The organism is Leifsonia sp. KNZ13-11D (assembly GCF_056754895.1).
Genome location: NZ_JBPGWU010000001.1, coordinates 167798 through 393215 on the forward strand (window position 1 = coordinate 167798; position 225418 = coordinate 393215).

At 70.0% G+C, this 225418-nt stretch carries 223 protein-coding genes, 3 tRNA genes, 2 pseudogenes and 1 riboswitch (2 of these 229 cut by a window edge); of the genes and pseudogenes, 137 read left to right on the forward strand and 91 right to left on the reverse strand.

Annotation, left to right across the window (positions count from 1 at the left end):
• From ACR9Y5_RS00850 to ACR9Y5_RS00870, 5 genes are all read right to left on the reverse strand, one after another.
• Positions 1–58, reverse strand: partial view of a hypothetical protein gene (locus tag ACR9Y5_RS00850; RefSeq protein ID WP_481296163.1) — the beginning only. 809 nt of this gene lie to the left of the window's left edge; 58 of the gene's 867 nt are visible here — the first part of the coding sequence; its start codon is at positions 56–58; its stop codon lies off the left edge, out of view.
• Positions 59–86: 28 nt separating this feature from the next.
• Positions 87–743 (reverse strand): hypothetical protein, encoded by a 657-nt coding sequence (locus ACR9Y5_RS00855; RefSeq protein WP_481296164.1) that lies wholly within the window; start codon positions 741–743, stop codon positions 87–89.
• 33 nt (positions 744–776) lie between these two features.
• Positions 777–2330, reverse strand: a complete 1554-nt coding sequence (locus ACR9Y5_RS00860) for an FAD-dependent oxidoreductase (RefSeq protein ID WP_481296165.1) — start codon at positions 2328–2330, stop codon at positions 777–779.
• A gap of 80 nt (positions 2331–2410) precedes the next feature.
• Positions 2411–2692 carry a hypothetical protein gene (locus tag ACR9Y5_RS00865; protein ID WP_310132356.1) on the reverse strand — a complete coding sequence of 94 codons (282 nt, stop codon included), beginning with the start codon at positions 2690–2692 and terminating at the stop codon, positions 2411–2413.
• A 102-nt stretch (positions 2693–2794) separates the two neighbouring features.
• Entirely contained in the window at positions 2795–3133 is a 339-nt protein-coding gene (locus tag ACR9Y5_RS00870) for a hypothetical protein (protein WP_481296166.1), read from the reverse strand.
• Between the two features lie 88 nt (positions 3134–3221).
• Here ACR9Y5_RS00870 and ACR9Y5_RS00875 point away from each other — a divergent pair, with 88 nt between their 5' ends.
• From ACR9Y5_RS00875 to ACR9Y5_RS00890, 4 genes are all read left to right on the forward strand, one after another.
• Positions 3222–3833, forward strand: a complete 612-nt coding sequence (locus ACR9Y5_RS00875) for a flavodoxin family protein (protein ID WP_481296167.1) — start codon at positions 3222–3224, stop codon at positions 3831–3833.
• Positions 3834–3879: 46 nt separating this feature from the next.
• Complete coding sequence (locus ACR9Y5_RS00880) at positions 3880–4668, forward strand: putative protein N(5)-glutamine methyltransferase (protein ID WP_481296168.1); 789 nt, start codon at positions 3880–3882, stop codon at positions 4666–4668.
• A 77-nt stretch (positions 4669–4745) separates the two neighbouring features.
• Entirely contained in the window at positions 4746–5558 is an 813-nt protein-coding gene (locus ACR9Y5_RS00885; protein ID WP_481296169.1) for a TspO/MBR family protein, read from the forward strand.
• Between the two features lie 30 nt (positions 5559–5588).
• Positions 5589–6512 carry an AEC family transporter gene (locus tag ACR9Y5_RS00890; protein ID WP_481296170.1) on the forward strand — a complete coding sequence of 308 codons (924 nt, stop codon included), beginning with the start codon at positions 5589–5591 and terminating at the stop codon, positions 6510–6512.
• 171 nt (positions 6513–6683) lie between these two features.
• Here the strand turns inward: ACR9Y5_RS00890 and ACR9Y5_RS00895 are convergent, their stop codons facing one another.
• The 3 genes from ACR9Y5_RS00895 to ACR9Y5_RS00905 are packed head-to-tail and all read right to left on the reverse strand — an operon-like array spanning position 6684 to position 11079.
• Complete coding sequence (locus tag ACR9Y5_RS00895) at positions 6684–7223, reverse strand: tetratricopeptide repeat protein (protein WP_481296171.1); 540 nt, start codon at positions 7221–7223, stop codon at positions 6684–6686.
• Positions 7224–7227: 4 nt separating this feature from the next.
• Positions 7228–7782 carry a TOPRIM nucleotidyl transferase/hydrolase domain-containing protein gene (locus tag ACR9Y5_RS00900; RefSeq protein ID WP_481296172.1) on the reverse strand — a complete coding sequence of 185 codons (555 nt, stop codon included), beginning with the start codon at positions 7780–7782 and terminating at the stop codon, positions 7228–7230.
• Between the two features lie 39 nt (positions 7783–7821).
• On the reverse strand, positions 7822–11079 hold the full coding sequence (locus ACR9Y5_RS00905; protein ID WP_481296173.1) for a DUF7507 domain-containing protein: 3258 nt from the start codon (positions 11077–11079) through the stop codon (positions 7822–7824).
• Between the two features lie 315 nt (positions 11080–11394).
• Between ACR9Y5_RS00905 and ACR9Y5_RS00910 the strand changes: the two genes are divergently transcribed.
• Both ACR9Y5_RS00910 and ACR9Y5_RS00915 read left to right on the forward strand, forming a co-directional pair.
• A complete protein-coding gene (locus ACR9Y5_RS00910) occupies positions 11395–18126 on the forward strand; it encodes a DUF7507 domain-containing protein (RefSeq protein ID WP_481296174.1) in 6732 nt (2243 codons plus the stop codon).
• Positions 18123–18506, forward strand: coding sequence for a hypothetical protein (locus ACR9Y5_RS00915; RefSeq protein ID WP_481296175.1), 384 nt, complete (start codon positions 18123–18125; stop codon positions 18504–18506). Before ACR9Y5_RS00910 ends, ACR9Y5_RS00915 begins: the two co-directional genes overlap by 4 nt.
• Positions 18507–18521: 15 nt before the next feature.
• Here the strand turns inward: ACR9Y5_RS00915 and ACR9Y5_RS00920 are convergent, their stop codons facing one another.
• Entirely contained in the window at positions 18522–19070 is a 549-nt protein-coding gene (locus tag ACR9Y5_RS00920) for a hypothetical protein (RefSeq protein ID WP_481296176.1), read from the reverse strand.
• Positions 19071–19079: 9 nt separating this feature from the next.
• On the reverse strand, positions 19080–19352 hold the full coding sequence (locus ACR9Y5_RS00925; RefSeq protein WP_481296177.1) for a TetR family transcriptional regulator: 273 nt from the start codon (positions 19350–19352) through the stop codon (positions 19080–19082).
• An 85-nt stretch (positions 19353–19437) separates the two neighbouring features.
• Between ACR9Y5_RS00925 and ACR9Y5_RS00930 the strand changes: the two genes are divergently transcribed.
• From ACR9Y5_RS00930 to ACR9Y5_RS00945, 4 genes are all read left to right on the forward strand, one after another.
• Entirely contained in the window at positions 19438–20367 is a 930-nt protein-coding gene (locus tag ACR9Y5_RS00930) for an aldo/keto reductase (RefSeq protein ID WP_481299503.1), read from the forward strand.
• Positions 20368–20374: 7 nt separating this feature from the next.
• Positions 20375–21337, forward strand: coding sequence for an SDR family oxidoreductase (locus tag ACR9Y5_RS00935; protein WP_481296178.1), 963 nt, complete (start codon positions 20375–20377; stop codon positions 21335–21337).
• A gap of 23 nt (positions 21338–21360) precedes the next feature.
• Positions 21361–23061, forward strand: a complete 1701-nt coding sequence (locus tag ACR9Y5_RS00940) for a class I adenylate-forming enzyme family protein (protein WP_481296179.1) — start codon at positions 21361–21363, stop codon at positions 23059–23061.
• A 95-nt stretch (positions 23062–23156) separates the two neighbouring features.
• Positions 23157–24359 (forward strand): GDSL-type esterase/lipase family protein, encoded by a 1203-nt coding sequence (locus ACR9Y5_RS00945; RefSeq protein ID WP_481296180.1) that lies wholly within the window; start codon positions 23157–23159, stop codon positions 24357–24359.
• A gap of 10 nt (positions 24360–24369) precedes the next feature.
• Here the strand turns inward: ACR9Y5_RS00945 and ACR9Y5_RS00950 are convergent, their stop codons facing one another.
• Positions 24370–25293, reverse strand: coding sequence for a 5'-3' exonuclease (locus ACR9Y5_RS00950; RefSeq protein WP_481296181.1), 924 nt, complete (start codon positions 25291–25293; stop codon positions 24370–24372).
• 78 nt (positions 25294–25371) lie between these two features.
• Between ACR9Y5_RS00950 and ACR9Y5_RS00955 the strand changes: the two genes are divergently transcribed.
• The 4 genes from ACR9Y5_RS00955 to ACR9Y5_RS00970 all read left to right on the forward strand — a co-directional run bounded on the left by ACR9Y5_RS00955 (position 25372) and on the right by ACR9Y5_RS00970 (position 28553).
• Positions 25372–25821: an SRPBCC family protein gene (locus tag ACR9Y5_RS00955; RefSeq protein WP_481296182.1), complete on the forward strand. Its 450-nt coding sequence runs from the start codon at positions 25372–25374 to the stop codon at positions 25819–25821.
• Positions 25822–25846: 25 nt separating this feature from the next.
• Positions 25847–26254: an NUDIX hydrolase gene (locus tag ACR9Y5_RS00960; RefSeq protein ID WP_481296183.1), complete on the forward strand. Its 408-nt coding sequence runs from the start codon at positions 25847–25849 to the stop codon at positions 26252–26254.
• Between the two features lie 104 nt (positions 26255–26358).
• Positions 26359–27573 carry an alpha/beta hydrolase family protein gene (locus tag ACR9Y5_RS00965; RefSeq protein WP_481296184.1) on the forward strand — a complete coding sequence of 405 codons (1215 nt, stop codon included), beginning with the start codon at positions 26359–26361 and terminating at the stop codon, positions 27571–27573.
• A 122-nt stretch (positions 27574–27695) separates the two neighbouring features.
• Complete coding sequence (locus ACR9Y5_RS00970) at positions 27696–28553, forward strand: SDR family oxidoreductase (RefSeq protein ID WP_481296185.1); 858 nt, start codon at positions 27696–27698, stop codon at positions 28551–28553.
• Between the two features lie 82 nt (positions 28554–28635).
• Here ACR9Y5_RS00970 and ACR9Y5_RS00975 read toward each other — a convergent pair whose 3' ends face one another.
• From ACR9Y5_RS00975 to ACR9Y5_RS00985, 3 genes are all read right to left on the reverse strand, one after another.
• Positions 28636–30327 carry a phospholipase C gene (locus tag ACR9Y5_RS00975; protein ID WP_481296186.1) on the reverse strand — a complete coding sequence of 564 codons (1692 nt, stop codon included), beginning with the start codon at positions 30325–30327 and terminating at the stop codon, positions 28636–28638.
• A gap of 61 nt (positions 30328–30388) precedes the next feature.
• Entirely contained in the window at positions 30389–31654 is a 1266-nt protein-coding gene (efeB, locus tag ACR9Y5_RS00980) for an iron uptake transporter deferrochelatase/peroxidase subunit (protein ID WP_481296187.1), read from the reverse strand.
• A complete protein-coding gene (locus ACR9Y5_RS00985) occupies positions 31651–32844 on the reverse strand; it encodes an EfeM/EfeO family lipoprotein (RefSeq protein WP_481296188.1) in 1194 nt (397 codons plus the stop codon). Before ACR9Y5_RS00985 ends, efeB begins: the two co-directional genes overlap by 4 nt.
• A 255-nt stretch (positions 32845–33099) precedes the next feature.
• Here ACR9Y5_RS00985 and ACR9Y5_RS00990 point away from each other — a divergent pair, with 255 nt between their 5' ends.
• The gene (locus ACR9Y5_RS00990) at positions 33100–33318 is read left to right on the forward strand and encodes a hypothetical protein (protein WP_481296189.1); all 219 of its coding nucleotides are present in this window, start codon (positions 33100–33102) and stop codon (positions 33316–33318) included.
• Between the two features lie 27 nt (positions 33319–33345).
• Here the strand turns inward: ACR9Y5_RS00990 and ACR9Y5_RS00995 are convergent, their stop codons facing one another.
• Together ACR9Y5_RS00995 and ACR9Y5_RS01000 are read right to left on the reverse strand one after the other, a co-directional pair.
• Entirely contained in the window at positions 33346–33993 is a 648-nt protein-coding gene (locus tag ACR9Y5_RS00995; protein ID WP_481296190.1) for a response regulator, read from the reverse strand.
• Between the two features lie 19 nt (positions 33994–34012).
• Positions 34013–34396, reverse strand: a complete 384-nt coding sequence (locus tag ACR9Y5_RS01000) for a response regulator (protein ID WP_481296191.1) — start codon at positions 34394–34396, stop codon at positions 34013–34015.
• A 70-nt stretch (positions 34397–34466) separates the two neighbouring features.
• Between ACR9Y5_RS01000 and ACR9Y5_RS01005 the strand changes: the two genes are divergently transcribed.
• The 14 genes from ACR9Y5_RS01005 (at position 34467) to ACR9Y5_RS01070 (ending at position 45721) form a co-directional block, all read left to right on the forward strand.
• Complete coding sequence (locus ACR9Y5_RS01005) at positions 34467–37088, forward strand: PAS domain-containing hybrid sensor histidine kinase/response regulator (RefSeq protein WP_481296192.1); 2622 nt, start codon at positions 34467–34469, stop codon at positions 37086–37088.
• A gap of 4 nt (positions 37089–37092) precedes the next feature.
• On the forward strand, positions 37093–37446 hold the full coding sequence (locus tag ACR9Y5_RS01010) for a hypothetical protein (RefSeq protein WP_481296193.1): 354 nt from the start codon (positions 37093–37095) through the stop codon (positions 37444–37446).
• Between the two features lie 170 nt (positions 37447–37616).
• Positions 37617–37919, forward strand: coding sequence for a hypothetical protein (locus ACR9Y5_RS01015; RefSeq protein WP_481296194.1), 303 nt, complete (start codon positions 37617–37619; stop codon positions 37917–37919).
• A 106-nt stretch (positions 37920–38025) separates the two neighbouring features.
• Positions 38026–38490 (forward strand): hypothetical protein, encoded by a 465-nt coding sequence (locus ACR9Y5_RS01020; RefSeq protein WP_481296195.1) that lies wholly within the window; start codon positions 38026–38028, stop codon positions 38488–38490.
• A complete protein-coding gene (locus tag ACR9Y5_RS01025) occupies positions 38487–39719 on the forward strand; it encodes an NRAMP family divalent metal transporter (RefSeq protein ID WP_481296196.1) in 1233 nt (410 codons plus the stop codon). The genes ACR9Y5_RS01020 and ACR9Y5_RS01025 overlap by 4 nt, the downstream gene beginning before the upstream one ends.
• Positions 39716–40156 (forward strand): hypothetical protein, encoded by a 441-nt coding sequence (locus tag ACR9Y5_RS01030; RefSeq protein ID WP_481296197.1) that lies wholly within the window; start codon positions 39716–39718, stop codon positions 40154–40156. The genes ACR9Y5_RS01025 and ACR9Y5_RS01030 overlap by 4 nt, the downstream gene beginning before the upstream one ends.
• Positions 40143–40487: a PRC-barrel domain-containing protein gene (locus ACR9Y5_RS01035; protein ID WP_481296198.1), complete on the forward strand. Its 345-nt coding sequence runs from the start codon at positions 40143–40145 to the stop codon at positions 40485–40487. Before ACR9Y5_RS01030 ends, ACR9Y5_RS01035 begins: the two co-directional genes overlap by 14 nt.
• 87 nt (positions 40488–40574) lie before the next feature.
• Positions 40575–41069, forward strand: a complete 495-nt coding sequence (locus tag ACR9Y5_RS01040; protein ID WP_481296199.1) for a DUF4383 domain-containing protein — start codon at positions 40575–40577, stop codon at positions 41067–41069.
• A 10-nt stretch (positions 41070–41079) separates the two neighbouring features.
• Positions 41080–42324 (forward strand): cytochrome P450, encoded by a 1245-nt coding sequence (locus tag ACR9Y5_RS01045; RefSeq protein WP_481296200.1) that lies wholly within the window; start codon positions 41080–41082, stop codon positions 42322–42324.
• Positions 42321–43337 carry a glycosyltransferase family 2 protein gene (locus ACR9Y5_RS01050; protein WP_481296201.1) on the forward strand — a complete coding sequence of 339 codons (1017 nt, stop codon included), beginning with the start codon at positions 42321–42323 and terminating at the stop codon, positions 43335–43337. Before ACR9Y5_RS01045 ends, ACR9Y5_RS01050 begins: the two co-directional genes overlap by 4 nt.
• Positions 43334–44371: an iron-containing redox enzyme family protein gene (locus ACR9Y5_RS01055; RefSeq protein ID WP_481296202.1), complete on the forward strand. Its 1038-nt coding sequence runs from the start codon at positions 43334–43336 to the stop codon at positions 44369–44371. The genes ACR9Y5_RS01050 and ACR9Y5_RS01055 overlap by 4 nt, the downstream gene beginning before the upstream one ends.
• Positions 44368–44574, forward strand: coding sequence for a CDGSH iron-sulfur domain-containing protein (locus ACR9Y5_RS01060; RefSeq protein WP_481296203.1), 207 nt, complete (start codon positions 44368–44370; stop codon positions 44572–44574). The genes ACR9Y5_RS01055 and ACR9Y5_RS01060 overlap by 4 nt, the downstream gene beginning before the upstream one ends.
• A gap of 161 nt (positions 44575–44735) precedes the next feature.
• On the forward strand, positions 44736–45212 hold the full coding sequence (locus ACR9Y5_RS01065; RefSeq protein WP_481296204.1) for a CinA family protein: 477 nt from the start codon (positions 44736–44738) through the stop codon (positions 45210–45212).
• Positions 45209–45721 carry a DUF6328 family protein gene (locus tag ACR9Y5_RS01070; protein ID WP_481296205.1) on the forward strand — a complete coding sequence of 171 codons (513 nt, stop codon included), beginning with the start codon at positions 45209–45211 and terminating at the stop codon, positions 45719–45721. Before ACR9Y5_RS01065 ends, ACR9Y5_RS01070 begins: the two co-directional genes overlap by 4 nt.
• A 93-nt stretch (positions 45722–45814) precedes the next feature.
• Here ACR9Y5_RS01070 and ACR9Y5_RS01075 read toward each other — a convergent pair whose 3' ends face one another.
• Positions 45815–46711 carry a glucose 1-dehydrogenase gene (locus ACR9Y5_RS01075; protein ID WP_481296206.1) on the reverse strand — a complete coding sequence of 299 codons (897 nt, stop codon included), beginning with the start codon at positions 46709–46711 and terminating at the stop codon, positions 45815–45817.
• Positions 46712–47073: 362 nt separating this feature from the next.
• Here ACR9Y5_RS01075 and ACR9Y5_RS01080 point away from each other — a divergent pair, with 362 nt between their 5' ends.
• Positions 47074–47394, forward strand: coding sequence for a substrate-binding domain-containing protein (locus ACR9Y5_RS01080; RefSeq protein WP_481296207.1), 321 nt, complete (start codon positions 47074–47076; stop codon positions 47392–47394).
• 195 nt (positions 47395–47589) lie between these two features.
• Entirely contained in the window at positions 47590–47880 is a 291-nt protein-coding gene (locus tag ACR9Y5_RS01085) for a hypothetical protein (protein ID WP_481296208.1), read from the forward strand.
• A 66-nt stretch (positions 47881–47946) separates the two neighbouring features.
• Here ACR9Y5_RS01085 and ACR9Y5_RS01090 read toward each other — a convergent pair whose 3' ends face one another.
• The 5 genes from ACR9Y5_RS01090 to ACR9Y5_RS01110 form a co-directional block, all read right to left on the reverse strand.
• Positions 47947–48888: a helix-turn-helix transcriptional regulator gene (locus ACR9Y5_RS01090; protein WP_481296209.1), complete on the reverse strand. Its 942-nt coding sequence runs from the start codon at positions 48886–48888 to the stop codon at positions 47947–47949.
• 63 nt (positions 48889–48951) lie between these two features.
• On the reverse strand, positions 48952–49125 hold the full coding sequence (locus tag ACR9Y5_RS01095) for a hypothetical protein (protein ID WP_310132241.1): 174 nt from the start codon (positions 49123–49125) through the stop codon (positions 48952–48954).
• Between the two features lies 1 nt (position 49126).
• Complete coding sequence (locus tag ACR9Y5_RS01100; RefSeq protein ID WP_481296210.1) at positions 49127–49528, reverse strand: ChaB family protein; 402 nt, start codon at positions 49526–49528, stop codon at positions 49127–49129.
• 170 nt (positions 49529–49698) lie between these two features.
• The gene (locus tag ACR9Y5_RS01105; RefSeq protein ID WP_481296211.1) at positions 49699–49992 is read right to left on the reverse strand and encodes a muconolactone Delta-isomerase family protein; all 294 of its coding nucleotides are present in this window, start codon (positions 49990–49992) and stop codon (positions 49699–49701) included.
• 1 nt (position 49993) lies between these two features.
• Positions 49994–51232, reverse strand: coding sequence for a YbfB/YjiJ family MFS transporter (locus ACR9Y5_RS01110; RefSeq protein ID WP_481296212.1), 1239 nt, complete (start codon positions 51230–51232; stop codon positions 49994–49996).
• 66 nt (positions 51233–51298) lie between these two features.
• On the opposite strand from ACR9Y5_RS01110, the gene ACR9Y5_RS01115 reads away from it, so the two are divergent.
• Both ACR9Y5_RS01115 and ACR9Y5_RS01120 read left to right on the forward strand, forming a co-directional pair.
• Positions 51299–51799 carry an RrF2 family transcriptional regulator gene (locus tag ACR9Y5_RS01115; protein WP_481296213.1) on the forward strand — a complete coding sequence of 167 codons (501 nt, stop codon included), beginning with the start codon at positions 51299–51301 and terminating at the stop codon, positions 51797–51799.
• 4 nt (positions 51800–51803) lie between these two features.
• Positions 51804–52574, forward strand: a complete 771-nt coding sequence (locus ACR9Y5_RS01120) for an MBL fold metallo-hydrolase (protein WP_481296214.1) — start codon at positions 51804–51806, stop codon at positions 52572–52574.
• A gap of 65 nt (positions 52575–52639) precedes the next feature.
• Here ACR9Y5_RS01120 and ACR9Y5_RS01125 read toward each other — a convergent pair whose 3' ends face one another.
• Both ACR9Y5_RS01125 and ACR9Y5_RS01130 read right to left on the reverse strand, forming a co-directional pair.
• The gene (locus ACR9Y5_RS01125; RefSeq protein ID WP_481296215.1) at positions 52640–53035 is read right to left on the reverse strand and encodes a DUF4406 domain-containing protein; all 396 of its coding nucleotides are present in this window, start codon (positions 53033–53035) and stop codon (positions 52640–52642) included.
• Positions 53036–53557 carry a CGNR zinc finger domain-containing protein gene (locus tag ACR9Y5_RS01130; protein WP_481296216.1) on the reverse strand — a complete coding sequence of 174 codons (522 nt, stop codon included), beginning with the start codon at positions 53555–53557 and terminating at the stop codon, positions 53036–53038.
• Between the two features lie 141 nt (positions 53558–53698).
• Here ACR9Y5_RS01130 and ACR9Y5_RS01135 point away from each other — a divergent pair, with 141 nt between their 5' ends.
• From ACR9Y5_RS01135 to gadC, 7 genes are all read left to right on the forward strand, one after another.
• The gene (locus ACR9Y5_RS01135; RefSeq protein WP_481296217.1) at positions 53699–54349 is read left to right on the forward strand and encodes a peroxiredoxin-like family protein; all 651 of its coding nucleotides are present in this window, start codon (positions 53699–53701) and stop codon (positions 54347–54349) included.
• The gene (locus ACR9Y5_RS01140) at positions 54346–55125 is read left to right on the forward strand and encodes an SDR family NAD(P)-dependent oxidoreductase (protein ID WP_481296218.1); all 780 of its coding nucleotides are present in this window, start codon (positions 54346–54348) and stop codon (positions 55123–55125) included. Before ACR9Y5_RS01135 ends, ACR9Y5_RS01140 begins: the two co-directional genes overlap by 4 nt.
• Before the next feature lie 96 nt (positions 55126–55221).
• The gene (locus ACR9Y5_RS01145) at positions 55222–56007 is read left to right on the forward strand and encodes an alpha/beta fold hydrolase (RefSeq protein ID WP_481296219.1); all 786 of its coding nucleotides are present in this window, start codon (positions 55222–55224) and stop codon (positions 56005–56007) included.
• Positions 56004–56711, forward strand: coding sequence for an esterase/lipase family protein (locus tag ACR9Y5_RS01150; RefSeq protein WP_481296220.1), 708 nt, complete (start codon positions 56004–56006; stop codon positions 56709–56711). The genes ACR9Y5_RS01145 and ACR9Y5_RS01150 overlap by 4 nt, the downstream gene beginning before the upstream one ends.
• A 68-nt stretch (positions 56712–56779) precedes the next feature.
• Positions 56780–57163, forward strand: coding sequence for an META domain-containing protein (locus ACR9Y5_RS01155; protein WP_481296221.1), 384 nt, complete (start codon positions 56780–56782; stop codon positions 57161–57163).
• A gap of 142 nt (positions 57164–57305) precedes the next feature.
• The gene (gene gad, locus ACR9Y5_RS01160) at positions 57306–58739 is read left to right on the forward strand and encodes a glutamate decarboxylase (protein WP_481296222.1); all 1434 of its coding nucleotides are present in this window, start codon (positions 57306–57308) and stop codon (positions 58737–58739) included.
• Positions 58740–58793: 54 nt separating this feature from the next.
• On the forward strand, positions 58794–60455 hold the full coding sequence (gene gadC, locus ACR9Y5_RS01165) for a glutamate/gamma-aminobutyrate antiporter GadC (RefSeq protein ID WP_481296223.1): 1662 nt from the start codon (positions 58794–58796) through the stop codon (positions 60453–60455).
• A gap of 288 nt (positions 60456–60743) precedes the next feature.
• On the opposite strand, the gene ACR9Y5_RS01170 is transcribed toward gadC, so the two are convergent.
• Complete coding sequence (locus ACR9Y5_RS01170; protein ID WP_481296224.1) at positions 60744–61658, reverse strand: SDR family oxidoreductase; 915 nt, start codon at positions 61656–61658, stop codon at positions 60744–60746.
• A gap of 106 nt (positions 61659–61764) precedes the next feature.
• Between ACR9Y5_RS01170 and ACR9Y5_RS01175 the strand changes: the two genes are divergently transcribed.
• Together ACR9Y5_RS01175 and ACR9Y5_RS01180 are read left to right on the forward strand one after the other, a co-directional pair.
• Entirely contained in the window at positions 61765–62328 is a 564-nt protein-coding gene (locus tag ACR9Y5_RS01175; protein ID WP_481296225.1) for a TetR/AcrR family transcriptional regulator, read from the forward strand.
• A gap of 282 nt (positions 62329–62610) precedes the next feature.
• On the forward strand, positions 62611–63558 hold the full coding sequence (locus ACR9Y5_RS01180) for a PrsW family intramembrane metalloprotease (RefSeq protein ID WP_481296226.1): 948 nt from the start codon (positions 62611–62613) through the stop codon (positions 63556–63558).
• On the opposite strand, the gene rimK is transcribed toward ACR9Y5_RS01180, so the two are convergent.
• Complete coding sequence (rimK, locus tag ACR9Y5_RS01185; RefSeq protein ID WP_481296227.1) at positions 63545–64744, reverse strand: 30S ribosomal protein S6--L-glutamate ligase; 1200 nt, start codon at positions 64742–64744, stop codon at positions 63545–63547. The genes ACR9Y5_RS01180 and rimK overlap by 14 nt on opposite strands.
• A gap of 26 nt (positions 64745–64770) precedes the next feature.
• On the opposite strand from rimK, the gene ACR9Y5_RS01190 reads away from it, so the two are divergent.
• Entirely contained in the window at positions 64771–65247 is a 477-nt protein-coding gene (locus ACR9Y5_RS01190; RefSeq protein ID WP_310132217.1) for an ATP-dependent zinc protease family protein, read from the forward strand.
• A 13-nt stretch (positions 65248–65260) separates the two neighbouring features.
• Here ACR9Y5_RS01190 and ACR9Y5_RS01195 read toward each other — a convergent pair whose 3' ends face one another.
• Entirely contained in the window at positions 65261–66148 is an 888-nt protein-coding gene (locus ACR9Y5_RS01195; RefSeq protein WP_481296228.1) for a hypothetical protein, read from the reverse strand.
• 31 nt (positions 66149–66179) lie between these two features.
• Here ACR9Y5_RS01195 and ACR9Y5_RS01200 point away from each other — a divergent pair, with 31 nt between their 5' ends.
• A complete protein-coding gene (locus ACR9Y5_RS01200; RefSeq protein ID WP_481296229.1) occupies positions 66180–67067 on the forward strand; it encodes a DNA-methyltransferase in 888 nt (295 codons plus the stop codon).
• A 29-nt stretch (positions 67068–67096) separates the two neighbouring features.
• Here ACR9Y5_RS01200 and ACR9Y5_RS01205 read toward each other — a convergent pair whose 3' ends face one another.
• On the reverse strand, positions 67097–67540 hold the full coding sequence (locus tag ACR9Y5_RS01205; RefSeq protein WP_481296230.1) for an SRPBCC family protein: 444 nt from the start codon (positions 67538–67540) through the stop codon (positions 67097–67099).
• A gap of 106 nt (positions 67541–67646) precedes the next feature.
• On the opposite strand from ACR9Y5_RS01205, the gene ACR9Y5_RS01210 reads away from it, so the two are divergent.
• Positions 67647–68471 (forward strand): phosphatase PAP2 family protein, encoded by an 825-nt coding sequence (locus ACR9Y5_RS01210; RefSeq protein WP_481296231.1) that lies wholly within the window; start codon positions 67647–67649, stop codon positions 68469–68471.
• Positions 68472–68510: 39 nt separating this feature from the next.
• Here the strand turns inward: ACR9Y5_RS01210 and ACR9Y5_RS01215 are convergent, their stop codons facing one another.
• From ACR9Y5_RS01215 to ACR9Y5_RS01250, 8 genes are all read right to left on the reverse strand, one after another.
• On the reverse strand, positions 68511–69374 hold the full coding sequence (locus ACR9Y5_RS01215) for an alpha/beta fold hydrolase (protein ID WP_481296232.1): 864 nt from the start codon (positions 69372–69374) through the stop codon (positions 68511–68513).
• 8 nt (positions 69375–69382) lie between these two features.
• Positions 69383–69775 (reverse strand): SRPBCC family protein, encoded by a 393-nt coding sequence (locus ACR9Y5_RS01220; RefSeq protein WP_481296233.1) that lies wholly within the window; start codon positions 69773–69775, stop codon positions 69383–69385.
• Between the two features lie 159 nt (positions 69776–69934).
• Positions 69935–70957: a LacI family DNA-binding transcriptional regulator gene (locus ACR9Y5_RS01225; protein ID WP_481296234.1), complete on the reverse strand. Its 1023-nt coding sequence runs from the start codon at positions 70955–70957 to the stop codon at positions 69935–69937.
• A gap of 35 nt (positions 70958–70992) precedes the next feature.
• Positions 70993–72453, reverse strand: a complete 1461-nt coding sequence (locus ACR9Y5_RS01230; protein ID WP_481296235.1) for a GH1 family beta-glucosidase — start codon at positions 72451–72453, stop codon at positions 70993–70995.
• Between the two features lie 2 nt (positions 72454–72455).
• Positions 72456–73322, reverse strand: a complete 867-nt coding sequence (locus ACR9Y5_RS01235) for a carbohydrate ABC transporter permease (protein WP_481296236.1) — start codon at positions 73320–73322, stop codon at positions 72456–72458.
• Positions 73319–74392: a carbohydrate ABC transporter permease gene (locus ACR9Y5_RS01240; RefSeq protein WP_481296237.1), complete on the reverse strand. Its 1074-nt coding sequence runs from the start codon at positions 74390–74392 to the stop codon at positions 73319–73321. Before ACR9Y5_RS01240 ends, ACR9Y5_RS01235 begins: the two co-directional genes overlap by 4 nt.
• Positions 74393–74456: 64 nt before the next feature.
• On the reverse strand, positions 74457–75782 hold the full coding sequence (locus ACR9Y5_RS01245; RefSeq protein ID WP_481296238.1) for an ABC transporter substrate-binding protein: 1326 nt from the start codon (positions 75780–75782) through the stop codon (positions 74457–74459).
• A gap of 221 nt (positions 75783–76003) precedes the next feature.
• Positions 76004–78058 (reverse strand): MDR family MFS transporter, encoded by a 2055-nt coding sequence (locus ACR9Y5_RS01250; RefSeq protein ID WP_481296239.1) that lies wholly within the window; start codon positions 78056–78058, stop codon positions 76004–76006.
• A gap of 316 nt (positions 78059–78374) precedes the next feature.
• On the opposite strand from ACR9Y5_RS01250, the gene ACR9Y5_RS01255 reads away from it, so the two are divergent.
• Both ACR9Y5_RS01255 and ACR9Y5_RS01260 read left to right on the forward strand, forming a co-directional pair.
• On the forward strand, positions 78375–79271 hold the full coding sequence (locus tag ACR9Y5_RS01255; RefSeq protein ID WP_481296240.1) for an amidase domain-containing protein: 897 nt from the start codon (positions 78375–78377) through the stop codon (positions 79269–79271).
• 49 nt (positions 79272–79320) lie between these two features.
• Complete coding sequence (locus ACR9Y5_RS01260; RefSeq protein ID WP_481296241.1) at positions 79321–80211, forward strand: M15 family metallopeptidase; 891 nt, start codon at positions 79321–79323, stop codon at positions 80209–80211.
• 330 nt (positions 80212–80541) lie between these two features.
• On the opposite strand, the gene pgm is transcribed toward ACR9Y5_RS01260, so the two are convergent.
• Complete coding sequence (gene pgm, locus ACR9Y5_RS01265; protein WP_481296242.1) at positions 80542–82161, reverse strand: phosphoglucomutase (alpha-D-glucose-1,6-bisphosphate-dependent); 1620 nt, start codon at positions 82159–82161, stop codon at positions 80542–80544.
• Positions 82162–82217: 56 nt separating this feature from the next.
• Here pgm and pheA point away from each other — a divergent pair, with 56 nt between their 5' ends.
• The 10 genes from pheA (at position 82218) to ACR9Y5_RS01315 (ending at position 92850) form a co-directional block, all read left to right on the forward strand.
• On the forward strand, positions 82218–83333 hold the full coding sequence (gene pheA / locus ACR9Y5_RS01270; RefSeq protein ID WP_481296243.1) for a prephenate dehydratase: 1116 nt from the start codon (positions 82218–82220) through the stop codon (positions 83331–83333).
• A gap of 30 nt (positions 83334–83363) precedes the next feature.
• On the forward strand, positions 83364–83993 hold the full coding sequence (locus tag ACR9Y5_RS01275; RefSeq protein WP_481296244.1) for a hypothetical protein: 630 nt from the start codon (positions 83364–83366) through the stop codon (positions 83991–83993).
• 59 nt (positions 83994–84052) lie between these two features.
• Positions 84053–85318 carry a serine--tRNA ligase gene (gene serS, locus ACR9Y5_RS01280; protein ID WP_481296245.1) on the forward strand — a complete coding sequence of 422 codons (1266 nt, stop codon included), beginning with the start codon at positions 84053–84055 and terminating at the stop codon, positions 85316–85318.
• Positions 85315–86118, forward strand: coding sequence for an HAD family hydrolase (locus ACR9Y5_RS01285; protein WP_481296246.1), 804 nt, complete (start codon positions 85315–85317; stop codon positions 86116–86118). Before serS ends, ACR9Y5_RS01285 begins: the two co-directional genes overlap by 4 nt.
• Before the next feature lie 112 nt (positions 86119–86230).
• The gene (locus ACR9Y5_RS01290; protein ID WP_481296247.1) at positions 86231–87544 is read left to right on the forward strand and encodes an LCP family protein; all 1314 of its coding nucleotides are present in this window, start codon (positions 86231–86233) and stop codon (positions 87542–87544) included.
• Between the two features lie 37 nt (positions 87545–87581).
• Positions 87582–87666: transfer RNA gene (locus ACR9Y5_RS01295), tRNA-Ser, on the forward strand.
• Between the two features lie 127 nt (positions 87667–87793).
• Positions 87794–89248 carry an RHS repeat-associated core domain-containing protein gene (locus ACR9Y5_RS01300; protein WP_481296248.1) on the forward strand — a complete coding sequence of 485 codons (1455 nt, stop codon included), beginning with the start codon at positions 87794–87796 and terminating at the stop codon, positions 89246–89248.
• Between the two features lie 906 nt (positions 89249–90154).
• A complete protein-coding gene (locus ACR9Y5_RS01305) occupies positions 90155–91051 on the forward strand; it encodes an RHS repeat-associated core domain-containing protein (protein WP_481296249.1) in 897 nt (298 codons plus the stop codon).
• Positions 91052–91676: 625 nt separating this feature from the next.
• Positions 91677–91755 (forward strand) — tRNA-Ser (locus ACR9Y5_RS01310).
• 498 nt (positions 91756–92253) lie between these two features.
• Entirely contained in the window at positions 92254–92850 is a 597-nt protein-coding gene (locus ACR9Y5_RS01315; protein ID WP_481296250.1) for a GNAT family N-acetyltransferase, read from the forward strand.
• Between the two features lie 830 nt (positions 92851–93680).
• On the opposite strand, the gene ACR9Y5_RS01320 is transcribed toward ACR9Y5_RS01315, so the two are convergent.
• The 4 genes from ACR9Y5_RS01320 to ACR9Y5_RS01335 are packed head-to-tail and all read right to left on the reverse strand — an operon-like array spanning position 93681 to position 96281.
• Entirely contained in the window at positions 93681–94172 is a 492-nt protein-coding gene (locus tag ACR9Y5_RS01320; RefSeq protein WP_481296251.1) for a GNAT family N-acetyltransferase, read from the reverse strand.
• Between the two features lie 46 nt (positions 94173–94218).
• On the reverse strand, positions 94219–94569 hold the full coding sequence (locus ACR9Y5_RS01325; protein WP_481296252.1) for a nuclear transport factor 2 family protein: 351 nt from the start codon (positions 94567–94569) through the stop codon (positions 94219–94221).
• A gap of 35 nt (positions 94570–94604) precedes the next feature.
• Positions 94605–95645, reverse strand: a complete 1041-nt coding sequence (gene trpS / locus ACR9Y5_RS01330; RefSeq protein ID WP_481296253.1) for a tryptophan--tRNA ligase — start codon at positions 95643–95645, stop codon at positions 94605–94607.
• A gap of 3 nt (positions 95646–95648) precedes the next feature.
• A complete protein-coding gene (locus tag ACR9Y5_RS01335; RefSeq protein ID WP_481296254.1) occupies positions 95649–96281 on the reverse strand; it encodes a TetR/AcrR family transcriptional regulator in 633 nt (210 codons plus the stop codon).
• 109 nt (positions 96282–96390) lie between these two features.
• On the opposite strand from ACR9Y5_RS01335, the gene ACR9Y5_RS01340 reads away from it, so the two are divergent.
• The 11 genes from ACR9Y5_RS01340 (at position 96391) to ACR9Y5_RS01390 (ending at position 105493) form a co-directional block, all read left to right on the forward strand.
• On the forward strand, positions 96391–96801 hold the full coding sequence (locus tag ACR9Y5_RS01340; RefSeq protein WP_481296255.1) for a hypothetical protein: 411 nt from the start codon (positions 96391–96393) through the stop codon (positions 96799–96801).
• Positions 96798–97568: an SDR family oxidoreductase gene (locus tag ACR9Y5_RS01345; RefSeq protein ID WP_481296256.1), complete on the forward strand. Its 771-nt coding sequence runs from the start codon at positions 96798–96800 to the stop codon at positions 97566–97568. The genes ACR9Y5_RS01340 and ACR9Y5_RS01345 overlap by 4 nt, the downstream gene beginning before the upstream one ends.
• Positions 97565–97948 (forward strand): hypothetical protein, encoded by a 384-nt coding sequence (locus tag ACR9Y5_RS01350; protein ID WP_481296257.1) that lies wholly within the window; start codon positions 97565–97567, stop codon positions 97946–97948. The genes ACR9Y5_RS01345 and ACR9Y5_RS01350 overlap by 4 nt, the downstream gene beginning before the upstream one ends.
• Before the next feature lie 163 nt (positions 97949–98111).
• Positions 98112–98897, forward strand: coding sequence for a metallophosphoesterase (locus ACR9Y5_RS01355; protein WP_481296258.1), 786 nt, complete (start codon positions 98112–98114; stop codon positions 98895–98897).
• Complete coding sequence (locus tag ACR9Y5_RS01360) at positions 98890–99597, forward strand: class I SAM-dependent methyltransferase (protein ID WP_481296259.1); 708 nt, start codon at positions 98890–98892, stop codon at positions 99595–99597. The genes ACR9Y5_RS01355 and ACR9Y5_RS01360 overlap by 8 nt, the downstream gene beginning before the upstream one ends.
• Positions 99594–100394: an alpha/beta fold hydrolase gene (locus ACR9Y5_RS01365; RefSeq protein ID WP_481296260.1), complete on the forward strand. Its 801-nt coding sequence runs from the start codon at positions 99594–99596 to the stop codon at positions 100392–100394. Before ACR9Y5_RS01360 ends, ACR9Y5_RS01365 begins: the two co-directional genes overlap by 4 nt.
• 60 nt (positions 100395–100454) lie before the next feature.
• Entirely contained in the window at positions 100455–101222 is a 768-nt protein-coding gene (locus ACR9Y5_RS01370) for a metallophosphoesterase family protein (RefSeq protein ID WP_481296261.1), read from the forward strand.
• 77 nt (positions 101223–101299) lie between these two features.
• Positions 101300–102265 (forward strand): NAD-dependent epimerase/dehydratase family protein, encoded by a 966-nt coding sequence (locus ACR9Y5_RS01375; protein ID WP_481296262.1) that lies wholly within the window; start codon positions 101300–101302, stop codon positions 102263–102265.
• Positions 102266–102467: 202 nt separating this feature from the next.
• Positions 102468–103439, forward strand: coding sequence for a ribokinase (locus ACR9Y5_RS01380; RefSeq protein WP_481296263.1), 972 nt, complete (start codon positions 102468–102470; stop codon positions 103437–103439).
• Positions 103440–103443: 4 nt separating this feature from the next.
• Positions 103444–104463 (forward strand): LacI family DNA-binding transcriptional regulator, encoded by a 1020-nt coding sequence (locus ACR9Y5_RS01385; protein ID WP_481296264.1) that lies wholly within the window; start codon positions 103444–103446, stop codon positions 104461–104463.
• Positions 104464–104548: 85 nt separating this feature from the next.
• A complete protein-coding gene (locus ACR9Y5_RS01390; protein WP_481296265.1) occupies positions 104549–105493 on the forward strand; it encodes a nucleoside hydrolase in 945 nt (314 codons plus the stop codon).
• 58 nt (positions 105494–105551) lie between these two features.
• On the opposite strand, the gene ACR9Y5_RS01395 is transcribed toward ACR9Y5_RS01390, so the two are convergent.
• The 6 genes from ACR9Y5_RS01395 to ACR9Y5_RS01420 are packed head-to-tail and all read right to left on the reverse strand — an operon-like array spanning position 105552 to position 111189.
• Complete coding sequence (locus ACR9Y5_RS01395; protein WP_481296266.1) at positions 105552–106760, reverse strand: FAD-dependent oxidoreductase; 1209 nt, start codon at positions 106758–106760, stop codon at positions 105552–105554.
• Positions 106760–107458 carry a hypothetical protein gene (locus ACR9Y5_RS01400; protein ID WP_481296267.1) on the reverse strand — a complete coding sequence of 233 codons (699 nt, stop codon included), beginning with the start codon at positions 107456–107458 and terminating at the stop codon, positions 106760–106762. The genes ACR9Y5_RS01395 and ACR9Y5_RS01400 overlap by 1 nt, the downstream gene beginning before the upstream one ends.
• Entirely contained in the window at positions 107455–108624 is a 1170-nt protein-coding gene (locus ACR9Y5_RS01405; RefSeq protein ID WP_481296268.1) for an amidohydrolase family protein, read from the reverse strand. The genes ACR9Y5_RS01400 and ACR9Y5_RS01405 overlap by 4 nt, the downstream gene beginning before the upstream one ends.
• Positions 108621–109241: an amino acid synthesis family protein gene (locus tag ACR9Y5_RS01410; RefSeq protein ID WP_481296269.1), complete on the reverse strand. Its 621-nt coding sequence runs from the start codon at positions 109239–109241 to the stop codon at positions 108621–108623. The genes ACR9Y5_RS01405 and ACR9Y5_RS01410 overlap by 4 nt, the downstream gene beginning before the upstream one ends.
• Complete coding sequence (locus ACR9Y5_RS01415; RefSeq protein ID WP_481296270.1) at positions 109238–110191, reverse strand: alpha/beta fold hydrolase; 954 nt, start codon at positions 110189–110191, stop codon at positions 109238–109240. Before ACR9Y5_RS01415 ends, ACR9Y5_RS01410 begins: the two co-directional genes overlap by 4 nt.
• Before the next feature lie 8 nt (positions 110192–110199).
• The gene (locus tag ACR9Y5_RS01420) at positions 110200–111189 is read right to left on the reverse strand and encodes an ABC transporter substrate-binding protein (RefSeq protein WP_481296271.1); all 990 of its coding nucleotides are present in this window, start codon (positions 111187–111189) and stop codon (positions 110200–110202) included.
• 193 nt (positions 111190–111382) lie between these two features.
• Here ACR9Y5_RS01420 and ACR9Y5_RS01425 point away from each other — a divergent pair, with 193 nt between their 5' ends.
• From ACR9Y5_RS01425 to ACR9Y5_RS01440, 4 genes are read left to right on the forward strand one after another with little or no spacing between them, the layout of a single operon-like run.
• Positions 111383–112198: an ABC transporter ATP-binding protein gene (locus ACR9Y5_RS01425; protein WP_481296272.1), complete on the forward strand. Its 816-nt coding sequence runs from the start codon at positions 111383–111385 to the stop codon at positions 112196–112198.
• The gene (locus tag ACR9Y5_RS01430) at positions 112198–113007 is read left to right on the forward strand and encodes an ABC transporter permease (RefSeq protein ID WP_481296273.1); all 810 of its coding nucleotides are present in this window, start codon (positions 112198–112200) and stop codon (positions 113005–113007) included. Before ACR9Y5_RS01425 ends, ACR9Y5_RS01430 begins: the two co-directional genes overlap by 1 nt.
• Positions 112997–113191 (forward strand): hypothetical protein, encoded by a 195-nt coding sequence (locus ACR9Y5_RS01435; RefSeq protein ID WP_481296274.1) that lies wholly within the window; start codon positions 112997–112999, stop codon positions 113189–113191. Before ACR9Y5_RS01430 ends, ACR9Y5_RS01435 begins: the two co-directional genes overlap by 11 nt.
• Entirely contained in the window at positions 113188–113814 is a 627-nt protein-coding gene (locus ACR9Y5_RS01440; protein WP_481296275.1) for an ABC transporter permease, read from the forward strand. The genes ACR9Y5_RS01435 and ACR9Y5_RS01440 overlap by 4 nt, the downstream gene beginning before the upstream one ends.
• Positions 113815–113820: 6 nt before the next feature.
• Here ACR9Y5_RS01440 and ACR9Y5_RS01445 read toward each other — a convergent pair whose 3' ends face one another.
• The 6 genes from ACR9Y5_RS01445 to ACR9Y5_RS01470 form a co-directional block, all read right to left on the reverse strand.
• The gene (locus ACR9Y5_RS01445) at positions 113821–114450 is read right to left on the reverse strand and encodes a MarR family winged helix-turn-helix transcriptional regulator (RefSeq protein ID WP_481296276.1); all 630 of its coding nucleotides are present in this window, start codon (positions 114448–114450) and stop codon (positions 113821–113823) included.
• A gap of 26 nt (positions 114451–114476) precedes the next feature.
• Positions 114477–115064 (reverse strand): RBBP9/YdeN family alpha/beta hydrolase, encoded by a 588-nt coding sequence (locus tag ACR9Y5_RS01450; RefSeq protein WP_481296277.1) that lies wholly within the window; start codon positions 115062–115064, stop codon positions 114477–114479.
• Positions 115065–115138: 74 nt separating this feature from the next.
• Positions 115139–115477 carry a hypothetical protein gene (locus ACR9Y5_RS01455; RefSeq protein WP_481296278.1) on the reverse strand — a complete coding sequence of 113 codons (339 nt, stop codon included), beginning with the start codon at positions 115475–115477 and terminating at the stop codon, positions 115139–115141.
• The gene (locus ACR9Y5_RS01460) at positions 115474–116316 is read right to left on the reverse strand and encodes a hypothetical protein (protein ID WP_481296279.1); all 843 of its coding nucleotides are present in this window, start codon (positions 116314–116316) and stop codon (positions 115474–115476) included. Before ACR9Y5_RS01460 ends, ACR9Y5_RS01455 begins: the two co-directional genes overlap by 4 nt.
• A riboswitch (ZMP/ZTP riboswitch) is annotated at positions 116286–116362 on the reverse strand. (Overlaps the previous gene by 31 nt.)
• Positions 116363–116373: 11 nt before the next feature.
• Positions 116374–117669, reverse strand: coding sequence for a hypothetical protein (locus ACR9Y5_RS01465; protein ID WP_481296280.1), 1296 nt, complete (start codon positions 117667–117669; stop codon positions 116374–116376).
• A gap of 1 nt (position 117670) precedes the next feature.
• A complete protein-coding gene (locus ACR9Y5_RS01470; protein WP_481296281.1) occupies positions 117671–120136 on the reverse strand; it encodes a zinc dependent phospholipase C family protein in 2466 nt (821 codons plus the stop codon).
• Between the two features lie 173 nt (positions 120137–120309).
• Here ACR9Y5_RS01470 and ACR9Y5_RS01475 point away from each other — a divergent pair, with 173 nt between their 5' ends.
• From ACR9Y5_RS01475 to ACR9Y5_RS01510, 8 genes are all read left to right on the forward strand, one after another.
• On the forward strand, positions 120310–121338 hold the full coding sequence (locus ACR9Y5_RS01475; protein WP_481296282.1) for a LacI family DNA-binding transcriptional regulator: 1029 nt from the start codon (positions 120310–120312) through the stop codon (positions 121336–121338).
• Positions 121339–121663: 325 nt separating this feature from the next.
• Positions 121664–123034 (forward strand): ABC transporter substrate-binding protein, encoded by a 1371-nt coding sequence (locus tag ACR9Y5_RS01480; protein WP_481296283.1) that lies wholly within the window; start codon positions 121664–121666, stop codon positions 123032–123034.
• Between the two features lie 112 nt (positions 123035–123146).
• Positions 123147–124004: a carbohydrate ABC transporter permease gene (locus tag ACR9Y5_RS01485; RefSeq protein WP_481296284.1), complete on the forward strand. Its 858-nt coding sequence runs from the start codon at positions 123147–123149 to the stop codon at positions 124002–124004.
• Positions 124004–124795 carry a carbohydrate ABC transporter permease gene (locus tag ACR9Y5_RS01490; protein ID WP_481296285.1) on the forward strand — a complete coding sequence of 264 codons (792 nt, stop codon included), beginning with the start codon at positions 124004–124006 and terminating at the stop codon, positions 124793–124795. Before ACR9Y5_RS01485 ends, ACR9Y5_RS01490 begins: the two co-directional genes overlap by 1 nt.
• Positions 124796–124855: 60 nt before the next feature.
• Positions 124856–125221, forward strand: a complete 366-nt coding sequence (locus ACR9Y5_RS01495) for a tautomerase family protein (RefSeq protein WP_481296286.1) — start codon at positions 124856–124858, stop codon at positions 125219–125221.
• A 53-nt stretch (positions 125222–125274) separates the two neighbouring features.
• Positions 125275–126327 carry an NAD-dependent epimerase/dehydratase family protein gene (locus tag ACR9Y5_RS01500; RefSeq protein ID WP_481296287.1) on the forward strand — a complete coding sequence of 351 codons (1053 nt, stop codon included), beginning with the start codon at positions 125275–125277 and terminating at the stop codon, positions 126325–126327.
• A 26-nt stretch (positions 126328–126353) separates the two neighbouring features.
• On the forward strand, positions 126354–127394 hold the full coding sequence (locus ACR9Y5_RS01505) for an NAD(P)-dependent alcohol dehydrogenase (RefSeq protein ID WP_481296288.1): 1041 nt from the start codon (positions 126354–126356) through the stop codon (positions 127392–127394).
• A gap of 108 nt (positions 127395–127502) precedes the next feature.
• Entirely contained in the window at positions 127503–128378 is an 876-nt protein-coding gene (locus ACR9Y5_RS01510) for a serine hydrolase domain-containing protein (RefSeq protein WP_481296289.1), read from the forward strand.
• Positions 128379–128396: 18 nt separating this feature from the next.
• Here ACR9Y5_RS01510 and ACR9Y5_RS01515 read toward each other — a convergent pair whose 3' ends face one another.
• The 3 genes from ACR9Y5_RS01515 to ACR9Y5_RS01525 are packed head-to-tail and all read right to left on the reverse strand — an operon-like array spanning position 128397 to position 130597.
• Positions 128397–129344: an NAD(P)-dependent oxidoreductase gene (locus ACR9Y5_RS01515; RefSeq protein ID WP_481296290.1), complete on the reverse strand. Its 948-nt coding sequence runs from the start codon at positions 129342–129344 to the stop codon at positions 128397–128399.
• Positions 129345–129383: 39 nt separating this feature from the next.
• Positions 129384–130181 carry an SDR family oxidoreductase gene (locus tag ACR9Y5_RS01520; protein WP_481296291.1) on the reverse strand — a complete coding sequence of 266 codons (798 nt, stop codon included), beginning with the start codon at positions 130179–130181 and terminating at the stop codon, positions 129384–129386.
• Positions 130178–130597: a nuclear transport factor 2 family protein gene (locus ACR9Y5_RS01525; protein ID WP_481296292.1), complete on the reverse strand. Its 420-nt coding sequence runs from the start codon at positions 130595–130597 to the stop codon at positions 130178–130180. Before ACR9Y5_RS01525 ends, ACR9Y5_RS01520 begins: the two co-directional genes overlap by 4 nt.
• Positions 130598–130652: 55 nt before the next feature.
• Here ACR9Y5_RS01525 and ACR9Y5_RS01530 point away from each other — a divergent pair, with 55 nt between their 5' ends.
• The 8 genes from ACR9Y5_RS01530 to ACR9Y5_RS01565 all read left to right on the forward strand — a co-directional run bounded on the left by ACR9Y5_RS01530 (position 130653) and on the right by ACR9Y5_RS01565 (position 136440).
• Positions 130653–131315, forward strand: a complete 663-nt coding sequence (locus tag ACR9Y5_RS01530; RefSeq protein WP_481296293.1) for a TetR/AcrR family transcriptional regulator — start codon at positions 130653–130655, stop codon at positions 131313–131315.
• 4 nt (positions 131316–131319) lie between these two features.
• On the forward strand, positions 131320–132492 hold the full coding sequence (locus ACR9Y5_RS01535) for a PP2C family protein-serine/threonine phosphatase (protein WP_481296294.1): 1173 nt from the start codon (positions 131320–131322) through the stop codon (positions 132490–132492).
• Positions 132492–134444 carry a glycosyltransferase family 2 protein gene (locus ACR9Y5_RS01540; protein ID WP_481296295.1) on the forward strand — a complete coding sequence of 651 codons (1953 nt, stop codon included), beginning with the start codon at positions 132492–132494 and terminating at the stop codon, positions 134442–134444. Before ACR9Y5_RS01535 ends, ACR9Y5_RS01540 begins: the two co-directional genes overlap by 1 nt.
• Positions 134441–134773: an STAS domain-containing protein gene (locus ACR9Y5_RS01545; RefSeq protein ID WP_481296296.1), complete on the forward strand. Its 333-nt coding sequence runs from the start codon at positions 134441–134443 to the stop codon at positions 134771–134773. The genes ACR9Y5_RS01540 and ACR9Y5_RS01545 overlap by 4 nt, the downstream gene beginning before the upstream one ends.
• Positions 134766–135176 (forward strand): ATP-binding protein, encoded by a 411-nt coding sequence (locus ACR9Y5_RS01550; RefSeq protein WP_481296297.1) that lies wholly within the window; start codon positions 134766–134768, stop codon positions 135174–135176. The genes ACR9Y5_RS01545 and ACR9Y5_RS01550 overlap by 8 nt, the downstream gene beginning before the upstream one ends.
• A gap of 138 nt (positions 135177–135314) precedes the next feature.
• Positions 135315–135638: a hypothetical protein gene (locus tag ACR9Y5_RS01555; RefSeq protein WP_481296298.1), complete on the forward strand. Its 324-nt coding sequence runs from the start codon at positions 135315–135317 to the stop codon at positions 135636–135638.
• Positions 135639–135642: 4 nt separating this feature from the next.
• Complete coding sequence (locus ACR9Y5_RS01560; protein WP_481296299.1) at positions 135643–136281, forward strand: DUF2510 domain-containing protein; 639 nt, start codon at positions 135643–135645, stop codon at positions 136279–136281.
• A 70-nt stretch (positions 136282–136351) separates the two neighbouring features.
• Positions 136352–136440: transfer RNA gene (locus ACR9Y5_RS01565), tRNA-Ser, on the forward strand.
• 41 nt (positions 136441–136481) lie between these two features.
• Here the strand turns inward: ACR9Y5_RS01565 and ACR9Y5_RS01570 are convergent.
• Positions 136482–136607: a hypothetical protein gene (locus ACR9Y5_RS01570; RefSeq protein ID WP_481296300.1), complete on the reverse strand. Its 126-nt coding sequence runs from the start codon at positions 136605–136607 to the stop codon at positions 136482–136484.
• Entirely contained in the window at positions 136604–137599 is a 996-nt protein-coding gene (locus ACR9Y5_RS01575) for a tyrosine-type recombinase/integrase (protein WP_481296301.1), read from the reverse strand. The genes ACR9Y5_RS01570 and ACR9Y5_RS01575 overlap by 4 nt, the downstream gene beginning before the upstream one ends.
• 960 nt (positions 137600–138559) lie before the next feature.
• Between ACR9Y5_RS01575 and ACR9Y5_RS01580 the strand changes: the two genes are divergently transcribed.
• From ACR9Y5_RS01580 to ACR9Y5_RS01605, 6 genes are all read left to right on the forward strand, one after another.
• Positions 138560–138826, forward strand: coding sequence for a hypothetical protein (locus ACR9Y5_RS01580; protein ID WP_481296302.1), 267 nt, complete (start codon positions 138560–138562; stop codon positions 138824–138826).
• 41 nt (positions 138827–138867) lie between these two features.
• On the forward strand, positions 138868–139155 hold the full coding sequence (locus ACR9Y5_RS01585; protein WP_481296303.1) for a hypothetical protein: 288 nt from the start codon (positions 138868–138870) through the stop codon (positions 139153–139155).
• Between the two features lie 406 nt (positions 139156–139561).
• Positions 139562–140224: a hypothetical protein gene (locus ACR9Y5_RS01590; protein WP_481296304.1), complete on the forward strand. Its 663-nt coding sequence runs from the start codon at positions 139562–139564 to the stop codon at positions 140222–140224.
• A gap of 565 nt (positions 140225–140789) precedes the next feature.
• Positions 140790–141437, forward strand: coding sequence for a peptidoglycan-binding protein (locus tag ACR9Y5_RS01595; protein ID WP_481296305.1), 648 nt, complete (start codon positions 140790–140792; stop codon positions 141435–141437).
• 7 nt (positions 141438–141444) lie between these two features.
• Positions 141445–143775, forward strand: a complete 2331-nt coding sequence (locus tag ACR9Y5_RS01600; RefSeq protein ID WP_481296306.1) for a hypothetical protein — start codon at positions 141445–141447, stop codon at positions 143773–143775.
• A 329-nt stretch (positions 143776–144104) separates the two neighbouring features.
• Positions 144105–145802, forward strand: a complete 1698-nt coding sequence (locus ACR9Y5_RS01605; protein ID WP_481296307.1) for a fibronectin type III domain-containing protein — start codon at positions 144105–144107, stop codon at positions 145800–145802.
• A 153-nt stretch (positions 145803–145955) separates the two neighbouring features.
• Here ACR9Y5_RS01605 and ACR9Y5_RS01610 read toward each other — a convergent pair whose 3' ends face one another.
• Positions 145956–146858 carry a ketopantoate reductase family protein gene (locus ACR9Y5_RS01610; RefSeq protein ID WP_481296308.1) on the reverse strand — a complete coding sequence of 301 codons (903 nt, stop codon included), beginning with the start codon at positions 146856–146858 and terminating at the stop codon, positions 145956–145958.
• Positions 146855–148297 carry an MFS transporter gene (locus ACR9Y5_RS01615; protein WP_481296309.1) on the reverse strand — a complete coding sequence of 481 codons (1443 nt, stop codon included), beginning with the start codon at positions 148295–148297 and terminating at the stop codon, positions 146855–146857. Before ACR9Y5_RS01615 ends, ACR9Y5_RS01610 begins: the two co-directional genes overlap by 4 nt.
• Positions 148298–148393: 96 nt before the next feature.
• Between ACR9Y5_RS01615 and ACR9Y5_RS01620 the strand changes: the two genes are divergently transcribed.
• Entirely contained in the window at positions 148394–148897 is a 504-nt protein-coding gene (locus ACR9Y5_RS01620) for a winged helix-turn-helix transcriptional regulator (RefSeq protein ID WP_481296310.1), read from the forward strand.
• 65 nt (positions 148898–148962) lie between these two features.
• Here ACR9Y5_RS01620 and ACR9Y5_RS01625 read toward each other — a convergent pair whose 3' ends face one another.
• Complete coding sequence (locus ACR9Y5_RS01625) at positions 148963–149796, reverse strand: alpha/beta hydrolase (protein WP_481296311.1); 834 nt, start codon at positions 149794–149796, stop codon at positions 148963–148965.
• 422 nt (positions 149797–150218) lie between these two features.
• Here ACR9Y5_RS01625 and ACR9Y5_RS01630 point away from each other — a divergent pair.
• Positions 150219–150458 (forward strand): annotated as a pseudogene (locus ACR9Y5_RS01630) (aldehyde dehydrogenase family protein); the annotation flags it as partial.
• 427 nt (positions 150459–150885) lie between these two features.
• Positions 150886–151572 carry a GntR family transcriptional regulator gene (locus ACR9Y5_RS01635; RefSeq protein WP_481296312.1) on the forward strand — a complete coding sequence of 229 codons (687 nt, stop codon included), beginning with the start codon at positions 150886–150888 and terminating at the stop codon, positions 151570–151572.
• Here the strand turns inward: ACR9Y5_RS01635 and ACR9Y5_RS01640 are convergent.
• The 3 genes from ACR9Y5_RS01640 to ACR9Y5_RS01650 are packed head-to-tail and all read right to left on the reverse strand — an operon-like array spanning position 151569 to position 154548.
• Entirely contained in the window at positions 151569–152537 is a 969-nt protein-coding gene (locus ACR9Y5_RS01640) for an aldose epimerase family protein (RefSeq protein ID WP_481296313.1), read from the reverse strand. The genes ACR9Y5_RS01635 and ACR9Y5_RS01640 overlap by 4 nt on opposite strands.
• Positions 152534–153733, reverse strand: a complete 1200-nt coding sequence (locus tag ACR9Y5_RS01645) for a hypothetical protein (RefSeq protein ID WP_481296314.1) — start codon at positions 153731–153733, stop codon at positions 152534–152536. The genes ACR9Y5_RS01640 and ACR9Y5_RS01645 overlap by 4 nt, the downstream gene beginning before the upstream one ends.
• Positions 153730–154548 (reverse strand): NAD-dependent epimerase/dehydratase family protein, encoded by an 819-nt coding sequence (locus ACR9Y5_RS01650; protein ID WP_481296315.1) that lies wholly within the window; start codon positions 154546–154548, stop codon positions 153730–153732. Before ACR9Y5_RS01650 ends, ACR9Y5_RS01645 begins: the two co-directional genes overlap by 4 nt.
• 143 nt (positions 154549–154691) lie before the next feature.
• On the opposite strand from ACR9Y5_RS01650, the gene ACR9Y5_RS01655 reads away from it, so the two are divergent.
• The 14 genes and pseudogenes from ACR9Y5_RS01655 (at position 154692) to iolG (ending at position 170435) form a co-directional block, all read left to right on the forward strand.
• A complete protein-coding gene (locus ACR9Y5_RS01655; RefSeq protein ID WP_481296316.1) occupies positions 154692–155510 on the forward strand; it encodes a hydroxypyruvate isomerase family protein in 819 nt (272 codons plus the stop codon).
• Positions 155511–155557: 47 nt separating this feature from the next.
• Entirely contained in the window at positions 155558–156436 is an 879-nt protein-coding gene (locus tag ACR9Y5_RS01660; protein ID WP_481296317.1) for an NAD(P)-dependent oxidoreductase, read from the forward strand.
• A gap of 85 nt (positions 156437–156521) precedes the next feature.
• Positions 156522–157850 carry an alpha-galactosidase gene (locus ACR9Y5_RS01665; RefSeq protein ID WP_481296318.1) on the forward strand — a complete coding sequence of 443 codons (1329 nt, stop codon included), beginning with the start codon at positions 156522–156524 and terminating at the stop codon, positions 157848–157850.
• A gap of 29 nt (positions 157851–157879) precedes the next feature.
• A complete protein-coding gene (locus ACR9Y5_RS01670; protein ID WP_481296319.1) occupies positions 157880–159157 on the forward strand; it encodes an extracellular solute-binding protein in 1278 nt (425 codons plus the stop codon).
• Between the two features lie 105 nt (positions 159158–159262).
• On the forward strand, positions 159263–160156 hold the full coding sequence (locus ACR9Y5_RS01675) for a carbohydrate ABC transporter permease (protein WP_481296320.1): 894 nt from the start codon (positions 159263–159265) through the stop codon (positions 160154–160156).
• A gap of 71 nt (positions 160157–160227) precedes the next feature.
• Positions 160228–161046, forward strand: coding sequence for a carbohydrate ABC transporter permease (locus ACR9Y5_RS01680; protein ID WP_481296321.1), 819 nt, complete (start codon positions 160228–160230; stop codon positions 161044–161046).
• Between the two features lie 6 nt (positions 161047–161052).
• Positions 161053–162134: pseudogene (locus ACR9Y5_RS01685) on the forward strand (glycerate kinase).
• Positions 162135–162272: 138 nt separating this feature from the next.
• Complete coding sequence (iolC, locus tag ACR9Y5_RS01690) at positions 162273–163238, forward strand: 5-dehydro-2-deoxygluconokinase (RefSeq protein ID WP_481296322.1); 966 nt, start codon at positions 162273–162275, stop codon at positions 163236–163238.
• Positions 163225–164109 (forward strand): class I fructose-bisphosphate aldolase, encoded by an 885-nt coding sequence (locus tag ACR9Y5_RS01695; protein WP_481296323.1) that lies wholly within the window; start codon positions 163225–163227, stop codon positions 164107–164109. The genes iolC and ACR9Y5_RS01695 overlap by 14 nt, the downstream gene beginning before the upstream one ends.
• 28 nt (positions 164110–164137) lie before the next feature.
• On the forward strand, positions 164138–165643 hold the full coding sequence (locus tag ACR9Y5_RS01700) for a CoA-acylating methylmalonate-semialdehyde dehydrogenase (RefSeq protein WP_481296324.1): 1506 nt from the start codon (positions 164138–164140) through the stop codon (positions 165641–165643).
• An 82-nt stretch (positions 165644–165725) separates the two neighbouring features.
• Entirely contained in the window at positions 165726–166580 is an 855-nt protein-coding gene (gene iolB / locus ACR9Y5_RS01705) for a 5-deoxy-glucuronate isomerase (RefSeq protein ID WP_481296325.1), read from the forward strand.
• Complete coding sequence (gene iolD / locus ACR9Y5_RS01710; protein WP_481296326.1) at positions 166577–168502, forward strand: 3D-(3,5/4)-trihydroxycyclohexane-1,2-dione acylhydrolase (decyclizing); 1926 nt, start codon at positions 166577–166579, stop codon at positions 168500–168502. Before iolB ends, iolD begins: the two co-directional genes overlap by 4 nt.
• Positions 168499–169410 (forward strand): sugar phosphate isomerase/epimerase family protein, encoded by a 912-nt coding sequence (locus tag ACR9Y5_RS01715; RefSeq protein WP_481296327.1) that lies wholly within the window; start codon positions 168499–168501, stop codon positions 169408–169410. Before iolD ends, ACR9Y5_RS01715 begins: the two co-directional genes overlap by 4 nt.
• A 14-nt stretch (positions 169411–169424) precedes the next feature.
• Positions 169425–170435 carry an inositol 2-dehydrogenase gene (gene iolG / locus ACR9Y5_RS01720; protein ID WP_481296328.1) on the forward strand — a complete coding sequence of 337 codons (1011 nt, stop codon included), beginning with the start codon at positions 169425–169427 and terminating at the stop codon, positions 170433–170435.
• 10 nt (positions 170436–170445) lie between these two features.
• On the opposite strand, the gene ACR9Y5_RS01725 is transcribed toward iolG, so the two are convergent.
• The 4 genes from ACR9Y5_RS01725 to ACR9Y5_RS01740 are packed head-to-tail and all read right to left on the reverse strand — an operon-like array spanning position 170446 to position 174144.
• A complete protein-coding gene (locus ACR9Y5_RS01725) occupies positions 170446–171213 on the reverse strand; it encodes a GntR family transcriptional regulator (protein ID WP_481296329.1) in 768 nt (255 codons plus the stop codon).
• Entirely contained in the window at positions 171159–171983 is an 825-nt protein-coding gene (locus ACR9Y5_RS01730) for a glucosamine-6-phosphate deaminase (RefSeq protein ID WP_481296330.1), read from the reverse strand. Before ACR9Y5_RS01730 ends, ACR9Y5_RS01725 begins: the two co-directional genes overlap by 55 nt.
• Positions 171983–173374, reverse strand: coding sequence for a 6-phospho-beta-glucosidase (locus ACR9Y5_RS01735; protein ID WP_481296331.1), 1392 nt, complete (start codon positions 173372–173374; stop codon positions 171983–171985). The genes ACR9Y5_RS01730 and ACR9Y5_RS01735 overlap by 1 nt, the downstream gene beginning before the upstream one ends.
• Positions 173371–174144 (reverse strand): DeoR/GlpR family DNA-binding transcription regulator, encoded by a 774-nt coding sequence (locus tag ACR9Y5_RS01740; protein WP_481296332.1) that lies wholly within the window; start codon positions 174142–174144, stop codon positions 173371–173373. The genes ACR9Y5_RS01735 and ACR9Y5_RS01740 overlap by 4 nt, the downstream gene beginning before the upstream one ends.
• Before the next feature lie 131 nt (positions 174145–174275).
• On the opposite strand from ACR9Y5_RS01740, the gene ACR9Y5_RS01745 reads away from it, so the two are divergent.
• The 5 genes from ACR9Y5_RS01745 (at position 174276) to ACR9Y5_RS01765 (ending at position 179328) form a co-directional block, all read left to right on the forward strand.
• Positions 174276–175250: a carbohydrate kinase family protein gene (locus ACR9Y5_RS01745; protein WP_481296333.1), complete on the forward strand. Its 975-nt coding sequence runs from the start codon at positions 174276–174278 to the stop codon at positions 175248–175250.
• Between the two features lie 3 nt (positions 175251–175253).
• A complete protein-coding gene (locus tag ACR9Y5_RS01750; protein WP_481296334.1) occupies positions 175254–176612 on the forward strand; it encodes an extracellular solute-binding protein in 1359 nt (452 codons plus the stop codon).
• The gene (locus ACR9Y5_RS01755) at positions 176612–177532 is read left to right on the forward strand and encodes a carbohydrate ABC transporter permease (protein WP_481296335.1); all 921 of its coding nucleotides are present in this window, start codon (positions 176612–176614) and stop codon (positions 177530–177532) included. Before ACR9Y5_RS01750 ends, ACR9Y5_RS01755 begins: the two co-directional genes overlap by 1 nt.
• The gene (locus ACR9Y5_RS01760; protein ID WP_481296336.1) at positions 177529–178353 is read left to right on the forward strand and encodes a carbohydrate ABC transporter permease; all 825 of its coding nucleotides are present in this window, start codon (positions 177529–177531) and stop codon (positions 178351–178353) included. The genes ACR9Y5_RS01755 and ACR9Y5_RS01760 overlap by 4 nt, the downstream gene beginning before the upstream one ends.
• Positions 178354–178524: 171 nt before the next feature.
• Positions 178525–179328, forward strand: coding sequence for a hypothetical protein (locus ACR9Y5_RS01765; RefSeq protein WP_481296337.1), 804 nt, complete (start codon positions 178525–178527; stop codon positions 179326–179328).
• Positions 179329–179397: 69 nt separating this feature from the next.
• Here the strand turns inward: ACR9Y5_RS01765 and ACR9Y5_RS01770 are convergent, their stop codons facing one another.
• Positions 179398–182757: a LamG-like jellyroll fold domain-containing protein gene (locus ACR9Y5_RS01770; protein WP_481296338.1), complete on the reverse strand. Its 3360-nt coding sequence runs from the start codon at positions 182755–182757 to the stop codon at positions 179398–179400.
• Positions 182758–183208: 451 nt separating this feature from the next.
• On the opposite strand from ACR9Y5_RS01770, the gene ACR9Y5_RS01775 reads away from it, so the two are divergent.
• Complete coding sequence (locus ACR9Y5_RS01775) at positions 183209–184525, forward strand: MFS transporter (RefSeq protein ID WP_481296339.1); 1317 nt, start codon at positions 183209–183211, stop codon at positions 184523–184525.
• Between the two features lie 12 nt (positions 184526–184537).
• Here ACR9Y5_RS01775 and ACR9Y5_RS01780 read toward each other — a convergent pair whose 3' ends face one another.
• From ACR9Y5_RS01780 to ACR9Y5_RS01795, 4 genes are all read right to left on the reverse strand, one after another.
• On the reverse strand, positions 184538–185218 hold the full coding sequence (locus ACR9Y5_RS01780) for a DUF1345 domain-containing protein (protein ID WP_481296340.1): 681 nt from the start codon (positions 185216–185218) through the stop codon (positions 184538–184540).
• 1 nt (position 185219) lies between these two features.
• Entirely contained in the window at positions 185220–185777 is a 558-nt protein-coding gene (locus ACR9Y5_RS01785) for a type 1 glutamine amidotransferase domain-containing protein (RefSeq protein ID WP_481296341.1), read from the reverse strand.
• Between the two features lie 5 nt (positions 185778–185782).
• Positions 185783–186940 (reverse strand): glutathione-independent formaldehyde dehydrogenase, encoded by a 1158-nt coding sequence (locus ACR9Y5_RS01790; protein WP_481296342.1) that lies wholly within the window; start codon positions 186938–186940, stop codon positions 185783–185785.
• 434 nt (positions 186941–187374) lie between these two features.
• Positions 187375–188358 (reverse strand): AraC family transcriptional regulator, encoded by a 984-nt coding sequence (locus ACR9Y5_RS01795; RefSeq protein ID WP_481296343.1) that lies wholly within the window; start codon positions 188356–188358, stop codon positions 187375–187377.
• Between the two features lie 526 nt (positions 188359–188884).
• Here ACR9Y5_RS01795 and ACR9Y5_RS01800 point away from each other — a divergent pair.
• From ACR9Y5_RS01800 to ACR9Y5_RS01845, 10 genes are all read left to right on the forward strand, one after another.
• Positions 188885–189205, forward strand: a complete 321-nt coding sequence (locus ACR9Y5_RS01800) for a hypothetical protein (protein ID WP_481296344.1) — start codon at positions 188885–188887, stop codon at positions 189203–189205.
• A 134-nt stretch (positions 189206–189339) separates the two neighbouring features.
• A complete protein-coding gene (locus ACR9Y5_RS01805; RefSeq protein WP_481296345.1) occupies positions 189340–190425 on the forward strand; it encodes a nitrilase-related carbon-nitrogen hydrolase in 1086 nt (361 codons plus the stop codon).
• A gap of 109 nt (positions 190426–190534) precedes the next feature.
• Positions 190535–191611 carry a sugar ABC transporter substrate-binding protein gene (locus ACR9Y5_RS01810; protein WP_481296346.1) on the forward strand — a complete coding sequence of 359 codons (1077 nt, stop codon included), beginning with the start codon at positions 190535–190537 and terminating at the stop codon, positions 191609–191611.
• A gap of 100 nt (positions 191612–191711) precedes the next feature.
• Positions 191712–193220, forward strand: coding sequence for a sugar ABC transporter ATP-binding protein (locus ACR9Y5_RS01815; protein ID WP_481296347.1), 1509 nt, complete (start codon positions 191712–191714; stop codon positions 193218–193220).
• 50 nt (positions 193221–193270) lie between these two features.
• Positions 193271–194338, forward strand: coding sequence for an ABC transporter permease (locus tag ACR9Y5_RS01820; protein ID WP_481296348.1), 1068 nt, complete (start codon positions 193271–193273; stop codon positions 194336–194338).
• 55 nt (positions 194339–194393) lie between these two features.
• Positions 194394–195383, forward strand: a complete 990-nt coding sequence (locus tag ACR9Y5_RS01825) for a LacI family DNA-binding transcriptional regulator (protein WP_481296349.1) — start codon at positions 194394–194396, stop codon at positions 195381–195383.
• Between the two features lie 31 nt (positions 195384–195414).
• Entirely contained in the window at positions 195415–196356 is a 942-nt protein-coding gene (locus ACR9Y5_RS01830) for an aldo/keto reductase (RefSeq protein WP_481296350.1), read from the forward strand.
• A gap of 43 nt (positions 196357–196399) precedes the next feature.
• A complete protein-coding gene (locus tag ACR9Y5_RS01835) occupies positions 196400–198049 on the forward strand; it encodes a GMC family oxidoreductase (RefSeq protein WP_481296351.1) in 1650 nt (549 codons plus the stop codon).
• Between the two features lie 35 nt (positions 198050–198084).
• A complete protein-coding gene (locus tag ACR9Y5_RS01840) occupies positions 198085–198801 on the forward strand; it encodes a gluconate 2-dehydrogenase subunit 3 family protein (RefSeq protein WP_481296352.1) in 717 nt (238 codons plus the stop codon).
• Positions 198802–198909: 108 nt separating this feature from the next.
• On the forward strand, positions 198910–199893 hold the full coding sequence (locus tag ACR9Y5_RS01845) for a LacI family DNA-binding transcriptional regulator (RefSeq protein WP_481299504.1): 984 nt from the start codon (positions 198910–198912) through the stop codon (positions 199891–199893).
• A 30-nt stretch (positions 199894–199923) separates the two neighbouring features.
• Here the strand turns inward: ACR9Y5_RS01845 and ACR9Y5_RS01850 are convergent, their stop codons facing one another.
• A complete protein-coding gene (locus ACR9Y5_RS01850) occupies positions 199924–200403 on the reverse strand; it encodes a hypothetical protein (protein ID WP_481296353.1) in 480 nt (159 codons plus the stop codon).
• Between ACR9Y5_RS01850 and ACR9Y5_RS01855 the strand changes: the two genes are divergently transcribed.
• Positions 200393–200821, forward strand: a complete 429-nt coding sequence (locus ACR9Y5_RS01855; protein ID WP_481296354.1) for a GNAT family N-acetyltransferase — start codon at positions 200393–200395, stop codon at positions 200819–200821. The genes ACR9Y5_RS01850 and ACR9Y5_RS01855 overlap by 11 nt on opposite strands.
• A gap of 42 nt (positions 200822–200863) precedes the next feature.
• A complete protein-coding gene (locus tag ACR9Y5_RS01860) occupies positions 200864–202639 on the forward strand; it encodes a DEAD/DEAH box helicase (RefSeq protein WP_481296355.1) in 1776 nt (591 codons plus the stop codon).
• Positions 202640–202744: 105 nt separating this feature from the next.
• Here ACR9Y5_RS01860 and ACR9Y5_RS01865 read toward each other — a convergent pair whose 3' ends face one another.
• Together ACR9Y5_RS01865 and ACR9Y5_RS01870 are read right to left on the reverse strand one after the other, a co-directional pair.
• On the reverse strand, positions 202745–202957 hold the full coding sequence (locus tag ACR9Y5_RS01865) for a hypothetical protein (protein WP_481296356.1): 213 nt from the start codon (positions 202955–202957) through the stop codon (positions 202745–202747).
• The gene (locus ACR9Y5_RS01870) at positions 202954–203622 is read right to left on the reverse strand and encodes a sigma-70 family RNA polymerase sigma factor (RefSeq protein ID WP_481296357.1); all 669 of its coding nucleotides are present in this window, start codon (positions 203620–203622) and stop codon (positions 202954–202956) included. Before ACR9Y5_RS01870 ends, ACR9Y5_RS01865 begins: the two co-directional genes overlap by 4 nt.
• 164 nt (positions 203623–203786) lie before the next feature.
• Between ACR9Y5_RS01870 and ACR9Y5_RS01875 the strand changes: the two genes are divergently transcribed.
• Positions 203787–204932 carry a lactonase family protein gene (locus tag ACR9Y5_RS01875; protein ID WP_481296358.1) on the forward strand — a complete coding sequence of 382 codons (1146 nt, stop codon included), beginning with the start codon at positions 203787–203789 and terminating at the stop codon, positions 204930–204932.
• 25 nt (positions 204933–204957) lie between these two features.
• Here ACR9Y5_RS01875 and ACR9Y5_RS01880 read toward each other — a convergent pair whose 3' ends face one another.
• The 3 genes from ACR9Y5_RS01880 to ACR9Y5_RS01890 form a co-directional block, all read right to left on the reverse strand.
• Positions 204958–205584 (reverse strand): putative glycolipid-binding domain-containing protein, encoded by a 627-nt coding sequence (locus ACR9Y5_RS01880; RefSeq protein WP_481296359.1) that lies wholly within the window; start codon positions 205582–205584, stop codon positions 204958–204960.
• Positions 205581–205970, reverse strand: a complete 390-nt coding sequence (locus tag ACR9Y5_RS01885) for a VOC family protein (RefSeq protein WP_481296360.1) — start codon at positions 205968–205970, stop codon at positions 205581–205583. The genes ACR9Y5_RS01880 and ACR9Y5_RS01885 overlap by 4 nt, the downstream gene beginning before the upstream one ends.
• Positions 205971–206036: 66 nt before the next feature.
• Positions 206037–206573: an MOSC domain-containing protein gene (locus tag ACR9Y5_RS01890; RefSeq protein WP_481296361.1), complete on the reverse strand. Its 537-nt coding sequence runs from the start codon at positions 206571–206573 to the stop codon at positions 206037–206039.
• Positions 206574–206671: 98 nt separating this feature from the next.
• Here ACR9Y5_RS01890 and ACR9Y5_RS01895 point away from each other — a divergent pair, with 98 nt between their 5' ends.
• Positions 206672–207760, forward strand: coding sequence for a DUF4434 domain-containing protein (locus ACR9Y5_RS01895; RefSeq protein WP_481296362.1), 1089 nt, complete (start codon positions 206672–206674; stop codon positions 207758–207760).
• A 612-nt stretch (positions 207761–208372) separates the two neighbouring features.
• Here ACR9Y5_RS01895 and ligD read toward each other — a convergent pair.
• From ligD to ACR9Y5_RS01910, 3 genes are all read right to left on the reverse strand, one after another.
• Positions 208373–209596 carry a non-homologous end-joining DNA ligase gene (gene ligD, locus ACR9Y5_RS01900; protein WP_481296363.1) on the reverse strand — a complete coding sequence of 408 codons (1224 nt, stop codon included), beginning with the start codon at positions 209594–209596 and terminating at the stop codon, positions 208373–208375.
• Positions 209597–209667: 71 nt separating this feature from the next.
• Entirely contained in the window at positions 209668–210030 is a 363-nt protein-coding gene (locus tag ACR9Y5_RS01905; RefSeq protein ID WP_481296364.1) for a UBP-type zinc finger domain-containing protein, read from the reverse strand.
• Entirely contained in the window at positions 210027–211337 is a 1311-nt protein-coding gene (locus ACR9Y5_RS01910; RefSeq protein WP_481296365.1) for an APC family permease, read from the reverse strand. Before ACR9Y5_RS01910 ends, ACR9Y5_RS01905 begins: the two co-directional genes overlap by 4 nt.
• Positions 211338–211526: 189 nt before the next feature.
• Between ACR9Y5_RS01910 and ACR9Y5_RS01915 the strand changes: the two genes are divergently transcribed.
• Together ACR9Y5_RS01915 and ACR9Y5_RS01920 are read left to right on the forward strand one after the other, a co-directional pair.
• On the forward strand, positions 211527–211679 hold the full coding sequence (locus tag ACR9Y5_RS01915) for a hypothetical protein (RefSeq protein ID WP_481296366.1): 153 nt from the start codon (positions 211527–211529) through the stop codon (positions 211677–211679).
• An 82-nt stretch (positions 211680–211761) separates the two neighbouring features.
• The gene (locus ACR9Y5_RS01920) at positions 211762–211899 is read left to right on the forward strand and encodes a hypothetical protein (RefSeq protein WP_481296367.1); all 138 of its coding nucleotides are present in this window, start codon (positions 211762–211764) and stop codon (positions 211897–211899) included.
• Positions 211900–212188: 289 nt separating this feature from the next.
• On the opposite strand, the gene ACR9Y5_RS01925 is transcribed toward ACR9Y5_RS01920, so the two are convergent.
• Both ACR9Y5_RS01925 and ACR9Y5_RS01930 read right to left on the reverse strand, forming a co-directional pair.
• A complete protein-coding gene (locus ACR9Y5_RS01925; RefSeq protein ID WP_481296368.1) occupies positions 212189–212893 on the reverse strand; it encodes an SDR family oxidoreductase in 705 nt (234 codons plus the stop codon).
• Positions 212894–212939: 46 nt separating this feature from the next.
• Positions 212940–214163 carry an MFS transporter gene (locus tag ACR9Y5_RS01930; protein ID WP_481296369.1) on the reverse strand — a complete coding sequence of 408 codons (1224 nt, stop codon included), beginning with the start codon at positions 214161–214163 and terminating at the stop codon, positions 212940–212942.
• Between the two features lie 78 nt (positions 214164–214241).
• Between ACR9Y5_RS01930 and ACR9Y5_RS01935 the strand changes: the two genes are divergently transcribed.
• Together ACR9Y5_RS01935 and ACR9Y5_RS01940 are read left to right on the forward strand one after the other, a co-directional pair.
• Entirely contained in the window at positions 214242–215117 is an 876-nt protein-coding gene (locus ACR9Y5_RS01935; RefSeq protein WP_481296370.1) for a LysR family transcriptional regulator, read from the forward strand.
• Positions 215118–215190: 73 nt separating this feature from the next.
• Complete coding sequence (locus ACR9Y5_RS01940; protein ID WP_481296371.1) at positions 215191–216525, forward strand: low temperature requirement protein A; 1335 nt, start codon at positions 215191–215193, stop codon at positions 216523–216525.
• On the opposite strand, the gene ACR9Y5_RS01945 is transcribed toward ACR9Y5_RS01940, so the two are convergent.
• The gene (locus tag ACR9Y5_RS01945; RefSeq protein ID WP_481296372.1) at positions 216497–217498 is read right to left on the reverse strand and encodes a TerC family protein; all 1002 of its coding nucleotides are present in this window, start codon (positions 217496–217498) and stop codon (positions 216497–216499) included. The genes ACR9Y5_RS01940 and ACR9Y5_RS01945 overlap by 29 nt on opposite strands.
• Before the next feature lie 193 nt (positions 217499–217691).
• On the reverse strand, positions 217692–218417 hold the full coding sequence (locus tag ACR9Y5_RS01950) for an SDR family NAD(P)-dependent oxidoreductase (RefSeq protein WP_481296373.1): 726 nt from the start codon (positions 218415–218417) through the stop codon (positions 217692–217694).
• A 91-nt stretch (positions 218418–218508) separates the two neighbouring features.
• Between ACR9Y5_RS01950 and ACR9Y5_RS01955 the strand changes: the two genes are divergently transcribed.
• Complete coding sequence (locus ACR9Y5_RS01955; protein WP_481296374.1) at positions 218509–219426, forward strand: LysM peptidoglycan-binding domain-containing protein; 918 nt, start codon at positions 218509–218511, stop codon at positions 219424–219426.
• Here ACR9Y5_RS01955 and qcrB read toward each other — a convergent pair.
• Positions 219401–221074, reverse strand: coding sequence for a cytochrome bc1 complex cytochrome b subunit (qcrB, locus tag ACR9Y5_RS01960; RefSeq protein WP_481296375.1), 1674 nt, complete (start codon positions 221072–221074; stop codon positions 219401–219403). The two genes, ACR9Y5_RS01955 and qcrB, sit on opposite strands and share 26 nt — an antisense overlap.
• A 228-nt stretch (positions 221075–221302) precedes the next feature.
• Here qcrB and ACR9Y5_RS01965 point away from each other — a divergent pair, with 228 nt between their 5' ends.
• Positions 221303–221863: a VanZ family protein gene (locus tag ACR9Y5_RS01965; protein WP_481296376.1), complete on the forward strand. Its 561-nt coding sequence runs from the start codon at positions 221303–221305 to the stop codon at positions 221861–221863.
• 53 nt (positions 221864–221916) lie between these two features.
• Here ACR9Y5_RS01965 and ACR9Y5_RS01970 read toward each other — a convergent pair whose 3' ends face one another.
• The 4 genes from ACR9Y5_RS01970 to ACR9Y5_RS01985 all read right to left on the reverse strand — a co-directional run.
• Positions 221917–222324, reverse strand: a complete 408-nt coding sequence (locus ACR9Y5_RS01970; protein WP_481296377.1) for a hypothetical protein — start codon at positions 222322–222324, stop codon at positions 221917–221919.
• A gap of 66 nt (positions 222325–222390) precedes the next feature.
• A complete protein-coding gene (locus ACR9Y5_RS01975) occupies positions 222391–223662 on the reverse strand; it encodes a DUF1214 domain-containing protein (protein WP_481296378.1) in 1272 nt (423 codons plus the stop codon).
• 32 nt (positions 223663–223694) lie between these two features.
• A complete protein-coding gene (locus tag ACR9Y5_RS01980) occupies positions 223695–224369 on the reverse strand; it encodes a GAP family protein (RefSeq protein WP_481296379.1) in 675 nt (224 codons plus the stop codon).
• A 24-nt stretch (positions 224370–224393) separates the two neighbouring features.
• On the reverse strand, positions 224394–225418 hold the 3' portion of the coding sequence (locus tag ACR9Y5_RS01985) for a SulP family inorganic anion transporter (protein ID WP_481296380.1). It continues 622 nt past the right edge of the window; 1025 of the gene's 1647 nt are visible here — the last part of the coding sequence; its start codon lies off the right edge, out of view; the stop codon is at positions 224394–224396.

A 225418-nucleotide genomic window follows, 5' to 3' on the forward strand; every position in this document is an offset into this window, starting at 1 on the left:
CGATGAAGTCGCCGGGGGCGGCGGCGTAGAGCTCGCCGGCGACCTCCCGAACGTCCATGCCGCGAGTGTACGCGCGCGGCGACGGCTCAGGCGCGGGGAGCTTTGGCGGCCTTCACCGCCGCGAACCACGCGTTCGACGAGGGCAGCCAGATGAGTACGACACCGACGACCGCGAGGGCGAACTGGAGGAACCCGGCGCCGTAGCCGTTGATGATGTTGAGCAGCGACAGCACGGTGAGGACGGTCAGCACGATCCGTGCCCAGTTCGCGCCGCGGCGCATGAAGAACGCGAACAGCACCAGGGTCACGGCCCAGAAGATCAGGGTGACGATCGCCCAGGTGGTGGCGCCGGCGATGACGGCGTCCGTGACGCTCTCGGGGTTGGCCGAGCCGTTCTTGCCGGATTGGCGCACGGCTTCCAGGAACTCGGCGCGCTGCGAGCCGATCGCCACGATGGTGATGATGCCGCTGATGACGCTCAGCACGGCGCCGGCGACGAAGAGCCAGAAGGCGATGTTGACGTTGCGCGGCGGGACGGTGGGTGCGGAGAGGGGAGCGTCGGCGGCCGCGGCGGACGCGGCTGTCTCGGGGTAGGCGGGAGGCGGCGGGGGCGCGGCCGGGAAGCCCGGCCCCACCGGTGCGGGCGCGGGGTCGGGTGCGGGGGCGGACGGCGGAGTCGCCGGCTCGCCGGGCCCGGTGGATCCGGCGGGGCGCGGCGTGCTCTCGTCGTCAGGGATCGTCATGGCGCGACCCTACTCCCGGGCCGCAGGGGCTGACTAGGCCTGGCGAGCGGCCCCACCCGCGGCGCCGTCTGCCGCGGGGGCGTCCACCGGAACGGCCGGAGCCGTCCCCAGCGGTTGCGTGGCCGGGCCCTCGAGCACTGTGCCGTCGGGCGCGAAGCGCGACCCGTGCAGCGGGCAGTCCCACGAGAGCTCGGCGTCGTTCCAGCGCACCACACCGCCGAGGTGCGTGCACACCGCCGTCAGCGCACAGGTCGTCCCCTCGACCGTGGAGACGGCGACCGGTGTCCGGCCCCGGCGGCCGACCACGCCCGTCCCCTCGGCGACCGGTTCGTCGCCGACCTCCGGTGCGGTTTGCGCGGCCGCCCATTCCGTCACGGCCGCCTTGCCCACGCCCGCGTTCATCACCACGCCGGACGCGATATCCACCGGCCGGGTGACCCGGTGGTGCATCACCCGCGCCCATTCGAGCGTCTCGCCGGTCAGGTCGGCGGTGAGGCTGAGCGCCGAGGCGATCGCATTCGTCATGCCCCACTTGTCGTACCCGGTCGCCAGGTACACCCGGCCCCGGCCGCGGGGGAGCCAGCCCACGAACGGCACGCGGTTGGCCGAGCGGTAGTCCTGCGCTGCCCACCAGTGCGTCCGCTCGGCGCCCGGGAACGTGCGCTCCGCCCACGCGGAGAGGTTGGCCAGCTTCTCCGCCGGCGAGTCGGCACGCCCGGCCGGATGCCCGTTGCCGCCGACCAGCAGCAGTTCGGACCCGTCGGCGGCGGCCGCCGTGCGCAGCGAACGGGTCGGCGCGTCGGCCGAGAGGTACATCCCCTGCGGGATGTCGCCCGGCACCCGGTACGCGGTGACGTACGACCGCGTGGGCTCGACCTTCGCGAAGTACAGGCCGCGGTCCAGGCTGGGCGTCCCCGTCGCGAGGATCACCTGGTCCGAGCGGGACGTGCCCGACGTGCTGGTGACGACGGCCGGCTTGGAGGCCGACACGTCGGTGACCCGCTCGCCCTCGACGATGCGCCCGCCGAGGCGACGGAACTCGGCGGCCAGTGCCGCGAGCACGCGAAGCGGATGCACCTGGGCCTGCCCGCCCAGCTTCAGCACGCCCTCCACCGCGAAAGGCAGCTCGGTGCTCCGCTCCTCGACCGCGTCGAGGCCGGCGACGCGTGCGGCGGCGAGCTCCGCATCCAGCTTGTCCAGTCCGTCGAGTGTGGTCGCGTAGGTGACGGCGTCGCGCAGTTCGAACGGCACCCGCTGCTCCTCGAGGAAGTCGAGCAGCCACCCCTGGCCGGCCGTGTTGCCGTCGACGTACGCGCACAGCACCGCGTCGGAGGCGTGGCGGCGGATGGCGGACAGCGTCGTGCCCTGCAGCAGGCTCACCTTGCCGGTCGTGTTGCCGGTGGTGACCGCGCCGACCGTGCGTGCCTCGAGCACGAGCACCCGCATGCCGGAGCGCGCAAGCATCAGCGCCGTGGCGAGACCGGTCAGTCCGGCGCCCGCGACGATGGTGTCGTAGTGCCCGTCCCACTCGAACGCGTCGGTGGGGATGGGCGGGGAGGTCTGGAGCCAGAGGGACGTCGTCGGCATGGGATGAGCATCCCCCTCGCGGTGCGGTGGGCGGAAGCGGTTGACTTACGCTCGGAGGGTCGGGCGACCTCGGTGCGGCCTCAGGCCAGGGAGTCGAAGTCGAACCAGAACGCGTCGTCGTCGTCCTCACCGGCGGCCGAGCCGGTGGAGACGGGGTCGCGCGGGATGGTCGCGGTCTCGATGCGCACCTTCGTCTGGCTGGTGACGAAGATCTCGCTCGGGGGACGACTGGACTGCGTGATCGAGACGAAGTCGCCGTCGTTCCTGCTCGCTTCGACGACCCTGCTCTTCAGCTCCTCGACCGGCGCGCGGTCGACGAAGGTGAACCTCAGGTCGTCGATGTAGACGTGGAACACCTGCATTACCCTCTCCCGGTCGTCGGTTACTCGCCCGATAGTACGCGGCGAATCGGGTTGCGCCAGTGCAGTGCTGTATTAGCGGACAGCCGTCGCGGTGCCGGGGTGTCAGAGCAGGTCGTAGTCCAGGTCGGGCATGTCGTCCGTTCCGTGCTCGACGTACGAGGCCTTCTGCGGACCGAGCGCTGCGATCTTGTCCTCGAACTCGGCGACGAACGGTTCATCGACCAGCTCGGGACCGGAGTACGGCTCGTCCTCGGCGAGGATCTGGGACGCCGGACCGAGCAGCATGAGGGCCTCACCGGTCGCCCCGCCCTCGACGACCACCGGGGCGCGGACCTCTGCGGCGTCGTTCCTGTGGGCCAGTGCGGCAGCGAAGCGCACGAGGACATCGGCGATGTCGTCCCCGGTGAGGAGCGAACCGCTTGCATAGTAAATGCGCTTCATCACCCATCCATACGGTCACCTGGGCATAAGGTCAAGGTCGCAGGAGCACCGGTTGCGGATTTCGCCCGGTGCGCGTTCACTCCGCGGCATGACCGATGAGAACCGCTCCCTGACCGCGCTCGCCCTCGTCTGCACGCTGAAACCGTCGCCGAGCGAGTCCAGCAGCCAGCTCCTCGCCCGTCAGTTGCTGGACGAGCTGGCCACCCACGACGTCACGGGCACGGCCGTCCGCCTCGTCGACTACGACATCAAGCCCGGAGTCGAGCTCGACGAGGGCGACGGCGACGACTGGCCGAAGATCCGCGAGCAGGTGATCGCCTCGGACATCCTGGTGATCGTCACCCCGACCTGGATGGGCCACCTCTCGTCCGTCGCGCAGCGCGCGCTGGAGCGGCTGGACGCGGAACTGTCCGAGACCGACGAGGACGGCCGTCCCCTGGTGGAGGGCAAGGTCGCCATCGTGGGCGTCGTCGGCAACGAGGACGGTGCGCACGCCATCATCGCGGACCTGTTCCAGGGCCTGAACGACGTGGGCTTCAGCATCCCGTCGCAGGGCGCCACCTATTGGAACGGCGAGGCGATGGGCTCCGTCGACTACAAGGATCTGGACGAGACGCCGGAGTCCGTCGCGGGCACGAACGCGACCGTCGCGAACAACGCGGCTCACCTGGCGCGGCTGCTGGCGGCACGGCCGTACTGATCCCGCGCGACAGCGACCGCCGCTTCCGCGCCGCTAGCATGACGGCGTGCCCGAACCGGATGCTGAGATCGTCGCGCGCCTGCGCGCGGCCGGCTGTGTCTTCGCGGAGGACGAGGCGCGGCTGCTGACGGAAGCTGCTCGTTCTCCGGACGAGCTCGAGCGGCTCGTCGCCTGCCGGGTGGCGGGCGAGCCGCTCGAGCCCCTGCTCGGCTGGGTCGCGTTCGGCGGCCTCCGGCTGCACATCGGACCTGGGGTGTTCGTGCCGCGCCGCCGCACCGAGCTGCTGGCGCGGAGGGCCGCCGGGTTCGCCCGCGACGCGGTGGAGCGCACCGGCCGCGCTGTCGTGCTCGACCTCTGCTGCGGAGCGGGCGCGATCGGCGCCGTCGTGGCGTCCTCGGTGCCCGGCGCAGAGGTCTTCGCGTCCGACGTCGACGCGGCCGCCGTGGCGTGCGCGCGCCGGAACCTCCCGGCTGACCACGTCTTCCAGGGCGACCTGTTCGCCGCGCTCCCCACGGCCCTCCGCGGCCGGATGGACGTGCTGGCCGTCAACGCCCCCTACGTGCCGACCGCGGCGATCGCGCTGATGCCGCCCGAGGCGCGCGATCACGAGCCGGGCGTCGCCCTGGACGGCGGGCCGGACGGCCTCGACCTGCATCGCCGGATCGCCCGGGAGGCGGCGCTCTGGCTGGCCCCCGCAGGCATCCTGCTGATCGAGGCGGGGGAGGAGCAGGCGCAGACGTCGGCGGCACTGTTCGCGGGCTCGGGGCTGCGGACGAGCATCGAGGCTGACGACGAGGTGGGGGCGACGGTGGTCGTGGCGACGGCCGCGCGCTGAGGAGCCCCCGAGCCGCCGCCGACGCTGCGGGCCGCGCGCACTCGACCCCGACGCGTCCGAGGGCTACCGTGCGGGGCATGAGCACGCTCGCCGCCGCGCGGCCCATGCCGGCCGATCGCGTCCGCCAGTCCCTCGTCATCGCCGGCGCGGTGGTCGCCCTGATCGGAGCGGTCGTCGGCTCGGGGTTCGTGGGCGGGACCCCCATCCCGAAGGTGGCCGGCGGAGCATTGAGCGCGGACGCCACGCTGCTCGCGCCGGCCGGGCCGGCGTTCGCCATCTGGTCGGTGATCTACGCGGGTCTCGTCGTGTACGCGATCTGGCAGGCGCTGCCGTCGCAGGCCGCGCGCGACCGGCAGCGCCGCGCCGGATTCTGGGTGCTCGGCTCACTGCTCCTCAACGCCGCCTGGATCCTGTCCGTGCAGGCCGGGCAGCTCGCGCTCTCGGTGGTGGCCATCGTCGCACTGCTGGTCGTGCTCATCGTCGCGTTCGTCATCCTCCGCCGCCACCCCGCCGAGTCGACGGCCGACGCGGTGCTCCTCGACGGGGTGGTCGGCCTGTACCTGGGCTGGGTGATGATCGCGACCGTGGCGAACATCGCGTCGTGGCTGCAGCACTCCGGCTTCGACGGTTTCGGCGGCAACCCGCACGGCTGGGCGATCGCGATGCTGGCCGTCTTCGCGGTGATCGGCTGCGCCCTCGCCGTGTGGGATCGCGGACGCTTCGCCCCGGCGGTCGCCTCCGCCTGGGGCCTTGCATGGATCGGCGTCTCGCGCCTGACCGGCACGCTGGTCTCCGCTCCGGTCGCCATCACGGCGTTCGCGGCGGCCGCCCTCCTGCTCCTGGTCGCACTCGCCGTGCGAGTGGCCCGGCCGGAACCGCGCCGGCGCTGAGCCTCCCGCGCGGTCCCGTACGCTGGTCCGATGGGCGGTGTGCTGACCGGGTTCGGGATCATCGCGTTCGTGATCCTGATCGGCTACATCGCCGGCCGGTTGCGGATCGGTGGTCCCACGGCTCCGTTCGTCCTCAACCGCGTCGCGTTCTTCGTGACGAACCCGGCGCTGCTGTTCGTGACGCTGGCCCGCGCCGACCTGCACGTGGTGTTCTCGACCCAGCTGCTCGTCGCGGCCGCCGCCGCGCTGGTGTCGGGCGGACTGTTCGTCGCCCTCTCGCGCGCCTTCTTCCGCGCTCCGGCTCCGGAGACGACGATCGGGGCGCTGGGCGCGGGGTACGTCAACGCCAACAACATCGGCCTGCCGGTCGCGGTGTACGTGCTCGGCAGCGCGTCGTTCGTCGCGCCCGTCCTCCTGCTCCAGCTGATCGTGTTCGCGCCGATCGCCCTGACCGTCCTCGACACCACCAGCCGCGGTGCGGTCTCGGTGCGGTCCATCCTCACCCAGCCCGTCCGCAACCCGATGATCATCGCCTCGCTGCTCGGCATCCTCGTCGACGTCAGCGGCCTGAAGCTGCCGGATGCGGTGCTCAAGCCCTTCGAACTGCTCGGCGGCGCCGCGGTGCCGCTCGTCCTCCTGGCGTTCGGGATGTCGCTGGTGGGCGCCCGGCCGCTCCAGGCCGGAGCGGGACGTGCATCCATCGTCACGGCCGTCGTGCTCAAGTCGGCGGTGATGCCGCTGGTCGCCTTCGCCGTCGCGCGCTTCGGCTTCGGCCTGGAGGGGCAGTCCCTCTTCGCGGCCGTCGCGCTCGCCGCCCTGCCGACGGCGCAGAACGTCTACAACTTCGCCGCGCGCTACGAGCGCGGCATGGCGGTCGCCCGCGACGTGGTGCTGCTGACGACGATCTTCGCGGTCCCGTCGCTGCTGGTCATCGCCGCGCTGCTCGCTCCCTGAGGGATGCGCCGCTCGCGTCACGGGATGCGCTCGAGCCGCGTCCTACTCGGGGAGCACGGCGGGGGGTCGTTCTCACGATCGTGACCATGCGGCGAAGGCGATCACCACCGCGATCGCGCCGACGAAGAGCGAACCGCCGAAGCCGACGGCGAGCACCCGGCGTCCGCGCATTCAGCGGCCCGCAGGGTCCGGCCCGGCGGAGCGCGCCCCGTCCAGCGATCGGAGGTACTCGGCGTTGCCGCGGATGGCGGCCTGGTAGCGGAGCAGGTCGGGGGTGCGGATGCGGTCGGCGGCGACCTCCATCAGCTCGGCGACCGCCGCGTCGCTCCGGCCGGCGGCGTGAAGCGAGAGCGCGTGCCACACCCGCACCGACTCCGAGTCGGGGAACAGGGCGACGGCGCGGTCGAGGGCCGCGAGCGACTCGTCGAACCGTCCGAGGTTGCGCAGCGTGCTGCCGTATTGCAGCAGGCAGCGGCGCAGCGTGTCGCCGTCGAGCCCGGCTTCGAGGGCGCGCTCGTAGTATCCCGCCGCCGTCTGCTCCTCGCCCGAGGTGTCGTAGGCGCCGCCGACCTCGTAGAGCACGTTCGGGTCGTCCGGATGCTCGGCGAGCACCGCAAGAAGCGCCTGCACCGTCGGGGCCATGTCGTCGCGGTCCCGGGCGGCGAACAGGTCGGCGAGACGTTCGAGCAGGGCAGGGTCGGTCTGCGGCATCCCCTCAGCCTAGGGCGGCGTCCGCGACGGCGGCGTGAACGACATCGCGGAGCGGCGCGGGCAGTTCCGGCGGCGCCAGGGCGGCGGTGAGGACCGCCCCGTAGTGCTCCTTGCGACCGGACGTCGTCCCCAAGAACCGGTGCAGCTGCGCATCCATCGTCCGGGCGCGCTGGGCGGGTTGCTGCTGGAACGTGCGGAAGAGACCCAGGTCGCCCTGTTCGTGCAAGGCCTTCTCCGCCCGCTCGTGGCCGAGGGCGCCGAGCAGCTCCCCCTCCAGGTCGGGACGGCAGACGAACACCGCCTCCGAGGGGAGCCCGGCGCGCTGGAAGAAGCGCACCTCGCCCGCGTCGCACAGGGCGCGCAGACGCATCCCGGCGCCACCCGGCCCGAGGTCCGCGACGAAGCGGCGGACCGACATGGCCCCGCCCATGGGAACGACCGAGACACCGAGAGCCTCCAGGTCCACATCGAGCACACGCGCGGCGGCCACGACGGCGGCCCGGTCGCTCGTGCCCTCCACGAGGATCGCCGCGCCGTCCGGGAGCGCATCCGAGGTCATGCGCACCAGTCTGGTACGGGAAGCGCCGGCGAGAAACCGTCACGTGATGCGACGGCGGCGGCGCAGCGCCGACAGGGCCCCTCCCGCACCGATGAGCACGACGGCCGCCACGATCGTCAGCGTCAGCGCCGGCCCGGTGCCGGATCCCGTGTCGGCGAGACCGCCGCCGTCAACGGCTGCGCCCTGCGACGGAGGTCCGGGCGCCCCCGGAGAGGCCGGCGGCGCCGTCAGAGTCGACCACTCGGCGGTCGGCGCGAAGGGGGCGGCGACGCCCTCGGGCGGTGTGCCAGAAACGGTCGCGACGACGACCGCTGCTCCCGCGACCTGATCCGCCGCCGTGACGGTCGAGGCCGCATCGCACGTCATCGACGCCCCGGGAGCGAGCTGCGTCGCCGGGCACGACGGGTCGAGCGAGCCCGCATCCACCGCCACGTCCGTGAGCGTGACATTGCCGGTGTTGGCGATCGCGAAGCTGTAGTCGATGACCTCCCCCGCTTCGGCCAGACCGTCGCCGTTCGCATCCTGGAGGACACCGTGCAGGCCCAGCGAGAGCGCAGCCTGCGGGAAGGCGGTGGGGATGCTTGCGGTGTCCGACGCCGGGAGGAGAGGTCGGGCCCCCACGGGCGCCGTCGCTGTGACGCTCGCGGTGTTGGTCACGTGGCCGCTCAGGATGTCCGCCTCGGTGACCTCATAGGGATGGTCCGCGACGCAGTCGACGGCCGAGTCGGGTGCGATCGGCCCCTGCGGACAGGTCACCGGTCCGCCCTTCGGGTCGGAGATCGCCGGGTCGGTGAGGGTGAGGGTGCCGCGGTTGACGACGGTGAACGCGTACCCGATCTGCTCACCGAGATCTGCGAGGCCGTCCCCGTTGCTGTCGGAGAGCGTCGCGCCCTTGACCAGACCGACCCCGGTGGAGGCGGCAGGCGTCGCCGTGACAAGGGTGTCCGAGGCCGGGGAGAGCGGGACGCCCGGTGGAGGCGTCGCTGTCGCCGTCGCCGTGTTGGTCGCACCGCCCGCGAGAACGTCGGCGTCGGTGACCGTGTACGGGGCGTTCGCGGTGCAGGACGCTTGTGCCCCGGGGGCGAGGTCGGCGGTGGCGCACGTGACGGCGCCGGCCGCCGGATCGTCGACCGACAGGCCGCTCAGGGTGACGTTGCCGGTGTTCACGACGGTGAACGAGTAGTGCAGCACGTCGCCCACGTCCGCCAGGCCGTTGCCGTTGGTGTCGTCCAGCGTGGCCGACTTGGCGAGGTGGAGTCCGGCTCCGGCGACGGGCGTCGGCGTATCCACCGTGTCGGTCACCGGCTCGATCGGCGGGACTCCCGGCGGTGGGGTGGCGGTGGCAGTGGCCGTGTTCCGCACACCGCCCGCGAGGATGTCGGCCTGGGAGACGGTGTGCACGTCATCGGCGGCGCACACCATGGTGGCCCCGGGCGGCAGCGTGGTCCCGGGGCACGTCACGGAACCGGCGAGCGGGTCGTCGATCGCCACTCCGCTCAGCGACACCGTTCCCGTGTTCCGGAGCCCGAACGTGTACGAGATGGTCTCTCCGACATCGGCCAAGCCATTCGCGTCCGTGTCGTCGAGGTGGGCCGCCTTGGTCAGCGCGAGTCCGGCCGCCGCGGCGGCCGTCGGAGTGGTCACGGCATCCGTGGCGGGCGCCAGAGGGACTCCCGGCGGTGGGTCGCCTGTCGCGGTGGCGGTGTTGTGAACGCCTCCCGCAAGGATGTCGGCCTCCGTGACCGTGTAGGGAGCGTCTGCCACGCAGGTCTCCGTGGCGCCCGCCGGCACAGCCGCAGGCGGGCACGTCACCGCTCCGGCGCGCGGGTCCGAGACGCTCACTCCCTGGAGGGTGGTGTTGCCGATGTTGGTGACCTCGAAGGAGTAGTCGATGTGCTCGCCGAGCTCGGCGAGTCCATCGCCGTCGAGGTCGACGAGGTCGGCCCGTTTGACGAGAGAGAGCCCGGCGTGCGCGAGCGTCAGCGCGACCGTGGCGGTTGCGGACGCGCTGAGCGTTGCGCCGTCGGCATCCCGGGCGGTAGCCGAGGCGGTGTTGGTCAGGGATGTGCTCTGAGCGTCGGAACCCGACACCACGTGGGAGCCGGTGCAGGTCATCGACCCCGTCGGCGAGCCGGCCGGGCCGAGCTGGGTCGCCGGACACGACACATCGGCGATCATCGGATCGGTGACAGCCACGCCGGTGATCGCGTCCGCGCCCGTGTTCGTGACGACGAATTGGTATGGGATGGCGTCGCCGAGAGCGTAGGAGGGCGGCTGGGGGGTGGAGCGGTCCACCTGCTTGACCAGGCTGAGAGCCCCGAGGGGGGCGATGCTGCGGATGACCACATCCCGGACGAGATGAGCGTCGGTCGCCGACCCCGTCGACGCCGAGAAGCCGAGCTTGTACGTCGCCGGCGCCGGATCGGTCATCGCATACGTGAGCACCGTCTGGTAGGCGGTCCGCGTCCCGGTGAAGTCGATCTGCACCGTGACGGTCGGGAAGCGCCCGGGGCCGACGATCACGCGGACGTTCCGGAAAGCGGACACGGAACCCGTGTGCAGCGTTCCCGGCAGGGTCGACGGGCCGCGAGGCGCCGGGGCGGTGGCCGCGAGAAGGCAGTACCCGGTGAGCCCGTCGCCCGGCCCGCGGATCGCCACGGTGTTCGGGACGGTCGCCGTGTACGGGGATCGGGCGGCGCATCCGCTCCCGAGCGACTGCGAGTCCTGCACGAAGCCGCCGTAGGCGTCCAGTCCGACGCCGATGTAGCCTCCCACGACCCCGGGGACGGCGACGCTCTGCGCGTATCCCAGACTGGACCCCGGCGCACCGATCGCCGTCAGGTTGTACGCGCCGTCGGTGAGGAAGAAGGCGATGCCGTCCGCACCGCTGCCGCCGTACTGCGCCTGGTCGAAGTCCGCTTCCACTCCTGTGGAGGACGGTATCGCCCGGTTGTACACCATGCCGCCGGTGGCCGCCGAGCGGACGTCGGTGAGCTGCAGCCACCCGGGAGCCTGACCGACAGGCGGCGAGCCGTTGGACCGGCCCGCGCACGTTCCGAGGTTCGAGGATCCGGCAGGGGGTGTGGAGCCGGCGGGTGCGGCCGTGAGGCAGGCTTGGCCGAGTCCGATCGCCCGCGGGTCGGAGACGCTCGCACCGGTGAACGATTCGTCGAGGAGGATGGACCCGACGGCCGAAGCCGGGGCCGGCGCGGCGAGGGCCGCGAGCAGTACGGCCAGAAGCCCGGCGCAGGCCGCGCCGATGCCCACGCGACCTCGCGCACCACGCAGTGACGACACGGGGCGGCCTCCCTCCGGTTCGGGCGGAGCGCAAGCGGATGCGGCGATTCTGGTTCAGTTCGTCGGCGGGCGGAAAGACAGCGGCGCCGATGTCTGCGCCGCCCGCGACACGGAACACCGCACTGAGATGCATGCAATGAATCCCGATCGCCGTCACGGCTCGATGGACTGCCGCGTCTACCTCGATAAGGCCACATCGAGCTGCCTATCAGGCGCCCGTGCTCCGGCCCTAGGTTGCTCAACGGAAGCGGCCGACTCAGAAGTTCGCCAGAGCGCGTGGCCGGGCCGCCGACCGTGCATGAGGAGGTCACCCGGATGTTCCGAACGCCGCGAGCGGGAGCGCCCCTTTCCTTCGCACCCCGCGGCGGCGCCCGGGTGCGCGCCCTCGTGGCGCTGGTCGTCCTGGCGTTGACGGTGGGAACCATCGAGGTGGTCGCCCTGCCGGCCACGGCCGCGACCGGAAGCACCGTCACCGGTGTCGTCTGGGCCGACAGCAACAAGAACTCCGTCCACGAAGCCTCCGAGGTCGCGCAGCCCGGCGTCCCCGTCTCTCTGCTGACGCAACCGGGTGGTGCTGTCGCGGCGACCACGACCACGAATGCGCAGGGCGTGTACGCCTTCCCCAACGCGGCCGACGGCACGTACATCGTCCAGGTGACCGCGCCGGGCGCGTTCACGTTCCCCGCCGCCACCGGCGGCGCCGACGACTTCGCCTCTGCTGGCACGCCGGCACCCGGACAGCCCGAGCTGGGCGTCTCAGCGCCCGTGGTGATCGCTGGCGCCACGCAGATCACCGGGCTCGACGCGGGAATGCAGCCGCTCGCCACGATCCAGGTGGCGCAGCTCGCCCAGACCGGCGCATGCCAGAACCTGGTCACGACCGGTACGGCGCCGTTCGACGCGACCGACGGGGGAGGCCTCGATTCGACGGCCGCCAACTGCCTGGTCCGAACCGGCGACGCGGCGACGCAGGTCTTCGCCGTCTCGCTGACCGGTCTGCCGACCGGCGCCTCGGTCAGCAACGTCGTGGCCGACATCACGATCTCGAGTGCCGACGGCGCCAAGTTCGCGTTCTCCGGGCCCGGCAGCGGCGGTCTGCCGACCGGCTGTCTGGTGGCCGGCGTCACGCCCGCCTCCAGCATCGTGACCAACGCGGACGGCTCCGTGACGCTGCACTGCAACATGGGCACCTTCACCTCCGCCGTCGGACTGATCAGCGTGCCGGTGACCCCGAACAGCAGTTCTCCGGACGACTCCCACTTCCATGTGACGGCGACGGCGAGCGCCGCGCAGGGCGGCGCCGTCAGCGGCAACACGGTCACGGACCCCGACATCCAGGTCACCGGGTCGCCCGCCTGGGACGTCTCGAAGAGCTCCTTCGTCTCCGATTCGTCGCCGTCGACCCGCACGGTCAACGGCGTCCAGCAGACCGGGTACTTCCTGCAGTGGATCGTCGCCTACTCCCCGCTGAAGGCGCGCGGCAATGCGACGCTCGCCTCCCCGCTCACGTTCACGGACAAGATCAACGCCCCGGCCGGCACCATCGTCTACGCGTGCGGGCCCACTGCGAACCAGGACGGCTCCGGCCTCGGCACGACGCCCGGATCGATCACGTGCCCCACGCAGGGAACGCCGTACGACCCGGCGAACGGCGTCACCTACACGATCAGCGGGATGCAGGGCGATCGGACGAACGGGTACAAGATCAGCTTCTTCCTCCCGCTGACCGCCGCCTACCAGGCGCTCGCGCCCGGGTGGCAGCCCGGAGACCCGATCCCCACCGGCGCGATCCCCATCACCAACGACGTGATCGACACCGATGGATACCGGAGCCTCTCCGGAGACCTGAACAACGGAACCGGCTTCGAGCCCGGCTGGGACGGCGCAACCGCCTCCGGGAACAACGTCGCCTCCACAGCGGCACTCCAGGTGAAGCCGCCCGCGCCCGGCATCCCCGGCAGCGGCAAGACCTTCGCGAGCACGGCAGGCGGCGGCACCGTCGTCGGCAGCCGCATCGCGCTGAACACCGACGCCGTCACGACGATCACCGACCCGATCCTGGTCGACGTCTTCGACGTGTCCGTCATGGGGCTGAACTCCCTGCCGACGGCGCCTGCGGGATACGTCATCGAGTACGCGCAAGGGCCGAACACGACCGACCTGCAGACGGGGCCGGCGGTCAACGGCCTGTACCCGTACGACAGCACCAGCCTCAAGTCCGTGGCGGCGGTCGCCTACGACTACGCCGGTCCCTGGCAGACAGACCCCACGCAGTTCGGTCCGGACTGGCAGGACACCGTCAACATCGTCCGGATGCGGCCGATCGACCCGACAACGATCCTCCGGCCCTCGACGTTGCTGCAGCTCAACCTCTCGCTCCGGGTCCGGTTCGCCTACAACGGGGGACCGCGCGCTGGCCAGGCCATCCTTCCGGGCACGCAGCTGCCCAACGAGGGCGGATGGACGGATCCGACCAAGGCGGCGCCGCACTGGTCCACGACGGAAGCCGTCGCCCGCTACATCGCGCTGCAGACCGCGATCGGCAAGTCGGTACCGCAGAGCCAGTACCTGGCCGGCGATTCCGTACCGTGGACTTTGCATCCGGTCATCACGGTGGGCGCCCCAGGTGCGGTGCTGCACCAGGTCGTCGTCACCGACACGCTCCCTGCGGGTCTCCTGCTCGACCAGCAGTGCACGCAGAACTCGCTGCCGCCGGGGATCACGATGGCGTACAACCCGGTCACGAATGTCGTGACGTTCACGCTGGGCGACGTGACGATCCCGTTGACCGGCGCGCCGTACAACCTCCCCAGCTGGAATGTGTGCACGGCGGTCAGCAACCTCACCGTGCCCGGGACGGCGCTCACCAACCAGACCGCGATGACGACGCCGGACGCCGCCACCTCCTCCGCGTCCGCCTCGATCACCATCAATGGGAGCGGCAAGCTCGCGCTCCAGAAGTCTGTCGACCACCCGCTCGTCGCGCCTGGTCAGACGTTCACCTGGGCATTGGACTGGTCGAACACCACCACGGCCGTGACCTTCCAGGCCCCCGACCTGGTCGACGTCTTCCCGTGGAACGGCGACGCCGCCCCGGGCTCGCTGTCGAAACGCGACCAGTTCGCCTCCGACTTCTCCGGAACGACGGGGATCTCGGCGGCTCTCCCTCAGCCGACGTACACCACGGGCGCCACCGGTGACGTGCCGGGAACCTGGTACTACTCCGTGGAGCCGTCGAACACCGTCCCACAAGACCCGCGGGCGACGGTGAACACCACCCCGGCGCCGGGAACGGCGGGAAGCATCTGGCTCACGTCCGCCCAGGTGGCCGCAGGTCCGGGATTCGCCTCCGTCACCGCGGTGCGGTTCGTCTCCAGCGGCACGCTCCTGCCCGGCCAGACGGTGCACGCCCGCGTGCCCTCGACCGCCACCCCGGCGGTCGTGAACGGACTGCCCGAGCTGAACGGCCTCTACATCAACCGGGCGGAGATCTTCTCGGCGTCCTTCCCCGACCAGCCGCTGCCCTCCAACGAGCCGTATGTGCTCATGCCCGGCTGGTCCATCGGCGACCTGGTGTGGAACGACCGCGGCAACGACGGCCGCTTCGGGCCGGGCGACACCCCGGTGGCGGGCGTCCCGATCGACGTGCTGGACGGAGCGGGGAACGTCCTCGCCACCACGACCACGGGCGCCGACGGACGATGGATCGTCCAGAGCCTCCCGGCAGGCACGTACACGGTGCGCATCCCGCCCAGCGCCTTCCAGGCCGGCGGTCCGCTCGCCGGACTGAACACCCTCACCATCGGTTCCGGTTCTGATGCCTCCGTCGGCGAGTCCTTGGGCAACAAGAACAGCCCGCAGGGCGACCCGACCGTCGTCGGGCTCACCAGTTCGCCGGTCACCTTCGACTACGTCCGCGACGGAAGCGGCGGCATCATCGGAGGCAACCAGCCGGCGACCGCGTCGAGCGACCCGGGCAAGCTCCTCGATCCCTTCCTCCCGCCGGGCTTCATGAACACCAACATGGATCTCGCGCTCACCGCACCCGGATCGGTCCAGGTTGTCAAGGCGACGACGACCGCGAACGCGACCGCAGTCGGCCAGAAGATCCCCTACACCTTCGTCGTGACCAACACAGGCGCGACGCCACTGTCCGGCATCGCGCTCACGGACGTGCCCCACGTGCCGTCGGGGAGTCTGGACGCGCCGCCGGCCTGCCCGGGCACGACCCTGGATCCTGGCGCGAGCATGACCTGCACCGCGACGTACACCGTCACGCAGCCGGACCTCGACAACGGGACGATCGCCGACACCGCGACGGTGGCTGCGACGTCGCCCGGAGGCGCCCCGCCCATCACTTCGCAGCCGTCGACGGTCACGGTGCCGGTGTCCCAGTCGTCGGCGCTCACCGTGGTCAAAGCCTCGACCACGACGAGCGTGAACACCCTCGGCGCCCTCGTGCCGTACACCTTCACAGCGACGAACACCGGCAACACGACCCTCGTGAACCTGGTCGTCACGGACGCGCTGGCCGCCCCGTCCACCGCGGCGAACCTCTCCACCATCACCTGCCCGACGACCACGCTCGCACCCGGCGCCAGCGTCGTCTGCAGTGCGACCTACACGGTGGGTCAGGCGGACATCGATCACGGGAGCCTCGCAGACACAGCCACCGCCCAGGCCGTGGCGCCGAGCGGGGACCCGGTGACGGCGGCGCCGTCCAGCGTCACCATCCCGGTCGGTCGGACCAGTTCGCTGACGCTCACGAAAAGCTCGACGACGGCTGTTGTCGTCGCCCCGGGAGACGTTGTCCCCTACAGCTTCACGGTGACCAACACCGGAAACACGACCCTGACCGCCCTCACGATCAGCGACACGGTCGCGGCACCGTCCGACCCGGGGGCCCTGAGCGCGATCTCGTGCCCGGGCGGAACCGTCGCGCCGGGCGCCAGTGTCACCTGCACGGCGGCATACACAGCGACCCGGGCGGACATCGATCACGGAACGCTCGACGACACGGCGACGGCCACCGCCACCGGGCCCGACGGCGACACCATCACATCGTCGCCGTCGTCGGTCTCGATCCCGGTCGACCAAGCGCCCGCTCTGACCCTGAAGAAGAGCTCGACCACGACCACCATCGACGCGGTCGGCGCCACGATCCCGTACACATTCACCGTCACCAACTCCGGCGACGTGACGGTCACCGGAGTGACGGTGACCGACACGGTCGCGGCGCCCTCCGACCCGGCGGCGCTCACCGCGATCGACTGCCCGGGAACGGTGCTCGAGGCCGGAGACAGCATGGTGTGCACGGCTCGGTACACCGTCACCCAGGCCGACCTCGACAACGACACGGTCGACGACATCGCGACGGCCACGGGCACCGGACCCGCGGGCGCCCCCATCGCGTCCCCTCCGTCCGCCGTCAGCATCCCCGTCGACGAAACGCCGGCGCTCTCCGTCGTCAAGTCGACGGCGACGAACTCGGTCGCCGCCGTCGGCGACAGCATCCCGTACGTGTTCACCGTCACGAACACGGGCAACGTCACCGTGAGCGGTATCGGCGTGACGGACACCCTGGAGGCGCCCTCCGACCCGAGCGCGCTGAGCTCCGTCGCCTGTCCGGTCACCACGCTCGCGCCCGCGGCCAGTGTGCAGTGCACGGCCACCTACACCGTCGGTCAGGCGGACCTCGATCACGGACGCCTGAACGACACGGCGACGGCCTCCGGAGCCGGGCCGAGCGGAACACCGGTCTCGTCCCCGCCCTCCGTCCGGGTGACGGTTCCCGTCGTCCAGTCCCCGGCGATCACGCTCGTGAAGAGCGTCGACCCGGCGGACCCGGGCGCAGGGGCGGCGGGGCAGCTGCTGACGTACAGCTACACGGTGACGAACACCGGCAACGTCACGGTGACCGATCTCGCCATCGCGGAGTCGCAGTTCACCGGAACCGGGGCGCCCCCGTCGCCGTCGTGCCCGTCGGGGCCGCTGGCCCCGGGTGCGCAGATCGTGTGCACCGCGACGTACTCCGTGACGCCCGCTGACGTCGACGCAGGCGGGCTGACCAACGCCGCCTACGCGACAGCGGAGGAACCTTTCGGCGACCCCGTCCAGAGCGCTCCGTCGACCGTTTCGCTGACCTTCCCGGCCGCTCCGCGGCTCACCCTCGTCAAAACGGTCACGCCCGGTTCGGTCGATTCCGCGGGCGACGTGCTGACGTACCGCTACTCGATCAGCAACACGGGCAACGTCACCCTGAACGATGTCGGGATCGCCGAGTCGCTGTTCAGCGGCCGCGGGGGAGCGCCGGTCCCCTCCTGCCCGGCGGCCCTCCTCGCCGCCGGTGACAGCATGGTGTGCACCGCGACCTACTCCGTCACCCAGGCGGATATCGACGCCGGAGCGGCGGTCGTGAACACGGCGACCGCGCAGGGTACGGCCCCGACCGCCGCCGCGCCGACCGTCTCCGCTCCCTCCACGGCGACGACGGTGGTGACGCAGACGCCGGGCATCGCGCTGGTCAAGAGCGTCAGCCCTGCCACCGGCTCGCAGGCAGGCGACACGGTGGAGTACCGGTTCCGCGTGACGAACACCGGGAACACGACCTTGAGCGCGCTGGGCATCGCCGAGACACGCGTCGGGTTCTCCGGGACAGGGCCGCTCCCGGTGCCCACCTGTCCCGTCCTGGTCCTCGCGCCCGGTGAGAGCACGACCTGCACCGCGCAGTACACCATCACATCCGCCGACGTAGTCGCGGGAAGCGTGAAGAACACGGCGACGGCCACCATGCGCTCCGGCAGCGACCCTGACGCTCCGGATGCTGTGACCGAGACGACGCTGCCCTCGAGTGCCCAGGTCGACCTGAGCGCTCCCGGGGCGCCGGCGCCCGCCGGCGCCCCGGCAGCAGGCGCGGCGACCTCGACGGACGCGCTCGCGGACACCGGAGGCACGGTCGCCGGGTGGCTGCTGCTCCTCGGACTGGGTCTGCTCGCCGTCGGCTCGCTTGCGGCAGCGCGGAGGCTCCGGCGCCGGACGGACGGGTGACCGCCGGTGCCCGCACCTTCATCAGCCCCTGTCGCGCGCCGCGCCCGGCGCGTACGGTGCACGCCATGAAGATCATCATCTTTGCCGCAGGAGTCGCCGTCGGGTTCGTCATCGGGTCGCGCGCCGGGCGCGGCGCATACGAGGATATGCGCCGCAAATGGCGCGGGTTCGCGCAGTCCGACACCGTGCAGCACGTGAAAGGCGATGTGAAGGACTTCGCCGGGCGTGCCGCGTCCGACGTAGGGGGGAAGGTCAGCGAGACCGTCAGCAAGGTCACCGACAAGGCGTCGAGCAAGATCGACCAGGTCACCGGCAAGAACGGATCCGGCAACGGCCCCGCGTCCGAATCGGGCCCCGCGTCGCCGTCGCCCGCGGTCTGACTCCCGCCGGCCGGGTCACGCACCCTCGGGCGGGTGGGCCAGCAGGTCCACCCGCTCGCTCACGTAGTCCGCGAAATCACGAGCCCCGGCATCGCCCGCTGCCGGGCTCCAGCGCACGAGCGCGCGCCCATCCCGCACGAACAGCGGCCCCTCGCCCGCAGCCAGGGCCGCCGGATCGAGATCGATCACCGGTGCCCCGAAGTTGACGGTCTCGCCATCGCGGAACCGCCCGCGCTGTGCGGCCGCCCGTAGCGCTCGCCGCTCCTCGGCGGACTGCGACTGGTACTGTGGCCGCCCCGGCGGCGTCGCCCGCACCAGCAACCCGGTGGCGCGCAGGACGCCGTCCGCGTCCACGAGGAACACGCCCAGCCGCCAGACGCTCCCGATGCGGCGCAGCACCGGCTCACGACGGATGAACAGCGCGTTCCGCGCCGGAACGTACTCGGCGAGGGCCTCGCGCCGGGCCTCCACGGTGAGCAGCGTCGTCACGGCATCGTGCAGCACCGCGCGGATGCCCGCGACGACGGGGTCGTCCGTGCGGCGCTCGTCGGTCCCGTCCTCCACGGGACGAGCCTACGAGGCCGTGCGGATGGAGAACGAGTTGTCGTCGGTGGCGAGGAGCAGCTCCACGCCCTTCTCGTGGCGCAGCACGACGAGGGCGGACGAATCCGTCGCCGCCACACGCTCCACCTGGTTGAGGAAGATGCGCGCCATCTCGTCGGTCACCCGGAAGTCGCGGCCCAGCGCGTGGACGATGTACCCCGACACCGCCGGGGGACGGCGGCGGAGACCCGTCTCCTGCGCGAAATCATCAACAGCGACACGGAAGTCGGGCGTCATGGTCATCGGAGTGCCCCCTTTTCTGGCATCACCGACAGTAGGCGCGTAATTCCGCGCCGTCAGGGGGTTGACGAGGGGTTAGATGGAAGGCATGAAGACCTTCACCTTTCCCCGGACCGATATCACCGCGTCCAACATCGTCCTCGGCCTGATGCGCATCTCGTCGCTGGACGACGAGCAGATCCGCACTCTGGTCCGCACCGCCCGCGACGAGGGCATCACGATGTTCGACCATGCGGACGTCTACGGTGGCGAGCGCCACGGCTGCGAGCGCCGGTTCGGCGACGCGGGCGCCATCCCGGCCGCTGAGCGCGACCAGGTGGTCATCCAGTCCAAGGTGGGCATCCGCAACGGCTTCTTCGACTTCTCGCGCGAGCACATCCTGCGCTCGGTCGACGGGTCGCTCGAGGCCTTGAAGACCGACTACCTCGACATCCTTCTCCTCCACCGTCCCGACACCCTGGTCGAGCCCGACGAGGTCGCCCTCGCCTTCGACGAGTTGCAGAGCGCTGGCAAGGTGCGCGCGTTCGGCGTCTCCAACCAGACGCCCGCACAGATCGAGCTTCTGCAGCGCTCCCTGTCGCAGCCGCTGATCGCGAACCAGGTGCAGCTCAGCATCACGCACTCGCCGCTCATCGCCCAGGGCATCGCGGCGAACATGGCCGGCCTCGACCAGTCGATCGACCGCGACAACGGCATCCTCGACTACGCACGCCTGCACGACATCGTGCTGCAGGCGTGGTCGCCCTTCCAGAAGGGCTTCTTCGACGGCGTCTTCCTGGGCGACCGTGAGAACTACGCCGAGCTGAACGACGTGATCGACGAGCTGGCCGGGAAGTACGACGTCACACCCACGGCGATCGCGGTCGCCTGGATCACCCGGCACCCCGCCGGGATGCAGGTCGTGCTCGGCACGACCAACGAGCAGCGCGTTCGCGACTCGGCGGCGGGGTCGGAGATCCCACTCACCCGCGAGGAGTGGTACCGGCTGTTCACCACGGCGGGGCACATCCTGCCGTAGGCGGAGGGTGGGCGGCCCCCGCGTACCGGAGGGAGCCTCCGACGGTCCTAGACTGTCGTCCGACACGACGGAGGTCACGACGAACAGCTCCCCGGATCGCGAAGGGCCGCCCGCGCACCAGCGCCAGCCGGTGCGGCGCGCGCTGGTGACCGGCGGCTCTCGCGGCATCGGCCGCCGGATCGCCGAGACGTTGGCCGCCGAGGGAATGGACGTGGTGCTCACGTTCCGCCGGGAGGCGGAGGCCGCCGCCGAGGTCGTCGACGCGATCGCCGCGGCCGGAGGTGCGGCGCGCGCCCACCGCCTGGAGCTCGAGAGCGAGGAGGACATCGACCGTCTGTTCGCGGACGAGTTCCCTCCGGGCGCCCGCCTCGATGTGCTCGTCGCCAGTGCGGCAGCATCGGCGTTCCGCCCGGCGGCCGAGCTGACGTCCCGGCACCTCGAGCGATCGTGGGCGACCAACGTCCGCTCGTTCGTCCTCCTGGCCCAGAGGGCCGCCGACCGGATGCGCACCCGTGCCGACGGGAGCGCGACGGGTGGCCGCATCGTCGCCGTCACCAGCTACGGCAGCCACCGCGCCTTCCCGCTGTACGGTGCGATCGGCTCCGACAAGGCGGCCGTCGAGTCGTGGGTGCGTCACCTCGCCGCCGAGTTCGGCCGCCACGGGATCACGGTGAACGCCGTGAACGGCGGCCTGATCGACACCGATTCCCTGCACTTCTTCTACGGGAACGACGGCGTCCCGGACCTGGATGCGATGACGTCACGCATCCCGCTCGGCCGCGTCGGCACCGCGGACGACATCGCGGACGCCGTCCGCTTCCTCGCCTCCCCGTCCGCCGGCTACATCACCGGCCACACCCTCGTCGTCGACGGTGGCCTCACCGTCGTCGCGCCTCCGTTCTGGTCGGAGCTCGACCGGAACACCGCCCCCACCGATCCGAGACGGAGTCGACGCCCACCGGACGCCTGAACCCGCAGTACCCGAGGAGAACCATGACCCTCACCGACCCGGCATCTCATGCCGGCATCCAGCCGAACACCGAGTACGACCCGAGCATCCTCCGGGCCGTCTTCGAGCAGCACTTCACCTACGCCTCAGCGGTGGAGCGGAACACGCACCGGTACGCGTCGCGCGTCGCCATCACCGATCCGCCCTCCGGCCGCAGCTGGACCTACGGCGACCTCGGACGGGTCACCGGCAGCCTCGTCGCCGGACTGGCCGCTCGCGGGGTGGGGGTGGGCGACATCGTCGCGTACCAGCTGATGAACACCCCCGAGTTCGCGTTCCTGTACGTCGCCGCCCAAGGGCTGCGCGCGGTGAGCTCCCCCATGAACTTCCGCCTCGCCCCGGGGGAGACGGCGCACATCCTCGACGACTCCCGGCCGGCGGTCTTCGTCTACGACGCCGCCGCGAGCGACAGCGTGCGCACCGCGCTGGAGCTGGCCAGGCACCGGCCGGCGGTGCTCGCGGCCGTCGGCGACGGACCGCTGATCGAGGGCGCCGTCCGTTTCGAGGAGCTGCTGGTCGACGGGGCGCCGTCGTTCCGGGCCCCGGACGGCGCCAGCGTGTGGGACGAGACCTCCCGTCTGTACACCAGCGGGACCACCGGGATGCCGAAGGCCGTACCGCTGACCAGCCTGAACGAGGTGCTCACCGCGCACGACGTGATCATGCACTTCCCGCTCTCGCCCACCGACCGAACCATGAACATGTCGCCGTGGTTCCACCGCGGCGGCAATTACTGCGCGGGACCCAACACGGCCTTCTACGTAGGCGCCGAGGTCGTCACGCTGCCCCGCTTCGATCCGGAGGTCGTGCTCGACGGCATCCAGGAGCACGGACTCACCTACGTGATCGGCGCACCCACCAACCTGGAGCGGCTGGCCGATGCGCAGGAGGCGGACCCGCGCGACCTGTCGTCCTTGCACGGCATCGTCACCATGGGCGCTCCGCTCGACCGCTCGGCCGCCCTGCGCTACCAGCGCGTGCTCACGCCGCGGATCGCCAACGGGTACGGCACGACCGAAGCCTTCTGGAACACCTACCTGCGGCCGGAGGACCTCCCTGACGCCGCCGGCGCGGCGGGCCGGGCGTGCCTCGACGACGACGTCGCGGTGGTCAAGGTCTACGGCGACGACCGCGTCGCGGCGCCCGACGACCTCGCGGCGAAGAACGGCCACGAGATCGGCGAGGTGATCATGCGGAGCGTGAAGAGCGGGTACGCCTACATGCACAATCCCGAGGAGCAGGCTCGCAAGTTCCGCGACGGCTGGATGTACCCGGGCGACCTGGCCAGCTGGGACGAGAACGAGATCGTGACGATCGTGGGCCGCAAGGACGACATGATCATCTCCGGCGGCGAGAACGTGCATCCTGTGCAGGTGGAGGAGGTGCTCGCCGCGCATCCGGATGTGGCCGACAGCATCGTGGTCGGGCTGCCGGACGCCGAGTGGGGCGAGATCGTCGTGGCGTACGTGCAGCCGCGCCCCGGGAGGCTCGCCGATCCGCAGGCCGCCGCGCGCGAGCTGGATGCGCACTGCCGGGCGGCCGTCGCGCTCGCGGACTACAAGCGCCCGCGGCGCTACACGTTCGTCGCGGAGCTGCCGTACACCGCGACCGGCAAGAAGCAGCACTTCGTGCTGCGCGAGCAGTCCAGCCGCGACGCGGAGGAGGGGCGCTTCGTGACCCCGTGACGGCGGCGTCCGCGCCGGTGGCGGAGGAGTCTGTCAGCGAACGGTCCTCGCCGGGCCGGTTTGGGCGTCCGCCGGCGCCGGGCTACGGTCGGAGGGTGGACGACGACAGGGTGTCGCTCCCTCGCCGGGCGAGGATATTCGCCTGGCGCGCCCGCGTCGTCGCCGTGCGCAACCGGCTCGTCCGGCCGGTCGGGGAGCGGCAGGCGTTCGCCTCCGGTCGCCGTGCGCTGCGGGTTCTGGTCGTCGGCTCGGGACCGGTCGTGGGCTGGGGTGTCGGCAGCCACGACCTGGCGCTGCCGGGCGGCGTGGCCCGCGCTCTCGCGGCGGCCACCGACCGTGGCGCCGTCGTCGACGTGGTCCCGCACCCGTCCGCCGGGGTGCGCCGCCTCACGCGGCTGTTCGACGCAGCCGGTCCCGAGCGCTACGACGCGGTGGTGCTGAGCGCCACCATCCCCGACGCCATCCGGCTGGCGGACCCGGAACGCTGGGAGGCGCGCCTGCGCGCGCTGCTCGCGCGTGCGCATGCGGGCGAACCCCGCATCGTGATCTGGCTCGGCGCCCAGCCGATCCGCTCCATCCGTTCGTACGACTCGGCCGCGGGCGCCATCGCGCAGGAGCACGCCGAGCGGCTCAACGCGGTCGCCCGCCGGGTCTGCCGCGAGACCGGCACGCAGTTCGTCGCGCTGGGCGCGCCGCCGCGCGGCGACTCGGGACGCCATCGCACGCCCGCGGACTACCTGTTCTGGGCCCGGCAGATCGTCGACGTCCTGGCGCCGGCGCTGCACGAGCACACCGGCCGGCGCGCGGTCCCGGCCCCCGACGCCTCCGATCGGGTGGGCGCCATCGAGCGCCTCAAGCTGAGCGGGCGCGGCGGGGACGCCCGCCTGGACGACATCGTCGGCACCGCCAAGCGGACGCTCGGCACCGACATCGCCATGTTCACCGTCCTCGACGATCAGAAGGAGTGGCCGCTGGCGTCCACCGGCTCGGTCCTGCAGGAGATCCCCATCGAGCAGTCGGCGTGCATCCACACCATCCAGACCGCGGACGGGATGGTCGTGCCGAACGCCGTCGAGGACGACCGTTTCGCCGGCAGTGCACTCGTGACCGGCGCAGCCGGGTTGCGCTACTACGCGGGCTATCCGGTGGAGGCGCCGGACGGCACCCGCATCGGCGCGCTGTGCGTCTTCGGCCGCAGCCCCCGCGAGCGCGCGGAAGGCGAGGCCGACCTTGACGTGCTGCGTGAGCTGGCGCTGCTCGCGCAGCGCGAGCTGTGGCGGTGGTCGCCGGACACCTGAGCGGGGCCGGTCAGCGGTCGAGCGCCGTGAGCAGGCGGTCGAGCGACCCGCCCAGGCCCCACTTCTCCGACAGGGCCGCGAGTTCCGCGCGCTGCTCGGTGCTCGGCGGCGCGAGGCGCGCATCCACCTCGGGGAGCGGGAGGTCGCGCACGACCTCGACGACCCGCGGCGCCACGGTCAGGTAGTCGCGGGCTGCGGCGAACCGCGCGCGTGCGGCAGGCTTCATGCCGCTCGCGGCATCCTCTGCGGCTGCGACGATCCCTGCGAGGTCGCCGTAGTCCGCCAGGAGCGCCGCGGCGGTCTTCTCTCCGATCCCGGCCACGCCGGGCAGGCCGTCTGAGGTGTCGCCGCGCATCGCCGCGAAGTCCGCGTACTGGTCGCCGCGCACGCCGTACTTCCGCTCCACGACCTCACCGGTGACGAGTTCGAGGTTGCTCATGCCGCGAGCGGTATAGATGATCCGCACGTCGCGCTCGTCGTCCACAAGCTGGAAGAGGTCGCGGTCGCCGGTCACGACATCCACCGGGCCGGGCGCCCGGGTGGCGAGCGTGCCGATGACGTCGTCGGCCTCGTGCTCGGCGGCGCCCACGATCACGATTCCGAGGGCGTCGAGCACCTCGCGGATGAGGGGCACCTGGGCGACGAGCGCTTCCGGCGTCTCCTCCACATCCACGCCCCCGGGAACGAGCTCGGCGACCCGGTGGGCTTTGTAGCTCGGGATGAGGTCGACCCGCCAGCGCGGACGCCAGTCGTCGTCCCAGCAGGCGACCAGCGACTCCGGCCCGTAGTCGGTGACGAGCTTCGCGATGATGTCGAGGAAGCCCCGCACCGCGTTCACCGGCGAGCCGTCGGGAGCCTTGACGGTGTCGGGTACGCCGTAGAACGCGCGGAAGTAGAGGGAGGCGCTGTCGAGCAGCATGGTTCGGCCGGTCACGCCCCCGATCCTGCCATGAGCGCCCGCCCGCGGGAATGCGCCGTGGCCCTCGGCTGCACAGGCCGCTAGTCTCAGCGCATGACCGAGAACGTCGTCGTGGAGCGGATGGAGCGCATCGCCGCGACCCCGGAGCAGCTGCTCCCGCACATCTCACGCCTGCCCGAGTGGACGCAGTGGTCGCCGTGGGAGGACCTCGACCCCGACCTGAAGCGCGACTACTCCGGCGAACCGGGAGCCGTGGGCTCGACGTACGCCTGGTCCGGCAACCGCAAGGCCGGTTCCGGCAGCATGCGGATCACCGCGGTGGACCCGGACGGCGTCGGCATCCACCTCGACTTCACACGGCCGTTCACGTCGTCGAACGAGTTGCGCTTCGTGCTGCAACCGGAGGGCGACGGGACCCGCGTGATCTGGCGCATGGAGACGCCGCGCAAGCTGTACACGCGGTTCGTCAACCTCGACAAGCTGGTCGGCGGCGACTTCGAGAAGGGGCTGCGCAAGCTGAAGCAGGTCGCCGAGACGCCGTAGCGGCCGCATCCCGTAGCGTGGTCGGGTGACCTCCTCCGCGCCGCTCATCGTCTCCGCCGTCGCCGTCGTGCGCGACCGTCGGGTGCTCATGGTCACCGCGCGCGGTCGAGACGTCTACTACATGCCGGGCGGCAAAGTGGATGCGGGCGAGTCGGCCGTCGAGGCCGCAGCGCGGGAGGCGCTCGAGGAGGTCGCGCTCCGGCTCGACCCGTCCGCGCTCGACGAGCTCTTCGAGGTGCGCACGCAGGCGCACGGCGAGCCGGAGGGCCGCCAGGTGCACATGCGCGTGTTCCGCGCATCCACCGATCAGGAGCCGGTCCCCTCGGGCGAGGTCGGGGTGGTGCACTGGACGACGAGCGCGGACGCCGCCCGCTGCCCTCCGGCCGGCGTCGAGGTGCTGCGGCGGCTGGTCGCCCTCGGCCTGATCGACTGACGCTCGCGGACGCCGGCCGGCCTCTCGGCCGGCCGCTGGGCCACCCGCTGGGCCACCCGGTCGAGGGATGGCGCCGGGCGCGACGGACGCGGCAGGCTGTCGTCATGGCGCGCACGCACGAGTTCACGTTCTCCGGCGATCCCGACGTCGACTTCGAGATCCGCACCACGATCGGACAGGCGTTCAGCGGTGCGGCGGACATCGGCGAAGTCCTCGCGGCCGTGCACGGCATCCGCGCGAAGGACCACGACGGGTGGTTCGCGGCCTGGCGCGGACTCGGCGACCGCATCGCAGCCGAGGCGGAGGCGGCCGCCGCTGACGGGCACACGGTCAGCGCAGCGAGCGCGTTCCTGCGGGCGGCCTCGTACTACGCCTCCGCCGTCAATGCCGTCGCCTCGCTCCCCTCCGACGAGGACCTGCTGCCCACTTTCCGCTCGCACCGGGCGGCGTGGGACCGCTGGGTCGACCTCGTCGACCTCGACATCGACCGTGTCGAGATCCCGTACGAAGACACCACGATGCCTGGTTACTGGTTCCGGTCGGCGGCCGTGGACGCCGGTCCCCGTCCCGTGCTGGTGATCGTGAACGGCAGCGACGGCGCCCTCACCTCGCTGTGGTCCTCCGCGGTGTCGGGCGCTCTCCGACGCGGCTACGACGCACTCGTCTTCGACGGTCCCGGTCAGCAGTCACTGCTGTTCGAGCGGGGCATCCCCTTCCGCCCTGACTGGGAGGCGGTCCTGACGCCGGTGCTCGAATTCGTGCTCGCCCGGCCGGGGGTGGATGCGCAGCGTGTCGCCCTCTACGGCATCAGCCAGGGCGGCTACTGGGTGCCGCGGGCGCTCGCCTTCGAGCACCGCTTCGCCGCCGCCGTGGCCGATCCCGGCGTCGTGGACGTGTCGACCTCGTGGACCGAGCACCTGCCGGCGAACATGCGCGCGCTGCTGAAGGAGGGGCAGGACGAGAAGTTCGACCGCGACATGCAGTTCGGCATGAAGTTCTCGCCCGACCTCTCGCACACCTGGCGCTTCCGCGCCCGCCCCTACGGCACCACCGGTTTCGCCGAGACGATGCGCGCGGTGCTCCAGTACACGGTGGAGGACGTCGCATCCCGCATCACCACTCCGCTCCTGATCACCGACCCGGAGCACGAGCAGTTCTGGCCCGGCCAGTCGGAGCGGCTGGCCGCGCTGACGCCGGAGGTCTCCACGCTCGTGCGGTTCACCGCCGAGGAGGGCGCTGACTTCCATGTGCAGCCGCTGGCCCGCGCACTCACCGAGCAGCGGATGTTCGACTGGCTGGACGAGCGGCTGGGGCGCTGACCGGCTCTTGCCGCTGTCGGCCGTGGGGGGTTGGATGCTGCCATGCGGATCAGGCCACACATCATCGTGTTCGACACCCCTGACGTGCGGCCACCCCTTCCACCTGTGCGGGGGCTGACGCGGTGAGCGACCGGATGCCGGCGCTGGCCGTCACGGGCGTCACCGGAGCCGTCGGCCGGATGACAGCGGAGGCGCTGGCCGACGCCGGGGCGCCCTTCCGGATGCTCGCTCGCACGCCGGAGCGGGCGCCGCGGTTCCCGGGCAGCGTCGTGGTGGCCGCCGCCTCGTACGGCGACCGTGACGCCGCGCGCTCCGCCCTCGAGGGGGTCGAGACTCTGTTCATGGTGTCGGCGGCCGAGAACCGCGAACGCCTGGCCGAGCATCTGGCCTTCCTCGACGCCGCGGAGGATGCCGGGGTGCGGCACATCGTGTACACGTCGTTCTTCGGGGCGGCGCCGGACGCGACCTTCACCCTGGCGCGGGACCACGACGCCACCGAGCAGCGCATCCTCGACTCGGGGATGCGGCACACGTTCCTGCGGGACAACCTGTACCTCGACTTCGCCCTGGAGCTCGTCGGCGACGACGGTGTCATCCGTGGCCCGGCGGGAGAGGGGCGCGCCGCGATGGTCGCCCGGGCAGACGTCGCCCGGGTCGCGGCCGCAGTGCTGCTCGATCCCGACGCGCACGCCGACGTCACCTACGACCTGACCGGTCCCGAGGAGCTGACCCTCGCCGAGGTCGCCGAGAAGCTGTCGGCGCACACCGGCCGCGGCATCTCGTTCCACGACGAGACGATCCCGGAGGCGTACGAGTCGCGGGCGAAGTGGGGCGCGCCCGACTGGCAGAACGACGCCTGGGTCTCGACCTACACGGCGATCGCGGCCGGCGAGCTCGCGGGCGTGACCGACCACGTCGAGCGGGTGACCGGCCGCCGCCCCCTGTCGCTCGACGAGCTGCTCCGCGACACGCTGCGCTGAGCGACGACGTCGGTTTCCTCGCACCTCCGACGAAAGGGGCGGCCCGCATCGCGGACCGCCCCTCCCCTCATGCGTTCCGCCGTTACGGCTGCGCCGTCCAGCCGCCGCGCGGCGGGGTCGGCCAGTGCGGCCGGGTCGGCACGATCGAGCTGACCGCACCGCTTGACGGGTCGAGCAGCACCTCCCGCTGCTGCGGGTGACCCCAGTCGAACAGGCCGCCGAGCGAGCCGGCGCGGGTGTCGAACGATGCGTCGCCGATACGGCCGGTCAGCCAGTTGCTCTCGATGAAGCGGAGCACGCTGGTCTGCTCGGTCGGGGTGTGGTCGACGCGGTTCTGCGCCGCCCAGGGCGAGATCACCAGCAGCGGCAGGCGCTGGCTGGGGCCGCAGCGGTCGGCGTAGCCGCCCGCCGCCGGCTTCTTCACGGTGGTGCACACCGTCGAGTCGACCGCAGGGTCGTTGGAGCCGTTGGCGATCTTCGGCGCGACGTGGTCGTACCAGCCGTCGGAGTCGTCGTAGGTCACGACGACCGCGGTGCTCGACCAGCTGTCCGACTTCTGGAGGGCGTTGATCTCGTTGACGAGGAACTTCTGCTCGTCGATCGGGTCGGAGTAGCCGGCGTGACCGTCCTGCGCCTCCGGGGCCTTCAGGAAGGAGACGGCGGGCAGGTTGTCCGCCTTGAGGGCCGCGTCGAACGAGGTCAGGTCGTACTGGTGGTTCGCCTGGTCCGTGTGGCCGATCGCCTTCACCGAGGTGGGGGCCAGGTGGTGCGGGTTCGACGTCGACTTGTAGTACTGGAACGGGGAGTGGTGCGGCGAGTAGTCCTTCGGCGTCGCCCCCGCGATATTGGCGGTGGTCGCGTCGCACTTGGCGTACGAGCCGGCCTGCCCGTTCCACGCGGTGGTCGGTGTGAAGCCGCCCTGGAACCAGCCCCAGGTGACGCCGCGCTGATTGAGCAGGTCGCCGATGTTGCGGCCGGACATACCGACGACGGCGGACGACGCGGTGTGGTCGTTGTCGGAGCAGTCGTCGTAGGCCGGGTCGGGGTCGCCGATCACGGTGCCGACGCCCTGCGCGTTGGCCGACTGGAGGGCCGTGGAGGTGGTGAGGACCGCTCCGGTCTTCGGGTCGTAGGCGGTTCCGCCGTGCGTCTGGCCCGAGATCAGGTTGAGGGCTCCGGGGGTGGACGGGCCGAACACCGTGTCCCAGTAGTTGTCGCTCATCGCGTAGTTCTGGGCGTAGTTCCACAGGCCGGTGACGGTGTTGCCGTCGTAGTAGTCCATGACGAGGCCGGGCGCGCCGTAGGCGCCGGTGCAGGTGTCGGACTCGGTCTTCTGGACGAACTGGTCCATCCTGCCGCCGTCGACCGCCGCCTGCTCCGCCGCGTAGCTGTGGTTCTGGTCGCAGGTCACCGCCTGGGCGGGAGTGAGCCGCTGCGGCGCATACAGGTTGGGGTTGTCCGTCAGGGTGCCCGAGGTCGTGAGCGTGTTCGCCTTCGGGGTGTTCTTCGCCGCCTGGAAGGTGGTGCCGTCGGTGTTCGCCGCGTTCGGGTAGGTGCCGAAGTAGTGGTCGAACGAGATGTTCTCGTCGAAGATCACGACGAGGTGCTTGATCGGGGTGGTGGTCTGGTCGGAGTGGTCGCCGTGCTGGCCACCGGGGTTGGCGGATGCCGGAGCGCCCGCCAGGATGCCCGCGCCCGCCAGGGCGGCTGCGCCGGCGAGGGCGACGCCCGCGAGGGCGACGGGGGAGCGGCGCAGACGTGAAGGTCTGAACACGATTCCTTCTTCCTTCTCTTTCACTGTCCCCGGCACGGTCGTGGCGGGGGCCTCCGGGTGGTCAGGCGAGCATGCTGCGCCCGAGCCAGTCGGAGGAGTCGCGGGCTCCGGGGAGCGCGAAGTAGTACCCGCCGCCGAACGGCTGGATGTAGTCGGTCAGCGGCTCACCGGCCAGCCGCTTCTGCACGGTGACGAACTGCCGGTCCAGGTCCCGGTTGAAGGCGACGAAGATGAGGCCCATGTCGAGGTTGCCGTTCACGTCGAGGCCGCCGTCGTAGTTGTATGCGCGGCGCAGCATCCGCTGGCCGTCCGTGTCGTGGGTGCGGGGGTTCGCGAGGCGGATGTGCGCATCCAGCTGGATCACATCACCGGTCGGATCGTTCTCGAAGTGCGGGTCGTCGAACTCGGCGGACGCGGTCAGCGGCGCACCGGTGTCCCGGCGCCGGCCGATCATGTTCTCCTGCTCGTGCAGGTTGACGCGGTCCCAGAACTCGACGAGCATCCGGATCACACGCACGACGTGGTAGCTCCCACCCGCGATCCAGCCGGGCTCGGCGCCGCCGGCCTTCGCCCAGACCAGGCGGGCCATCTCGGCCGCATCGCCGGTGTCGGGGTTGCTGGTGCCGTCTTTGAACCCCATCAGGTTGCGCGGGGTTCCGCTCGGGCGGGGCGGAGAGACGAAGCCGTCCTGCCGCCAGCGCACCTGCATCCCGCCCCGGGTGGCGCGGGCGATCTCCCGGACCGCGTGGGTGACCGCGTCGCGGTCGGCGGCGCAGACCTGCAGCAGCAGGTCGCCGTCGCAGACCTCCCGCCGCAGGGCGTCGTCCGGGAATTCGTCCATCGTCCGGAGGCGCGCGGGCTTCGCCGTGGCCAGGCCGTAGCGGTCGTCGAAGAGGGATGCGCCCACCGAGACCGTGACCGTCAGCGCGTCCGGCACGACGGTCGGCCCGAGCACACCGGAGTCGCGTGGCGGTGCGGTCAGCCCCGGGTCCGGGGGCGTTCCGCCGGTCGTCAGGAACCGGGCGCGCTCGGTGATCGTCGTGAGCAGGTCGGCGAGCTCCGCCCGGGAGTCTGCGGTCACGTCGAGGGCGACGAACGCCGAGGCCTTCTGCGCGGGGGTCAGGATGCCCTGCTGGTGCGCACCGTGGAACGGCAGTGCGGCGGGATGCGCGGCGGCGGGATGCGCGGCGACGGGATGCGCGGCGACGGGATGCGCGGCTGTCCGGGTGGCGGCCGCCGCGGCGTCCGCGCCGGCCAGCCCGGCCCCCGTCGCGACCGCCGCGCTCGCCGCGCCGGCGAGGAAGCCGCGCCGTCCGATTCCGTTCATGAGTCCCTCCTCGGGTCGCAGATGGCCGCCACCGGCGCCAGGAGCTCCGCGGTGCGGTCGAGTGCCGCATCCAGACGCTCCCGCGCCGCACGGTCGAGCGAGCCGAGGGTGGTCCAGCCGCCGGCGGGCGACCGGTAGGTCTCCACGAGCGCTTGCGCCTGCGCCAGCGCCTGCTCGGTCTCAGTCAGCCGGTCGTATCGCGGGGCCAGCACGTCGTGGAGCGGCGCGAGGGCCGCGGAGGCGCCGGTGAGCTCGGCGTCGACCGTGGCGAGAGCGGTGCCCGAGCCGGCGTCGGTGTCGCCGGTGAGTGCATCCTGGATCGCGTCCTCCACGATCTCGTGCGCCCGCAGGGCCACCTCGCCCGGGTCGAGCTGCGCGTCGGCGAAGGTGGCTTGCAGCCGATCGACCAGCGCCGAGAGCTGGGCGGCCGAGGCCGCGACGGTCGCGGCGGGCGCGCCCGACCAGAGCTGCGACTCGACCAGGTGGAAGCCCGTCAGCCCGTGGCGGGGAAGTCCGTCGAGCTCGTCGCCGAGGTCACCGAAGGCGCCGTAGGCGGCGCCGAGCGTCTCATACGTCGTGTGTGCGGTGATCCAGTCGCGGCGTGCGGCCGCTGAGTCGCCCTCCTCGGCGTCGGCGGAGACCGCGGCGACCTGCTGCCGGAGCACCGGTATCCGCGCCGAGACCCACGCGGCGTAGGCCTTCGCGACCGGTATGAGGTCGTTCCGCGTGACCGGCACGATGCCGGGGGTGAGGCGCGATCCGGCCGGCGGCGAGCCCACCGCGACGGTGGGGCCGCGTGCCGGGTCGGCGTCGGCGGGCAGGCAGACGAAGCGGTAGCGCCCGGAGCCGAGCGTGACCCGGGCGGTGGCGTGCGCTCCTGCGCCGAGGCTCTCCAGGTCGAGGTAGACGCGCTGGCTGTCGACCGACTGCAGGTACACCTCGATGCCGCCGACCGTGGTGTTGGCGACGGTGAACGTCTGGTCGCCGCCGGGGACGTGCGCATCCGTGCCCGTACCGCCGGGCGCACCCCAGCCGCGACCGCAGTCGTCGAGGCCGGCGCTGACGTCGAACGCGGCCGGCGCCGACGGCGACGCGGCCACGGGCCGCAACACGATGGCGAGCACCGAGGCCACCACCACGAGCGCGGCGAGCGCCGCGAAGAACGCGGTCAGCCGGGCGCGGGTCGACATCGGCGGAATGCCTCCAGGGGGTGGTGGATCGCGGGCGAGAGCCCGGCGTGAGCGATCCTAGAAGCGGCCGGGAGGCGGCGGATCGGGCTTCACCGGGTGTTCATGCGACCGTCACCGGTTCGCCCTCGGACGGGGGACAGCGTCGCTCGCGCGGGGTGGATGCGGTCGCCCCGGCCTCATTCGCGCCGCGAACAGGGGGCACGGGGAAACGGGGTCATCGGGCGCATGATGGTCTGAACGGAAGGGGGACCGCGGATGCGCGAAACGCGCTGCCCGCAGTGCCGGGGCGTGGCGCGACTGGTTCGCAACCCGTACTACGGCGCCGGCCTTGCCGTGCACAGCGACCTGCTGGTCTGCCAGGCGTGCGGGTTCTCCGGGTTCGCGGACAACGCCGACGACACGGAGGCGTCGGCAGGTACCGTCGCACGCGACGGGGCGTGGCAGCGGATCCTCCGGTTCCTGTCCGGCGGCTGACCGCGCCTGCCGGACCGCGGTCCGGGTTCAGCGGATGCGCACCCGCCCCTGCTGCCACATCCGCGCGGCCGTCACACGCGGGTTCGCCTGCTCGTCCGCATCCACGCCGAGTGCTGCGTACAGGCGCGCCAGCATGGTCTCGACCGCGCGCACGCTCGTTCCGCGCTCGGCGGCGATCCGCCGCGTGGAGGCGCCGGAGGCGACCAGCCGCAACACCTCCGCCTGCGCGCGCGTGACGGTGCGGACGTCGCCGGCCGGCTCGGCGGTGCGGTGCTCGCCGCCGACGATGGCCGCGTCCACGGCCGCGACGAGCACATCCACATCCTTGACCTGCGACTTCACCAGGTACACGACCGACGGCGGGAGGGCGTCGTCGCCCACGGCGAGCTCGGGCGACAGGTGGCTGGTGAGCACGACCAGCCCCACCCAGGGCAGTTCGCGGTGGACGCGCCACAGCAGCTCGGCGCCGGTGTCGCCGCCCCCGAAGTCGAGGTCGCTGACGATGGCGTTCGGCTCGACCGCAACGATGGTCTCCCACGCCTGCTCGGCGGTGGTCGCCTGAGCGGCCTCGATGCCGGTCGAGCGGAGGGCGGACGCCACCATCGACGCGGTGAAGACATCGTCGTCGGCCACCACGGCGCGCAGGGTCCGTGTGCGTGCGGAGGTGTCGGTCATCGTTCTGGCTCCTGCCTCTTCACGTCACCGTCCCAGAGGTGGACGCCACGAGCCCCTCGACCGCCTCCAGGAGCGCGGCGAGGGTGAACGGCTTGGTCAGGTAGCCGATCCCGCTCGCGGCCAGCTCGGCGGGCCGGGCGAGGGAGCCGCTCATCACCAGTATCGGGCGGGCGCTGCCGTCCGCCCGGCGACCGAGAAGGTCGAGGCATTCGCTGAGCGAACATCCGGGGATGATGGCATCGAGCAGCACGGCGTCCGGATCCGTGCCGCCGAGGGCGGTCCGCGGGTCGGCCGAGCTCGTCACGCCGTACCCGTGCGCGCCGAGCGCAGCCTCGACCGTGAGGCGGATCAGGGGGTCGTCGTCGACGACGAGGATGCTCCGCTCGGCCCGGCCGGTGTCCATGCGGTCAGTGTAGGCCGCCCGCCCGGCCTACAATCCCCTCCATGCACCCGACACGGCGGCCGCCCGCGCGATGACCACCCCCTCCGAAGCGCTGCGCCTCCACGGCCTCGACGCGCTCTTCCACGGTCACCCCGACGGCGTCTGCGTCGTCGACACGGCGGGGACGTTCGTCGACTGCAACGGCGCGCTGGCCGAGCTGACCGGGTACCCGGCGGCCGAGCTGGCCGGGATGCCGTTCTCGCGCCTCCTGCATCCCGACTCCGTCGAGCCGGCGCTGACTCACTTCCGCCACGCGGTCGCCGGCGAGAACCGCCGCTACGTCACCCGCATCGTCACCCCCGACCGGACCGTGCGTCTCCTCGATGTCACGCTCATCCCGCTGCGCGGCGACGACGGCGAGGTCGCGGCCGTGCTGGCGATCGCCCGCGACATCGGCGATGTGGAGAGGGCCGCTGCTGCGGCGGCGGGCAACGAGACGCTGGTGCGGATGGCGGCGCGCATCGCCGGGTTCGCCGGCTGGTTCATCGACGTCGAGTCCGGGCGCATCGAGTGGAGCGACGAGCTGTTCCGGCTGCTCGGGATGCAGCAGGGCCGCGTCCCGGTCGACGCGGAGGCGCTGGAGCTGTTCGAGCCGGGGGACCACCGCGCGGTGCGGACCGCGTTCGAGCGCACGATCATCCACGGCGATCCCCTCGACCTCCACGCCACCGTCCGGCACGCGTCGGGACGTCGGATGCACGTCCACCTGGTCGGGGAGGCCGAACGGGACGAGGCCGGCCGCATCGTCCGGGTGCACGGAGCCTTCCACGATGTGACGACCTTCGTCCGCCACCGCGAGGAGCAGCGTGCGATGGCCCGGCTGCTGCGGGACTCGCTCGACCAGGTGCACGACGCCATCGTGTTCGTCGACCGGGGGTGGCGGTTCACCTTCGCCAACTCGTGGGCGCTCCAGCTCGCCGGGATCGACGAGGCGCACCTCCGCGACGGCACGCTGTGGGAGATGCTCCCGACGACACAGGGGAGTCCGTTCGAGTCCATCTACCGGGACGCGATGGATCGCGGCGTCGCGGGCAGCGCCCGTGCGTTCGCTCCGGACTGGGGCTGCTGGTTCGAGGTGGACGCGCATCCCACCGAGGAGGGGATCGCGATCATCGTCCGCGACGTGACCGAGGATCAGAGGGCGCGCGAGAAGCTGGACGAGTACACCCGGCAGGTGGAGGCGCAGGCGGCTCTTCTGGATGCGGCGCGGGACGCGATCATCGTGCGCGACCTCGAAGGCGTGGTCCGCTACTGGAACGGCGGCGCGGAGACGATCTACGGCATCCCCGCGGCGCAGGCGGTGGGGAGGTCGATCCGCGACCTGCTCTACGACGACCCGGCCGAGTTCGACGCGGCGGACGCCGCCCTTCTGCGCGACGGCTACTGGGTGGGCGAGCTGCGGCAGAACCGCGCCGACGGCTCGGTCCTCGTCGCGGACTGCCGCTGGCAGCTGTCACGCGGCGCCGACGGGCAGGTGACGGTGTTCGCGGTCAACTCCGACATCACGCAGCACCGGCGCGAGCAGGAGCAGCGCATCCGCACCCAGCGGCTGGAGAGCCTGGGGACGCTGGCGGGCGGCATCGCGCACGACCTCAACAACGTGCTGACGCCCATCCTGATGTCGGTGCAGCTGCTGCGTCAGGACGAGGAGGATCCGCGCCGGCGCGACATGCTCGACGCGCTGGACGCAGCCGCCCAGCGCGGCGCCGCCATGATCCGGCAGGTGCTGTCGTTCGCCCGCGGCTCGCAGGGCAGGCGGGCGCCGGTGGATGTGGTGGCGCTGCTCCGGGAACTCGCCCGCTTCTGCCGCGAGACGCTGCCCGCGTCGCTCGAGCTGCGGGTCGAGTCGCCGGACCGGCTCCCGAGCGTCTCGGGCGACGACACCGAGCTGTTCCAGGTGCTCGTCAACCTGGTGACCAACGCGCGCGATGCGATGCCCGACGGCGGGACGCTCGTCGTGCGGGCGACCGAGTGCGACCGTGGGGTGCGGATCGAGGTGAGCGACTCCGGGCACGGGATGGACGACGCGACCGCCGCGCGCATCCTGGAGCCGTTCTTCACCACCAAGGAGACCGGAACGGGTCTCGGCCTGCCCACGTCGGCGGCGATCGTGAAGGCGCACGGCGGCGAGCTGGAGGTGCGCACGGCGACGGGCCGGGGCACGACGATCGGCTTCACCCTCCCGGCCGACGGGCCGGCCGTCGGGACCGCCGGGGCCTGGCCGCGCCGCGAGCCCGCACCGGACCCGGCGGCCGGCCGCGGGCGACGCGTGCTCGTCGTCGACGACGAGGCCGCGATCGGCGAGCTGGTGCGGCAGACACTCGACCAGAGGGGTTTCGTCACCGAGGTGGCGCAGGGCACGGAGGCGCTGGAACTGCTCGCGGGGGGACGTCGCTTCGACGCGGTGCTCACCGACGTCATGATGCCCGGGGTGCAGGGCGACGCGATCGCCCGGCGCCTCGCGGCCGACCACCCGCACACGGCCGTCGTCCTGATGAGCGGGATGCTGCCGGGGCCCGGCGCGCGGGCCGCGGTGGAGCGCGACGGAGCGCACTTCCTGCCCAAGCCGTTCACGCCGGCCGCCCTGCTCGCGACGCTGGACGCCGCTCTCGCGGGACGAGCCTCCGCGGCGGCGACCGCCGGCGAGTGGTGAGCTCATGGCGCCGACCGACCCGGATTCCCGCACCGACTCGCCGCTCGATCGCCTGGGGCGTGTGATGGCGCAGGCGGTGGGTGCGCTGGGCGCGGACGCGGCGGAGGATGCGGGCGCGCGGGAGGGTGTCGCCTCGCGGCTCGCGGAGGCGGCCGAGGACGCGCAGCTCGCGCTCGGCATGCGGGCGCGCGACCCGCGCATCCACCGGATCGTGGGAGCGGCGGCCTCGTCGGCGATGGCCCTGACACTCGGCGGCGCCGCGGTCCGGACGGGCGACGTGGTGGCCCGGCTGCAGGAGGGGTTGCGCGAACTGGCGGCGGGATCCTGGCCACCCGAAGACCAGGATCCCGCCGATTAGTGCCGCGCCGGCGCCACCGTGGACCGGGGGGAACGGGGTGGCGCCAGGCACGCGGCGACTCGATCTTCCCGGCCTCCTCGTCGCGCGGCAAGAGCCGCCGGACGGCCGTGTGCGTTTGGCGAACAGAGAAAGTTGCTGACGGGAGCACTCTCCTGTGAGAGGCTTCAGACATGAAGGACTCTCATGAGACTGAAGCCGAGCCGGCGTCCGTCCACGGGCCCGGCCGGGCTCCGGCTGGGATGCCCCTCACGATCCGCCTGGGCGAGCGGGAGTATGCCGCCCTGGTCCGGATCGCGCGCGCGCGTGACACCACCGCGGCGTCCCTGGTCGAGCTGCTCGTGCAGCACGCCCTCGGCAAGGCGGAGGTCCCGCCGCCCGCCGAGTCGCACCCGGCGCGCCGCCACACCACCTACGAAGAGGCCACGGCGGGGTTCCGCCGCGACGACGAGCCCACCCCGACTCCTCACGCCTGACCCGGGGCCGCCGCGGGAGCGCACCGCAGCGCGCGGCCGCCGCCTGCCCTGACGGTTGCACCACCGCCACTGTCACCTCGCTCCCAGCGCGCGTACAGTCCCGGGCGTGACCCATGGACTCCCGACGGCCCGCGGCGCCGTCATCCTGCTCGCCGGCGTCGTCGCCGGAGCGACCCTGACCGGGTGCTCCGCGGACGACGCGGCACGCGGAAGCCTGTCCCAGTCCGCCGGCACCGCCGCCGCGAGCGCCCGCTCCGCCGGTCTCGTGCTCGGTCTGGAGCAGAACGACCGCATGCTCGCGACGGTGCTCGACACCGGCCTCACCGCCTCGGCGGAAACGCTCGCCCAGGAGGCGCAGACGGTCAGCACCCTGACCGCGCTCGGCGGGATCGGCCGCAGCCGCGACGAGGTCCTGTCCGACATCCGAGCCGCTCAGGATGCGGTGGCCGCCGCCCAGCGCGCGGTCGCCGCCGGCCGCGACAGCGGTGCCGCCCTCGACCGTCCCCGTCGGCAGCTCGACCGCGCAGCGGAGCAGCTGGACGCCGCCTCCAAGCGACTGGAGCGCGGATGAAGGCGCTCTTCGCCGTCGCCCTCGGCGTCCTGACCGCCATCGGCGGCTTCGTCGACATCGGAGACCTGGTGACCAGCAGCGTGGTGGGGTCACGGTTCGGCCTCACGCTGGTCTGGGTGCTCGTCGTCGGCACGATCGGCATCTGCCTGTTCGCCCAGATGTCGGGCCGCGTGGCCGCGGTCAGCGGTCGTGCCACCTTCGAGATCATCCGGGAGCGGCTCGGCGCACGCATGGCGATGGCCAACCTCTCGGCGTCGTTCCTGATCAACCTGCTCACGCTCGCCGCTGAGGTCGGCGGCATCGCCCTGTCGCTGCAGCTCGCCTCCAGCATCTCGCCGGTGCTGTGGTTCGCGGTGGCGGCGTTCGCGGTGTGGCTGGTGGTCTGGCGGGTGAAGTTCTCGGTCCTGGAGAACGTGACGGGGCTCCTGGGGCTGGCGCTCGTCGTGTTCGCGGTGGCGCTGTTCGCCCTGCATCCGGACTGGTCGTCGCTCGGGTCCCAGATCCTGCTGCAGCCGTCGCCGCATACCGACGAGTCGCCCGCCACCTATTGGTACTACGCGATCGCGCTGTTCGGCGCCGCGATGACGCCGTACGAGGTGTTCTTCTTCTCCTCCGGCGCCATCGAGGAGAAGTGGAAGCCGAAAGACCTCGCGCAGTCGCGGGTGAACGTCCTGGTGGGCTTCCCGCTCGGTGCGCTGCTGTCGCTGTCGATCGCTGCCTGCGCCGCGGTGGTGCTGCTGCCGAAGGGGATCGCGGTGCAGTCGCTGTTCGAGACCGCACTCCCCGTCGCGCAGGCGCTGGGGAAGATCGGGCTCATCGTCGCCATCCTCGGCTTCGTCGCCGCGACGTTCGGGGCGGCGCTCGAGGTGACGCTGTCGAGCGGGTACACGCTGGCGCAGTTCTTCGGCTGGCCGTGGGGCAAGTTCCGGCGCCCGGCGTCGGCGTCCCGGTTCCACGTCGTGATGATCCTGTCGCTGGTGGTGGCGCTCGCCATCCTCTTCACCGGAGTGGACCCGGTGCAGGTCACCGAGTTCTCGGTGGTCTTCTCGGCGATCGCCCTGCCGCTGACCTACCTGCCGATCCTGATCGTGGCGAACGACCCCAAGTACATGGGGAAGCGGGTCAACGGCCGGGTGACCAACTTCTTCGGCCTGGTGTATCTCGGGATCATCCTGGTGGCGTCGATCGCCGCCATCCCGTTGATGATCGTGACAGGAGCGGGCGCATGACCACGCGGAAGCAGAAGCGCGCGGGGCGGCGCGCGGCGAGGGAGCGCCGGCTGGCAACGCCTCCGAAGGTCGCCGGCCGCATCCTGGACGCCGATCTCGACCTGCTCGACCGGCAGATCCTCGACCCGCGCGCGGTGCCGGTCAGCACGGTCGACGACCTGGAGCTGACGACGCCCGACGACCTCGCCCACCTCCAGTCCGCCGCGCCCCCGGTCGTGGAGGCGCTGCTGACCGGTCCGATCCTGATGACCCGGGTCTTCGGCGGGCGCCTGCCGGACTCCCGCTTCATCCGCATCCCCTGGAGGGTGGTCGCCGATCCGGGGATCGTCGTGAGCCTCGGTGTCGCCGCGGACACGCTCGACGCGAGCTGGACCGAGCGGTGGATGCGCGACCACGTGATCGCCCGCATCCCGGGAGGCCGCCATGATCCTGAGTGACCTGCTCGGCAGCCCGGTGCTGTCCGCCGAGGGCGACTGGCTCGGCGAGGTGGTGGATGCGCGCCTGGTGCTCGACGGACCCCCGGACGGCCTGCTCGCCGCCGCGCGCCTGCACGGCCTGATCGTGAGCCCGCACGCCCACAGCTCGTTCGCCGGCTACGAGCGGACCGGGGTGGATGCGCCCGCGCTCATCGCGCGCTACCTGCGCTGGCGCGCCCGCGGCTCGTTCCTCGTGCTCTGGGACGACCTGACCTCGTTCACCGACGATGTCATCCGGTTGCGTGCCGGAGCGACGCTCTACTCGCCCCGCCTGGAGGACTCGGAGGTGTGAGGGGCGGCGTGGCCGTGAGGTCCGCTTGTCAAGGGCTCGCCCTCCCGCGCCGTCGAGGGTTGCGTGCGTTGTGGAAAGGAGTCCACCATGACAACCGCCCACCCCTCCGACCGGAGCTTCGCCGACCGCGACGACCGTCGCTACGCGGGCACCGCGGTCCAGAAGGCCGCGCTCATCTCCGGCATCGTCTTCCTCGTCGTCGGCCTCGCCGGGTTCATCCCGGGCCTGACCACGAACTACGGCGACATGTCGTTCGCCGGCCATGACTCGATGGCGATGCTGCTCGGCATCTTCCAGGTGTCCGTGCTCCACAACATCGTCCACCTGCTCTACGGGGTCGCCGGTCTCGCCTTCGCGACCTCTCGGTTCGGCTCCAGGAACTACCTGGTCGTCGGCGGGATCGTCTACGCCGTGATCTGGGTGTACGGGCTGTTCTTCAGCGGGGACCATCCGGCCAACTTCGTGCCGCTGAACTCGGCGGACAACTGGCTGCATCTCATCCTGGCCGTCGGGATGATCGCCCTGGGCGTCTTCCTGAGCCCGCGCGGCGCCGGTGCCGACCGGCCCGCCACGCGGGTCTGAGGCCGGGCCGATGGGGGACAGCACGCTCCGCTTCATCCGCGACGGGTACCTGTTCGGGACGCGTGGCTTCCGCGCGGCCGGGAGCGACCGTTTCCGCACCCGGCTGCTCGGCCGGCCCGTCCTCGTCATGCGCGGTGCGGAGGCCGCCCGTTTCTTCTACGAGGGAGGCCGCTTCCGCCGCGCAGGCGCGATGCCGCGGTCCGTGCTGACGCTGCTGCAGGATGTGGGCAGCGTCCAGTCGCTCGAGGGCGACGCGCATCGGCGGCGCAAAGAGCTCTTCCTCGGACTGCTGCGCGGCGAGTCGGGCGAAGCGCTGGCTCAGCGTTGCGGAGTGGAGCTGCGACGTGCGGCGGACGCATCCGGTGGCGACGATGTCGTGCTCCTCGACCTCTTCCACGACGTGCTCACCCGAGCGGTGACGGCGTGGGCCGGACTTCCGGCCGACGTCGCCGGGGACCTGCGGAGGACGGGGGTGCTCGCCAGGATGGTGGACGCCGCGGGCACGGTCGGGCCGGAGAACTGGATGGTCCGCACGCAGCGCTCCCGGGCCGAGCGGCTGCTGGCCGGCGCCGTCGTGCGGGAGCGGACGGAAGCGGCGGCGCCGGCGGGGTCGGCGCTCGCCGTGGTGTCCGCGTACACCGAACCCGATGGCCTCGGGGCTTCGGCGCCGCTCCCTCCCCGGGTCGCGGCGGTCGAGCTTCTCAACCTGCTGCGCCCCACCGTCGCCGTCGGGAGGTATCTCACCTTCGCCGCGCTCGCGCTGCATCGCCACCCCGGCTGGCGTGACGACCTCGCCGCCGGTGACGACGCCGCGGTGCGCTGGTTCGCGCAGGAGGTGCGCCGGTTCTACCCGTTCTTCCCGGCGATCGGCGGCCGCGCGACACGCGACCTCACCTGGGAGGGCGAGCAGGTGCGCCGTGACGACTGGGTGCTGCTCGACCTCTACGCGACGACGCACGACCCCGCGATCTGGGACCAGCCGGAGCGGTTCCTGCCCCAGCGGTTCGACGGGATGGTGGTCGAGCCGAACACGCTCATCCCGCAGGGCGGTGGAAGCTACGCCGAGGACCACCGCTGCCCGGGCGAGCCGGTCACGGTGGACCTGATCGAGCTCGGGCTCCGCCTGCTCGCCCGCGAACTGACGTACGACGTCCCCGACCAGGATCTGCGGATCAGCCTGCGTACCTTCCCGGCGCGGCCCCGGAGCGGCTTCGTCGTGCGCGGCCTGCGTGCGGCCGAGCGGGCGGCCGCATGACGCTGGACGCGGAGTACGTCCTCCCCTTGCGCTGGGAGCACGATGGCGGTCTCGGCGAACTCGTCGCCTACCTGGAGAGCCTCCGCGATCTGATCGACGTGACGGTCGTGGACGGTTCGGCCCCCGACCGCTTCGCCGCGCACGCGCGGGCTCTGCCGGCGGGCGTGCGGCACCTCCCGGCCGAGCCGCGCCCCGGCCGGAACGGAAAGGTCGCCGGGGTGATGACCGGCCTCCGCACGGCACGGCACGACCGCGTCGTGCTGGCCGACGACGATGTGCGCTACGACGCGGGCGCGCTGCGAGCGGTGGTGGGGATGCTGGATGCGGCCGACCTCGTCCGGCCGCAGAACGTGTTCGTCCCGGCGCCGTGGCACGCCCGCTGGGACACGGGGCGCAGCCTCCTCAACCGGGCGCTCGGGCACGACTACCCCGGCACCCTCGCTGTGCGGCGGCGCCTCGTCATCGCGGCGGGCGGGTACGACGGCGACGTGCTGTTCGAGAACCTGGAGCTGATCCGCACGGTCGAGGCGATGGGCGGCCGCGTGCTGGCCGCCGACGGGATCGGCGTCGCGCGTCGGCCTCCCAGTGTCCGCCACTTCGTCGGCCAGCGCGTGCGCCAGGCCTACGACGACTTCGCGCAGCCCGCGCGGCTCGCGGCAGAACTCGCCGTGCTGCCGCTCGCCCTGCTCGCCCTCCGCCGTCCGCGTCGCCTGCTGATGGGGGCGGCCGCGGTCGTGGCGCTCGCCGAGGCGGGGCGTCGGCGAGCCGGGGGCCGGACCCTGTTCCCGCCGACCGCCGCCCTGTGGGCTCCGCTCTGGCTCGCCGAGCGCGCCGTGTGCGTGTGGCTGGCGGTCGGCGCACGCGTGCGCGGCGGTGTCCGCTACTCGGACGGCCGCCTCCTCCGCGCCGCCACACCGCCGCGCGAACTGCATCGCAGGCTCGCGGACGCACCGAAGCGGCGCCCTGGCAACCACTTGACCGACCGCCGCTCCGCCGGTTCGGTCGAAGCATGACACCACGCATCACCCCGCGGGGGCCGGTGAGCGAGGCGCTGCTGGAGGCGCTGCAGTCCGACCCGTCCGCACCATCCGACCATCTCGGCCGATTCGCCGCCCTCACCGCCGAGGCGCTCGACGCCGGCCCCGACCTCCTCACCGACGAGGACCTCCAGATGACCCTGTTCGTGCTGTACGGACTCCACTACGGCGACACGGTCGACGCCGACGACGAGTGGGAGTGGAACCCCGAGCTCCTGCGCACCCGTCGCAGCATCGAGCGGGTCTTCGAGCGGCAGCTGCGCGAGCGCGTCCCCGTCGGCGAACCGCCCGAGCCGACCGCCGACGCCGTCGCGGCGTACCTGTTCGAGCTGACCTCGGAGGACGGCGGTCCGAGCCTGTCCCGGTTCCTCGCCAAGAAGGCGACCGAGGAGCAGGCCGTGGAGTTCGTCATCCACCGCTCCATCTACACCCGCAAGGAGGCGGACCCGCACTCGTGGGCGATCCCGCGGCTGTCCGGCCGGCCCAAGGCCGCCCTGGTGGAGGTGCAGGCCGACGAGTACGGCGCCGGACGGCCGGAGCGCATCCACGCCGAGATCTTCGGTCAGACGATGCGCGGTCTCGGGCTGGACGACTCCTACGGCGCGTATATCGACCGCGTCCCGGCGATCACACTGGCCTCGTTCACGATGATGTCGATGTTCGGCCTGAACCGGAGCCTGCGCGGCGCGATCACCGGGCACCTGGCGGCGTTCGAGATGACGTCGTCCATCCCGAACCGCTTCTACGGCAACGGGTTCCGCCGCCTCGGCCACGGCGAGGACGTCACCTGGTACTACGACGAGCACGTCGAGGCGGATGCGGTGCACGAGCAGATCGCCGGTCGCGACCTCGCGGGCGGTCTCGCGGAGCAGCAGCCCGACCTGCTGCCGGACATCGTCTTCGGTGCGGCGGCCTGCCTCTACGTCGACGGTCTCGCCGGCCGGCACATGCTCGAGTGCTTCGAGGCGGGCCGCAGCTCGCTGCGCGAGCCCGTGGGGGTGCCCGCATGACCGCGCACGAGGACCAGCCGGTGATCGTCGCCTGCCCCGACGGTCCCCTGCTCGTTCGTGGGCACATCGACCTGACGACCCCCGACGGCACGCCGATCGAACAGCACCGCCGTACGGTGGCGCTGTGCCGCTGCGGGGTCTCCACGATCAAGCCGTTCTGCGACGGCAGCCACAAAGCGGTGCACTTCCGCACGGACACCTGACCGCGACCATCGCACAAGGAAGAGGAGCAACAATGTCCGACCCCCAGAACACCGACGGCGACCGCCACGACGAGAACACCGCGGCCGAGCAGCAGATCGTCGACAAGCCGTCTCAGGCGGAAGGCGACGAAGGCGACAGCGACAACGGATAGGGTTCCTGCATGACGACGGAGCATACGACGCTCGGCGAGCGCATCGCCGACCTGGCCTCGTCCGACGGCGTGACCGTCGCGGTCGCCGAATCGCTCACCAGCGGCGCGATCGCGTCCGCGCTCGGTGCCTCCCCGCAGGCCGGCGACTGGTTCGCCGGCGGGGTGGTCGCCTACTCCGAGCACGTCAAATTCGACGTGCTCGGAGTCACGCCCGGTCCGGTGATCACCGCGGAGTGCGCCCACCAGATGGCGTCGGGCGTCGGCCGGCTGCTCAGCGCCGACCTGGTGGCGGCGGTCACCGGCGCCGGCGGCCCGGGCCCCGAGGAGGGCCGCGAGCCGGGCACGGTCTTCCTCGCGCACGGGCGCCCCGACGCTCCCCGCGTCGAGGAGCTGCACTTCGACGGCCGGCCGGAGGAGGTCGTGACGGCGACCGTGGGGGCCGCGCTCGATGCGGTGCGGCGCGACCTGGAGGAGCTGCGCGGATGAGCGAGGGCACGGACGCCGACCCGACCGACGGCCGCGACGAGACACCGACCCAGCGGGCGGACCGCAACTGGAACGAGCTGCTGCAGGAGTTCCGCGTCTTCCAGACCGGGACGCAGATCCTCGCCGCCTTCCTGCTGACTCTCCCCTTCCAGCAGCGCTTCACGAAGCTGCCGCCGGTGGATGTGGTGGTCTACCTGGTCCTCGTCTTCCTCGCGGTCATCGTCACGCTGTTCGCCCTCGCGCCGGTCGCACTGCACCGGCTGCTCTTCCGCCAGCGCGCCAAGGCGGAACTCGTGGGTTTCGGCAGCAAGATCCTCATCGTCTGCCTTGCGGCCGCCTCCCTGCTGTTCACCGGCATCGTGCTGTTCATCGTCGACTTCCTGCTGGCGCCCCCGGCGGGCATCATCGCGGCCAGCTGCGTCTTCGTGGTCGTGCTCGTCATCTGGGTGGTGCTGCCGCTGGTGATCCGGGCGCAGCGGAAGGGGCGCCGGCAGGCCGGTACCTCCTGAGCACCGGCACACCGCACAGACGAAACCGGCCCCGCCCCTCCGTGCGCGTTCGGGTCGCCACGGCGGGTCGGGGCCGGCGGTTCGGGGAACGCCCTACGGCGTCGGCATCCCGCCGGTGACGGCGAGGGTCTCGCCGATGACGTAGCTCGACTCGGGCGACGCGAGGAACACGTACGCGGGCGCCAACTCGGCGGGCTGGCCGGGGCGCCCGAGCGGGGTCTGCTGCCCGAACTCGGGGATCGCCTCGGCGGGCTGACCCTTGCTCACCTGCAGCGGGGTCCAGATCGGTCCCGGCGCGACCGCGTTCACGCGGATCCCCTTCGGGGCCAGCTGCTGGGCCAGCGCCTTCGTGAAGGCGTTGATCGCCGCCTTGGTCGTCGCGTAGTCCACGAGCTGCTCGCTCGGCTGGTACGCCTGGATGGACGTGGTGTTGATGATCGTCGCCCCCGCCGGCAGGTGCGGCAGCGCCGCACGCGTCAGCCAGAACATCGCGTAGACGTTCGTCTTCATGGTGTGGTCGAACTGGTCGTCGGGGATATCGGTGAGGCTCTCCATGGAGATCTGCTTGCCGGCGTTGTTGACCAGGATGTCGATCCCGCCGAGCTCGTCGAGGGCGCGCTTCACGACCTCGTCGCTGAACGCCCGCTCTTTCAGGTCGCCGGGGATGGTGACGGCTGTGCGTCCGGCGTCGCGGACGAGGCCCGCGATGCGCTGCGCGTCCTCCTCCTCCTCGGGAAGGTGGACGATCGCGACGTCGGCGCCTTCGCGCGCGAACGCGATGGCCGTGGCCGCGCCGATCCCGGAGTCTCCGCCGGTGACGACGGCCTTGCGCCCGGTGAGGCGTCCGTTGCCGACGTAGCTGTCCTCGCCCAGGTCCGCGGACGGCTGGAGGTCGCTCTCGAGGCCCGGCTCGGGCACCTGCTTCTCGTCCGGCTGGATGGCGGGGTAGCGGTCGACGGGGTTGTCGAAGGTGAACTGGTTCTCAGGCATGCCGCCACGCAACCACGCGCACGCGCGCTCGTTCAGGGGGATGCGCGCGCCCGCATCCCGGAGTACGCCTCCCGCCCCTCCCCCCTCCCTCCCCGGCCGACGCCCCTTCTCGTCGAAGTGCACGTTGTTGCGCACCTCCACGGCGTGTCGGCCACAACAACGTGCACCTCGGCGAGAAGGCCAGGGGGGAGGGGGAGGGGGGAGGGGGCGCCCCGGACGGCATCGCCCTCGCGCCCGCGGCCCGCCGCAGCGCGCCGACCTCCCGCACCTCGACATCGTCGCCAAGCGTGAGATCCCGCTGGTGCTGCTCAACCGCCTCGTGGACACGGTGGAGGCCGACGCCGTCGTCATCAACAACCGGGATGCTGTCGCTCGCCGACCCGCCGACCGCGATCTTCGCCACCGAGACGGATGCGCTCACCGGCTCCCTGCGCGCGCTGCGCCAGCGAGGCCTCCGCTGCCCGGAGGACGTCTCGCTGATCGGCTTCGACGACAGTTCGTGGGCGAGCGTCATGACACCGCCGATGTCGGTCGTCGCGCAGCCCATGCACCAGCTCGGCGAGCTGACCGCCGAGTGCCTGCTCGCCCGCGTCGCGGGCAGCGACGCGCCCGCCGCCACCCACGTCCTGGAGGCGGACTTCATCGAGCGCGACTCCGTCGCCGGGCCGCGCCAGCGTCCGTAGCCCGCACCCGCCTCCGCCCCCCCCTCCACCCTCCGTCCCTTCGCACGATTTGTGCCAAATCGCGGTTATCGCCGCCCCATAACGACGATCTGGCACAAATCGTGGCCACCCCCCGCCACGCCCCCAGCGCGGGCGCGCGATTCGTCACGAATCGTCGCTCCCGGCGGACCAGCCGGGCATCCGCTGCTCTACGCCGTGCTGTTCCTGGCGGGACCGGGTTTCGCCCCGTCCCTCGCCGCGCTGTACGCGATGGTGTCCGCGGCGCTGCCCGAGGCATCCACCCCGGAGGCGTTCGGCTGGCTGAACACCGCGGGGCTGGTGCGCGGCGCGACCGGGATGGCCGTGCCCGGTGTGCTGGGGGATGCGCTGGGCGCGCCGGGACCGTTCGTCGCGGCGACCGCCGCCTCCGTCGTCGCGGCGCTGCTGCCGCTCGCGCCGGGCCTGCGCCCGCGCCGGGTGCGCGGACGCGACTGCTGCGCCCGGTAACGTCTGCGCCCGCTCGCGCAGCCGCAGACGTGACGGGATGCCGCACTCACGCCCGGCGCGCGCAGGTCAGTGCGCGAGCGTCGCGGCGGGCGCCTCTCCGTACTGCTCGCGGTAGCGGCGCGCGAAGCGGTCGGCGTCCGGGAACCCCCACCGAGCGGCCAGGTCCGTCAGGTCCGTCGTGACGGGGTCGGAGACGAGGAGGTCGGTGCGCGCCGCCGAGAGCCGGACCGTCTGCAGGTGGGCGCGTGCGCTGGTGCCGCCGTGCGACCGGAACGACGAGTTCAGCTGGGCGATCGTCGCGCCCACCGCCCCGGCGATGTCGGTGACCGTGATCGGGAGGGAGGCGTGGTCCTCGATGAAGCGGACCGCCGCGCGATACGTCTCGCGCTGGCCGGCGGGGCTCAACGGCCGCTCGCGCGGGTCGCCGTTCAGTGGGAAGCATTGCAGAGCCGCCATCGAGAGGGTGTGGAACAGGCTGGCCCGGACCAGCGGGTGACGGAACGTGCCGGACTGCACGTACTCCGCAGCCACCGTCGCGGCTGTCATCATGTAGGCCGCCTGGCGAGGGCTGTTCGTCTCCGGGCCGTCGAACACCACGGTCAGGTCCTCGTCGCCGTACGTGGTGCGTGCCACATCCTGCAGCAGCGCAGGCGGCAGGAAGATGTCGACGATGTCCGCATCCTCGGCGAAGCACGTGAAGTCGTGCCCGGGCCGGATGAGGAACGGCGAGCCCGGCGCGACGCCCCGCTTGCCGTCGATGTCCCAGAGGTAGCTGCCGCGCGTCACGTTGACGATGACGATGTCGTCGAAGTCGCCGGATGCCTCCCACTCGCCGCCGATGCTGAACTGGCCGATCGAGAACGACGGGTCGACGGCCTGATCCACCGAGAACGAGAAGCCCCCGTCGGGCTCCGAGGCGAACGCGAACCGGCCGCCCGCGGCGGCGAGCAGTGCATCGGCCTCCGCCGGCTCCGACGTCCGGCTGTGCAGCCGGGTGAAGTCAGCCATCGTTCCACGCTACCCCGGGCGTCGTGTGATCGCGAGCGTCCCGCAGCCCCTGCCGGGCAACCCTCAGTCGGCGTGGCCCAGTACGTGCACCGGGATGCCGAACGACAGTGCGATGCACAGGATGCCCGCGAAGAACACGAGCCCCTGGAACGCAGGGAGGGTGTCCGCCAGCCCCAGCAGGAAGATCCCTACGAGGAACAGCAGGAAGCACAGGATGAACGCGATCACATCGCCCATGTCAGCTCTTCTTCCGTTTCGCCGCCGTCTCGCGACGGTTCGCCTTCTTGATCTCGTCGACCAGTTCGTCCTTGGTCATGCGGGTGCGGCCCGAGATGTCCAGACGCTTGGCCACGTCGAGCAGGTGCGACTTCGACGCGTTGGCGTCGACGCCCTCCTGCGTCTTCGCACGCGTGCCGCGTCCGCCCGCCGCCTTGCGGTCGGACGGTCCGTTCTTCGACTTGCGCTCCCAGTGGTCGCCGACCTTCTCGTACTCGTGCTTGAGCGCGGAGAACGCGGTGCGGTGGGCGCGCTCGCCCTCGCCGTACTCCTGCACGGCCGAGTCGTGCGCCTTCGACCAGAGCGCCTGCGCGTGCTTCTCCGACCGTTCGAGCGTCGAGGGGAGCTCCTGTGAAGCGGGCATGATCCTGTGGTACTCCTTCCGCTGCGAGTGGGGCTAGTACTTCTCCTCCACAGCTACGCCTCTTGCGCGTGTTTTCAACGGGGGACGGAGTCGCTGAGATCCGGCTCGACGACGTACCCGTCCCCGCGATCCAGGATCCGACGGACGCGATCGTCCGCACCACCACCGCGTCAGCGGGTCGCGGGGGGATCGAAGGCGTGAGCGGTCAGCGGCAGAACGGTGACTGTCATCCACTCTCTCAGCGGCAGGGTCTCGAGCAGAGCCCAGAGGGCGTTCTCGTCGTCGGCTTCCCAATGCCCTATCGTGACGGGTCGCCGGTCACGGGTGGTGCGCCACAACCGGTGCACGTGACCGGCGTCGCTGAGCCGGCGGATCCGGGCGCCTTCGCGGGCCGTGAGTTCCGACTTCCGCTCATCGGGCATCTCCTCGGGCAGGTGAGTGTGCTTCTCGACGAGGAATTCCACGTCAGATTCCTCTTCCAACGTTCGTCGTGGCCTCGTGCATCGGCCGACGGCTGCCGTGGTGGGGTTGGTCGTGGTGCGGGAACCGGATTCGTAGGATCGCCGATCCGGCCGCGGCGAGGAGGACGAGTGCGGCTCCGACGAGGAGGGCGATCCGGTAGCCGCCGCCGAGGGTCGGCGCGACGATCAGCGGTCCGGCGACTTGTCCGATCCCGTATCCGGCGGTGAGGATCGCGATGGCGGAGGGCACTTTCAGGTGCCGCCCGGTCGCCAGCGACAGGGTGGTGATGCCGACGAAGGTGGCCCCGAACAGGATTGCGGAGATCACGCCCGCGAACGCCGACGGTGAGAGGGCGGGCAGGGCGATGCCGATGGCTTGGAGGATGAGCGCAGCGGTGACCAGGGTCGGCCGCGACATGCGTGTGCTCAACCAGGTCCACAGAGCACAGGAGGGGACTGCGGCCGCCCCGACGATCGTCCAGACGCTGCTGGAGAGCCAGACGGGGCCTGTCGCGGTGACGGCGGCGACGAGGAAGGTTCCCGCGACGATGTAGCCGGCGCCCTCGAGGAAGTACGACACCGCCAGGGCGGCGAACCATCTCCCGTGCGGTGTCCGCTCGGCGCGAGCGGCGTCCGCGTTTCGTGTGGAGTTCTGCCGCTGCTCACGGGGTTCACCGATGAACCAGCCGGCCGCGAGCAGCAGCGCCGTCAGAGCGGCAGCCGAATACCAGGAGGCCTGCCAGTCGCTGATCGCACCGACGACGGCGATCAGGATCCCGGAGACCGCGATCCCCGCGCCGACACCCCCGTAGGCCCAGCCGACCATGTGGGGCCGGCTGCTGGCCAATTCGGCCAGGATCGTGTTGCCGGCGACCATGAAGATCACAGCACTGGCCACCCCGGCCACCCCGCGGATGCCGGTCCACGCGACCATGTTGTCCGTGAGCGGCATCAGCAGCAGGGTGAGCACGAGCACGACCCCGCCGACTCGGGCGGCGACCCGACTGCGGCTGATGACAGGGAACACGATTCCGAGGATCGCGCCGAGCAGATAGCCGAGGTAGTTGCTGGTCGCCATCACGCTGGCCTGTGCCGGCAGCAGATGCGCTTGCGCTTCCATCAGGGGCAGCACCGGGGTGAACACGAACCGGCCGACTCCCATCGCCGCCGCCAGCGCGGCACCGGACTGGGCCGCCACCAACCATCCCGTGCGCACCGGGGACCGTTCGATCGTGACTGACACCGCACCTCCAAACCTGGATGAACGAGGTCCACAATAACATGGACCTCGTGGGTCTATGATTGGGGAATGGAGTTGCCGCAGACGATCGAGTGGGGCCTGCACTGCTGCTGGCTCCTGGCCCAGAGCGATGGCACCCGCCCGCTCCCGCGGCGTCTGCTGGCGGAGTTCTTCGACCTTCCCGAGCCGTATCTGGCGAAGATGCTCAAGCAGCTCGTGACCGCTGAGATCCTCCGCTCCGTGCCGGGTATCACCGGCGGCTACCTGCTCGCCCGGCCAGCGGGGAAGATCAGCGTGCTCGACGTCGTGCGGGCCCTGCGCCGGGAGAGCAGCATGTTCCACTGCGCCGAAATCCGCCAGAACGGTCCTGTCGGCCTCACCCCGCAGCAGTGCACGACACCGTGCGGGATCGCGAAGGTCATGCACCAGGCCGAACTCGCCTGGCGAGCCGAGCTGGGTGCCACCACCATCGCCGACCTCATCGACGCCGCCGCGCCCGCCTCACAGGACCGGGCACGCAGATGGCTCGGCGACCGGGCCCGGCCCGAACTCCTGACCTCGGAAGGATGACCGCATGGACGCACCCGCTGACGTCCGGCCGGTGACGGTGACCCTGATCGGTGGGCCGACCGTCTTGATCGAGCTGGGCGGGCTGCGTTTCCTGACCGACCCCACGTTCTCCGGGCCCGGGCCGCAGGGCCGGCTGACCAAACTCACCGGCCCGGCTCTGACCGCGGGCCAGGTGGGCCGGATCGATGTGGTGCTGCTCTCGCACGACCAGCACCCGGACAACCTCGACACCGCCGGTCGTGCCTTCCTTCCCGAAGCCGGGCTCGTACTCTCCACCCCGGATGCTGCGGAACGGCTCGGAGGCAACGTGGTCGGTCTGAGGCCGTGGCATCACACCGAGGTGGATCGCGACGAGCGCGGCCCGATCACGGTGATCCCGGTTCCGGCGGCGCACGGCCCTGAGGGCACGGAGGACTCTTCCGGGCAGGTGATCGGGTTCGTCCTGACCGGCCCGGACATCCCGACCACCTACGTCAGCGGCGACAACGCCTCCCTCCGCGTGATCGAGGAGCTCGCGCACCATCTGGGGCCGGTCGAAGTCGCAATTCTCAACGCCGGTGCCGCGAAAGCCTCCCGGATCGACGGGTACGTGTCGCTGACCAGCCGGCAGCTTCGCGACGCCGCCCGGATCTTGAACGCGCGCGCCATCATCCCCGCTCACATGGAAGGGTGGGCGCACTTCACCGAAGGCCCGGACGCGATCAGCGCTGCCTTCGCCGACCTGGAGCCGACACCGCTGATCCTCCTGGCTCCGGGCGGGAGCGTCACGCTCTGACACCGTTGCGAGAGGACATCGACCGTGAGCCCTGTCCGGCTCGAGAACGGTCCGTCGGTCGCCGATCAGCCGATCTGCGGCGCGGCCACGAGCCGGTGGCCGACGGGCCCTTCTGCGTCGAATGCGTCCAGAGGTGCGACGGGGAGGCCGAGCGCGTGAGCAACAGCGACCTCGGCGGACGCACCGCGGGATCGATGCCATCCTGGGAGGACGCAGACAGCGTCTGCGGTGCGGGCGATGAAGTCCAGGTCGTCCGCGAACGCTGTCCGCAGGTCGAAGTTCCGTTCGCTGAGGGTTTCGTGCCCGCTCCACCCGGCACCGTCGAAGCCGAGGGCGCGGTCGTTATCCGCCGGGTTGAAGCACTCGTGCCCCAGCGCGCGTAAGACGGTGGCGGCGTGGTCGAAGGCGGGGAAGTTGAACTCCGGTATGCCGCGCATTCGTCCGGCGATATAGATCCGCATTCACCGGCCGCCCGAACTGGCCGACCGGCGGGCGGCGAGTCGCCGAGCCCGCATCCGCGCCCCGCATCGCGGTGAACACCAGATCCGGCGGCGATGGTCCTGGAGGAACATGCGGTCGCAGTCCTCGGCAGCGCATGTGCGCACGAGGGCGGCGTCGGTGGACGCGAGGAAACGGATGGCCTCGACCGCGATCGCTGCGATCGGAGAGGGGGCGCCCGCCGAGACCACCTGCAGGGTGCGGTTACCGGCCAGCGAGACGGTGACCGGGGTGGCGGCCGCTTCATTGACCCGGTCCAGGGCATCGGCCGGCAACGGGGATTTCGTCCCGATCGCCGAGAGGAGTTCCCGCACGGCAGCACGCAGAGCCGTGAACTCCGCCCACCACGTCGAGGGAGCCTGTCGCACAGGCCGGGAACGGAGCGCGTGGACGTGCAGCCAGGCTTCCAGCGAGGCGTCGTCGGAGACCTGATCGAACTCGCCCGAGGATCCGGTGACCAGCGTGTTGACCACACTCAGGGCCACGGAGCGTTCTTCTCCGTAGGCGGGTCGGTGTTCCGCGTTCACTGCATGCCTCCCGTATTCGATCCACCGTAGCGGGGACAGCACCTGAACGGTCCCTCATCGAAATTGCTAACGGTAACAATAGTAGTTTACCGTGAGCGCATGACTGATATCGAGCAGATGACACCGATCGCGGATGCGGTCGCCCAGCTTCCCGTGGCCGATCCGGACAACGCGTTCGGCCGTGAACGGTCCGAACTGCGCACCAGGGCGGTCACTGCGGGCGCGAAGCCGGGCAGCGTCTTCCCGGACCCGCCTTTGCTGAGCGCGCACGGCACTCCCACCACGCTGAGCGCGATCCGCAATGGGGAATCTGCAGTCGTGGTGCTCTATCGGGGAACGTGGTGCCCGTTCTGCAACATCGCCCTACGCGTGTACCGGGACGAGCTCGGGGCGGCGCTGAGCGAGCGGCTCATTCAGTTGGTGGCGGTGAGCCCCCAGCACCCGGACGGGTCCTTGACGATGCAGGAGAAGCACGACCTCGACTTCCCCGTCCTCTCCGACCCGGGCAACCAGATCGCTCGCGGCCTCGGCGTTCTGACCCGCCCCTCCGGCGATGCCCGCGAACTGCAGCTGGAGCACGGACTGGACCTGACGGCGGTCAACGCGGACGGCACGATCGACCTGCCGATGCCGACCGTCGCGATCGTCGACGCGGCGGGTCTGCTGCGGTGGATCGACGTGCACGCCGACTACTCGACGCGTACCGAACCGGCTCAGGTCCTCCACGCCATCGAGGAGCTGGGCCTGTGACCGCCGGGGGGACGGGCGTGCTGACGGGTCGGACGGCCGTCGTCACCGGCGCCGGTCGCGGCATCGGCCGGGCCACCGCGATCACGCTCGCCCGCGCCGGGGTGGGCGATGTCGTCCTCATCGCTCGCACCGGCGACCAGTTGGAGGCCACCGCCCGCCTGGTCGAGGACGCCGGCGCGCACGCACATGTGATTCCCGCGGATCTGATCCAGGTGACGCAGCTCGAGGACCTCATCCCCGAACTGCACCGGACGGTCGGCCACGTCGACATCCTGATCAACAATGCCGGCATGGTCGCCCCACTGGGACCCACCGCGACCCGGTCCGCTGCGGCCATGCTCGACGCTTTCCGGCTGAACACACTCGCCCCGACCCTTCTGGCCGGTGGCTTGCTGTCCGGCATGGTCGAGCACGGCTGGGGCCGGATCGTGAACGTGTCCAGCGGTATCGTCGCCCACCCTGCCCAGATGATCGCCGGCAGCACCTATGCCGCAACCAAAGCCGCGTTGGAGGCCCAGACGATCAGCATGGCCGCCGAATACGCCGGCACCGGCGTCACGATCAACGTCTACCGTCCAGGCGGGGTGGACACCGCGATGCAGGAATGGATCCGCACCCGGGACCCGGACCAGATCGGCCAGGCCTTGCACGACCGGTTCGTCGGCAACCACGCCTCCGGGACCCTCCTCGCTCCCGAGGTGTCAGCTGGGGCACTCGTCGCACACCTGAACCGTGAGGAGACCGGGCAGATCTGGGATGTCACCGACCCGACCTGACCGGCGCCCAGAACTCGAGTGCCGTGGAGGAGGCACAGCCACACCGCCGGTCGGGTTTTCGGGCTCCGGGTGGCCGCGGGTGAGTACCGTGGGAGGGTGAGCGCCCACCGAGACCCCCTGCCGACCCCCGCAGCCGTGGTCACGGTGGACACCGGGGCCGCCGGCGGCACCGGGCCCGTCTTCGTCCTGGTGCACGGCATCGGGGTGAGCTCGCGGTACTTCGAGCGGCTGGTGCCGGCGCTCGCCGAGGAGGGGCGCGTGATCGCGGTCGACCTGCCGGGCTTCGGCAAGGCGCGCTCGTTGCGCCCGAAGGCCGGGTTCTCGATCGAGGAGTTCGCGGACGCGGTCGCGCTGGCGCTCGACGGTCTCAGCGTGTCCGAAGCGGTCATCGTCGGGCATTCGATGGGCACGCAGGTCGCCGTCTGCCTGGCCGATCGGCGGCCCGGCCTCGTCCGCGCCCTGGCGCTGCTCGGCCCCGTGATGGCCCCGGAGGACCGCAACCCGCTCCGCGCCGGTGCGCTCCTCGGCCTCGACACGCTGCGCGAGGACGCCCGGGGCAACCGCATCGTCATCGGCGACTACCTGCGCTGCGGCGTCCGCTGGTACCTGGCGACGCTCCCGGCCATGCTCGGCTACGAGACCGAGCGGGAGGTCGAGCGGGTGCGCGTCCCCACCATCGTGGTGAGCGGCGCCCGCGATCCGATCGCCCGCGACGACTGGGTGGATGCGCTCGCCGGGCGTTCCGGGGGCCGTGCCGCCCGTGTGCCGGGCGTCGCCCACCTCGTGATGCACGGTGCGCCGTGGCGCACCGCCGAGCTCATCGCGAGCCTGGTCGCGACGCCGGGAAGCGATACCGCGCCGGAACGAGACGCGACCCGATGAAGCGCACCCTGCTGCGGCGCGCCGGCGTGGTGGTGCTCGACTACGTCTACGCCGGTCGCTACCAGCTGCGTGCCCTGCTCGACCGCAGCACGCCCGACGCGCTCGTCGCCGGCGCGGGCTCGAAGGCCCCGGTCGTCCTGCTCCCCGGAATCTTCGAGACCTGGCGGTTCCTGCGCCCGCTGACCCGGCACATCCACGCCGCCGGGCACCCGGTGCACGTCGTCACCGCCCTGGAGGACAACCGCATGTCCGTGCCGGAGGCGGCGGCTCTCGTGAACCGTCACCTCGAGGAGCGCGACCTGACGGACGTCGTCGTGGTCGCCCACAGCAAGGGCGGCCTCGTCGCCAAGTACCTGATGGGCATGCCGGACTCCGGGCCGCGCATCCGCAGCGCCGTCACCGTCGCCACGCCGTACGCGGGCTCGTCGCTGGCGCGGTTCATCCCGCTGCCCAGCGTGCGGGCCCTGATGCCGGACACACCCGGGATCGTCCGGCTGGCGCTCAGCCGGGCGGTCAACGCGCAGATCGTGTCCGTCTGGGGCTGGTTCGACCCGCACGTGCCCGCAGGAAGCCGGCTCGACGGCGCACGCAACATCGAACTGGACGTGGGCGGCCACTTCCGCATCCTCGCCCGCCCGGAGCTCCTGGCCATCGTGGACGAGGTGCTCGGCGACCTCCCGCCCGCCGCCCTCCCGCCCGACTGACGTCTGTCGCTCCTCCGGCGCCCGGCGCTACCCTTCGCGCAACGACAGGGGATCAGCCGGGAGGCACCATGCTCCAGCACCACCGAACCACCGCGGCCCGCACCGCGGCCGTCCTCGCCGCCACCGTCCTGCTGCTCGCCGGGTGCGCGGGCACCCCGAGCGGCGCCGCCGTGGTCGGCCGCTGGGGGTCGACGTCGTCCGGGCAGCCGAACCTCGACATCCAGAACGACGGCACGTTCGCCGGGAGCGACGGCTGCAACCAGCTGAGCGGCCAGGGACAGGTCGACGGCGACGAGATCACCTTCGGCGCGATCGCCTCCACGATGAAGCACTGCGAGGGAGTCGACACCTGGCTGAGCAAGGCCGCGACCGGCAACGTCACGGGCGACACGATGACCGTCCTCGACACCGGCGGCAGCACCATCGGCACGTTGAAGCGTTCCGGGTCCTGAATCCGGGCACTGTCTTTCGCGGTCTCGACGGGCGTGATTAGCGTGTCCCGTGCCACGCCGGGCCAGGGCACGGCCGACGCGGTGGCGGACCGGGGGAACCTCGCGCCAGCCGGGAACGTGCCGCCGAGGAGTGAACGAACCCATGACCATCGCAGAGCCCGGAGAGAAGTCCGCCGCGTCGTCGTCGCCCAGCACCGCCTTCACGGGCATCAACGACCGCACCCAGCTGAACCCGATCTTCGCCCGTCCCGGTGAGGACACCGACCTGCCCGTCGACCGCATCCCGGACAGCGAGTCGCTGCCCGAGACGGCGTACCAGATCGTGCACGACGAGTCGATGCTCGACGGTAACGCGCGCCTCAACCTGGCGACGTTCGTGGGCACCTGGATGGACGACCACGCCGCCCGGCTGTACGCCGAGTCCGCCGACAAGAACATGATCGACAAGGACGAGTACCCCCAGACGGCCGCCATCGAGACCCGCTGCTGGAAGATCATCGCCGGCCTGTGGAACGCACCCGACCCCGAGAAGGCGATCGGCACCTCCACCATCGGCTCGTCCGAGGCGTGCATGCTCGGCGGCCTCGCCCTGAAGCGGCGCTGGCAGCAGGCCCGGCGCGCCGCCGGCAAGCCGACGGACCGGCCGAACCTCATCATGTCGAGCGCCGTCCAGGTGTGCTGGGAGAAGTTCTGCAACTACTGGGACGTCGAAGCCCGCTACGTGCCGATCAGCGACGAGCACAAGGTGCTCGACGGCCACGACCTCGAGAAGTACGTCGACGAGAACACCATCGGTGTGGTCGCGATCATGGGGGTCACCTACACCGGGATGTACGAACCGGTCGCGGAGATCTCGAAGGCTCTCGACCGCATCCAGGCCGACACGGGACTCGACATCAAGATCCACGTCGACGGCGCCTCCGGCGGGATGATCGCGCCGTTCCTGCAGAAGGACCTCGAGTGGGACTTCCGCGTCGACCGGGTCGTCTCGATCAGCACCTCCGCCCACAAGTACGGCCTGGTGTACCCCGGGCTCGGCTGGGTGGTCTGGCGCACGGTCGACGACCTGCCTTCCGACCTCGTGTTCGACGTGACCTACCTCGGCGGCCACATGCCGACCTTCGCGCTCAACTTCTCGCGCCCGGGCGCGCAGGTGCTGCTGCAGTACTACCTGTTCCTCCGCCTCGGGTGGGACGGCTACTACCGGGTGCAGAAGGCGTCGCAGGATGTCGCCCTCTACCTCTCCGGCGAGATCGCCAAGATGCCCGCCTTCGAGCTGTGGAACGACGGCTCCGACATCCCCGTCTTCGCCTGGCAGCTGAAGAAGGGCCACACCGACAAGTGGAACCTCTACCACCTGTCCGAGCGGCTCCGCCTCAAGGGCTGGCTCATCCCGGCCTACCCGATGCCGGACGACATCGCCGACCTGACGGTGCAGCGCATCGTCGTGCGCAACGGCCTCAGCCGCAACCTGGCCGAGTCGCTGGTGGTCGACATCCGGGAGGCCGCCGACTACCTGGACCGCCTCGAGGCGCCCATGCCCGTCGAGGGCCAGGTGCAGTCCTTCACCCACTGAGTCCCATCAACCGACCACTTTCCACCACCTTCATCGACGAGCGGGGAGCGAATCATGACGGCAACGAGCGAGCCCGGCGAGGCCGCGGCTCGGCAGACACGGGCTGACGGAACGTCGGCGCCTTCCCCCGACCACGTGAAGCCGCATCCTTTCGACGCGGTTCCGCACAAGCCGGCCATCGGTGCCCCGGGCACCACCGCGACGAAGTTCATGAGCCTGACGCAGCTGGCGATGCTGACGGTGGTCGCCGTCGCCTCGCTGAGGAGCCTCCCCGCCATGGCGGGTTTCGGCCTCGGCTCGGTGACGCTGTTCATCATCCCGGCGATCTTCTTCCTGATCCCGGTCGCACTGGTGGCGGCGGAGCTGGCGACCGGCTGGAAGGGCGGCGTCTTCACCTGGGTCCGGATGGCCTTCGGCGAGAGGTGGGGCTTCCAGGCGATCTGGCTGCAATGGGTGCAGAACGTGGTCTGGTATCCGACTCAGATCGCCTTCATCGCGGCGTCGCTGGCCTTCGTGTTCCTCGACCCGAACCTGGCGAACTCCGGCTTCTACACGGCGGTCGTCATCCTGGTCATCTACTGGTTCTCGACGTACATCACGCTGCGCGGCGGGAACCTGTTCGCGAAGGTCGGCTCGTGGTCGGGCCTGGCGGGGACGATCTTCCCGGGCGTGCTGCTCATCCTGTTCGGCGTCATCTGGCTCGGGACGGGCCATACGAGCGAGACGCCGCTGACCGCCTCGGCCATCATCCCGCCCTTCACGGGCATCGCCTCCATCGTGCTCATCGTCTCCAACGTGCTCGCCTACGCGGGCATGGAGGTGAACGCCGTGCACGCGAACGACCTGAAGAACCCCGGCAGCGGATACCCGAAGACGGTGCTCATCTCGTCCATCCTCATCCTGGGCATCTTCATCTTCCCGACCATCGCGATCTCGGTCGCGGTGCCGTCGTCGGAGCTGGGGCTGACCACAGGCATCAACCTCGCGTTCAAGACGTACTTCGACGCCTGGGGGATGGACTGGGCGGTGCCGCTGATCTCGCTGCTGATCGCCCTCGGCGCGTTCGCCTCGGTCGTGACCTGGATCGCCGGGCCCTCCCGCGGCCTCCTCGCCGCGGCCCGCTCCGGCTACCTGCCGGTGTTCCTGCAGCGACGGAACAAGGCAGGTGTGCAGGTCGGCATCCTGAACGTGCAGGGCATCGTGGTGACGCTGCTCGCGGCGCTGTTCATCTTCGTGCCGAACATCAACACCGCGTTCATCCTGCTGGTGGACATGGCTGCGGCGCTGTACCTGATCATGTACATGTTCATGTTCGCGGCCGCCATGCGCCTGCGGCGGACGCACCCGCAGGTGGTGCGCACGTACCGCACTCCGGCGATGGGCCTGATCGCAACGGTCGGCTTCCTCGCCTGCTTCGCGGCGTTCGCGCTCGGCTTCGTGCCGCCCGCGGGCTTCGCGGCGGGGGCTCCGGGGTGGGCGTACCCGCTGCTGGTGGCGGTCGTCGTCGTCATCCTGGGCGTGCCGCCGCTGATCTTCTACGCGATCCGGCACCCCTCCTGGGATCAGCGGACCCCGGCGGAGAAGGAGACCTTCGACGACGTGCTGGTGAACCCCGGCCAGACCGCCGCGCCGCCCGGGGCGTCAGCCGCGCCGCCGGCGACGCCGCCCGCGCCGCCCGCGCCCCCGCGGCCCGGGCCCGCTGCCGGCCCGGTCTGACCGGAGCCTGCGCCCGGGCGCCGCGCCCGCGACGCTGCCCGTCGGCGCCGAGCGGTGACCGTACGTCACCACTCGGCGCCGATTCGCGCATCCACTCTCGGTTCGCTGCTCGGGCGCGCCGCCGGGGCGCTGGTGCCGCGACACGTGATTCGTGCCGAATGTCGCTCGCGCTTGCGACTCCGTGAGGCAGGAGGTGTTGCGCGATGTGTGCCAGATGTCGGTTATCGGGCGGTCAGAACCGCGATGTGTGCCAGATGTCGCACGCACAGGCCCGGCACGGCCCCGCGCTCAGCGCGTCGGCGCCGCCGCTCGCTCGAAGTAGGAGGGCGTGGCGAGGTCCTCGAGGAGCGTCGGGCCGGCGGGTTCCCAGCCCAGGCGCTGCCGCGTGAGCGCGCTCGACGCCGGGATGTCGAGCCCGAAGAAGGCGCCGATCCAGCCGAAGTGCGCCTCCACGTCGGCCGGGTCGATGGAGGCGACGGGAACGCCGGCGCCCCGTCCGATCGCCTCGGCGATGGCTCGCGAGGGGACGCCCTCCTCCGCCACCGCGTGCACGATCCGCGCCGCTTCGGGGTCGGCCAGAGCGAGTGCGACCAGGCGGCCCGCGTCCCGCCGGTGGACCGCCGGCCAACGGCTGGACCCGTCGCCCACGTAGCCGGCGACGCCCGTCGCCCGCGCGACGCGAACGAGCTCCGCCGTGAAGCCGTGGTCGCCGTCGCCGTGGACCGTCGGTGCGAAGCGCAGCGCCACCGGGCGGATGCCGCGGTCCACGGATTCCAGCGCCAGGGGCTCGACGCCGCCGCGCGGCGCGTCGGGTCCGCTGAACGGGGAGCGGTCCTCCTCCGTCACCACGCGGCCGGGGGCGAGCAGCGCCACCCCCGACGCGAACAGCAGCGGCTTGCCCGTCCCATCCAGCGTGTCGAGGAACGTCTCCATGACGGCACGCTCCGTGCGCCCGGAGGCGGCGTAGTCGCTGAAGTCGTGCTTGAACGCCAGGTGGACCACGGCGTCCGAGGATGCTGCCGTCGACGCGAGGACGTCGAGCGTGTCGAGGTCCCCCCGGACGGCGTCGGCTCCGGCAGCCCGGACGGCCTCGGCCGACCGGTCGGAGCGGGCGAGGCCGACGACCTCGTGCCCGGCTGCGATGAGTTCTGGCACGACGGCGGACCCGATCCAGCCGGATGCTCCTGTGACGAATACGCGCATGATGCGCTCCCTTCGGTGCTTCGACTCAGTGATGTCAGTTAGTGACGTCACTTACTGACATCACGATAGCACTCATGTCAGGCGCTGTCATCACTACACTGGTGGCATGGGACGCTGGGAGCCGGGAGCTCGTGAACGCCTCGCGGGCGCCGCGATCGAGCTCTACGGCGACCCCGGGTACGAGCAGACGACGGTGGCCGACATCGCCGCCCGCGCAGGTGTGACCGAGCGGACCTTCTTCCGCTACTTCGCCGACAAGCGCGAGGTGCTGTTCGCGGGCTCGGACCTCTTCCAAGAGGGCGTGCTCACCGCGATCGCCGCCGCCCCGTCCGGGGCCTCCCCGCTGGATGCCGCCGCTGCCGGCTTCGAGGCGGCCGGCGGGATCCTGCAGAGCCAGCCGGACCCGCAGTTCCCACGTCGCCGCGCCGCCGTGATCGCGGCGAATCCCAGCCTCCGGGAGCGCGAACTGCTGAAGCTCGCAACGGTCGGCGCCGCCGCCGCCCGCGCCCTCCGGGACCGCGGCGTCGACCCGGTGGAGGCCTCGCTCGCCGCCCAGGTCGCACAGGCCGCCTTCCACCTGGCCTTCGAGCGCTGGGTGGCGTCCGACGAGCCGCTCGATCTGCCCGAGCTGGTGCGCGACGGCATCGCCCGCTTCCGCGCGCTGCGCTGACGCGCATCCACCCCGCCCGGGCCCGGCCCACCCGCTCCTCTCGTCGGAGAAGTGGCCCAGAATCTCCGACGCAACGCCTTGCGAATGGAGATTGCGGCCGATTTCCGCCGGATCTCCGACGAGCCTTGCGCAATCTCCGACGCACGGACCACGCCGCCCGCGGCGACCCGCTTGCCGAGCTCCTCGGGGAGATCAGGTCCGGCAAGCGACCCGCTTGCCAACCCCTCCCCGGGTGGGATCATGGCCGGCAGACGCACCGCACAGACAGCCTGAAGGGATCGCATGGCGACGGAGACCTGGACCGACACCACCCCGGCCGCCGCGCCTCACCCGCACCACCATCACGGCTGGTGGTGGAAGACCCTGCTGACCGGGTTCGCGTTGTGGGTGCTGACCATCGTGGTCACCGCGACCACCGGCAACACCAACCTGGTGCCGACGCTGATCCTCATCGGCAGCTTCCTGGTGCCGTTCTGCGTCGTGCTGTTCGCGATCGAGCGGGTGACCGGCAGCGTCAGTGCCCTCCAGCTCGTGCTGGCGTTCTTCGTCGGCGGCATCTTCGGCGTGCTGGGCGCATCCTTGCTGGAGGTGAACCTGCACCAGTCGTGGGGGATGTACCTGCTCGTCGGACTGATCGAGGAGTTCGTGAAGGCGGTGCTCCTGATCGTCATCGGGTGGCGCGTGGTGCCGAAGACCGCGACGCAGGGCGCCCTGCTGGGCGCGACCGTCGGCGCCGGATTCGCGGCGTTCGAGTCCGCGGGCTATGCGTTCAATGCGGCGATCACCGCGCAGGGCATCGACCTCGTCTCGCTGCTGCAGACGGAGGTGCTGCGCGCCATCCTCGCGCCGGTCGGGCACGTGCTGTGGACGGCGGTGCTGGGCGCCGTGCTGTTCGGAGCCGCACGCGGTCGTGACCGGTTCCGGTTCTCCATCTGGATCGTGGTGACGTACCTCGGCGTGGCGGTCCTGCACGGGCTCTGGGATTCGGCGAGCGACCTGGCCGCCGTGATCGCGCTGATCGTCAACGGCCGCGCACTGGCGGAGCTGACCACCGCGGGCGGGCTCACCGCGCAGACGGCGTCCGCCGTGACGGCGCTGGCGAGCATCCTGTACATCGTGGTGCTGATCGTGGTGGCCGCGGGCGGCATCCTCACGCTGTGGCTGGTCCTCCGGCACTATCACCGCGCCGAGCGGCACCGCGCCGAGCGGCAGGCGCTCACTCCTCGGTGAGCGCCTCCTGCGCCTCCTTCGGCAGCTTCCGCACCTTCGCGCGGCGCTTGCGGCGGTCCGGGATCATCGACCGCATCTCCTCCAGACGGCCGAAGCACAGCAGCCGGTCGCCCGACTCCAGCACCACGCCGCTGCGCGGGTTCGGGATGACGGACGTGCCGCGGTGCAGCGTGAGCACCGAGATGTCGCGGTCGCCGAGGCCGGAGTCGCGGAGCGACTTGCCGACGAGGTCCGCGTTGGAGTGCACGAGCAGCTCGGCGACGCCGTAGCCCGTCGAGACGCTGAGCCGCTGGCGCACGTCGATCTCGGGGAACGCGACCTGGTTGTCGATGAAGTCGATGATCGCGCCCGCCACGTCGAGCCCGGTCGCCCGCTCGATCCCCTCGAGACCCGGTGAGGAGTTGACCTCCATGACCAGCGGGCCGTCCTTGCCTTCGAGCATGTCGACGCCGGCGACCCGCAGCCCCATGATCTGGGCGGAGCGGACGGCGGCCTCCTCGAACTCGGGCGTCAGCGCCACCTTCTCGACCGTGCCGCCGCGGTGCACGTTGGACCGGAACTCGTCGCCGCTCGCCACGCGACGCATCGCGGCGACGACCCGGTCGCCGACGACCAGAGCGCGGATGTCGCGCCCGCGGCTCTCGGCGATGAAGCTCTGGATGAGGACGTTCTGCTTGGTCGAGTGCAGCGTCTCGATGATCGACTCGGCGATCTTCGCCTCCGGCGCCAGGATGACGCCGATGCCCTGGGTGCCCTCCAGCAGCTTGATGACGACGGGCGCCCCGCCGACCCGCTCGATCGCCATGCGCACGTCGGCGCGGCTGTTCACGAACGCGGTGCGCGGCATCCCGATGTTGTGACGGGAGAGGATCTGCGTGGCGCGCAGCTTGTCCCGCGAGTTCGTGATGCCGTTCGCCGTGTTGGGCGTGTACACGTCCATCTGCTCGAACTGCCGCACCACGGCCGTGCCGTAGTAGGTGATCGAGTTGCCGATGCGGGGCAGGATGGCGTCGTAGTCGGAGAGCAGCCGCCCGCGGTACTGCAGGTCGGGCTCCTCGCCGGACAGGTCGATCGCGAACCGCAGGGTGTTGAGCACCTTCACGGTGTGGCCCCGGTTCTCGGCCGCCGAACGCAGCCGCTGCGTCGAGTACGCGTGCGGGGCGCGCGAGAGGATGGCGAGTTTCACGGGAGGGCTCCTGCAAAGATGGGGGAATGGCCGACCTCCATCCAACCACCGACACGGTCGGCTGGCGTGAGTGGGTGAGCCTGCCGGGCATCGGGGTGTCGTGGATCAAGGTGAAGGTCGACACGGGGGCGCGCAGCTCGTCCCTCCACGCTTTCGACATCGAGGAGCTGCCGGGCGACCGGGTGCGGTTCCGGGTGCAGCCCTGGCAGGACTCCGACCGGGATGCGGTCACCGCGGAGTGCGCGGTGCACGACCGGCGCGTGGTGCGCAGCTCGTCCGGTCATACCGAGGAGCGCATCGTCGTGCTGCTCGACCTGGTGATCGCCGGACGCTCGGTGCGCGCCGAGACGACGCTCACGAACCGCGACCAGATGGGCTTCCGGATGCTCGTCGGCCGAGAGGCGCTGCGGCAGGGCTTCGTGGTGGACCCGGCGCGCTCCTTCCTCGGCGGACGCGCGCCCCGCGAGGTGCGCCGCCGCAACCGGGGGCGCGAGCTGGGCTGACCGCCTCCGGGAGTCAGACCGCAGCGTCGAGCCCCAGCTCGCGCCGCCAGTGCGCCAGGAACTCCGCACCGGCGTCGTCGTGCACCGCGTCGCCGATCGTGATCACCTCGTAGGGACGGTCGAGCACGCCGTCGGCGGGCCGCACATCCACGTGGGCGACCTCGTAGCCGGCGTCGTGCACGAAGTCGGCCATCTTGTAGTCGCTGCGGGAGTCGCCGATCGAGCGCCAGCGCCGCGGGAGCGGGCCGCGGGCGGCGAAGTAGTCGAACGCCCGCTGTGCGCCGCGGTCCTTGTCGAGCAGCACCGACTCGATGTCGGTGGAGATGATGGTCGGGTCGATGCGGAACGGCACGGCGCCGTCCGTGTCGGGCGACACGCGCTCGCCGTAGCGCAGGCCGACGCCGAGCCCGGTCAGCACGTCGAACGCCGCGTCCTCGAAGCGCTCCTGCGCCTCGCGGTAGGTGTCCGCGTCCACGTCGGTGCGCTGCTCCACGGAGATCATGGCGCGCTTCGTCTCGTCGAAGAACATCGTGTCGGCGAACCGGTCGCGCACCAGGCGCCGCACGGCATCCACCGCCTCCTCCGGGAACGCGACGCTCCGGTCCACCGTGACGTCGCCCATCCCCTCGCCGGTGATCGGGGCCCAGGCGCCGCCCTTCTCGAAGACGCCGAACATGCGCGCGCCGTGCTGGTCGAGCGCCCCGCCCAGTCCCGCATCGCAGAGCGGCGTGACCACCTGATTGCGGATGAAGTCGCCCGACCGCCCGGTGATGAACGCGATCGGCACCCCCGCCGCCGCCATCGCGACGAGGTCGGTGACGATGCTGCGGATGGCGATGGTACGGGTGACGGGGCTCGCGAGCGGACCGTCGACGTCGAAGAGCAGACCGAGATTGTGCACAGTCCATTCTCTCCGCTGCGAGAATGGACGCATGTCGCAGCCCGTCCCGTCAGCACGACCGCTGTGGCATCCGGATGCGCCGAGCACCGTCGCGCACGCCGACAACCTCGAGGTGCTGGCCGGCCTCCCCGACGCGTCGTTCGGGCTCATCTACCTCGACCCGCCCTTCAACACGGGGCGCCCGCAGGCGCGGCAGACCCTCACGTCGGTGCGGTCGGAGGGCGGCGCGGGCAGCGTCATCGGCTTCAAGGGCCGCAGCTACGAGCGGATCAAGGGCGACCTGCTCAGCTACGACGACCGGTTCGAGGACTACTGGGGGTTCCTCGAGCCGCGGCTGATCGAGGCCTGGCGGGTGCTGGCCGACGACGGCACGCTGTACCTGCACCTCGACTACCGTGAGGCGCACTACGCGAAGGTGCTGCTGGACGCGCTGTTCGGCCGCGCGTCGTTCCTCAACGAGATCATCTGGGCCTACGACTACGGCGCGAAGCCGAAGAACCGGTGGCCCGCCAAGCACGACACGATCCTGGTGTACGTGAAGGACCCTGCGGCGTACCACTTCGACTCTCAGGCGGTGGATCGCGAGCCGTACATGGCTCCGGGTCTGGTAACGCCCGAGAAGGCGCAGCTCGGCAAGCTCCCGACGGACGTCTGGTGGCACACCATCGTCTCGCCGACCGGCCGCGAGAAGACCGGGTATCCCACCCAGAAGCCGGAGGGCGTCCTGCGCCGGATCGTGCAGGCGTCGAGCCGGGAAGGGGACTGGGTGCTCGACTTCTTCGCAGGCAGCGGGACGACGGGCGCGGTCGCCTCCGCACTGGGACGCCGCTTCCTGCTCGTGGACAGCAACCCGGCCGCGATCGAGGTCATGCGCGAGCGTCTCGCCGGATGCGAGCCCGCGGTGCGCTTCGTCGACTGACGCGCCGTCCACAGGCGCGGCAGGATGTGTCAGCCGCGTTCGACGTGGGCTTTCAGCGCCCGCATGGTCCGCGCGCTCTCGGCCGAGGCCATCCGGATCAGCACCGGCTGCATCATCCGGAAGACGCCGCGCGTGCTCAGCTCGCCGACCCGGGTGACCCGTGTCGCGGGCGTACCGGCCACCGCGTCCACGTCGTAGCGGATATCGGCGTCGAGGGAACCCGAGCGGGTCGCCTGGTGGAAGTGCAGGGCGTGGTCGGGGATGTCGTCGAGCAGCTCTCCGGGCATGCGGCCGACCGTGGTGCTGTCCTCGTACGAGCGGGCCGGATCGGCGGCAGACCGGTCCGCGGTGCGCGTGCGCCGGTAGACGAGCGACGGGCGCAGCCAGCGCGGATACGCCTCGAGGGTGCGGAGGGCGAGATACACGTCGTGCGCCGGAGCGGCGATGTCGATGGTGTTCGTGATGCGTCTCATGCGTCAGGTCTACATCTCCTCACAGCCCACGGAGCAGCGGAGTTATGCCCCTGTTTCGGCGTTCGTCCGGAAATCTCAGAGTCCCGTGTGGAAGGGTGGATGCACTATGCGATCGAGCCTGCGCGCCCTCCCCTTCCTCTGGGGTGCACTCGTCTCTGCTGCCCTGTTCGCGGCCGTCTACCTGATCTTCGTGCGCAGTTACATCGGGCAGGTGATCGACGAGCGCGCGTTCGCCGGTGCGGACGCGTGGAAGGGCGGCGTGATCGAGTTCGCGCACACGTTCCTCGACGCGCTCCCGGTCGCCTCGGTCGTCATCGGCGCCGTCGTCGCGGTGGCGATCGTTCTCGTGCGCCGCAACTGGCTGGTGTTCGCTGTCGCGGTCGGGGCGGCCGTCGGTGCCAACGTCAGCACGCAGGTGCTGAAGTACACCGTCCTGTCGCGGCCCGAGAAGGGCGTGGATGCGGGGCTCGCCAACTCCCTCCCCTCCGGTCACACCGCGGTCGCCGCCTCGGCGGCGCTCGTCGTCTTCCTCCTGGCGTCCCCGCGGTTCCGTCCCCTCGCGGCGGTCGTCGGGTCTCTTTTCACGATCGCGGCGGGCGCATCCACCCTCGTCGAGCAGTGGCACCGCCCGAGCGACGTGGTCGCGGGGATGCTGGTCGTCGCGTTCTGGGGCTGCATCGCCGGAATCGTGCTCGCCTGGCTGCGCCTCCCCGGCGCCGAGCCGCCGGTGCGCAGCAAGCTCTGGCCGCTGATGTGGGTGGGCGCCGTCTGCCTGGTCGGGTCGATCGTGGCGCTGCTGGTCACCTACTTCTCGACCCAGTCCGGCACGGAGCACCTGTTCATCGCCTATGCGGGCGGGGTCGCGGCGATCGTGGCGACCGGATTCGTGCTCGCCGCGCTCGGCAACCGGCTGTACCGCCGGCTGGCGTGAACCGCCGAACGGCGTGGGTCCCCGACGGGATCGACGCCGTCACTCCTCCGCGAAGAACGCTCCGAGTGCATCCACCAGCGGGCGCGGCGCCTCCTCGGCCATATGGTGCCCGGATTCGATACCGCTCCCGCGCACGTCGGTCGCCCAGCTGCGCCAGACCCCCAGCGGGTCGCCGAAGAGCTGCTCGAGGTCGTCGTGCAGCGACCAGAGCACCAGCAGCGGGACGGTCACGCGCCGGCCGGCGGCCCGGTCCGCCTCTTCGTCGGCCCGGTCGACCGTGAGCCCGGCGCGGTAGTCCTCCAGCATGGCGCGCACGACCTCTGGGCGGTGGATGGCCTCCCGTCGCTCGTCGAAGTTCTCCCGGCCCATGGCGTCCGGGTCGCCGCGGTACCAGGCGTCCGGGTCTGCCGTGATCACCCGCTCGGGCGTCTCCGGCTGGGCGAAGAAGAACCAGTGGTACCACGCGGTGGCGAACTCCGGCGTGATCCGGTCGAGGTGCTCGACGATCGGGATGCAGTCGAGCAACGCCGCGCGGCGCACCGCCCCGGGATGGTCCATCGCCAGCCGGAACGCGACGTAGCTGCCCCTGTCGTGCCCGACCACGTCGAACCGATCGTGGCCGAGGCTCTGCATGAGCGCGAGGATGTCGCCGGCCATCGCCCGCTTCGACGCCTGCGCGTGGTCGGGCCGGGGCGGCGGCGCGGTCGAGCGTCCGTATCCGCGAAGGTCGGGCACGATCACGCGGAAGCCGCGCTCCACGAGCAGCGGAGCCACCCGATGCCAGGTCGCACCGGTGCGCGGGTGACCGTGCAGCAGCACCAGCGGGCGCCCCTCACCGCCCTGCCGGACGTGGAGGCGCATGTCGCCGACGTCGATGTCCGCGATCTCGAAGCCGTCGAACACGGCGGAGCTCAGGCCTTGGTGCGCAGGTTCTCGGCGATCTTCGCGAGGGATCCGTCGAGCGCCTGCTGCATCCCGTCGAAGTCCTGCGTGGTGTGGATCGTCAGCTCGACGCCGTCGTCGGTGAGCTTGAGGGACCCGTGGTAGTCGTGCGGACCGGGTGCCGACCATGTGATCTCCCGCGCGGCGCGGTCGACGTCGAACGCGGCCTCCGAGGTGACGGTCTCCTCCGTCCCGTCCTGGTCGGCGTCCACGTGTGCGGTCGTCTCCACCTTGCCGTCGGGCAGCTCGTGGGCCTCCGTCACGCGCGGGAAGTAGGCGGGCAGGTTCTCCGGATCGGCGATGTAGTCGAAGTATTCGTCGGCGTCGCCCTCGAGCGGGCGCGTTGCGGTGTAGGTGGGCATGTCGCGACGGTACGCCCGGCTCCTCGGTGCGCAAGCTTCTCGGCGGTCCCGATGCTCGAGTGGTGACCCCCGCCTCCCTCCATCGAGTCCTCACTGAGTACACGCGACACGCCGCAACAGCGTGCACAAAGTGAGGACTCGATGGCGGGGCGGGAGCGCTCAGGAGCTCTGGCGCACCACGAGCTCGGTGGGGAGCAGGGTGACGCGGTCGACCGGCTCGCTGGCGAGGAGGCGCACCATCACGCGGGCCATCGCCTCGCCGAGGCCGATCGACGGCTGATGCACGGTGGTCAGCGGCGGCGTCGACATGAGGCCGAAGTTGTCGTCGTCGTACCCGACCACAGCGATGTCGCCCGGGATGCTCAAGCCCGCCTCGTGGATCGCCGAGAACGCCCCGGCCGCCATCTGGTCGTTCGCCGCGAACAGTCCGTCGATGCGGCGGCCGTCGGCGAGCAGCCGGCGCATCGCCTCCGAGCCGGACGCCGGGGAGAAGTCGCCGTAGGCGACCAGCGACGTGTCGAGTCCCGCCTGCGCCATCGCCTGCTTCCACCCGGTGTACCGGTCGAGGCCGGCGGGCATGTCCTGCGGGCCGGTGATCAGCGCGATGTCGCGGCGTCCCCGGTCGATCAAGTGCTGGGTGGCGACCCGGGCGCCGGCCACGTTGTCCACATCCACGTAGTACGACGAGTGCTCGCTCTCGCTGACCGGTCGTCCGCCGAAGACCAGGGGGAGGGATGCGCCGAGCTGCGCGTACGAGTGGTCGCCCGAGTGGTGCGAGACGACGAGCGCGCCGTCCACGTTGCCGCCCATCAGGTAGCGCCGGGTCTTGTCGGGGTTCGTCTCCGACGAGATGACCATGTTGAGCGTGTACTCGGTGTCGGCGAGGGTCAGTGCGACGCCCTGCACGATGGATGCGAAGAACGGGTCGGCGAAGACCTTCGCCGTCGACTCCGGGAGCACCAGCGCGATCACCTGGGTGCGCCGCGAGGCCAGCGAGCGGGCCGCGCGGTTGGGCACGTAGTTGAGGTCGGCGATCGCGCGTTCGACCGCGGCCACCACCTCGGCGGTGACCTTGGGCGAGCCGTTGACCACGCGCGAGACCGTGGCGCGGGAGACGCCGGCACGCGCGGCGACGGCCTCCAGGGTGGGAACCACCCGGCCGGGCATCTGCTCCGTGCTCATCCGGTCTCCTCGTCGCTTTGGTCCATGCTAGACGGCTAGACGCGCGACCCGGCGGCCTCCTCCACCTCCGCCACGGCGTCATCGGCCCGGGCTCCCGCGATGATCCGCGCGAACGCGAGGCCCGAGTCCTTCACCGTCCGCTCCTGCGTCTCGTAGTCGACCCGGATGATGCCGAACCGCTTCGCGTACCCCCACGCCCACTCGAAGTTGTCGAGCAGCGACCACACGAAGTAGCCGCGCACGTCCGCGCCGTCGTCGATGGCCCGGCCGACCGCGTCGATGTGGGCGAGGATGTACGCCTCGCGTTCGCGGTCGTGTACGCGGCCGTCGTCCGAGACGACATCGTCGTAGGCGGCGCCGTTCTCGGTGATGTACAGCGGGGGCAGCGCCGGGTAGTCCCGGGTGAGCCGCACGAGCAGGGCATGGAGGCCCTTCGGGTTGACCTCCCAGCCCATCGCCGTGGCGGGCAGGCGACGCGACGGGAACCTGACGAACTCGCTGCCCACGAACGGCGACGAGGTGGCCCGGCCGGTCGGCACGACGGGTGCGGGCTCGTCCGGGCCCAGTGGATGTCCGCTCACGTTGTCGTCGTGGTAGTGGTTCACGCCGAGGAAGTCGAGCGGCGCCGCGATCACGTCCAGGTCGCCGGCGTGCACCAGCTCGTCGAAGCGGTGCTCCCGCACATCCTCCAGTACGTCCGACGGGTAGGCGCCGAGCAGCAGCGGCTCGAGGTACATGCGGTTCCAGAGCCCGTCGATCCGGCGCGCGGCGTCGAGGTCGAGCTCATCGGCCGGGTCGTTCGGCACCGCGGTGGTCAGGTTCAGCGTGATGCCGAGCCGGAGATCGTCCGCGCGGCCGTTCCCGGACGCGAGCGAGCGGATCGCCGCCGCGGCGAGCCCGTGGGCGAGGTGCTGGTGGTGCAGGGCCGCCAGCGCCGCACGCGGCTCTTGCCGCCCCGGCGCGTGCTCGCCGCCCGCGTACCCGATCAGCGACGAGCACAGCGGCTCGTTGAAGGTGGTCCAGTGGTCCACCCGGTCGCCGAGCGCCTCGTACACGGCGACCGCGTAGTCGCGGAAACGGTACGCGGTGTCGCGGTGCGCCCATCCACCCCTCTCCTCGAGCGCCTGCGGCAGATCCCAGTGGTAGAGCGTCAGCCACGGCAGGATGCCGGCGGTGAGCAGTTCGTCGACCAGCCGGTCGTAGAACGCCAGACCCGCCGGGTTCACGACCCGGTCGCCCGGCTTCACCCGTGCCCACGACGTGGAGAAGCGGTACGACTGGAGGCCGAGGGACGCCATGAGCGCCACATCCTGCGGCATCCGGTGATAGTGGTCGATCGCCGTCTCCGGAGTGTCTCCGCCAGCGATCGCGCCGGGGACGCGGGCGAACGCATCCCAGATCGAGTCCTCCTTGCCGTCCTCGTGGGCGGCGCCTTCGATCTGCGCGGCGGCCGTGGCCGATCCCCAGAGGAAGCCGTCGGGCCAGGTGCGGTTCATTCTCAACCTTTCACTGCGCCGGCCATGATGCCGGAGACCAGCTGCCGGCCGGCGAGCACGAAGAGGATCAGCAGGGGGATGGTGGCGAGCACGGCTCCGGCGAGCACGATCGAGTAGTCGACGTACTTCGCCGACTGCAGCTGGCTGAGCGCCACCTGCAGTGTCGGGTTCTGGGGCGCGACGAGCAGCGGCCAGAGGTAGTCCGTCCACGCGGTCATGAACGTGAACAGGCCGAGGATCGCCATGGCCGGTCGCGCGGCGGGGACGCCGACGTGCCAGAAGGTGCGGATCATGCTCGCGCCGTCGACGCGCGCCGCTTCGATCAGCTCCTCGGGGATGACGTCCACGAGGTACTGCCGCATGAAGAAGACGCCGAACGCGGTGACCAGGGTCGGGACGATGACCGCGCCGAGCGTCCCCGTCCACCCGAACTGCTTCATCACCATGAACAGGGGGATGATGCCGAGCTGGGTCGGGACGGCGAGCGTCGCGACGACGAAGACCATCAGCCCCTCGCGTCCGCGGAACCGCAGCTTCGCGAAGGCATAGCCGGCGAGCGTCGAGAACGCGACGACGGATGCGGTGATCACGCTGGCGACGATGATCGAGTTGGCGAGCGCCTGCCAGAACGGCACGGTGTCGAGCACCTGGCCGATGTTGGTCCAGAACTGTCCGCCCGGCAGCAGCGGCGGCCAGGTCGAGGTGAGCACCGTGCTGTTGCTGGATCCGGCGACGAACGACCACCAGAGGGGGTACGCGCCGCCGAGGAAGATGGCGAGCAGGATGCCGTAGGTCAGGAAGCCGGGGCGCCGGTCGATGCCGAGGGCGCGGCGTTTCGGCGGGCGGGTGTCGCGTGCCGTGGCGGTCACAGGTTCTTCTCCTCGCTCGCTGCGGCCAGGATGCGCGAGGCCTGCAGTCGTCTGGCTGTCCGTCTGTGATGCAGCCGGGTCTCGGTGGAGGCGATCCGCCGCGAGATCAGGAAGTTGATCACCCCGAAGATCACGATCAAAAGGAAGAGCAGCCACGCGATCGCGGACGCCTTCCCGAAGTTCTGGCGGTTGAACGCCATGTCCCAGAGGTAGAGCACAGTCGTCTGGTACTGCCGCTGCGGGCCGCCCGGGACCGCGCTCGACGGGTTGAACAGCTTGGGCTCGGTGAAGATCTGGAGGCCGCCGATCGTCGCCGTGATGATGACGAAGATCATGGTCGGCCGGATGCTGGGCAGCGTGATCGAGAAGAAGCGGCGGAACGAGCCGGCTCCGTCGAGCGCGGCGGACTCGTGGATGTCACGCGGAACCGCCTGCATCGCGGCGAGCAGGATGAGGGCGTTGTAGCCCGTCCAGCGCCAGTTGACCATGGTGGCGATGGCGACGTGCGACGGGAAGGTCTCGGTCTTCCACATCACAGGGTCGAGCCCGAGCGCCTGGATGATGTTGTTGATCAGCCCGTACTTCTCGTCGAACGCGCTGGAGAAGATCAGCGTCACCGCGACGGGGGTGACGACGTAGGGCAGCAGCACGCTCATCCGCCAGAAGGTCTTGGCCCGCAGGTTCTGGTCGAGGATCGCGGCGATGAACACGGCGGCGACCAGCTGCGGGATGGCGGAGAGCAGGAAGATGCTGATCGTGTTGAAGAGCGAGTTCCAGAAGAACGGATCGGTCAGCTCGGCCGCGTAGTTCTTGAAGCCGACCCACTCGCCCGGGCCGGTGAGCAGGTTCCAGTTGTTCAGCGAGACGACGAACGTGTAGATGAGCGGGAAGAGGCCGACGAGCCCGAAGAGGATGAAGAACGGCGCCACGTAGAAGTACGGCGACGCCTTCACGTCGAAGCGGCTGAGCCGCTGCTTGGCGGTCAGGTCGCCGCGTCCGGCGCGCCGGGGCGGCGACGCGGACGCGGTGGTCGCGGCGTCGTCGCGCGCGGTGGTTGCGGTGGTGGTCATGGCGGTTCTCCCCGTGGTGCGGGCCCCCGCCGCCAGTAGCGGCGGGGGCCCGGGTGCGGATTCGTTACTTGTTGACGACCAGCTGGTCGAGCAGCTTCATGGCGTTGTCCCACGCCTGGTCGCCGTTCGCCTTGCCGGAGTCGAGCTGCTGCACGGACGGGCCGAACACCTGCGACTGGATGACCGAGTCGTCCGGTCCCTTGTACTGGGCGACGACTCCCTTCGCGCGCTCGCCGAGGATCTGGCCGACGGGGGCGTTGTTGAAGAACTTCGTCAGGTCGCTCTCACCGGTCACACCGGGGTCGGTCTGCGCCGCCGTCACCGACGGGAACGTGCCCGCGGCCTGGAAGGTCTGGACCTGCGACTTGGCGGTGGTCAGCCAGGCGGCGAGGGCCGCGGCCTCCTTCGGGTGCTTCGACTGGGTCGGAACCGTCAGGAACGATCCGCCCCAGTTGGCCGCGCCGCCCGGGAAGACGTTGGCGAAGTCCCAGCCGGTGGCGGCGTCGCCGCCGCCCGCCTTGACCTGCCCCTGCACGACGCCGAGCATCCAGCCCGGGCAGACGAACGTGGCGAAGGATCCGTCGGTGAACGCCTTGCCCTTGCCCCAGTCCCACTGGGTCTGGTTGGAGGAGAGACCGGCGGCCGCGCCGTCGGCGAGCTTGGACCACAGGGCCTTGAGGTCGCTGTTGTCCGTGATGTTGAGCTTGCCGTCCTTGGTGTAGTAGCCCTCCTCCTGCTGGTTCACCATGGCGTTCCAGATGAAGCCGGACTGGTCGTACCAGGGCTTGCCCGTGGCGGCGTGGTACTGCTCGCCGACCGTGAAGAAGTCGTCCCAGGTGGCGTTGTCGCCGCCGAACAGCTTGGCGACGGACTCGCGGTCGCTCGGCAGGCCGGCCGCGGCGAAGAGCTTGCCGTTGTAGCAGAGGCCCTCCGGTCCGATGTCGGTGCCGTAGCCGATGATGCGGCCGTTCTTGTCGGTGGCCTGGTTCAGCTTCCAGCCGACCCAGCGATCCTTGATGTCGTTCGCGCCGTAGGACTTCAGGTCGGTGAACTGGTCGGAGACCTGCATGACCTTGCTGAGCCAGCCCTCCTCGACCGCCTGGACGTCGGGGAGGCCGCTTCCGGCCGCCTGCTTCGTCTGCCAGTCGGTGAGCGCGTTGTCGCCCGTGTCGATGTTGGTGGCCTTGATGGTGATGTTCGGGTGCTCTTTCTCGTACTGCGCGTAGAGCTTGTCGAAGCCCATCGTGCCGAACGTCGTGACGGTCAGCGTGATCGGGTCCGAGCTGGATCCGCTGCCGCTGCCGCTCGACGAGCATCCGGCTGCGATGAGGGCGAAGGATGCTGCGCCGGCGACGGCCGCAGTGATCCTGGTGCGTCGTGAAAGCTTCACGGGTCACTCCTTTGTGCGTGGTGTCTGTGTGCGTCTGTGCGCTGAGAGCGCTCTCATCGCAGAGGCGTGAGAGCGCTCTCACGCGTTTGAGGAGAATGTAGAGCGTATCGGCACTCGGTGTCAAGGCTTTTGTGGTCGCGCTCTCATCGCCGTGATTCCGCGGAAACGCGGAACGGCCGCCACTCCCGGGGGAGTGACGGCCGTCGTGAGCGCTCTGCGCGTCAGTCGGTCGCAGGCTGCGGGCGCTGGGCCCGCGTGGATGCGGTGTCCGCACCCGGCTCGACGAGCGCTCCGAACTCGCTCGCGGCGCGGTTCGCGAGCAGCCCCACGTCGTACTCCTCGTCGTCGTCCTCCGACAGCGAAGCGTACGCGCCGACGGGCTCGCGCTCGGCCGTGGCCTTCGCATCCGCCTCGGCCTTGTCGTCCGCCGCCTCCTGTAGCGCCGACTTGGCACGCAACGGCGGGGTCTTGAAGAACAGCGACAGGATGAACGCGATCAGCACCACGATCATGGCCACCCAGTAGACCGTCACCGCCGACGCGTTGAAAGCCACCAGGAACGGCTTCGACAGGCGCTTGTCCGCGTCGTTCAGGAACGAGGTGTCGTTGACGTCCGCGCTGCTGGAGCCGCTGTCCGTCGTCTTGAGCTTGTCGGCGACCGTCGGCACGACGGCGTCGACGACCTGCTTGCGCTGATCGGCGTTCGAGAAGTCGATCGGCTCAGCCGGCACCTTCTGCTCGGCGACGGCCTGCGGGACGCCCTGGGCGACCGCCTGCTGGACGCCGGCCTCGTGCGCCTGGGCCTGCGCCTGCTTCTCGATCGGGTCGACGATCTTGTTGTAGATCTGGTCCATGATCTGCTTGTTCTCGGGCGCGCTGGCGACCGAGGGGGTCAGCGCGGCATCCAGAGCGCTGGTGAGCGTCGGTGTGTCGGTCAGGGCGGTCTTGATGTTCGCCGGGAACACGGTGAACAGCAGCGACAGCAGAACGGCCGTGCCGAGCGTTCCACCGATCTGGCGGAAGAAGGTGGACGCGCTGGTCGCGACACCCATGTCCTTCAGGCCGACCGAGTTCTGGCTGGCGATGGTCAGCGTCTGCATCAGCTGGCCGAGTCCGAGGCCGATCAGCAGCATGGCGCCGGCGATGAACCAGTACGAGTCGTCGTACTTGATGAACGTCAGGTAGAAGAACCCGCCCGCGAGCATCGCGGTTCCGATGATCGGGAACTGCCGGTAGCGGCCGGTGCGGGCGATGATCTGTCCCGAGACGATCGACGAGACCATGAGACCGAGGATCATCGGCAGCAGCTGCAGGCCGGACTCGGTCGGGGTCGAGCCGAGCACCAGCTGCAGGTACAGCGGGAGGGTCAGCATGGCGCCGAACATCCCGAAACCGACGAAGACGCCGATGATGGTCGCCATCGAGAACGTGCTCGAACGGAACAGCTTGATCGGGATGAGCGCGTCGTCCTTCATCGCGATCTCGATCAGGATGAACGCGATGACGCCGAGGCCGCCGATCACGTAGCAGGCGATGGAGGCCGGGCTGTCCCAGCCCCAGGTGCGGCCCTGCTCGGCGACGAGCAGCAGCGGGACGAGAGCGACGATGACGCCGGCGGCGCCCCACCAGTCGATGCGGGCGGACCCGCGTTCGCGCTTCGGCAGGTGCAGGAACCGCAGCACCATCGCCAGGGCGATCAGGCCGATCGGCACGTTGATCAGGAACACCCAGCGCCAGCCCGTGATCCACAGGATCTGGTCCGCTCCGGCGAACAGGCCGCCGATCAGCGGGCCGATGAGGCTCGAGATGCCGAAAACGGCCAGGAAGTAGCCCTGGTACTTGGCGCGCTCGCGCGGGGCCAGCATGTCGCCCATGATCGCGAGCGGCATCGACATCAGACCACCGGCGCCGAGGCCCTGGATGGCGCGGAACGCGGCGAGCTCGACCATCGACGTCGAGAACGACGCGAGGATCGAACCGGCGATGAAGATGAGGATGGCGATGACGAACAGCGGGCGGCGACCGAAGATGTCGGAGAGCTTGCCGTAGATCGGCGTCGAGATCGTCGAGACGATCAGGTACCCGGTGGTGACCCAGGCCTGCTCGCTCAGACCGTGCAGGTCGTCGCCGATGGTGCGGATGGCCGTACCGACGATGGTCTGGTCGAGGGCGGAAAGGAACATGCCGGCCATGAGGCCGAAGATCACGAGAAGGATCTCGCGATGCGACATGATCGGTTTGGGGGCGGCTGTCGCCGCGCTGGTCTGACTGGACATCTGTCTCCGTGTCGAGAGGCGGGTGGGGACGCCCGGCACGCGGAGCGTCACACCGGTGTGGGGCAAAGAGAATTTTTGCGGAGACTGCAAAGTTACACCCGCTGCCACCCTGCCCACAACGCGCGAGGCACGGTTGCGGCCATCCCGTTCGCCAGCGGCGAACGCCCCCGTGACAGCCGCGGACCTGTGGGCCATCGTGAACTCGGACAGCGTGGAAAACGAACGACACCGCCCCCTCTTCAGGTGACGCAAAACTTGCGAGCGTACCGTTGAAGCGCACCGCTCCGACATCCTCCGAATCCGCTCGTAAGGTCGTATGAGTTCTCTCAGCCCCCGCCGCATCCTCGCCCTCACCGCCGTGGTCGCGACTGCAGCGCTCGCGTTCACCGCGTGCGCCGGAGAGCCGTCCCCGGTGACGAAAGCCGTCGCCCAGGCCGCCGCACCCTCGCCGTCGCCGACCTCGTCCGTCGTGTCATCCATCCAGCCGGCCGCTGGCAGTGTCTCCGGAGGCACGGTCACCCTGACCGGCACCAACCTCGAGAAGGTGGCCGCGGTGCAGATCGGCGGTCAGCCGGCCACCGTGACGCAGGCCACCGACGACAAGGTCGTCGTGAGCGTTCCCGCGGCCGCGAACTTCCAGGCGGGCAGCGTCCCGGTGACGGTCACCGACAAGAGCGGCAAGCCGGTGACGACCTCGGCGCCGACGTACGACTACCAGGTGCAGACCCCGGTGGACAAGCAGCTCGCCTACGCGCTCACCTACTGGAAGAACTACAACACCGCCCAGTACGGCGACCTGAACCCGGTCGGCGGAGACTGCGCCAACTTCGTCAGCCAGACGCTGATCGCCCGCGGCTGGCAGATGAACAGCGAGTGGTACAACCGGAACGCCGCCGCGCAGTGGAGCCCGGCGTGGGGCTACGTGCCGGCGATGGACAACTACTTCCGCGAGAACGCGGCGCAGCTCGGGCTCACCGAGTACTCGTTCGATCAGCGCGACAAGATCAAGGTCGGCGACATCGTGATGTTCGACTGGAACAACAACGACTCGCTCGATCACGTGCAGGTCGTCTCCGCCGTGCAGAACGTCAACGGCCAGATCAAGATCAAGATGGTGGGCCACAACGAGGACAGCGACTACCGCGACCTCGACGAGGCGATCACGGTCGACCACCCGGGCGGAACCGGGCACTTCTGGAGCCTCTCCAAGTAAGCGTGACCGCTGCCGCGTGGGCGGCATCCTGGTGGGCTAGGCTCGTCGCGTGGATCTGGGGGGCGCCCGCGCATGGCGGGCTCGCTCGACGCGCGCAGTCGTCGTCGGAGGGGCGCTTCTCGCCGCCCTGGTGCTGACGGGATGCGTGAGCGGCCCGGTCGCCGCAGCGCCGGCGAGCCACCGGCCCACGCCGCATCGTCCCGCCACCCCCCGTCCGGCGCGGCCCACGCCGACCGTCACCCCGACGCCCACGGCCACGCCCGCGGTCACTCCGGCGCCGGCGGTCACCGCGGCGCCCACGGTCACCCCGGCGCCGCCCGTCGTCGCCTTCGACAGGGCCGCCCAGTCGGTCGACGATCCCGCCAGCCCGTGGGTCGTCGTGAACAAGCCGCGCGCGCTCGCCCCGATCGCCTTCGTTCCCCTCGACCTGACGTACCCGCAGGTCGCCAACATCAACCACCAGCCGATGCGGCAGCAGACCGCTGCCGCCCTCGTCGCGATGTTCCAGGCAGGGAAGGCCGAGGCCGGCCTGGACTTCTCGGTGCAGAGCGCGTACCGGTCGTTCGAGTCGCAGACCCGCGTCTACGACGACGACGTCGCGCACAACGGGCAGGCCTACGCCGACACCGACACGGCGCGGCCGGGCCACAGCGAGCACCAGACGGGACTCGCCGTCGACATCAGCGCGCTCCCGGCGAAGTGCTCGCTCGACGCCTGCTTCGGGGAGACGCCGCAGGGCCGCTGGCTGGCGGCCAACGCGTGGCGCTTCGGCTTCATCCTGCGCTACCCGGCCGACAAGGTGGCCGTCACCGGCTTCACCTACGAGCCGTGGCATTTCCGCTACGTCGGGACGCCACTCGCGGCCCAGCTGCACACGACGGGCGTGACCACGCTGGAGGAGTTCTTCGGCCTGCCCGGAGGCACCGCCTACTCCGGCTGACCGCGACGTGCCGTCTGCCGATCGTCGGAGATCTGTCGCCGTATGTCGGAGATTCGGGGCGAATGAGGCCGGAAGTCCTGCTGCAGCGCTCTGTGTCGGAGATTTGGGACTGTTTCTCCGACGATGGACGCGCCGCCCGGGCGTTCAGCGCCGAGCACACCGATCGTCGGAGATCTGTCGCCGTATCTCGGGGATTCGGGGCGAACGCGGCCGGAAGTCCTGCTGCAGCGCTCTGTGTCGGAGATTTGGGACCGTTTCTCCGACGATGGACCTGCGCCCGGCCGGCCGAACCGGCCGAACCGGCCGAACCGGCCGAACCGGCCCCGCCGCTCAGCCCCCCAGCGCGTCCCCGACGATCCGCTTGGCCTCCTCCTGCACCTCGCGCAGGTCGTCCTCGCCGACGAACGACTCGGCGTAGATCTTGTAGACGTTCTCCGTGCCCGACGGCCGGGCGGCGAACCACGCCGTCCCGGTCTGCACCTTCACGCCGCCGAGCGGTGCGTCGTTGCCCGGCGCGCGGCTCAGCTTCGCCGTGATCGGCTCGCCGGCCAGCTCGGTCGCCGAGATCGCGTCGCCGTCGAGCTTCGACAGCGCCGCCTTCTGCTCGGGCGAGGCGGGCGCATCCACCCGCTGGTAGACCGGGTCGCCGAAGCGCTCGGTCAGCTCGCGGTACAGCTCCGACGGGGACTTGCCGGTCACTGCCCGGATCTCGCTGGCGAGCAGGGCGAGCAGGATGCCGTCCTTGTCGGTCGTCCACGCCGTCCCGTCGAAGCGGAGGAACGACGCGCCTGCGCTCTCCTCGCCGCCGAAGCCGACGGTGCCGTCGATCAGCCCCGGGACGAACCACTTGAAGCCGACCGGGACCTCCCAGAGGCGTCGGCCCAGCGACTCGGCCACCCGGTCGATGATCGACGACGAGACCAGCGTCTTGCCGACCGCCGCATCCTTCCGCCACTCCGTGCGCGTGCGGAACAGGTACTCGATCGCGACGGCGAGGTAGTGGTTCGGGTTCATCAGACCGCCGTCGGGCGTCACGATGCCGTGACGGTCCGCGTCCGCGTCGTTTCCGGTGAGGATGTCGAAGTCCGCCCGGCGCGCCACCACCGACGCCATCGCGGACGGGCTGGACGGATCCATGCGGATCTTGCCGTCCCAGTCGAGCGTCATGAAGCTCCAGGTGGGGTCGACGTCCGGGTTCACGACGGTCAGGTCGAGGCCGTAGCGCTCGGCGATCGCCTCCCAGTAGTGGACGCTCGCGCCGCCCAGCGGGTCCGCCCCGATGCGGATGCCGCTGTCCTTGATCGCCTTCACGTCGATGATGTTCTCGAGGTCGTCGACGTAGTGCCCGCGGAAGTCGTACGTCTCGACACCGGACGGCTCCGCCATCCGCACCTCGGTCATCCCGTTCGCGATGATCTCGTTGGCCCGCTTCGCGATCCAGCTGGTCGCGTCGGTGTCGGCCGGTCCGCCGTGCGGCGGGTTGTACTTGAAGCCGCCGTCGGACGGCGGGTTGTGGCTCGGGGTGACGACGATGCCGTCCGCCTCGTCGCCGTGGCCCGCGCGGTTGTAGCGGATGATCGCATGCGAGACCGCAGGCGTGGGTACCCAGTCGTCGAACTCGTCGACGAGCACGCGCACCTCGTTGCCGACGAGCACGGCGAGGGCGGTGGTCGTCGCGAACTCGCTGAGCAGGTGCGTGTCGGCGCCGATGAAGAGCGGACCGGTGATGCCCTGGCTGTTGCGGTACTCGACGATCGCCTGCGTGGTGGCGGCGATGTGGTCCTCGTTGAACGCCGTGTTCAGCGACGACCCGCGGTGGCCGGAGGTGCCGAACACCACGCGCTGCTCCGGGATGCTCACATCCGGCTTCAGCTCGTAGTACGCGCGGCGCAGGGCGTCGACGTCGATCAGGTCGGAAGGCTGGGCGGGGGTGCCGGCTCGTTCGTCCATGTCCCTACTCTTCCACGGCGGAGGGGCTGGGCCAACGGCTCGGTAAGCTGAGCGGCATGTCCACCGCCCCCGACGGCAGCATCGCAGGCAGCACCGACGCCGGCGCCGACGGCAGCCCCGGTACCAGCCCCGACGGCGCCCCGGCCGAGCTGCCCGCCTCCCTCGACGACGTGTACAGCTTCCTCGGCCCGTCGGGCACCTTCACGGAGGCCGCGCTCAAGCAGGTCCCGGAGGCGCGCGGCAAGAACTGGCGGGCGGTGAACAACCTCGGCGAGGCGCTCGCCGACGTGGTGGAGGGCCGCAGCGTGGCCGCCATGATCGCGATCGAGAACTCGATCGAGGGCGGGGTGTCGGTCGCCCAGGATGCGCTGGCCACCATCCCGGGTCTGCGCATCATCGGCGAGTATCTCGTCCCGGTGAACTTCGTGCTCGTGGCGCGGCCCGGCACGACGCTCGCCGACGTGCGGACGGTGAATGCGCATCCCGTCGCCTACGCCCAGTGCCATCAGTGGCTGGACCGCCACCTGCCCGACCACGGTCACCTGCCCGCCTCGAGCAACGTGGCGGCCGCCGCATCGCTCTTCGAGGGCAGTGCTGCGGATGCGGCCGTCGCACCGCCCGGGATCGTCGACCACCACGACGTGGTCGTGCTCGCCGAGAACATCGGCGACAACGCCAACGCGGTGACCCGGTTCGTCCTGGTCAGCACCACCCGCAGCGTCCCCGAGCCCACCGGCGCCGACAAGACCAGCCTGATCGCGGAGCTGCCCGACGACCGGCCGGGAAGCCTCCTCGACCTCCTCGAGCAGTTCTCGACGCGCGGCGTCAACCTCAGTCTCATCGAGTCGCGGCCCGTCGGGGATGCGCTCGGCCGCTACCGATTCGTCATCGACGCCGACGGTCACATCCGGGACGAGCGGGTGGCCGACGCCCTCCTGGGCCTGCGCCGGTTCAGCCCGTCGGTGATGTTCCTGGGGTCGTACCCGCGGGCAGACGGCGCGCCGGTCGAGTTCGACCAGCGCTACCGCGACGAGGTGTTCACGGAGGCGCGCGAGTGGCTGGCGTCCCTGACTGACGAGACGGCCGACGGGACGGCCGACGAGACGGCAGACGGGACCGCCGACGAGACCGGCGAGCGGCCCACGGGCCAGAACCCCGGCGCCCCGGCGTAGGCTGCGGAAGCAGGACGTCGGGAGGTCATCATGGTCGCCGAGGAGCGTGACGGCAGCGGTCGCGACAGCGGATTCGATCCGCGCTACGACCCGTCTTTCCAGCGCGGATACCAGCCGCAGCCGGGCGAGCGGCCGCGGGTGCGCGTGCGCGCCGAAGCGCCGGACACCGCATCCCGCCGGCCGTCGCCGGTGCTCGGGTCCGAGCGTGCGCCGGCCGAGCCGGCGTGGCCGGAACGCGAGGCCGAGCCGGCGTACCTGCCGGACAGCACTCCCGGCGTGCTCGCTCCGGCACCCCTTTCCGTCGCAGCGCAGGCGGGGGCCATGGAGCCTGCGATCGTGGTCGCGTCCCCGGGTGCACTCGCGGGCCTCGAACTGAACCCGCGCCGCAACCCGTACATGCTGGCGCTGTGGATCGTCGGCGCCGGCCTGGTCGTGCTCGGGATCGTGCTCTACGCGATCTCGGTGACGTCCTCGTACAACGGACCGACCCCGACCAGCGACGTCGGTTCGCTCGTCTTCGCGCAGATCGGGTGGATGCTCGCCGGGCCGCTCATCACGGTAGGACTGCTGACGCTGGTGGCGCTCCTGTTCCTGACGGCGCTCGGCGCGCGGCGCACCCGCGAGCGCGAGCGCGAACCGCTGGGGGACGACGAACTGTAGGCGGTCCGGGCCGCCCCGCAGCACACTCCCCGCGCGGCATCGGTCGATAAGCTGGTCGGGTGATCGATCCCGTGCTCCTCCGCGAGAACCCCGATGTCGTCCGCCGCTCGCAGGAGGCGCGCGGCGACTCCGTGCAGCTGGTCGACGAGGCCATCCAGGCGGACATCGAGCGGCGCGCCGCCATCACGGCGTTCGAGGAGCTGCGGGCCGAGCAGAACGCGTTCGGCAAGACGGTCGCGAAGGCGCCGAAGGAGGAGAAGAAGGAGCTGGTCGCGCAGGCCCAGCAGCTGGCGGGCCGCGTCAAGGAGGCGCAGCAGGCGGCCAACGACGCCGACGCCCGCTTCGACCGGCTGATCCGGAGCATCGGCAACCCGATCGTCGACGGCGTCCCGGCCGGCGGCGAGGACGACTTCGTGGTGCTGAAGACGGTGGGCGAGATCCCGGCGTTCGACTTCGAGGCGCGGGACCACCTCGAGCTCGGCGAGCTGCTCGGTGCGATCGACATGGCCCGCGGCGCGAAGGTCGCGGGCGCACGCTTCTCGTACCTCCGCGGCATCGGCGCCCGCCTCGAGCTCGCGCTGATGAACATGGCGCTCGACAAGGCGCTGCGCAACGACTTCATCCCGATGATCACGCCGACGCTGGTGAAGCCGGAGATCATGCAGGGCACCGGCTTCCTCGGCGCGCACGCCGACGAGGTCTACCACCTCGAGAACGACGACCTCTACCTGACCGGCACGAGCGAGGTCGCCCTGGCCGGGTATCACGCCGACGAGATCATCGAGGTGGATGCGCCGCTCCGATACGCCGGATGGTCGACCTGCTACCGGCGCGAGGCCGGCTCCGCCGGCAAGGACACGCGCGGCATCATCCGCGTGCACCAGTTCGACAAGCTCGAGATGTTCGTTTACACGCGGCCCGAGGAGGCCGAGGCCGAGCACGAGCGGCTGCTGGGCTGGCAGGAGGAGATGATGCAGGCGCTGGGCCTCAGCTACCGCGTCATCGACACGGCCGCGGGCGACCTGGGGTCGAGCGCCGCCCGCAAGTACGACGTCGAGGCGTGGATCCCCACGCAGGGCCGCTACCGCGAGCTCACCTCGACCTCGAACTGCACCACCTTCCAGGCCCGCCGGCTCGACATCCGCTACCGCACCGAGAGCGGCAAGACGGCCCCGGTGGCGACGCTGAACGGCACGCTCGCGACGACGCGCTGGCTGGTCGCGATCCTGGAGACGCACCAGCAGGAGGACGGATCGGTGCGCGTGCCCGAGGCGCTGCGCCCCTACCTCGGCGGTCTGGAACTGCTGGAGCCGATCGCGCGGTGAGCGACGCATCCCGGCTGCTGGTCGCGCTCGACGTCGACGGCACCCTGATCCACGAGGACGAGACCGTCGGCGAGGCCGTGCGGGATGCGGTCGCCCGGGTGCGCGAGGCCGGCAACGAGGTCATGCTCGCCACCGGGCGCAGCTGGGAGACGGCGCGCCCGATCCACGAGGAGTTCGGCCTGACCAGCCAGTTCGTGGTCTGCGCGAACGGTGCGCTGACGATGAAGCGCGACGGCGGCTCGCCGGGCGGATACCGCCGCGAGTTCATCGAGATGTTCGACCCCACCGACGTGCTCGAGACGATCCGCCCGCACCTGCCGGGCGGCAGCTTCATGGTGGAGGACCCGAGCGGCTTCCGGCGGTACACCGAGGGCATGACCGACTGGGAGCTCGTCAACGCCGAGCAGGTGCCCTTCGAGGAGCTGCTCCAGCATCCCGCCACCCGCGTGGTCGTCGTCTCGCCCGAGCACGACACCGAGGAGTTCCTGGCGATCGTCGACCGGATGGGACTCCAGCGCGTCAGCTACTCGATCGGCTGGACGGCCTGGCTCGACATCTCCCCGGACGGCGTCAGCAAGGCGACCGCGATGGAGCGGGTACGACACGCTCTCGACATCCCGCGGTCGAACGTCGTCGCCGTGGGCGACGGGCGGAACGACCTCGAGCTGCTGCAGTGGGCGGGCGCGGAAGGTCTGAGCGTCGCGATGGGACAGGCGCCGGACGAGGTGAAGGCGGCGGCCACGCGCACAACGGGGCCGGTCGTCGAGGACGGCCTCGCCGAGGTCCTCGCCGCGCTCTGAACACCCCCCTTTGAGAGCATTGCCAGCCTCCCGTGGCATGCTCTACGGTGGCGTGCGCCCGTTTTCGGTGCGCGCCTGTGAACGTGAACACGTCCCATCCGGAAGGAAGTGAATGAGCGAGATGCCCACCCGCGCGCAAGCGCGTGCGCAGGAGAAGACGGCAGGACCAGCGGTCCGCCACGGTCGACTGAAGCAGCACCATCCGCTCAGGGCACTCCTCAAGATCGTCGTCGCAGTCATCGCCGTCGTCGGTGTCACCGGCGTCTCGCTCGCGGCGTACGCGGCGGTGGATGTGGTCTCCAGCGTCAAGAAGTCGGTCAAGCTGGTCGACGCCAAGGGCAACGAGGTGACGCCCGGTGTCGGCGCCATGAACGGCGCGTTCAACGTGCTGCTGGCCGGAAGCGACTCGGGCGGCGGCAACAGCGCCTACGGCGACCGGGAAGAGAACCTCAACGACGTCACGATGCTGCTGCACGTGTCCGCCGACCACAAGAACGCGACCGTCGTCAGCTTCCCCCGCGACATGTACGTGTCCATCCCGTCGTGCCCGGACCCGAAGGGCGGAAGCTTCGACGCGATGAGCCGCCAGAAGATCAACAACTCGCTGAGCTACGGCGGCCTCGCGTGCACCGTCCTGACGGTCGAGAAGCTGACGGGCCTCGACATCCCGTACGCCGGTGTCATCCAGTTCGACGGCGTGATCGAGATGTCGAACGCGGTCGGCGGGGTGCCCGTCTGCGTCGCTGGCGACATCGAGGACCCGTACACGGGCCTGAACGTGAAGGCCGGCCAGAACACGCTGCAGGGCTCGCAGGCGCTCGCGTTCCTCCGCACACGTCACGGCGTCGGGGACGGCTCGGACCTCGGCCGCATCAGCAACCAGCAGGTGTTCCTCTCCTCGCTGGTCCGCACGATCAAGAGCGCCGACGTGCTGAGCAACCCGGTCAAGCTGTACGGCATCGCGAAGGCTGCCACCAGCAACATCACGCTCTCCGACAGCCTCAACAACCCGACCACGATCGTGTCGATGGCCATGGCTCTGAAGAACATCGACATCAGCAAGGTCGTGTTCGTGCAGTACCCCAACCACTACGACGGCGACGGGGTCTCCCCGACGAAGGATGCCGCCGACCAGCTGATGGGCGCCCTGCAGAACGACCAGCCGGTCTCCCTCACCGGTGACACGGGCGTCGGCTCCGAGGCGGACCCGAACGCGCCCGCGACGCAGGCGCCGGCCGCGCCCCCGGCTCCGGCGACGCAGGCTCCCGCGACGCAGGCTCCCGCGACGCAGGCGCCCGCGACGCAGGCCCCCGCGCCGGGAACCGGTGCATCCACCCCGCCTGCGGACGGCTCGGTGCAGCTGCCCTCGGACGTCCACGGCCAGACGGCCGCCCAGTACACCTGCTCGAAGCCTTTCCAGGACTGACGTTAGAATCGGGCGACGCCGGTTCGCCCCGGCGCCGGGAGGGCTGTCCGAGCGGCCGATGGAGCCAGTCTTGAAAACTGGTGGGCAGAAATGTCTCGTGGGTTCGAATCCCACGCCCTCCGCTTATTTTTCGTCAGACCTGCGATTCTATTTCCTGCCGCCACCAATGTCGCTGAGAGCCGTGCCCCACCCGTGCACCTTTTTTGCCCGAGTGCGGCTCAATCGGCCTTCCCACGCGTATAGAAGGTCATGGGCAGACAAGTGACCGTCCCATACAACGCGCTGTACTACAACTACGCTGCTAGCGGCGGGTGCGGAGCAAACACATCAGCAGGCGCAGACAGCGACAGGACCAGCTTCACGGACGTCACCACGGCACCTGGAGCGAGCGCGCCAAACCCCGCTGTCAACATGACCTCCTGCTACGACAACGCCGACCGACTTACCTCGAACACGGTCTCCGGCGCTCCCGCTAATCCGGACATCGTGATGGGTGCCAACCTCAGCACCGCCAGCTCGCCCGCGAACCTCGCTTACGACGCGCACGGCAACATCACCCAGCTCGGCACCGAAACCCTCGGGTACGACGAGACCAACCGACACATGTCTACCACCCTGGCTGACGGCACCAAGGTCAACTACCAGCGCGACGCGGAAGACCGCATCATAGAGATGGATCAAACCCCGGCCGGAGGAACCAAGACCACCGTCTACTACGCCTCCACGGGGATTGGGCAAGTCACCCTGGACGCCAGCAAAGCCACTCAGGAGCAGAACATTAGCGTCCCAGGCGGCGCATCGGTCTCGATTCGTGCGAGCGGCCAGGTGTGGTCCTACCCCGGGATAAGCGGTCACGTCCTCGTGACGACAGACGACGCGGGGACGCGTACCGGGAAACTGGCCCTGTACGACCCCTTCGGTGACTCGATCGACCCCAATACCGGGTGCATCGGAACCACGACTGCAGACACCAGTGGTCCGGCGAACACCCCCACACCGAATGTCTCAAACGGCTATGAAGGCTCTCACGGGAAGGGTCTATTAACTCTTGGGGGGATCGACACCATCGAAATGGGTGCTCGCCAGTACGTCCCCCTCCTGGGCATATTCCTCTCGGTTGACCCGGTCCCAGGCGGGAACGCCAACGACTACACGTACCCAAACGACCCCATTAACGGAAACGACCTATCGGGCCAATACGGCAACGGTTTCCGGTTCAACGACGGGCCCAGTTCTGGTGGTAGCAACCCTGTTGTTGGGCACTACACCTTGCCCTCAACTGCGAGCGGCGGGGGGTCAACGAGGGGCAGCGGGTCCAAGGGCGGGTCGCCTGCATCAACTGCTGGTTCTTCTCCCCGGGCCGTTCCACCACGCCCGCGGCCGAGCGTCGGTGCAGCGCCAGCATTCGGGCCGAATGTCAGCGCAGATAAGCAGGCCTTCCTGCCGACGCCGACGGCCGCTCAATACGGAGGTGCATGTCTAGCGGGAGGCGGCTCGGGAGCGTTGGTATCCCTCGCTGGTGCTGCGGAGGCCACCTTCGGTGTGGGGGCGCTGATCGGGTTTGCGGTTGGTTGCGTGACAGGGATGGTAATCGCATATGCCGGTTCACAAGATCCAAAATTTGGTCAGGTTCTTGAAGGAGCGGACCAGATTAAGTCTGGCTACGACATCAACGAGATATGGATAGATTCTTGGTCCGAGTAAACAACTCAAATAGAAAGCGTGTCAGCAGTTGCCACTCTGGTTGATCGGTCTTGTCGTCATCGCGATAATTCTGTCGTTCTTTTTGCCCTGGGCGAGAAGGTTCGATCAGCGCGTGGGGGATAGGCGAGTGGCCGCTGGGAAGCATCGATCGATCGTGCCCGTCTGGCTCGGCATAGGTATTTGTCTCGCGTTGATTGTTGCCGGGGTGATGATCTACTACCTATCTTGACTGGCGCGTGCGTGGATTGGGGACACGGAGTCGCAGGTCATGGCCGGATAAGGAATGCATGCTATGGCGCGTAGGTCGAAAACACGTCGCCCCCCGGTGACGATGCGGCTGGCAGTGTGGCTCATTGTGGCGTTCGCCGTTACGGGAGCGTTGATTGCGATCGGCTCGTTGCTCGCGCATGGTGTCACCGGGGCAAGCATCTTCACAGGTACACCCAGAGACGAAGTGCCCACGGCTTCGGCAATGAGAACACTGTTGGTGGTTTACATCGTCATAGAGCTCGCATATCTGGTTGCGCCCGTCGCACTCTCCGTCGCATCATCGCGTGGCTCGCGTGCTAGCAGAGTAGCAATCAGTATCATCGCCGCCCTCGGAATTATGGTGTCGTTCAGATCGATTACCACCCCGTTGGATCTACTGCCGCACGTGCTCCTCATTGCAGCCGCTGTGCTGCTTTGGGTGCCACCGTCCAGTCGGCACATCAAGGCTGAAGGCCAGCGGAGGCGGCGAGAAAAAGACAAGACTGATGCGCTCACTTGGCGCCCAAACTAGCCAGCGGGGATGCGCTCGGCCTCACCCTTGCCGCTACAAACGCGAGTCAGGAACAGACGATTGGTCTCCCCGGCGGAGCGACCCTCTCTATTCGCTCGAGCTCACAAGTCTGGTCCTATCCGGGCTTGACCGGACACAACCTGGTCACCGCAGACGGCACTGGAACGCGAGCCGGTGCGATTGCGCTCTACGACCCATTCGGCGACCCAATCAGTCCGATCACCGGCTGCGTCGGCACAATCAGCGCGGATGCGTCGGGACCCAACAACACCACCACACCGAACATCTCCAACGGGTTCGAAGGCGCGCATGGCAAAGGTTTGCTTGATTTGAATGGGCTAGACACCATTGAAATGGGCGCGCGCCAATACGCACCTCTGCTTGGAATCTTTCTCTCGGTCGACCCGCTCATGGGTGGAAATGCTAACGACTACACCTATCCCAGCGACCCCATCGATAACAACGATACGAACGGGAAGTGGGGTCTGCGCCTCAACGATTACGGCACCACCACTCCCATTCACGGTTCCACACTGCAGGCCGGTGTTGCACCGGTCATCCACTCAGTTAGCTCGGACGCGTACGGAAAGAGCAGCGGTGGAGGTGGTGGGCCATCAAAGCCGCGATCTGTGCCGGGCTGGATCACGGTGACGGTCAACACTTATCTTCCCATCCGATCGTTTGCGCAATCGAAGCTCGGTAGGACAGTCGCCGTTGCGGCCGCTTGGACCGCCGTCGGGTTGAATGCGCTCGGCGCTTTGTCGGCAGGCGCTTGCCTGGCGGGCCCGGAAGCTTGTGTTGCAGCCGCCGGTGTGAGCAAGGTTCTAGGGTACGGCTCCCTGGTGTTGGGCGGCTACGCCCTAGCATCCTCGTGCGTTGCCGACGACTGGGGCAACAGATGCGGAGCGGGTGCCATTTACTATGGGGGAACGGCAGCAGCTACTATTTCGCCCTTCATACCGCCCTTCTTATCCAACGGCATCAGCGCGGTCACTGGCACGATAGGCAACCTCGCATTCTGATTGAGGCGCACATGACAGTTCTTGAGATGGTTGTTGCGGCGATCCTGCTAGCGGCTGGCGGGCTATTCACGTGGAAGGGGAGGGCGATTTCATCGGCGCTTGCGGCATCGAGCCAACCTTCGCCGTTCGTGCGGCCTTGGGCGTTTAGGGTAGTAGGGGTCGCGATGATCGCCACTGGAGTGTTCTTGGGTGTAATGGCCACTCGGGGTGGCAGATGATCGTGGTACTCGCCTTCGTGTTCCTCATCGTGGGTGTCGCGCTTGTCGGGATCACCGCCTACCTTTTGTCTCGAGTCTGGCCAATGTACATGGCTCGTCTGCGATCATCGCGAGTGCCCGTTCCACCGGCAGCTGTCGTAATGTCGAGCCTGCTCGGAGGCGTTGGAGCGCTTCTCGTGGTTGCCGGGCTCGTCCTCGTCGCACAAACCTTCTAGCGAGCGCCGTTTCCGGCTGCGCCAATGTTCAGTTATCGGCGGTTCCTTGTCCTGTTCGTGCCGCTTCGGTACCACCCAGCAGTCGCCTGCGGTTTGTGTTGAGCGTGCCCCGAGCGTGCCCTTTCGGCACTACAGTAAACATCGGCGACTACGGCAGGTAAAAGAAGTTATGAGCCGGTCAGGCGCGAAAACAAGGGGTTAGGAATGGGCTATCTGCCAGTCTTGAAAACTGGTGGGCAGAAATGTCTCGTGGGTTCGAATCCCACGCCCTCCGCATGCTTAGATTGCAGGGGTTCGACCTCGCGATTGATCGTGCAGGAGTCGTCTCCGCCGCTCGCTCCGGGGTTCCAGCACCGACCGCACCGATTGATTCCGCCGAAGTTGATGCGGGGACCATCCTCGAGTCGCGCGATCTCGTGTTCGGGGGGAGTTCGAACGGCCATCCGGCTGGAAGAGGCACGACGGCAGGTTCAGGTGCGATCTCTGCCAGCACGGCAAAGATGTGGGCGAAGGGTGCCAACGGCTGCAGCCCCGGTGCGGAGGTCATGCATGACAGCCCCGCCGAACACGAGACCGCTGTGCGAAGGCTGAGTTGGGGCAATGAAGTCCTGGAGGTGTTCTCATAACTGCCTTGTCTGCTCAGGGCGATAGCAAATCAAACGCTTTTAGTGTGAAAGCCGGGTGAGGAGAAAGGAATGCCGTGGGCTTTGGATTCGTCGGTCGACGGCTTCTCCGCGTTCCGGGCTCAAGGGTCCGATCCGCGCTTACGGTGCCGATCCGTGCTCGAGAGTTCCGGACAGCTCGTCTGCTGCTACGGCCCTACCGTATGGATGATGGTGAGGACTGGCTTGCGATCGAGAGTGATGCGTTCGTCCGGTGCATGCTCCGCTGGCCGGACCGCACGCGACGGGAGGCTCTGCGGCATCTTCGCGATCGCACTCGTCACAGATCGCTGCGGCAGCAGGGGGATTTTCTCGTGCTGGCATTCGAGAAGGAAGGGCACGTCATCGGGGACGTTTCACTCCACTTGAGAACGCTGGCCCCGGAGACCCGCTCGTTGGAAATCGGCTGGCTTCAGCGCTCGGATTGTAGTGGTCACGGGTATGCGACAGAGGCCGCCCACGCGATGCTGGACGCTGCTTTCGGTGAGATGGGCGGGTGCATTGTGACGGCGGTAGTGCGCAACGATAACGAACGCTCGCGTGCGATGGCGGGTCGGTTGGGCTTCAGGCTGGCGGTCAGCGGAGCCGAGCTGACCACGTATGTTCTCTCCCGCGAGGACTACCGCGAACAGGCGGGACTTCCCGACGCGATCGCGCCGGAGGCGCCCGGCGCAGGGGATTCCCGACCGAGAGCGGCCGCGTAGCGCATCCCGGGTATTCAACTTCGCGCCGACGCGCTCATGCGGCGACGCCCAGAATCATTCAAATGGTTCATGAATGCTATAAGACGCTCCTGTTGGACGGATCAATCCGTGGTCACTTATCCTTTCACCAGGACGTCGGCGCAGTTGTCTCGCGCGATGGTTTCGGCGCGAGAGGACTCGCGGAATCCGCTCTGTCAGATCCCCTACGGACGGCTTCCCGAGCCGCCGCATCTCCCGAGGAACCATGTCCGACCTGAAGGTCGAGCTCGTCGCACGAGACGAACTCGGAACCATCGTTGCTCTCATAACACCCCACGGCGTGGTGGACGCCCAATCTGCTTCGGCCCAGATCAGTCGGGGCGAGGCGTGCTACGTCACTGGTCCTGACTCATACGTTCGCGTGCCCGTGCGTGCCATCTCCGCGGCGGGAGGCCCGTATCTGTATGCGAACTGGGATGGGACCCGGCGTAACAATCTCCACGATCTGGCCGCGGTGCGCATGCGCAGAATCCCAGCCCACTCAGCCGCTCGCCTAGCCGCGGTTGATCGGATCACTCGACCAGGGAGGTTCGCTGCCTTCTGGAGCCGGCTCTTCCCACGGCGCTGAGCAGCGATTTTCAGAGGCTTCAACGTGCGACCTGTTCGCACTCGTGGGGGAAGGAGGCCGACGTCGCGTGGCGTGCGCGGTCCGGTCTCGGCTCGATCGCCACGGCGACGATGATCACGGCGTCACTCGTCTTCGGCTTCGCTCGCTGCCTTCTGCCTCCTGGCTGCGACCCCCTTCCCGTCACCGGGAGCCCGCTATCGCCCCGAAGACTCAACACATGTGCCTACGTTGCCGCAGGCCCATGGGGTAGGCGGCGCTCCAAGATCTGGCCCGGCCAATCGCGAACCGTGAACGTCTCCGTACGGTGATATCCGCAGGACTCGTAGAACTCGGGGAGTCGCCCGTTGCCCCCGTTGTAGCAGTCCACCCGCAGGCGATGTATCCCCGCCGAGGTTGCTTGCCGGTCGGCGAAGGCCAGCAGCGCCCTGCCGGTGCCCTTCGCCTCAGGAACCCGCGCGCTCAGGAGGAGCCGGACGTAGAGTTCATCGCCGTCCGCCTCCGGGACGTAGTCGTGCCTGTCACCGAGGACGATCACGCCGGCCACGGGGACTCCCGGGACCTCGGCGATCCAGCCGCCGGGCGATCCCAGCCATGAAGTGACCCTCTCCACCTGCCGCGGTTGGCTCGAGAACGGCGCGGTCCCCCACTGTCTATCGTTGCCGAACGTCGCGAACCATTCGATCGCCTGGTCGAACAGGTCGAGCACGGCCGCCACATCGTCGATCGTTGCCGGCCGGATCCGGGGAAGACATCGTTGCTCATCATGGGGCCGGGGTTCCTTGATGGTAGAGGGCGGTCCAGCCGGAGGCGCCGTGCTGCCAGATCGTCGACCGGCGAGAAGGAGCACCTCGGTGGTGGAGCAGATAGGTTGCCAGGTAGACCGACTCTGCCAGCTGATGGATCTGGAAGTCGTCGACCGTCCAGAGGTCGTCGTCGGGTTCGAGCCCCTCTTCGTATCGGACGGCCACGACATCGATCACGTACTGACGGGTGTAGAGGTTTCCCGAGGCGCCGACTTCGAAGAACGTCGGCGCGGCGATCGCGTCCGCTGCCGTGCGACCCGAGTCAGCGGGCAGCCGGTGGAAAAGGGGTTCCCGGTCGCGGAGATCCACGACACGAGCGTCGCCATCGTCCAGCAGCTCCATCGTCAATACACCGTGCCCATGGCCTCGCGGACCTCTGCGAGCGTCCTATCGGCGATGGCGTTCGCTCGCACACTCCCGCGGCTCAGGACTTCGTGCACCAGACCCGGATCCCGGGCCAGCTCGTGCCGGCGCTCGCGGTGGGGGGCCAGATACGCATTCACCGCAGACGCGGTCGCCTCCTTCAGCGCCTTGCTGCCTCCCATCCCGATCTCGGCGGCCAGGGCTTCCGGCTCCACGCCCAGGCACAGCGCCGCGGTCGACAGGAGCGCGGAGACCCCTGGTCGCAGTGCGGGATCGAAGGTGATCCGTCGGTCGTCGTCGGTCGGACTGCGCCGGATGGCGGCACTGGTCTCTTCGGGGGTCATCGAGAGCGTGATGGCGTTTCCGTAGCTCTTGGACATCTTCCGCCCGTCCAGCCCGGGCACTTCCGGAGCGGAGGTCAGCAGTGCGTCGGGAACAGGGAAGACCGAGCCGTAGCGATCGTTGAAGCGCCTGGCGATGGAGCGCGTGATCTCCACGTGCGGCAGATTGTCTTTGCCCACAGGCACCAGGTTGCCTTTGCAGAAGAGGATGTCCGCGGCCTGGTGCACCGGGTACGTCAAGAGAAGGGCGCTCAGGGCCCGGCGGGATGCCGCCAGTTCTGACTTCACCGTCGGATTCCTGTGGAGCTCCGACTCGGTGACCAGGCTGAGAAACGGCAGCAACAACTGGTTCAAAGCCGGCACCGACGAATGGGCGAAGATGACGGTTCGTTCGGGGTGCAAGCCTGCGGCGAGATAATCCAGTACCGCCTCGTGCACATGATCGCGCACGTGCTCGGTGGTGTCCCGATCGGTGATGACCTGGTAGTCCGCGAGGACCAGGAAGGTCTCGACTCCCGACTGCTGCAGTCGCACCCGCTCGAGGATCGTGCCGAAGTAGTGCCCCAGATGAAGGCGTCCTGTCGGTCTCTCGCCGGTCAGAACCCGGTAGTTCTCGGGGTGATCGGCGACATCGACGGCGAGCGTGGTCGAGCGGTCGCGCATTGCGGCGAAAGAATCCATCACTCAGTCCTTGTGCCCTTCTGCAGTGAAAGCGCCTTTGCCGGCAGCGCGAACGATACGCGACGCCAAGTCCGTCGCCGCGGCAGCCGTCGGTGGCTGCGCCCTCACCAGCAGGCGGAAGAACAGCGGTGCCACCAGCGCTTCGATGAACATGTCGATGTCGATGTCTTCAGGCAGATCGCCTCGCGCGATGCCTCGTCGCACGACGTCCGCCACCAGCGAGAATCGCCGTTCCCAGAAGACGCTCGCCGCCTCGACAAGACCCGGTGCCCGCGCAGCGTCGGACACCAGCGCGCGGAGGAGCCCCTCGCCGGCGGAAGAACCGATGTTCCCCGCAACACTCACCACCAGCTGCTCGAGGTCGCCCATCGTCGACCCCGTGTCCGGCATCGGAATGGCGACCGCCGCCTGCGCCAGGAGCGCGTCCCCGGCGAGCTCTTCCTTGCTCGACCAGCGGCGATAGACGGTCGATCGGTGAACCCCGGCGCGGGCGGCCACGCCGTCGAAAGTCAGCCCTCCATAGCCACGCTCGGCCAGCTCCGCGAGAGCGGCCTCCAACACCGCCCGATGAACGGCCGCGCTGCGCCCGCCCGGTCGGGTCTTCCGCGAACCGTGCGGGGATGACGAATCCGGCATCGGAGCCCTTCCTTAAAGCGACAGAGTGTTGCGATTAGTATCCGATTCTGTCATAGTCTCCAAAAGCGACCAAGTGTCGCTATAAGGCACTTCGACGAAAGGCGCGAGATTGAGCACGCGAACACTGGAACGTCGCATCCCCCGACCCTTCGTCGCCCTTCGCCTCAGTTCCGTGCTCGCGGCAGCGGCCGCGCTCCTGGCCGCGGCAGCCGGAGTGGGCGGCCTCGCAGGATTGCCGGCCACCGGCTCCGCCACCCTCTTCGTGGAGGTCTGGCGGGTGGTCGGCTTCTTCACCTTCGCGGCTGTATTCGCCCTGCTCGCGATCCGACCGTTGATCTCGCCGGGCCTCTGGCTGATCGTCATCGCAAACAAGCTGACCCTGAGCATTGCCGGAGTCGCTCTCGCGGGGAGAGCCTCCGGCTCCCTTCAAGCTGTGCCGTGGGACAGTGCGCTCGTCGTCCTCCTGGGAGCCGGTTTCGCCGCGGCGCTCGTCGCCCGTGCTCGGGGGCGCTCGAAGTGATACTCGTCACGGGCGGGACCGGCACATTGGGCAGGCCGACAGTGGATGCGCTTCGAGCCCGGGGTGAGAGCGTGACCGTCCTGAGCCGGCGCCCTGGGCCCGGCCGCGTCGTCGGAAACCTGGCGACGGGAAGGGGCGTTCGCGAGGCTCTCGCGGGCGTTTCGACCGTCGTCCATCTCGCCACAGCGAGCGGCCCCGGGGACGCGGAGGCGACGCGCATCCTCCTCGATGCCGCCGAGGAGGCGCGCGTCTCCCATTTCGTGTTCGTCTCCATCGTCGGCATCGACGAGATCCCGCTCGCCTACTACCGCGAGAAGGTCGAGTGCGAAGCGCTCATCGTCCGCTCCAGCGTGCCCCACACCATCCTGAGGGCGACACAATTCCATGAGCTCGTGGAGTCCGTCTTCGCGGGCCAGCGGTGGTCGCCGGTGATCCTCGCCCCCTCAGTGGTCCTCCAACCGATCGCCGCTCGTGAGGTCGCGGCACATGTAGCCCAGATCGCCGTCGGCGCGCCATCCGGGCGCGTTGCCGACATCGGGGGCCCGAACGTGCTCACCGGGCGTGACGTCGCTGCGGCCTGGAAGCGATCACGGCGCTCGAGACGCCCCGTGATCCCGTTGCGGCTACCTGGAGGGACCTTCCGCGCATTCGCCGCCGGGGCCGCATTGGCCACAGGCGTGCCGTACGGCGCGGTGACCTTCGACGAGCATCTCGGCGGGGGCACCCGCTCACCTCGCAATCGCACAACCCAGAAAAGGAAGCAATGAAGAAGCGCACAGCTCCACTCCTCGCACTCGTCACGGTGGCGATCGGCCTCAGCCTCGCCGCTTGCAGCGGGGGACCGGGCCAGGGTCCAGCCGAGACGGGCTCGCACCCGACCGCCCGCATCCCCGGGTCGTTTCCGCAGCGGGAGGTTCCGCTCCTGGCCGGCCGCGTCCTCGTCGCCTCCGGTGATCCGGCCGACGGCTGGAGCGTCACAGTAGCGCCGACACGCGGAGATCTCGCAGCGGCGGAGGCGTCACTGAAGAACGCCGGTTTCGTCGCCACGCGCACGACCACCTCGTCGGCCACGCTCGCGGACGCGGGCTACACCGTCACCGTTCAGACACCGGGCAAGACGGTGACCTACATCGTCACGAAACGCTGATGCGAACACGCGCGAGTTCTGGCGGTGGCTCACAGCGGTTCGTCGCGCTCGGGGGATGGTGGCGGCTCGTCCGGTCGGTGCCAGTCATCGGCTCCGTGGCGATGGTCGTGCCGGTCGCGCTCCCGAGCGGGGCCTCGGGCGCTCGCTTCGACGGTATCCGCTCGTGACCCTCCGATCCCAGTCCGGCGGGGCCGACATCCTCGTGCTCGGGCACATCACAGACACGCACCTCGACGGCAGCGAGGCGTCGCACAAGCGCCTCATCCGCGTCATCGACGAGCTGGCGTCCCAGGCGACCCGGATCGATGCGCTGATCGTGACCGGCGACATCGTCGAGACGAGCGACGCGGACGAACCCGAGCAGGAGTACGCCTTCGCTCGCTCGCAGGCCGGACGGCTAGCCGTGCCTGTGCTGTGGTGCCCGGGCAACAGCGACAACGACGTCGCCGGGTCCGGCGGGGTGATGCGTCTTCCCGGGCTCACGGTGCTCGCGCTCGATTCACGCATTCCAGGCTCGTTCGCGGGGTCCCTCTCCGGTGCGGACATCCAAGGAGCGCGGGAACTCCTCAGTGGCCGCGGGGGCGACGGTCAACCGGTCTTGCTGGCCCTCCATCACCCGCCTGTCGCGCTCGGCCATGAGGCCGTCGACACGATGGGCCTGGACGATTCCGGTCCCCTTGCCTCGTGGATCGCCGACGAGCCCCGGATCATCGGCGTGGTGGCAGGCCACACCCACGCCGCGACGGCCACCGGTTTCGCCGGACGTCCGCTCGTGCTTGCCCGCGGTGTCCACTCCGAAGGCCGGCTGCCGCATGATGTTCGGGACCCTCGGCGCGAACTCATCGACGAGTCGGCGGACCCCGGGTACGCAATGCACCTGGTCATCGACGGGCGCCTGGTCAGCTACTTCCGATCGGTTCCGCCAGCAGAGGTGGCCGATCATGGTTGACCCTTCACCCGGTGCGGACGATCCGCACGCCGCCCTCTGGCGGGGATACAACGAGAAACAGCTCGGCAGAGCGCCGCGACCGCTCCTCCTGCAGGCGTTGGAGGAGACGGGGCCCGGCCGGGATCGAGTGGCACTCGACCTCGGCTGTGGCGCGGGCGTCGAAGTCGCCGCCCTCGCCGAGGCCGGGTGGCGTGTGACCGGGATCGACGGATCGGCGGGAACGGCTCGACTGGTCGAGAACTCCGCGAACGCGGTCTCATCCACGCTCCTCAGCCGCATCCAGGTCCGTGAGGAGAGCCTCGTGGATGCCGCGAGATCGCTACCCGATGCAGACCTCGTCTACTCGGGCTACACCCTCCCCTACGTCAAGCCCTCCGACTTCCCCCGCCTGTGGGATGCGATCCGCAACGCCGTCCGCCCCGGCGGTTATCTCGCGGTGCAGTTGTTCGGCGACCATGACTCCTACGCCGCCCACGAGGAGTGGAATTTCCACACCGAGTCGCACGCGCGCCGTCTGGTGGCGGGCATGCGCGTCGTCCGGTTCGACGTCGAGGATGCCGACGGCATGGCCGCCGGCGGCCCCAAGCACTGGCATGTGTTTCACATCATCGTGCAGCGCCCGCGCACCATCGAGGAAGGGAATCGTCCACGACAGGTAAGCGCATCGACGCGATCACCGGAACAGGAGAAGAAGGCATGAGCTCATCCGAAGCACCGCAATGGACCGGCATGGTCCGGGTGGACGATACCGCCCTCGCCGCCACCGACACCGGCGGCGCTGGAACTCCGATCATCTACCTCAACGGCCAGTTCGCGACCCAGGGATACTGGCGGCACGTGATCAGGGACCTCGGGGCCTTGTGGCGTCACATCACCTACGATGAGCGCGCTCGCGGCCGCAAGTCGCACACATCGACGGACTACTCGTTCGAGGCCGCGGTGCGCGACGTCGATGTCGTGCTCGCGGCACGACGAGTGGACCGCGCCGTTGTCGTCGGCTGGTCTTACGGCGCATTCGTCGCCGCTCACTGGGCACGTCGCAACCCGTCTCGCGCGATCGGCGCGGTGCTGGTCGACGGCGCTCAGCCGTACGACTGGCTGGACGATGCGATGGAGGAACGCATCCGCACTCTCTTCCGGCGATTGAGCTGGTTCACGCCATTGCTCCGCCCCACCGGTCTGACGCCGCGCATGTCCGCCGCCCAGCAGGCGGAATGCAACATCGAGTTGGGACGTGTCAGCAGGACCAGCGAGCTGGGGCCGGTGCTCGACAACATCAGGGTGCCGACTCGGCACGTCGTGGCCTCCGGAACCTCTTTCGGTAGCCGCAGAGACGAACAGGAGACGATACGCCGGGCCTTGGAGGATGTCGTTGCGCGCAACCCGCACATCGAAATCAGCGCGAAGGTTCCCAGCAACCACGGAGCGATCCTCAAGAAGGATCATCAAGCCGTCGCGGACGCTGTTCGGGAGGTAGCGGCGCTCGACCGCGTCTGATCGACTGTCCAATGATCACCAGGTTCCGGGCTGGGCCACTGTCGGAAAGGAATAGTCGGAATGTCGACCAACGTGTGCGCCCCGGGTTTCGGGCGGGTTGCGGTGATCTCCGACGTGCACGGCAATCTGCCGGCGCTGGAGGCGTGCCTCACGGATGTCTGCGCGGCCGCCGTGGAGGCGGTCGTGGTCATCGGCGACGTCACCTGGGGTCCACAGCCGGCCGACGTTCTGGACCGCCTCCTGGCTGTCGACGTGCCGACGTTCTTCACGCGCGGGAACGCCGAACGTCTCCTGCTGGACGGGGCACGGGGCCGGCGCACCCCCGCCAGCGAGGTGGAACGGTGGCTGCAGAGCACGCACACGCCGGAGATGCTGGATGTCCTGGACAGCTTCACCCGGTCGGTCACCGTTCAGGTCGGTGGGCTCGGAGCCGTATTCGCCAGCCACGCCAGCCCGCGGAGCGACAACGAGCTCTGGACCCCCGCGACCCCCGCCGAGCAGATCGAGGAAGCCTGCGCCGGCGAGGAGGCGCCGACGATCGTCCACGGCCATACTCATCTGCAGTACCGCCGCGAAGTTGCCGGCCGCACGATCGTCGGTGCGGGGAGCGTCGGCCTCCCCTACGGCGTCACCGAACCCGGTGGCCGCTGGACCCTGCTCGGCGACGACATCGTGGCCCGGGTCAGCCCCTACGACATCGAGGACGCGATCTCGGCCGCCCGCAGCGTCGGCTATCCGGGAGTCGCGGGTTACGAGCGCACGCTCCGCACCCCCCTCACCCTCGAGTGGCTCGCCGCAGACGCTGCGATGAAGGTCTACTCGGACTGATGGCCGGCTCCAGGCGACGAGGTCATCGGCAAGAAGACACGGATGCCGCACTGTGCGGTGGATTGGTTGGGTCGTGTATGCGAAGGGTTCTGGTGCTCGGTGGAACCGGGTGGCTCGGAAGAGAGATCGTTCGGGAGTTGCTGGCGAGGGGTGATGACGTCACCTGCCTGGCCCGGGGCGACTCCGGCACCGTGCCGGAAGGAGCGCGCCTCCTGCGAGCCGACAGACGGGCACCTGACGCGTACGACCGGGTGCGCGGAGACTGGGACGAGGTGATCGAGCTCGCGTACGCTCCCGATCTCGTCGGGCCGGCCGTGGACGCCCTCGCGGACAGCGCCGCCCATTGGACGTTGATCTCCACGGTCTCGGTCTACGCCGCGAACCATCGACCGGGCGCCGATGAGTCAGGGACGCTCGTCGAACCGCAGGACCTGACTGAGTACCCTGACGCGAAGGTTGCCGCCGAGCGCGTCACCGGAGATCGTCTGGGCGAGCGCTTGCTGATCGTTCGTCCGGGGCTGATCGTCGGACCAGGCGATCCGAGCGACCGGTTCGGCTACTGGCCGGCGCGCCTCAGCCGACGTGGGCCGGTGATCGTGCCCACACCCGCCGGCCGGTTCGTGCAGGTCATCGATGTGCGTGATCTCGCAGCCTGGATTGTGAGAGCCGGCCACGTCGGCCACGTCGGCACGGTGGACGCTGTCGGCGAAGTCGTGCCGATGGCGGAGTTCCTTCGGGCGGTCGCCGACGTCACGTCGTACAGCGACGACATGATCGCTGTCGCGGACGACGTTCTGATCGCCCACGGCGTCCGCTACTGGGCGGGCCCCCGTTCGCTGCCCTTATGGCTCCCCATGTCGGAATCGGCGTTCGCGCAGCGCTCAGGCGCAGCGTACCGAGCCGCGGGCGGAGAGGTGCGTCCCCTCCGAACGACGCTGGCGGCCGTCCTCGCCGACGAACGCGCCCGCGGCACGGAACGCGTACGTCGCTCCGGTCTCACCATCGGCGAGCAGGGCGCGCTTCTCGCCGAGATCCACGAGTGAGAGAAGCTCTGCACTTGCCGGACCCAGAGGTCTCGACCGTCGAGTTGCCGCGTTCAGTTCGGGAGTGCCCGCCGGCTGTTCGCGGGGTGCCCTCGGGGAACGCTGTTGACGGCTCGCAAGCGCGCGGTGTAATCTCGCCGTCAGCTTGACGCTACGCGCGTAGACAATGCGCGTAGATCATCCCGTGACGGAGAGGAACCCCGTGGAACGCTCTGACGCCGAGCGCTCGGCCGCTGCCGCCCGCGTTGTGGTCCTTGGGTCCGCGAACATCGACTCCTATGTCTACCTCGAACGCTTTCCGCAGCCCGGCCAGACGGTGTTCGGCACGGCGGGGCGCCGTGGCCTCGGCGGCAAGGGCGCGAACCAGGCCGTCGCGGCGGCCCTCATGGGCGCTGCGACCAGCTTCCTCGGCCAGGTCGGCGCCGACGACGGCGGCGCATTCGTGCGCCACACTCTTGCCGGCTACGGCGTGGACACCTCCGCCCTCGGCGTGGCGCCCGACGCGGTGACGGGCAGTGCGCAGATCACCGTCGACGCATCCGGCGAGAACACGATCGTGGTCCTCCCGGGGGCGAACCGCGAATTGGGGCCCGACATCGCCGCCTCGCGGGCGACTCTCGCCCTGCTCGACGCGCCCGCCGGCGCGATCGCGCTCGCTCAGGGAGAGCTGCGGCCCGAGACGGTGGAGGCGTTCGCCCGTGCGGCCGCAGCGCACGGCGTCCGGTTCGTCCTCAACCTCGCGCCGGTGATCGACCTCGCGCCCGACGTCCTCCGGCTCGCCGACCCGCTGATCGTCAACGAGACGGAAGCGCTCGCCCTCCTGGGGCAGCCCGACGAGGCCGAGTCGTTCGGGCGCCAGGATGCGCTCGGCGCCGCGCGGCGCCTGGCCGGGACCGTCGCCGAGTCCGTCGTCATCACCCTCGGCGCGGACGGCGCCGTCGCGGCGACGGAGGACCGGCAGTGGCACCAGCCGGCCCCGGCTCCAGCCGACGTGGTCGACACGACCGGAGCCGGAGACGCCTTCGCGGGTGCGCTCGCAGCGACCCTGGCCGGCGGAGCATCCCTGGAGACCGCCGTGCGCCGCGGCACCGCGGCCGGTTCGGCCGCCGTTGCCGCGCTCGGGACTGTCGACTCGTACGACGCGCTCCGCACGCTCGCCCAGGAGCGGTGGTAGCCCCGTGACCCCGCCCCGCACCGCCCGGGTCACCCGCGACGACGTCGCCCGCGAGGCCGGGACGTCGACCGCGGTCGTGAGCTACGTGATCAACAACGGCCCGCGACCGGTCGCCGAGGCGACCCGGCGTCGAGTGCTCGATGCGATCGAGAAAGTCGGATACGAGCCCGACACGATCGCTCAGGCTCTCGCCTCCGGGGTCACCGGCACCTACGGCCTCATCGTCCCCGACATCTCCAACCCGTTCTTCGCGGCGCTCGCCCACGAGCTGGAGGACGCCACGTCCGAGGCCGGCCGTGTGGTCCTGCTCGGCGACGCAGCGGAGAGCAAGGCGCGCGAGAGCGAGCTCCTGAAGACCTTCGCCGCCCGCCGCGTCGACGGGCTCCTGTTCGTCGGCGTCGACAACGCCCCCGACCTCGCCCCGTTCGCGGGTAACCGGGTCCCGGTCGTGGTGCTCGACCGCGTCGGCCCCCACCAGAGCGTGTCGTCGGTCGCCGTCGACAACATCGGCGCCGCACGCGACGTCACCGAGCACCTCCTGGAGCACGGCTACACCACCGTCGGCATCATCACGGGGCCGCGCCAGCTGTACACCGGACAGGACAGATACGAAGGCTGGCGGCAGGCGCTCGCCGCCGCCGACATCGAGCCGGACGAGCGCTGGGTGGTCGAGGCGCCGTTCACGCGCCGGGGCGGCCTGGAGGCCGGCCGCGCCCTGCTCGCCCGCACCGACCGGCCGCGCGCCGTCTTCGCCTCCAACGAGCAGCAGGCGATCGGCTTGCTGGCCGCGGTGGCGGAGTTCGGCATCCGCGTGCCCGACGACCTCGCCGTGATCTCGTTCGACGGCACGGAGGACTCGGAATACACCATCCCGAAGCTCTCCGGCGCCGTCCAGCCGCTCGCCACGATCGCCCGCACCGCAGTGGCGATGCTCGCGGCGGCGCCGGACGGAGCACCGCCCTCACCTCGGGTCGTGGCGCACGAACTGCGCATCCGACCGTCCTGCGGCCCCCACACGGACTGACGCCGCACAGCGGCCTCAGCCGCACCGCACTGCAGATCGACGCGACAGCCGCTCATCCCGTGAGCCCCAGAATGGAGAACCCGTCATGGCCGTACCTCTCTACTTCGACTGCGACACCGGCGTGGACGACGCCCTCGCCCTCACGTATCTGCTGAGCTCCCCCGAGGTCGCGCTCGTCGGCATCGGCACGGTCAGCGGCAACGTGGACGCGACGCAGGCGGCCGACAACACGCTGCGCCTTCTGGCGCTGGCGGAGCGGGACGTGCCGGTGGCGGTGGGCGAGCACCATCCGATCGCCGGTACGTTCCACGGCGGCGCGCCGCACGTGCACGGCGTCAACGGCCTCGGCGGCCTCGACCTCCCGCCGGCCGCCGCAGTGCCCGTCGCCGAGGACGCGGCCGACATGCTGCTGCGCCTGTCGCACAAGCATGACGGCGTGCTCGAGATCCTCGCCGTCGGGCCGCTGACGAATCTCGCTCGCGCGCTGGAGCGCGACCCCGCGCTGCCCGGCCGGATCGCGAAGGTCACGATCATGGGCGGCGCCGCGCTGGTGCCCGGCAACATCACGCCCGTCGCCGAGGCGAACATCGGGAACGATGCGGAGGCGGCGCGGGCGGTGATCGCCGCGGAGTGGCCGATCGTCCTGGTGCCGCTGGATTCGACGATGGACAACGTGCTCGAGGAGGCCGATCGTGTCCGTCTGGTGGAGGAGGGCGGCTCGCTGGCGAGCGCCGTGGGGCGGATCCTCGATCACTACTTCGACTTCTACGTCACCGAGTACGGCCGTCGCAGCAGCGCCCTGCACGACCCGCTGGCGGCAGCGCTCGTCGTCGGCGGCGTCCGCGCCGTGCTCGCACCGGCGGTCCCGGTCGAGGTCGACGCGACCGCCGGACCGGGTCGCGGTCAGACGATCTGCGACCTCCGCGGACAGCGGCCCGGACCGGTCGATCGGCCGGGCGCGCACGTGCGCGTCGTGCTGCGGACGGAACCGGACCTCGCCCCGCACCTCCTGGAGCGCGTGCTCGGCTGATCGCGGTCAGCGATTCGGCGATGAGCGGGAGCGGGATCGGGATCGGCTCCGCCTTCGGTCACACGATCTGCCGAGCCTTCTCCACGCTCTCGAGCAGCGACGACCGCATCAGCATGGCCCGCTGCCGCACCGGGTCGGCCGACGTCTCGGCGAGCTCCGCGGCCCGGGCCCGGCGCTGTTCCGGGTCCTTCTCTTCCAGTCGCTTTTTGTTGGCGACGGTCTGCTGCTGCACGAACTCGATGTTCAGCTGCCGCCGCCTGCGCTCGTACAGGTCGAGACGCGTCTCATCGGCGCCCTGGTCGACCTCGGCCATCGCGTCGACGAACTCGATGGCGTCGTGGATGCCGCAGTTCAGCCCGAGCCCACCGATCGGGTTGTTGACGTGGGCGGCGTCGCCGGCGAGGAAGACGCGCCCGGAGCGGAAGGAGGCGGCGACCCGCTGGTGCACCCGGTACGTCTTGCGGTGCACCAGCTCCGCGGCCGGATCCCCGTGCTCGGACAGCCGGGACAGCCGGCGGCTCACCGCCGCATCCGACAGCGCCTCGTCGTCGGTCTCGTCCACCGGGGCGGGGAACACCGCCCGCCAGCGGCCACGGCCGTCGTCGCCGGCGACCTTGAACAGGTTCACCCACTCCTCGGGGTCCGCGAAGTAGTTGCGGTAGGAGCAGTCCCACTCCGCCTGCATGTCGAACGTCGTCGTGAGCACCAGGAAGCGTTCCGGCCAGGTGTAGCCGTCGAAGGCGATGCCCTGCGACTTCCGCACGGTGCTGCGCCCGCCGTCGGTACCGATGGCGTAGTCGCCGGAGAACCGCTCCGTCTCGCCGTCGCGCTCGGCGGTGACGACCACACCGGCACCGTCCTGCTCGACCCCGGTCACGGTCGCGCCGTGGTGCACCTGCACCGTGCCGTACGCGACGAGACGCGCGAGGGCCATGCGCACCAGCTTGTGCTGCTCCAGCTGCACGACGTAGGGGTACGGCGTGACATCGGCGAGGAGGGCGTGGTCGAGCCGCGCGATCAACTGGCGCGACGGGCGGTCCCAGTGGTCGAAGTAGCGGGCCACGAGCCCGCGCTCGACCACCTCGTCCATGAGGTCCAGCGCGCCGAGCATCTCCAGAGTGGAGGGGTGGAGCGTCGCCGCGCGCGGCGACTCGTCCACCGCGGTCTCCGCCTCGAGCAGGGTGACCTCGAGGCCTCGGCGGGCGGCGGCGAGCGCCAGCACGGCGCCCACCGGCCCCGCGCCGACGACGACGATCCGCGTGGCCATCAGACGCGACTCTCCTGCCCGGTCCGCCCGGCCTGCCCGGCCTGCTCGGGCCGGCCCGGGGCCGCGAGCACCGAGAGCTGCTCGTAGAGCCAGCGCCCGGAGCGGCCGAACCAGTCCAGCCCGGCGAGCGCCTCCCGCAGCGGGCCCTTGCGGGCTCTCGCACGCTCGGGCGAGTCCATCACCTCGGTGCTGGCCAGCTCGTGCAGGGCGATGTGCGTCCACGGGCCGCCCTCGCCGTCGAGCACCCGGTAGCGCCGCACGCGCAGCCAGTCGTCGGCCTCGAGCAGCATCGGGACGTGCTCGCTGCCGTACCAGCGGTCGAACTCCGCCTCCGACTCCTCCGGCACGCTGAACGCCACGACCGACAAGTAGGCGCCGTGGACGGGCTCGCCGACATCCGAGACCTGCTCGCAGGTGAATCGGGTGAAGCCGTTCACCGCGCCGAGCATCCGCCCGGTGAGGGCCGACGGCGACGACTTCACCTGCCGGTACCCGTCGGTCTCCAGCGCGTCGAGGGAGTCGAGCTCGTAGACGGCGAGGTACTCGGGTTCGCCCTCCAGCGCCCGGAACCGGCGCGCGCCGCGGAACCCGGGCAGCGCCATCCGCGCGGGGATGTGGTCGGTGTCGTACCAGTCGTGGAACTCCGCGACCAGGTCGGCCGGCGGCTCCATCTGGGAGAACAGGATCGCGGGGGTCATCGAACGCTCCGACATGTCACGCCTTTGCTCGGGGGTGGGGTGTTCCTGCTTCGGGTCACGCGGACGACGCCGTCGGTGACGACGCAGGCGACCGCGGGGATGTCGCCGATGGCGAGCGCTGCGAACGCGTCCGGCGCGGAGGAGCCGATCGGCGCATCCAGCACGACCAGGTCGGCCGGGGCGCCGACGCGCAGCCGGCCGGCGTCGAGCCCGTAGACGTCGGCGACGTTGCCGGTGGAGGCGGTGACGACCTGCCGCGGCGTCATCGGCCCGAGGGATGCCAGCTCGGCCATGCTGCGCAGCATGCCGAGGGGGATGACCCCGGTGCCGGTCGGCGTGTCGGTGGCGATCAGGATGCGGTGCAGGGCACCGATGGCGAGCGCCCGTTCGGCGATGTCGATGGCCGAGCGGAGGTTCCCCGCCTGCACGAGCTGGAGCGCGATCCCGTCGCCCTCCTCGACGATGGCACGGTTCTCCTCCGCGGTGAGGGAGGTCGGTCCGCCGTTGATGTGGCCGGCGACCTGTGGGCGCATCTCCAGCAGCAGCTCGGCGTCGATCTTGGCCTTGCTGCCCGGGATGGACCCACCGCCGGAGTGGCACATCACGACGATCCCTGCCGCCTTGGCGTCGGCGACCATGGGCACGTAGTCGTGCGCGTCGGGGAAGCCGCCGAAGCCGCCCTTCGCGAAGCGCACGCCGGTCTCCCGGAGTTCGCGGAAGTCCGCGGCCGTCAGGCCCGGTTCGAGGATCACCGAACCGCCGTGCACGGCCATCCCGCCCGGACGGTAGTGCTGGAACGCGCGCTGGGCGGCGATCGCGAGCGCCTTCACGCCCACCGGATCGGTGGGCCGGCCGGGCACGTGCACCTCGCTGGCCGAGATCACCCGGGTCGTACCGCCGTGGACATAGCTCTCGAGGAAGCCGACCGTGTTCTGCCGCGGCGTGTAGTCGCCGAAGGTGGTGTGCACGTGGCTGTCGATCAGCCCCGGCACCACCGTGGCGCCCGCGGCGTCGATGATCGTCTCGTGATCGGCGGCCGACACCTGGGCCGAGTCGCCGATCCACCCGATCGTGCCGCCGTCGGTGACGATCGCATCGCCCGGCAGCTCCGCGCCGCCGAGCGAGCCGTCGTGCGAGGGACCGATGTTGATGACCGCGATGCTCAATGCAGGCCGTCCCCGACCGCGTCCGCCGCGCTCAGCCCGCCCACTCTGTGGTGCGGACGACCGCCCGTGGCGACCGCGACCGCGAGCACGAGCTCGTCGGGCTTGGGCGCGTCCGGCAGGCTGATCGTGACCGCGTCGTAGTGGGACCGCACGTAGAGGGCGTCCTTGTGGGCGAGCGGCAGATCGAGCGAGGTGCCCGGGACGCCGAGCTTGCTGGCAGAGGAGATCCATGCCGCCCCGCCTCCGACGGCGTCACGGAACGCGTCGCCGAAGACGGTGGTGATGCAGGCCACCACGTGGTCCTGCTCGCCCGCGGTGCCCGCGATCCCGCCCTTGCCGTAGCTCTCCACAGGACGGCCGCCGAGCAGGGCGACCGCGCGCCGGCCGATCTCGGTGCCCAGCGCAGCGCTCGGCGCGGTGAGCGGCGAGAGGTCCTCGACCCAGCGGCCGGCGAACGGGTTGGCGATCACGACCGCGACCGCCGCCTTGAGCAGCGGCTGGTCGAGCACCGGTCCACCGGCGTGACGGACCTCCTCCACCTGGGCGTGCCACGAGCGCACGGCGTACGCGCCGTACACCTCCTGCAGGGCGTCGGTCGGTGCGGTTGCGATGGTCATCGGTAGTCCTCCTCGAGTGTCAGTAGCCAGGGCACGGCCAGCTCGACCAGGGCGTCGCCCGAGGTCTCGAAGGCGTGCCCGTTCGAGCCGGGCTGCGAGGGCAGCAGGACGGAGCGCACCGACGGCGCGATCCCCGCAGCGGCTGCCGCTTCCAGCTGGCCCGGTTCGAAGTAGTTGATGACGGGGTCGTGCTCGTCTCTCACCATCAGCAGCGGGTACGGGATGCGCGCGATCCAGTCCACGCTGCGCGCCCCGGCCGTGCCCGTCTGCCGGTAGGTGAGGAAGTGCGCCGCCGTGACGGGCATCTCCCGTCCGCCCAGCCAGCGCATCGGCTCGGGGAGGGTGCACGCGAAGTCGCCCTCCCTCGCCGCGGCGACGGCTGCCTCGCCGAGCCGCCGGTACGCAGCCTCGTCGTCGATCAGCAGGTGCCGCGACTTCCACGGCAGATCGGCGAACATCCCGGTCAGCAGCACGCCGACGATCTCGCGGTGGAAGTGCGTTGCCGCGAAGAAGCCGACCTGGCTGGTGCCGAGGCTGTGCCCGTGCAGCACGATGCGGTCGTACCCGAGGTCGCGGGCCGCCCAGAACGCCGCCTCGATGTCGCGCACCGTCGCATAGAAGCTGTCGGTGTTGACCGCGTCGCCGGCCTGCCGTGTGTCGATGGCCAGCACGGGCACACCCGCCGCCGACACGCCCTGCGAGAGCAGGTGCACCGGCTGGCTCGCGATGCTGCCGCCGCTGCCGTGGATGCTGATCACCAGTGGTGCGCCTGCCGCCACCGTCTCCGGCGTGAGCAGCACACCCGGGCCGATGCGGCCGTCGAGCGAGGTGAGTTCGAGGAAGGCGGCCGTCACGCCGTCCGGTGCGGTGTAGTCGCTGTGCCCGTCGGGGGCGCCGTCGAGAATCCGGTAGGAGACCGCGGCGGCCGTGCGCGTGGAGGTGTCGGTCATCGTCCCGCTCACTTGCCCGTGTAGACGAGGGCCGAGTAGTCGACCGTCCCGGTGAAGCCCGCGTACTTCTTCATCGCGTCGCCCCAGATCTTCAGATCGTCGGGCGTGACCGTCGTGGTGTACGCCACGATCGGCGACGCCTTCGCCTGGGCGATCGGCACCTTCGTGTAGTCGGCGACCACCTGGTACGCCTTGGCCTTGTTCTTGGCGATCCACTCGTCGGCCGACTTCAGCGCGGCCCGGAAGCCGGCGACCGCTGCCGGGTTGGCCTTGGCCCAGGTCTCGGATGCGGCCCAGTAGGTGCCGCCGAGGTAGTGCGAGGTGAGGGCGCGCTCGGGGTCGCCGAGCGAGGAGAGCCCGTCGGCCTTGGCCGTGCTGATGAACGGGTAGATCATCTCGGCCGCGTCGATCTGACCGGCCTTCAGCTGGTCGGCCATGTTCGGGGTCGGCACCTGCACGAACTGGACCGTCGTGGGGTCGACGCCGTTCTTGGCGAGCCACGCCTTGGTGGCCGTGTTGATGTTGCCGGTGAGCGTGGGCGAGCCGATCCGCTTGCCCTTGAGGTCCGAGATCTTGGAGATGCCGTTGCGCACGTAGACCTGCACGCCCTCGTATTGGGATGAGTCGCCGTCGTTGCCGGAGATCATGACCGCCTTCACCCCGGCGGAGGCCGCACGGATGAGGATGGGCGCGACCGTGAACCCGACGTCGTACTGGTTGCCGAGCAGCGAGGGCACGACGGTGATGTCGGCGAGGGTCGTCGTCGTCACGCTGAGGTGGTTGTCGGCGAAGTATCCCTCCTTCTGCGCGACCGCGATGGGCAACGAGTCGCTGGTGTTGTTGAGGGCCATCCGGATGGTGGTGGTCGCGGTGGTGGATGCTGCGGTGGAGGCCGGGGCGGCGGAGCCGGGACCGGCGCTGCACCCCGCGAGGGTGACCGCGGCGACGGTCGCCGCGGCGAGGGCGCTGAGGGTGCGGATGTGACGCATGTGACGCATGTCGTCTCCCATGGGATCAGGTGGAGTGCAGAGGGGTCTGCGCCGGCCGGTGCGGCCGATGCAGTTAATTCAAGACACTGACTTGAGTCAAATAACTGGCTCGGAATCATCCTGCACCATCGTTTGTTTCGTGCGGGTAAATTGTTCACCTAGGTCATTGACTTGCAGCAGGCAGTATCCAACGATGACTCCCATGACCACTGCCTCATCCGCGGTGTCGGCGACGTCGTCGCCAGCCGGCATCCACGCGTTCTCCTGCACCGACCTCTTCGTCGAGTACCGGACGCAGAACGGCCCGCTGCGCGTGCTGGAGGACGTCTCGTTCTCATGCGCGCCCGGGGAGTTCCTGAGCATCCTCGGTCCCTCCGGCACCGGGAAGACCACGCTGCTGCGGATCCTCGCCGGGCTGCTCGCCCCCGGCGCCGGCTCGTCCGTCCGCTTCGAGGGGTCCCCGCTGACCGGCCCCAACGACGGAGTCGCCATCGTGTTCCAGAACTACGCGGCGTCGCTGCTGCAGTGGCGCACCGTCGAGCGCAATGTGGCGCTCGGCCTGGAAGGACGTGTCGACAAGACGGAGCTGCGCGATCGCGTCACCACCGCACTCGAGCTCGTCGGCCTCACCGACCGGCGCGACGACTACCCCTGGCAGCTGTCCGGAGGCATGCAGCAGCGCGTGCAGATCGCCCGGGCCCTTGTGATGCGGCCGAAGGTGCTGCTGATGGACGAGCCCTTCGGAGCGCTCGACGCCATGACCAAGAACCAGCTGCAGGACGAGCTTCTGCGGGTGCGCCAGCTCACCGGCACCACCGTCGTGTTCGTGACCCACGACATCGACGAGGCCGTGTACCTGAGCGACCGGGTGCTGGTGCTCTCCAGCAAGCCGGCCCGCGTCACCGCGGAGCTGGCGGTGGACCTGCCGAGCCCGCGGAACCAGGTGACGACCAAGGAGGACCCGGCCTACCTGGCCGCCCGCCACGCGGTGTACGCGGCGCTGAAGGACGCGCACTGATGGCCGGCGCATCGGCCGCCGCCTCCGGGCGCGGGCGCGGCATCCTAGTCGGGCTGATCGTCCCCGCGGCCGTTGTCGTGATCTGGCAGCTGGCGAAGTCGCTCGGCGCGCTTCCGTACCAGAACGTCCCCTCTCCAATCGATATCGCCGCCGCCGCCGGGCAGCTCGCAGCCGGCGGAGAGCTCGGGGGCACCTTCCTCCACACGCTGCTGGCCTGCCTCGCGGGCTGGGCGCTCGGCTCGGCCTTGGGGGTGGTCCTCGGCACCGCACTCGGCATGTCGCGGTGGACCTGGACGTACTCGATGGCATCCGTGGAGGTGCTGCGTGCCATCCCGGCGATCGCCTTCATCCCGATCGCCGTGATCGTGCTGGCGCAGACGCTGCAGATGGAGATCGCGATCACCACCTGGGTGTCGATCTGGCCCGTCGCCGTGAGCACGATGAACGGCGTCGCGGGCGTCTCGCCTGCGCACACCGAGCTGGCGCGGAGCCTCCGCATGTCGCGGGCGACCCGCATCCGCAAGCTGGCGCTGCCCACCGCGGCGCCGAAGATCCTGGTGGCGCTGCGCCTGAGCCTCTCCGGTGCGTTCGCCCTCGCGATCGTCGCGGAGATCGTCGGCGACCCGGCCGGCGTCGGGTACGCGCTGGTGAATGCGCAGCAGCAACTGCGTCCGGACATCATGTTCGCGTACATCCTGCTGATCGGCGCCGCCGGTCTCCTCCTCAACGCGCTCATCACCCTGCCGTTCCGCCGTCTCGCACCCGGCTTCCACCTCGCCCAGACCGCTGGAGGCTCCGATGGCCGTTGAGCTGACGTCGACGACCGGCCGCATCCACGCCGTCCGTCCGGCCCGCCCGACGCGGACCCGCCGCACCGCACCGCTGCGCGGTCTGCTGCCTCTCGCCGTCCTCCTCGGCGGGTGGGAGCTGGTCGGCGCGTTCCAGCAGAGCACCTTCTTCCCCCGCCCTCGCAGTGGGTGGCTCAGACCGTGACCCTCGCCACCGGCGGCGCCCTGTTCGCCTCGGTCGGGCAGACCCTGGTTACCTTCACGCTGTCGCTGGTGATCGCGACCGTGATCGGGACGGCCCTCGGCATCCTGGTGGGCAGGGTCGCTCTCCTCGACCGCCTGCTGGGCCCGACCCTCGACTACCTGCGTTTCCTTCCGGGCGTGGCGCTGGTCCCGCTGGCCGTGCTGTTCATGGGCTACACGCAGTCGATGGAACTCGGCGTGGTCGTCTTCGGCGCTGTCTGGCCCGTGTTGCTGCAGGTGCGGCTGTCCGCCCGCGAGATCGACCCCATCCTGATGGATGTGCGCCGCACACTGCGGATGGGCCCGGTCGCCACGTTCGCGAAGATCATCCTGCCCGCGGTGACGCCCGGCATCATGCTGGGCGTGGTCATCACCGCGCCGCTGACCCTGGTGCTCGCGCTCGTGGTGGAGATCAGCACGCAGGTCTCCGGCATCGGAAAGCTGCTGGAGGACGCGCAGCAGACCTTCCTGTCGGCGCAGGTCTTCGGGCTGATCGTGATCGTGGGCGTCATCGCCCTGGTCGTCAACGGGATCCTCGCGCTGATCGAGGCCCGGCTGCTGCGGTACCGGCCGCCGGCGGAGTGATCCGCGTCAGCGCGGGTGCGGGTGTGCGTGCGCGTCCGGGTCGATGTCGGCGTCGGCGAGCAGTTCGCGCAGCCGCGGGTCGGAGTCGAGCCCCAGGTAGGACGCGAAGGTGGCCAGCGCCCCCAGTTTGCTCTCGTCGGTGAGCGTGCGGTGGAACTGGAACACTTTCTCGTGCACCTCCAGGTCGATCGCCCGCAGAAGCTCGATCCCCTCCGGCGTCGCGCGCACCAGGATGACACGCTTGTCGGCGTTCGTGCCGTACCGCTCGAGCAGCCCGTCCCCCTCCAGCTCGCGCACCAGCCGTGAGGTGAGCGCCGGCGCGATCGCCAGCCGCTCCGCCAGCGTGGACACCGACAGCGGCTCATCCGCCCCGAACACCTGCAGCAGCGCCTGGTGCCGCAACGGCTGCAGCCCCGCCGCCACCGCCTCCCCGTCGAGCAGGTGCAGGATGCGCCGCATCACGTACCGCCCGTGGGCGATCGCGCGCACGTGCGTTGCGAAGTCGGCCTCGCGAGCCTCACCCGCACCGCGGGACCACACCCGTCCCGGCGGGAGGTGCGCCTCCTCCTCGTGCGGAATCGCCGCCTTCGCGGTGCGACCGGCGGCCGCAGCGTTCGTCCCCGAGGTGCTCGCCATCTCATCCCATCGATTAGTGACCGTAGTCAATGACCTAGAGACACTGTATTCGACGCGGGCGAACGCAGGCACCAGGCCACGACGTGGGGCCACGGTCCGTAGCCGTCGTCCGGGGTGATGTGCCCGGCCCCCTCCACGACGGTCGGCCGGATGCCGAGGGGCTCGCCGTACATCCCGGCCGCACCGGAGGGGTTGTAGGGGTCCGCGTCCGAGCAGAAGACCGCGAGCTCCTCCGTCGCGCTGGCGCGGACGGCCTGGACGTCCAGGCGGTCGATCACGAAGGAGGCGGCCTCCGACGGCAGCCTCTCCGAGGCCGGTGGTGAGACGAGCAGGACGCGGCGGACGGGAGGGACTGCGCCGCGTGCGGCCGCGTGGAACCAGAGCAGGCAGGACAGCGAATGGCAGACGACGGTCGTCTGATCCGGGTCGAGCGCGGCCAGCTCGCGGCGGAGAACCGTCGACCACTCGTCGAGCTCTGGAGCATCGGGGGAGGGGAGTGCCGGATATCGGACCTCGTGGCCGCGCTCGACGAGCGCGGCGGCAAGGAGGAACTGCCAGTGCTGCGGCGGTCGCCGGTTGCCGAGTCCGTGCAGGATCAGAAAGCCCTCCGTCACACCGCACACACTAGTACGCAGGTGTCAGGCGCAAGACCGGCCGGGGTCCGATCCGCACCCGTTCGCGGCCTGCCCTAGTGGTGGAACAGCCGGAGGCCTGTTTGCACGTGTGTGATGCCGTGCGCGCGTGCTGCGGCCTCGACGTCCGGGGTCCGGGCCGAGCCGCCCGGTTCGACGATGGTGCTGACGCCGTACTCGGCAGCGTGCTCGACGTTGTCCGTGAACGGCAGGTAGCCGTCGGAGACGAGCGTCACGCCGGTGAGTTCCTCGGCCCACTGCTCCCGCCAGCCCGGATCCCCGTACAGCGCGCGGGCGTCGCCACCGAACAGGCGGCCGAACTCCTCGAGCTGGGTGCGGGTCATCTCGTTTCCCGCGAACCGGATCTGCCAGTTCAGCCGGTCCTGACGCTTCATCCCCGGCACGACGGGCAGCTCCCGCACGGCCGGGTGCCGGCGCAGCCACCACACGCGAGCCTTCCCCCTGCCAGACGGACGCAGTCGACCCGGTTCTGCTGACCGGCGCCGACTCCGACGGCGGCGCCCTCGCGGATGAGGGCGACGGAGTTCGATTGCGTGTACCGGGCGGCCGCCATCCCGACCAGCGCGTCGAGGCGCCCACCAGGATCGGGCAGCGCCCGCGCCGGTAGCGCTGCCGCGAGGTCCGCGGTGTCCCGGTCCTGCTCGATCGTCGCTCCGAGCACGTCCCGCCGTTCCCGCGCCGGCACGTCACGGGCCGGGGACGCCTCGAAGACGAGGAAGCGTCCCGCCCGCTTCTCCCGCAGCACCTCCACCGTTCCCGGTTCGAAACCGGGGGCGATCAGCGCGTCGGCGATCACCGTGCGAAGAAGGTTGGCGGTCTCGACGTCGACGGGTCGCGACAGCGCGATCACGTCGCCGAACGACGACTTCGGGTCGGCGTCCCGGGCTCGCACGTACGCGGACGCGAGCGGCCCCGGATCCGACACCCTCCACGTCTCCGCCGCCGTGTCGTCGACCCGACCGGCGACGGCCACGCCCGCCGGCGACACGTGTTTGAACGACGCGGCGGCAGGCGATCCCGTCAGCCGGTCGACGTCGCTCGCGAGCGCGAAGGCATTGAGCGCGTCGAGGTAGTTGATCAGCGATGGGTCGCCGTTCACTGTTCTCGGGCCGCCCGAGAGCAGGTCGGCGGACTGGTGCGGATTCATGCCATAGCGCACGGGGGTTCCCATCTCGTCGGATCGATGGGCACCCAGGCGGACGATGCCGGTCACGTGCTCCCCGCCGGTCAACCCGGCCACGCCAGTCGCACACCCAGACTAACCGCCGGCTCAGTGCAGCGCTGCGGAGTAGCCGCCGACGAACTCACGCCGCCCGGAGGTGAGGGTGAAGCGGAGCAGATGCCACGCGCCGCCCGGGCCCCCGAGGCCCCGCGCGACGGATTCCGCATCCAGTCGCCGGAGGTCGAGGAGCCGGGCGAACGCCTCCGGGAGCGCCTTCTCCAGCGGTGTCTCGGTCTGAACGCCGGCCTCGCCGATGCGGTCGGGGCCCAGCTTCTCGATCAGCTGACGCGCCCCGCCGGGTCTGGCGAGCGTCCCGGCCAGTTCGCCGCTCCGGTCGCCCAGACGCTGCAGCAGCGCACGCGACCCGACGATCGTGGTCCGGCCGTCCTCACGGAAGGCGGTCAGGAGGTGGGTCTGATCGCCGAGGTCGACTCCGACCCGGATCTCCTTCGTGGCCGGCGCCTCCATCCCGGCGACGGCATCCGGGGGGAGGAATCCCTGCAGGAGCGGCATCACGGCTGTTCCGCCGTGCGTGACTTCCAGCGTCGCGCCATCCGGCACCAGACCGCCCAAGCCCATCAGGAGGGGCTGCAGATCCGCGTCCGGGGCGAGGATCTCGAGGTTTCGCTGCCCGACATGGCGGTTCTCGTTGACCAGGAGCGGCCCGTGGTAGTCGTCGGCGGGGCAGGTCGCGCTCGCGATCATGCACCAGTGCCCGAAAGCGCCCTCGGCCACCGTCCACGGCGCGTCCAGTTCGACGACGGCCACCGACCCGGGGCGGGTGCGGTCGTCCAGACGGTCGACCATCCGGCCGCCGACGAGGTGCTGCTCGTAGTAGGGGTCCGAAGCATTGCCCGCGCCGATGAATCCCGGCTCCACCACCCACACCCGCACGTGGACGCCGACAGCGGGCAGCAGTCCCAGATTCCACACGCGGACGAAGACGCGGTAGCTGCGCCCGGCCTGAGCCGTCGCCTCCAGGCGTGCCGGATCGAACGGACCGGTGTACGCGGCGTCGAGCAGGAGAATGTCCGGCGACTCCCAGCAGACGGTGGGCGGCCAGAGCGGCCGCTGCCCGCGATCGCCCGGCGACATCGCCCGGATCAGCAGGTAGGGGTAGACGTCCTCGCGGCGCGGCCGGTGCTCGCGGGAGATCGAACGGGCCTGTTCCTCCCACTGCCGAGCACGGTCGGGGTCGGGCTTCCACCCTGCGTCCGGGTCCGGGAAGTCCGGCTTCCGCGGCGGCGCGCCGACCGGATCCGCGACGGTGCCGCCCTGCTCCGCCAGCTCTTCCGGTGTCAGTTCGGGATGCTCCGGGCGCGGCGGAAGCCGATCGTCGTCCACGTCATCCCTCCCTCAGCCAGCGTCGCCACTCGCTGTCGGTGAACGGCTCGTGGCCCTTCGACGGCAGGCATGCGTCCGGCGTCTGCGGCCCGGGCGGCGGAACCACGGCCCGGGTCAGATAGTGCACGGCCAGATCGCGGGTGGGGTCGTAGAGGCGCGTGCCGGCCGGCGGGTCGCCCGCGACGAACGGGGGAGCGTCGGTGTCGGGGTGAAGGAACTGGGGCGGCGTGCAGGGCTGGGTGTAGGCGAACCCGGTCGTGTCGGTGATGTACTCCCACTCCCCGCGTGCCGGATGGGCTGCGTCCCGACCGAGTCCGTGCCTGTCGAAATCCCAGCAGTGCCAGGCGTACCCGCGATCGCTGTCCAGGTTGAAGTCGCTCTGCGGGAATTCGTCACCGCTCTCGCCCGCCATGATCGTGACCAGGTACGTGCTGTAGTCGATCGGACCACCGAGGTGCTTGTCCTGAGGCAGCAGATCCTCAAGCTCGGAGAAGGTCTTGGCCGGAGACCCTGCGTCCGAGAGGCGTTCCCGCGCCTCGTCGCTGCCCGGCAGCCCGGACAGCAGCAGCCGGCTGTCCTGCATGACCAGGTAGGGCCCGACATGGGTCCGCGAATCCTCCCGCGGGACCCCGTCGCCCTTCTGGTTCACCAGGGGGTAGCGCCACGGCGCGACCCACTCGCTGGGCTTGAACTCGGTGGCGTCGCCGGCATACGGCAGGCGATGGGTCAGCCCGAGGGCGGACGTGATGTCGATGTCCGAGACGTCGTCCGGGTCGTCGCGCACGATGTTGCGCGGGTAGCCGCGGTCGATCCCGAACGAGGCGCCCGAATGCAGGCGGCCGGACGGTTCGGTGATCACCATGGCCTGCACGCCCGTGCCGGTAGGGTCATCCAATGCGGAGGCGATGCTGAACGACCCGCTCGCCGCACCGAGGGTGACCAGGCCGCCGTCGATCTCCTCCGGCTTCGGCATGAGGAAGCCGGACATCACGAGCGCGCGCCGTGCCAGCAGGTACAGGTTCCAGAGCGGCACGACCAGGCCGTAGTAGAGCGCTTCCCGCGCGGGGAAGGTGAGCGGGTCCAGGATCAGCCCGGGCAGGATCGTCGCCAGCCAGAGGGCGACCTGCGCGAGGTACACGGCCCACGCGAACAACGCGAGCAGCAGGTCGAGCAGAGTGAACGAGTCGTCGTCGTCCACATCCGCGCCGTTCGAGTCGCTCACTCCGCTGCCGCCGCCGCCGGGCGGGGTGGGGAAGGAGTGGTCGGTGAACACGTCCGGCGGTTCCGGCGCCTGCGGGCTGAGCGCGTCCTTGCAGGTGATCTTGAGGTACCCGTAGACGATCGTCCACATCTGCGCCATGGCGTCGGCGTTCGGACGGCCGTCCGGCAGGCCCTGCGCATCCGTCTCCGAGTACGGCGGATCCTGGCTCAGGATGCGCGGGCCGTCCGGGTGCACGAGCGCCATCGCATCCGTCAGCGCCTGGACGAGGTGATCGGGGAGCCCCTCGGTGTCCTGGTCGAAATGGGCCCGGCGATGGGCGGCGCCGTTCGGCCCCTGCGACGTGTCGTATGCGGGGAATCCGGTGAAGTAGTCGAACCGCGGACCGTCGGCCCGGCCGGCGTACGGGGCGTCTCCCCGGTGGACGAAGGCGACGCGGAAATGCAGCGCGCTCAGGCCGAACTCCCCGTAATACGGGCCGCCGTTGACGGCGTCGTAGTTCTGGCTGTCGATGTGGCTCTCCACCAGGTGGTGCCGCTGCCAGTGGTCGCGGTACGGTCCGCCGGTCTTCGCGTTCGTGAACGCGTGGCCGGTGACGTCCGTGCCGCAGTGCGTCATCCACCCCACCGCGAAGGCCAAGCGCGCCTCCGCATCGTGGCGCTCGTCGTCGGTGGTCGCCGCCGCCAGCGCGTCGGAGGCCTGACGGTAGAGCACGTGGGCGAACTGGTAGGTGCGCCGGTAGTGGAAGGTGTCCGCCCAATAGAAGTCGGCGTTCCCGTAGCCCTGAGGCGCTCCCGAGGTGAGGACGCCGAACCAGTCGCCCATCGTCGCCAGGAGGCCCTTGAAGGCGGTCATCACAGCGGAGGTCAGCTCGTCGACGATCTGCCCGAGCTGGGCGGACAATCCGCCGGTGAGCTGCGACGCGAGCTGGGAGTTGTTGGTGGAGATCGGATCGATCCACTTCTCCCACTTCGCGACGAACTCCTCGTCGACCACGTCCCAGACATCGATCACCCACTGGATGACCTGCCGGATGACGACACCTTTGGTTCCCGCGAAGTCGGGGAGCATGTAGAAGAGGTCGGGGCCGAGCGCTCCGAGGGCGAGGTAGTTCCGCCAGGTGTGGCAGAGTTCGCCGACGCGCTGGGCCTCGGCGGCGTCGACCCCCCACCCGGGCGGGACGTTGCCCGCACGTAGCCGTTCGGCGGCCTGGTGGGCCACCTCCATGTGCACATACCAGCCGGGCATGGCCGCCCCCTCAGCAAGCGCGCGCCGGCCGGCGCGTGCTGGATCGTGGCCAGGCTAGCCCCGGGACCGCAGGCGTGGCTAGGCGGCTGTCGTTAGAGAGAAAGTCCGGCCGGATCACAAAACTTTTCCTGCAATATCGCGCAATTTGCTTCGCAGGCGATTACAGTGTTGGCATGGCGTTAGAAGCAGTCACCTCCGAGAAGGGCCGGACCACCCTGGCCACCATCGCGCAGGAGGCTCACGTCTCGATTTCGACCGTGTCGAAGGTGCTGAACGGCAAGAGCGGTGTCTCCGAGTCCGTGCGGGCGCAGATCGAGGGTCTGCTGCACGACTACGGCTACAACCAGCGGACGGCCAAGCAGGCCATGCGCCCCCTCATCGAGCTGGTGTTCTATGAGATGGAGTCGCCGGGGGTCTACGAGGTGATCAAGGGCGCCGAGCACGTCGCGCGCGCGAACGGCCTCGGTCTCATCGTGACGCAGAGCGGCAATCGGCTGCATCCCGCCGATGACTGGATCGATGACGTCGTGCGGCGCAAGCCCCTCGGGGTCGTGCTGAACTGCTCGGATCTCACCGCCTCCCAGAAGCGCCAGCTGCGCACACGGAACATCCCGTTCGTCATCCTCGACCCCTCGGGCAGCCCCGCCCCGGATGTGCCGTCGATCGGGTCGGCCAACTGGTCGGGCGGCCTGCTGGCCACCCGGCACCTGATCGAGCTCGGCCATCGCGACATCGGCATCATCACGGGGCCGGCCGACATGCTGTGCTCCCAGGCGCGGCTCTCGGGATACCGCTCCGCCCTCGATTCCGCCGGCATCCCCTTCCGTCCCGAACTGCTCGTGCCGGGCGAGTTCCTGCAGAGCGACGGGATCACGGGAGGGAACAGGCTGCTCTCGCTGCCGAATCCGCCGACCGCGATCTTCGCCGCCAGCGACCTCCAGGCGCTCGGCGTCTACGAGGCCGCGCGTGCGAAGGGGCTGTCCATCCCGAACGACCTCTCCGTGGTCGGATACGACGATCTCCCGGTGGCGCAGTGGGCGGGACCCCCGATGACGACCATCCGCCAGCCCATCGTCGAGATGGCCGAACAGGCCACGAATCTCGTGCTGCGTCTCAGCTCGGGCGACGCGCCCGAGAAGGTGCGCGTGGAGCTCGCCACGGATCTCGTGGTGCGGGCGAGCACCATGCCGCTCGCCCGCTGAGGGTCGAACAAAGGCTCCCGCGCAGTGCGCGGGAGCCTTTTCCGTGCGCACACCAGTTTACGAAATTTTCCTATTTAGTTGAGATAGTTGACAACGGATTTATCGCGCGAGTACCGTCACAATCAGTTGCAGATCCGCGGCACCAACCGATGGTCGAGGAAGACCTTCTCTCGGATTCTCTCTCCTCGTCCGCCGGCTCCTGCCGTCCCCCAGATGCACCCGAGATTCCTGCACATCCCGGTGCGCCGCTTCCCCCGATCGGGCGAAGCCGTTGTCGCCGGGTCCCGGTCACACAGCCGTGACCGTCGACTCACGAGGAGTAGAAATGTTCCGCACTTCATCAGCGAAGCGGTTGCTTCGTGCGAGCGTCGTCGCCGCAGTCACCGGCGTGGCCGCTCTGTCCCTCGCCGCCTGCAGCGGCTCCGCAGCTCCGTCGGCCGGTTCGGCCACATCGGGCGATGTCACCTGGTGGGGCTGGACCCCGCAGCCCAACAATGCGGCGGCATACATCGCCGAGTTCAACAAGAAGTACCCGAAGATCCACGTCACCTACAAGCAGGTGACGATCGATGGCTGGAACGCGGCGCTGCGTCCTGCTCTCGCGTCATCCAATGGGCCCGATGTCTACAACATCTCGCCCGGACAGTACATGACGGCGTTCGCCGGGTCGGCGATCGACCTGAAGCCCGCCGTGGAGAAGGCGCTCGGCAGCGATTGGAAGTCCAAGCTCGCGCCCAACGACGTCGCCGGGCTCACCACGAAGGCCGGCAAGCTCGCAGCGGTCTCGGTCGGATCCACGTCCGCCGGTTCGCTGTGGATCAACGCCGACCTCTTCAAGAAGTACGGGCTGAAGCCTCCGACCACCCTTTCCGAGTGGAAGGACGTGTGCTCCACCTTCAAGCAGCACAACGTCGGCTGCTTCGTCCAGGGCGTCGGCCAGGTGGCGTTCGACCAGGACACCCTGCAAGCCATCGCCGACAGCGTCTCCCCGGGCGTCTGGACCAAGGCCACCAAGGGCGAGGTCAAGTGGACCGACCCGGTCTTCGTGAAGACCCTCGACATCTGGAAGTCGATGTTCGACGACGGCATCTTCGAGGACGGCGCCCTCGGCGTGCAGCAGTACCCCGACGCCAGCAACGACTTCATGGCGCAGAAGTACGCGATGGTCATGATGGGCACCTGGTACATGCAGTACGCCACGCAGGACGGCATGTCGGCTGCGATCTCGGCGGCAGGTGTCGGAAACCCCGTGAACTTCCCGATCCTGCCGGTCAGCTTCCCCGACGTCGCGGGCAAGGGGCACCCCGCCACCCTGTTCGGCGACTCCGACTACGGGCTGGCCGTCAACGCCAAGTCCAAGCACTCCGCGGCCGCCACCACCTTCGCGGTGTGGCTCGGCACCTCCCAGCAGGGACAGCAGGCGATCGCGAACGGCCTGAACGACATCCCGTCGCTGAAGGGCGTCAACCCGGAGTGGGATGCGATCAAGCTCGTCGACCCCGCCACCCAGAAGCCGGCGCTTGTCGAACTGGCCAAGCAGGCGACCTCGTCCTCCGAGCCCCGGCTCGAGACGGTCAGCGCCAATCTGCAGACGGCCATCGGCGTCGCCGCCACGACCGTCGCAGCAGGCAAGGCGACTCCGGCTCAGGCGGCCCAGACGCTGCAGCAGACGGCGGCCTCCCTTCCCCACAACTAGAGCCCCGGACAAGGACACTCACGTGGCTCTCACCAACCTCCGAACAGCCCCCCGAGTACGAGGAAATCCCCCGCTTCCTCGTGCCGGGGGGCGCCCCCGCCGGTCGCAGCACATGCGGCCCTCGGGACTCCCGTGGATCCTGCCGGCGCTGGCGCTCGTGATCGGGGTGCTGTACTACTCCGTCGGCTACACCGGTTACATCTCCACCCTGACGTGGAACGGCACGGATCTCGAGAAGCTGAACGTCGGACTGAGCAACTACGCCACCGCGCTCAGCGACCCGGTGTTCTGGAAGGCCCTGACCAACACGGCTGTCTACTTCATCGCGACCTTCGTCGTGCAGACGGCCCTCGGGGTGTTCTTCGCCCTGGTGCTGCACTCCCGGGTCCGCCTCGGGACGCTGTACAAGATCATCCTGTTCGTCCCGGTGGTCCTGGCGCCGGCGGTGATGGCGCCGGTGTTCCGTCAGATCTTCGCGGCGGACGGCCAGCTCAACTTCGTGCTCGACCACATCGGCTTGTCCGGACTCGCCCAGCCGTGGCTCGCGCAGTCCGAGACCGCCCTTCCCGTGATCATGGCGATCACCGTCTGGGAGTGGACCGGACTGACGTTCATCCTCTATTACGCGGCCATGGGCCAGATCGAGCCGGAGATGATCGAGGCGGCGCGCCTCGACGGCGCGGGCAACGTCCGGATCGTCTGGGACATCGTGTGGCCGAGCCTGCGGGGGACCACGACCGCGCTGCTGATGCTCAGCGCGATCAGCGCGTTGAAGACCTTCGACATCCCGTACCTCGTCACCGGCGGCGGCCCGAACTACGCCACCGAGTTCCTCGGAACCCTCATCTACCGCCAGTCCATCCCGCAGAGCAACGTCGGCTACGGCGCGGCGCTGTCGGTCCTCCTGCTCATACTCGCCCTCGGCCTCGCGATCGTGCTCCAGGTCGCCGGCCGGGAGAGGAAGCGCTGATGTTCATCGAGACGCGCCGACGCCGGTCGCGCATCATCCTGCAAGTGCTGATCACGATCGCGGTCGTGCCGTACCTGTTCCCGCTGGTCGCCATGGTCCAGGGTTCACTGAGCGGAGAGGGCTGGACGAACTACGCGAAGGTGCTGGCCGTCCCCGGCTTCATCCTCTTCTTCCGCAACAGCGCGATCATCGCCTTCATCACGATCGTGCTCGTTCTCGCCGTGACGATGCTGGCGGCGTTCGGGTTCTCGAAGCTGCACATCCGTGGGCGCGAGATCTACTTCTGGGCGCTCCTGGCCTGTCTCACGCTTCCGGAGGTCGTGCTGCTGACGCCGCTCTTCGTCACGGCGAGCACGTTCGGCCTCTACAACACGTACTGGTCGGTCATCATCCCGCTGGCCGCCCTGCAGGTGCCGTTCGCCGTCCTGCTGGCGCGCAACTTCGTCAACGGCATCCCCGACGAGCTGTTCGAGGCGTCGCGGGTGGACGGCGCCAACGTCTACCAGGCGTTCTGGCACGTGATCCTCCCGCTGACCCGGCCGATCCTCGCGTCCATCGTCATCATCACGCTGATCGCCGCGTGGAACGACTACCTGTTCCCGCTCGTCTTCCTGCAGGACACGAGCACCCAGACCGTCACCCTGATCCCGCAGTTCTTCGTCGGCCAGTTCACCAACGACCAGACGAAGGTGCTGGCCTCGGCCGTGATCACCGCCATCCCCGAGGTGGTCGCCTACCTGTGCCTGCAACGGCTATTCGAGCGCGGCCTCGCCGCCGGGGCGCTCAAGTAGACCGCACCCACCCGTCCACCCGTCCCTTCGACCGTCCACCCACCTTTCCTTAGGAGAACCATGCCTCTCATCAGAGTCGACCTCGACCGCGCGCTGTTCGACAGCAAGCACGAAGAGCTCAGCCGCGAGATCCACCAGGCGCAGATCGACGCCCTGGAGATCCCCGCCGACGACAAGTTCCAGACATTCCACCCGCACGACGCGAACGAGATCAAGTTCGACCCGACCTACGGAGGCGTCGACCGGCGCAGCCTCGTGATCATCCAGATCCTCATGGTCCGGCGCTACACCGTGGAGATCAAGCGGGCCCTGTACCGCGCTCTCATTACGCGCCTCGAAGCGATCGGCGTCCGCCGGGAGGACATCCAGATCGGGATCGTCGAGAACTACTACGAGGACTGGTTCGCCGGCACTCTCGCCGACTGACCGATCCCGGAATCCGCCGGCGCGCCCGGCACCGACAAGAAGGAGTCCCCCTCATGAGTTTCCCCTCTCCCGTGTCCGTCCTGTTCGTCGGAGGCACCGGCACCATCAGCGCCTCCAGCGTGCGCCGAGCGGTCGTCGACGGAATGGACGTGACCGTCCTCAATCGCGGCAACAGCGGAGCCGGGCTCCCCGATGCCGTGACCCGGCTCACCGCGGACATCCACGACCGCGCCTCCGTGGAGGAGGCTCTCCGGGGCCGCACGTTCGATGCGGTCGTCAACTTCCTCTGCTTCACCGCGGACGACGCGGCCACGTCGATCGAGCTCTTCCGGGAGCGGACGAAGCACTACGTGCACATCAGCACGGCCTCGCTCTACGGGAAGCCGGTGCTCCAGGTCCCGATCACCGAGTCCACTCCCGTGCACAACCGCTTCGTGGCGTATTCGCGGGCGAAGATCGCGGCCGAGAAGACCTTCCAGCGCGCCCACGAGGAGTCCGGCTTCCCGGTGACGATCGTGCGCCCCTCGCACACGTACGACGACTCGAATCCTCCCCTCCCCGGCGGCTGGAACGTCGTGGACCGCCTGGCCCGCGGTGCTGCCATCCCGGTGCACGGCGACGGGACCTCGCTGTGGACGCTCACCCACGCCGACGATTTCGCTCAGGGACTGGTCGGGTTGCTGGCCAACCCGCGCGCGATCGGCGAGATCTTCCACATCACCAGCGACGATGTGTACACCTGGGACCAGATCTACACGATCGTGGCCGAGGCGCTGGGCACGACGCCGAACCTCGTCCACATCCCCTCGGAGATGTTCACGCTGGCGGCGCCCGAGTGGGGCTGGTCGGAGCTCTACCTCGGCGACCTCGGCCACAGCGCGATCTTCGACAACACGAAGATCCGGCGCTTCGTGCCCGGTTTCGCCCCGCGCCTCACCTTCCACCGATCGGTGCTCCGGATGCTCGCCTGGCGGGAGCAGCATCCCGAAGCCGCGGTCTCCGACGCCGAGACCGAGGACATCCTCGACCGGATGACGGAGGGTTACGACCGCTCCCGCGCGGTCTTCGCATCGCTGGCACCGGCCGCCGCCCGGCTGTCCGCCTGAACGCCTGAACGGCAAGGAAGGACATCATGACCGCCTCCACCATGCGCGCCAGCGTGCTGCACTCCGCCCACGACGTCCGGTTCGAGACCGTCCCCGCCCCCGAACTCGGCCCGGACCAGGTCCTCGTCGAGATCGCGGCGGTCGGGGTGTGCGGCTCCGACGTGCACTACTTCCACGAGGGGCGTATCGGCGACTTCGTCGTGGAGGCGCCGATGATCCTCGGACACGAGGCCAGCGGGACCATCGTCGCCACCGGCTCGGCCGTCCCCCGCGACCGCATCGGCGAGCGCGTCTCGATCGAGCCGCAGCGCGCCTGCCGGGTCTGCGACCAGTGCAAGCACGGCCGCTACAACCTCTGCCGCTTCATCGAGTTCTACGCGACTCCGCCGATCGACGGAGCGTTCGCCGAGTTCGCCGTCATCCAGGCCGACTACGCCTTCCCCATCCCCGACTCGATGAGCTTCGAGGCGGCGGCGCTCTGCGAGCCCCTGTCGGTGGGGATCTGGGCCAACCAGAAGGCGGGCACCGGCCCGGGGTCCCGCATCCTCATCGCCGGCGCGGGTCCCATCGGCATCGTCGCCGCCCAGGTCGCCCGGAGTTTCGGCGCCACGGAGGTGATCGTGAGCGACCCGGTCCAGGAGCGTCTCGACGTCGTGCTCGAGTTCGGGGCCACCCGCGTGCTGAATCCTCTGACGGACGACGTGGCCGCCCTCGACCTCGACGTCGACGCCTTCATCGACGCCTCCGGCGCGGGTCCGGCCGTGAGCGCCGGCATCCTGAACGTGCGGCCGGCGGGACGGATCGTGCTGGTCGGGATGGGGAAGCCGGAGGTGACGCTGCCGGTCTCCCGCATCCAGAACCGTGAGCTCGTGCTGACGGGGGTGTTCCGCTACGCGAACACCTGGCCCCTCGCCATCGAACTCGCCTCCACCGGCCGGGTCGATCTGGATGCGCTCGTCACCGGCCGCTACGGACTCGAACACGTCGAGGCGGCGCTCGAGTCCGCCACTCAGGCGACGACGCTGAAGAATGTGGTCCTGCCGCAGCTCGGGCATCCCGGGAGGTGAGAGGCGGCCGGGGCTGCTCGCCGACGAACGGGCCCGCGGTCCTGTCCGGCGTCCGGTGCGGGCGCGTCCGGGCGTACTCCATCCGCGAAGTATCGCAAGAATAGGGACATGACCGCCGCTGATGCCCTCCTGAGCCGTTTCGTCCGTGCCGTCGACCGGGAGGGGCTGGGCGCCTACGGCGTCCATGCGCTCGTCGGCGACGAGGAGGCGCAGCACCGCTGGCGCAGCGACGACCGGGTCAACCTGTACTCGGTGTCGAAGGGGGTCAGCGCCCTGGCTGCCGGGATCGCGGTGGACGAAGGCATCCTGACCCTCGACACGACCGTCGCCGAGGCCCTCCCGCAGCTCCAGCTCGGCGAAGGGGTGGAGCGGGTGACGCTGCGCCAGCTGCTCACCATGTCGAGCGGCATCCCGTTCCAGTGGTTCGGCGACCAGCCGGTGCCCGGACCGGACCTCGCGCAGGAGATGCTGCGGCACCCCACCCGCGGTCCCGGCGAGCACTTCCTCTACACCGACTCCAGCACCTACGTGGCGATGCGGATGCTCGGCGCGGCCGTCGGCGACGTGCGCGACTGGCTGCTCCCGCGGCTCTTCGGCCCGCTGGGCATCGACAACCCGCAGTGGATGCGCTGCCCGCTCGGCTGGATCGTCGCCGGCACCGGCCTCGAGCTCCGCACCGAGGAGCTCGCCCGGATCGGCCGGGTGCTGCGCGACCGGGGCGAGTGGAAGGGCGCCCGGATCGTCAGCGCCGCGTGGATCGACGGGATGCACAGCCACTGGACGGAGACCGGCGAGACCGGCTCATCCGAGCACTACGGGATCGGGACGTGGGAAGGCCCCTCGGGCCTGTGGCGCTTCGACGGACGCTACGGCCAGTACGTCGTGGTGGATGACGCCCACGACGCCGTCCTCACGGTCACGGCTCACGAGGAGTTCCGCACCGGCCGCCTGCTGGAGGTGGCGCACGAGGCGCTGCTCGGCTAGGCGACCCGGGGGAGCCCGCTACCGCAGGTCGCGCCCGGCGAGCTCCTCCAGCAGCCGCACGCCCAGCAGCTCGCCGAGCGCCGGGCCGAATCGGGCGAGGGCCTCGCGGTGGAGGTCCGCCGACGCGTCGAGCACCGGTGACGGAGTCGCGGTGGAGCGCGCCAGCGCCGCGACCGCATCCAGCTCTTCGACGACCCGGTCGACGCCGAACGTCGCCAGGTAGTCGCCCTGGAACACCTGCGGCACCTGACGGCTGAGGGCCGTGCTGCTGCCCGCGCTCTCGGCGAGAAGCGCGTGCAGGTGCTGCGGCGCCAGCCCGTTGGCCTCGCCGATGAGCAGCGCTTCGCCCGCCGCGGCCGCGTTGGCGAACCACAGCGCGTTCGCCAGCAGTTTCACGATGTGAGCGTCACGCGGGTGCGGACCGCAGACGCGCATCCCGTCGCCCGTGGCGAGCCTGCTCAGGATGGGCCTGGCACGGTCGACGGCGTCTGGCGCGCCGCCGAGGTAGAGCGTGAGGGTCCCGGCGGCCGCGGCGTCCGGACCGCCGCCCATCGGAGCCGCGACCGCATCGATCCCTCGCTCACTCGCGTCGGCGGCCAGGGCGGATGCCCGCGACGGGTCCCCGGAGGTGAGGTCCAGCCAGAGCGCTCCCTCGGGCAGGGCGGGGAGCGCCTGGCGCATGGCCGCATCCAGTTCGTCCGGTCCGGGGAGCACGGTCACGAGCACGTCGCTCGACGCGGCGAGGGCCGTCACCGAGTCGATCCAGGTCGCACCGCTGCGCTCCACGGTCTCGCGGCGCGTCGGATCGAGGTCGAAGGCGGCGGCGCCCAGGGATGCGAGCCGGGCGAGCACCCCGGAGCCCATCCGGCCGACGCCGACGACGCCGATGTAGGGGCTGGGCGCGGACGACGAGGGAGGCACCCGTTCACACTGGCACAGGCGCACGTTGCGCTCCAGGCGCGCCATGTGGCGGGTCCGAAAGGCCGGTGCTCGCGGACGCGTGAATCAGCGGCGGCCCGGGCCGACGTCCATCCCGAGCGCCGCGCGGTTCTGGCGCGCGAACGCGGGGTTCACGGGCCGGGCCGCCACGGCGAGAGTGCGGAGGATGGGGCGTGGCACGTGGCGGAGCGAGCCGGACCAGTGCCGCTCCTGCTGCACCGATCGAGCGAGCTCGTTCATCGTGATCGGCTCGCCGGCGATCTCGATCGTCCGACCGCGGGAGGCGGGATCCCGTGTGGCACGGACCACGGTGTCCGCGACCTCGGCCGCAGAGACGAACGGTATCGGATTGTCGCCCCGGCCGAAGACGAGAGGGCGGCCGGAGGTTCCGGCGGTGTCCGTGAGAATCGCCCGCCAGGTCTCGAGGTAGGCGGGTGCTCGCACGATCGTCCCGGGGACGGTGCTCGACCGCAGGTACTGCTCGGCGGCGTACTTGGCGCGGAAGAGGTCGAGCGGGTGGTCCGGCGCGGCGCCGCTCACCGACATCAGCACGTACTCCGCTCCGGTCGCCGCTGCGGCGTCGATGAGGTTCTCGTTCCCCCGCTCGTCGATCTCGTGCGGGCCGGCGCCGCGGCCGCCCAGGAAACCGTGCACGGCCGAGACGACCACGTCGGCTCCCGCCACGGCCGCATCCAGCTCCTCTCGGCGCCGTACATCGGCTCCGGCCACCTCGACGGCCGGGCCGAGCAGCGCCGTGGCGCGGTCGACATCCCGCACGAGCACGACGACGCGCTCGCCGAGGGAGAGGAGGCGGGTGACGATGAGGCGTCCCAGCAGTCCGCTCCCCCCGGCCACGACGATCATGGCGCGCTCTCGTGCACCTGCGTCGCGACCGCCTGGTCGACCGTCGAGGACGACTCGTCGACGGGTTCCAGGTAGAAGCGCGCGGAGACCGCGCGATCCCCTTCGAGGGTGAACACGATCACTCCGCGCATGAGATGGGCCGTGCCGTCGAGGCGCGTGCCCGTCATCTCCCACTCGGACCAGACGTCGTCCCCGTCGGCCGCCTGGCGCAGGATCGCGGCCTGGATGTCGGGGACGAAGGCGAAGATCCGGCCCCAATTGCTGCGCACCTGCGCGGTGCCGTCGAAGTCGCGGCCGGGATGCGCGGGCGTCTCGTTCCGGTAGCCCGGCGCGAAGCAGTCGACGAGCGCGTCGAGGTCGTGGCGGTTCGTCGCCTCCCGGAGGCGGTCGAGGAACCCGGTTGTGTCTCTGGACATTGCTGCCTCGATTTCGTTACAGTCATCTGTAACTATTTCGAGTATGGGGCGTGGGATGGCGGGCGTCAAGCGGCAATACGACAGCGGGGCGCGGCGTGCGCGGGCGGAACAGGTGCGGACGCGCATCCTGGAGCACGCGCGGGACATCCTTCTCGCGGACGGGTACGCCGGGCTCTCGATCCCGGCGGTGGCCCGTGCCTGCGAGATCTCGGCCGAATCGGTCTACAAGCGGTTCCCCGGGCGCGCCGCGCTGACCCGCGCGGTCGTCGAGGAGGCGCTGCGCGGGCTCGGGCCCGTAGCCGCGGAGAGCCGATCGGACACTCTCCCCGCCGACGACCTGCCCGCACTCCTCGACGGATGGGGGCGGCTCACCGCCGAAGTCGCTCCCCGCGTCGCGCCCGTCCTGCTGCTGGTCGACGCCGCCGCGGTCCACGACCCCGAGCTGGCGGAGCTCGCCCGCAGCCTCGCCGACGAGCGGCGAGCCCGCATGGGCCGGAACGCACTCCGCCTCTCCCAGGCGGGGCGCCTGCCCGCGGACGTCTCCCTCGACCGCGCGACCGACGTCCTGCTCGTCTACAGCTCGCCCCAGCTCTACGACATGCTCGTCGTCCGTGGCGGGTGGGGACTCGACGACTACGCCCGATTCGTCAGCGCGGGGATCGCTGCCCACCTGTCGGCGGGGCCCGGACGACCAGGGGTAGACCGCTCACTACGATAGGCGCATGGCAGTCGATACCGAGTCGAGACAGCAGACCGAGGTGCGGCGCCAGCGGGCGCTCACGGGCCTGGGGATCCTGGACACCGCACCCGAGGCCCGGTTCGACCGGGTGACGCGTCTGGCTCAGCAGCTGTTCGGCGTGCCGATGGTGAGCATCACCCTGCTCGACGGGGACCGGCAGTGGCGCAAGTCGCAGCTCGGCCTCACGGAGGAGGCCGCCCGCGAGGGGGCTTTCTGCGACGCCACGGTGCAGCAGGATGCGGCCCTCATCGTGCGGGACGCGTCGGAGGATGCGCGGTTCCGGGAGAACCCGTTCGTCCTCGGCGACCCGCACCTCCGCTTCTACGCCGGGGAGCCGCTCCACGTCGCCGGAGGGGAGGCGGTGGGGACGCTGTGCGTGCTCGACACGGTTCCCCGCGAGCTGACGCCGGAGCTGCAGCTGGTGCTGCGTGACCTCGCCGACTGGGTGCAGGCCGAGCTGGAGCGCGATGACGAGCTGGATCGCGCGGCGATCGCCCAGAAGGGTCTGCTGCCGCGGCGGAAGCCCGCGGCGCCCGGGTACGAGGTCGCGGCGGCGTGCGAGCCGTCGCGCGGCGTCTCGGGCGACTTCTACGACTGGTACGACGTCGGCGACGACTTCTGCGTGACCGTCGCCGACGTGATGGGCAAGGGGATGGCCGCAGCCATCGTCGCCGCGTCCGTGCGCACCGCGCTGCGGAGCGCCATGGACCTCGCCGACCTCGAGGCGTCCGTCGAGACGGCCTCGCGCGTGGTCGAGGAGGACCTCGACCAGCTGTCGACGTTCGTCACGCTGTTCCACGCGCGCGTGCATCCCGGCGGCGGCATCGACTATGTGGATGCGGGCCACGGACTGGCGCTCATCGTCCGCGACTCCGGTGGTTTCGAGCGGCTCGACGGCGGTGCGCTGCCGCTGGGCATCCCCTCCTTCGGGCCGCGCGCACCGCAACGCGCGCAGCTGGGCCCGCGCGACGCGCTCCTGTGCGTCAGCGACGGCATCCTGGACGCCTTGGGCGGGGACCACTCGCTCACCCGGCTGGAGGCGATCGTCCGCGGCTCCGCGACGGCTGCGGGCGCGGTCTCGCGGATCGTCGGCGCCGCGCGGAACGGGGTCCCCATCGACGACATGACGGCCGTACTGGTGCGGAGGAGCGCCTGATGCGGCCGGTGCTGCTGCGCGTGATCGGCCTGCTCGCCGTGCTCGCGGGCCTCGACTACGTCGTCTGGCGCTGGCTCGCCTCCGTCAACTGGGAGGCGTGGTGGATCGCCGTGCCCCTGGTGATCGCCGAGACGTACAGCCTGGTCGACACCTTCTTCTTCGCGCTCACGATGTGGCGGGTCCGGATCCGCAAGGGGCCCGACGCGCCGGCGGCCGGGACCGCGGACGTCTTCATCACGACCTACGACGAACCCGTCGACCTGGTGATGACCACGGCGTCCGCCGCTCAGCGCATCCGCTACCCGCACACCACCTGGGTGCTCGACGACGGCGCGCGCCCGGAGATGCAGGCGGCCGCAGAGCGGCAGGGTGTCGGCTACATCACCCGGACCGACGACTGGACGGACAAGCCGCGGCACGCGAAGGCCGGCAACCTCAACAACGCGCTGTTCCAGACCGAGGGCGAGTTCCTGCTCATCCTCGACGCCGATCAGATCCCGCAGCCCGAGATCCTCGACCGGACGCTGGGCTACTTCGCCGACCCCGAGGTCGCGCTCGTGCAGACCCCGCAGTACTTCTCGAACGTCGACGAGGCCGACGTGCTCGGCAACCAGGCGCCCCTGTTCTACGGGCCGATCCAGCAGGGCAAGGACGGCTGGAACGCGGCGTTCTTCTGCGGCTCGAACGCCGTGCTGCGGAGGGATGCGCTGATGCAGCTGGGCATCTCCGGCTACGTCCGGGATGTCGAGAACACCGTCCGCACGTCGCTGCGGGCGGCCGAGCGGATGCTGGCGAAGGCCGCGCGCTCGGCGCGGACCGACCCCGAGGCGGCGGGCCTGGTGGCGCAGCTGCGCGAGCACGTGCGCGCGGCCTCCGAGAGCCTGCGCGCCGGAGTCAGCGTCGGCGAGGTCACGTTCCGGCTCCGGGAGGACGTGGATGCGGTGTCCCGCGCCGCCGTTCGCAGCCACCTGACCTCGGTGGAGGAGGACCTGGCGGCCATCGCGGAGCTGCCCCTGCAGGCGGACTCGGAGCTGCCCGCGTTCGTCGTCGACGAGGCCGCCTTCGAGCGGCTGGCCGAGCGTGACTGGTCGCCGCTCGGCGCGATCGAGTCGGTCCAGAGCATCACCGAGGCGCTCGCGGTCGACCGCCCCGATGAGGCTCAGCCGGTGATGCCGATGGCCACGATCTCCGTGACCGAGGACATGGCGACCGCCATGCAGCTGCACGCGAACGGGTGGCGCAGCGTCTACCACCACGAGCTCCTCGCCACGGGACTCGCGCCGGAGGACCTCGGCACGATGCTGAAGCAGCGGCTGCGCTGGGCCCAGGGCACCATGCAGGTGATGCTCAAGGACAACCCCCTCCTGAAGCGCGGACTCGACGCCGGCCAGCGGCTGATGTACTTCGCCACGATGTGGAGCTATCTGGCGGGCTTCGCGGCGGTCGTCTACCTGGCCGCACCGGCGATCTACCTGCTCGCGGGAGTGATGCCGGTGACGGCGTGGAGCGTCGACTTCTTCGCCCGGTTCATCCCCTACTTCGTGCTCAGCCAGTTGATGTTCCTGGTCGGGGCCCACGGCATCCGGACCTGGCGGGGTCAGCAGTACGCGCTCGCGTTGTTCCCGCTGTGGATCAAGGCCTGCTGGACCTCCGCCGCCAACGTGTGGTTCAAGCGGCCGCTCGGCTTCGTCGTCACCCCGAAGGAGCGGAGGGGACGCGCGCCCATCCCGTGGCGGGAGATCTGGCCGCAGCTGACGGCGATGGTCGTCCTGGTCGTCGCCGCGATCGTCGGTGTGCTGCGGGTCATCGCCGGGACCGCCGACGGCGTCGGTACGCTCGTGAACACGGTGTGGGTGGTCTACGACCTCGTGGTGCTCAGCATCATCCCGCGCGCGGCCCTGTACCGAGGGCCGGCCGCCCCAGCCCTCGAGAAGGAGAGCCCGCTGTCATGAAGATCACGTCGAGCGTCCGCCCGGACGGCGTGGCCGTGCTGGTCGCGGAGGGCCGCATCAACATGGTCACCGCGCCGGAGCTCCGGCGCGAGGTCCAGGAGCTGGTGAACGGCGGCAACGCCCGCGTGGCGGTGGACCTGTCCGGCGTCGAGTTCATCGATTCCTCGGGTCTCGGCGCGCTGGTCAGCGGCCTGAAGACCGCGCGCACCGCGGGCGGCGACCTCCGCCTCGCCTCCGCCTCGGAGCAGGTGTCGAGCGTGCTGCGCCTCACCAACCTGGACCGCATCCTGCGCATCCACCCCTCCGTCGACGACGCCTACCGTGACTGAGCCGTTCCGCGACTCCTTCCGGGCCCCGGCCGACCCGGAGACGATCGACCGGGTGCACGAGATGTTCGAACGGCTCGCCGAGCGCCTCCCGGACCTCCCGGAGCAGGTGCGCGGCGGCTTCGAGCTCGCCGTGGTCGAGGTGGTCACCAACGTGGTGATGCACAGCAGCGACGACCGGCCGGTCCGGGTCGAGCTCGCGGTCCGCAGCACGGAGCACGGTTTGGAGGCGGTCGTCACCGACGACGCGCCGCCCGCTCCGGTCGATCTGGACGGCGCCGCCATGCCCGACCCGGAGGAGCTGGGGGAGTCGGGCCGCGGGCTCGCCCTGGTGACCCTGCTCGTCGACCGCTTCGAGCACGCCGCCCTGCCGGACGGCAATCGCTGGCTGCTCGCCGTCGGCTGACGCGTGGCCGACCGCATCGCTGGCCCGCGCCAGGTCGGTCGTCGGCTCGCGCGCGCTCGGGCGATAGGATCGCGCCAGCGCGAGTGCCCGGACGGCGCCCACCCGGCGCCTCCGCCCCGCCCGGCCGAGAGGACCCGCATGACCGACACCCCCGTAGCCTCGTTCGAGTTGCTGGCCGCCCAGCTGCTGGAGGACCCGGACCTCGACGTCTCGGTCACCGCGACCGGCCTGCACGTGCACGGCCGCCTGTTCGCCTACCTCGACGGAACCGACCTGGCGCTCGACCTGCCCGAGGACCGCGCCGCCGACCTGGTCGAGCGCGGGGTCGCGTCTCCGGTGCCCGCCGGCCGCAGCGAGGCGAAGGGCGCCTGGGTGCGCATCGCCGACGCAGAGGACTGGCCGGAGCTCGCCTCCGAGTCGCACCAGTTCGTCGGCGAGCCCGCCGTCGGCCGGGAGTCGTGACCCCATGACGAACGCGCCCGCGCCCGCGCCCGGCTGGTACCCCGACCCGCAGCGGCCGGGAGGTCTGCGCTGGTGGGACGGCGTGCGCTGGACCGACCACGTCTCCGCGGCGCCGTCCGGCTACGCATCGACGCCCTACGCGCCCGCGCGACGCCGGCCGCTCCCCGCCGGGACCCCGGTGTACACGGTGTGGATCTGGCTGGTCGCCTTCCTGCCGCTCGTCAGCACTTTGCTGCTCTTCCTGCTCCACCCGCACGCGGCGTTCCGGATCGACGAGAGCGGCTCCCGCGTCCAGCTGGGCGACCCGATGGCGCTGTTCGGCGGCCCGCTGTACTTCGTCGTCGTCGTCATCGGCTGGCTCGTGACCGCGGCGACGATCGTGTTCGCGTGGCTGGACTACCGCGAGCTCGTCGGGCGAGGCGTCGAGCGCCCGTTCCACTGGGCCTGGGCGTTCCTCGGGATCGTCTACCCGATCGGCCGCAGCGTGATCGTCCGCGGCGTCGCCGGCGGGCGCGGAGCGGCGCCCCTGTGGGTGTCGATCGCGGTCTACGTGGTCAGCTTCGCGACCGCACTGATCTGGTCCGTGCTGTTGTTCGCCCAGATCCTCGGGACCGCTGCGAACAACGTCCCGCTCGGCACCTGAAAGACCCGTGTCGGACCGGCGCCGCCGCGTCCGTTATGATGGTCGTCGTGCGTCCGCTCGCGGTCGCGCTGGAGACGTCGCATAGTCAGGCCTAGTGCACCACCCTGCTAAGGTGGAGTCCCCGTAAGGGGACCGAGGGTTCAAATCCCTCCGTCTCCGCCGATCGAGACCCCCGGAATCCCAGTGATTTCGGGGGTTTTTCAGTTGGCGGAGAACGGGCTTGCCCACATTTTGCCCACACTTGCCGCGGAGACGGCGGCGTCGAGACGCATCGCGACGTCGTCGAGGTCGTCGTCGAAGAGGTCAGCGTACAGATCGAGGGTCATTGCAGCGGACGCGTGCCCGAGCATCCGCTGGACAGCTTGACGTTGGCGCCCGAGCTAATAGCCAGCGAAGCCGCCGTGTGGCGTAGGTCGTGAAGGGTCATCGGCTCGAGCTCGGCCTCTCGAAGCGCCGTCTTGAACCAGCTGCGTGAGCCGGTGCTGACTCGAGTCCGTCGAAGGTGTTGCCCGTGGGCGTCGCTGAACACCAGGTCGTCTCGCCCCTTTCCGGCGATCTGATCGGCCATTAGCTCAGACAGGAAGGGTGGATAGGGAACGTCGCGTCGCTTATGACTCTTGGGCGTTCCGATCTCGATGACCCCGGCGACCTCGACAGCATTCACTGTCACCGTGATTCGTCGGCGGCGTAGGTCGACGTCGCGGGTTCGCAGTCCTATCGCTTCACCCCAGCGCAGCCCGGTGTAGGCCAGGAGGAACACGAGAAGCGCGTGCTGGCGGGACGCTGCGGCGAGCCGGTGAACTTGCTCGTGGGTGAGGTAGACATGCGCTTTCGATACCTTCCGCGGCAGGTTGACGCCGCGGGCCGGGTTGGAGGTGATGCGCCTATCGCGCACTGCGACATCGAGGATGCCGGCCAAGATCCCATACGCGCGAAGGACGACGGTCGCTGACCGGTCCTGCCCGATGTGCGTGACCCAGTTCTGCACTTCGGAGAACCGGACGTCGCGCACCTTGAGCCGACCCCACTCGGGTTCGACGTACCTGTGCCAGGACACCTCGAGCGGCTTCTTGGAGGACGGCTTCAGGTGCGACTGGTTGCTGAGCCACACCGTACCGAGTGCACCGATCGTGATCGCGGACTCGGATGCGTCGACAAACTCGCCGCGAGCCTTCGAGATCTCAACCGAGGCGAGGAAGAGTTCCGCATCGCGCTTAGTCTTGAAGCCGCGCTTGTCCGTCTGGCGGTGATCCGGCGTTCGATAACGAACGCGGTAACGCTTACCGTGTGCGGTGTCGTAGGGCGAGATGGTTCCCATCAGCAAGGGCCTTCCATCCAGGGCGTTTCGCGACGTCGCACACGCTTCCACGGCGCCGGTTGAGGACACTCTACGAGCCCGCGCCGACACCGGGTGAGATAGGTAGGCGGTCCTCCCGGTCCCGGCGGCTCGCTTACCCGGTTTCCTCATCCGCTCCGACACAGGAGGATCGCGCTTTCAGAGGCCGTGTCAAGGGCGCCCGCGTCGCTGCGCGATGCAGCGGAGCTGCACCCTTGACTCGGTCTCTTAAAGCGCCAGGCTGCCTTCTGCGGTGCGGCGAGGGTGGAGTCGTGGGCGACCTGCGATTGCGGAGTGTTGGAAGCTCACTGCACGGTGCACGGTCTCCGGCGTGAGTGAACCTCTTGGACGCGATTCCAGAGCCGCGCAGACATCGGGCTCTTCGTTGATTATGCAGAGGCTTCACCTCGAGGGAGCGCGCAATTTCGGTACATTCTTGATGGTCCTCGCATGCATTCTGCTCGTAATTTCCCTCGCGGTGATCGTCGCCGACGGTAGCCTCTGGAGTTGGCTTGCCGTTCTCGTGTTCGTTGTTCTCCTTGTCGAGGCAATTAGGCGGGTAGTTGCAGCCCAGGCCCGCATCCGCGAATTCGAGAAGGCGAATGGGCCCGACGCGGGTAAGCAACAGCCCGTCACTTAGACGGGTCGCCACCTGCAAACCAGTCCGGGACCCGAACAAGCACTCTCCCGGCACGCACAAGCCGCGCGTCTTCAGACGAGATGGCCCAAGTCACCTTTGATCACCCGCCAGTGAAGTTCGCGGCCGGTGTGACGCGTGGGGGACGCGCCACACGCCTGAAGGGGTGCCAACATCTAGCGGATTGAACCGCCACGACGGCAGAGCTCCTCATGAGCCGACTCTACGGCAGGCGCAGCGTCCCAATCCGGATACATCAGCGGACGGGAGTCCCTCTGGCTCGTTGAATGCGCCAGAATCTCCGCATGACCGATGTGACGATCAGCACTGGCGACGCCCTCGCGATCCGTCGATTGCTATGGGACTTGGGCGCCGACCCCGAGACGCCGCACCACGCCAAGGTGGAAGCGTTTCATTGGGCGGCCGTACTCGACAGTCTGGCTGGCATGCCGCCCTGGCCTACCGGCGGAGAACCAACGCAGGAGGTGATCGCCTTCTACGAAAACGTGGTGGCTCGACTGGAAACCCAGATTCAGGCCCTTCAGGCTTCCAGCACTGGGACCGGCCTCTAGCCCTCCGCCATGGCACCTGATCCCCGACGTATCCTCTCGCCGTGAGCAAAATCTACGACGACGGCACCTTCAAAATTGAGGCGGTCTGGAAGGAGCTGGTTGAGCACTGGGAGGGCGACCGCGGCTACGTCTTTGACGCGGCCTGGGGGGTCGAGCCGGGGGATCTATACGTGCCATCGCCTCAGGATTGGGGCGCCGTGACTCCTGAATGGATGAATGGCCGTCGTGATGAGATCGTGGCGCGTTTGAGTATTCGCTCGCACCACAATGTCGTTCAACTTCCACCGGGTGGCAGCGAGCTTGTTGATTGGCGGATCCTGACTACTTGAGCCACCCCGCTCGTGACCGCAGTCGCCTCTCCTTGCTCCGCATCCCTCGAGTGTGGCTGCATCGGATTAGCTAGCACGGGCGCACGAAGGACCCGGAACGAAGACTTAGCTGCAACACTCAACGCACGATCGTCCGTCCTTCCGCGACTTGCCCACACTTTGCCCACACTTCGACGAGATGACAGTGCTATCCGTGTGATCTCCTAAGATGCGTTTATTGCGTCTGGTCGGGGTATTGTCTTGTTCTACCGGACTTGCAGAACCTCACAAATAGAGTTCAAATCCCTACGTCTCCGCCGATGGAGCTCTCCGTTCTTCCGCCTCTTACTTCTCAGGCTCGGCTGAAACAGCAGTGGCTCCGCTTTCTGCGGAGCCGTTTTGCGTTGTGGAGCTGCTGAGAACGCCCGTGGACGTCAACACGCTGGGATGGGTTACAGGCTGTGGCTTCCGCACCCTCTACCGCAGTTCGGTCATGTGGCCGATCAACCTGGCGATCGCTCGCTTCAACCTGTTCACCGCCACCATCCAAGCCGTCTACATCGCTCACGCTCTGAAAAGCGGAAGCATGACCGCCGCCGAAATCGGCGCTGCCGGAGTGATCGGCGGCGTCCTAGGGCTGGCGTTCACATTCATCGCCCCTCGGGCTTGGCGATGGGCGCGGCCGCTCGCAGTCTTGAGCTTGACCTTCGCACTACCCGCGGTCGCAGGACTGGGGATGCTTTTGTTGCGACCTGGCCGGCCGATTCTTAACGTTGTGCTCCTCGCACTGTCGCTGGGGCTGTGGGCATCGAGCGTCATGGTCAACATCACCGGCACGGAGTCGCTCAAGCAGGTGATCATCCCGTCGGGATCCTTGGGGTCGTTCTCGGCGGCGAGCCGAATCATGACATGGGGTGTTGATCCGGTCGGCGCGACCTTTGCGGCCGCGCTCGCAGTCTTCCTGCCGACAAGTGCTGTGCTTGCAGTCTCAGTCGCCGGCGTCGTGGTATCGCCTGTCTGGGTGCTCGCGAACAGAACAATCCGCGGGCTTCCGCTGCTCGCGCGGGCGGGGACCGTCGGCAGCGACTGACTCCGCGGTGAGGCCACCCGCGCGTCCACTCTGGACCACCGCTCTAGCGCCGTCCGGCCGGCGTACCTCCCCATGTCTGACATGGCAGAGGTGATGCTCGCGGTCATGCCGTTCTCTGGCCACGTTGCGCCCATGCGGGCGGTCGCGCGCGCCTTCGCTGCGGCAGGGCACCGGGTGCGCATGTACACGGGTCAGCCCACGCCGACGCCTTCCGCGCAGACGGAGCGGAGCCTGTGCTGTGGGAGGGGGCCGGGCTTCGATGAGAACGATCTGCCTGCGACATCCCTCCGCTGACCACCCTCAGGCAGGACATCGGCTGGATCGCCGAAAAGACGGCCGAGATCCTCACGACGCAGATCGAGAGCGGCGCTGTCTTCCCGGCTGCGGGGATTCTCGAAAACGGCGACCCGCGTCCGTGCCTCGGCGGCCGAAGGCTTTAGCACAACCACATGGCCAAAGAAACGGTCTTGAGCGAGCCAGTGCCCCGCGTACCGTCCTCGCCGGATCGCGCAGAACGCGCGTGATGACCCAACAGGCGCCTGCGGCGCCGGAGACGGAGCGTGCAATGAACGAGGAGAACACCGAAGATCTTCAGCCGCTTTCCGCGGAGGAGCTGGCCGCGGAGGGCGTCACGCCTCTTCCCGACAAGGAGGTCGCCTCGATTCTCGATCTGAATGCCGACCTGAACCTCGGGCTGGGGCTCGTCGCCCCCGTCGACCTCGGGGTCGCGGCGAACGCGAACGTGGCGGCGCCGATCGAGGCGTCGGCCGGCGCGAACGTGCTCTCCGCCGGGTCCACGGCCGTCGCGGGGGCAGACCAGAGCGCGGCCATCCAGCAGGGCATCGCCGCCGACGCGGTGGCCAACTCGCATCAGGTGAGCGACATGGCGCCGGCCGCCGACACCACCTCCGCGCCTGCGCCGTCCGCAACGACGGCTGTCCCCGGCTCCATCACGGACGGCAACCTGTTGAACGTGGACATCAACGCCGCGGCAGATGCCCACATCGCCGCCCCGATCAATGGCGCGGTCGCGGCCAACGCGAACGTCGCTGCCCCGATCGACGCGAGCGTCGCCGCCAACATCGGCTCGATCGACAGCCAGGCGGCCGCGGTCTCCCACCAGGACGCCGCGATCGACCAGAACATCACCGGTTCCGCAGACGCCACCGCCGGCCAGCAGTCCACCATCCAGCAGCCGTCGACCCAGCCGTAGGACGACGGTGACCGTCCCACCGGACTCGCCCCCCACGCAGGGCGACCAGTCACTGCTCGACGCGACGGGAGCCACGGACCGGGCCGCTGAGGTCCCGGTCCGTGCGCAGGGCGTGGAACTGATCGGCTCCATGCGCGGTTCGGGCTATCGGGAGCCGCCGTCGCTGGCACGTCGAGCTGACGGGCAGACCCTTCAGCTCACCCCGCTGCTCTATGCGGTCCTCGACGAGATCGACGGGAACCGGGACGTGAACGGGATCGCCGAACGCGTGAGTTCGCGCGTGGGCCGGCTGGTCCGTCCCGAGGATGTCCTGAGCCTCGTGGACTCGTCGTTGCGCCCCCTGGGACTCCTGGCGCGGGCGGACGGTTCCGAGCCGGAGGTCAAACGGTCCAGCCCGCTTCTCGGTCTCCGGCTGCGCAAGGAGGTCACGAATCCTGACGTGACGCGTCGGGTCACTGCGCCCTTCGCTCGGCTGTTCCACCCGATGGTCGTCATCCCGGTGCTGTGTCTCTTCGTGGCCGCGTGCTGGTGGCTCCTGATGGTGCACGGTCTTGCTGCTGCCACCTATCACGCGTTCCAGGACCCCGGGGTCCTGCTCCTCATCGTCGCCGTGACGATCCTGTCGGCCGGATTCCACGAATTCGGGCATGCCGCTGCGGCCCGGTACGGAGGTGCGACTCCGGGACGGATGGGGACGGGGCTCTACTTGTTCTGGCCCGCGTTCTTCACCGATGTGACGGACTCGTACCGGCTCGGAAGAGCGGGGCGCGTCCGCACCGACCTCGGCGGCCTCTACTTCAACGCTATCGTCGCGGTCGTCATCGTGGGTGTCTGGTGGGTCACGCGGTGGGATGCGCTCCTCCTGGTCGCCCTGACCCAGCTGCTGCAGATGGTTCACCAGCTCCTGCCCACGGTGCGCTTCGACGGCTATCACGTGCTCGCCGACCTCACCGGCGTTCCGGACCTCTTCCAGCGCATCAAGCCGACGCTGCTGGGCCTGCTTCCGTGGCGGTGGGGGCGGCCGGAGTCGCGCACCCTCCAGCCGTGGGCGCGCGCGATCGTGTGCGTGTGGGTCCTCGTCGTCGTCCCGATGCTGCTGTTCTCGCTGGTGATGATGGTCCTCACCCTGCCCCGGGTGATCGGCACCGCTGCGACGGCGCTCGCGGAGCGCGGTCAGGCCCTCGCCGCCGAGTTCGGCCGGGGGGATGCGGCGGCCGGCGCTGCGCAGATCGCCTTGATCGCCGCGACCGCGCTTCCGATCCTCGGCACGTTGTACATCCTCGCCCGTCTGTCGAAATCAGGGCTCACCGCACTGTGGGTCGGAACCCGCGGTCGCCCGGTGCGCCGTGGTGTCGCCGCCGCGCTCGTCGTCGCGATGCTGGGGGGTCTGGCGTTCGCGTGGTGGCCCGGTGCCCAGACGTATCGCCCGATCGAGCCGTACGAACGCGGCACGCTCTCCGACATCATCGCTCCGGCTTCCTACGAGCCCGGGCACCTTTCGCCCGGGTCGTCCGGCGCGGTGAACACCGTCTGGCCTGCAGGTGTGGCCCGTCCCACCGCTGACCACCCGCAGCTTGCCACGGTGCTGATCCCCCACGACGGTCGCTCCCCGTCCTGGGTGTTCCCCTTCGACAAACCTCCGGCGCCCAGCCCCGGAGACAACCAGGCGCTCGCCGTCAACACGACGGACGGCTCGACACTGTACGACGTGGCGTTCGCACTGGTCTGGGTGACGGGAGGCCAGTCCGCGCTGAACACCAACTCCGCCTACGCATTCGCGCACTGCTCCGGCTGCACCACCGTCGCCGTCGCCTTCCAAGTGGTTCTGATCGTCGGCCAGTCCGATGTCGTCGTGCCGCAGAACCTCGCCGCGGCCGCGAACTACGGTTGTGTCGACTGCGTGACCGCTGCGCTGGCAGAGCAACTGGTCCTCACGGTCAGCTCCGTCCCGGACGCTTCCACCCTGAAGAAGCTCACCGAGCTGTGGGCGCAGATCCAGGCCTTCTCGAAGAACCTCGAAGGGCTGGCGCTGGCCGATGTCCAGGCGAGACTCCTCGACTTCGAACAGCAGCTCAAGTCCATCATCCAGCAGGACCCCTCAGCCATCCCTGCGCCCGGCGCCTCTCCGGCACACGGGACGGGGACGGGAACGCCGGCGCCGACGACAGCGCCCGCGACCACGCCGACGTCCACCCCGGGGCCCGTGACGGGGCCGGGGTCTACCGCAGAGCCCGCACCGGGACCGAGCGCTGCCCCGAGCCCTGGTGCCTCACCGTCCGGCGAGCCGGTTCCGACGCCTTCCGCGACGGCGGCACCGATCCCCGTCCCGACCCCGTAGGGTTCCACGACCTCCTTGCTCGTGGCTTCTTCTTGGTGAACGGATGACCTGCGCTCTGTTTTGGGGGCACGTGGCCGGTCCGTCGCCAGCACTAGGATTATGAAATCGTGCGATTTCCGCACGAGAGTGTTCGCGGACCAGGACGATCCCGGTGTGCTGGCGTTGAGGAAGGTCACGTAATGAGCGCATCGCACACTACCGGTGGGATTGTCCACACTGGGCCGGTCGGCCGACGGCGTACCCGCGGGTCCGTCCACCGGGTGTGGCGGATGCGGTTGGCGGCGCTGGCAGGCGCGGTCGCTCTGGCTGCGCCGTTGAGTCTGCTCGGCGTGGCAGCGTCGGCCTCTGCGGCCACCGGCCACGTGGTGAGCGCCACCGTACCCGTCGGTGGGAACCCGGCGTCGGTCGCGGTGAATGCGAGCACGGACATCGCCTACGTCGCCAACTCGAGTGATAGCAGCGTGTCGGTGATCGATGGGGTCACCAACACGGTGACCGCCACGGTTCCTGTCAACTCCCCGCAGGGGGTGGCGGTGAATGCGACCACGAACACCGTGTACGTGACCGATCAGTTCGACGACACTGTGTCGGTGATCGATGGGGCCACCAATACCGTGACCTCGACCGTGCCCTTGCCCAGCGGGAGCGCCCCGACCGGGGTGGCGGTGAACGCGACCACGAACACCGTGTACGTGGCCAATCAGGCCGATGACACGATGTCGGTGATCGATGGGGTCACCAACACGGTGACCGCGACCGTGAGTCTCGGCGGCAACCCATTCGACGTGGCGGTGAATGAGACCACGAACACCGTTTACGTAACCACCTTCAGCGGCGAACTGTGGGTGATCGACGGAGCCACCAACGCGGTGAGCACCACGGTGCCCGTCCTCGGCCTCTCCTATGCGGTGGCGGTGAACGAGACCACGAACACGGTGTACGTGACGGAGTTCGCTGCCGGCACGCTGTCGGTGATCGATGGAGCCAGCAACACGGAGACCGCGACCGTGCCCATCGGCGGCGGCGCCGGCAGTCCGTATGGGGTGGCGGTGAACGAGACCACGAACACCGTCTACGTGGCCGACCAGAGCTTCAATACAGTGTCGGTGATCGACGCGGCTACTGACACGGTGACCGCGACAATCCCCGTCGGCAGCGCCGCGTCCGGGCTCGGGACGAATACGACCACGGACACGACGTACGTGGCCGATTTCGGCAGCAATACGGTGTCGGTGATCACCCCGGCCACGACACCGGGCGCACCGACGGGAGTCTCGGCTACAGCCGGCAACGGGCAAGCCTCCGTGGTGTTCTCGCCTCCGGCCAGTGATGGCGGCTCGGCGATCACCGGGTACACGGTGACCGCCACGGACACGACCACGCCGGGCAATGGTGGACAGACCGCGTCCGGCGCAGGTTCTCCCGTCACCGTGACCGGCCTCACCAACGGGGACACCTACACGTTCACCGTGACCGCCACCAACGCCATCGGTGCTGGTCCCGCCTCCACGGCCTCCAGCTCCGTCACGCCCGCCACGACACCGGGCGCGCCGACGGGGGTTTCGGCTACGGCCGGAAACGGGAAGGCGTCGGTTGCATTCTCCGCTCCGGCCGGTGATGGCGGCTCGGCGATCACCGGGTACACGGTCACGGCCACGGACACGACCACGCCGGGCAACGGCGGACAGACCGCGTCCGGTGCGGGTTCCCCGCTCACGGTGACCGGCCTCACCGACGGGGACACGTACACCTTCACGGTGACCGCGACGAACGCCGTCGGCGCCGGTCCCGCCTCCACGGCGTCCAACGCCGTCACCCCGACACCAGCCCCGGCGAGCCCGATACCGACGCCGGCGAGCCCGGCACCGACCCCGGCGAGCCCGGCGGCGACGTCGTTGGCCGCGACCGGTTCGGACCAGGCGCAGGCGCTGCCGGCGGCACTGGCAGGGCTTCTGCTGATCGCTGGGCTGGGCGTTCTGGGTGCCGCACGAGTGCGCAGCCGTTCCAAGAAGCCACGCATCGACTGAGCCTGGACGGCGCTCACCGCACAGCCACACCGGCACTCGCGGTTTGGTCGTGGCGCATCATCGGGACCGGCGCAGTGATCCAGTAACGCAGTCACGGGACAGACCTCCTCAATTCGTCTGATCGGATTGAGGGTCCAGCCGGCAGCTTGGCTGTCAGGCGATTCGGAGTGCGGCTGCGGCGGCCGCGAGTAGTGGCACAGGGACGTGCAGGCGGTCGGCGCGGCGCACCAGATCGCCCAGCACCGCTTCCACCTCCACCGGACGGCCCGCGCGATGATCGCGGTACATCGAGGTCGTGAATCCCGAACCCGCCTCCGTGAGGACGCGCCTCGCGAACCCTACGGCATCCGCCCGCGGTGCATGACCGGCATGCGTCATCACGTCCACGACCTCGTCGATGACGGCTTCCGCCGTCCGGGCCCCGCCCTCGGCCGCCACGATCCGGCCGACGTCTGCGCCCAGAAGGGTGTTCGTCGCGCCCCCGGAAGCGAGCAGCAGCCACTTCTCCCACATCTCGGCGACGATGGTGGATGAGGCGGAGCTCTGGATGGGCGCATCGCTCAGATCCTCCGCGATCCTGCGGACGCGGTCGGTGATCCGTCCGTCGAGCTCGCCGAAGACGAGCGTCGCCCCGGGCCGGAGGACCCCGATCGAACCGTCCTCGCGCAGTTCGGTCGCGACGAGGCAGACCCCGCCGAGGACGCGTCCGGGGAACTTCTCCTCGAGCGGCTCGATGTGGCCGATGCCATTGAGCGATGGGATGACGACCGCATCCGGTCCGACCGCGTTCTGCAGGTCTGCGATCGCCGGCTGCAGGGCGTACGCCTTCACCGACAGCAACACGACGTCGTACTCGGGCAGGACGGCGTCGGCTGTCACCGTGTCCATCGGGATGGCCCTGGATGAGCCGCCCGCCTCGGTCAGCAGCAGGCCGTCCCGAGCGAGGATGCGCGCCCGCTCGGGCCGGACGAGCAGCGTCACCCGGTGACCGGAGTCCTGGAGGAGCGCGGCGAGATAGCCGCCGACAGCCCCCGCTCCCACGATCAGGTACCTCATCGACGGTCCTCCGTCTCCACGTCCTCGGCGAGGACGGCCGCGTCCGCGGCGAGGTCGTCGGGAACCGTCGACCTATCGCGGATCGCCCACGCCGCCACGATGGCGAGGAGTCCCGCGGCGGTCACGACAGCCCAGACGCCGGCGTAGCCGGCGAGCGAGGTCGTGGCACCCAGGGTGAGTGCCACGAAGACCGCGACTCCGATAGCCGAACCGATCTGGCGAGCGGTGTTGAGCACGCCCGTCCCGGCCGAGTACTCGTGCGGGGGAAGGCTGGCGGTCCCGCCGGCGATGAACGCGGTCTGCGCGAGACCGGCTCCGAGCCCGGTGAGCACGATCCCGGGGAGGTAGCCCCACCAGAACGAGCCGCCGGCGGTGAGCGCGATCGTCCACCACAGGCCACCCAGCGCGAACAGGGCACCGCCGAGGAGGCCGAGGCCACGCGGGGTCGACGGGAGGCGCCCCGCGACGAGGGTCGAGACCACGGCGGCGGCGGGACCGGCGCCGAAGGCGAGGCCGGCGACGGCCGGGGGCAGCCCGAGCGGACCGGTGAGGAGCAGCGGCGCACCGACGAGCATGATGCCGAATCCCGCGTAGAAGAAGAACATCCCGGCGGAGGCGGCGCGGAATCCGCGATTGCCGAACACCCGCAGGTTCACGGCGGGGACCGCCGCCCGCCGGCTCCTCCACACGAACAGCGCCGAGAAGAGCACCGCCAGCACAGCGCCGATGCCGAGCTGCCACAGGCTCACGTCGGCGTCGGAGCTGTACGAGACGGTCCAGACGACCAGGGCGGCCGCGCCGGCGAGAGCGAGCGATCCGAGCAGATCGGGTCGGCGACCGCCCGAGCCGGGCACGGAGGGCACGCGAGGGAGGACGATGAGGGCGGGCAGCGCGAGGATGACGTTGATGAGGAAGATGAAGCGCCAATCCACCTGCACGAGCAGCCCGCCGACGGTCGGACCGAGGGCGGCGGCGATGGAGCCGGTGGCCGCCCACACGCTGACGAGCCGGGTGTGCCGGTTCCGCGGAGCTGTGGCGAGGAGCAGTCCGAGGCTGGTGGGGATGACAGCGGCCGCCGCCGCCCCCTGCACGGCGCGCGCCGCGATGAGCACGCCGATCCCCGGGGCGATCGAGCAGACCGCGCTGGCCAGGACGAAAACGACCAGACCGGCCACGAAGGTCCGCTTCCTCCCGACCACGTCGGCCAGCCGGCCGAACGGGATCAGGAGCGCCGCGAAGGCGATGCCGTAGGCGTTGAGCACCCAGGCCAGCTGCTGAGGTTGCACGCCGGGGAAGCTGGCACTGATCGAACCGAACGCGATATTCACGATGAAGAGGTCGAGCGAGGCGAGCACGCTCCCGGTCGCGACCACGAAGAAGGTCACTCCGAGGCGGGAACTCCGTACCTCGTTCTTACTAGCTTCAAGCAAGTCAGCCACCGCATCAGTAGGCCACAGAATGCCGCACCACCGCAAGCGATCACTCTGAACAACTTTTCACGGAAGCTAGCGCTAAGCTAGCTTCGGGAGGACGATATGCCGCTGAGATCCGATTGGTCCACCCGGGAGTGCACCATCGCCCGGGGCATCGACATCGTCGGCGACCCCTGGGTGCTGCTCATCCTGCGCGAGGCGTTCGCGGGTGCCCGCCGGTTCGAGGAGTTCGCCACCCGCACCGGCATCACAGACAAGGCGCTGAGCGCGCGGCTGCGCACGATGGTCGAGAGCGGCCTCCTCGAGCGGTCGGCCTCCGGCGATGGGACCCGTCCCCGGGCGGACTACCGGCTGACCGAGGCCGGGGCCGCGACCTTGCCGATCCTCCACGCGTTCGCCCTCTGGGCCGACGAGTACGGGCCGGAACCACGCCCGGGCCGGCTGGGCATCAACTGCGTCGCCTGCGGAGCACGGGTGGAGTCGGCTGATGTCTGCGTCTCGTGCGGCAGAAGGCTGACGTCGGAGAACGTGCGCTGGACGCGGCCCGGCGAATGGAACGGCGCCCAGGTGCAACTCGTCAGTGCGGCAACGTCGTCGGCCGACTGAGGCGGGCCCTGACAGCAAGCCCCGCGCGGCGTGGCGCGCTGAGAGTCGGCTGGTGAAAGCCCTCGTCAACGCGTGAGTGCTCGAACGAACACTTCGAGCGTGTCCTCGGCCGCGCGGCCGCCGGCCGCGACATCGAGGTGACCATGCTCGGTCCCTGGCTCGTACGACGAGGACACAGTGACACCGCTGGAGGCGAGCAGGGCGGCGTACGCTTCCCCGGACGCACGCAAGGTGTCCGCGTCTGAGTTGACGATGATGTGCGGGGGAAGGCCCGTCGTGTCGCCGTTGGCCGGGAAAGCGTACGGGTCCGCGAGAGCTTCCGCGCTCCCGGCATAATTGCGCGTCAGCCGATCGCCGGACTCGTGATCGAACGCATGGTGTTCGAGCGGAAGGGCGGCCACGGCGGCAGCCAGATTCTCACGGATCTCGGGAATATGCGGGTGCAGCATGGGGTATGCGAGCACCACGAGCGACGGCTGAGGCGAACCGTCATCGCGGAGGCGGAGCGCAGCGCCCGCGGCGAGGTTCCCGCCGGCCGAGGCACCGCCCAGCGCGAGCCTGGAGGGATCGACGCCCAGCGTGTGTGCGTTGGTCAGCGTCCAGAGGAACGCGGCGATGACGTCGTCCAGCGGTACGGGGAAATGCACGCCGTCCACGGCGAGGCGGTAGTCGACGGAGATCACCACCACTCCTCGCGCCGCAATCCATCGAGCGACCCCATCCGCCTCGGGCATATCCAGGTCACCGGCGGTCCAGCCTCCGCCGTGGAGCCACACCAAACCCGGGGCGGCCCGCGTGTCCGAACGAGCGTAGATCCGGACAGGGATGGGCCCATGTGGGCCGTCGACGCGACGATCGTCGATCACGAGACCTTCGCTCTGCGGGTGAACCTCGGGCACCCGCAGACAGTACCACCGCCTTCGCGCCAGGTAATCGACTTTTGCTCCCGCCCACGTCGTCGACCCCCGCCCGCTCGGAGCGACGACGATCGGCGGCCCTCGGAGCGCCGGCTCCGCCAGGGGGATGAGCCGGAGGCCGCCGCGCTACCTCCCGGCGGGGGATCTGCTGGTCAGCACGATCCCGGATGTGGGGCGCTGGCGCAGACCTTCGTCCGCGGGCGAGCGACAGTCGCTCACTCCCGCTTCACGAGCGCTGCGGCGACCACGCCTTCGGCGAGGGTCCGTGCCTGCTGGAACGGACCCCGGGAGCTGATGGCGGCACTGCGTGCCGCCGCGCCGTCGTAGAGGAGCGCGAGCGTGGCGCCGACGCTCTCGGGGTTCGCGCATCCGGCCTGCTCGGCCAGGTCCCGTAGCCGGTCCGCGAACTCATCAACGCCAATCCGTACGCCAACGGGGCGGTCATCTTTACGACTGACGGGAGGGCGGCCCGGCGATTCCAGCGGAAAGTCGATGCCGGCATGGTCGGAGTCAACGTGTCCATCCCCGTGCCCGTGGCTGCCTATTCCTTCGGAGGCGCGAAGAGCTCCATTTTCGGGGACACGAAAGCGTACGGCGCCGAAGGGTTCCGGTTCTTCAGCTTCGGATTCCCGGTGTCGTCATAGCGAGCGATGACCACACCGGCCAGAACTCGCCGGCGAGCGCAACGCATCCAGTTTCGAGCGCATCACGCGTGATCGGGAGCACCCCGAAACGGATGGAGATCCTGGGCGCACCGGGTGCCTCGGGTGAGTTGTCGACCCACGAAGCGCGGCAGAAGTGTCTGTTTCCCGCGGGGTGGTGATGAAGCACTTGCAACTCCTGAGGCGCGAGCAGTTGGCCCATCGCCCAGAAGGACCCCACAATCGATTCCGCCCCAGTGTCATCGAGGCAGTCGCGAACGAGGGCCGCCCCCGGCGCCGGCGTGACACGATGAGCAGTGCGTACCTCGACCACTGATAATGCGCAACCGGCAGTGGGCACTCAGCGATTACGATAAGCTTTACAAGCAAATCTGTATAGCAAAACTATCTTCTCGATTCGAGGTGGGCCGTGTCGTTGCTCAAGTTGTCATCCTTGACGGATTCGCTGAGCGAGGCTTTGCGTGAACAGATCATCGGGGGCCAGCTTGCGCCGGGGGAGCGCTTGACGGAGAGCTGGGTCGCGACCCAGTTCGATGTCGCCCGACCGACGGCGAAGGCCGGCCTCGATCGGCTGACGAACGAAGGGCTGCTGCGCCGGGGTCCCCGCAAGAGCGCGATGGTGCCTCGGCTCTCGGCGGCGGACGTGCGGGACCTCTATTTCAGCCGCGAACCGATCGAGTCGCAGGCGGTCGCCCGGCTCGCAGAGGAGGGGACCACGCCCGCGGACGCGGAGCGGGCCCTGGCGATGATGACCATCGCGGCTCAGCGCGACCTGCACACGGAGCACACGGAGGCGGATATCGCCTTCCATCGTGCACTGGTCGACGCGATCGAGAGTCCGCGCTTGAGCAGGATGCACGAGACGGTGATGGGGGAGTCTCAGCTGTGCATCGCCCAGGTGCGGCAGACCGCCGGTGTGAACCTGGTGTCGCTGACGGCCGAGCACGAGGCCATCCTCGAAGCGATCCGCGCTGGCGACCCGGAGGGCGCGGTCAGTGCGCTCCGCCACGACTTGCACGGCTGCCGTGACGCCCTGCTCGCCGACATCCCCCTGCTCGAGGCGAAAGACGCGAAGGAAGCGACGGCGTCGCTCTAGCGCTCGCCTACGGCGCCGGCGGTCGTCCCCGACACCCGCGGCCGGATCCCCCACGATCCGCTCCAGCTCTCGCCGGGCTGAAGCGGGATCAGGTCGGCCTTGGTGTTGAGGGCGTCGGGGCCGCAGGTCATCGGTTCGATCGCGATTGCTGTGCGCGGCCCGGCGGCGCTCGGAAAGTCGGGCGGAGCGAACAGCTGCACCCAGCGGAAGCTCGTGTCGGCCCACAACTCGACGGAATCCCCCGTGAGCGGATCGACGATCCGATGGCGGATCCTGCCGCTGTGAGCCCGGAGACCCGTCAGCACGACGTCCCTCGTCGCGGGAGAGGGCAGGACGCCCTCTGCCGTGCCGAAGCCGCGGGAGGCTGCGGGAGCGAGTGCCTGCGGGATCATGCGGTCGTCGACTTCGACGATGCTCTGCGCCTCGATCCGGATGCGCAGTCCGTCGCTCGGCCGATCGCCGATCCGAAGATAGGGGTGCGCCCCGACTCCGACGAGCGCCCGGCCCCGCCCGATGTTCGTGAATGTGTGAGTCACGATCAGCTCCGAGCCGGTGACCCGGTACTCGACGACGACGTCGAGCGAGAACGGGTACCCCCGCTGCGGATAGATCTGCGTCTGCATCCGCACACACGATTCGGAGACCACGTGGGGGATGAACACTGCCGCCCGGAGCAGGCCGTGGATGGCGTTGCCGTTCCGTGGCTCCGTGAGGTCGAGCTGGTAGTCGACGCCTCCGTCGGACCATCTGCCGCCGTCGACCCTGCCCGGCCACGGCGCGAGCACCGTCCCCGCGCCCATGGGCGCGAGCACCTCGTCGGGCCAGGTCTCGGTGTAGGCGACGTCATCGATCGAGAACGCGCGGAGCACGGCTGCCACTTGTCCGATGATCGCCTTCGCACCGCCCGCGCGGATCACCGTCTGCATGCCGCTCGCCGGCTCGGAGGTCCCGAATCGTGCCGTCACGATCGCTCGTCCCCTCGAAACCGTCTGATGGCGTCGGCCGCCGCGCTCAGATCATCGTCGGAGGCGATTCCGAAGTGGTAGAAGCGGAAATCTGTCGCCCCCGCGTTGCGGAGAGCCGACAGCGCGCGCCCATCCGGCCGGCCCTCCGGGGTCATGGTGCGGAGGACGCAGAGGCTGACAGCGATGGGGATGTCGGCGTCAGCCGCCGCGAAGGCGCGGACGCGGTCGAGGGACCGGTCGAGGTCGCCCCAGCCGTTGACCACCACTCCATCGCGGTCGCCCAGCGTCGACGGGTCGAGTCCGGCGAACGCCCCGACCGCCGCCGGCTCGTCGCTGGCGGCGAAGCGGATGTCGAGCTCGCCCGGCGCGGCGCCCCGAGCCGCCCGTACGACCGCTGCGCGGAACTCCTCCGCCACCCGCATTCTCATCGCGAGTACAGGGAGGAGGTGGTCGCCGAGCGCGGCCTCGAGTTCATCGGTCAGCGACGACGACGCGTGCGCCGGCGGATCCCGGAAGCACGAGTCCAGGGCCTCGCGGGTGCGCCGTCGCAGCGCGGCCGGGTCGATGCCGCTCTGCTGGTATTCCCGCTCGCACGAGGGGCAGAAGCACAACGACAGCAGCGTGCTCGCAGCGGGGCCGATGGGAACGCCGAGCTTGTCGTGCGCGCTGAGGTGGTCGAAGCCGTACCAGCCGCACGCTTCGAGCTCGAGCCCGCTGATGCCATCCCGCTGGGAGACATCCGCGACGAGGGTGCAGGCGTACCGGCGGACGCCGTCGTTCGCGATGCAGAGCGCCCAATCGTAGGCGTCGCCGAACGCGTTGACGACCGATGCCTCCGGATGGTTGCCCGCGATCTCTTCATTGTGCGCGACCACAAGCCAGGCGGTGACGCCGAGGCCTGCGGCGGTGAGGCTCGCGGTCGCCGTCGCCAGCGGGTCGTCGGCGCCCGGCAGGACCGCAGCCCGCGGCGTCAGCGCGCTGTCGCTCCAGAGCTCCGGAGTCGGGCGGAAGTAGACGGCGGCGCGACCGGCGCTCACGATCCGGCGCGAAGGATGCCGGACGCTCGTCGCCCGCACCGAATGGTACGCGGCGGCGATCGAGACGGAATCGGCCCCCAGCCCGTGCAAGCGCTCCGCCGCGTACGGATCGCCGACGATGTCCCAGGTGTAGGCGTAGAAGCCGACCCGGTTGCTCATGCTTCTCGGTTGCTGAGCACGGGGGCCTTGAGGCGGACCCCGATCGGTATCGCGGTGAATTTGCCCCCCAGGTACAGCAGCTCGGGATCGTCGTCGGCGAGGTCGGGCGTCGTGGCCTCGACCTCGGCGGCGAAGACTTCGGCGTCGTCGATGGGCGAGTACCCCAGGGCGTAGGCGGAGCTGAGGTCGCAGGTGTTGCGGGTGTTCGGAGACATGCCGAAGGCGATCACGTAGCCCGGCGACGGCGCGGTCAGCGCCGCGTCGAAGAGGTCAACGACATCGTGCGGGCTCAACCAGGTCGCGAGCTGGCGGCGGGTCCGCGGCCGGTCGACGACGGTGCCGATGCGGATGTTGACCACGTCGGTGCCCCAGCGGTCGTGCGTCATGCGCCCGAGCGCCTCCCCGAACACTTTGGAGACTCCGTAGTACGTGTCCGGGAGGTAGGGGCCGGGCGATTCGATGGGCCGGTCCCGGCGGGCGAACCCGACAGCGTGGTGGCTGCTCGCGTACACGACCCGGGGGATGCCGAGGCGGCGGGCCGCGTCGAACACGTTGTAGGTGCCGCGGATGTTGCTTTCGACGATGTCGTCGAACGAGGCTTCGTCCGAGATGGCGGCGAGATGGATCACCGCATCCACCCCTGTCATGGCCGTATCGAGCGTCGACAGGTCGAGCAGGCTCCCGATGATCGCATCCGGGTCGCCCGGGGTCGGAACCAGGTCGAACGAACGTACCGCGTGGCCTCTTTCGATGAGCCCCTGTCGCAGGGACTGACCGACCCCGCCAGCTGATCCGGTGAGTAGAACCGTTGCCATGGAGCCTCCTCTTCGAGTGTGAGGCAAGCTTGCCGAGTTCGGTTCAGTATGTCAATTCTCAAAAAACTACTTGCTATACAGATGATCATCCGCGTACGCTCCCCGAACATGACCATCCATCAGATTCCCCCGCGGAGAGTTGCGTGAACGGGGGCCGTCGCTATTCGGCGAACATCTCGATCATGTTCAAGGAGACGCCGCTCCTGCAGAGGCCGGCGCGAGCGAAATCCGCAGGTTTCGACTACATCGAATCCTGGTGGCCGTTCGACGTGGCCCAGCCGCAGCGGGCGCAGATCGACGACTGGATCGTCGCCATCGGCCAGGCAGGTGTCGAGTTGAGCGGAATGAACTTCTACGCCGGAGACATGCCCGGCGGCGAGCGCGGTGTCGTGTGCCTGCCGGATCGGAGGCCGGAGTTCGAAGCGAGCCTCCCCATCCTGCGCGAGATCGCCGAACGCACCGGATGCCGGGCCTTCAACTGTCTGTACGGTCAGTACAGCCCGCTGTTCGACCGTGCGGAGCAGGATGCCGCGGCGCTGTCGGGCCTGATCAGCGCGAGCCGCTGCGTGGCCGACCTGGGGGGCGTGGTCCTCATCGAGCCGCTCGCGCGCGGCCTGAACGGCGACTACCCGCTCGAGACCGACGGCGATGTCATCGCGGTGCTGGATCGGTTGCGGGCGAACGGCGTGGAGAACGCGGCCTTCCTGTTCGATACGTTCCACCTCGGGTCCAATGGCGTCGACATCGTCGAAAGCGCCCGTCACTGGGTCGATCGCATCGGCCACGTGCAGCTCGCCGACGCCCCCGGCCGGCACGAGCCCGGCACCGGGACGCTGCCGATCGAGGCCGCCGTCGAGGAGCTCTTCGCGGCCGGGTACACAGGCTTCGTCGCAGCCGAATATCAGCCGCTCGGCGTCACCGAGGACGGTCTGTCCTGGCTGGGGCTCCGTACAGCGGGCTGACCGCTTCCGCACTCACCTCCACCGGCCACGAAATCGAAGGAGATGCTATGGCCACGATCGGATTCATCGGCACGGGGATCATGGGGGGTCCCATGGCGGCCAACCTCGTTCGCGCCGGTCACCTCGTGCGGGCCCATGCCCGGAGCGCTGCATCGGCCGAGCGTGCTCGCCAGGCCGGCGCCGAGGTGGTGTCATCGGCGAAGGATGCGCTCCGCGATGCCGAGGTCGCCATCACCATGCTTCCTGACAGCCCAGACGTCGTCGAGGTCATGCTCGACGGCGGCGCGCTCGACGTGCTCCGGCCGGGCTCCCTGTACATCGACATGAGCACGATCCGTCCCGAGGTCGCACGGCGGTTGGCGGCCGAGGCTGCGGAGCGCGGCATCGGCGCGCTCGACGCGCCGGTCAGCGGAGGGGAGTCGGCGGCGATCGACGGCACTCTCAGCGTCATGGTCGGCGGGGACGCGGCGGACGTCCAGCGCGCCGAGCCGTACCTCGCGAGCATGAGCGCGAGCGTCCGGCACGTCGGTCCGGCGGGAGCGGGCCAGACCACGAAGGCGGCGAACCAGCTCATCGTCGCGTGCAACATCCAGGCGGTCGCCGAGGCCATCGTCTTTCTCGAGCAGTCGGGGGTGGAACTCGATCCCGCACTCGACGCGATCGCCGGCGGTCTCGCCGGCTCGGCTGTCCTCGACCGGAAGCGCGTCGCGTTCACGTCGGGACAGTATCCGCCCGGGTTCAGGGTCGCCCTCCACGTCAAGGATCTCGGAATCGTCCGGTCGCACGCCGCCGCCCTCGGCCTCTCCCTGCCGTTGAGCGGCGTGGCGGACGCCCTCATGACCTCTCTCGCCGCGCGCGACGGCAGCGGGCTGGATCATTCGGCTCTGCTGCGCCTGACGCGCGAACTGAACCCGATGCCACATTGACAGACAAGATTATCTGAATGACAATCAGTTCATTGCGATGACGCGATGTCGGCAGCAATGACGCTACGAATGAGGAGAACGCCCGATGGCGCTGAATGAAATTGCCGCAAGCCTGTACGCCTGGGACCTCGCCGACGAGGGGGTCGACCGGCCGCTGGACAACCTCCAAGGGTTCGCGGGCGTCAACTCCGCTTACCTGGTCGGTCTGATGCACAAGGAGAAGCGTCCGCTGCACGCTCGCTTCTACCCGCACAACCCCGTCCGCAAGTTCTACACACCCGAGGACAGCCGGGCCTATTGGACACCTGACCCGCGCTTCTACACCGGGCGCATCAAGCCACAGACCTCGAGCAGGCCCTTCTTGCAGGGTGTGGACTGGCTGGACAGGCTCACCGAGGCGGCGCGCTCGCGCGGGATGAAGACCGGTTGCGAAATCTCCCACACGATCCTCGACGCGGACCTCGCGCGCGAGCAGTTCTCCGACGCCCTCCAGCTCGATGTCTTCGGCAACAATGTCGGGCCGTTCGGTTCTTCCCAGGCCGCGGACGCGCTGCCGTGTCTGAACAACCCGGACATTCAGGAGTACCTGGTCGCCCTGGTCAGCGATCTTGCGGCGAATCACGATGTCGACTACATCCAGACCTGTCTGGTGATGTTCGCATCCGGATATTCGGGCAACAACACGATCAGTTCCTCCGCGGTCTCGGGGGGATGGCTGTCGCTCATGACGGCGGCAACCGGCGGCTGCTTCTGCGCCTCCTGCGAGTCGAAAGCGCGGGGCCTCGGCCTCGACTGGGACGCGATGGTCGCAGAGACCAGGCACATCGCGCGGATGACGAGGGGCACCTACCTCGAAGAGGCGCACGAAGGCGCCATGCTCCGCGAGAGCAACTACAGCGAAGCCGAGATGCTCCTCGAGAACGAGGCGTTCACCGCATGGCTCATGTTCCGGCGCAAGTCGGTCGACGATCTGTTCGAGCTCGTCTCGTCGGCCATCCACAGCGCCCGCGGAGAAGTCGACTTCCGGTACAACACCTACATGTCCCAGCCGGAGCTGGCCGGGCTCAACTTCCGCTCGGCGTTCCAGTTCGTCGACTCGGTCCGCGAGTCGGACTACTCCGACCAGCTCGGGACGGCGGAAGGCGTGGCGGTCAAGCGGGCCAAGCTCATGAAGGCCCGGCGCGCCCTGGGGTACGAGAAGCCCTTGCTCGCGGCGCTCGGCGTGCGCCCGAACGCCACCCCGGAAACGCTCCGTGCGAGCGTCAAGGCCGCGGTCGACTCCGGTTGCGACGGCCTCTCGCTCGGTCACTACGACGGAGCCACCATGGAGCGGCTCAAGGCCGTCACGGACGGCATGCGGGAGTGGGAGGGCGCAGAGAGCGACTGGATCTATTCCGCACCGGTGTTGAACTAAATCCCTTCAATGAAGAAAGGCGTTCCCCCATGCACCTGAACAGACTGGGCCGAGCAGCGACACTCGTGGTCGCAGCAGCTCTGGCCCTCGCCCTCACCTCGTGCTCGTCCACGTCGTCTTCGCCGTCATCGGCGAAGGCCGGGGCGGCCACGGGGCCGATCTCGATCGGAGTGCCGCCTTCCGCGCCCGTGTACCCGGCTCTTGCCAAGGCGTGGAACGCGCTGCACCCGGACCAGAAGGTGACCCTCGTCACCTACAACTCGTCGTTGACCAGCGGCATCCACGATCAGCTGGCTCAGAACTTCCAGGCGAAGACCGACCTGTTCGACGGTCTCATCATCAACCACTCGTTCACCGCGGAGTTCGCGGCACGAGGATGGGTCTCCCCATTGAACGCGTCGGACTTCCCGCTGTCGAAGCTTCTGAAGCCCGCAGTGCAGACGGCGGAATGGAAAGGCAAGCTGTACGCCGTCCCCCTCTACACGGACACCTCGATGCTGTACTACCGCACCGATCTGGTGAAGACTCCGCCGACCACGATGAAGCAGGTGCAGGCCGACTGCGCCAAGCTGGATCTGGCAGCGAAGGGGATGAGCTGCTTCTCGAGCCAGTACGCACAATACGAGGGTCTCTCCTGCTGCACGTTCCAGGAGGCGATCACCGACGCCGGCGGCAGTGTGCTCGACGCGAAGGGTGCACCGACAGTGGACTCGAAGGCGGGCAAGACGGCGCTGACCAACCTCGTCGGCGAGATCAAGTCGGGGCTCGTCCCTCACGCCGCGCTGACCTACACCGAGCAGCAGACGCTGCAGGCGTTCGACACGGGAAAGCTCGTCTTCATGCGCAACTGGTCGTACGCGTACGCGCTGACCAAGGCGCCAGGGCAGGACTCAGTGGTTCAGAACAAATTCTCTGTCGCCCCTCTCCCGGGCTATTCGGGATCGGGTGCTTCGGTGGTCGGCGGCTGGCAACTCATGGACAACAAATACGGCAAGAACGCCGGTACGGTGGCCGCGTTCGGCGCCTTCGCCGTGCAGGCCGCCCAGCAGCGGCAGTTCGTCGCCATCGCAGGACAGCCGCCGGTGCTCGCGAGCCTGTACGACGACAAGCAGCTGATCGCCACGCATCCCTTCATCCCGACCTTCAAGGCCGCGATGGACAAAGCGGTGCCCCAGCCGGAGTCGCCCAACTGGCCTTCGATGTCGATCGCACTCCAGCAGGCGCTCTATCCGGCCCTCGAAGGGCAGACGAGTGTCGATGCCGCGCTCAAACAGGCGCAGCAGAACATGGACGCAGCCAACAAGTAATCGGCCTCGGGTGCCGACGGTCCACGTCGGCACCCGGCTGAAGAGAGGCTTCTCGTGACCAGCACGTCAACCCGCGTCCCGTTGCCAGCGTCGGCGCCACCCACCGTGAAACGGAAGAAAGGTGCGCGCGACCGGAGGGAGGCTCGCAGGGCGTATCTGCTGCTGCTGCCGACGGCGGTCCTCCTCGTCCTCATCATCGGGTACCCCACCGTCTGGGCACTCTTCCAATCGCTGTTCTCGGACAACCTCAACGGGAGCACCGCCTTCATCGGCCTGGAGAACTACGCATCGGCCTTGTGGGGGCAGCAGTCGCCTCAGTTCTGGCAGGCCGTCGGCGACAACCTGTTCTTCGCCGTCGTGTGCGGGGCGATCGAGCTCGTGCTCGGCATCGGCATGGCACTGCTCCTGAACGGCCTCGTCCGGTTCCGTGGGATCGTCCGCAGTTTCGTGCTGCTTCCGTGGGCGATCCCCACGGCGGTCGCCGCGGTGCTGTGGCAGTACATGTTCCAGCCAACGGGCATCGTGAACGCGATCCTGGGCCACGAGATCCTGTGGACGGCGGGGGAGTGGACGCCGCGGATCGCGATCGTGATGATCGATGTCTGGAAGACGACTCCGTTCATCGGGCTGCTCGTGCTCGCGGGCCTCCAGGTCATCCCGGGCGAGATCTACGAGGCCGCCAAGGTCGACGGCGCCGGCGCGTGGCAGCGGTTCCGGCTGATCACGCTCCCGCTGGCGAAACCGGCCATCCTGGTCGCGCTGCTGTTCCGCATCCTCGACCTGCTCAGGATGTACGACGTCCCCTCCATCCTCACCAATGGGGCGAACAACACCCAGACACTGTCGCTGTTCACCTACCAGAACGCCATCTCGGAAGTGAAGACCGGCTATGGGTCGGCGCTGTCGACATTGACCTTCATCATCATCTTCCTGGTCGCGTTCCTCTTCATCAGGATCACGGGGGCGCGAGCCATGAACGCTGGAGGGCCGAGAAAGTGACAGCTGCGTTGTCTGCTGCGCGCATTGCGGAGCGCAGCCGTCCCGTCGTCCGGACAGGACGAGCGAACCGGATGCTGAAGGGTCTCGGTCTCCTGCTCGGGCTGATCCTGATCGGCATCTGGTGCTTGTTCCCGGCGTACTGGATGCTCGTGTCCTCCCTCAAGGGTCCGCACGACATCTTCAACAACTCCCTCCTCCCGCTCCACCCGACGCTGGAGAATTTCGCGACGATCTTCGGACCGAGCAACTCGTTCGGTCTGGCCATGAGGAACAGCGCGATCATCGCGGGGAGCACGACGGCCATCGCACTGGCCGTGGGCACGACGGCCGCGTACGCGCTGGCGCGCTACCGGTTCCGGCTGCGGCCAGGAGTGATGATCGCCATCCTGTGCGCGTCGATGTATCCCGGGATCGCACTGCTGACGCCGCTGTTCCAGCTCTTCACGCAATACGGATGGATCAACCAGTTCCAGGCGCTCATCATCCCGGACATCAGCTTCAGCCTGCCGTTGTGCATCTGGATCCTGACGACGTTCTTCCAGCAGATGCCGTGGGAGCTCGAGGAGGCCGCTCTGATCGACGGGTGCACCGACGGGCAGGCGTTCAGGAAGATCGTCCTCCCCCTGGCCGCGCCCGGTGTGTTCACCGCTGCGATCCTGGTGTTCGTCGCGGCCTGGAACGAGTATCTGATCGCAAGCGCGATGTCGATCAGCATCCAGACCCAGCCGGTGACGGTGGCGATCGCCAAGTTCGCGGGAGTGTCGCAGTACGACCAGCCGTTCGGCCCGCAGATGGCGGCGGGCGTCGTCTCCACGTTGCCGCTGGTGATCCTGGTGCTCCTCTTCCAGCGGCGGATCGTCAGCGGTCTGACCGCGGGCGGCGTGAAGTAGGCGCGCGTGCGCGTCGTGGTCGCCCCCGACTCGTTCAAAGGATCGGCGTCGGCGAGCGCGGTCGCTGCGGCCATCGGGGAGGGGTGGCGCAGCGTGCGGCCGCAGGACACGGTCCGGCTCCTGCCGATGGCCGACGGGGGTGAGGGCACACTCGACGCCCTCGAGGCCGCGGTGCCGGCAAGCGAACGGGTCCGTGTCCGGGTGAGCGGCCCGGACGGCCGGGACGTCGTCAGCTCGTGGCTTCGTCTGCCCGACGGCGCCGCGGCAGTGGAGCTCGCTGCGACGAGCGGCATCACGCTTCTCGAGCGGCTCGACCCGCTGGGCGCCCACTCGATCGGATTCGGGCAGGCGATCGCCGCTGCACTCGATGGGGGTGCGACCCGCCTGCTGCTCGCGATCGGCGGCAGTGCCTCCACCGACGGTGGCACGGGTGCGCTCGGTGCACTCGGGGGGAGATTCCTCGATGCTCGCGGGCGGCCCATCCCGCCTGGCGGTGGCGGCCTCGCCGTCCTGCGGCAGGTGGAGTTGAGCCGGTTGCGAGCTCTGCCCCGGGGGGAGCCGTGGTGCTGGGCGATGTCACGAACCCCTTGCTCGGTCCCGAAGGAGCCGCGGCGGTGTTCGGTCCGCAGAAAGGTGCGACCGGTGACGACATCGCCGTCTTGGAGGCGGGGCTCGCGCGGCTCGCTGCTCTGCTCGGCGTCGACCCCGCGAGTCCCGGCGCCGGAGCGGCCGGCGGCGCGGGGTACGGGCTGCTGGCGTGGGGGGCGAGGTTCACCGCGGGGGCGGAAGAGGTCGCGGCCGCCATCGGACTGCCCGCCGCGCTTCGCGATGCCGACGTCGCGGTCACGGGCGAGGGCCGGTTCGACGGGCAGACAGGGGCGGGGAAAGCGCCCGGCTACGTCGCTGAGGGCGCGCGCTCGGCGGGCGTTCCCGCGCTGCTGATCGCGGGACAGGTCGCGGCTCCCCCCCACCCGTGGTTCGCGGACGTCGAGTCGCTGGAGAATCGCGCGGGGAGCGCCGCTGCGGCGATCCGCGATCCCGCTCGCTACCTCCACGAAGCGGGGGCTGCTCTGGCGCGGCGAGCGTAGGCTTCGCGAATCGCCTCCCTCGCCCTGTGCCGGGCGACGTTGGTGGTCGACGCATTCTGCGCCATCGATTTGTGAGTTTGTTAGGACAAAGTTTACACTCAGATCGACACCGCCCTCGCGACGAAGGAGTCACCCCGCATGACCGAGCACGCGCCGTACGACCTGATCACGGTCGGCCGCATCGGCGTCGACCTCTATCCGCTGCAGGACGGGGTCGGCCTGGAGGACGTGCAGACGTTCGGCAAGTACCTCGGCGGCAGCGCGACCAACGTCGCCATCGCCGCGGCCCGGCACGGGCTGCGCTCGGCCGTCATCACGGCGACCGGGGACGACCCGTTCGGGCGGTTCGCCCGACGCGAGCTGCGACGCCTCGGAGTCGACGACCGCTTCGTCGGCACCGACCCCACGCTGAAGACGCCGATCACCTTCTGCGAGATCTTCCCTCCCGACCACTTCCCGCTCTACTTCTACCGGGATCCCATCGCCCCCGACCTCGCGATCACGGACGAGCAGCTCGACCTCGACGCCATCGCACGGGCACGCATCTTCTGGGCCACCGTCACCGGCCTTTCGCGCGAGCCGAGCCGCACGACCCACCACGCCGCGTGGGAGGCACGCGGCCGGGTCCCCCTCACCGTCCTCGACCTGGACTACCGGCCGATGTTCTGGGACTCGCCCGGGGCGGCGACGACGGAGGTGGGGCGCGCACTCGAGCACGTCACGGTCGCCGTGGGCAACCGCGAAGAGTGCGAGGTCGCGGTCGGTGAGACCGACCCCGTCCGTGCGGCCGACGCGCTCCTGGAGCGCGGCGTCGAGCTCGCGGTCGTGAAGCAAGGCCCCCGCGGGGTGCTCGCCAAGACGCGCACCGAGACGGTCGAGGTCCCGCCCTACGCCGTCCAGGTGGTCAACGGCCTCGGCGCCGGCGACGGCTTCGGCGGCGCGCTCTGCTATGGGCTGCTGCAGGACTGGTCGCTGGAGCGCGTCGTCCGCTTCGCCAACATCGCAGGCGCCATCGTCGCGACCCGGCGTGAGTGCTCGACCGCGATGCCCACGACCACCGAGGTCGAGAATGTTCTGAAGGGACTCGAACGTGTCGACGGCTGAAGCCTTCGCCCGCCTCCGCGAGCTCCGGCTCAGCGACCCGGACGCCATCCGGGTCGCGCTGGACGCGCGCGCACGGCGGCCGCTGGTCCAGGGAGACGGGAGGCTGTTCATCGTCGCGGCCGACCATCCCGCCCGCGGGGCGCTGGGCGTCCGCAACGACGGCATGGCGATGGCCGACCGGTACGACCTGTTGCAGCGCCTCATGCTCGCGTTGTCCCGTCCGGGAGTGGACGGCGTGCTCGGCACCCCCGACATCGTCGACGACCTGGCGCTGCTCGGCGCGCTCGACGGCAAGGTCGTGGTCGGATCGATGAACCGCGGGGGCCTGCGCGGCTCCGTCTTCGAGATGGACGACCGCTACACCGGCTACGACGTCCCCTCCGTTCTACGCGACGGACTCGACGCGGCCAAGCTGCTGCTGCGGGTGAATCTGGAGGACCAGGCGACCGTCCGGACCCTGGAGAGCACGGCGGACGCCGTGACAGCCGCGGCAGGCGCTCGGCTCCCCATCATGCTCGAGCCCTTTCTCAGCCGCTGGCGCGACGGCCGGATCGTCAACGACCTGACCCCGGACGCCGTGATCACCTCGATCGCGATAGCCTCCGGGCTCGGATCGTCGTCGGCGTACACCTGGCTCAAGCTGCCGGTCGTCCCCGAGATGGAGCGCGTCATGAACTCCACGACACTGCCCACGCTGCTGCTCGGAGGCGACACCGACGCCGCGCCGGAGGAGACCTACGCCGCCTGGGCCGCAGCCCTCGAGCTCCCCGGAGTGCACGGGCTCGTCGTCGGTCGCACCCTCCTCTATCCCCAGGACGGAAATGTCGCCGCAGCGGTCGACACCGCCGCCTCGCTCGTCCACGGACGCTGACAGCCGCAACGACCACCGAAGGAACGCCATGACCACCACCACCCTGCCCGTCGTGCCCCACTGGATCGGCGGCGCCGCCCACCCGTCCACGAGCGGTCGCACCGCCCCGGTGTTCGATCCCGCCCTGGGCGTGGAGACCAAGCGCGTCGCCCTGGCCGACGCCGCCGAGATCGACGCGGCCGTCGGTTCGGCCAAGGCCGCCTTCCCGGCATGGTCGGGCCTGTCGCTCGCCAAACGGCAGGCGATCCTGTTCCGCTTCCGCGAACTGCTGGATGCGCGCAAGGGCGAGCTGGCCGAGATCATCACCAGCGAGCACGGCAAGGTCCTCTCCGACGCGCTGGGCGAGATCAGCCGCGGACAGGAGGTGGTCGAGTTCGCGACCGGCCTCGCCCACCACCTCAAGGGAGAGTTCTCGGAGGAGGTGTCGACCGGCGTCGACGTGTACTCCACGCGCCAGCCGCTCGGCGTCGTCGGGATCATCTCACCGTTCAACTTCCCGGCGATGGTCCCGGCGTGGTTCTTCCCCATCGCGATCGCCGCGGGCAACACCGTCGTGCTGAAGCCGTCGGAGAAGGACCCGTCGGCCGCGATCTGGCTGGCGGAGCTGTGGAAGGAGGCGGGCCTCCCGGACGGCGTCTTCACCGTCCTCAACGGGGACAAGGAGGCGGTGGACGGTCTCCTCACCCACCCCGATGTCGCCGCGATCTCCTTCGTCGGCTCCACCCCGATCGCCCGCTACGTCTACGAGACCGGCACCAGACACGGCAAGCGCGTGCAGGCGCTCGGCGGGGCGAAGAACCACATGCTGGTGCTCCCGGACGCCGACCTCGACCTGACGGCCGACTCGGCGATCAATGCGGGATTCGGTTCGGCGGGCGAGCGCTGCATGGCGATCTCGGTCGTGGTCGCCGTCGAGCCGGTCGCGGATGCGCTCATCGCGAAGATCGCCGAGCGGATGGCCGCCCTGCGCATCGGCGACGGCCGCCGCGGCTGCGACATGGGCCCGCTGGTCACGAAGCAGCACCGCGACAAGGTCGCCGGCTACATCGACATCGCGGAGGCGGACGGCGCCACGGTCGTCGTCGACGGCCGTACGGTGGACCCAGACGGCGATCCGAACGGCTTCTGGCTCGGCCCGACCCTCCTGGACCGCGTGCCGACCACCTCCCGGGCGTACACCGAGGAGATCTTCGGCCCGGTGCTCGCAGTCGTGCGCGTCCCCTCCTACGAGGCCGGTGTCGAGCTGATCAACGCCGGCGCGTTCGGCAACGGCACCGCGATCTTCACGAACGACGGCGGCGCCGCCCGGCGGTTCCAGAAGGACATCCGGGTCGGGATGATCGGCATCAACGTGCCGATCCCGGTCCCCGTTGCGACGTTCTCCTTCGGCGGCTGGAAGGACTCGCTGTTCGGCGACACGAAGGCGCACGGCAGTGAGGGCGTGAAGTTCTTCACGCAGCTGAAGGCGATCACCAGCCGGTGGCTCGACCCCTCGCACGGCGGGATCAACCTCGGCTTCCCGGAGAACGACTGAGACGGGAGGGCACGAGGACGATGGCCGAGCGCAACGAGTGGTTCTTCCCCGGGGGAGCCTGGGCGATGGCCCGTGGGAGTCGGTGGTCGACTCCTCTCTCTCCGGTTGGATGCACACGGGCCTGCGCGTGGTGGAGCTCGCCGGCGAGTCCGTCGAGCTCGCCGCGGGCGGCATCGAACGCATCGTCGTGCCCCTCGCCGGGTCGTTCTCGGTGGACCATGAGGGAGGCAGCACGCTCCTCGCCGGCCGGTCGAGCGTCTTCGACGGTCCGACAGACGTGCTCTACGTCGGCGCGGGGGAGGGCCTCAGCATCCGCGGCACCGGTCGGGTCGCGGTCGCGGAGGCGCCGACGGAGATCCGCAAGCCGTCGGTCCACATCCCGCGCGAGGCGGTGCCCATCGAGCTGCGTGGCGCCGGGGCGGACACCCGGCAGGTCCACAACTTCGGCACGCCTGCGGCTCTCGACGCCGCGTCGCTCATCGTCTGCGAGGTGATCACCCCTGCGGGCAATTGGTCGTCGCATCCCGCTCACAAGCACGACGAGCACGTGGACGGCCACGAGTCGCAGCTCGAGGAGATCTACTACTTCGAGTCCGCGCCCGCCCGTGGCCTGAGCGCTCCGGCCGGTCACGACGCCTTCGGCAGCTTCGCGACCTACGGTTCCCCCGCGGGCGCCATCGAGACGAACGCGCTCGTGCGCACCGGCGACATCGCCCTCGTGCCGTTCGGATACCACGGGCCGGCCGTCGCACCGCCCGAGTACGACCTCTACTATCTCAACGTCATGGCGGGTCCGGGCGAGGAGCGCGTCTGGCTCGTCAGCGACGACCCGCGCCAGGCATGGCTGCGCGACACCTGGGCGGCGAAGCCGCAGGACGGACGCCTGCCGTACCTGCCCGCACCCACCGCCACGAACCACGGAGGAGACACGCGATGACCACCCTCAGGATGACCGTCGGCCAGGCGCTCGTCGAGTTCCTGGCGAACCAGTGGACGGTCGACGGCGACGTGCGGGAGCGGACGGTGCCCGGGATGCTGGGGATCTTCGGGCACGGCAACGTCGCAGGCCTCGGCCAGGCGCTGGCCCAGGCGAACGCCCTCGACCCGCGGCTCATGCCCTACTACCAGGCGCGCAACGAGCAGGCCATGGTGCACCAGGCCGTCGGCTTCGCGCGCATCCACCGTCGCCGGGCGACGCTGGCGTCGACAGCGTCGGTCGGCCCCGGCGCGGCGAACATGCTCACCGGTGCTGCGCTCGCGACGGCGAATCGCCTGCCGGCCCTGCTGCTGCCCTCCGACACCTTCGCCACCCGCGTCGCCGACCCCGTGCTGCAGCAGCTGGAGCATCCGCATGACCCCGGAATGCAGGTGACCGACGCCTTCCGCCCGGTGTCCCGGTTCTTCGACCGGGTGCAGCGGCCGGAGCAGCTGTTCTCCATCGCGCTCGCCGCGATGCGCGTGCTCACCGACCCCGCCGAGACCGGCGCCGTCACCATCGCGCTGCCGGAGGATGTGCAGGCCGAGGCGCTGGATGTGCCGGTCGAGTTCCTGCAGCCGCGCGAATGGCGCATCCGGCGTCCGCTGCCGGAGGGGTGGGCGCTCGAGGCCGCGGCCAACGCGATCCGCGGAGCGAAGCGTCCCTTCATCGTCGGCGGCGGCGGTGTGCTCTACTCCGGCGCGGAGGATGCCCTGCGCGCGTTCGTCGAGCAGACCGGTATCCCGGTCGGGACCACCCAGGCCGGCGGAGGATCCCTCGACTGGGACCACCCCCAGTACCTCGGCGGTGTGGGAGCGACCGGCACGACGGCCGCCAACCGCCTCGCCGCCGAGGCGGACGTCGTCATCGGCATCGGCACCCGCTACAGCGACTTCACCACGGCGAGCCGGACGCTGTTCCAGCACGCGGACGTCGCCTTCGTGAACATCAACGTCGCCCCCGTCGACGCGTACAAGCACGGCACGGACCTCCCCGTGATCGCCGACGCACGGGAGGCGCTCGACGCCCTCGGCGGAGCGCTCGCCGGGACCGCTGTGGAGCCCGGATACCGCTCCCGCATCGCCCGGGAGAAGCAGGAATGGGATGCGATCGTCGACAGGGCGCTCGCCCCGACCGGCGCCGCTGTCCCCGGCCAGCCCGAGATCATCGGCGCCGTCCAGCTCGCCACCGGGCCGCGCGACGTGGTCGTGCAGGCGGCGGGTTCCCTTCCCGGTGACCTCCACAAGCTGTGGCGCGTGCGCGACCCGCTCGGCTACCACGTCGAGTACGCCTTCTCGACGATGGGCTACGAGATCGCGGGCGGGCTCGGCGTGAAGCGCGGGCTGGAGGCGGTCGGCGACGACCGCGATGTGATCGTGATGGTCGGGGACGGCTCCTACCTCATGCTGCACTCCGAGCTGGCCACCGCGGTCGCCGAGGGCATCAAGATCGTGGTGGTCCTCGTCCAGAATCAGGGTTTCGCGTCGATCGGGCACCTCTCCGAGACGGTCGGGTCGCAACGCTACGGCACGCGCTACCGCTATCGCGACGCCGCCGCCGCGAACTTCGAGACCGGAGGCTTCGTGCCGGTCGACCTGGCCGCCAACGCCCGCAGCTACGGCGTCGACGTCATCGAGATCGCGCCGGGCGAGGACGCGATCCCGCGACTGTCGGAGGCTGTCGCGGCGGCCAAGGCGTCCGACCGCTCCACCCTGATCCACATCGAGTCCGATCCCTTCGTGTACGCGCCCGACGGCGAGGGGTGGTGGGACGTGCCAGTCGCCGAAGTCTCGAAGCTGGAGAGCACGCAGGCGGCCCGTGCCGACTACGAGCGTCAGGCGCAGGCGAGGCGGCCGTTGCTCGGACGGGAGGAGAACCGATGAACGTGACCGTTGCGGGAGCCCCGGTCAGCTTCGGCGTCTTCGAGATGACGCCGGAGGGCGCAACGACGCTCTCGGCCGACGACATCCTGGACATCCTCGCCGAGACCGGATACGCGGGCGTCGACCTCGGTCCGACCGGTTTCCTCGGTCGTGGTGGCGTGCTCCGCGACCGCCTGGCGACCAGAGGTCTCGAACTGGCGGGCGGCTGGGTCGAGCTGCCGTTCACGGACGACGAGGCGTTCGCTGCGTCGCTCCCCGACCTCGACGCGGCACTCGCCGTCTTCTCCGAGGCGGCGGATGCGGCACCGCGGAGGCTGCCGAAGCCCACCCTCGCGGACAGCGGGTCGCCGGAGCGCCGGCGCGCTCCCGGCTCGGGCGTCGGCGGTCTCGACCCTGCCGGGTGGGACCGGCTCGCGGCCAACGCCGCGGTCGCGGCCGACCGCGTCCGCTCGGCCGGGTTCGAGCCGACCTTCCACCACCACGCGGGCACCTTCGTGGAATCGCCGGAGGAGATCGAGGTCTTCCTCGACCGGGTGGATGTGGGGCTCACGCTCGACACCGGTCACCTTCTCATCGGCGGAGGCGACCCCGTCGCCGCGTTGACGGCCTGGGCCGGACGGATCAACCACCTCCACCTGAAGGACGTCGACCAGGCCGAGCTGCAGGCCGTCCTGGCCGCGGGCGGCGGGATGCGCGAGGTGTGGTCGTCCGGGGCGTTCGTCGCGTTCGGGAGCGGGAGCATCGACCTGGCCGGGGTGCTCGACGCCGTCGAGGCGATCGGGTTCGACGGCTGGATCGTCGTCGAGCAGGATGTGCTGCCGGCGCCGGACGCGTCCCTGCCCGACTTCCGGCGTTCGCGCGCAGCCGACCAGAAGACCAATCGCGACGCGCTGCGGCCGTGGTGCTGAGAGAAGGAGTTCCCGTGAACGATTCGCCGGTCCGGTTCGGACTGATCGGCAGCGGCCGCATCGGCCAGGTGCATGCCCGCAGCATCGCGGAGAACCCGCGCACCACACTGGCCCGGGTCGCCGATCCCTTCGTCGAGGGCGCTCGCTCGGTCGCTGCCCGGTTCGGGGGTACGGCGACCGACAGCGCCGACGAGCTGCTGGCGTCGGGCGACATCGACGCGGTGCTGGTGGCCTCGCCAACGCCGACGCACGTCCCGCTGATCTCCGCGGCTCTCGACGCGGGCCTTCCGGTGCTCTGCGAGAAGCCCATCGCCCTCGACCTGGATGCGGTCGACGCGCTGAGAGGAAAGGTCGCCGCGTCACCGGTGCCGGTCGTGATCGGCTTCAACCGGAGGTTCGATCCCGCGTTCGCCGAGGTCCGTGCGCGCGTCCGAGCCGGCGAGATCGGGCAGCTGGAGCAGCTCACGATCATCAGCCGCGACCCGTCCGCACCCCCGGCCGACTACGTGGGCATCTCCGGCGGCATCTTCCGGGACATGACCATCCACGACTTCGACATGGCGCGGTTCTTCCTGCCCGACATCGTCGACGTGCAGGCGTCCGGGTCGACGCTCTTCGACGACGGGGCCCGGCAGCACGGCGACTTCGACACCGCCGTGGTGGTGCTCCGCTCCCGGAACGGCGCCCTGGTCACGATCGTCAACTCCCGGCACAGTGCCGTGGGGTACGACCAGCGCATGGAGGCGTTCGGTTCGGAGGGGATGCTCCATGTGGCCAATGCGCCGACCTCGCTCGTCAGCGTGTCCACGGCGACCGCCGTCGAGGCCCGGTCCCCGTATCAGGACTTCTTCCTCGATCGCTACCGGGAGGCGTACGCCGCCGAGCTCGAGGCGTTCGTCTCGAGCGTGCGCGGCGAGTCGGCGGACAGCCCGACCTTCGAGGACGGCCGGGCCGCGCTCGTCCTCGCCGAGGCGGCGCAGCTGTCCGCTGAGACCGGCCGGGCGGTGCCGGTCGACCTCGGCTGAGGAGCCGGGTTCAGCGGTCGACGAGGGTGATCTCGAAGGAGTACAGATCGGGCCGGTAGCAGTGCCGGCCGAACTCGACGACACGGCCGGTGGTGTCGAGGGCGGTGCGCGTCATGGTCAGCACCGCGGCGTCCTTGCCGATGCCGAGGAGCTCGCTCTCGTACGGGGTCGCCTCCCGGGCGCTGATCCGCTGCCGCGCGATGCGCATGTTCACGCCGCGGCGGCGCAGGAGATCGTAGAGCCCGTGCTCTTCGAGATCCGCCGGGCCGATGTCCGTGGAGGAAGTGGGGAGGGTGTTGTCGAGGATGGCCAGCGGCACGTGACGCGCCAGGCGGAGCCGCACCAGATGGAGGACCGGCGCGCCGGGCTCCAGAGTGAGCTGCTCCGCCTCCTCCGCCGTCGCGGGACGCACCTCGTGACGGAGGACCCGGGTCTCGGGCGACTGGCCCAACCGTGACAGGTCCTCGTACAGGCTCGTGAGACCGAGGTCCCGGGTCACGCCGCTCTGCACCACCTGGGTCCCGACGCCGCGGCGCCGGATGAGCAGGCCCTTGTCGACCAGCTCCTGGATGGCGCGCCGCACGGTCGGCCGCGACAGGGCCAGACGCTGGCCCAGCGCGATCTCGTTCTCCAGACGTGCTCCCGGCGGCACCGACTCGTCGCGGATCGCCTGCTCGAGCGCCGTGGCCAGCTGGTGGTAGAGCGGGACCGGACTGTTCTTGTTCAGTGCCGCGAGGAGGTCGGGTGGGAGAGCGACCTCGTCTCGGCTCCCCGCCATGCCCGCACCTCCGAGTTTGTACGGACAATCTTACACCGCTCGGATCCTGTGAGCCGCGACCCGGCGGCCTCGTCGGCGATCAGCACGACGTTCGGATGGGTCTGGAGCACCGAGGCGGGGCAGTCCACCGAGAGCGGTCCCTCGACCGCCGCCCTGACCGCGTCCGCCTTGCGCTCGCCCAGGGCGACCAGGACGATGCGGCGGGCCCGCATGATCGTCGCCAGCCCCTGCGTGAGTGCGCGGGTCGGCACGTCCGCGAGGGACGGGAAGAACCGCGCGTTGTCGAGCCGGGTGCGCTCGCTGAGCTCGACGACGCGGGTGCGCGTGCCGAACCGGGAGCCGGGTTCGTTGAACCCGATGTGCCCGTTGGAGCCGATGCCGAGCACCTGGATGTCGACGCCGGACTCCGCGAGGGCCCGCTCGTACTCGTCGGCGGCCGCTGCGAGGTCTGCGGCCGTGCCTTCGGGGACGTGCACAGCGTCCCGGCGCATCCGCAGCGGGGTCGTCACCGTGCGGTCGATGACGGCTCGGTAGCTCTGGGGGTCGGCGGGGTCGAGGCCGACGTACTCGTCGAGGGCGAAGCCTCGAGCGCGTGACAGATCCAGCTCTCCGCGCTCCACCCGGTGGGCGAGCGCTGTGTAGGCGCCGAGCGGTGAGTCGCCGGTGGCGAGTCCGAGCACGGCGTCCGGCCGCTCGGCCACGACGGCGGCGATCTCGTCCGCGGCGACCTCGCCGACCTCTTCCGGAGTCGGCAGGACGAGCGTCCGCATCACCCGGCCGCCGCGGCGAGCCCGGACGTCGCGGGAGTCCGGCCGAAGAGCTCTGCGAGCTGCGGGTGCGCCTCCGTGTAGCCCTGGAGCAACCGGCGGGCCGTCGGGACGCTCTCCACCAGCGGGTGCAGGGCGAACGCGAGGAGCGCCTCCGACTCGGAACCGGTGAGCGCCGCAGCGATGGCGTGGCGCTCGACCTCCTTCACCTGGGCCATCAGGCCGAGCTGGTGGAGGCTCGGCGCCGGCACCGACAGCGGGTGCGCGCCGTTCGCGTCGACGAGAGTCGGCACCTCGATGACGGCGTCGTCGGGGAGGCCGGCGACCGTGCCGCGGTTGCGGACGTTGAGGATCATCGTCGCCTGCTCGTTGCGCGTGATGGCGTTCATCACGCCGAGCGCGACACCCGCGTAGCCCTGGTCCGCCGGGTCGGAGTCCGACTCGTGGTGGTGCGCCGGCTCGTCCTGGGTGCCGCCGGTGGCCTCGGCCATGTACGACGCGCTGCGGCGGTCGACGGTGCTCCGCCAGAGCGCGGCCTTGTCGTCGGCGTCGCGGGAGAGCGTCCAGAACTCGGACTGCGTGCGGGCGAGGAAGTCGCCGCGCGTCGTGCCCGCGTCGATCATGGCCCGCACGGCGTCCCGGTTGAAGTAGTAGTAGTACAGGTACTCGTTGGGGATGACTCCGAGTTCCCGGATCCACTCGGTTCCGAAGACCTGGCCCTCCTCGAGTTCGCCGAGCAGCCGGTCGTCCGCGATGAACTCGGGGAGGATGTCGCGGCCGTCGTAGTAGACCCCGCGCATCCAGCCGAGGTGGTTGAGCCCGACATAGTCCATGTGGATGCGGCTCTGGTCGACCCCGAGCGCCGCCGCCACCCGCCGTCCGAGCCCGGACGGGGTGTCGCAGATGCCGACGACGCGGTCGCCGAGCACGCCCTGCATGGCCTCGGTGATGATGCCGGCCGGGTTCGTGAAGTTCATGACGAAGGCGTTCGGCGCCAGCCGCGCGATGGTCTCCGCGACGGAGACCATGACCGGCACTGTCCGGAGCGCGTAGGCGATGCCGCCCGGTCCGGTCGTCTCCTGGCCCAGGACGCCCAGGTCGAGCGCGACATGCTCGTCGCAGCGCCGTCCCTCCAGGCCGCCGACGCGGATGGCGGAGAAGACGAAATCGCTGCCGGCGATGGACTCCTCGAGCGAGGTGGTCGTGGTCAGCCGCGGCGCCGTGGGACTGCCGGCGGCCAGCTGCCGCAGGAGCGCCGCCATCGTCGTGAGCTTCTCGGCGTCGACGTCGTAGAGGCTCACCTCGTCGACGCGGGGGCTGCCCGTGTCCCGGAGGATGGCCTGCCAGACGTAAGGCGTGCGGAACCCACCGCCGCCGAGGATGCTCAACTTCATGCGATCACGACCTCTCCGCCGCTCGCGCGGCACATTTCGATTGCTTCCTCCGGGGCGCCGTCGGTCGTGACGAGCACGTCGACGTCGGAGAGCTCGCACACGCGGAGCGCGCCCGTGCCGGGGAATTTGGCTTCGCTGGCGAGCAGGACGACCTTGTCGCTCGAGGCGATCATCGCCTGCTTGAGCGGTGTCTCCACGGCCATGTCGTCGACGATCGCGCCACCCGCCCGCACTCCCGTGCAGCTGAGGAACATCACATCCGCGCTGATCTGCTGAAGCGACAGCGCCGTGATGGAGCCGACGAGGGTGCGCATGTTGCGACGGAGCACTCCGCCGAGCAGCACGACGCGCACGCTGGTGTCGTTGCGGAGTTCGTCGAAGACCGCGAGGTTCGAGGTGACCACCGTGACGTCGCGGCCGCGCAGCATCCGCGCGAGGAACGGGGTCGTCGTGCCGATGTCGAGCAGGACCACGCTGCCGTCCTGCACGTAGGGGAGGGCCGCCTTCGCCACGCGGACCTTCAGGTCGATGTCGGCGCTGTCGTCGTACGGCGTCTCGGGTGACTCGGCGCCGTCCTGCACCGTCATGCCCGACCGCAGCACTGCGCCGCCGTAGCTGCGCGTGAGCTCGCCGTTGCGATCGAGGATCTCGAGATCCCTCCGGATCGTCGACGGGCTGACGCCGAGCGTCTCGGCCAGCTCGGGGACGCTGGCGGCCCCGCTGGCGCGCAACTCGTTGAGGATGCGCTGGCGCCGTTCATTCACGATCATGCTGGACACGATAGCGAAATCTGCTCGAAATACGCAAAGATGCGCAAACTTGGTCAAACCTGTGCAGGAGTGTTACGGTGTCCCGCATCCCGTCCGGAGTAGTACGAAGGAGTGAACCGTTGCATCACCGTTTGTCCCGACCCGGGGTCCTGCTCTTCACCGGGGATGTCTTCTGCGACCTGATCTTCGCGGGCGCCGATGTCCCGGTCCTCGGGCAGGAGAAGTACGCGGACCGCTTCGGCATCGCCGCCGGCGGCGCTGCGATCCGGGCGGTGGCTGCAGCGCGTCTCGGCGCGGACTCCCGGCTGGTCGCCACCATGGGCGACGACGTCATCGGATCGCACATCCACGCGGCACTCCGCTCGGAGGCGAACCTCGATCTCGACGAGCTTGTGACCGTCGCGGGGTACCAGACCCCGATCAGCGTGGCGATCTCCGGGCCCCACGACCGCGGCTTCATCTCGTACGTGGAGGAGCACCCGGCCGCGATCCCCCAGCGGCTCGACGACGTGGCCGCGGTGCACCTCGGCCTCGCGGACGCCGCCCAGCCGTGGGCGCTCCAGCTGCGCTCGAGGGGAGCCGTGATCGTCGGCGGTGTCGGGTGGGACGCGAGCGGCGAATGGTCCACCGACCTGCTGGCCGAACTGGACAAAGTCGACGTCTTCATCCCGAACCACGAAGAGGCGATGGCGTACACCCGCACATCCGACCCGGTGGCAGCGGCCCGCGCCCTTGCCGATCACGTGGGCCTGGCGGTCGTCACCCGTGGGGCGGGCGGCGTGCTGGCCGTCGACTCCGCGAACGGCGAGGAGGCCGAGGTGCCGGGCATCCAGGTCGCGGCGGTCGACCCGACGGGCGCCGGCGACGTGTTCACCGCCGCCCTCATGACCTCCTTCGGCGAGGAATGGACCCTCGCCGAACGGCTCCGGTTCGCCACGGCCGCCGCCGCCTACTCGGTGACGGGACTCGGTGGCAGCGCGAGCGCCGCGACCGCTCAGGAGCTCATCGGCTTCGTCGAACGACGGGCCGGGGACTTCGACTGGGACTTCCTCCACGACTGGATTCGGCGAGCGCCACTCCAGCAGACCACGGCAACAGAAAGGTAAACCATGAAGAAGCAGTTCACCGCCCTAGCGGTCGGCGCGCTCGCCGCGGCGACCGCGGTACTCCTGGCCGGGTGTGCACCGGGGTCGTCGGGGGGCGGCTCCGACGCATCCAAGACCACGGCGTCCAAGACGGTGGAGTCCGGGAAGTACACCCTGACCGTCTGGGATCAGAACAACACCGGCGACATCGACACCGCACAGAAGAAGCTCAACGCCGCGTTCGAGAAGAAGTACCCGAACATCACGATCAAGCGGAACAGCCAGTCGTTCTCCGACCTGAAGACGACTCTCAAGCTCGCGCTCTCGGGCAACAACCCGCCGGACGTGGTGCAGGCCAACCAGGGCTACCCCGACATGGGCGCATTCGTCTCCGGTGGCATGCTCGCCCCGCTGAACGACTACTCGTCGCTGTACGGCTGGCGGGACTACTTCCCGTCGAATCTCCTCGCCCTCAACACGTTCAGCTCCGACGGAAAGCACTGGCAGACCGGCAACCTGTACGGGGTCTCCAACACCGGTGAGTTCGTCGGGGTCTACTACAACAAGAAGATCCTGAGCACGCTGGGCGTCGATGCGCCCAAGACGCTCGACGACCTGACGGCCGACATGGCCAAGGCGAAGGCCGCAGGCATCGAGCCGATGGCGTACGGCGACCTGGAGAAGGTGCGCGGCATCCAGCTCTACGGTGTGGTGCAGGCCGCCACGGCCGGCGCGACGGCCGTGCAGAACCTCGTCTCCGCCAAGTCGGGCGCGTGGACGGACAAGGCCAACGTCGACGCCGCCGCGACCATCCAGGACTGGTCGCAGAAGGGCTACCTGCCCGCGGACGCCAACGGCATCTCGCAGGATGCGGCTGTCGCCGACTTCGGCAAGGGCAAGGCCGCCTTCATCATCGACGGGACCTGGGACATGTCGACGATCGGGCAGGCCCTCGGCCAGACGAACGCGGGGATGGCGGCCCTCACCCCGGCGGGCGCCTCCGCGCCGGCGACCCAGGGCGGCGAGGGCCTCGCGTGGGCGATCACGTCGAAGTCCGCCCACCCCAACGCCGCAGCGGCCTACATCGACTTCATCTCGGGCCGTTCCAGCGCTCAGACGATGATCGACGCGAACAGCCTGCCGACCGTCCTGCCCGCCGACCACAAGGCGGAGGCCGGATCTTTGCAGGCGAGCGTCTACGATCAGTACACCTCGCTGAGCGCGGGCAAGAGCATCGTGCCGTACCTCGACTACACCACTCCGACGTTCTACAACACGCTGACGGCGGCGATGCAGGACCTCACGGCCCAGAAGTCCACTCCGCAGCAGTTCACCCAGACGCTGCAGACCGACTACTCGGGCTTCGTCTCCGGAAACAAGTAATGGCGCAAACCCTCACCGCGACTGCCACCGACGCCCCGCGCACCCGCGCGCGGCGCCGGTGGCAGCCCGCCGCGTACCTGTACATCGCGCCGGCCGTGCTGGTGCTGGCCGCCTTCATCGTCGTGCCGCTCCTGCAGACCTTCCAGTATTCCTTCTACGACTGGAACGGCATCGGAGCCTCGGCCTGGGCGGGGCTGAAGAATTATGCGGCCGTGTTCACCGACGTCCCGCTGCGCGACTCGTTCCTGCACGTGTGCGTGCTCCTCCTCTTCTATGCGGCGCTGCCGGTGATCCTCGGCCTCGCGCTGACGATCGTGCTCTCGCACGCCAACCGGCTTCGCGGGATGGGCTTCTTCCGGACCGTGCTTTTCCTCCCGCAGGTGATCGCGTCGGTGGTCGTCGGCACGATCTGGGTGTCGATCTACGCACCTCACGGCCTGCTGAACCAGGTGCTCGGGATGGTCGGCCTCGGCGATCTGGCGCGGGCGTGGCTCGGCGACTACGCCTTCGCCCTGGTGGCGATCGGCTTCATCGGCACGTGGGTGAACACCGGGCTGTGCCTCGTCCTCTTCCTCGGTGGTGTGCAGAACATCGAGGCGTCCGTCTTCGAGGCCGCGCGCATCGACGGCGCGGGGCCGCTGCGCGAGTTCTTCGGCGTCACGCTTCCGGCGTTGCGGGGGCAGATCGCCATCGCGCTCACCCTGACTGTCACCGCCACGCTGAAGACGTTCGACATCGTCTACATCACCACCCAGGGCGGCCCGGGGACCAGCACGAGCGTGCCGGCCTTCGAGGCCTTCAACCGCGCTTTCAATACCGGGCAGGTCGGCTCCGCCGCGGCCGTCGCGATCGTCCTGACCGTCCTCATCATGGTGATCTCCTGGTTGATCACCCGACTGCAGCCGAAGGAGACCGCATGAGAATCGGCAGGGTCGAGAAGACCGTCGACTACGTGATTCTCAGTGTCTTCGCGCTGTTCGCGCTGCTGCCTCTGGTCGGCGTGCTGTTCTCGTCGGTGATTCCCCCGGCCGACAACACCGGCGGATTCCAGCTGCCGCGCACGCTGCGCCTGCAGAACTACACCGACGCGTGGACTGAGGGCCACTTCTCGTCGTACATGGTCTCCAGCGTCCTGGTCGCGGTGGCCGTCGTCGCCGTCACCTTCGTCCTGGCGACCCTCGCGGGCTATGCGTTCGCGCGCATGACCTTCCCGGGCTCGGGGATCCTCTTCTTCGTGCTGCTCGTGGGACTCATGCTCCCGGAGGAAGCGTTCATCATCCCGCTGTACTTCAACCTCCGCACGGCGGGCCTCACGGACACGTACTGGGCGCTGATCCTGCCGCAGACCGCCCAGTCTCTGGGCTTCGCGGCGTTCTGGATGCGCAACCACTTCCGGTCGTTCCCCGGCGAGATCATCGAGGCGGCCCGGCTCGACGGCGCCACCGACCGGCGGCTGCTGTGGCGGGTGCTCGTGCCGGCGTCGTGGCCGTCGATCGGCACGATGGCCGTCCTGGTCGGCATGTGGACCTGGAACGAGTTCCTGATCCCGCTCGTGATGATCACGCAGGACCAGCTCCGCACCGCTCCGCTGGGCCTCGCCTTCTTCCAGGGGCAGCACATGACGAACTACTCGCTGCTCTCGGCGGCCGGCATCCTGATCGCTCTGCCGATCGTCATCCTCTACCTCGTCCTGCAGCGACGGCTCATCAGCGGTATCGCGGGCGGCGTCGGCACGCGCTGAGCCGCGGAACGGTCACTGCGTTGCGCTGGCCGGCGCGGTCACGAGCTTCGGTGAGAATGGGGTCGGCCGGTAGCCGATGAGTAGGGGCAACGAATGAATTTGCGCACGTCTGCGGGATGGCGCCGCCTCGGCTTGAGCGCGCTCATCGTGTCGGCGCCCTTGACGGTGAGCATGACCATCCTCCTGATCGTCGATGTTCGGGGTTTCATGTCCTCCGGGTGGGCGATCTGGCTGCTGATCGCTTCTCTCGTGATTCCTTACTCGATCGCTTACACGGCCGACGTGCTTCGTCGACACGAGGCTCGGGCAGGCGACGATCCTTCGGGCGATTCGTCTCCGCTCGTCATCGCCGAAGCCTCGAGGGGTGCGGAGTCGATCGCGAAGAGTTCCGCTCCGGATTCGTCGTCGCGTTCCAGGACCGTCTGGATGTGGGTCGGCGTGGCGTCCTTCACCGCCTATGCAGTGTTCCGCATCGTTTGGGCCGGGCTGAACGGTGCCGCCATCGACTGGACAGTGGCGGTCTCCGTGGTGGTCGTCGTGGGTTTGGCGACAGTCCTGCCGAGCGCAATCGGATGGCAGCGGTTCAGAAGGTCTGCAGGCAGGATCGAGGGCTCGGTCGCAGCCTGGCCGGCTCTGCGCACGGATCGATTCGCGAACGAGCTCCACCGCAGCAGGCCGGGCGCGATCATCCCGCAGGACCTCATACTCGCGGCGACCGCATCCGCGGTCACGGTGTGGACCACCGAGCGTGAACCGAAACTTCTCTTGTCTGTTCCCCGCGATGCAGCGACGACGATTCGTGCGGTCACCGTGACGGATCGCCTCGGGTCGACGGGAGTACGCATCGAGCGCCATGACGGCGGAGATCCCTCGACCTTCGACCTCGTCGTGAGACGCACCGGCGTCTTCACGTACTTTCGCGCGAGCGAAACCACGGTCGAGCGCTGCGTAGAGGACATGGCCCTCCCGAACTGAGCACTGCGAATCTTCGCGGCGCCAGAATGCGGGCGGAGTCGTCGCGACTCCGCCCGCATCCCGGTGTGACTACTTGGTGACCGTGACGGTCATCGTCTTGCTGCTGGTCGTGCCGGCCGCGTTGGTGAAGTCGACCTGGTACACGTAGGTGCCCTTGTCCTTCCCCGCCACCGCGAGGGTCGCGGTCTGCGCGTTCGGCGTCGCCGCGGTCAGGTCGCCCTGCCCGACCACCACCCCGTTCTCGTAGAACGTGTAGGAGGTGGCGTTCGTGCCCCACCACATGTTCGCCGTGACGGTGTAGGTGCCGCCGCCGCTCCAATTGTCGTTGCTCAGCACCGGGGTGCCCGGGTTCGCCTGCGTCACCGCGACCGTGGTCGAGGTGGTCGCGGTCGTCCCGTTGGCGTTGACGAGCTGGCCGGTGTAGACGTACGTGCCGTTCGTCTTGCCCTGGACCGGGATGCTGACGCTCTGCGCACCGACGCCGCCGAAGGTCAGCTGCTTGGTCGCGATCAGAGTGCCGTTCTCGTAGAGCCGGAAGATCGATCCCTCCTCGCCCCGCCACAGGTTCATGACGACGTTGTAGTCGCCGTCCTTGAGCCCGGTGTCCCATCCGTTGTCGTTCGACAGCACGGCCTGGCCCGGCTTGGTGGTCGATCCGTCCGGGACGGTGACCGGTGCGCTCCAGCCGGAGACGGCGCTCTCGCCGACCGCGTTGACCGCCGAGACGGCGAACGTCGCGGTGTCGCCCGGCCAGACTCCAGTGACGGAGGCCGATGTGGCGTCGCCGCCGACGGTCGCGACCGGGTCGGTCGTGCCCTGCCGGTAGATGCGGTAGCCGGTGATGGGGGTCCCACCGTCGTCCGCCGGCGCCGTCCAGCCGACCGTCACCGCGGACGAGGTGGCCGTTGCCGCGACACCGCTGGGGGCGGTGGGCGCGCTCACGGCGTGCAGCGTCCAGAAGTGGTCGGCGGTCGCAGCATCCGTGGCCGACGTGTTGTTCGTCGAGGAGCTGCCGGGAACGACCGTTCCGTTGCGGCCGCTGCCCGACGAGTCGACGAGCGTCGCGCCGCCGGTCTCATCGAACGCGTAGTGGACGACGTCGCCGTTGCCCGCCTGACCGGACGCCAGGGTGGCGACCTCGGCGGCACTCAGCGCCCGGCTGTAGATGTTGAAGTCGTCGACTGTCGCATTCAGGGCCGGGTCACCGCCGTACTGCGATTTGCCGATGTAGTTCTTCGTGCTCTGGCCGAACGCCGACGGGTGGATGGTCATGGCCGAGTTGGTGGCGACCACCTGACCGTTCACGTACAGCGTGCCTGTCGTTCCCGCGACCGTGACGGTCACCAGGGACCACTGGTTGAGGGGCAGGGTCTTCGTACTGCTGTTGAGGCGCTGCTCGCCCCCGGCGCCGCTCGTGGTGATGGCGTAGCGCAGTTCGGTCCCGTCGTTCAGCGTCAGGAACATGCTGGCGTTGCTGCTGGAACCGATGTCGAACACACGCTGCCACGATGCGTTGCTGGCCGGGTTCACCCAGGCGGACACGGTGTAGTCGCCGGTGAGGCCGCTGACCGATCCGGTCGGGAGGGTCGCGTAGGCCGTCGTGTTGCAGAACGACAGGGCGGAGCCGATCTTCCCCGGCTGGCGCGCACCGGTGGCCGTGCAGCCGGAGGTCGACGACCCGTCCGTCCATTCGACGACACCTGCGCCGGACGCCGTGCTCATGCCGGCGACGGCCAGGACCAGTCCGGTGCCGTAGTTCGCGAGCCGGATGTTCCCCTTCCCGTCAGGCACCGCCTGCCAGAGATGGTCGTCGGTGCCGCTGTCGCCCCAGACCACGGCGGGCGTGCCCGTCGCGCTCGTGCCGCCTTGGATCCCGAGGACGAGACCCGTCGCCGGGTTGACGATCTTGTAGAGGCCCGAGCCCGCAGCGACGAACTTCCACGTCTGGGTGCTGCTGCCGCCGGCGACCGGGGTGGCCTGGACGGCCGCGGTTCCCGCGGTCGTGCCGGACGCCTGTGTGTCGAGGGCGAGTCCGCTGTTCACGTTGGTGATCGTGTAGGTGCCCGACAGGTCCGTGGTGTCCGACGCCGGGGTGACCACGATGTGGTACCCGTAGGCCGGGTTCATCACGACGGGGACGGTGATGGAGCCGTCAGCGCCGACCGGGTAGTTGGTGCTGGAGATGGTGATCGGTCCCGCCACCGCCGTCGTACGGCCGTAGGACGGCGTGTACTCGAGCTTGACGTTGACCTGCGAGCCCAGCGAGAGCTTGTCGAGTCCGGCGACCGTGATGCCGGCCGTTCCCGAGGTCCCGCCGGTGATCACGTCCACCTCCTTCTTGTCGGAGGTGACGCTGGCTGCCGCGTCGAAGTTGGTGTTGCCCGGCGGGGTGGTGGTCACCATGTCGCCGCTCATGTCCGCGTACCACTTGTAGAGCCAGTACGCGCCGTTCGGGCTGCCGCCCTGACCGGTCAGGAGGTCGCCGAGGGCGCCGGACTGGTTCCAGAAGGCGAGCTCCGCGTCGCGGATCCCGAGACGCTCGAACTTCGAGATGTAGCCGACGAGCGAGCCGGGGATGCCCACCTCGGCGGGAGCGGCGTACTCCTCGATGTCGATCGGCCGGCGCTGGATGCCCAGCGCGTCCTCCATCGCCTGTACCTTGGCGACATCGCCGGCGATCTTCGACGAGGTCTCCAGCTCGTGCCAGGCGAGCACGTCCGGGACGGTGTTCGTCGCGACGGCGTTGTTCAGGAAGTTCTGCATGTCGCTGATGTTGTCCGACAGGCTCGGTCCCTGGATCGGCGTGGTCGCGTCCAGGCTGCGGATCAGGCGGTAGGTGTGCGTCCAGAAGTCCTCGAACGTGCCGTTGGAGGCGAGCCAGGTGTTGTCGGCCTCGTTCCAGGGGGCGTAGGCGGCGAGGTTGGTCATGCCGGACGCCTTGACCTGCTGGATCTGGTCGGTGACGACCTGATCCCAGTTGCTCCAGCTGAACTGGTACGGCCATCCCGCGTAGTAGTCGGAGAGGCGGTCGACGACCTTGGCGCCGGCGTTCGCCGCCTTCTGCCAGGTCTTGCCGATGTCGCCAGAGCCCTGCTGGTGCCCGCCGATGGGCATCATCACGAAGGTGTTCGGCTTGATCGCCTGGACCAGGCTGTCGGAGGGGGTGGTGGCGTTGGCGAGCCCGTAGAGCGAGCCGGTCGCGACGTGGCTGACCGGCCGGAACGGCTGGTCGGCGTGCACGACGATGGTGGACGCGGCCGTGGGGGCCGCCTGGGCGGGGAGCGCGGTCAGTGCGCCGCCGGTGGCGAGGATCGCCGTTCCGGCGAGACCGGCGGTGAACCGAAGCGTCCTGCTTCGCCGCCGTGAGGTGCGGAAGGATTCCGCGGCACGGTTCGGCTCTCTGCGCCGTTCCGCTGATGGGATGGACATGCGTGGTCTCCGTTTTTTCGAGGATGGGACAGGCGTCGCGTCACACGCCGGAGGCGCGGACGAGGGCTGCCGGCTTTCGTCGGGCGGACGCAGGCGGAGCGGAGTCCCTCTGTCGTCGGAGAGGTTCTTCATGGTGGGATGCTCCCTTGCATCGCGTCGGCGACTGTCGGAGTCTGCCGGGGAGTGCGAACTATCGAACCGGTTCGACACTTCGCGTTTGAAAACTAGTCCCGTCACGTGCGGTCCGTCAAGGTTTTTTCGCCGGAGGGCGATTTTCGCGGCCGCCGTACCCTGTGGAAGGCGGGTTGCGGCCCATCCGGGGCGTCGTTTCGAGCGTTCGAGCCAGCGACGTCGAACCGCTTCGATTTGCGCGCCAGCCGTAGCCGAACACCCTCCGGCGGGTCCATCATGCAGTGGTGACCAGTCGGAATGGACCGAGGGGTCGCGGGTCATGAATCCGGCGGCTCGCCGCGTGCAGCGCGTGTATCTGACGTTGATGCTCGGCAATACGCTGGCCGCGTCGTTCATCTGGGGGATCAACACGCTCTTCCTGCTCGACGCCGGTCTCTCCAACTTCGAGGCGTTCGCCGCGAACGCATTCTTCACCGCCGGCATGGTGATCTTCGAGATCCCGACGGGCGTCGTCGCCGACACGGTCGGACGGAAGGCGTCGTACCTGCTGGGCACGATCACGCTGTCGGTGACGACCGGCCTGTACTGGATGCTGTGGCTGTGGCACGCCCCGTTCGTCTGGTGGGCGATCGTGTCGGTACTGCTCGGCCTCGGGTTCACGTTCTTCTCCGGCGCAGTCGACGCCTGGCTCGTCGACGCGCTGGCGTTCGCCAAGTACACCGGGAGTCTCGAGGCCGTGTTCGGCCGCGGCCTGGTCGTGACCGGCATCTCGATGTTCGTCGGATCGGTTCTCGGCGGGATCATCGCTCAGGCGACCAACCTCGGGGTGCCGTTCCTGCTGAGAGCCGGCGTGCTGGTCGTCATGCTGGTGTTCGCGGCCATCGTGATGAAAGACCTGGGCTTCACGCCCGACCACTCGATGCGCCCGCTCGCGGCGACCAGGAACGTGCTGAAGCAGTCGATCGATCACGGGCTGCGCAAACGGTCGGTGCGCTGGGTGATCCTGTCGGCGCCGTTCGCCTCCGGCGTCGGCATCTACGCCTTCTATGCGCTGCAGCCCTATCTGCTGGAACTCTACGGGGACAAGACCGCGTACTCGATCGCCGGGCTCGCGGCCGCCATCCTGTCGCTGGCGCAGGTCGCGGGCGGTGTGCTCGCCTCGCGCATCCGGACGCTGTTCGCGAAGCGCACGACGACCGTGATCGGGGCATCGCTGACGAGCATCGTGATACTCGTGGCGCTCGGGGTGACCAGCCTCTTCTGGCTCGCGGTCGCCCTGCTGGTGATCTGGGGTTTCGTGTTCGCGGTGGCCGGGCCGGTCCGTCAGGCCTACCTCAACGACATGATCCCCTCGAAGCAGCGCGCGACCGTGCTGTCGTTCGATTCGCTGTTCGGCAGCCTCGGCGGGGTGTTCATCCAGCCGGCGCTCGGACGCGCGGCCGACCTCTGGGGCTACGGCACGTCGCTGGTCATCGGCGGAGCGGTCGAGCTGATCGGCATCCCGTTCCTGTTCGCCAGCCGGCGCCAGAACGACCCGGCCGACACCAAGACGGTGCAGACCGACCCAGAGCCGGCCGAGCCGGGGGCTGGGGCGACCGCGGCCGACCCGGATGCGGGCGGGCCGCGACCATCGTGAGCTCCGGCCTTGTCATCCACCGCCCTGCCCGATGCTGGTGACGAGGTTGATGGACACGGCGATCACGACCGTGCCGAAGAAGTACGACAACAGGGCGTGCGCCAGGGCTTTGCGGCGGATGCCGGTCGCCGTCGGCTGGATGACGGAGGCCGAGTACGACATCCCGATGGTGAAGGCGAAGTAGGCGAAGTCGCTGTAGGTGGGCTGCGCCTCCTGTTTGAGGTCGAAGCCGCTCCGGTGGTGGTCGATGAAGTACATGCGCGCATACTTCAGGGCGTAGACGGTGTTGACCAGCGCCCAGGCCACGATCGTGCCGACGCAGCCGAGGATGACCAGTGCGACCGAGACGGCGTCTCCGCCGCGGTCCCTCGATTGCACGACGGCCAGGATGACGGCCGCGACGCTGGCGATGCAGGCTGTGACGATCGCGTCGTCGGTCAGCTGCGAGACGGATTCCTCGCGGGCGACGCGCTCCGTGCCTTCCGCATCCTGCGGCCAGCAGATCAGCCACACCCACACGAGCGCCGTGATCCCGGCGATGCACCACCCCACCAGCGGGCCGAGGGGCGGTGTGAGCAGCACGGCCGCGAGGACGCCGGCCACCCCGCCCGCCGCGACGCAGATGAGCGCGCGGCGGGCGGAGAGCACCCGGCCGGTCGTCGACGTGCGACGGCTGCTGGGTCGAGTGGCCATGTCAGGCGGTCGCGGGGGTCTTCGCGAACTCCTGCATGATGCGCTCGGTGAACGCCGGGATGTCATCGGGCGAGCGGCTCGTGGTGACGTTGCCGTCCGTGACGACCTGCTCGTCGACGACCTCGGCTCCCGCGTTCCGCAGGTCGGTGCGCAGACTCGGCCAGGAGGTCAGTCTGCGGCCGCGCACCCGGTCGGCCTCGATCAGGCTCCACGGGCCGTGACAGATCGCGGCGACGGGTTTGCCGGAGTCGACGAAGGCCCGCACGAAGTCGACCGCGCCGCTGTCCATCCTCAGCTTGTCCGGGTTGACGGTCCCGCCGGGGAGCAGGAGCGCGTCGAACTCGTCCGGGCCGGCGCTGTGCACGTCCCCATCCACCTGGAACGTCCCCGCGTCCTCCAGGTCGTGGTCGCGTGCCGCGATCTCTCCCGTCGTGAGCGACAGGAGGGTCGTGACGGCTCCGGCCTGGTCGAGGGCCTGCCGGGGCTTCTCGAGTTCGACGCGCTCGACACCGTCCGCCGCCAGGATCGCGACCCGGCGGCCGTTCAGTTCGCCTGCCATCGTCCTCACCCCGCCAGCGCGCCCGCGGGGTGCAGGACGACCTTGGTCCAGCCGTCGTCGCGGTTGTCGAAGTGCTCGTAGGCGTCAGGCGCCTCGTCGAGGGACAGCTCGTGGCTGACGATCCATGACGGGGTCGCCTTGCCCGCGGCGATGAGGTCGCGCAGGCGGCGGTTGTACTTCTTCACCGGGGCCTGCCCGCTGCCCATCTTCTGACCGCGGAACCAGAACTCGCCGAAGTCGAACGCGACCTCGCCCTGCTTGGCGAGCTCGTCGGACGCGCCCGGGTCCTGCGGGATGTAGACACCGACCACCCCGATGTCGCCCGTGAAGCGCACCGACTGGACCAGCCGGTTCAGGGTGATGTTCGGGTGTTCGTGGCCCTCCACGTCGTGCGCCTGGTAGCCGACGCACTCGCATCCGTTGTCCGCGCCCAGCCCCATCGTCATCTCATTGACGGCCTCGACCGGGTCCACTGTGGAGTCGTCGATCGCGATGGCTCCGATCTCCTCGGCCTTCCTCAGGCGATCGGGGTGACGGTCGACGACCATGACCTTGCTCGCCCCCTTGAGAATGGCGGAGTAGGCGGCCATGCATCCCACCGGGCCGGCGCCGTAGATGACCGTCTGGTCGCCGGGCTTGACGTTCGCCATCTCGGTCGCGTGGTAGCCGGTCGGGAAGATGTCGGCCAGCATCACATAGTCGGTCTGCTTCTCCTCGGCGTCCTCGCCCAGCCGCAGACAGTTGAAGTCCGCCCACGGCACCCGGAGGAGCTCCGCCTGGCCCCCGGGCCACGGGCCCATGTCGGCGAAGCCGTAGGCGGCGCCGGCCCACTCGCTCTTGGGCTGCGCCGTCAGACAGTAATTCGTGAGCCCGCGCTCGCAGTTCTTACAGTGCCCGCAGGCGACGTTGAAGGGCAGGACGACGTAGTCGCCCACCTTCACTTTGTCGACGCCGTCGCCGACTTCGAGGACCACGCCCATGTTCTCGTGGCCGAACCAACGTCCGGTCTCGAAGTCGGTCCTCCCCTCGTACATGTGCAGGTCGGACCCGCAGATGTTCGTCGTGGTGATCTGGACCAGTGCATCCGTCGGCCGCTCGATGCGAGCATCCGGGACGTCGTTGACACTGACCGATCGCGCACCCTCGTACACGACTGCTTTCATGATCTCGTCTTCCATGGATGATGATGTTCCCCGTACTGCAGGACGCCGGCGGGCACGGCTCGATGGCGAGCGGGGCAGGCTGCCCGGAATCATCAGAGGCTGCTCAGGCCGTCGTGGTCGCCGGCGTCGGGCTCGGGTCTCCCCGATCGCTCTGCACAGCGGGACTCATCCCGTTTCCCCCCGCACACGCGAGTGCTTCAACAGAGGGGGATGTTCCCCCCGGGTCGCCGTCGATGCAAGGGGTCTGCGGTCCGGAATTCCCAAAAACCCGGATGCGCGATGATCCGTCCGAACGTTCTCAGCCGTCGCCACGCACGTACGAGGAGATCCCCGGCCCGGCGTGGAGGACGCCGTTCACGAACGCCTCGATCGCGAACTCGCTCGCGCCCCCGAGGTCGACGCGCGCGCTTCGAGGTGCGCTGAGGCGTCGTGCGCTAGGACCGCAGCGTCTTCGACGGGTGCTCGCCGAAGGCGCTGCGGTACGCCGCCGCGAATCGGCCGAGGTGGGTGAAGCCCCACCGGGTGGCGGCTGCGGTCACGCTGTCGGTCCCCGGCTCGGCGCGGGCGAGCTCCTGCCTGACGTGCTCCAGGCGCACCTTCCGGAGGTAGGCCATGGGCGTGGTGTCCAGCGATCGCCGGAAGCCCTGCTGCAGACTGCGCGCACTCACCGAGACCTCCGCCGCGAGCTCGACGACCGTCCAGGGGTGCGCAGGGTCGGCGCGGAGGAGCTCCACAGCGCGTGAGACGGGCCGCGCCCCCGGGTCGGGCGCCGGAGCGCGGAGCGCGGCCGAGTGGTTGTGCGGCTGCGCGAACAGCAGCGATTGGATGAGCGCCTGCTCCAGCCGCAGCCGGGCCAGCGGGTGCGCGAGCGGGCCGTCCTCCATTCTGGAGGCGCCGTCGATCGTCAGGAGGGCCTGCAGCATCATGCGGCCTCCCGGCCCCGTCACGTCGAGTTCCCGCGTGTACTCGAGGGGGCGGACCGACTCCCGGCCGAGGAGACGTTCGAGCTCCAGTTGCAGTTCGTCGCGGGGGATCATGACGGACAGCTGGGAGAACCACGCGCTGCAGTCGAGCCGCACGGGCTTGCCGGGCGTGAAGACCCCGGCCGTCTGCGGCGTGGCGTGGATCTCGGGTCCGACCCCGGCTCTCATCACCGCCCTGCCGTTGATCGGGATGTCGAGATGGTAGTTCTCGGCTTCGGCCGTCTCGATGCAGATCTCCTCGCGGAACTGCATGAAGCCGCAGGTGACCCGGCCGACATCGAGCGCGTTGAGCGTCATCGCGAGACGACTCGACGGCCGTGCCGACGGGAAGTCCACAGGCAGGAAGACCTCGGAGAGCGCCTGTCGAGCCTCCTCGACGCTGCCACCGGCCGCCACGCGGTGCGCCGCGAACAGCTCGCCGGGATCCGGAATCATGCCGCGATTGTAAGCACGTCCCGCGGAGCGTTCAGTCCCGCCCGAGGATGGGTTGTTCGGGAAGTGGACACCCGCGTTCGCCGGACGGATAGCCCGGCTTCCGGGGCCGACCTACCGTTGAGGCACGGGCGACGTGTCCGACCCATCGGCACGGTGGCCCTCCCCTTCGGGTGGGGAGGGTCACCGTGCCGGCCCGTCCTTTCCGCCCGCCCGAAGCCGTTGGACCACGATGATCGAGCCGAATCAGGTGACGCGCCCGCGCTGGTGCCCGCGGTGCCTCAGCCGCATGCGGGTGAGCCGCAACCCGTACTACGGGGTCGGTCTCGCCGTCCACCAGCACCTGTCCAGTTGCCCACGATGCGGATTCGTCGAATTCCTGCCCGGGACCCCGCGCCAGGCGGAGGCGCCGGCCGTCCCGGCGGCCCCTGCTCCGACGTCGTTCCGGCACCGGGTGCGTGCCCTCGCAGCGTGGCTGTTCGCCGCAGCCAGATAGCGGCCGAGGCGAGAACGTGGTGCCGAGACCCAGATGAGGGACCGACGATTCTCCGGCCGCGACGCGTGGCTGGCGGCGGTGGAGACAGCACTCGCGCGCCCCGCGTCCTGCCCGATCCTGGCGACGACCGGGCTCGACCTCGACACCGTTCGAGCCGTCGCACTCGCTGAAGCGTCCCAGGCGTCGGCCCGCGGGACGTCGTGCCTGACCGCCGAACAGCTCGCCGAGGCAACGGGGCTGCCCCGCACGTCGATCCTCCGCGCGCGGCTCGCGCTGGTCGAGCTCGGGCTGGAGGATGTCGTGCCGCTGCCGGGTGCGGCCGGCACGATCCAGCGCGAACTGCACAACCACTGATCGAGTTGTGAGTGCGCTCACTCATGACAATATGAGGCCAAATTCCCGCAACCACAGCGTTCAAACTTTCGTTTGACAGCGTCTGATAGTGCGCTAACATGGCCACACGAACCCAAACAACGAAGGAGTTGGACGTGACTGAGCCGTACACAGTCGTAGCGCTGTCGCCGCTGCAGATCCCCATCGTCGAGCCGGAGGACGCGCTGAAGAACACCAAGCGCATCATCCAGTTCATGAAGACGGCGGTCGGCGTGGCAGCGACCGAGGGCTACCCGGTCAAGCTGGTGGTCATCCCCGAGATGGCGATCCAGGGGATGCACATGGCCTTCCACGCCGGTGACCGCGAGTGGGAGAAGAAGTTCGCCCGCACCATCCCCGGGCCCGAGACCGACGAGCTCGCCAAGGCGGCGCGAGAGCTCGACACCTACATCGCCGGCGAGCTGTACCTGGTGGCCGACGACGACTTCCCGGACCGCTACTTCAACTGCGCGTTCATGATCGACCCGCAGGGCGAGGTCATCTACCGCCGCGCCAAGGCCACCTCGGACGGCTTCGAAGGCGGCACCCTCGGCACCACCAACCCGCACGACCTGTGGGACGAGTGGATCGTCAAGAAGGGCAACGGCAACGTGATGGACGCGATCTATCCCGTGGCCAAGACCCCGGACATCGGCAACATCGGCTACGTCATCTGCCACGAGGGTGCCTACCCCGAGATCGCGCGCGGCCTCGCCATGAACGGCGCCGAGATCATCATCCGCGCCACGCTCATCGAGCCGCAGACCTCGCAGGGCATGTGGGAGGTGCAGAACAAGGCGCACGCGCTCTTCAACAACGCGATCGTGGTCGCACCGAACCTCGGCCCCGAGCTCGGCCCGGACGGCGTCATCAACGATCTCTTCGGCGGCCGCTCGATGATCGTCAACCAGCGCGGCAAGATCATCACCGAGACGCCGGGTGTGACGGCGGGCGACACGTTCGTCAGCACGACGATCGACATCGACGCCCTGCGTCGCGACCGTCAGGCGAACGGCGTCTTCAACGGCTTCAAGGATCTCCGCACCGAGCAGTACGCGGCCATCTACGAGAAGCCGATCTACCCGAAGAACCAGTATCTGGACGCCCCTCCCGGGGAGGACTGGCTCGCCCGCGAGCGCGCCACCCGTGCCCGCAACATCAAGCTGCTCGAGGAGCGAGGGGTCTTCACCCCGCTCGACTGAGCACCCGGCGGCGGCGTCCCGCGGACATCCTGTCCTCCCCATCGGGGCGCCGCCGCCACCACCCCCTGAAGCTGTACCCGCACCGATCACCTCACAAGGAAGTGGAAACATGATCAGCACCCGTACCCGATCCATGCTCAAGATCGCGGGCATCGCCGCGGTCACCGCCGTCCTGCTCACAGGATGCGCCCGCGGCGGAACCGACGGCGCCGCCGCCTCCGACGCGGACAAGAAGACGGGCAAGGGCCTCGTCATCGGCTGGAGCCAGCGCGGCATCAGCGGAAGCGACTGGTGGAAGACCCTCGTCGAGGGCGGCCAGGCCGAGGCGAAGAAGCTCGGCGCCACGATCCAGCTCCTCGACGCGAACGGCGACACGGTGCGCCAGAACGCCGACGTGCAGACCCTCATCACGAAGAACGTCGACGTCGTGATCATGAATCCCAACGACCCCATCGGTGTGGGGGCCTCGGTCGCCGCGCTCCAGAACGCGAACGTGCCACTCGTCACCGTCAACTCCAACCTCGACCCTTCGCTGGTCAAGGACATGTACTGCTACGTCGCGGAGGACCAGGGTTACACCGGCTCCCTCGCCGGCGAGGTCGCCGCGAAGAAGGCGCTCGCGAAGTTCGGTGAGACCGGAGAGATCAAGGTCGTCGGCATCGGCGGCTTCCCCGGCGACGTCCTCAGCGACCTGCGCTTCAACGGGTTCATGAAGGGCTACGAGAGCGTGATGAAGGACCACCCCGGCATCACGACCAAGAAGCTCGAGACGAAGTACGGCGAGTGGAAGCCCGACAAGGCGCTCGCGCCGATCCGCGACGTCGCGACCGCCAACCCGGACCTGAAGATCGTCTACAGCATGAGCGACGTGATGGAGGGCGGCATCGAGCAGGGCCTCCAGCAGGCGGGCATCTGGGGTGACGGCGTCATCGTCGCCGGTTACGACGGCGGGATGAACGTCGTCAAGGAGATGGTCGACAACCCGACCGGTCCGCTCCAGGCGACCGCATCCAACCAGCCGTGGGACCAGGGCGTGGCCGCGGTGAAGATGGCCGTCGCCGCCTACAACAACGACAAGAAGGCGTGCCCGAAGAAGGAGGTCTTCATCAAGACCACCGTCGTCACGCCGGAGAACGCGAAGCAGTACTACAAGCCCGCCGACACCTACGTGCGGGCGAACGACTAGGCGCTCAGGCGCCGCCAGGAGTCGCTGCGCCCGGTGTCATCGGTCCGGGCGCAGCGACCGGCTCCACCACACACACGTCACGAGGAAGTGCAGAGGAAACATGGACGAGCTTCAGCTCGAGGGCATCACCAAGGGCTACCTGGGTGTCCAGGCGCTCAAGGGGGTCAGCTTCTCGGTCAAGCGGGGGAGCATCCACGCTCTCGCCGGTCAGAACGGCGCCGGCAAGTCGACGCTCGTCAAGATCCTCTCCGGCGCCGAGATCCCGGATGGCGGGACGATCCGGCTGGGCGGTGAAGTGATGCGCTTCAAGGAGCCGACGGATGCGCAAGCCGCCGGCATCCACACCATCTACCAGGAGCTGAGCCTGGTGCCGTCGCTGTCCGTGGCCGAGAACATCTTCCTCGGCACGCTGCCGACGAAGGGCGCTGTCGTCGACTGGAATGCGATGCAGACCCAGGCGCGGGAGGCCCTGGCGCGTGTCGGCTTCGACCTCGACGTGCGACAGCCGGTCTCGAGCTTCTCCGTGGCCGAGCAGCAGGCGGTCGAGCTGGCGAAGGCGCTCCACAAGGATGCGCGGGTGCTGCTGCTGGACGAGCCCACCTCCACGCTCCCCCTGCCCGATGTCGAGCGGCTCTTCACCGTGCTGCGCCGGCTCGCCGCCGAGGGCGTCACGCTCCTCTACATCTCCCACCGCATGGACGAGCTCTACAGCCTCTGCGACGCTGTCACCGTCCTGCGCGACGGCGTCACCGCCGCCAACCTCCGTACGGCCGAGACGAAGCCGGCCGACGTCGTCACGGCGATGGTCGGCAAGAGCCTCGAAGGATCCATCGCGGATGCGGCCCTGCGCGGCGAGCGCAGCCCCCGGCTCGGAGCGGGCAGGACGGAGAACATCCTCCTCTCGGCTCGCGGCCTCGGCGAGGACGACCGCGTCGCCGACATCGACTTCGATCTGTACCAGGGCGAGGTGCTCGGCATCGCCGGGCTCATCGGCTCCGGCCAGTCGGAGCTCGCCAGCCTGCTCGCCGGCGCCCGCCGGAAGACCGATGGCCGGCTGCTCATGGACGACAAGCCGGTCGACTTCGCCTCGCCGCGCGACGCCATCCGCCGGGGCATCGGACTCCTCCCTCAGGACCGGAAGGCGCAGGGCTTCATCCCGGAGATGGGCGTCGCGGGCAACATCACCCTCGCGAGCATGCCGATGTTCAGCCGGCTCTCCGTCATCGACGGGAAGCGTGAGAAGCGAGCGGCCCAGGACATGGTGACGCGACTCGGGATGAAGGTCTCCAGCGTCAACCAGCCGATGAAGACCCTCAGCGGCGGAACGCAGCAGAAGGGCATCCTCGCCCGCTGGCTGGTGCGCTCCTCGCGGCTCCTCATCTGCGACGAGCCGACGCGCGGCGTCGACGTCGGAGCCAAGGAGGACATGTACGAGCTGATCCGCGACTTCGCCCGGTCGGGCGGGACCGTGGTCATCGCGAGCTCCGAGATCTCCGAGGCGATGATGTGCGACCGCGTCCTGGTGATGGCTCGCGGCCGCGTGGTCGCCGAGTTCGATCACGACGAGATCGACCCTCAGGGGCAGCGCATCCTCCAGCTCCTTGGCTGAGCCGATCGCCCCCGAACACCACTGACAAGAACCCAACGACGGGAAAGACAATGTCGAACAAGACCCTCCAAGAGCCGGCGACGTCCGCCGGAACGTCCGCGGCCACGCCCACACGGTCGACGTGGGGCGGCGTGCTCAAGCGCATGCTCCCGAAGACCTACCTCCTGCTCGTCCTCGTCGTGATCATCGTGATCGGCTACTACGTCTCCGGCGACTTCCTCACGCTGAGGAACGCGGAGAACGTGATCGCGGCGGCGTCCATCGTGGCGGTGCTGGCGGTCGGCCAGTTCTTCGTGATCCTCACCGGAGGGATCGACCTGTCCGTCGGCTCCATCCTGGCGATGTCGACCGTCATCGTCGCCCTCACCCTGCAGGCCGGCATGGCCACGGGGCTCTCGGTGGCGTTCACCCTGTTCTGCTGCGGAGTCGCCGGGCTGATCAACGGTCTCCTCGTCGTGTGGCTGCGCATCCCGCCGTTCATCGCCACCCTCGCGATGATGAGCGCCGTCAAAGGCTTCAGCTACATCATCCAGTCGACCAGCCTGATCCAGATCACGGACCAGACCTTCATCGACCTCTTCGCGCGGGGCACCACCCTCGGGCTGCAGAACCCCGTGATGATCTTCCTCGTCGTGATGATCCTCGCGGCGCTGGTCGCGAAGTTCACCACGTTCGGCCGGTCGCTGTACGCGATCGGCGGCAACCCGGAGGCCGCGCGTCTCTCCGGTCTCCCGGTCGCCCGCAACCTGATCATCACCTACACGATGTCGGGGCTTCTCGCCGGGCTCGCCGGCCTGATCGCCGCGGCCCAGCTGCGCCAGGGCAGTTCGCTCATCGGCGTCGGCTACGAGCTGGACGCCATCGCGGCCGTCGTCGTCGGCGGCGCCTCGCTCATGGGCGGCAAGGGGGATCCCATCAGCGCCGTGATCGGTGTGTTCGTGCTGGCCACGATCATCAACGTCATGAACCTGGTCGGCATCTCGTCGGAGCCGCAGCTGGTCATCAAGGGCGCCGTCATCGTCATCGCCGTCTTCCTCTCCTCGGCGGGGGGTGTCCAGAGGATCTCCGGGTTCTTCCGGTCGCACTTCGGCCGGCGGACCGCACGGGCAGCGAGCTGAGCCGATGTCGGCACCTTCGAGCAACGAGAAGCAGTCGACGACTCGCGGTGCCAGGATGATCGACGTCGCACGGCTCGCCGGGGTCTCCCAGCAGACCGTCTCCCGGGTCGTCAACGGGAGCCCCAACGTGGCCCCCGAGGTCCGGGACCGGGTGGAGACCGCCATCCGGCAGCTGCGCTACCGCCGCAACCCGGCCGCTCGCGCCCTGGCCAACGGGCGGACGATGAACATCGGCATCGTGAGCTTCGGACTCGCCCAGTACGGCCCGTCCGTCGCTCTCAGCGGGATCGCGGACGAGGCAAGGGCGGCCGGCTACGCGACCAACCTCGTCACCCTCGGCGACGTGGACCGGGCCGCCATGAAAGCCGCACTGGAGCACCTGGTGGAGGACTCGGTCGACGGGATCGTCGTCCTGGCCCCGGTGAATGCGGCCCTCGAAGCCATCTCGGGCCTCGATGCCGGCGTTCCCCTGGTGGTCTTCGAACCGGGCGCAGCGGAGGGCACGCTGAGCGTCGCCACCGACGAGATCGCAGGAGCCGAGCTCGCCACCCAGCACCTGCTGGAACTGGGACACGAGACCGTCTGGCAGGTCGCAGGGCCCACCGGCTGGTTGGGCAGCGACGCACGGCTCCGCGGCTGGGCACGGACCCTCGCGGCGGCGGGACGCGTCACGAACCGGGTGATCTCGGGCGACTGGTCGACCCGCTCGGGGTACGCGGCCGGACGCGAGATCGCGTGCAATCCGACGATCACCGCGGTGTTCGTCGCCAACGACCAGATGGCCCTCGGCGTGATCAAAGCGCTGGCGGACGCCGGTCTCCGTGTGCCCGAGGACGTCAGCGTCGTCGGCTTCGACGACGTCCCCGAGTCGCAGTACTACCGGCCGGCGCTCACCACCGTCCGCCTCGACTTCGAAGAGGTCGGCCGCCTGGCGGTCGACCGCATCCTGCATCTGATGCGCGGCGGCGAGGCGGACCCCCTGCCACGGGTGAGCCCGACACTCGTCGTGCGCCACAGCACCGCGCCCCCGTCACGAACCCCCTGAACCACCGAATCCACAACAGAAAGAGAAGCGCATGACCACCAAACAACTCGGGCGCACCGGACTCACGGTCTCCGACGTCTGCGTCGGGACCAGCGCCCTCGGCAGCTTCCCCGCCCAGTACGGCTACGAAGTGGACACCGAGACCGCCGTCGCGACGATCCGCCGGGTCTTCGAGGGGCCGTTCACCTTCATCGACACCTCCAACGAGTACGGCGGAGGCGACAGCGAGAAGCGCATCGGCCAGGCCATCCGTGAGAACGGGGGAGTGCCGGACGGCTTCCTGGTCGCCACGAAGGTGGACCCCATCCCGGGGACCACGGACTTCTCCGGCGACCGGGTGCGCCGCTCGGTCGATGAGTCCCTCGAACGCCTCGGCCTCGACACGCTGCCGCTCGTCTACCTGCACGACCCCGAGAAGATCAGCTTCGAGGAGGGCGTGGGTGCCGGCGGTCCGCTCGAGGCGCTGATCGCGCTGCGGGACGAGGGCGTGATCGGTCACCTCGGCGTCGCCGGAGGCCCGATCGACCTCGAACTGCAGTACCTCGCCACCGGGGCCTTCGATGCGGTGATCAGCCACAACCGGTTCACCCTGGTCGACCAGTCGGCGGAGCCGCTCCTCGACGACGCGCAGGAGCGCGGGGTCGCGTTCGTGAACGCGGCGCCGTTCGGCGGCGGGATGCTCGTGAAGGGGCCCGACGCGGTCCCCACCTACTGCTACGCCCCCGTCGCCGACGAGGTGCTCGAACGGGTGCGCCGAATGGAGGCGCTGTGCGCCGAGTTCGACGTCCCGCTCGCAGCCGCGGCCCTGCAGTTCTCGCTGCGCGACCCGCGCGTCACCTCCACGATCGTGGGCATGTCGGAGCCCGGGCGGGTCGCCCAGACGGTGGAACTGGCCGAGTTCGACATCCCGGAGGCGCTGTGGGATGCGCTGCTCCCGATCGCGCGGCTGGGCCGCGCCGGGGTGCTCGCCTAGGCGGCGCATCCCCCCGACAGAACGTCACAAGGAAGGACAGACAATGACCACTCTCAAGAACCCCGAGCCGGTCGACGTCGTGATCGTCGGCGCCGGCGCCGGCGGGGCGACCGCCGCGAAGGTGCTGACGGAAGCGGGCCTCCGCGTCGTCGGCCTCGAGCGCGGGCCCTGGCTCAAGCCGGAGCACGCGTCCGGTGACGAGCTCAAGTTCCTCAACCGCAACTTCATCTGGCAGGACCCGAAGCTCAAGCCGCGCACGTACCGTCAGAACGACAGCGAGGAAGCGGTCATCACCAACTTCTCGGCGACCCCGCAGGTCGTCGGCGGCGGGACCACCCACTGGGGCGGCATGGTGCCGCGGATGACGGAGAACGACTTCCGCCTCCGCTCGATCCACGGCGACGTCGAGGGCGCGAGCCTCGTCGACTGGCCCATCACCTACGACGACCTCGAGCCGTACTACACCCGCGTGGAGTGGGAGTTCGGCACCTCCGGTCTCGGTGGCGCCAACCGGTGGGAGGGTCGCCGCAGCCGCGACTACCCGACCAAGCCCGCGCCGCTCAGCCAGATCGGCCGCAAGTTCGCCACCGCGATGAACAAGATGGGGCACAGCACGTTCCCGATGCCGCAGGGCATGGTGACCGAGCCGTACCGGGGCCGCAAGCCGTTCAGCGAGAACGGGTTCTGGCAGCAGTACCCCGACCCGGGCAACGGCAAGTCGTCGACGCTCATCAGCTTCATCCCGGATGCCGTCAACACCGGACTGTACGACCTCCGCTCCGATTGCTACGTCAGCGAAATCCTCGTCGACAAGACCGGCAAGGCGACGGGCGTGCGCTACCAGGACGAGAACGGCAACGAGTTCGTGCAGAACGCCAAAGCGGTCATCGTCTGCGGTGGCGGCATCGAAACGCCGCGGCTGCTGCTCATGTCGAAGTCGGCGCTGTTCCCCGACGGTCTCGGCAACGGGAGCGGGCAGGTCGGCAAGAACGCGACGTTCCACCAGTACTCGTTCTCCGTCGGCCTGTTCGACAAGGAGCTGCACGACCCGCTGTACGGCTGGTCCGGTCACTACATGAACCTGTGCTCGTTCGACTTCTACGAGACCGACGAGTCGCGTGGCCACATCCTCGGCTCGCTCATCTTCCCGTCGATGCTCGGGCACCCCGTGAACTGGAGCTTCCCCGGACGCCCCACCTGGGGCCAGGCCGCCAAGGACGCCGACCGCGACCTGTTCAACTACAGCATGAAGATCGGCATCCTTCTGCACGACCTCCCCGTCGAGTCGAACCGCGTGGACCTCGACCCGACCGTGAAGGACGCCTGGGGCCTCCCCGTCGCCCGGATCACCCACACTCCGCACGCGAACGACTTCGCGCAGGAGAAGTGGCAGGTGAAGAAGAACGGGGAGATCCTCGAGGCCGCGGGAGCATCCAAGATCGTCCCGGTCAACATGGAGCGCATCACCGGGAACACCTCGCACGAGCTCGGGACCGCCCGCATGGGCGACGACCCGGCGACTTCGGTCGTCGACAAGTGGTGCCGTTCGCACGAGGTGCCCAACCTCTACGTGTTCGACGCGAGCTTCTTCCCGACGGCGACGGGCATCAACCCCGCGCTCACGATCATGGCGAACGCGTGGCGTTGCGCCGACCGGATCATCGCCGTGGACCGCCACGGCTGGACCGACTGACATCCACGCCGACCTCAGAGGAGACGACGAAGACAATGGGACAGGCAGAATGGGTCACCGTACCGATCTCGACGCGAGACACGGATGGGCCGCTGTTCTTCACGGAGCACGAGTGGGCGACTGTCGAGGCCGCCACTGCGCGGATCATTCCGACGGACCACCACCCGGGAGCGAAAGAGGCGGGGGTGGTGCGATTCATCGACCGGATGCTGGCGGGGACGCAGTTCGTCTTCCCCGCGGCTGACGGCAAGGGGTTCCTCCGCATGGAGGGGCTCGAGGAGAAGGCCTGGCGGGAGCGCATCGAGAGCAGGCAGAAGTTCTATCGCGAGGGGATCGTCGAACTCGACGGGATCGCCGCCGAGAAGTTCGGCGCCGACTTCGTCGACCTCGACGAGGATCAGCAGGACAGTGTCCTGGAGATCATCTCGAAGAAGGAGAAGCCGGCGAAGTTCGTCTTCGCCGAGTCGGACGGCCAGGGCAGCGGGGGAGCCCCGGCGGGCAACCAGCCGGTCAACGAGGACTTCCTCGAGTTCTTCCCGCTCCTGGTGCTGAACACGCGGCAGGGGTTCTACGGCGATCCGGTCTACGGCGGCAACGACAACCGCGTCGGCTGGCGGGTGATCGGCTTCCCCGGGCCGCCGTCGCTGGCCGCCACGATGGACGGCAGCTACACGACACTGGAGTACATGATCCCCGAGGCGGAGTGGCCGTACGAGCAGCACCCGGCCGTGCTGCGCTACGGCAACCGCTGAGCCGGCGGCCCACCACCGCACCGGCCGGGCGCTCGCAAGCGTCCGGCCGGTGACGGCCATAATTGGGGGATGACGGAGACGAGAACCGGTGGGCCGCGTGCGGCGCGCATGGTCGATGTGGCCCGCCTCGCCGGAGTGTCCCAGCAGACGGTCTCGCGGGTGGTCAACGGCCACAGCAATGTCTCCCCCGACATCAAGGACCGGGTCGAGGCGGCGATGGCGCAGTTGCGCTACCGCCGGAACTCCGCGGCGCGGGCGCTGGCGACCAGCCGGTCGATGAACCTCGGGGTGCTCAGCTATGCGCTTTCCGTCCACGGCCCGGCGCTGGCGCTGTTCGGCATCGCGGAGGAGGCACGACGCAACGGCTACTCCACGAGCCTCGTGAGCATCGCGGAGATCGACCAGGCCGGCATCCGCGCGGGCCTCGACTCGCTGGTCGACAGCGGCGTCGACGCGATCGTCGTGCTCGCGCCGATGATCGCGGCGACGGAGGTCCTGCAGCGACTCGACACCGACGTGCCGGTCGTGCGGTTCGAGCAGGGGTCGCCGGCCGGCCCGGCGACGATCTCCATCGACGAGACGCTGGGCGCGCAGCTCGCGACGCGCCATCTGCTCGGCCTCGGGCACCGGACGGTCCACTTCGTGGGCGGCCCGGCAGGATGGATGGCCTCCGAGGCGCGCCGGCACGGGTGGCAGACGGAACTCGCCCTCGCGGGCCGACCCGTCCCCGCCGTGTTCGAGTCGGACGACTGGTCTGCCGAATCCGGCTACCGGGCAGGGCTCGAGATCGCCGACGACCGGTCGATCACGGCGGTGCTGGCGATCAACGACGTGATGGCGCTCGGCGTCATGAAGGCGCTCACCGACCGCGGGATCAGCGTGCCCGGAGACGTGAGCGTGGTCGGTTTCGACGACCGGGACGAGTCCGCCTACTTCCAGCCCGCGCTGACCACCGTCCGGCTGGACTTCACCGAGGTCGGGCGCCGCGCGGTCGAGAGCGTCCTCGGCGCTCTCCGGGGCGAGACCCCCGCAACCATCCCGCTGATCCAGCCCGAACTGAAGGTCAGGGACAGCACGGGACCGGTGCGCTGAATCACCCCAGGCCCACTGGTCGGGAGCGGATCAGCCCACCGCCGTCATCCGGTCGCCGTCGAGCCGCACCAGGTACCCCCCCGCGAAGAAGAATGCGCCCGGGTAGGGGACGGGCGAGGTCCACAGCTTCGTGCCCGACTGCCGGTCGTACGCTGTGACGTCGCCGCCCGGCGGGAGCGGGTAGACGTAAATGTTCCCGGGCCCGAAGAGGAGCCCGGACCCGCCCGGCACATCCGGCACCGGCTGGGGTGCCCCCGTCGCCACCGCGAAGGTGCAGGTCCCGGTGCCGTCGTGCTGGACGATGACGGCGTCGTGCTCGACGTCCAGGAAGACGGTGACCAGGGGCGACGATTGCCCGGTGCCGACCGTCAGACCGCATCGGGCTGCGGGCACGGACCAGCGGGCGGCTCCCGAGCCCGAGTCGATGATGGTCAGCTCGACCGTGGACACGGCGGCGATGAGATCGGTCGCGCCGCCACCGGTCGCATCCGCACCCGGGGTGCCGGTCAACGAGTGGACGACGAACACGTCGGAGGCCGGCGCGAGCCGCCTGGCCCAGGTCGTCCCTCCCGACGGGTCGAGCCCGGTGAGCTCGACGGGCCGTCCCGAAGCGTCGTACCCGGTCACCACCGCGGGGTGGGACTCGGTGTCCAGGGGGGCGTTCGGACTCCATCCGGGGTCCAGCCACGCGGTCAGCGGGGACACGCTGGTCGGCGGGATCACCTACGCGCGGCACGGCGAGGTCGTCACCGTGATCGCCACCTCGGTGTTCCCGGAGTTCCGCGGGCAGGGGGTCGCGTCCGCGCTCATCCAGCGCGTTCTTGACCAGATCCGCGACGAGGGGAGGCGCGTCCGCGTCCAGTGCCCCATCGTCGCGACCTTCATCGAGCAGCACGCCGAATACCAGGACCTGGTCGCCGACGACTGACTCCGGCAACACGCCGCCACGTCCGGGGACTACCGTGGGACGGTGACCACGCCAGAATCCGCCACCGACGAAGCCCACGTCGACGCAGAAGCCGCCGACGACGCGCCGACCTTCTCCTCGCTGGGGCTGGAGGGCGCCGTCCTCAAAGCACTGAAGGACGTCGGCTACGAGACCCCGTCCGCCATCCAGGCGGCCACCATCCCCCCGCTGCTGCAGGGACGCGACGTCGTCGGTCTCGCCCAGACCGGCACCGGCAAGACGGCCGCATTCGCGCTGCCCATCCTGTCCCGCCTCGACCTGTCGCAGAAGAGCCCCCAGGCGCTCGTGCTGGCGCCCACCCGTGAACTGGCGCTGCAGGTGGCCGAGGCGTTCGAGAGCTACGCCACGCACATGAAGGGCGTGCACCTGCTCCCGGTCTACGGCGGGCAGGGATACGGCGTGCAGCTGTCGGCGCTGCGCCGCGGCGTCCACATCGTCGTCGGCACCCCGGGTCGCATCATGGACCACCTGGAGAAGGGGACGCTGGACCTCTCCCAGCTGAAGTACCTCGTGCTCGACGAGGCCGACGAGATGCTGAAGATGGGGTTCGCGGAGGATGTGGAGACCATCCTCGCGGACACCCCGGACGACAAGCAGGTCGCCCTCTTCTCGGCGACGATGCCCGCGCAGATCCGGCGCATCTCGAAGAAGTACCTGCACGACCCCGAAGAGATCACGGTCAAGTCCAAGACGACCACGTCGGCGAACACCACGCAGCGCTACCTCGTCGTCTCGTACTCGCAGAAGGTGGATGCGCTCACGCGCATCCTCGAGGTCGAGAACTTCGAGGGGATGATCATCTTCGTCCGCACCAAGAACGAGACCGAGACCCTCGCCGAGCGGCTGCGCGCCCGCGGGTACTCCGCGGCGGCCATCAACGGCGACGTCGCGCAGGCCCAGCGGGAACGCACGGTCGACCAGCTCAAGTCGGGCAGGCTCGACATCCTGGTGGCGACGGATGTGGCGGCTCGCGGCCTCGACGTGGAGCGGATCAGCCACGTGGTCAACTTCGACATCCCGGTCGACACCGAGTCGTACGTCCACCGCATCGGGCGCACCGGCCGGGCCGGCCGCAGCGGTGCGGCGATCAGCTTCGTGACGCCCCGCGAGCGCCGGCTCCTGACCGCCATCGAGAAGGCCACGCGGCAGCCGCTCACGCAGATGCAGCTGCCCAGTGTGGACGACGTGAACGTCACCCGCCTCGCCCGCTTCGACGACGCCATCACGCAGGCGCTCGCGGCGGAGGAGCGGATCTCGCGTTTCCGCGACATCATCGCCCACTACGTCGAGCACCACGACGTGCCGGAGGCGGACGTGGCGGCGGCGCTCGCCGTGGTCGCCCAGGGCGACGAGCCGCTGCTGCTCAGCGAACGCGACGAGCTGGCGCCGCCGGCGGAGCGCGAGGGCACGGGCGACCGGCCCGGCGGAGCCGACCGCGCCGGCGGCCGGGGAGCCCGGGGCGACCGGGCCGACCGGGGCGACCGCGGAGACCGTCCGGGGCGGCGGGAGCGGAACGACACCCCGATGGCGCCCTACCGCCTGGAAGTCGGCAAGCGCCAGAAGGTGGAGCCGCGGCAGATCGTCGGCGCGCTCGCCAACGAGGGCGGCCTGAGCCGTGAGGACTTCGGGCACATCCGGATCATGCCCGACTTCAGCATCGTCGAACTGCCGGCCGACCTCCCCGGCGAGACGTTGTCCCGTCTCTCCGGCACGCGGATCGGCGGGAAACTCATCCAGCTGCGCCCCGACCGCCCGCCGCGCAAGCCGCGCCGCAGCTGACGCTGCCCGCCCTCGCGCACCATCGAGGGGTCGCAACACGCCGTTATCGCACGACCATAACGGCATGTTGCGACCCCTGGATGCCCGGCGCGGGGTACACGCAGGTCACCCGCCGAGGGCGGCCAGCAGTCCCGCGAAGTCCTGCCCGCACGCCTCGCAGCGGCGCAGGTGATGGGCGACCCCCGGGTGGCGGGCGGCCGCATCCTCGCCGGCGAGGACGAGCTCCGCATAGACGTGCATCAGCGACATGGTCTGCGAGCATCCGGCGTCGTCGCGGTCGGTGTGCAGGAAGTCGCTCAGGCGTGATCTCGCGCTCATCTCACCTCCCGCCCGTCGTCGTCCAGATAATGATGAGTGACAAGGTAGACCCGCAACTTCCTTCTCGCGTCGAAGAGCGTTTTGTAGAGGGCCCCGCGCGTCGTCCTCCGCGACACGGCCAGAGCCTCCAGCGGCACGCCGCGGACGACCGCGTCGAGGAGCACCTCCCGCTGCCGCCGGGTCAGCACGGTCTCGATGGCGTGCTGCAGCGCCGCCAGCAGGTCGCCCGCCTCCTGCTGCTCCTCGGGGCCGATGCCGAGGCGGTCGGGCAGCCGCTCCCAGCCGACGGCGTCGAGCGAGACCGTCGGGCGGTTCCAGAAGTGCCGCCCGACCTTCGTCGACACCTCGAAGATGGCGAAGGTGTACGCCCAGGTCGTGAAGCGGCTCTCGCCGCGGAACTCGTGCAGCCGCCTCAGGATGCCGACCACGGCGTCCGCGGCGGCCTGGTGCGCGATGTCGTCGAGTTCCGGCCCGGAGAACGGCAGCGAGGGTGCGCGGCGCCGCACCTCGGCGCGTGCGACGCCGAGAAGCATCCGGTAGAGGTGCTCCTCCGCGGAGCGCTTCTCGGCGCCGCCGGCGGTGAGGGCCCGACGCCACTCGTCGGTGTCGGCCGGAGGGTCCGTCGACGGTCGCCGCAGCGCGGGCGTCCCTTCTCCGGCATCCATGGGCTGATGCTATCGGGGCCGGCAACGCCGGCATGCCGATCGGGGCGAATGGCAAGGCATCGGTAAGGATCGCCCGTCGCCCGTCACTAACCGGTCGAGCGCGCACGATGCGCTCGACGGGCGGCGCCGTTCCGGGGCTGCTCGCGATCGATCGAAGGAGAATCATGAGAACCGCACTTCGTCTCGCCATCGCCTCGGCGGCCGCTCTCACCACGGCGGCCCTCTTCGCCTCGCCGGCACTCGCCTCGCCGCCGCCCGGAGGAGGGAAACCGTCCGGTCCGCAGTCGTCGTCCGTCGTCTTCGCCCAGACCGACGGCGTCGGCGGCAACGCCGTCGTCGCCTTCGACCGGGCGCCCGACGGGACCCTGCACCAGGCCGGGACGTACCCGACCGGCGGCGTCGGGGGAGTGCTGACCGGATCGGTCGTCGACCATCTCGCCTCCCAGGGATCGCTGGTCTACGACCGCGGCCTGCTGTACGCGGTGAACGCCGGCAGCAACACGGTCACGGTGTTCGCGGTGCACGGCGACCAGCTCGTGCGCCGGGAGGTCATCTCCTCCGGAGGGACGTTCCCGGTGAGCGTGGCGACGCACGGGAGCCTCGTCTACGTGCTCAACGCGCGTGACGGAGGCGCGGTGCAGGGCTACGCCCGCGTGGCCGACGTCCTCGTCCGGATCCCCGTGTGGAACCGCGCTCTCGGCCTGGATCCGACGGCGACCCCCGAGTTCACCCACACTCCCGGGCAGGTCGCCTTCACCCCGGACGGCTCCAAGCTCGTCGTCACCACCAAGGGCAACGGGAGCGCCATCGACGTGTTCCCGGTCGACCGGCTCGGCGGCCTGTCGCAGCATCCGGTGACCAACGTCGAGCCCGGTGCCGTTCCGTTCGCGGTCGCCTTCGACGCGGGAGGCCACCTGCTGGTGGCCGAGGCCGGCACGAACGCGGTCGCGAGCTTCACGGTCGCCGCAGACGGGACCGTCGCACCCATCGCTACGGTGGCGACCGGCCAGGCCGCGACCTGCTGGATCGCCCGTGACGGTTCGTTCTTCTACGCCTCCAATGCGGGCAGCGGGACGCTCTCCGGCTACGCCGACGCCGGGTCGGGCGCGCTCGCCGCGACAGGCGTCACCGCCACTCTCGCGGGTACCGTGGATGCGTCCGCGACGCCCGACGGCCGCTACCTGTACGTGCAGGGCGGCGCCGCGGGGTCCGTGGAGGGCTTCCGGGTCAACCCGGACGGCTCGCTGACGAGCGTCGGCTCGGTGGTCGTGCCCGACGGGGTCGGCGGCGAGGGCATCGTCGCGCTCTGAGGACGCGGACGTCCGCGGGCCGGTGCTAACGTGTCCGGCCCGCGGACGCCCCTGGTGCTGCCGCGCCGCGGGCCAGGCCCGGGTAGTTCGTCACCACCCCCAGGTCATCCGCATCGAGGTCGGCCGTGAAGTCGCCCGACCCGGTTCGGAAGGTGATGACGCCTCCCCGCGCAGAGTAGACCTGTTCGCTCCGCACGACGCGGAGCGACGGCACCTCGACCCACGCCGTCGCGATCCGGGTGGGAGCGACGTCGCCGTGCTGCAGCCCGAGCCGCCGGATCGGCATCGTGTTGGTCACCGGGCACAGCCCCAGATCGCAGTCGACGGCGTCGGCGAGGGATGCAGCCGGGGCGAGACCCGGCGGTTCGGAGGGGCCGCCGCCGGACCCGGTGGTGCGCCCGCTCCACGCGCCGCGCGCGTCGCGGGTCAGTTCGAGGGAACGGTCCCATCCGTCGGCGGCCACCGCGACGGTGAGCCGGCGGGTGATCCATCCCGGCGCCACGTGCAGGGTCCACGCCGCCGCGTAGGCGCTGGTGAGCGATGTGCCCCGCGCCGTCAGCGAGCTCTCGCCGAAATCGAAGTCGGCGACGTCGATCCGGGATGCGTCATCCAGCCCGATCCAGCAGTACCGTCGAGACTGCGCCGGGCTCATCGTGTGTCGCCCTGCCCCGGGTCCGCGGAGCGGAAGCCGATCAGCCCGACCGTGTTGCCCTCGCTGTCGGTGAGGAACGCCTGCACCTCCTCCTGCCCGGCCGGCCCCAGCGTCGCGTCGTCGTGCCGGAAGATCACGTGCGGCCCGCTGGTGATCGTGGCGTGCGGCCGCATCCGTTCGACGGTCCGGTCGACGTCCTCCACCTCGAAGTAGACCAGGCTGCTGGGCGCGGCTCGATCGATCAGCAGCCGCATCCCTCCGCCGGTGAAGAACACGAGGCCGGGAGGGTCGAACACCGCGGTGGCCGGCTGCTCGAGGAGCAGCGAGTAGAAACGAGCGGCCCTGTCCAGGTCGACGGCCCGCTGGGCGATCTGTCGGATGCGCATGATCCGATGGAACCGCCGCCGCCGGGTGCGCGGCAAGAGGGCGGCAGGAGGCAACCGGGAGGCGGATCAGACCGGCGCCAGCGCCTCCCGCTCGCCGTCCGGCAGCTCGACCTCGACCCCATCGCCCGGCCGCACCACCCCTCCGGTGACGACGACCCCCATCACCCCGGCGCGCCGGACCGTCGCGCCCTCGGCGTCCGTTCCGACCACCTGCTTGAGCAGTCCCGGCCGGAAGCGGTCGATCTGCACACACGGGTTGCGCAGGCCCGTCACTTCGACGACGGCCTCGTCGCCGAGCCGGAGGCGAGCGCCACGGGGGAGGCCCAGCAGGTCGATGCCCTCGGTGGTGACGTTCTCGCCGAGCTGACCCGGCACGACGTCGGCGGTGACCTCGTCGAAGAGCTCGGCCTGGATGAGGTGCACCTGCCGGAGGTTCGGCTGCGTCGGGTCGCGGCGCACGCGGGACAGGTGCTGCACGGTCGCGCCGAAGTGCGCATCCCCTTCGACGCCGAGACCGGCGATCAGGGTGATGGATGGGCGCGGCTGCTTCGAGAAGCGGTGCTCGTCATCGCGGTTCACCGAGCTCACGCGTGCTGTCGTCATCCCACCATCGTGTCGCACGGCGGGCTGTTCGCGGTCGTCTATGCAATCCCACACGGCCACCGCTAGTGTCCTGACCTATGGCAGTGTGGCGTCTTCTCGTGGCTTCCCTGCTCGGGAGCGTCCTCCTGGGTTCCGTGCTCGTGGCTGGCGCCGCGCCGGCGAGCGCGGCGAGCGCGGCGAGCGCGGCGAGCCCCGCCCGAACTGCCGCCACCATGCGCTTCGCGGCACCCGGCCTCGGGGAGACCTTCTGGTCGCCCTACGACGACTGGTCGCAGACGGACATCGACGCCGCCTTCGCGCAGGACGCGGCGCTCGGCATCGGCACCGTCGTCGTGGCGTGGTCGGTCCACCTCGACGCCCGCGACTCCGCGTACCCGGCGGATCCGTCGCTCGGCCTCGGCACGTTCAACACGGTCATCCCGCGGCTCGTCGCAGCTGCCCGGTCGCACGGGGTGAAGCTCTGGATGGGGCTGGTCGTCGCGCCCGACGGGTACCCCGCTCACGCGCTCGATCCCGCCTACCTCTCCGACTTCGCGACGCTGTCCGAGCGGGTGGCCGACGACCTCTACGCGAAGTACGGCGACGTGATCAGCGGCTGGTACCTCCCCACCGAGCCGAGCATCGACGATGTCGCGGACCCGAGCCGTCTCCTTCTCTACGGCGACTGGGTCTCCACCGTCACCGCCTACCTGCATTCGCACGACGGCGACCATCCGGTGATGATCTCCCCGACGATGCCGACGGCGATCTGGCGCGGCTGGTCGCCGGTGCAGTTCGTGGATGCGCTGGCGCCGATGATCGCGCGCGCCCACGTCGACGTCTGGGCGCTGCAGGACGGATTCATGATGACCGCCTGGAGCCCGTCGCAGGAGGCGGCGGCCTTCCAGGCCGCCCGCACTCTGACCAATGCCGCCGGCGCCCGGTTGGAGGCCGTTTTCTCTACCCCGGTGCGCAATGGGGACGGGGTGCCCGTCACGGTGGCGCAGCTCGCTCCGTACCTTCAGGCCATCGCGCCCGCCGTGAGCCGGCTCGACGCCTGGACGGCCAACGACTTCCTGGTGACCGGGCCGCCCCGCCCGGATGACGCGCTCCGCACGACGAATGCCGCAGCCTATCGGGCGTGGCTGGCCGGCTGGGGCGCGTGGCCGGCGCTGACGCCGTCGCCCGTGCCGATGCCCGCGCTCTGAGCGCCCGCGGCGCAGGGGAGCGCCGCCGATAGGCGTTCGGCTTCGCCTGACCGCATCCCACGCCCGCAGCACGGAGGGCCGCGCACCCACACCCCCGTGTTCGTGCGTGTCCCTCACGCGGCCCGGCGGGCTCTTTCGCCGTGCTGATGCGTGCTCCTGGAGGGGAATGTCCGCTACCCGCGGAATGGTTCCACCTGTGGTCATACGTCGGAGATCCGACTCCAAATGGCCCAGGTTGTCCGTCCCAGAGCGCTGTGACGGAGATGTGAGCCCTGTTCTCCGACGCACGCACCTGCTCCGGCGATCCGTTCGTGCAGCGGTCGGACATCCGGCAACCGGCACCCGGCAGTCCCTCTGCCGTCATGCGTCGACGATTCGCGTGCCAACCTCCGACGAATCCTGCGTCGGAGATCTGTGACCGTAGGTCGGAGATGCGGCCCGCAGAGCCCCGATTCGTCCGCCCCAAAGCGTTGTGACGGAGATTTGGGCCCAGTTCTCCGACGCAAGTGGGAGCCCGGCCACAGGGCGCCGCCACCCCCGCCCACCGGGCGCCGCCGCAGCCACCGTGATCGCGACGCTCGCCCTCGCGGCCGCCATCCGGCCGGAGAACGCTCAGCCGCGTCCCGCCCACGGGTCGTAGTCGGCCAGGAGCGCACCCTGCTCCGGCCGCTCCGCCACGGGGATGTGCTGGAGGTTGATCCGCACGCGGTACCAGAGCGAACTCGAGCCGCGCATCCCGTCGACCAGCTCGTCCGCGGGATGCAGCTGCGCGGCGGCGTCCGGATGCTCCGCCTTCCAGCGGTCGAGCGCCTCCATCGCCTCGGGCTTCGTCCTGGTGCGGGCGACCTCGATGAGCGGCATCTGCGAGACGCGGCGGCCGGCGCCGTCGCCGCCCCGCGGCGGCTTCTCGGCGGGGCCGAGCCGCCGTGCCAGGTCGAGCAGCGCATCCAGCGACCCGGCGGCGTCGTCCAGGCCGGCGTGCGGGTCGCCGCGCTCGGCGAACCGCTGCAGCACGGTCGGCACGGTGAACTCCTCCGGGCGACGCGAGCGCACCTCGTCCCAGTCGAGCGGAGTGGAGACCCGCGCGTCCGGCAGCGCCCGGATGGAGTAGGCGGAGGCGACCGTGCGGTCCTTCGCGTTCTGGTTGAAGTCGACGAAGACGCTCTCGCCGCGCTCCTCCTTCCACCAGCGCGCGGTCGCCAGCCCCGGCGCCCGGTCCTCGACCTCGCGCGCGAGCGTCTCGGCGGCGAGACGCACGTCGGCGAAGCTCCAGCGCGGCTGGATGCGGACCAGGATGTGCAGCCCGCGCGACCCGCTCGTCTTCGGCCAGCCGACCAGTCCGGTGTCCTCGAGCACATCGCGTGCGATGAAGGCGACGTCGACGATCTGCGACCAGTCGACGCCGGGCATCGGGTCGAGGTCGACGCGCAACTCGTCGGGATGGTCCAGATCCTCCGCGCGCACAGGGTGCGGGTTGAGGTCGAGGCAGCCGAGGTTCGACACCCAGGCCAGCCCGGCCGCGTTGCGCACGACCGCCTCCTCGGCCGACGTGCCGCGCGCGTAGTGCAGGGTCGCGGTGTCGATGAAGGCGGGATGCCCCTCCGGCACGCGCTTCTGGAAGAACGGCTCCTGTGTCAGCCCTTTGACGTAGCGCTTGAGCACCATGGGACGGCCGCCCGCGCCGCGCAGCGCGCCGTCGGCCACGGACACGTAGTACCGCGCGAGGTCGAGCTTGGTCAGCCCGGGCTCCGGGAACACGACCTTGTCGGGGCTGGAGATGCGCACCTGTTCGCCGTCCACCTCCAGGAAGGTCTCCGACTTCGACGACGGGCTCATGCCGCCACGCTAACCGGGAAGCGGGCCGCGGAACAGGCCCCGATCGGGATGCGGTGGCGCGCCGGCGCCCGTCAGCCGCGCTCCTCGAGGCGGCGCTCCCAGTCGCGCGGCACGCGGTCGGCCGGTCCGGGCACGGACTGGGCCGCCGGGTGGCTGTCCGGGGGAGCGAGCCGGGGGCCGTCGACGAACGCCTGGGAGCGGTAGTCGTAGAACCAGTCCTCGCCGGGCTCGAAGCTCTGGATGACCGGATGCCCGGTGCTCCGCGCGTGCTTGGTCGCGTGCGTGTTCAACGAGTCGTCGCAGCATCCGATGTGCCCGCATTCGGCGCAGCGGCGGAGGTGCAGCCACCAGCTGCCGGTCTCGCCGCACTCCTCGCAGCCGGTGCCGGACGGGGTCGCCGCCGGGTCGATCCCGTCGATTCGCACCGTGCTCATGGCATCCCGCCTTCCTCATCCTGCGTGGGTCTGTTCGTGTGTCGGTCTCGTGCGGCCGTCGCCCGCAGACGCACGAAACGGTAGCCGATCCCTGCGGCGACGACCAGGACCCCGGCCAGGATGGCCGTCACCGGCAGGGTCGCGACCAGCACGACACAGCCGATCGCCCCCGCCACGGCGAGCAGGCGCGGGTACCGCCGGTGAGCGCGGTCCTGGGTCCAGGCGGAGGCGTTCGCGACCAGGTAGTACAGCAGCACACCGAAGGAGGAGAACCCGATCGCGCCGCGCAGGTCGGTGACCAGGACGAGCACGCAGACGACGAGGCCGAGCAGGAGCTCCGCCCGGTACGGAACCTGGAAGCGGGGGTGCACGGCCGCCAGCCACCCGGGGAGGTCGCGGTTGCGGGCCATCGCGAGCGTCGTCCGCCCGATGCCCGCGATCATCGCCAGCAGCGCTCCCAGTGCGGCGGTGGCCGCGCCGACCCGGACGACGGGTCCGGGCCACGCCGCACCGCTGGTGGCCGCGACCGCGTCGAGCGGCGCCGGCGAGGCGGCGAGCCCCGCCGGACCGAGCGCGTGCAGCGCCGACACCGCGACCAGGGCGTAGACCACCAGCACGGCTGCGAGCGCGGTCGTGATCGCGCGCGGGATGGTGCGCACCGGATCCACCACCTCCTCACCCATCGTCGCCACCCGGGCGTACCCGGCGAAGGCGAAGAAGAGGAATCCCGCCGACTGCAGGACCCCGTACAGCGTGACCTCCGGGCCCGGGAGTGCGGCGCTCGCAGCGCTGTGCCCGAAGCCGATGGCGATGGCGACGGCCAGGGCGACGAGCGAGACGACGACGAGGACGCGCGTCAGCAGCGCGGTGCGGGTCACCCCGAGCGTGTTCACGACCGTGAGCGCCGCGACGGCCAGCACGGCGACCGGCTTCACCCAGGCACCGGGCACTGCGTAGCTCGCGAACGTCAGCGCCATCGCCGCGGAGCTCGCGGTCTTGCCGACCACGAACGACCAGCCCGCGACGAACCCTGTCCACTCGCCGAGGCGCTCGCGGCCGTAGACGTAGGTGCCCCCGGAAGTCGGGTACTGCGCGGCCAGCTGCGCCGACGAGGTCGCGTTGCAGAACGCCACGAAGCCCGCGATCACCAGCCCGACCAGCAGCGCGGCGCCGGCAGCGGCAGCAGCGGGAGCGAAGGCGGCGAACACCCCGGCGCCGATCATCGAGCCGAGACCGATCGCGATCGCGTCGCCGAGCCCCAGCCGGCGCGCGAGCGACCCGGGCGGTGGGGTGGATGCGCTGCTCACCGGATCCCGACCGTCCTCTCCCTCTGCGGATGCGGCGTCAGTCTAGGGCTCGCAGGTGACGGGCAGGGGACCGGGGCGTCGTGGAGCGTCGGCGCGCATCCTGTCAAGCCCTCCCGCGCGCTGGGCCGTTGACCGAGACTCGTATCACGCCCGCGCGGTCGCGGGCGGGACGACATCGCGGGAGCCAGCATGAGCAGTATCCGCCGCATCGCCCTCCCGGGCGCCACCGGCACCACCCCGACCAACCAGCTCGACCTGTGGGGCCGCCGCGTCGCCGTCGCGATCGCGGTCCTCGTGGGGCTCCCGACCCTCATCGCGGGGATGGTGGCACTGCTCTCCTGACCCGGCTCGGGCCCGGGCGCATGGACCTCGCGGCCGCACAGGGGTACCGTCGCGCGGTCAGCACCGAACGGAAGGACGACGCATGAGCGACGAGAACAAGCGACCGGACGCGGACGAGCTGCCCGACGGCTCCGGCTCCGACGGCAGCGCCCCCGAGCCCGGTGAGGACACCGTCTCTGGCGGCGGCCCGGACGAGCACAAGGACACCGACGGCAAGTAGCCGCACCCCCCGCCGCACCCGCCCCTCCCCCTCCGCCCGCCCCCGCCCCCTCCCCCGCCCTTTCGCCGAAGTGCACGTCGTTGCGCCCGACACGCCGCGCGGGCGCGCAACAACGTGCACTTCGGCGATCCGTCCATCCCGGGTTCGGCGATCCGCCCCATCCCGCGTTCGGTGAGGTGCACGTCGTTGCGGGCGACGCGCCGCGCGGGTGCGCAACAAGGTGCACTTCGGCGATCCGTCCGTCCCGCGTTCGGTGACGTGCACCTCGGCGAAGCCGGCGCGCGGCGCGTCAGCGCCGCTGGAGGGGGCGCACGCTCAGCGACTCGACCGTGCCCGACGGCGGCATGTCGACCGCGAGACGCACGGTCGCGGCGACCATCTCGGGCGTGATCGTGTAGGCGGTGTCGTAGTCGTGGCCCTCTCGGGCGACGAGCGCGCGCTGCATGTCGGTGTCGACGCGTCCGGGGTGGATGCTCGTCACCCGCACGCCGTTGGCGCGCTCCTCCTCGCGCAGGGCGTCGGTGAGGGCGCGCAGCGCGAACTTCGAGCCCGCGTAGACGCCGCCGCCCGGCCCGCTGGTGAGCCCCGAGCCGCTGTTGATCGCGACCACGAGACCTTCCGCCGCACGCAGCGCGGGAAGCGCGGCACGCGTCAGCGCCGCGACCGCGAAGACGTTCACCTCGAACACGCGGCGCCACGTGTCGGCGTCCGTGTCGGCCACCGTCCCGCCGTCCTCGACGCCCGCCGAGTGCACCAGCACGTCGAGGCGGCCGGGCAGGGGCGGCAGGGATGCGCCGCCCGGGTCCGCGGTCAGGTCGGCGACGTAGGGATCGGCCGACGACAGCTCCGCCACGACCGCGTCGACCGCGGCCGCGTCCCGCCCGCCGACGAGGATGTGGTGGGTGCGCCCGAGGTCGAGCGCGATCGCGCGGCCGATGCCGCGCGACGCTCCGGTGACGAGGGCGATGGGTCGGTCAGAGGGTGCAGCGGCCATACAGCGACCCTATGCGCAGCGCGGACGCGCGGGACTCACGGACGCCTCACGCCCGCCGCATCATCCGCAGCCCTGCCGGAACCGACAGCGCCGCGATGGCCGCCACGAACACGACCAGCACCGGCACCAGCGGCCACAGGATGAGCGCCACGCCGACCAGCAGCACCGGGAGTGCGAGGCCGATGTACGCGACCAGGAAGATCGCAGCCAGCACCTCACCCCGGCGCTCCGGCGCGGCTAGCGACGCCGCGACCGCGATCGACGACCGGAACTGCAGCCCGACGCCGGCGCCGGCGAGCACCCCGCTGACGACGAACACCGCGAGGGATGCGGCGAGCACGCCCGCAGCGAGCCCGCCCAGGCCGACCAGCATGAGAACGAGCGCCAGCACCAGCTGTGTCCGTGTGGTGACCCGCGCGAACACGATCTGCGACACGGCGGAGGCGGCGAACACGGCGAACGGCACCGCGCCGGCCAGGAGATGCGACGTCTGGTGCAGGGTTCCGGCGAGGACGCTCGGCGCGAGCGAGGTGAACAGCCCGAACACCGCGAAGCCGGCGAACGCCGCGACCGCCGCCGCGGAGAAGGCGCCGCGCGCCTCGGCCGGCAGCGAGATGCGCTGCGGCCGGTACGCCGGGCGCTCCTCCGCCCGCTCGACGGTCTCGGGCACGAGTGCCACGGCGACCGCCGCGACGGCGAGCAGCACGAGGAACACCGCGTAGGGGAGCAGCAGCGGCGCCGGAAGGAACTGGGCGAACGCCCCGCCGATCAGCGGACCGAGCGCCAGGCCGCCCGTGTTGACCACCGTGGACACCGTCCCCGCGAGCCGTGGTCCCTCCTCCGGCCGGGCGACCGCGCGCAACTCGGACAGGTGCGCGGTCGCGCTCGCGGTGAGTGCGCCGACCCCGATCCCGGACAGCGTCCGGGCGACGATCAGGCCGGCCACGTCGTTCCAGACCAGGAACACCGCCGCGGCGACGATCTCGATCAGCACGGCGATCAGCACCATCCGGCGGCGCCCCGCGATGTCGCTCAGGTGGCCGATCAGGAAGAGGCTGGCGATCACACCGACCGCGTAGGCGGCGAAGATGACAGTCACGACCCACGTCGGGAAGCCGTCGCGCGCCTGGTAGAGCGCGTACAGCGGGGTCGGGATGGTCGAGAACGCCATCACCGCGAGGAAGGCGGCGGCGATCACCCAGAAGCCGGCTCCGTGGCGGAGGCGGAACGGCCGGCGGCCGGTGGCGAGTGAGTCGAGCGTGGTGGTCATGAGTCGAATATGCTCCCGATCGAGCATCGAGTCCAACGGAAATAGACGATCCTGAGGATCGATGGATACGATGCACGAGTGGACACGCGCCAGCTGGAGTACGTCGTCGCCATTGCGGACGAGCGCAGCTTCACCCGCGCCGCCGAGCGGGTGTTCGCCGCCCAGTCGACCGTCTCCGCGGGCATCCGCAGCCTGGAGCGCGAGCTCGGCGCTCCGCTGTTCGAGCGCGACGCCCACGGAGTCCGGCTCACCGACGTCGGCGAGGCCGTGGTCGCGGAGGCCCGGGTGACGCTGCAGTCGGTCGATAGGATGCGCGAGCTGGCCGACCGGGAGGGCCCGCTGCGGGGCACCGTCCGCGTGGGCATCTTCACGAACCTGACGACGATCGACCTCCCCGACATCATGGGCGAGTTCCATCGCCGCCACCCCCAGGTCGACCTGCGGCTCGGCCCCTCCCCGAGCGGCTCGACCGGTCTCGTCGAGGATGTCCGTCAGGGCCGCCTCGACATCGCCTTCCATGGCCTCCCGGATCCCGTCCCCGACCTCCTGACGCATCCGCTCGCGGACTCGCCGTACGTCGCGGTGCTGCCGGAGGCCCACCCCCTCGCCGGGAGGCGGTCGGTGTCGCTCGCCGACCTCGCCGACGAGGCGTGGGTGGATGCGCGGAGCGGCTTCGGCAATCGCGTCACCCTCGACCGCGCCTTCGCGGCACTCGGCCTCACGCGCCGGGTTCCGACCGAGCTGTCCGACCTGGGCGAGATCCCCCGGTTCGTCGCCGCGGGCCTCGGCGTGGCGGCTCTTCCCGAGCTGACTGTCATCCCCGCACCCGGAGCGGTGGTGCGTCCCTTGCGCGAGCCGGTCGCCTGGCGGCTCAGCGCGATCGCGCGCCGGCGCCCCGGCCGGGCGGCGGAGGCCCTGCTCGCCCTGCTGGAGGAGCGGATCTCGGGCCGCTGACGAGCCGCAGCCCCGCACCGCTTCCACCCGGCGCCCGGATGAGCCAGACTCGTCGCCGAAGGGCAGGTGGACGATGACCGACTTCGCGAATGAACTGCGCCACGAGCTGCGGCACAGGATCCGGCCCATGCCGGGCCGCAACCCGCGCGAGCGCGGCCGGAACACGACACCGCTGGAGCTGCTCTACGACCTGACATACGTCGTCGCGTTCGCCGCCGCCTCCGATCAGCTGGCCGAACAGCTCGGACACGGGGACATCTGGCGCGCGATCGGCGCCTACGCCTTCGCGGTGTGGGCGGTCAGCTGGGCCTGGCTCAACTTCACCTGGTTCATGTCGGCCTACGGCAACGACGACGCGCTGCTCCGGCTGGCGACCATCGTGCAGATGATCGGCGTCCTGGTGCTCACCTACGGCCTGCCGGTGAGCTTCGATCGGGCCGCGCACGGCGAGAGCCCCAACAACCTGCTCATGGTGATCGGCTACATCATCATGCGCGTGCCGCAGATCGCGCTCTGGCTGCGGGCCGCCCGGGAGGATCCGGAGCACCGGCGCAACGCCTTCTCGTACGTCGTCATCATCTCCGTCGCGCAGGTGGGCTGGCTGGCGACCGCGATCGTGCCGATGCCCACGGCGATCACCGTCTGGCTGCTGGTGGCATTGGCTCTCGCCGAGATGATCGCCCCGGCCGTCGCCACCCGCCGGTTCGGCTACTCGCCGTGGAACGGCGGGCACCTCGCCGAGCGCTTCGCCCTCCTCACGATCATCACCATCGGCGAGGTCATCGCCGGCACGACGGCCGCGGTCGGAGCGCTCACCCAGGAGAGCGGCTGGTCGGCGGAGGCGGTGCTGATCGCGGCCTCCGGGCTGGTGACGGCGGCGTGCGTCTGGTGGACCTACTTCCTCGTCCCCTCGAGGCTGGTGCTCGAACGCCTGCCGGAGCGCGCCTACGGCTGGCGGTACGCCCATCTGCCGCTGTTCGGGTCCATCGCCGCCATCGGCGCCGGCCTTCACCTGACGACGATCGCGGTGGAGAGCGGCGGCGTGTCCCTGCTCGGGATCGCCCTGGCTCTCGCCGTCCCGCTGGCGCTGACGATCGTCCTCATCTTCGGCACCTGGAGCGTGCTGCTCCGCTCGCTCGACCTCACCCACGTCCCGCTGCTGCTGGTGACCCTGACCCCGCTCGCCGCCGCCGTCGTCTTCGGCGCGGTGACGCATCCCGGTGAGCCGGTCGATCTGGACCGGCCGGGCGAACTGACCTCGCTCAGCATCGTCGTCAGCCTGGTCGCGCTGGGCGCCGTCGTCGAGGTCGTCGGCCACGAGCTGGTCGGATACGGGCACACTCTCCGCGCCTGGAAGCGCGACCCGGACGCAGCGCGCCTCAGCGCTGCGCAGCCTCGCCCGTCGTGACCGCCGTCGGTGTCGCATTCCGCGTCTTCCGGAGGCTCGCGACGGCCGCGACGGCGATGGTCGCGCCGATGAAGACCAGCGAGAACCAGACCGGGATCTCCGGGATCCACTCCACCGGCCGTCCGCCGTTGATGAACGGCAGCTCGTTGACGTGCAGCGCGTGGAAGACCAGTTTCACGCCGATGAACCCGAGGATGACGGCCAGTCCCTGCGAGAGGTAGACCAGCCGCTCGAGCAGCCCGCCGATGAGGAAGAAGAGCTGCCGCAGCCCCATCAGGGCGAACGCGTTCGCGGTGAAGACGATGTACGCCTCGCTGGTCAGGCCGTAGATCGCCGGGATGGAGTCCACGGCGAAGACCACGTCGATCAGGCTGATGGCGATGACGGTGAGCAGCATCGGCGTGACGAAGCGCCGGCCGCCCTTCTTCACCGTCAACCGGTCGCGGTGGTACTCCTCGGTGACCGGGAGGTGGCGGCGGATGAAGCGCATCGCCCGGTTGTCGGACGGGTCGGAGCCGTGCGAGCCGAACGCCTGCCGCCACGCCAGCACCAGCAGCAGAGCGCCGAACAGGTAGAACACCCACGAGTAGCTCTCGATCAGGGTCGCGCCGACCGCGATGAAGGCGCCGCGCAGCACCAGCGCGATGATGATGCCGATCATCAGCACCTTCTGCTGGTACGCCTTCGGCACGGCGAAGGCGGTCATCAGCAGCAGGAAGACGAACAGGTTGTCGACCGACAGCACCTTCTCGGTCAGGTAGCCGGCGAAGTACTGGCCGCCGAAGTCCCACCCGGAGACCAGGCCGATCCCCACGCCGAACAGCAGCGCCAGTCCGATGTAGAACGCGGACCAGCGGGCGGACTCGCCGATCGTGGGCTCGTGCGGCTTGCGCACGTGCGCGAAGAACTCGTAGACGAAGAAGGCGATCGTCACCGCGATGGTGATGATCCAGCTGAGCGGGGTGACCTGCACCGGGACTCCAAGGGGTAGGCGTAGCGATTCGCCAAGGTCTCCTCCGTCCCGACGCCTTGTCGGCGGCGGGACCAGCGGCCCGGGATGCGGTGGCGCATCCGTACTGACGGGCTCGCTGCCTGCGGGAGTACTCCCCTTGTTGCGTCGATCCTATCGGGAGACTGCCTGGGGAAGCGCCGGCACGTCGGCGCTGTCAGCCCAGGCGTAGCCCCGTGTGCGCCGCCAGCGCCTCCACGAGGCGGTCCTGGAACGCCTGGTCGAGCGCTGCGGGATGCGGACGCTGCTGCCGCTGGTGGTGCCAGTAGGCGGAGGTGCGAGTGGCCGGGTCCTCGCCTTCGGCGAGCCAGACCTGGGTGCGGTGGCCGAGCTCCAGGTCGTCCGGGGCGTGCGCGCCGCCCATCCGGGTCGGCACCCAGCCGGGGTCGACCGCGTTGCTGAAGACGCCGGCGCGGTAGCGGGGCAGCGCCGCCGCCAGCGCGGTGATCAGCAGCTTGGTGTCGGAGTAGGTGGCCGTCGTCCGTCCGCCCGACCAGTCGAGGCCGTCGAGTCGGGGGTGACCGCCGCGGTGCATCCCGCTGCTGAGGAAGACGACGCGCTCCGCCGGCACCAGCGCCGTGAGCACGTACGGCGCCCTCACGTTGACCGGGAGCAGGGCGCGCCCGTCGATGACGCCCGCGTTGTGGATCACCGCATCCACTCCGCCGGCGGCGCTCACCGCGTCGGCGAGGCCACGCACCTGCGCGTCGTCGGCAAGCTCGGCGGCGAGGATGCTGCCGCGGTCCCCGAGCACGGTCCGCAGCTCGTCCGCCCGGTCGAGACTCCGGACGTGGCCCACCACCGTGTGGCCGTCCCCGACCAGCTCGCGTGCGGCCCCGAACCCGAGTCCGCTGCCCGCACCCGTCACCAGCACCCGTGCCATGCCGCCTCCTCCGTGTCGAGCACACGATACGCCGGGCCAGCGGAGAAGAGGGGCGCCCGGCCACCTGTTAGCATCCCGGTTGGGGGGAACCATGGTTCACAGGAGGGCACCGTTCCGGCGGGTCGTGCTCGGGACGGTCGCGGCCGCGGCACTCGTCGCGGCGACCGCGGGGCTGAGCGGATGCGCGCTGTTCGGCGGCGACGCGAAGGCGGCGTCCGCGCCGCTCCGGACGCAGCAGCGGACTCCGCATCCATCCGGCACCCCGACCCCGCTGCCACGCACGGTCGCACCCACGGTCCCGCCGACCCCGACGGCCACCCCGACGCCGCCCGCACCTCCGCCGCCCGCGCCCACACTGACGCACGTCCCGGCCGGCACGGTCGTCGCGCAGGGGAGCGTCGCCTCGCCGAAGGGCAGCATCCACTACCGCTACCGTGTCGTGTCCACGGGCGATGGGATGTACACCGTCGAGTACTCGGGCTTCACCTCGACGGTGCCGGTGCCGGTCTCGGTCACGTTCCTGGAGACGCCGCCGCGCGTCGGCGACGGGCTCACCTATCACGGCATCGGGGACCACTCGCTCGGCGGTCCGACCACCGCGGCGGCGGCACCATCGTCGGCCGTGCTGGGCACGAAGCCCTCGTACCTCACGACGCTCGTCACCTACTCCTCCGTCGCGTCGGAGGACGGGGTCCCGGTCGAGCTCGGGCCGAACAAGGTGCTCGCGGTCGACACGGTGACGTGGTCGATCCCCCCGCGCCAGTCCAACGTCCACCCGGTGGATGCCGGACCACTCGTCGGCGCGCGCGGCGCGGTGACGGCGACCACCCCGAGCGGCGCGCCCGCCCGCTACGTCGTCGCGCCCGGCGACACGACCGACGGGATCGCGCAGCGGTTCGGCATCCCCGCCTCGTACCTGCTGTGGCTCAACGCCGACCGGGGGGTCTTCGACGCGCAGCAGCAGGTGTACTCGTCGGTGACCCTCAACCTGAACCCGGACGACCTCTGAGCCCCGCACCGACCTCGTTCCGTGCGATCGCCTCATCCGTTCGTGCTCCAGCGACGACCTCGTCGCGGCTCATCGGGTCCGCCGGCTCCAGCCTGTCTTCGAAGAACATCCGGGCGAGCGCCGCCCGGAACCGTTGCGAAGGCCGCCGCCGTCCGTCCTCGTCGGGCGTGGCCTGGGCCGGGCGTGCAGGCACCGGGCCGGCGAGCCGGTACCGCTCGGCCGCATCCACCGAGCCGTGCACCTCGGCGTACTCGCCGCCGGGCAGCCGGACGATCCGCCCCGTCTCGTAACCGTGCAGCAGGATGTCGCGGTCGCGCTTCTGCAGGGCGAGGCAGACCCGGCGGGTGAGCACGAACGCGACGATGGGCCCCAGGACGACGAGCGCACGGTAGCCGGCGACCACCGACTCCACCGTGAGCTGGAAGTGCGTGGCCACCAGGTCGGCGCTTCCGGCGCCCCAGAGCGCGGCGTAGAAGACGATCGCCGAGACGCCCAGAGCGGTGCGGGTCGGCTCGTTGCGCGGCCGGTCCAGCAGGTGGTGGTCGCGGTGGTCCCCGGTGATCCATTCCTCGACGAACGGGTAGACCGCGATCGCGAGGAGGTACAGCCCCACCACCGCCAGAGGGATGAGGATGGCGAGTGTCCAGGTGCGGCCGAGCCATTCGAACTCCCAGCCGGGCGGGACGAGCCTGAGCGCGCCGTCGAGGAAGCCCGTGTACCAGTCCGGCTGCGAGCCCGCGGAGGCGTCGCCCGGGGAGGAGGGGCCGTAGAGCCAGATCGGGCTGATGGTCACCGTCGCCGCGACCAGGACGATGCCACCCGTCGCGATGGCGAGCAGCCCGCCTGCGCGCGCCGCGAGCTGCGGCAGCACCGGGACTCCGACGATCCGCTCCTCCGTGCGCCCGGGGCCGGCGAACTGCGGCGGCTTCTGCACGGAGGCGCGCCGCGCCCTGGCCGCGAGCAGCAGCACGAGCAGGGCCGGCACGACCGCGACGTGGATGGGGTACAGGTTCTCGATGATCCGCCCGGGGAACTCGCCGCCGAACAGCAGCGCGGACAGCCAGGTGCCGACGACCGGGATGCCCAGGACGATTCCCTCCACGATCCGCAGTCCGGTGCCCGACAGCATGTCGTCGGGCAGCGCGTACCCGCTCCAGCCTCCGACCAGGGCGGTGATCAGCAGGCCGAACAGCAGCACCCACGACAGCCGGCGCGGCCGGCGGAACGCCCCGGTGAAGAACGACACCGCCAGCTGCAGCATGATCGCGGCGGGCAGCAGCAGGGCCGCCCAGTGGTGCGCCTGGCGGACCAGCAGGCCGCCGGGCACCTCGAACGTGATCGCGAGCGTCGACTCGAGCGCCTTCGACATCTCGGCGCCCGCGAGCGGTGCGTACGTGCCGTCGTAGATCACGCGCGTCCCCGACGGCGTGTAGAGGAACATGAGGAGGAAGCCGGTGACGAACAGCGCCAGCACGCACGCGACGGCCACGACGCCGAACAGGTTCGTCCAGTGCAGAGGCACGCGGCGCATCCGGAGTTCGTCCCGCAGGGCGGCGATGCGGCGCCCGGCCGCGCTCCCGGAGGCCGCCCTGGCGAGCCGTGCTGTGACCGATGGTCTCCGTCGTCGGTCGTCGAGGATCCGGCGCATGAGTGCCTCCTGTCCGGGCGGTGAATGGCCTTCACCTCTATGACCGGACGGCCCCCGTGTTTGTGACAATGCGGCACGAACTCACGCTCGGACGGGAAGACCGGACCAACGGGGTTGGATGCGGCGGGTTCCGCCGGCCCGCGCTCTGCGACGATGTCGTCCTCGCGACGGAGGCGCCCGCTACCTCCGGCCGATCCGCCGCGCCGCAGGGCTCCCTAGCGTCGAAGGATGACCGCATCCGTCTCCGTCCGCCGCCCGCGCGCCGCGCGGGGGCCGCTCCCGGTCGTGCTGTTCGCCGTGTACCTCGTGCTGCTGGTGTGGGCGGTGCTGTGGAAGTTCCACACGCCCGACTTCGGCGGGCAGGGCGTGCGGGCCGTGAAGCTCGTCCCTTTCGTCGCCAGCGAGGGCTTCGGGGACAACCGGCCGTCCGAGATGCTGGCGAACGTCGCGCTGTTCGTGCCGTTCGGCGTCTACCTCGGCGTGCTGGCGCCGCGGTGGCGGGCGCTCCGGGTGGCCGCCGTCGCGGCGCTGGCGAGCTGCGCACTCGAGGCCGCCCAGTACGTGCTCGCGGTGGGCAGCTCCGACGTGACGGACGTGATCCTCAACACCGTCGGCGCCGTGGGCGGCCTGGTCGTACTGGCGGTCGCGCGGCGAGCGTCCGGCGGATGGGCGGTGCCCGTCCTGCTCTGGACCTGCTCGATCGCGACCGTTGTCGCGGCACTGTGGGGCGCATCCCTGCTCGGCGGCCCGCTGCATCCGCTGCATCCACTGCCCGTGGTCGGGCGGTAGGCAGCCGCCGCCCGCTCGGGAGCTTTCGGCGCGGGAAGCGTCCGGACGTGTGCCTAGCGGCGGCGCCCCGAGCGCGCGGCGAAGGCCTCGAGGGCATCGAGCACTTCCTGGTTGATCCAGACCCGCTTGCGTCTCTTGGAGTTGCCGGGACTGAGGATGCCGCGCTCGACCAGCTGGTCCAGCCCGTTCCCGACCGCCGGCTTGCTGAGGCCGGTGAAAGAGGCGGCGGTGGCGGCGGTGAGGACGGGATACTCGATGCTCAGGCGGGCGATCGCGCGAGCCGCCGCGTCGGAACGGATGCCGCGCATCCGACCCTCCCACTCGTCCTGCGCGTCGCTGAGATCCCTGGCGAGCTCGTCCGCGTTGCTCAGAGCCGCGAACGACGCGGCGGCGAAGATCCGCACGATCGGGTCCGGCTGACCGTCGCGGTACGCGGTGAGAGCGTCGAAGTACGTCCCCACGTCTTACGGGTCTCCATCATTAAGGTTCCCGTCTCCCCAGCCGACTTGTGCCGGCGCCACTCGAGGTCACGCCGGCGTGGCCGCCCGGACGATCGGCGGCGGGAACCACTCGCCCGCGAGGGCCGGCTTCCGGGCGACGTAGAGCCGGAGGTTGAGCGAGAACCCGCCGCCCTTCGGGGACGGGAGCCACTGCGACTCCGCCACGTCCGCCGGACGTTCCGGCGCGATCCAGATGCTCACGCTGCCGTCGTCGTCGGGAGGGAGCACGGCCTCCGAGTTGATGCCGTAGCGGTCGATCGGGTTCGGGACCACGCGATAGTCCGGCACCGAGTAGAGCGTCAGCGACCAGAACGCGTCGACCAGGCCCGCGGGCTCACCCTTCGGGAAGCGGATCTCGTAGGCGGCCGAGCCGTCGAGGAGGGCGCCGTCGCTTCCGAGCTGGCCGACGTAGTAGATGGCCTCATCGACCGTATTGGCCCAGAGGCCGCCGTAGTCGACGATGTCGCGGGCGAGCACGTCGTTGCCGAAGCGGCCCGCCGAGAACGCGACCGACCAGCCATTGCGCTGGGTTCCGAAGCCCTTGGTGCCGGCGAGGAAGGCCGGCCACGCCTTCGTGCGGACGACCTCGTCGACCGCCGCTCTGGCCTCGTCGTCGCCCGCGATCCTCTCGGCGATGGCGCGGACGAGCCCAGCGTAGCGGGGTGCGTCCGGCATCCCATCCGGCGCCGTCTCCAGAAGGTCCGGCCCGGCGGTGAACGCTTCCGCTCCCGGGAGCTCCGCGTTGCTGAAGTCGGGGATCGCCGGAGGAGGGGCGATGTCGATACCGGACGGTGCGTCGATCGTGAACCGTCTCTGCAGCGCGACGGCCTCCTCCGGTGTCGCCTTGAGCTCCACCCGCGCGAGGATCTTCGCCTTGGGGCCGGGCAGGTCGATCGCGAGCGCACCGTCCGGGAGCGGCGGGGTCGTCCCGGCGAGGCGGAACGACACCGGCCCGGACGGATGCTCGGGGAAGTTGCGCTCGTTGATGTTCGCGATCACCTCGCCCCAGGCGTCAACGACCTGCACCGTGTAGTAGCGGTCCACGATCTCGGGGACGTGCAGCGTGACCGCGTGCGCGGGGTCGACGGCGATCCACGCCTCGAGGTAGGCAACGTCGAGGTTCGGGTTGACGAACTCGGCCGAACCGAGCGGGTTGTACTTGATCGTGTTCCAGCCGACGCGTTCGACGTCGATGTCGTACTTCTCCTGCCGTGCGACCAGGAGCCGGCCGAACAGGTACAGGTAGGCGTCGACGATCTCGTCGTCGGTCGGAAGGGCGGTGGCGTCCGTTGCGGGCATATCGTTCTCCGATCTCGGTGTTCTGGGGCGGTTCAGAACCGCCCGAGCCCCTTGCCGATCAGCACGACGCCGATGACCAGGAGCAGAACCGCCATGATGGTGGCGTTGTTGTGCACCAGCCAGGTGCGCAGGGCTTCGAGCGGCCGGGCCATCCGCGCGGAGGCGGCCAGGTACGCGATCACGGGCACGGCGACGGTGGAGGCGGCGATCACGGTGTAGACGATCACCGCGACGACGGCCTCCCCTGCGTTCTGCGCGTCGGAGCCGATCGCGACGCCGGCCGCGACGCCCATCAGGAGGTTCTTCGGGTTGAGGGCGGAGAGGAGGAACCCGAGCACGAGCGCCCGGACCGCGGTCATCGTGTCGATGGCGGCCATCCACTTCGGCAGGGCCGGCTCGGCGCCCGCAGCGGGACGCGACCGCCACTGCCGCACCGCGAGCACGAGCAGCAGCAGGCCCAGGATGATCGTGATCGTCCCCACGACAGGCTTCGACTGCTCGGCGTCGTCGCCGTGCGGGATGACCGTGGAGAGCAGGGTGAAGAGGACCACCGCCACGACGATCCCGAGCACCCAGCCGAGGAGGAAGCCGAGGCTGGTGCCGCGGGCCTTCGGCGACAGCAGCATCAGGATGGCCGCGATGATCGGGATGGGGCTGATCGCGACACCGAGCGCGAGGGGGAGGATGTCTCCGATGACGGGTCCCATGCTGATCCTGCTCTCTCGTGGCCGTCAGCCGACGGATGGTGTGCCGAGGTCCGCGAGCGCGGCCCGGTTGGTGGGGTAGAGCCGCTCGTCGCCGAGCACGTCGAGGTGCCGCATCCGCTCGACCAGGTCGCTCCGCGGGCGGCTGAACGACAGGTCGACGTCGTGGTCGGTCAGCCACTCCTTCAGGTCGGCGAAGTCCTCGGCGCCGGTGACGTCCACGTCGGTGACGGCCTCCAGGTCGAGGACCACGTGCCGCACGCCCTCCGCGCCCACCACCGCGCGCTTGACGGCGTCGGCGAAGACCGAGCCGTTGGCGAAGAACAGGGGAGCGGCCAGGCGGATGACGACGATGCCGGGCGCGGTCGTGGCTCCCTTCGGCGCAGGGTCGAGCAGCGACGAGTCCGGGTCCCCATCGGCGGCCAGCACGTCGATCGCCGGGGTGGATGCGCGCTTGGCCAGGTTGATCAGGGCAAGGACGAACGCCACGACGATGCCGGGGATCGCCCCGATGAGCAGGGTGACGACGAAGCACACCGCGCCGATGCCGAACTCGAACCGGTCCTGCCGCCACAGCCGCACGAACTCCGGGATGCCCAGCAGCGGGACGATCGCCACCGCCACGATCGCGCCGATCGCAGGCGACGGGACATGCTCGAGGAGCCCGGTCCCGAACAGCAGGAGCAGCAGCGTACCGACCGCGGCGACCAGCGACGGGAGCTGCGTGCGTGAACCCGCCTGGTCCATCGCCGCGGTGCGCGAGGTGGACGAGCCGACCGCGAACCCGCCGGTCGCACCGGCCGCGACGTTCGCCGCGCCGAACGCGAGCAGGTCGCGGTTCGGGCTGGTGCCGTAGCGGTGCTTCTCGCCGTAGTTGCGGGCGACGAGCAGGCCCTCCGCCATCGTGACCATCGTCAGGGCGATCGCCGAGGGGATGAGCGCGAGCCAGCTGCCCCAGTCGAGCACCGGCCAGGTGATCGCCGGCGGACCCGCATCCACCGGGCCCAGCACCGCGACCCCCTGGGCCTCGAGCCCGGTCAGGACGACGACCA

Bases quoted from the DNA above. Each gene is read 5' to 3' on its own strand.
- ACR9Y5_RS01010 (WP_481296193.1), top strand. From the start codon at position 37,093: ATGGCGCCGACCGACCCGGATTCCCGCACCGACTCGCCGCTCGATCGC.
- ACR9Y5_RS01115 (WP_481296213.1), top strand. From the start codon at position 51,299: ATGGAGTTGCCGCAGACGATCGAGTGGGGCCTGCACTGCTGCTGGCTC.
- ACR9Y5_RS01155 (WP_481296221.1), top strand. From the start codon at position 56,780: ATGCTCCAGCACCACCGAACCACCGCGGCCCGCACCGCGGCCGTCCTC.
- ACR9Y5_RS01540 (WP_481296295.1), top strand. From the start codon at position 132,492: ATGCGGCCGGTGCTGCTGCGCGTGATCGGCCTGCTCGCCGTGCTCGCG.
- ACR9Y5_RS01915 (WP_481296366.1), top strand. From the start codon at position 211,527: ATGAGCAGTATCCGCCGCATCGCCCTCCCGGGCGCCACCGGCACCACC.
- iolD (WP_481296326.1), top strand. From the start codon at position 166,577: ATGACCACCCTCAGGATGACCGTCGGCCAGGCGCTCGTCGAGTTCCTG.
- ACR9Y5_RS01905 (WP_481296364.1), bottom strand. From the start codon at position 210,030: ATGAGCACGGTGCGAATCGACGGGATCGACCCGGCGGCGACCCCGTCC.
- ACR9Y5_RS01650 (WP_481296315.1), bottom strand. From the start codon at position 154,548: ATGGCAACGGTTCTACTCACCGGATCAGCTGGCGGGGTCGGTCAGTCC.
- ACR9Y5_RS01190 (WP_310132217.1), top strand. From the start codon at position 64,771: ATGGCCGACCTCCATCCAACCACCGACACGGTCGGCTGGCGTGAGTGG.
- ACR9Y5_RS01765 (WP_481296337.1), top strand. From the start codon at position 178,525: ATGACCATCCTCCTGATCGTCGATGTTCGGGGTTTCATGTCCTCCGGG.
- ACR9Y5_RS01830 (WP_481296350.1), top strand. From the start codon at position 195,415: ATGACCACCAAACAACTCGGGCGCACCGGACTCACGGTCTCCGACGTC.
- ACR9Y5_RS01835 (WP_481296351.1), top strand. From the start codon at position 196,400: ATGACCACTCTCAAGAACCCCGAGCCGGTCGACGTCGTGATCGTCGGC.
- ACR9Y5_RS00875 (WP_481296167.1), top strand. From the start codon at position 3,222: ATGACCGATGAGAACCGCTCCCTGACCGCGCTCGCCCTCGTCTGCACG.
- ACR9Y5_RS01255 (WP_481296240.1), top strand. From the start codon at position 78,375: ATGAGTTCTCTCAGCCCCCGCCGCATCCTCGCCCTCACCGCCGTGGTC.
- ACR9Y5_RS01120 (WP_481296214.1), top strand. From the start codon at position 51,804: ATGGACGCACCCGCTGACGTCCGGCCGGTGACGGTGACCCTGATCGGT.
- ACR9Y5_RS01740 (WP_481296332.1), bottom strand. From the start codon at position 174,144: ATGATCGTGAATGAACGGCGCCAGCGCATCCTCAACGAGTTGCGCGCC.
- ACR9Y5_RS01435 (WP_481296274.1), top strand. From the start codon at position 112,997: ATGGCCGTTGAGCTGACGTCGACGACCGGCCGCATCCACGCCGTCCGT.
- ACR9Y5_RS01760 (WP_481296336.1), top strand. From the start codon at position 177,529: ATGAGAATCGGCAGGGTCGAGAAGACCGTCGACTACGTGATTCTCAGT.
- ACR9Y5_RS01700 (WP_481296324.1), top strand. From the start codon at position 164,138: ATGACCACCACCACCCTGCCCGTCGTGCCCCACTGGATCGGCGGCGCC.
- ACR9Y5_RS00990 (WP_481296189.1), top strand. From the start codon at position 33,100: ATGCGCGAAACGCGCTGCCCGCAGTGCCGGGGCGTGGCGCGACTGGTT.
- ACR9Y5_RS01230 (WP_481296235.1), bottom strand. From the start codon at position 72,453: ATGAACCGCACCTGGCCCGACGGCTTCCTCTGGGGATCGGCCACGGCC.
- ACR9Y5_RS01545 (WP_481296296.1), top strand. From the start codon at position 134,441: ATGAAGATCACGTCGAGCGTCCGCCCGGACGGCGTGGCCGTGCTGGTC.
- ACR9Y5_RS01975 (WP_481296378.1), bottom strand. From the start codon at position 223,662: ATGCCCGCAACGGACGCCACCGCCCTTCCGACCGACGACGAGATCGTC.
- ACR9Y5_RS01750 (WP_481296334.1), top strand. From the start codon at position 175,254: ATGAAGAAGCAGTTCACCGCCCTAGCGGTCGGCGCGCTCGCCGCGGCG.
- ACR9Y5_RS01645 (WP_481296314.1), bottom strand. From the start codon at position 153,733: ATGAGCAACCGGGTCGGCTTCTACGCCTACACCTGGGACATCGTCGGC.
- ACR9Y5_RS00885 (WP_481296169.1), top strand. From the start codon at position 4,746: ATGAGCACGCTCGCCGCCGCGCGGCCCATGCCGGCCGATCGCGTCCGC.
- ACR9Y5_RS01030 (WP_481296197.1), top strand. From the start codon at position 39,716: ATGACCACGCGGAAGCAGAAGCGCGCGGGGCGGCGCGCGGCGAGGGAG.
- ACR9Y5_RS01930 (WP_481296369.1), bottom strand. From the start codon at position 214,163: ATGACCACCACGCTCGACTCACTCGCCACCGGCCGCCGGCCGTTCCGC.
- ACR9Y5_RS01950 (WP_481296373.1), bottom strand. From the start codon at position 218,417: ATGGCACGGGTGCTGGTGACGGGTGCGGGCAGCGGACTCGGGTTCGGG.
- ACR9Y5_RS01495 (WP_481296286.1), top strand. From the start codon at position 124,856: ATGCCTCTCATCAGAGTCGACCTCGACCGCGCGCTGTTCGACAGCAAG.
- ACR9Y5_RS01455 (WP_481296278.1), bottom strand. From the start codon at position 115,477: ATGAAGCGTCAGGACCGGCTGAACTGGCAGATCCGGTTCGCGGGAAAC.
- ACR9Y5_RS01445 (WP_481296276.1), bottom strand. From the start codon at position 114,450: ATGGCGAGCACCTCGGGGACGAACGCTGCGGCCGCCGGTCGCACCGCG.
- ACR9Y5_RS00895 (WP_481296171.1), bottom strand. From the start codon at position 7,223: ATGCCGCAGACCGACCCTGCCCTGCTCGAACGTCTCGCCGACCTGTTC.
- ACR9Y5_RS01360 (WP_481296259.1), top strand. From the start codon at position 98,890: ATGGTTGACCCTTCACCCGGTGCGGACGATCCGCACGCCGCCCTCTGG.
- ACR9Y5_RS01170 (WP_481296224.1), bottom strand. From the start codon at position 61,658: ATGCGCGTATTCGTCACAGGAGCATCCGGCTGGATCGGGTCCGCCGTC.
- ACR9Y5_RS01365 (WP_481296260.1), top strand. From the start codon at position 99,594: ATGAGCTCATCCGAAGCACCGCAATGGACCGGCATGGTCCGGGTGGAC.
- ACR9Y5_RS01775 (WP_481296339.1), top strand. From the start codon at position 183,209: ATGAATCCGGCGGCTCGCCGCGTGCAGCGCGTGTATCTGACGTTGATG.
- ACR9Y5_RS01135 (WP_481296217.1), top strand. From the start codon at position 53,699: ATGACTGATATCGAGCAGATGACACCGATCGCGGATGCGGTCGCCCAG.
- ACR9Y5_RS01925 (WP_481296368.1), bottom strand. From the start codon at position 212,893: ATGGCCGCTGCACCCTCTGACCGACCCATCGCCCTCGTCACCGGAGCG.
- ACR9Y5_RS01065 (WP_481296204.1), top strand. From the start codon at position 44,736: ATGACGACGGAGCATACGACGCTCGGCGAGCGCATCGCCGACCTGGCC.
- ACR9Y5_RS01395 (WP_481296266.1), bottom strand. From the start codon at position 106,760: ATGGCCACGCGGATCGTCGTCGTCGGCGCGGGGCCGGTGGGCGCCGTG.
- ACR9Y5_RS00995 (WP_481296190.1), bottom strand. From the start codon at position 33,993: ATGACCGACACCTCCGCACGCACACGGACCCTGCGCGCCGTGGTGGCC.
- ACR9Y5_RS01410 (WP_481296269.1), bottom strand. From the start codon at position 109,241: ATGACCATCGCAACCGCACCGACCGACGCCCTGCAGGAGGTGTACGGC.
- ACR9Y5_RS01730 (WP_481296330.1), bottom strand. From the start codon at position 171,983: ATGCGGACGCTCGTCCTGCCGACTCCGGAAGAGGTCGGCGAGGTCGCC.
- gad (WP_481296222.1), top strand. From the start codon at position 57,306: ATGACCATCGCAGAGCCCGGAGAGAAGTCCGCCGCGTCGTCGTCGCCC.
- ACR9Y5_RS01095 (WP_310132241.1), bottom strand. From the start codon at position 49,125: ATGGGCGATGTGATCGCGTTCATCCTGTGCTTCCTGCTGTTCCTCGTA.
- ACR9Y5_RS01755 (WP_481296335.1), top strand. From the start codon at position 176,612: ATGGCGCAAACCCTCACCGCGACTGCCACCGACGCCCCGCGCACCCGC.
- iolC (WP_481296322.1), top strand. From the start codon at position 162,273: ATGACCGAGCACGCGCCGTACGACCTGATCACGGTCGGCCGCATCGGC.
- ACR9Y5_RS01785 (WP_481296341.1), bottom strand. From the start codon at position 185,777: ATGGCAGGCGAACTGAACGGCCGCCGGGTCGCGATCCTGGCGGCGGAC.
- ACR9Y5_RS01825 (WP_481296349.1), top strand. From the start codon at position 194,394: ATGATCGACGTCGCACGGCTCGCCGGGGTCTCCCAGCAGACCGTCTCC.
- ligD (WP_481296363.1), bottom strand. From the start codon at position 209,596: ATGAGCCCGTCGTCGAAGTCGGAGACCTTCCTGGAGGTGGACGGCGAA.
- ACR9Y5_RS01820 (WP_481296348.1), top strand. From the start codon at position 193,271: ATGTCGAACAAGACCCTCCAAGAGCCGGCGACGTCCGCCGGAACGTCC.
- ACR9Y5_RS01845 (WP_481299504.1), top strand. From the start codon at position 198,910: ATGGTCGATGTGGCCCGCCTCGCCGGAGTGTCCCAGCAGACGGTCTCG.
- pheA (WP_481296243.1), top strand. From the start codon at position 82,218: ATGTCCACCGCCCCCGACGGCAGCATCGCAGGCAGCACCGACGCCGGC.
- ACR9Y5_RS01500 (WP_481296287.1), top strand. From the start codon at position 125,275: ATGAGTTTCCCCTCTCCCGTGTCCGTCCTGTTCGTCGGAGGCACCGGC.
- ACR9Y5_RS01725 (WP_481296329.1), bottom strand. From the start codon at position 171,213: ATGGCGGGGAGCCGAGACGAGGTCGCTCTCCCACCCGACCTCCTCGCG.
- ACR9Y5_RS01100 (WP_481296210.1), bottom strand. From the start codon at position 49,528: ATGCCCGCTTCACAGGAGCTCCCCTCGACGCTCGAACGGTCGGAGAAG.
- ACR9Y5_RS01980 (WP_481296379.1), bottom strand. From the start codon at position 224,369: ATGGGACCCGTCATCGGAGACATCCTCCCCCTCGCGCTCGGTGTCGCG.
- ACR9Y5_RS00855 (WP_481296164.1), bottom strand. From the start codon at position 743: ATGACGATCCCTGACGACGAGAGCACGCCGCGCCCCGCCGGATCCACC.
- ACR9Y5_RS01015 (WP_481296194.1), top strand. From the start codon at position 37,617: ATGAAGGACTCTCATGAGACTGAAGCCGAGCCGGCGTCCGTCCACGGG.
- ACR9Y5_RS01680 (WP_481296321.1), top strand. From the start codon at position 160,228: ATGCTGAAGGGTCTCGGTCTCCTGCTCGGGCTGATCCTGATCGGCATC.
- ACR9Y5_RS01075 (WP_481296206.1), bottom strand. From the start codon at position 46,711: ATGCCTGAGAACCAGTTCACCTTCGACAACCCCGTCGACCGCTACCCC.
- ACR9Y5_RS01560 (WP_481296299.1), top strand. From the start codon at position 135,643: ATGACGAACGCGCCCGCGCCCGCGCCCGGCTGGTACCCCGACCCGCAG.
- ACR9Y5_RS01840 (WP_481296352.1), top strand. From the start codon at position 198,085: ATGGGACAGGCAGAATGGGTCACCGTACCGATCTCGACGCGAGACACG.
- ACR9Y5_RS01920 (WP_481296367.1), top strand. From the start codon at position 211,762: ATGAGCGACGAGAACAAGCGACCGGACGCGGACGAGCTGCCCGACGGC.
- ACR9Y5_RS01420 (WP_481296271.1), bottom strand. From the start codon at position 111,189: ATGCGTCACATGCGTCACATCCGCACCCTCAGCGCCCTCGCCGCGGCG.
- ACR9Y5_RS00930 (WP_481299503.1), top strand. From the start codon at position 19,438: ATGAAGACCTTCACCTTTCCCCGGACCGATATCACCGCGTCCAACATC.
- pgm (WP_481296242.1), bottom strand. From the start codon at position 82,161: ATGGACGAACGAGCCGGCACCCCCGCCCAGCCTTCCGACCTGATCGAC.
- ACR9Y5_RS01810 (WP_481296346.1), top strand. From the start codon at position 190,535: ATGATCAGCACCCGTACCCGATCCATGCTCAAGATCGCGGGCATCGCC.
- ACR9Y5_RS01425 (WP_481296272.1), top strand. From the start codon at position 111,383: ATGACCACTGCCTCATCCGCGGTGTCGGCGACGTCGTCGCCAGCCGGC.
- gadC (WP_481296223.1), top strand. From the start codon at position 58,794: ATGACGGCAACGAGCGAGCCCGGCGAGGCCGCGGCTCGGCAGACACGG.
- ACR9Y5_RS01175 (WP_481296225.1), top strand. From the start codon at position 61,765: ATGGGACGCTGGGAGCCGGGAGCTCGTGAACGCCTCGCGGGCGCCGCG.
- ACR9Y5_RS01035 (WP_481296198.1), top strand. From the start codon at position 40,143: ATGATCCTGAGTGACCTGCTCGGCAGCCCGGTGCTGTCCGCCGAGGGC.
- ACR9Y5_RS01400 (WP_481296267.1), bottom strand. From the start codon at position 107,458: ATGACCCCCGCGATCCTGTTCTCCCAGATGGAGCCGCCGGCCGACCTG.
- ACR9Y5_RS01490 (WP_481296285.1), top strand. From the start codon at position 124,004: ATGTTCATCGAGACGCGCCGACGCCGGTCGCGCATCATCCTGCAAGTG.
- ACR9Y5_RS01150 (WP_481296220.1), top strand. From the start codon at position 56,004: ATGAAGCGCACCCTGCTGCGGCGCGCCGGCGTGGTGGTGCTCGACTAC.
- ACR9Y5_RS01880 (WP_481296359.1), bottom strand. From the start codon at position 205,584: ATGAGCCCGGCGCAGTCTCGACGGTACTGCTGGATCGGGCTGGATGAC.
- ACR9Y5_RS00910 (WP_481296174.1), top strand. From the start codon at position 11,395: ATGTTCCGAACGCCGCGAGCGGGAGCGCCCCTTTCCTTCGCACCCCGC.
- ACR9Y5_RS01620 (WP_481296310.1), top strand. From the start codon at position 148,394: ATGCCGCTGAGATCCGATTGGTCCACCCGGGAGTGCACCATCGCCCGG.
- ACR9Y5_RS01505 (WP_481296288.1), top strand. From the start codon at position 126,354: ATGACCGCCTCCACCATGCGCGCCAGCGTGCTGCACTCCGCCCACGAC.
- ACR9Y5_RS01790 (WP_481296342.1), bottom strand. From the start codon at position 186,940: ATGAAAGCAGTCGTGTACGAGGGTGCGCGATCGGTCAGTGTCAACGAC.
- ACR9Y5_RS01955 (WP_481296374.1), top strand. From the start codon at position 218,509: ATGGTTCACAGGAGGGCACCGTTCCGGCGGGTCGTGCTCGGGACGGTC.
- ACR9Y5_RS01470 (WP_481296281.1), bottom strand. From the start codon at position 120,136: ATGCCCGGCTGGTATGTGCACATGGAGGTGGCCCACCAGGCCGCCGAA.
- ACR9Y5_RS01060 (WP_481296203.1), top strand. From the start codon at position 44,368: ATGACCGCGCACGAGGACCAGCCGGTGATCGTCGCCTGCCCCGACGGT.
- ACR9Y5_RS01240 (WP_481296237.1), bottom strand. From the start codon at position 74,392: ATGACCACCACCGCAACCACCGCGCGCGACGACGCCGCGACCACCGCG.
- ACR9Y5_RS01815 (WP_481296347.1), top strand. From the start codon at position 191,712: ATGGACGAGCTTCAGCTCGAGGGCATCACCAAGGGCTACCTGGGTGTC.
- efeB (WP_481296187.1), bottom strand. From the start codon at position 31,654: ATGAACGGAATCGGACGGCGCGGCTTCCTCGCCGGCGCGGCGAGCGCG.
- ACR9Y5_RS01390 (WP_481296265.1), top strand. From the start codon at position 104,549: ATGGCCGTACCTCTCTACTTCGACTGCGACACCGGCGTGGACGACGCC.
- ACR9Y5_RS01665 (WP_481296318.1), top strand. From the start codon at position 156,522: ATGGCGCTGAATGAAATTGCCGCAAGCCTGTACGCCTGGGACCTCGCC.
- ACR9Y5_RS01520 (WP_481296291.1), bottom strand. From the start codon at position 130,181: ATGATCGTCGTGGCCGGGGGGAGCGGACTGCTGGGACGCCTCATCGTC.
- ACR9Y5_RS01575 (WP_481296301.1), bottom strand. From the start codon at position 137,599: ATGGGAACCATCTCGCCCTACGACACCGCACACGGTAAGCGTTACCGC.
- ACR9Y5_RS01335 (WP_481296254.1), bottom strand. From the start codon at position 96,281: ATGCCGGATTCGTCATCCCCGCACGGTTCGCGGAAGACCCGACCGGGC.
- ACR9Y5_RS01040 (WP_481296199.1), top strand. From the start codon at position 40,575: ATGACAACCGCCCACCCCTCCGACCGGAGCTTCGCCGACCGCGACGAC.
- ACR9Y5_RS01220 (WP_481296233.1), bottom strand. From the start codon at position 69,775: ATGCCCACCTACACCGCAACGCGCCCGCTCGAGGGCGACGCCGACGAA.
- ACR9Y5_RS01965 (WP_481296376.1), top strand. From the start codon at position 221,303: ATGACCGCATCCGTCTCCGTCCGCCGCCCGCGCGCCGCGCGGGGGCCG.
- ACR9Y5_RS01660 (WP_481296317.1), top strand. From the start codon at position 155,558: ATGGCCACGATCGGATTCATCGGCACGGGGATCATGGGGGGTCCCATG.
- ACR9Y5_RS01595 (WP_481296305.1), top strand. From the start codon at position 140,790: ATGAACGAGGAGAACACCGAAGATCTTCAGCCGCTTTCCGCGGAGGAG.
- ACR9Y5_RS01090 (WP_481296209.1), bottom strand. From the start codon at position 48,888: ATGGCTGACTTCACCCGGCTGCACAGCCGGACGTCGGAGCCGGCGGAG.
- ACR9Y5_RS01210 (WP_481296231.1), top strand. From the start codon at position 67,647: ATGCGATCGAGCCTGCGCGCCCTCCCCTTCCTCTGGGGTGCACTCGTC.
- ACR9Y5_RS01180 (WP_481296226.1), top strand. From the start codon at position 62,611: ATGGCGACGGAGACCTGGACCGACACCACCCCGGCCGCCGCGCCTCAC.
- ACR9Y5_RS01205 (WP_481296230.1), bottom strand. From the start codon at position 67,540: ATGAGACGCATCACGAACACCATCGACATCGCCGCTCCGGCGCACGAC.
- ACR9Y5_RS01000 (WP_481296191.1), bottom strand. From the start codon at position 34,396: ATGGACACCGGCCGGGCCGAGCGGAGCATCCTCGTCGTCGACGACGAC.
- ACR9Y5_RS01290 (WP_481296247.1), top strand. From the start codon at position 86,231: ATGAGCGAGATGCCCACCCGCGCGCAAGCGCGTGCGCAGGAGAAGACG.
- ACR9Y5_RS00965 (WP_481296184.1), top strand. From the start codon at position 26,359: ATGGCGCGCACGCACGAGTTCACGTTCTCCGGCGATCCCGACGTCGAC.
- ACR9Y5_RS00890 (WP_481296170.1), top strand. From the start codon at position 5,589: ATGGGCGGTGTGCTGACCGGGTTCGGGATCATCGCGTTCGTGATCCTG.
- ACR9Y5_RS01430 (WP_481296273.1), top strand. From the start codon at position 112,198: ATGGCCGGCGCATCGGCCGCCGCCTCCGGGCGCGGGCGCGGCATCCTA.
- ACR9Y5_RS01375 (WP_481296262.1), top strand. From the start codon at position 101,300: ATGCGAAGGGTTCTGGTGCTCGGTGGAACCGGGTGGCTCGGAAGAGAG.
- ACR9Y5_RS00985 (WP_481296188.1), bottom strand. From the start codon at position 32,844: ATGTCGACCCGCGCCCGGCTGACCGCGTTCTTCGCGGCGCTCGCCGCG.
- ACR9Y5_RS01795 (WP_481296343.1), bottom strand. From the start codon at position 188,358: ATGATTCCGGATCCCGGCGAGCTGTTCGCGGCGCACCGCGTGGCGGCC.
- ACR9Y5_RS01570 (WP_481296300.1), bottom strand. From the start codon at position 136,607: ATGACCCTCGATCTGTACGCTGACCTCTTCGACGACGACCTCGACGAC.
- ACR9Y5_RS01485 (WP_481296284.1), top strand. From the start codon at position 123,147: ATGCGGCCCTCGGGACTCCCGTGGATCCTGCCGGCGCTGGCGCTCGTG.
- ACR9Y5_RS01780 (WP_481296340.1), bottom strand. From the start codon at position 185,218: ATGGCCACTCGACCCAGCAGCCGTCGCACGTCGACGACCGGCCGGGTG.
- trpS (WP_481296253.1), bottom strand. From the start codon at position 95,645: ATGGATTCTTTCGCCGCAATGCGCGACCGCTCGACCACGCTCGCCGTC.
- ACR9Y5_RS01350 (WP_481296257.1), top strand. From the start codon at position 97,565: ATGAAGAAGCGCACAGCTCCACTCCTCGCACTCGTCACGGTGGCGATC.
- ACR9Y5_RS01940 (WP_481296371.1), top strand. From the start codon at position 215,191: ATGACCGACTTCGCGAATGAACTGCGCCACGAGCTGCGGCACAGGATC.
- ACR9Y5_RS01515 (WP_481296290.1), bottom strand. From the start codon at position 129,344: ATGGCGCGCCTGGAGCGCAACGTGCGCCTGTGCCAGTGTGAACGGGTG.
- ACR9Y5_RS01870 (WP_481296357.1), bottom strand. From the start codon at position 203,622: ATGGATGCCGGAGAAGGGACGCCCGCGCTGCGGCGACCGTCGACGGAC.
- ACR9Y5_RS01890 (WP_481296361.1), bottom strand. From the start codon at position 206,573: ATGACGACAGCACGCGTGAGCTCGGTGAACCGCGATGACGAGCACCGC.
- qcrB (WP_481296375.1), bottom strand. From the start codon at position 221,074: ATGCGCCGGATCCTCGACGACCGACGACGGAGACCATCGGTCACAGCA.
- ACR9Y5_RS01125 (WP_481296215.1), bottom strand. From the start codon at position 53,035: ATGCGGATCTATATCGCCGGACGAATGCGCGGCATACCGGAGTTCAAC.
- ACR9Y5_RS01025 (WP_481296196.1), top strand. From the start codon at position 38,487: ATGAAGGCGCTCTTCGCCGTCGCCCTCGGCGTCCTGACCGCCATCGGC.
- ACR9Y5_RS01535 (WP_481296294.1), top strand. From the start codon at position 131,320: ATGGCAGTCGATACCGAGTCGAGACAGCAGACCGAGGTGCGGCGCCAG.
- ACR9Y5_RS01555 (WP_481296298.1), top strand. From the start codon at position 135,315: ATGACCGACACCCCCGTAGCCTCGTTCGAGTTGCTGGCCGCCCAGCTG.
- ACR9Y5_RS01080 (WP_481296207.1), top strand. From the start codon at position 47,074: ATGCTGTCGCTCGCCGACCCGCCGACCGCGATCTTCGCCACCGAGACG.
- ACR9Y5_RS01770 (WP_481296338.1), bottom strand. From the start codon at position 182,757: ATGTCCATCCCATCAGCGGAACGGCGCAGAGAGCCGAACCGTGCCGCG.
- ACR9Y5_RS01885 (WP_481296360.1), bottom strand. From the start codon at position 205,970: ATGCGCATCCGACAGATCGCCCAGCGGGCCGTCGACCTGGACAGGGCC.
- ACR9Y5_RS01875 (WP_481296358.1), top strand. From the start codon at position 203,787: ATGAGAACCGCACTTCGTCTCGCCATCGCCTCGGCGGCCGCTCTCACC.
- ACR9Y5_RS00865 (WP_310132356.1), bottom strand. From the start codon at position 2,692: ATGCAGGTGTTCCACGTCTACATCGACGACCTGAGGTTCACCTTCGTC.
- ACR9Y5_RS01045 (WP_481296200.1), top strand. From the start codon at position 41,080: ATGGGGGACAGCACGCTCCGCTTCATCCGCGACGGGTACCTGTTCGGG.
- ACR9Y5_RS01475 (WP_481296282.1), top strand. From the start codon at position 120,310: ATGGCGTTAGAAGCAGTCACCTCCGAGAAGGGCCGGACCACCCTGGCC.
- ACR9Y5_RS00955 (WP_481296182.1), top strand. From the start codon at position 25,372: ATGACCGAGAACGTCGTCGTGGAGCGGATGGAGCGCATCGCCGCGACC.
- ACR9Y5_RS01055 (WP_481296202.1), top strand. From the start codon at position 43,334: ATGACACCACGCATCACCCCGCGGGGGCCGGTGAGCGAGGCGCTGCTG.
- ACR9Y5_RS01715 (WP_481296327.1), top strand. From the start codon at position 168,499: ATGAACGTGACCGTTGCGGGAGCCCCGGTCAGCTTCGGCGTCTTCGAG.
- ACR9Y5_RS00900 (WP_481296172.1), bottom strand. From the start codon at position 7,782: ATGACCTCGGATGCGCTCCCGGACGGCGCGGCGATCCTCGTGGAGGGC.
- ACR9Y5_RS01415 (WP_481296270.1), bottom strand. From the start codon at position 110,191: ATGACCGACACCTCCACGCGCACGGCCGCCGCGGTCTCCTACCGGATT.
- ACR9Y5_RS01275 (WP_481296244.1), top strand. From the start codon at position 83,364: ATGGTCGCCGAGGAGCGTGACGGCAGCGGTCGCGACAGCGGATTCGAT.
- ACR9Y5_RS01530 (WP_481296293.1), top strand. From the start codon at position 130,653: ATGGCGGGCGTCAAGCGGCAATACGACAGCGGGGCGCGGCGTGCGCGG.
- ACR9Y5_RS00870 (WP_481296166.1), bottom strand. From the start codon at position 3,133: ATGAAGCGCATTTACTATGCAAGCGGTTCGCTCCTCACCGGGGACGAC.
- ACR9Y5_RS00940 (WP_481296179.1), top strand. From the start codon at position 21,361: ATGACCCTCACCGACCCGGCATCTCATGCCGGCATCCAGCCGAACACC.
- ACR9Y5_RS01225 (WP_481296234.1), bottom strand. From the start codon at position 70,957: ATGAGCACGGAGCAGATGCCCGGCCGGGTGGTTCCCACCCTGGAGGCC.
- ACR9Y5_RS01480 (WP_481296283.1), top strand. From the start codon at position 121,664: ATGTTCCGCACTTCATCAGCGAAGCGGTTGCTTCGTGCGAGCGTCGTC.
- ACR9Y5_RS01735 (WP_481296331.1), bottom strand. From the start codon at position 173,374: ATGAAGTTGAGCATCCTCGGCGGCGGTGGGTTCCGCACGCCTTACGTC.
- ACR9Y5_RS01250 (WP_481296239.1), bottom strand. From the start codon at position 78,058: ATGTCCAGTCAGACCAGCGCGGCGACAGCCGCCCCCAAACCGATCATG.
- ACR9Y5_RS00925 (WP_481296177.1), bottom strand. From the start codon at position 19,352: ATGACCATGACGCCCGACTTCCGTGTCGCTGTTGATGATTTCGCGCAG.
- ACR9Y5_RS01800 (WP_481296344.1), top strand. From the start codon at position 188,885: ATGAGGGACCGACGATTCTCCGGCCGCGACGCGTGGCTGGCGGCGGTG.
- ACR9Y5_RS00860 (WP_481296165.1), bottom strand. From the start codon at position 2,330: ATGCCGACGACGTCCCTCTGGCTCCAGACCTCCCCGCCCATCCCCACC.
- ACR9Y5_RS01005 (WP_481296192.1), top strand. From the start codon at position 34,467: ATGACCACCCCCTCCGAAGCGCTGCGCCTCCACGGCCTCGACGCGCTC.
- ACR9Y5_RS01300 (WP_481296248.1), top strand. From the start codon at position 87,794: ATGGGCAGACAAGTGACCGTCCCATACAACGCGCTGTACTACAACTAC.
- ACR9Y5_RS01200 (WP_481296229.1), top strand. From the start codon at position 66,180: ATGTCGCAGCCCGTCCCGTCAGCACGACCGCTGTGGCATCCGGATGCG.
- ACR9Y5_RS01050 (WP_481296201.1), top strand. From the start codon at position 42,321: ATGACGCTGGACGCGGAGTACGTCCTCCCCTTGCGCTGGGAGCACGAT.
- ACR9Y5_RS01370 (WP_481296261.1), top strand. From the start codon at position 100,455: ATGTCGACCAACGTGTGCGCCCCGGGTTTCGGGCGGGTTGCGGTGATC.
- ACR9Y5_RS01610 (WP_481296308.1), bottom strand. From the start codon at position 146,858: ATGAGGTACCTGATCGTGGGAGCGGGGGCTGTCGGCGGCTATCTCGCC.
- ACR9Y5_RS01865 (WP_481296356.1), bottom strand. From the start codon at position 202,957: ATGAGCGCGAGATCACGCCTGAGCGACTTCCTGCACACCGACCGCGAC.
- ACR9Y5_RS01070 (WP_481296205.1), top strand. From the start codon at position 45,209: ATGAGCGAGGGCACGGACGCCGACCCGACCGACGGCCGCGACGAGACA.
- ACR9Y5_RS01670 (WP_481296319.1), top strand. From the start codon at position 157,880: ATGCACCTGAACAGACTGGGCCGAGCAGCGACACTCGTGGTCGCAGCA.
- ACR9Y5_RS01525 (WP_481296292.1), bottom strand. From the start codon at position 130,597: ATGTCCAGAGACACAACCGGGTTCCTCGACCGCCTCCGGGAGGCGACG.
- ACR9Y5_RS01580 (WP_481296302.1), top strand. From the start codon at position 138,560: ATGACCGATGTGACGATCAGCACTGGCGACGCCCTCGCGATCCGTCGA.
- ACR9Y5_RS01510 (WP_481296289.1), top strand. From the start codon at position 127,503: ATGACCGCCGCTGATGCCCTCCTGAGCCGTTTCGTCCGTGCCGTCGAC.